Annotated in this window: 124 protein-coding genes and 3 pseudogenes (2 of these 127 only partly in view); 56 read left to right on the top strand and 71 right to left on the bottom strand. The window is 66.8% G+C overall.

Annotated features, from left to right (window positions below; genetic code table 11):
- From B9C43_RS00885 to B9C43_RS00845, 9 genes and pseudogenes are all read right to left on the bottom strand, one after another.
- A pseudogene (locus B9C43_RS00885) lies at window positions 1-1,633 on the bottom strand (type I polyketide synthase) (its annotated part extends 3,752 nt beyond the left edge of the window); the annotation flags it as partial.
- 16 nt (window positions 1,634-1,649) lie between these two features.
- The gene (locus tag B9C43_RS00880; protein WP_160096224.1) at window positions 1,650-22,490 is read right to left on the bottom strand and encodes a type I polyketide synthase; all 20,841 of its coding nucleotides are present in this window, start codon (window positions 22,488-22,490) and stop codon (window positions 1,650-1,652) included.
- 43 nt (window positions 22,491-22,533) lie between these two features.
- Window positions 22,534-37,950, bottom strand: coding sequence for a type I polyketide synthase (locus tag B9C43_RS00875; protein WP_235038381.1), 15,417 nt, complete (start codon window positions 37,948-37,950; stop codon window positions 22,534-22,536).
- Between the two features lie 214 nt (window positions 37,951-38,164).
- Window positions 38,165-55,399, bottom strand: a complete 17,235-nt coding sequence (locus tag B9C43_RS00870) for a type I polyketide synthase (protein WP_084425507.1) — start codon at window positions 55,397-55,399, stop codon at window positions 38,165-38,167.
- A 25-nt stretch (window positions 55,400-55,424) separates the two neighbouring features.
- Window positions 55,425-72,020 (bottom strand): type I polyketide synthase, encoded by a 16,596-nt coding sequence (locus B9C43_RS00865; RefSeq protein WP_084424164.1) that lies wholly within the window; start codon window positions 72,018-72,020, stop codon window positions 55,425-55,427.
- 188 nt (window positions 72,021-72,208) lie between these two features.
- Window positions 72,209-74,557, bottom strand: coding sequence for a PQQ-dependent sugar dehydrogenase (locus B9C43_RS00860; RefSeq protein WP_084424163.1), 2,349 nt, complete (start codon window positions 74,555-74,557; stop codon window positions 72,209-72,211).
- 56 nt (window positions 74,558-74,613) lie between these two features.
- Window positions 74,614-89,931 (bottom strand): type I polyketide synthase, encoded by a 15,318-nt coding sequence (locus tag B9C43_RS00855; RefSeq protein ID WP_084424162.1) that lies wholly within the window; start codon window positions 89,929-89,931, stop codon window positions 74,614-74,616.
- A gap of 49 nt (window positions 89,932-89,980) precedes the next feature.
- On the bottom strand, window positions 89,981-90,955 hold the full coding sequence (locus tag B9C43_RS00850) for an ACP S-malonyltransferase (protein ID WP_084424161.1): 975 nt from the start codon (window positions 90,953-90,955) through the stop codon (window positions 89,981-89,983).
- Window positions 90,956-91,073: 118 nt separating this feature from the next.
- Entirely contained in the window at window positions 91,074-92,585 is a 1,512-nt protein-coding gene (locus B9C43_RS00845; protein ID WP_084424160.1) for an ArnT family glycosyltransferase, read from the bottom strand.
- A 215-nt stretch (window positions 92,586-92,800) separates the two neighbouring features.
- On the opposite strand from B9C43_RS00845, the gene B9C43_RS00840 reads away from it, so the two are divergent.
- Window positions 92,801-94,066, top strand: coding sequence for a cytochrome P450 (locus B9C43_RS00840; protein WP_084424159.1), 1,266 nt, complete (start codon window positions 92,801-92,803; stop codon window positions 94,064-94,066).
- Window positions 94,067-94,269: 203 nt separating this feature from the next.
- Here B9C43_RS00840 and B9C43_RS00835 read toward each other — a convergent pair whose 3' ends face one another.
- Together B9C43_RS00835 and B9C43_RS00830 are read right to left on the bottom strand one after the other, a co-directional pair.
- Complete coding sequence (locus B9C43_RS00835) at window positions 94,270-95,823, bottom strand: hypothetical protein (protein ID WP_084424158.1); 1,554 nt, start codon at window positions 95,821-95,823, stop codon at window positions 94,270-94,272.
- Window positions 95,808-96,599 carry an ABC transporter ATP-binding protein gene (locus tag B9C43_RS00830; protein ID WP_084424157.1) on the bottom strand — a complete coding sequence of 264 codons (792 nt, stop codon included), beginning with the start codon at window positions 96,597-96,599 and terminating at the stop codon, window positions 95,808-95,810. The genes B9C43_RS00835 and B9C43_RS00830 overlap by 16 nt, the downstream gene beginning before the upstream one ends.
- Before the next feature lie 185 nt (window positions 96,600-96,784).
- On the opposite strand from B9C43_RS00830, the gene B9C43_RS00825 reads away from it, so the two are divergent.
- Both B9C43_RS00825 and B9C43_RS00820 read left to right on the top strand, forming a co-directional pair.
- On the top strand, window positions 96,785-97,162 hold the full coding sequence (locus B9C43_RS00825; RefSeq protein ID WP_033393693.1) for a hypothetical protein: 378 nt from the start codon (window positions 96,785-96,787) through the stop codon (window positions 97,160-97,162).
- Window positions 97,162-98,346, top strand: coding sequence for a DUF418 domain-containing protein (locus B9C43_RS00820; protein ID WP_084424156.1), 1,185 nt, complete (start codon window positions 97,162-97,164; stop codon window positions 98,344-98,346). The genes B9C43_RS00825 and B9C43_RS00820 overlap by 1 nt, the downstream gene beginning before the upstream one ends.
- 55 nt (window positions 98,347-98,401) lie before the next feature.
- On the opposite strand, the gene B9C43_RS00815 is transcribed toward B9C43_RS00820, so the two are convergent.
- Both B9C43_RS00815 and B9C43_RS00810 read right to left on the bottom strand, forming a co-directional pair.
- A complete protein-coding gene (locus tag B9C43_RS00815; RefSeq protein WP_084424155.1) occupies window positions 98,402-100,735 on the bottom strand; it encodes a penicillin acylase family protein in 2,334 nt (777 codons plus the stop codon).
- A gap of 43 nt (window positions 100,736-100,778) precedes the next feature.
- The gene (locus B9C43_RS00810) at window positions 100,779-102,374 is read right to left on the bottom strand and encodes an acyl-CoA carboxylase subunit beta (protein WP_033393689.1); all 1,596 of its coding nucleotides are present in this window, start codon (window positions 102,372-102,374) and stop codon (window positions 100,779-100,781) included.
- A gap of 359 nt (window positions 102,375-102,733) precedes the next feature.
- Between B9C43_RS00810 and B9C43_RS00805 the strand changes: the two genes are divergently transcribed.
- Complete coding sequence (locus B9C43_RS00805; protein ID WP_084424154.1) at window positions 102,734-104,365, top strand: AMP-binding protein; 1,632 nt, start codon at window positions 102,734-102,736, stop codon at window positions 104,363-104,365.
- Between the two features lie 74 nt (window positions 104,366-104,439).
- Here B9C43_RS00805 and B9C43_RS00800 read toward each other — a convergent pair whose 3' ends face one another.
- The 3 genes from B9C43_RS00800 to B9C43_RS00790 all read right to left on the bottom strand — a co-directional run bounded on the left by B9C43_RS00800 (window position 104,440) and on the right by B9C43_RS00790 (window position 110,016).
- Entirely contained in the window at window positions 104,440-106,065 is a 1,626-nt protein-coding gene (locus tag B9C43_RS00800; protein ID WP_143446206.1) for a flavin monoamine oxidase family protein, read from the bottom strand.
- Between the two features lie 26 nt (window positions 106,066-106,091).
- On the bottom strand, window positions 106,092-106,913 hold the full coding sequence (locus tag B9C43_RS00795) for a carbon-nitrogen hydrolase family protein (RefSeq protein ID WP_084424152.1): 822 nt from the start codon (window positions 106,911-106,913) through the stop codon (window positions 106,092-106,094).
- 187 nt (window positions 106,914-107,100) lie between these two features.
- Window positions 107,101-110,016, bottom strand: a complete 2,916-nt coding sequence (locus B9C43_RS00790; RefSeq protein WP_084425506.1) for an AAA family ATPase — start codon at window positions 110,014-110,016, stop codon at window positions 107,101-107,103.
- A 449-nt stretch (window positions 110,017-110,465) separates the two neighbouring features.
- Here B9C43_RS00790 and B9C43_RS00785 point away from each other — a divergent pair, with 449 nt between their 5' ends.
- On the top strand, window positions 110,466-111,872 hold the full coding sequence (locus B9C43_RS00785) for a class I adenylate-forming enzyme family protein (RefSeq protein WP_084424151.1): 1,407 nt from the start codon (window positions 110,466-110,468) through the stop codon (window positions 111,870-111,872).
- Window positions 111,873-112,095: 223 nt separating this feature from the next.
- Here the strand turns inward: B9C43_RS00785 and B9C43_RS00780 are convergent.
- Both B9C43_RS00780 and B9C43_RS00775 read right to left on the bottom strand, forming a co-directional pair.
- Window positions 112,096-117,795, bottom strand: a pseudogene (locus B9C43_RS00780) (SDR family NAD(P)-dependent oxidoreductase); the annotation flags it as partial.
- A gap of 92 nt (window positions 117,796-117,887) precedes the next feature.
- Window positions 117,888-128,903, bottom strand: a complete 11,016-nt coding sequence (locus tag B9C43_RS00775) for a type I polyketide synthase (protein WP_084424149.1) — start codon at window positions 128,901-128,903, stop codon at window positions 117,888-117,890.
- 175 nt (window positions 128,904-129,078) lie between these two features.
- Here B9C43_RS00775 and B9C43_RS00770 point away from each other — a divergent pair, with 175 nt between their 5' ends.
- Genes B9C43_RS00770 through B9C43_RS00725 form a run of 10 tightly spaced genes read left to right on the top strand, consistent with a single transcriptional unit; the run spans window position 129,079 to window position 137,763 of the window.
- On the top strand, window positions 129,079-130,275 hold the full coding sequence (locus tag B9C43_RS00770) for a cytochrome P450 (protein ID WP_084424148.1): 1,197 nt from the start codon (window positions 129,079-129,081) through the stop codon (window positions 130,273-130,275).
- Window position 130,276: 1 nt separating this feature from the next.
- Window positions 130,277-131,266 (top strand): beta-ketoacyl-ACP synthase III, encoded by a 990-nt coding sequence (locus B9C43_RS00765; protein WP_084424147.1) that lies wholly within the window; start codon window positions 130,277-130,279, stop codon window positions 131,264-131,266.
- Between the two features lie 11 nt (window positions 131,267-131,277).
- Window positions 131,278-131,523: an acyl carrier protein gene (locus B9C43_RS00760; RefSeq protein WP_084424146.1), complete on the top strand. Its 246-nt coding sequence runs from the start codon at window positions 131,278-131,280 to the stop codon at window positions 131,521-131,523.
- Entirely contained in the window at window positions 131,520-132,743 is a 1,224-nt protein-coding gene (locus B9C43_RS00755; RefSeq protein ID WP_200825387.1) for a beta-ketoacyl-[acyl-carrier-protein] synthase family protein, read from the top strand. Before B9C43_RS00760 ends, B9C43_RS00755 begins: the two co-directional genes overlap by 4 nt.
- Before the next feature lie 13 nt (window positions 132,744-132,756).
- On the top strand, window positions 132,757-134,418 hold the full coding sequence (locus B9C43_RS00750) for an AMP-binding protein (protein WP_200825386.1): 1,662 nt from the start codon (window positions 132,757-132,759) through the stop codon (window positions 134,416-134,418).
- Window positions 134,415-135,302: a ferritin-like domain-containing protein gene (locus tag B9C43_RS00745; RefSeq protein ID WP_200825385.1), complete on the top strand. Its 888-nt coding sequence runs from the start codon at window positions 134,415-134,417 to the stop codon at window positions 135,300-135,302. The genes B9C43_RS00750 and B9C43_RS00745 overlap by 4 nt, the downstream gene beginning before the upstream one ends.
- Complete coding sequence (locus B9C43_RS00740; RefSeq protein ID WP_084424145.1) at window positions 135,299-135,820, top strand: PaaI family thioesterase; 522 nt, start codon at window positions 135,299-135,301, stop codon at window positions 135,818-135,820. Before B9C43_RS00745 ends, B9C43_RS00740 begins: the two co-directional genes overlap by 4 nt.
- Entirely contained in the window at window positions 135,817-136,077 is a 261-nt protein-coding gene (locus tag B9C43_RS00735) for an acyl carrier protein (protein ID WP_084424144.1), read from the top strand. Before B9C43_RS00740 ends, B9C43_RS00735 begins: the two co-directional genes overlap by 4 nt.
- 1 nt (window position 136,078) lies before the next feature.
- The gene (locus B9C43_RS00730; protein ID WP_084424143.1) at window positions 136,079-136,939 is read left to right on the top strand and encodes an SAM-dependent methyltransferase; all 861 of its coding nucleotides are present in this window, start codon (window positions 136,079-136,081) and stop codon (window positions 136,937-136,939) included.
- A complete protein-coding gene (locus B9C43_RS00725; RefSeq protein ID WP_200825384.1) occupies window positions 136,936-137,763 on the top strand; it encodes an acyl-ACP desaturase in 828 nt (275 codons plus the stop codon). Before B9C43_RS00730 ends, B9C43_RS00725 begins: the two co-directional genes overlap by 4 nt.
- On the opposite strand, the gene B9C43_RS00720 is transcribed toward B9C43_RS00725, so the two are convergent.
- Window positions 137,760-138,641 carry a LysR family transcriptional regulator gene (locus B9C43_RS00720; protein ID WP_084424142.1) on the bottom strand — a complete coding sequence of 294 codons (882 nt, stop codon included), beginning with the start codon at window positions 138,639-138,641 and terminating at the stop codon, window positions 137,760-137,762. The genes B9C43_RS00725 and B9C43_RS00720 overlap by 4 nt on opposite strands.
- 80 nt (window positions 138,642-138,721) lie before the next feature.
- Here B9C43_RS00720 and B9C43_RS00715 point away from each other — a divergent pair, with 80 nt between their 5' ends.
- Genes B9C43_RS00715 through B9C43_RS00705 form a run of 3 tightly spaced genes read left to right on the top strand, consistent with a single transcriptional unit; the run spans window position 138,722 to window position 141,156 of the window.
- Window positions 138,722-139,105 (top strand): hypothetical protein, encoded by a 384-nt coding sequence (locus tag B9C43_RS00715; protein ID WP_084424141.1) that lies wholly within the window; start codon window positions 138,722-138,724, stop codon window positions 139,103-139,105.
- 23 nt (window positions 139,106-139,128) lie between these two features.
- Window positions 139,129-140,640, top strand: coding sequence for a multicopper oxidase family protein (locus B9C43_RS00710; protein ID WP_084424140.1), 1,512 nt, complete (start codon window positions 139,129-139,131; stop codon window positions 140,638-140,640).
- Between the two features lie 42 nt (window positions 140,641-140,682).
- Window positions 140,683-141,156 carry a MarR family winged helix-turn-helix transcriptional regulator gene (locus B9C43_RS00705; RefSeq protein WP_200825383.1) on the top strand — a complete coding sequence of 158 codons (474 nt, stop codon included), beginning with the start codon at window positions 140,683-140,685 and terminating at the stop codon, window positions 141,154-141,156.
- Here the strand turns inward: B9C43_RS00705 and B9C43_RS00700 are convergent.
- From B9C43_RS00700 to B9C43_RS00690, 3 genes are read right to left on the bottom strand one after another with little or no spacing between them, the layout of a single operon-like run.
- Window positions 141,114-141,662, bottom strand: coding sequence for a hypothetical protein (locus B9C43_RS00700; protein WP_084424139.1), 549 nt, complete (start codon window positions 141,660-141,662; stop codon window positions 141,114-141,116). The two genes, B9C43_RS00705 and B9C43_RS00700, sit on opposite strands and share 43 nt — an antisense overlap.
- A 4-nt stretch (window positions 141,663-141,666) precedes the next feature.
- Window positions 141,667-142,362: a TetR/AcrR family transcriptional regulator gene (locus B9C43_RS00695; protein WP_033393654.1), complete on the bottom strand. Its 696-nt coding sequence runs from the start codon at window positions 142,360-142,362 to the stop codon at window positions 141,667-141,669.
- A gap of 4 nt (window positions 142,363-142,366) precedes the next feature.
- The gene (locus B9C43_RS00690) at window positions 142,367-143,497 is read right to left on the bottom strand and encodes an FAD-dependent oxidoreductase (protein WP_143445989.1); all 1,131 of its coding nucleotides are present in this window, start codon (window positions 143,495-143,497) and stop codon (window positions 142,367-142,369) included.
- Window positions 143,498-143,881: 384 nt separating this feature from the next.
- Between B9C43_RS00690 and B9C43_RS00685 the strand changes: the two genes are divergently transcribed.
- A complete protein-coding gene (locus B9C43_RS00685) occupies window positions 143,882-144,925 on the top strand; it encodes a ferritin-like domain-containing protein (protein WP_084424137.1) in 1,044 nt (347 codons plus the stop codon).
- Here B9C43_RS00685 and B9C43_RS00680 read toward each other — a convergent pair.
- The 4 genes from B9C43_RS00680 to B9C43_RS00665 are packed head-to-tail and all read right to left on the bottom strand — an operon-like array spanning window position 144,922 to window position 147,986.
- Window positions 144,922-145,143: a phosphopantetheine-binding protein gene (locus B9C43_RS00680; RefSeq protein WP_200825382.1), complete on the bottom strand. Its 222-nt coding sequence runs from the start codon at window positions 145,141-145,143 to the stop codon at window positions 144,922-144,924. The two genes, B9C43_RS00685 and B9C43_RS00680, sit on opposite strands and share 4 nt — an antisense overlap.
- Complete coding sequence (locus tag B9C43_RS00675; RefSeq protein ID WP_084424136.1) at window positions 145,140-145,961, bottom strand: class-II aminoacyl-tRNA synthetase family protein; 822 nt, start codon at window positions 145,959-145,961, stop codon at window positions 145,140-145,142. Before B9C43_RS00675 ends, B9C43_RS00680 begins: the two co-directional genes overlap by 4 nt.
- 2 nt (window positions 145,962-145,963) lie before the next feature.
- Window positions 145,964-146,947: an FAD-dependent oxidoreductase gene (locus B9C43_RS00670; RefSeq protein WP_160096222.1), complete on the bottom strand. Its 984-nt coding sequence runs from the start codon at window positions 146,945-146,947 to the stop codon at window positions 145,964-145,966.
- A 19-nt stretch (window positions 146,948-146,966) separates the two neighbouring features.
- Window positions 146,967-147,986 (bottom strand): ketoacyl-ACP synthase III family protein, encoded by a 1,020-nt coding sequence (locus B9C43_RS00665; protein ID WP_084424132.1) that lies wholly within the window; start codon window positions 147,984-147,986, stop codon window positions 146,967-146,969.
- Between the two features lie 29 nt (window positions 147,987-148,015).
- Here B9C43_RS00665 and tsaA point away from each other — a divergent pair, with 29 nt between their 5' ends.
- The gene (tsaA, locus tag B9C43_RS00660; RefSeq protein ID WP_160096220.1) at window positions 148,016-148,447 is read left to right on the top strand and encodes a tRNA (N6-threonylcarbamoyladenosine(37)-N6)-methyltransferase TrmO; all 432 of its coding nucleotides are present in this window, start codon (window positions 148,016-148,018) and stop codon (window positions 148,445-148,447) included.
- A 5-nt stretch (window positions 148,448-148,452) separates the two neighbouring features.
- Here the strand turns inward: tsaA and B9C43_RS00655 are convergent, their stop codons facing one another.
- From B9C43_RS00655 to B9C43_RS00610, 12 genes are all read right to left on the bottom strand, one after another.
- Window positions 148,453-149,823, bottom strand: a complete 1,371-nt coding sequence (locus B9C43_RS00655; protein ID WP_200825381.1) for an aldehyde dehydrogenase family protein — start codon at window positions 149,821-149,823, stop codon at window positions 148,453-148,455.
- The gene (locus B9C43_RS00650; protein ID WP_084424128.1) at window positions 149,823-150,926 is read right to left on the bottom strand and encodes a hypothetical protein; all 1,104 of its coding nucleotides are present in this window, start codon (window positions 150,924-150,926) and stop codon (window positions 149,823-149,825) included. Before B9C43_RS00650 ends, B9C43_RS00655 begins: the two co-directional genes overlap by 1 nt.
- 12 nt (window positions 150,927-150,938) lie before the next feature.
- A complete protein-coding gene (locus B9C43_RS56540; RefSeq protein WP_160096218.1) occupies window positions 150,939-151,616 on the bottom strand; it encodes an FmdE family protein in 678 nt (225 codons plus the stop codon).
- A 13-nt stretch (window positions 151,617-151,629) separates the two neighbouring features.
- Window positions 151,630-152,163, bottom strand: coding sequence for an MPN domain-containing protein (locus B9C43_RS56535; protein WP_160096216.1), 534 nt, complete (start codon window positions 152,161-152,163; stop codon window positions 151,630-151,632).
- An 11-nt stretch (window positions 152,164-152,174) separates the two neighbouring features.
- Window positions 152,175-153,545, bottom strand: a complete 1,371-nt coding sequence (locus B9C43_RS00640; RefSeq protein ID WP_033393644.1) for a class-II fumarase/aspartase family protein — start codon at window positions 153,543-153,545, stop codon at window positions 152,175-152,177.
- The gene (locus tag B9C43_RS00635; protein WP_200825380.1) at window positions 153,542-154,756 is read right to left on the bottom strand and encodes a Glu/Leu/Phe/Val dehydrogenase dimerization domain-containing protein; all 1,215 of its coding nucleotides are present in this window, start codon (window positions 154,754-154,756) and stop codon (window positions 153,542-153,544) included. The genes B9C43_RS00640 and B9C43_RS00635 overlap by 4 nt, the downstream gene beginning before the upstream one ends.
- Before the next feature lie 279 nt (window positions 154,757-155,035).
- On the bottom strand, window positions 155,036-155,767 hold the full coding sequence (locus B9C43_RS00630) for a methyltransferase (RefSeq protein WP_084424122.1): 732 nt from the start codon (window positions 155,765-155,767) through the stop codon (window positions 155,036-155,038).
- 5 nt (window positions 155,768-155,772) lie between these two features.
- Window positions 155,773-156,087: a muconolactone Delta-isomerase family protein gene (locus B9C43_RS00625; protein ID WP_051898033.1), complete on the bottom strand. Its 315-nt coding sequence runs from the start codon at window positions 156,085-156,087 to the stop codon at window positions 155,773-155,775.
- Window positions 156,088-156,115: 28 nt separating this feature from the next.
- Window positions 156,116-156,874 (bottom strand): SDR family NAD(P)-dependent oxidoreductase, encoded by a 759-nt coding sequence (locus B9C43_RS00620; RefSeq protein ID WP_084424120.1) that lies wholly within the window; start codon window positions 156,872-156,874, stop codon window positions 156,116-156,118.
- Window positions 156,875-156,891: 17 nt separating this feature from the next.
- Window positions 156,892-158,070, bottom strand: a complete 1,179-nt coding sequence (locus tag B9C43_RS00615; RefSeq protein WP_084424118.1) for an MFS transporter — start codon at window positions 158,068-158,070, stop codon at window positions 156,892-156,894.
- Window positions 158,071-158,316: 246 nt separating this feature from the next.
- The gene (locus B9C43_RS56530; protein ID WP_160096214.1) at window positions 158,317-158,472 is read right to left on the bottom strand and encodes a hypothetical protein; all 156 of its coding nucleotides are present in this window, start codon (window positions 158,470-158,472) and stop codon (window positions 158,317-158,319) included.
- Window positions 158,473-158,651: 179 nt separating this feature from the next.
- A complete protein-coding gene (locus B9C43_RS00610) occupies window positions 158,652-159,227 on the bottom strand; it encodes a dihydrofolate reductase family protein (RefSeq protein WP_084424116.1) in 576 nt (191 codons plus the stop codon).
- Window positions 159,228-159,424: 197 nt separating this feature from the next.
- Between B9C43_RS00610 and B9C43_RS00605 the strand changes: the two genes are divergently transcribed.
- Window positions 159,425-159,832 carry a DUF6640 family protein gene (locus B9C43_RS00605; protein WP_084424114.1) on the top strand — a complete coding sequence of 136 codons (408 nt, stop codon included), beginning with the start codon at window positions 159,425-159,427 and terminating at the stop codon, window positions 159,830-159,832.
- Here the strand turns inward: B9C43_RS00605 and B9C43_RS00600 are convergent.
- Window positions 159,807-160,145 (bottom strand): hypothetical protein, encoded by a 339-nt coding sequence (locus tag B9C43_RS00600; RefSeq protein ID WP_160096212.1) that lies wholly within the window; start codon window positions 160,143-160,145, stop codon window positions 159,807-159,809. The genes B9C43_RS00605 and B9C43_RS00600 overlap by 26 nt on opposite strands.
- A gap of 62 nt (window positions 160,146-160,207) precedes the next feature.
- On the opposite strand from B9C43_RS00600, the gene B9C43_RS00595 reads away from it, so the two are divergent.
- The 5 genes from B9C43_RS00595 (at window position 160,208) to B9C43_RS00575 (ending at window position 163,297) form a co-directional block, all read left to right on the top strand.
- Window positions 160,208-160,846, top strand: a complete 639-nt coding sequence (locus tag B9C43_RS00595) for a UdgX family uracil-DNA binding protein (protein WP_268811547.1) — start codon at window positions 160,208-160,210, stop codon at window positions 160,844-160,846.
- A gap of 86 nt (window positions 160,847-160,932) precedes the next feature.
- Window positions 160,933-161,247: a hypothetical protein gene (locus tag B9C43_RS00590; RefSeq protein WP_084424111.1), complete on the top strand. Its 315-nt coding sequence runs from the start codon at window positions 160,933-160,935 to the stop codon at window positions 161,245-161,247.
- Window positions 161,248-161,326: 79 nt separating this feature from the next.
- Window positions 161,327-162,010 (top strand): DUF6766 family protein, encoded by a 684-nt coding sequence (locus B9C43_RS00585; RefSeq protein ID WP_084424109.1) that lies wholly within the window; start codon window positions 161,327-161,329, stop codon window positions 162,008-162,010.
- A 412-nt stretch (window positions 162,011-162,422) separates the two neighbouring features.
- The gene (locus B9C43_RS00580) at window positions 162,423-162,848 is read left to right on the top strand and encodes a DUF222 domain-containing protein (protein WP_143445987.1); all 426 of its coding nucleotides are present in this window, start codon (window positions 162,423-162,425) and stop codon (window positions 162,846-162,848) included.
- Between the two features lie 8 nt (window positions 162,849-162,856).
- Window positions 162,857-163,297: an HNH endonuclease signature motif containing protein gene (locus B9C43_RS00575; RefSeq protein WP_160096210.1), complete on the top strand. Its 441-nt coding sequence runs from the start codon at window positions 162,857-162,859 to the stop codon at window positions 163,295-163,297.
- 219 nt (window positions 163,298-163,516) lie between these two features.
- Here the strand turns inward: B9C43_RS00575 and B9C43_RS55345 are convergent, their stop codons facing one another.
- Window positions 163,517-163,717 carry a hypothetical protein gene (locus B9C43_RS55345; protein ID WP_143445983.1) on the bottom strand — a complete coding sequence of 67 codons (201 nt, stop codon included), beginning with the start codon at window positions 163,715-163,717 and terminating at the stop codon, window positions 163,517-163,519.
- Between the two features lie 26 nt (window positions 163,718-163,743).
- Here B9C43_RS55345 and B9C43_RS00570 point away from each other — a divergent pair, with 26 nt between their 5' ends.
- Complete coding sequence (locus B9C43_RS00570; RefSeq protein WP_033393581.1) at window positions 163,744-164,070, top strand: hypothetical protein; 327 nt, start codon at window positions 163,744-163,746, stop codon at window positions 164,068-164,070.
- Window positions 164,067-164,246 carry a hypothetical protein gene (locus B9C43_RS00565; protein WP_084424103.1) on the top strand — a complete coding sequence of 60 codons (180 nt, stop codon included), beginning with the start codon at window positions 164,067-164,069 and terminating at the stop codon, window positions 164,244-164,246. The genes B9C43_RS00570 and B9C43_RS00565 overlap by 4 nt, the downstream gene beginning before the upstream one ends.
- Here the strand turns inward: B9C43_RS00565 and B9C43_RS00560 are convergent.
- Genes B9C43_RS00560 through B9C43_RS00535 form a run of 6 tightly spaced genes read right to left on the bottom strand, consistent with a single transcriptional unit; the run spans window position 164,243 to window position 169,811 of the window.
- Window positions 164,243-165,538 (bottom strand): hypothetical protein, encoded by a 1,296-nt coding sequence (locus B9C43_RS00560; protein WP_084424101.1) that lies wholly within the window; start codon window positions 165,536-165,538, stop codon window positions 164,243-164,245. The genes B9C43_RS00565 and B9C43_RS00560 overlap by 4 nt on opposite strands.
- Complete coding sequence (locus B9C43_RS00555; protein WP_084424099.1) at window positions 165,535-166,251, bottom strand: alpha/beta fold hydrolase; 717 nt, start codon at window positions 166,249-166,251, stop codon at window positions 165,535-165,537. The genes B9C43_RS00560 and B9C43_RS00555 overlap by 4 nt, the downstream gene beginning before the upstream one ends.
- A gap of 4 nt (window positions 166,252-166,255) precedes the next feature.
- A complete protein-coding gene (locus tag B9C43_RS00550; protein ID WP_084424097.1) occupies window positions 166,256-167,257 on the bottom strand; it encodes an SDR family oxidoreductase in 1,002 nt (333 codons plus the stop codon).
- A gap of 15 nt (window positions 167,258-167,272) precedes the next feature.
- Window positions 167,273-168,172: an SDR family oxidoreductase gene (locus B9C43_RS00545; RefSeq protein WP_033393576.1), complete on the bottom strand. Its 900-nt coding sequence runs from the start codon at window positions 168,170-168,172 to the stop codon at window positions 167,273-167,275.
- 59 nt (window positions 168,173-168,231) lie between these two features.
- The gene (locus B9C43_RS00540) at window positions 168,232-169,206 is read right to left on the bottom strand and encodes a DNA topoisomerase IB (RefSeq protein ID WP_084424095.1); all 975 of its coding nucleotides are present in this window, start codon (window positions 169,204-169,206) and stop codon (window positions 168,232-168,234) included.
- Window positions 169,207-169,220: 14 nt separating this feature from the next.
- Window positions 169,221-169,811 carry a flavodoxin family protein gene (locus B9C43_RS00535; RefSeq protein ID WP_033393574.1) on the bottom strand — a complete coding sequence of 197 codons (591 nt, stop codon included), beginning with the start codon at window positions 169,809-169,811 and terminating at the stop codon, window positions 169,221-169,223.
- A 129-nt stretch (window positions 169,812-169,940) separates the two neighbouring features.
- Between B9C43_RS00535 and B9C43_RS00530 the strand changes: the two genes are divergently transcribed.
- The 3 genes from B9C43_RS00530 to rpmF all read left to right on the top strand — a co-directional run bounded on the left by B9C43_RS00530 (window position 169,941) and on the right by rpmF (window position 175,721).
- Window positions 169,941-171,020 (top strand): carboxylate-amine ligase, encoded by a 1,080-nt coding sequence (locus B9C43_RS00530; RefSeq protein ID WP_084424093.1) that lies wholly within the window; start codon window positions 169,941-169,943, stop codon window positions 171,018-171,020.
- Window positions 171,021-171,346: 326 nt separating this feature from the next.
- Complete coding sequence (locus tag B9C43_RS00525) at window positions 171,347-175,339, top strand: nSTAND1 domain-containing NTPase (RefSeq protein ID WP_084424091.1); 3,993 nt, start codon at window positions 171,347-171,349, stop codon at window positions 175,337-175,339.
- Window positions 175,340-175,541: 202 nt separating this feature from the next.
- Window positions 175,542-175,721: a 50S ribosomal protein L32 gene (rpmF, locus tag B9C43_RS00520; protein ID WP_084424089.1), complete on the top strand. Its 180-nt coding sequence runs from the start codon at window positions 175,542-175,544 to the stop codon at window positions 175,719-175,721.
- Window positions 175,722-175,772: 51 nt separating this feature from the next.
- Here the strand turns inward: rpmF and B9C43_RS00515 are convergent, their stop codons facing one another.
- The 3 genes from B9C43_RS00515 to B9C43_RS00505 form a co-directional block, all read right to left on the bottom strand.
- On the bottom strand, window positions 175,773-176,975 hold the full coding sequence (locus tag B9C43_RS00515) for a cytochrome P450 (protein ID WP_084424087.1): 1,203 nt from the start codon (window positions 176,973-176,975) through the stop codon (window positions 175,773-175,775).
- Between the two features lie 91 nt (window positions 176,976-177,066).
- Complete coding sequence (locus B9C43_RS00510) at window positions 177,067-180,168, bottom strand: ATP-binding protein (RefSeq protein ID WP_084424085.1); 3,102 nt, start codon at window positions 180,166-180,168, stop codon at window positions 177,067-177,069.
- 351 nt (window positions 180,169-180,519) lie between these two features.
- Window positions 180,520-181,665 carry an HNH endonuclease gene (locus B9C43_RS00505; RefSeq protein WP_084424083.1) on the bottom strand — a complete coding sequence of 382 codons (1,146 nt, stop codon included), beginning with the start codon at window positions 181,663-181,665 and terminating at the stop codon, window positions 180,520-180,522.
- A 498-nt stretch (window positions 181,666-182,163) separates the two neighbouring features.
- Here B9C43_RS00505 and mptB point away from each other — a divergent pair, with 498 nt between their 5' ends.
- Complete coding sequence (mptB, locus tag B9C43_RS00500; RefSeq protein ID WP_200825379.1) at window positions 182,164-183,666, top strand: polyprenol phosphomannose-dependent alpha 1,6 mannosyltransferase MptB; 1,503 nt, start codon at window positions 182,164-182,166, stop codon at window positions 183,664-183,666.
- Window positions 183,667-183,728: 62 nt separating this feature from the next.
- A complete protein-coding gene (locus B9C43_RS00495; RefSeq protein WP_143445981.1) occupies window positions 183,729-184,529 on the top strand; it encodes a DUF8017 domain-containing protein in 801 nt (266 codons plus the stop codon).
- A gap of 74 nt (window positions 184,530-184,603) precedes the next feature.
- Here B9C43_RS00495 and B9C43_RS58260 read toward each other — a convergent pair whose 3' ends face one another.
- Entirely contained in the window at window positions 184,604-185,350 is a 747-nt protein-coding gene (locus B9C43_RS58260; RefSeq protein WP_084424077.1) for a VOC family protein, read from the bottom strand.
- 89 nt (window positions 185,351-185,439) lie between these two features.
- Here B9C43_RS58260 and B9C43_RS00485 point away from each other — a divergent pair, with 89 nt between their 5' ends.
- Window positions 185,440-186,195 (top strand): TetR/AcrR family transcriptional regulator, encoded by a 756-nt coding sequence (locus B9C43_RS00485; protein ID WP_033391023.1) that lies wholly within the window; start codon window positions 185,440-185,442, stop codon window positions 186,193-186,195.
- A gap of 158 nt (window positions 186,196-186,353) precedes the next feature.
- Complete coding sequence (locus B9C43_RS00480; protein ID WP_084424075.1) at window positions 186,354-186,926, top strand: superoxide dismutase family protein; 573 nt, start codon at window positions 186,354-186,356, stop codon at window positions 186,924-186,926.
- Here B9C43_RS00480 and B9C43_RS00475 read toward each other — a convergent pair.
- Window positions 186,916-187,752 carry an arginase family protein gene (locus tag B9C43_RS00475; protein WP_084424073.1) on the bottom strand — a complete coding sequence of 279 codons (837 nt, stop codon included), beginning with the start codon at window positions 187,750-187,752 and terminating at the stop codon, window positions 186,916-186,918. The genes B9C43_RS00480 and B9C43_RS00475 overlap by 11 nt on opposite strands.
- Before the next feature lie 77 nt (window positions 187,753-187,829).
- On the opposite strand from B9C43_RS00475, the pseudogene B9C43_RS55340 reads away from it, so the two are divergent.
- From B9C43_RS55340 to B9C43_RS00435, 8 genes and pseudogenes are all read left to right on the top strand, one after another.
- Window positions 187,830-188,530: pseudogene (locus tag B9C43_RS55340) on the top strand (molybdopterin-dependent oxidoreductase); the annotation flags it as partial.
- 555 nt (window positions 188,531-189,085) lie between these two features.
- On the top strand, window positions 189,086-190,018 hold the full coding sequence (locus tag B9C43_RS00465) for a Ppx/GppA phosphatase family protein (RefSeq protein WP_084424071.1): 933 nt from the start codon (window positions 189,086-189,088) through the stop codon (window positions 190,016-190,018).
- Window positions 190,019-190,091: 73 nt separating this feature from the next.
- Entirely contained in the window at window positions 190,092-191,276 is a 1,185-nt protein-coding gene (locus tag B9C43_RS00460) for a zinc-dependent alcohol dehydrogenase (RefSeq protein ID WP_033391025.1), read from the top strand.
- Window positions 191,277-191,329: 53 nt separating this feature from the next.
- On the top strand, window positions 191,330-192,673 hold the full coding sequence (locus tag B9C43_RS00455) for a serine/threonine-protein kinase (RefSeq protein WP_235038379.1): 1,344 nt from the start codon (window positions 191,330-191,332) through the stop codon (window positions 192,671-192,673).
- A 92-nt stretch (window positions 192,674-192,765) separates the two neighbouring features.
- The gene (locus B9C43_RS00450) at window positions 192,766-193,632 is read left to right on the top strand and encodes an alpha/beta fold hydrolase (RefSeq protein ID WP_143445979.1); all 867 of its coding nucleotides are present in this window, start codon (window positions 192,766-192,768) and stop codon (window positions 193,630-193,632) included.
- The gene (locus B9C43_RS00445; protein ID WP_084424068.1) at window positions 193,629-194,270 is read left to right on the top strand and encodes an endonuclease; all 642 of its coding nucleotides are present in this window, start codon (window positions 193,629-193,631) and stop codon (window positions 194,268-194,270) included. The genes B9C43_RS00450 and B9C43_RS00445 overlap by 4 nt, the downstream gene beginning before the upstream one ends.
- A gap of 12 nt (window positions 194,271-194,282) precedes the next feature.
- Complete coding sequence (locus tag B9C43_RS00440; RefSeq protein ID WP_084424066.1) at window positions 194,283-195,491, top strand: PucR family transcriptional regulator; 1,209 nt, start codon at window positions 194,283-194,285, stop codon at window positions 195,489-195,491.
- The gene (locus B9C43_RS00435) at window positions 195,488-196,615 is read left to right on the top strand and encodes a PucR family transcriptional regulator (RefSeq protein WP_084424064.1); all 1,128 of its coding nucleotides are present in this window, start codon (window positions 195,488-195,490) and stop codon (window positions 196,613-196,615) included. Before B9C43_RS00440 ends, B9C43_RS00435 begins: the two co-directional genes overlap by 4 nt.
- Window positions 196,616-196,658: 43 nt before the next feature.
- On the opposite strand, the gene B9C43_RS00430 is transcribed toward B9C43_RS00435, so the two are convergent.
- From B9C43_RS00430 to B9C43_RS00420, 3 genes are all read right to left on the bottom strand, one after another.
- The gene (locus tag B9C43_RS00430; protein ID WP_143445977.1) at window positions 196,659-197,012 is read right to left on the bottom strand and encodes a hypothetical protein; all 354 of its coding nucleotides are present in this window, start codon (window positions 197,010-197,012) and stop codon (window positions 196,659-196,661) included.
- Between the two features lie 194 nt (window positions 197,013-197,206).
- On the bottom strand, window positions 197,207-197,623 hold the full coding sequence (locus B9C43_RS00425; protein ID WP_084424062.1) for a hypothetical protein: 417 nt from the start codon (window positions 197,621-197,623) through the stop codon (window positions 197,207-197,209).
- A gap of 86 nt (window positions 197,624-197,709) precedes the next feature.
- Window positions 197,710-199,122: a phospholipase D-like domain-containing protein gene (locus tag B9C43_RS00420; RefSeq protein ID WP_084424060.1), complete on the bottom strand. Its 1,413-nt coding sequence runs from the start codon at window positions 199,120-199,122 to the stop codon at window positions 197,710-197,712.
- Window positions 199,123-199,269: 147 nt separating this feature from the next.
- Here B9C43_RS00420 and B9C43_RS00415 point away from each other — a divergent pair, with 147 nt between their 5' ends.
- The 6 genes from B9C43_RS00415 (at window position 199,270) to B9C43_RS00390 (ending at window position 206,202) form a co-directional block, all read left to right on the top strand.
- Window positions 199,270-201,390, top strand: coding sequence for a catalase (locus tag B9C43_RS00415; RefSeq protein ID WP_084424058.1), 2,121 nt, complete (start codon window positions 199,270-199,272; stop codon window positions 201,388-201,390).
- A gap of 66 nt (window positions 201,391-201,456) precedes the next feature.
- Window positions 201,457-201,648 carry a DUF3072 domain-containing protein gene (locus tag B9C43_RS00410; protein ID WP_033391039.1) on the top strand — a complete coding sequence of 64 codons (192 nt, stop codon included), beginning with the start codon at window positions 201,457-201,459 and terminating at the stop codon, window positions 201,646-201,648.
- Between the two features lie 14 nt (window positions 201,649-201,662).
- Window positions 201,663-202,598 carry a YihY/virulence factor BrkB family protein gene (locus B9C43_RS00405; RefSeq protein ID WP_235038378.1) on the top strand — a complete coding sequence of 312 codons (936 nt, stop codon included), beginning with the start codon at window positions 201,663-201,665 and terminating at the stop codon, window positions 202,596-202,598.
- Between the two features lie 33 nt (window positions 202,599-202,631).
- Entirely contained in the window at window positions 202,632-203,141 is a 510-nt protein-coding gene (locus tag B9C43_RS00400; protein ID WP_084424056.1) for a 2Fe-2S iron-sulfur cluster-binding protein, read from the top strand.
- Entirely contained in the window at window positions 203,138-204,124 is a 987-nt protein-coding gene (locus B9C43_RS00395) for an FAD binding domain-containing protein (RefSeq protein ID WP_084424054.1), read from the top strand. The genes B9C43_RS00400 and B9C43_RS00395 overlap by 4 nt, the downstream gene beginning before the upstream one ends.
- Window positions 204,121-206,202, top strand: a complete 2,082-nt coding sequence (locus B9C43_RS00390; RefSeq protein WP_084424053.1) for a xanthine dehydrogenase family protein molybdopterin-binding subunit — start codon at window positions 204,121-204,123, stop codon at window positions 206,200-206,202. Before B9C43_RS00395 ends, B9C43_RS00390 begins: the two co-directional genes overlap by 4 nt.
- On the opposite strand, the gene B9C43_RS00385 is transcribed toward B9C43_RS00390, so the two are convergent.
- The 4 genes from B9C43_RS00385 to B9C43_RS00370 are packed head-to-tail and all read right to left on the bottom strand — an operon-like array spanning window position 206,199 to window position 208,306.
- The gene (locus B9C43_RS00385; protein ID WP_033391048.1) at window positions 206,199-206,498 is read right to left on the bottom strand and encodes a DUF3618 domain-containing protein; all 300 of its coding nucleotides are present in this window, start codon (window positions 206,496-206,498) and stop codon (window positions 206,199-206,201) included. The genes B9C43_RS00390 and B9C43_RS00385 overlap by 4 nt on opposite strands.
- On the bottom strand, window positions 206,495-206,908 hold the full coding sequence (locus B9C43_RS00380) for a phage holin family protein (protein ID WP_084424051.1): 414 nt from the start codon (window positions 206,906-206,908) through the stop codon (window positions 206,495-206,497). Before B9C43_RS00380 ends, B9C43_RS00385 begins: the two co-directional genes overlap by 4 nt.
- 49 nt (window positions 206,909-206,957) lie before the next feature.
- On the bottom strand, window positions 206,958-207,932 hold the full coding sequence (locus B9C43_RS00375; protein WP_033391050.1) for a TIGR03557 family F420-dependent LLM class oxidoreductase: 975 nt from the start codon (window positions 207,930-207,932) through the stop codon (window positions 206,958-206,960).
- A 38-nt stretch (window positions 207,933-207,970) separates the two neighbouring features.
- Window positions 207,971-208,306: a DUF3140 domain-containing protein gene (locus tag B9C43_RS00370; RefSeq protein ID WP_033391051.1), complete on the bottom strand. Its 336-nt coding sequence runs from the start codon at window positions 208,304-208,306 to the stop codon at window positions 207,971-207,973.
- A gap of 123 nt (window positions 208,307-208,429) precedes the next feature.
- Here B9C43_RS00370 and ligD point away from each other — a divergent pair, with 123 nt between their 5' ends.
- The 5 genes from ligD (at window position 208,430) to B9C43_RS00350 (ending at window position 211,684) form a co-directional block, all read left to right on the top strand.
- Window positions 208,430-209,314 carry a non-homologous end-joining DNA ligase gene (gene ligD, locus B9C43_RS00365; RefSeq protein WP_084424049.1) on the top strand — a complete coding sequence of 295 codons (885 nt, stop codon included), beginning with the start codon at window positions 208,430-208,432 and terminating at the stop codon, window positions 209,312-209,314.
- Window positions 209,315-209,319: 5 nt separating this feature from the next.
- Complete coding sequence (locus B9C43_RS00360) at window positions 209,320-210,411, top strand: Rv2629 family ribosome hibernation factor (protein ID WP_143445975.1); 1,092 nt, start codon at window positions 209,320-209,322, stop codon at window positions 210,409-210,411.
- Window positions 210,412-210,423: 12 nt separating this feature from the next.
- Window positions 210,424-210,582 carry a hypothetical protein gene (locus B9C43_RS57385; RefSeq protein ID WP_200825378.1) on the top strand — a complete coding sequence of 53 codons (159 nt, stop codon included), beginning with the start codon at window positions 210,424-210,426 and terminating at the stop codon, window positions 210,580-210,582.
- Window positions 210,583-210,672: 90 nt separating this feature from the next.
- Window positions 210,673-211,083, top strand: a complete 411-nt coding sequence (locus B9C43_RS00355) for an FAD-binding oxidoreductase (RefSeq protein WP_235038377.1) — start codon at window positions 210,673-210,675, stop codon at window positions 211,081-211,083.
- 25 nt (window positions 211,084-211,108) lie between these two features.
- Complete coding sequence (locus B9C43_RS00350) at window positions 211,109-211,684, top strand: superoxide dismutase family protein (protein WP_084424045.1); 576 nt, start codon at window positions 211,109-211,111, stop codon at window positions 211,682-211,684.
- Here the strand turns inward: B9C43_RS00350 and B9C43_RS00345 are convergent.
- Complete coding sequence (locus B9C43_RS00345) at window positions 211,668-211,904, bottom strand: GNAT family N-acetyltransferase (protein ID WP_084424043.1); 237 nt, start codon at window positions 211,902-211,904, stop codon at window positions 211,668-211,670. The genes B9C43_RS00350 and B9C43_RS00345 overlap by 17 nt on opposite strands.
- Before the next feature lie 96 nt (window positions 211,905-212,000).
- Between B9C43_RS00345 and B9C43_RS00340 the strand changes: the two genes are divergently transcribed.
- A complete protein-coding gene (locus tag B9C43_RS00340; RefSeq protein WP_084424041.1) occupies window positions 212,001-212,246 on the top strand; it encodes a DUF3040 domain-containing protein in 246 nt (81 codons plus the stop codon).
- A gap of 3 nt (window positions 212,247-212,249) precedes the next feature.
- Here B9C43_RS00340 and B9C43_RS00335 read toward each other — a convergent pair whose 3' ends face one another.
- The 3 genes from B9C43_RS00335 to B9C43_RS00325 form a co-directional block, all read right to left on the bottom strand.
- Window positions 212,250-212,678, bottom strand: a complete 429-nt coding sequence (locus tag B9C43_RS00335; protein WP_084424039.1) for a GtrA family protein — start codon at window positions 212,676-212,678, stop codon at window positions 212,250-212,252.
- Window positions 212,679-212,792: 114 nt separating this feature from the next.
- On the bottom strand, window positions 212,793-213,440 hold the full coding sequence (locus tag B9C43_RS00330) for a hypothetical protein (RefSeq protein WP_200825377.1): 648 nt from the start codon (window positions 213,438-213,440) through the stop codon (window positions 212,793-212,795).
- On the bottom strand, window positions 213,437-213,799 hold the full coding sequence (locus B9C43_RS00325) for a hypothetical protein (protein ID WP_033391057.1): 363 nt from the start codon (window positions 213,797-213,799) through the stop codon (window positions 213,437-213,439). The genes B9C43_RS00330 and B9C43_RS00325 overlap by 4 nt, the downstream gene beginning before the upstream one ends.
- An 86-nt stretch (window positions 213,800-213,885) precedes the next feature.
- On the opposite strand from B9C43_RS00325, the gene B9C43_RS00320 reads away from it, so the two are divergent.
- Window positions 213,886-214,254, top strand: coding sequence for a hypothetical protein (locus tag B9C43_RS00320; RefSeq protein ID WP_033391058.1), 369 nt, complete (start codon window positions 213,886-213,888; stop codon window positions 214,252-214,254).
- A 4-nt stretch (window positions 214,255-214,258) separates the two neighbouring features.
- Here the strand turns inward: B9C43_RS00320 and B9C43_RS00315 are convergent, their stop codons facing one another.
- The 9 genes in view from B9C43_RS00315 to B9C43_RS00275 are tightly spaced (at most 15 nt apart) and all read right to left on the bottom strand, a layout consistent with a single transcriptional unit that may run on beyond the window.
- The gene (locus tag B9C43_RS00315) at window positions 214,259-218,404 is read right to left on the bottom strand and encodes a CHAT domain-containing protein (RefSeq protein ID WP_084424037.1); all 4,146 of its coding nucleotides are present in this window, start codon (window positions 218,402-218,404) and stop codon (window positions 214,259-214,261) included.
- A 9-nt stretch (window positions 218,405-218,413) separates the two neighbouring features.
- Window positions 218,414-219,769, bottom strand: coding sequence for a DUF6519 domain-containing protein (locus B9C43_RS00310; protein WP_084424035.1), 1,356 nt, complete (start codon window positions 219,767-219,769; stop codon window positions 218,414-218,416).
- Window positions 219,770-219,784: 15 nt separating this feature from the next.
- Window positions 219,785-221,965, bottom strand: a complete 2,181-nt coding sequence (locus B9C43_RS00305) for a hypothetical protein (protein ID WP_084424033.1) — start codon at window positions 221,963-221,965, stop codon at window positions 219,785-219,787.
- On the bottom strand, window positions 221,965-225,651 hold the full coding sequence (locus B9C43_RS00300; protein ID WP_084424031.1) for a putative baseplate assembly protein: 3,687 nt from the start codon (window positions 225,649-225,651) through the stop codon (window positions 221,965-221,967). The genes B9C43_RS00305 and B9C43_RS00300 overlap by 1 nt, the downstream gene beginning before the upstream one ends.
- A complete protein-coding gene (locus B9C43_RS00295; RefSeq protein WP_084424029.1) occupies window positions 225,648-228,740 on the bottom strand; it encodes a putative baseplate assembly protein in 3,093 nt (1,030 codons plus the stop codon). The genes B9C43_RS00300 and B9C43_RS00295 overlap by 4 nt, the downstream gene beginning before the upstream one ends.
- Window positions 228,737-229,105: a GPW/gp25 family protein gene (locus tag B9C43_RS00290; protein WP_033391067.1), complete on the bottom strand. Its 369-nt coding sequence runs from the start codon at window positions 229,103-229,105 to the stop codon at window positions 228,737-228,739. Before B9C43_RS00290 ends, B9C43_RS00295 begins: the two co-directional genes overlap by 4 nt.
- The gene (locus B9C43_RS00285) at window positions 229,102-229,434 is read right to left on the bottom strand and encodes a hypothetical protein (protein WP_084424027.1); all 333 of its coding nucleotides are present in this window, start codon (window positions 229,432-229,434) and stop codon (window positions 229,102-229,104) included. The genes B9C43_RS00290 and B9C43_RS00285 overlap by 4 nt, the downstream gene beginning before the upstream one ends.
- Window positions 229,435-229,445: 11 nt before the next feature.
- Complete coding sequence (locus tag B9C43_RS00280) at window positions 229,446-229,958, bottom strand: phage baseplate assembly protein V (protein ID WP_084424025.1); 513 nt, start codon at window positions 229,956-229,958, stop codon at window positions 229,446-229,448.
- Between the two features lie 13 nt (window positions 229,959-229,971).
- On the bottom strand, window positions 229,972-230,686 hold the 3' portion of the coding sequence (locus tag B9C43_RS00275) for a hypothetical protein (protein WP_084424023.1). Its footprint extends 401 nt past the window's final position; only the last 715 of its 1,116 coding nucleotides appear in the window; its start codon lies off the right edge, out of view; it ends in the stop codon at window positions 229,972-229,974.

Raw genomic sequence — 230,686 nt, 5'->3', positions numbered from 1 at the left:
GTTTGCTGTCGGTGATCATGGGCGTGCCGATCGGCAGCTCACCCTCGGCCAGCGCGCCCAGCTGGACGGAGAAGTCCTTGAGCGTGGCGGCGGCGAGCACGGCCCGGTGGCCGAACAGGCTCCGTGTAGTCAGCAGCGAGTAACCGACATCGATGGGATCCAGTTCCGTTTCACGCTCGATGTAGGCGCGCATGCGGGCGGCCTGTGCACGCAGCGCGGCCGGTGACTTGGCCGACAGCAACCACGGCACGACAGTGGCTTCCCGCTGTGGCACAACGGCTTGCTCGACGGTGGGCGGCTCTTCGATGATCAGGTGCGCGTTCGTGCCGCTGAGCCCGAACGACGACACGCCGGCGCGGCGCGGACGGCCGGTCTCGGGCCATGGTCGCGCCTCGGTGAGCACTTGCACGGCACCTGTCGACCAGTCCACATGGGACGTCGGCTGCTCCACGTGCAGCGTGCGGGGCAGCAGTCCGTTGCGGATCGCGTGCACCATCTTGATCACGCCGGCTACCCCGGCGGCGGCCTGGCTGTGCCCGATGTTGGACTTGATCGAGCCCAGATACAGCGGGCGGTCGTCCGGTCGGCCTTGGCCGAGGGTGGTCAGCAGTGCGGTGGCTTCGATCGGGTCACCCAGCGCGGTGCCGGTGCCGTGCGCCTCGACGGCATCCACATCAGCGGACGTCAGCTTGGCGGCCGTAAGCGCGTCACGGATCACCCGCTGCTGCGCGGCAGTGCTCGGTGAAGTGAGGCCGTTGCTGGCACCGTCTTGGTTGATGGCGCTGCCCTGCAGCACAGCCAGTACCTCGTGGCCGTTGCGCTGCGCGTCGGACAACAACTCCAACGCGAGCAGCCCCGCCCCCTCAGCGAACGCGGTGCCGTCAGCGCCTTCACCGAACGCCTTGCAACGCGACGCAGAAGCGTCCACGTCCAGGCCATTGGCGTCGACCAGCACGGCGAGGTTGGTCAGCACAGTCACGCCGCCAGCCAACGCGAGATCGCACTCACCACGCCTGAGCGACTGCATGGCCAAGTGCATGGCCACCAGCGATGACGAGCACGCCGTGTCCACGGTGAGCGCAGGCCCTTCCAGACCGAGCATGTACGCCAGCCGTCCAGAAAGGACACTCGGGGCGCTGCCGGTGAGCACGTATCCCTTGGTCTGCTGGGGATCCGCGCTGCCGTCAAGGCCGTAGCCGGACGTGGTACCGCCGATGAACACGCCGGTTCGGCTGCCCCGCAGCCCTGTTGGATCTAATCGCGCTCGCTCCAGCGTTTCCCACGCCAGTTCCAGCAGGATCCGCTGCTGCGGGTCCATCGCCAGCGCCTCACGCGGTGTGATGCCGAAGAACGTGGCGTCGAAATGCCCGGCGTCGTCGATGAACCCGCCTTCGGCGTCCGCGACGCCCCAGCCCCGGTCGGCGGGCAGCGCGGTGATCGCGTCGACCTCGTCGGCCACGAGCTGCCACAGCTCCTCCGGCGAGTTCGCACCGCCGGGATACCGGCACGCCATGGACACCACAGCGACCGGCGCGCCCGCGGAGGCCTCAGCGCTCCGCAGCCGTTCGCGCGTCTCGTGCAGATCGGCAGTGACCCGCTTCAGGTAATCAAGGAGTTTCTGTTCGTTGCTCATGGCTTCCCTCGGCAGGTCAGGAGATCTGCAGGTCGTTGTCGATGAGATCGAAGATCTGGTCCGCCGTGGCGTCCTGGATCCGCTGGGACATCCCGTTTTCGGCAGGCGCGGCCTCCTCGAACCGGGCCAGCAGTGCCCGCAGCCGGGCGGCGACCTCGCCGCCTGTGCCGTTGTCCGGGACGAAACCGGCCATCGCGGTCTCGAGCCGGTCCAGTTCACCGAGTACGCCCGCGGCGGCCGTCTCGCTCTGGCTCGGCGCGAGCTCGCCACGCAGGAACTCGGCCAGTGCCTGGGGCGTGGCGTGGTCGAAGACCAGCGTCGGCGCGAGCCTGCTGCCGGTGATCCGGCTGAGCCGGTTGCGCAGTTCGACGCCGGTCAGCGAGTCGAACCCGAGCTCGCGGAAGGCCCGTTCGGGTGTCACGTCCGCGGCCGACGGGAAGCCAAGCACGGCCGCCGCCTCGGCGCGGACCACGTCGAGCAGGATCCGTGCCTGCTCGGCTTCGGTCTGCCCGGTCAGTTGCTTGATCAGACGCGGCTCGCTGCTGTCCGGCGCGTCCCCCGCCACCCGGCGCGTCTGCGCGGTACCGGTGAACGCCCGCAGGACGTGTGCGACCTCGTCCGGCCGTTGCCGCCGCAGCCCTGCGAGGTCCAGCCGCATCGGCACCAGCAGCGGCTCGCCCACTGCGAGCGCCGCGTCGAACAGGGCCATGCCCTCCTCGGTCGTCAGCCCACCGACCCCGTCCCGGCCGAGCCTGGCCAGGTCGGCCTCGTCGAGGTGCGCGGTCATACCGCCGAGCTGCGCCCACAGACCCCATGCCAGCGAGACCGCGGGTAGCCCTGCCGTCCGCCGACGATGGGCCAACGCGTCGAGGAACACGTTCGCGGCCGCGTAACCTGCCTGCCCGGCACCGCCGAAGATCCCGGCGGCGCCGGAGTAGAGCACGAACAGCGACAAGTCCTTGTCCCGCGTGAGTTCGTCGAGGTGCATGGCACCGTCGACTTTGGACCGCAGGACTGCACTGACGCGCTCGGCGGTCAGGTTGCCGACCAGACCGTCGTCGAGCGTTCCCGCCGTGTGCACGACTCCGGTCAGCGCGTCGCCGATCTCAGCCAGCAGCTTGGCCACCGCTGCCCGCTCGGCCACGTCACACTGGACGATCCGGACCTGCGCGCCCAGTTCGGTAAGCTCACGCTCCAGATCACCCGCGCTGGCCGGCCCGCTCCGGCTGGCCAGCACCAGGTCCCGGACTCCGTGCGCGGTCACGAGGTGCTTCGCGGCTGCCGCACCGAGGTTCCCGGTACCACCAGTGATCAATACCGTGCCCACGCGGCCTTCGCGTGGCACCGTGAGCACGACCTTGCCGATGTGCTTGGCCTGGGAGATGAACCGGAACGCGTCCTTGGCCTGCCGGACGTCCCATGCCCTTGTCGGCAGCGGGTGCAGGACACCGGCCGCGAACAGGGCCATCACCTCGTGCAGGATTTCGCCCATTCGCTCGGCGCCCGCTTCGATCACGTCGAACGCGCGGTAGCGCACACCCGGGTGTTCGGCGGCGACCTGGTCGGCGTCGCGGATGTCGCTTTTGCCCATCTCGACGAACCGTCCGCCACGTGGCAACAGCCGCAGTGAGGCGTCGACGAACTCACGGGCAAGCGAGTCCAGCACAACGTCCACGCCGCGGCCAGCCGTGGCGTCGGTGATCTTCTGCTCGAACTCGAGATCCCGCGAGGAAGCCAGATGTGTCTGCGCCACGCCGAGGTCCCGCACTGCCTGCCACTTGCCGGGGCTCGCGGTCGCGAAGACCTCGGCACCCCAATGCTTCGCCAGCTGCACGGCGGCCATGCCCACGCCACCCGCGGCCGCGTGGATCAGCACGGACTCACCGCTGCGCAGATCAGCGAGGTCACGCAGGGCGTAGTACGCGGTCAGGAACACCACCGGGACCGACGCGCCGTCCACAAAGGACCACCCATCGGGGAGCTTGACCAGCAGCCTGCTGTCGGCGACCGCGACCGGGCCGACACCACCGGCGAAGATCCCCAGCACCCGGTCGCCCGGCGCCAGGCCGGTCACGCCCCGGCCGACCTCACGGACGATGCCCGCGCCTTCGTTGCCGAGCATGACCTCGTCGGGATACATGCCAAGGGCGATCAGGACGTCACGGAAGTTGACGCCCGCGGCCCGTACTTCCACCCGCACTTCCAGGTCGCCCAGCGGCGCTTCGGCATCGGGGAACGGCAGCAGGGCGAGGTTGTCCAGCGTGCCCTTGGATGTGACGTCCAAGTGCCAGGTCTGCGCCGGCGGGGTGAGGGCGACGGAGTTGTCCACTCGTCCCAGCCTGGGTGCGTGGACAGTGCCGTTGCGGATGGCGAGTTGTGGCTCGTCGGTGGCCAACGCCTTGGCCAGCACGTCTTGTGACGCCTGCGTGCCGTCGGTGTCGAGGAGCACGAACCGGCCGGGGTTCTCCGACTGCGCGGACCGGACCAGTCCCCAGACAGGCGAGGAAGCCAAGTCGGGGACGTCTTCGCCTGATCCGGCCGCGATCGCTCCTGTGGTGAGGAACACGAGCCTCGAGCCGGCGTTTCCTTCGTCCTTCAGCCAGTCCTGGACCGCGTCCAACGCTTTGTGGACGGTCCGATGTGGATCGTCCTCGACCGCTGTCCACGGCAGCACGACTGTGTCGTCCGCCGCGTTGTCCGGCAGCGGCAGCGTGATCCACTGCATCCGGAACAGGTTCTGGCTGTTGGACAACGACGCCGCGGCCGCCGCCGGGCGCAGCGCCAGCGAGTCCACGACCGCGACGGGGTCACCGTTGGCGTCGGTCGCCAGCACCGAGACGCTCTCGTTGCTGTGCTTGGTCAGCTTGACTCGCAGCACCTTCGCACCCGTGGCCAGCAGGGAGACCCCGCTCCAGGAGAACGGCAGGTACGCGCCGCCCTCGCCGAACGACGCCACTCCCAGGGCGTGCAGGCCCGCGTCGAGCAGTGCCGGGTGCAGCCCGAACCGGTTGGCCTGGCTGTGCTCGGCGTGCGGCAACTCGACCTCGGCGAAGATCTCCTCGTCCCGCGTCCACACCGCGCGAAGGCCTTGGAACACCGGGCCGTAGACCAGCCCAGCGGACTCGAACCCTTCGTACAGACCGGTGATGTCCACCGCGTCCGCTCCGGCCGGTGGCCAGTCTCGCAGGTTCTCGGCGGGATCCGGTACGGGTTCGGGTGTCACCACCGCGGTGGCGTGCCGAGTCCATGGCAGGTCATGGTTCTCACGGGCATAGATGTTCAGTTCACGAGCACCGGTCTGGTCGGCGGCGTCCACCACGATCTGCACTTGCTGCGGCAGAACCAGCGGCGCCTCGATGGTCAGCTCCGCGAGGCTCGGGCAGCCCGCCCGGTCACCGGCCTGCAGTGCCAGCTCCACCAACGCGGTGCCCGGGGCCACTGTCCGGTCCATGACCACGTGGTCAGCCAGCCACGGCTGAGCCGCGACGGACAAGCGGGTGGTGAGCACCAACTGCTCTCCCCCAGCCAGATCCAGTGCCGCGCCCAGCAGCGGGTGGTCGGCTGCGCCAAGCCCCGCGCCCGCGAGGTCGCCGACCATGGATCCGCCGCGGGGCCAGAACCGCTGCCGCTGGAACGGATACGTCGGCAGATCCGGCGGGACGGTTCCGGCGTTTGCCGTGATCTGCTGCCAATCCACTGTGGCGCCAGCGCAGAACGCCTCGGCGGCCGAGAGCATCAACCGGCGCAGGTCGCCTTCGTCGCGCCGCAAGGTACCCACTGCGGAGTCGTCCACGGTGTCCTGGATGGCCATGGTCAGCACAGGGTGCGCACTGACTTCGACGAAGAGCTGACGTCCCTCGCCGGCCAGGTGCTCGACCGCCGCGGCGAACTGCACGGTCTGCCTGAGGTTGCGGTACCAGTACTCGCCGGTCAGCGCGGTGGTGTCCAGCCAGGCCGAGTCCACAGTGGAGTAGAACGGGATCTTGCCCGGCTGAGGCCGTACCGGCGCCAGGACTCGGGCCAGTTCCGTCTCGATTCGTTCGACGTGTGCGGAGTGTGACGCGTAGTCCACCGCCACCATCCGGGCTCGGATTCCGTCGGCCTCACACGCGGCCATCACCTCGGCCAACGCCTCCGGGTCACCGGACAGAACGATGGCGTTGGGGCCGTTGACCGCCGCGATCGAGACCCGGTCGTTGAGCCGTCCAGTCACCTCGTCCAGCGGTGCCGCGACCGAGAGCATCCCACCGGCACCCGCCAGCCCGGCCGCGATGGCCTGGCTGCGCAACGCCACGACTCGGGCGCCGTCGCTCAGGCTCAGTCCGCCAGCGACGACCGCGGCCGCGATTTCACCCTGCGAATGCCCCACAACCGCGCCAGGAGTCACACCCAGGGACTCCCATGCCGCGGCCAGCGACACCATCACTGCCCACAGCACAGGCTGTACCACGTCAACCCTGGACAGCGCGGCCTCATCGTTGAGGACGTCCAGCAGCGACCATTCTGTGAAGGGCGCCAACGCGACCGCGCACTCGGCCATTCGCTCCGCGAACACCGGGCTCTCGTCCAGCAACTGGGCCGCCATGCCCACCCACTGGGAACCCTGGCCGGGGAACACGAACACTACTCGATCCACAGTGGACGAAACGCCCTGTGCGCCGAATGCCGGGATCTGTCCTTCGGCGACCGCTGCCATGAGTGCGGCCGGGTCGTCACCCACGACCACCGCCCGGTGCTCGAACACCGGGCGCGCAGCCAATCCCACGGCAACGTCACCTGCGTCGCCATCGAACTCGGCGACCTGGGCGGCCAGCGCCCGCAGCGCGGTCTCGGACTTCGCCGAGATCACCCACGGAACCACGGCAAGCGGGGAAATCTCGGCCGCGACAGCTTCGGGGGCCTGCTCCACGATGATGTGCGCGTTGGTTCCGCTCATGCCGAAGGACGAGACCCCGGCGCGCCGCGGGTGGCCGTTCTGCTTCCAGTCCTGTGCCTCGGTGAGCAGTTCGACCGTGCCCGACGACCAGTCCACGTGCGACGAAGGCGAGTCGACGTGCAGAGTCTTGGGCAGCATGCCGTTGCGCATGGCCATGACCATCTTGATGATGCCGGCGACACCAGCGGCGGCCTGTGTGTGACCGATGTTCGACTTCACCGAACCGAGCCACAGCGGCCGGTCCCGGTCACGGCCGTACGTGGCCAGCAGTGCCTGCGCCTCGATCGGATCGCCGAGAGTGGTTCCCGTGCCGTGTGCTTCGATCGCGTCCACATCAGACGGCTGCAGCCGTGCGTTCGCCAGTGCCGCCCGGATCACCCGCTGCTGCGAGGGACCGTTTGGTGCGGTGAGGCCGTTGGATGCACCGTCCTGGTTGATGGCGCTGCCACGGACCACAGCGAGGATGTTGCGCCCGTTGCGCTGCGCGTCGGACAGCCGCTCCACCAGGAGCACGCCGACGCCCTCACCCCAGCCGGTGCCGTCTGCCGCTTCAGCAAACGCTTTGCAACGGCCGTCCATCGCGAGACCACGCTGGGCGCTGAAGTCGACGAACGCGCCCGGCGTGGACATCACTGTCACACCACCGGCCAACGCCATTTCGCATTCACCATTGCGCAGCGCCTGAACCGCCAAGTGCAGCGCCACCAACGAGGACGAACACGCGGTGTCCACAGTGACTGCTGGGCCTTCGAGGCCGAACGTGTACGCGATCCGGCCGGACACCACACTGGCCGAGACTCCGGTGCCCAGGTGCCCGTCACCGATGTCCGCCGAGGCAAGCAGCACCGACAGGTAGTCCTGCCCGTTCGAGCCGACGAACACGCCAGTTCGGCTGCCCCGCGCCGCGACCGGGTCGATCCCGGCGCGTTCGAACGCCTCCCACGACGTCTCCAGCAGCAGACGTTGCTGCGGATCCATCGCCACTGCCTCACGCGGCGAGATCCCGAAGAAGGTCGGATCGAACTCGCCAACGTTGTAGAGGAACGCACCGTCGCGGGTGTAGCTCGTCCCGGGCTGGCCGGGCTCAGGGTGGTACAACTCGTCCAGATCCCAGCCGCGGTCGTCGGGGAACGGCCCTACCGCGTCCTCGCCCTCAGCGAGCAGGTTCCACAGCTGCTCGGGAGTTTCGACACCGCCGGGGAACCGGCAGGCCATCCCCACGATCGCGATCGGCTCATCACTGGCAACCGCGGCGGTCACCGCGACCGCGGCGGTTGCCTCGGTGTCCAGGAGTTCAGCCCTGAGGTGATCAGCGAGGACCTTCGGGGTCGGGTAGTCGAACACCAGAGTCGCGGGCAACTCCAAGCCAGTCAACGGAACCAACCGGTTACGAAGCTCAACCGCAGTCAGAGAGTCAAAACCCAACTCACGGAACGCACGATCCGGCTCGACTGCTTCGGGCCCGGCGTAACCGAGGACGACCGCGGCTTCGGTCCGGACCAGATCCACCAGGTGCCTCTGCCTGGCGGCGGGGTCCAGACCGGCCAGCTTCTCCTTCAACTCCGAGGAACCATCGCTCGTCGGCTGCTCTTCAGCGACCGCGCCGGGGATCTCGGCCAGCAACGGGCTCGGCCGCCGCGCCGTGAACACCGACGCGAAGCGCGGCCAGTCCACGTCGACGACGGTGATTGTGGTGTCCCGCTGTGCCTGTCCCAAGGCGACCAAAGCCCGCTCTGGCGACAACGCGACCAAACCACGGCGCGCAAGGTGTTCCCCTGCCTCACCGGTGGCCATACCGCTGCCCGCCCACGGCCCCCACGCGACCGAGGTGCCTGGCAGACCGTCAGCACGACGCTGCTCAATCAACGCGTCCAGGAAGGCGTTGCCTGCGGCATAAGCACTCTGGCCGCCACTCCCCCACGTCGCCGCAATCGACGAGAACACGATGAAGGCATCGAGATCCTGGGTCAGCTCGTGCAGATTCACCGCACCGGCGACCTTGCCGGACATCACCTCTTGGAACTCTTCGACCGAGCAGTCGAGCAGCGGTGTCGACTGAGCAAGGCCTGCCGCGTGCACGACAACCGACAGTTCCGGCAACCCAGCCACAAGCTCAGCGACCGCAGCCCGATCCGCGACGTCGCACGCCGCGACGGTGACCTCGACGTTCAGTGCACGCAGTTCGTCGATCGCCTCTGGCGAGGCGGCGCCACGGCGGCTGACCAGCACCAGGTGGCCAATGCCGCGCTCAGCCAGCCAACGGGCGACCTGGGTGCCCAGTGCACCCGTGCCTCCGGTGATCAGAGCAGTGCCTGAGAAGGACCACTGTTCGTCGGTCGCCGAGTGGCTCGCAGACATCAACCTTCGTGCGAACACACCATTCGGCCGGAGCGCGACCTGGTCCTCGGTGCCGTCAGCCAACACGCTGTGCACAACGTCCGCGTCGAACTTCTCGGGCAGGTCGATCAGACCGCCCCACACGTCCGGGTGCTCCAACGCAGCCACCCGGCCAAGACCCCACACCTGAGCCTGCTCAGGCGCGGACACCCGACCGACAGACACCGCACCACGAGTCACTGCCCACACCTTGGTACCAGCGTCCACAGCGGCCTGAACCACAACCAGCGTGCCGACGGCGTCCAAACAGGACAGCACACCGTCGAACTCGCGCAGGATCCCAGCCAGCTCCGCGCGGTCGGCCCGCTCGACAACCAGCACTTCACCCAGCGTCGCGAGCGACTCGTCATGCTCGTGCGTCAGCACCAGCCAACGTCCCGTGGCAGCAGCCTTCGGAAGGGCAACCGGAACCCATGAGACCGAATAACGCCAGCCTTGGGCTGCCGAGGATTCCTGACGACGCTGCCTCCAAGCCGACAACGAAGGCAGTAGTTCGCTCAGCGACTGCTCGTCGTGCCCCAGTTCCGTGGCAAGCGAACGCGCGTCGGCCCGCTCGACGATCTCCCAGAACTCCTGGTCGATCACATCGCCCTGAACAGCCGCTGACCCGCCTACCTCCAGCCAGTACCGCTCACGCTGGAACGCATACGTCGGCAGATCAACCCGAGCACCCTGCACCAACGCGGTCCAATCGACAGCGACACCACGGGTGTACAACGCGGCCAACGCACCGATCGCAGCACGAACCTCCGGCCGGTCGGCCCGCAGGACCGGCACGAACAGCCCTTCGGACACGCAGCCCTGTGCCATCGCAGCCAGCACACCGTCCGGGCCGAGCTCAACGAAGGCCGTCACGCCTTGCGCGGCAAGGGTGTTCACGCCATCGGCGAACCGCACTGCCCTGCGCACGTGGGAAACCCAGTACTCCGGCGAAGTCAACTCAGTGGCCAGTTCGCCGGTCACGTTCGACACGACCGGAATCGCAGGCTGGTTGAACGTCAAGCCTCGGAGCACCTCGGCGAACTGCCCCAGCATCGGCTCCATCAACGGCGAATGGAACGCGTGACTGACCGCCAGACGCTTGGTCTTACGACCCTGCGCCGAGAACTGCTCAGCCACCGCAAGAACCGCGGACTCAACACCGGAGATCACCACCGAGTTCGGGCCGTTGATCGCGGCGATCCCGAACTCGTCCGTCGTCTCAATCTCATCCTCAGTCGCCTCGATCGCGACCATCGCTCCACCCTCAGGCAGGGCCTGCATCAAGCGACCACGCGCCGCAACCAGCTTGCACGCGTCTTCAAGCGACAGCACTCCGGCGACATGGGCCGCGGAGATCTCGCCGATCGAGTGGCCCATCAAGTAGTCAGGGCGCACACCCCAGGATTCCAGCAACCGGAACAGGGCAACTTCGATAGCGAAGAGCCCTGCCTGGGCGAATTCCGTCTGGTTCAACGAGTCCGGCTCGCCGTCAATGACCTCACGCAAACGCGGATGCAACAACTCACACGCGGCATCGAAAGCCTCAGCGAACACGGGGAATTCACCGTACAGCTCACGGCCCATCCCGACCCGCTGCGCGCCTTGGCCCGTGAACAGGAATGCCGTCTTGCCACGGACCACAGAACCCGTGACCACATCGGCGGACGAGCGTCCTTCTGCCAACGCCTCCAGGGCGCTCGCGCGATCGTCACCCAAGACAACTGCGCGGTGCTCCAACGCGGCCCGGGTGGTCGCCAACGAGAACGCGATGTCACCCGGATTTCCATCGGCAAGGCCTCGAAGGGCCGCAGCCTGTGCTCGGAGGGCCTGAGCCGACTTGCCGGAGAGCACCCACGGGACCACAGAAGGCACCTTCGAGACGGCTTCGAACTCCTGCTCGGGAGCCTGCTCGATGATCGTGTGCGCGTTCGTCCCGCTGATGCCGAACGACGACACCGCCGCGCGCCGCGGGTGACCGTTCTCCAGCCATGGCTGTGCGTCAGTCAGCAGTTCAACCGCGCCGGACGACCAGTCCACATGCGACGAAGGCTTGTCCACGTGCAAAGTCTTGGGCAGCATGCCGTGCCGCAACGCCATGACCACCTTGATGATGCCCGCGACACCAGCGGCAGCCTGAGTGTGACCGATGTTCGACTTCACCGAACCCAGCCACAACGGACGATCCCGATCCTGCCCGTAGGTCGCCAGCAACGCCTGGGCCTCAATCGGGTCACCCAGCGCCGTACCGGTGCCGTGCGCCTCCACAGCGTCCACATCAGACGGTGATAGGCCGGCACTGGCCAGAGCGGCTCGGATCACCCGCTGCTGCGAAGGACCGTTCGGGGCCGTGAGCCCGTTCGACGCACCGTCCTGGTTGATGGCACTGCCACGGACCAGCGCGAGCACCTTGTGTCCCTTGCGGCGAGCGTCTGACAGCCGCTCCAACAGGAGCATGCCCGCGCCCTCACCCCAACCGGTGCCGTCCGCGCTGTCCGAGAACGCCTTGCACCGGCCGTCCGCAGACAAACCGCCCTGTGCACTGAACTCGATGAAAGCACCCGGCGCGGACATGACCGTCACACCACCGGCCAACGCCATCTCGCACTCACCGTTGCGCAACGCGTGCGTCGCCCAGTGCAGCGCCACGAGCGAGGAGGAACAGGCCGTGTCCACAGTGACCGCCGGGCCTTCCAAGCCGAACGTGTAGGCCACACGGCCGGACGCCACGCTCGGGGTCGTGCCGGTCATCAGGTGTCCTTGCAGCCCGTCGGGCATCTGGGACACGCCCACGGCGTAGCCCTGCGTGGCGGTGCCGACGAAGACACCGGTCTGGCTGCCCTTCACCGACAACGGGTCGATCCCGGCCCGCTCAAAGGCCTCCCACGACGTCTCCAACAACAACCGCTGCTGCGGATCCATCGCCAACGCCTCACGCGGCGAGATCCCGAAGAACCCAGGGTCGAACTCCGGCGCGTTGTAGAGGAAACCGCCTTCTCGTGCGGAGCTGACGTCGATGTCCCAGCCGCGGTCGGTCGGGAACCCGGCGATGGCGTCCCGGCCGGACTCGATCAGCTGCCAGAACTCCTCTGGCGAGGTCACGCCGCCCGGGTAACGGCAGCCGATGCCGACGATCGCGATCGGCTCGTCCGTCACGCCACGAGCGACATCGGTGACGACGGCGACTGCCTGCTCGTCGACCAGTTCGCCGCGCACGTAGTCGGCCAGGGCCAGCGGAGTCGGATAGTCGAAGACCAGAGTTGCCGGGAGTTTCAGCCCGGTCGGCGCGTTGAGGCGGTTGCGCAACTCGACCGCGGTCAGTGAGTCGAAGCCCAGCTCACGGAACGACCGATCCGGCTCAACCAGGTCGACGTCGTGATACCCGAGTACCAAGGCCGCCTGCTCGCGGATGATCCCCGTCAACAGCTCGATCTGCTGGTCAGCGGACAGCCCAGCCAGACGCTGAGCCAGTGACCCCGTCGAGTCAGCACCACCCGCCGCGGCAGCCCGCCGCGACACCCGCACGAGCGACCGCAACAGCGGCGGCACGTCCTCAGCCCGAGCCTGACCGGAACCCAGCTCCAGCACCACCGGCACCAACACGGCATCGGCCCGGGAACGCGCGCTGTCGAACAATGCCAAGCCCTGCTCGGGACTCAACGCGTTGCTGCCAGACCTGGAGATCCGCTCGCGGTCCGCGTTGGCCATTCCGGCCGCCATGCCGCCGTCCTGCTGATCCCACAAACCCCACGCCAACGACAATCCAGGCAGACCCGCAGCCCGGCGGTGAGCTGCCAAGCCATCGAGGAACGCGTTCGCCGCGGAGTAGTTGGCCTGCCCCGGGTTACCGAAAATCCCCGAAGCCGACGAGAACACCACGAACTCAGCCAGGTCAAGATCACGAGTCAACTCATGCAGGTTCCACGCCGCTACAGCCTTGGGGTCCATCACCTTCTGGACCCGCTCGGCCGTCATCGACTCGACCACACCGTCATCCAGCACACCCGCCGTGTGCACAACCCCGGTCAACGAGTCAATGCCGGTGATGACCTCAGCCAACGCATCACGATCCGCTGCGTCACACGCCACCACGGACACGTCAGCACCGGACAATTCCTCGATCAGTTCCGGTGCGGCCACCCCTCGACGGCTCAACAGCACCAGGCGACGAACCCCTTGCTCCACCAAACGGCGAGCAACCAACCCACCCAAGCTGCCCGTCCCGCCGGTGATCAACACCGTGCCATCCGGATCCAACGTCCGCGGCATACCGAGCACGACCTTGCCCACATGCTTGGCCTGCGACATGAACCGGAAAGCATCCACCGCCTGCCGGACATCCCACACCCGCACCGGCAACGGCCTGATCGCGCCAGCCTCGAACAATTCGACGAGCTCGGTCCACATTTCCGCGATCCGGACCGGACCAGCCTCGATCAGGTCGAACGCGCGGTACCGCACACCTGTGTACTCGCCAGCAACCTGTTCTGGGTCACGGACATCGGTCTTGCCCATCTCGACAAAACGGCCGCCACGCGGCAACAACCGCAACGAAGCATCGACAAACTCGCCAGCCAATGCATCGAGCACAACGTCGACGCCCTGACCATCGGTCGCAGCCATGAACTTCTGCTCGAACCCGAGATCCCGCGACGACGCGAGATTCTCCTCGGCCAACCCGACCGCACCCCACTTGCCCGGACTCGCGGTACCAAACACCCGCATGCCCCAATGCTGAGCAAGCTGAACCGCCGCCATACCCACACCACCAGCAGCGGCATGCACCAGAACAGACTCACCCGACTGCACATCAGCCAGATCCCGCAAGGCGTAGAACGCCGTCAGGAAGACGACGGGAACGGTCGCCGCCTCGGCGAACGTCCATCCATCGGGAATGCGGGTCACCATGCGGGAGTCCGACACTGCGACCGGCCCGAATGACGCGGAGATCAGGCCCATCACCCGGTCGCCCGGCACCAGGCCAGTGACCTCCGGACCAACCTCCAGCACCACACCAGCGCCCTCGATGCCCATCAACCCAGCGTCACCCGGGTACATCCCCAAGGCATTGAGCACGTCACGGAAGTTCACACCCGCCGCACGAACCGCGATGCGGATCTCCAGCGGCCCCAACGGTTCCTCAGCGTCCGGGTATTCGATCAGCGACAGGTTCGACAGCGTCCCCTTGCCGACACTGTCCAGACGCCATGCGCCAGCCGGAGCAACCAACTGTCCCGAAGCACGCCCCAGCCGAGCAGCGAACGCCTCGCCACCACGGACGACAACCTGCGGCTCACCGGAACCGACAACCGCACCCAGCACCTCGGCCGAACGCAGATCGTCATCTACATCAACCACAACAACCCGGCCAGGGTGCTCAGCCTGAACCGTCCTCAGCAGACCCCAAACACCTGCGGCGGCCACATCCCGGACAACCTCACCGGGGTCGACAGCAACCGCACCACGAGTCACCACAACCAGGTGTGCGTCATCCGGGCTGGCAAGCCACTCCTGCACCGAAACCAGCATCGACGACACCACATCAACGGGACCGCCGGAAACACACTCCACCACCGTGTAGTCCGGGACATCCCCGTCCGGCAGCGCGATCGGCTCCCAGTTCAGCTGGAACAGGGCGTCCGGTGTGCTTCCCGCGGCGAGCTGGTCGCCGGAGATCGCTCGCATCACCAACGAGTCGACCACCGCGACCGGCTGGCCTTCCGCGTCGGCCACCACGACCGACACCGCGCCGTCGCCTGCTGGGGTCAGCCGTACCCGGACCGAGGAGGCACCGACGGCGAACAGCGACACGCCAGTCCAGGCGAACGGAACCAGCCCACCCTCGCTGTCCGTCTCCCTCAGCGCCAACGCGTGCAGGCCAGCGTCGAACAGGGCAGGGTGCAGCCCGAAGTGGGCCGCGTCGGCACGCATCTCGGCGGGCAGCTCGACCTCGGCGAAGACCTCCTCGCCGTGCGCCCACGCTGCTTTCAGGCCACGGAAACTCTCGCCGTAGCCGAAGCCGACCGCACTGAGCCCTTCGTAGAGCCCGGCCACCTCAAGACTCCGCGCACCCGCAGGCGGCCATTCGGTGAGTGCAGTCGCCGCGCTTTCCTTTGCCGCGAGAACACCGGACGCGTTCGTCGTCCAGTCCACGTCGGTGGCGGCGCGGGAGTGGATCGACACCTCGCGCCGCCCTTGGTCGTCGGCCATTCCGACGACCACCTGCAGTTGCACGCTGTCCGATTCGGGCAGAACCAGCGGCGCGTGCAATGCGAGCTCTTCGACGTAGCCGCAACCGACACGGTCGCCAGCGGCAACGGCCAGCTCGACCACAGCAGTGCCAGGAACCAGCACCCGGCCCATGATCATGTGGTCGGCCAGCCACGGGTGCGTCCGGACCGACAACCGGCCGGTGAGCACCACACCGTCGCTCGCGGCCAGTTCCACCGCCGCACCGAGCAACGGGTGGTTGGCCGCGCCGAGGCCTGCCGAGGTGACGTCCCCGGCGAGCATGCCGGACACCTTCGGCCAGTAGTACTCGCGCTGGAAGGCGTACGTCGGCAGGTCGACCCGCGGGCCGGGGCCGAAGAAGGCGTTCCAGTCCACCCGGATGCCACGGACGTGCAGCGCGGCCAACGCGGTGACAGCACTCTCGGGCTCCGGACGCTCGCCGCGCAGCATCGGCACGAACAGGGCGTCAGCCTCCGGCAGGCAGCCCTGCGCCATGGCAGTGAGCACTCCGTCCGGGCCCAGCTCGACGAACGCCGTCACACCCTGATCGGCCAGGGTCTGCACGCCGTCGGTGAACCGCACTGCCTGGCGCACATGGGAAACCCAGTACTCCGGCGACGCCAACTCAGTCGCCAACTCACCGGTCACATTGGACACGACCGGGATCCGCGGCTCGCTGAACTCCAAGCAGCGCAACGCCTCAGCGAACTCGGCGAGCATCGGCTCCATCAGCGGCGAGTGGAAGGCGTGGCTCACCTGCAACCGCTTCGTCTTACGCCCCTGAGCAGCGAACTTCTCAGCCACGGCGAGAACCGCGGACTCCACGCCCGAGATCACCACAGATCGTGGGCCGTTGATGGCTGCGATGCCCCACTCGCTGGTCGGCTCGAACTCGTCCTCGGTGGCCTCGACCGCCACCATCGCCCCACCAGCGGGCAACGCCTGCATCAGCCGACCACGCGCGGCGACCAGCTTGCACGCGTCAGCAAGAGAAAGCACACCGGCCACATGGGCGGCGGAGATCTCACCGATCGAGTGGCCCATCAGGAAGTCCGGGCGCACACCCCACGACTCCACCAACCGGAACAACGCCACCTCGACGGCGAACAAGGCCGCCTGAGTGAATGCCGTCTGGTCCAGCAACTCCGGTTCGCCGAGCACGACGTCCCGGATCGGCCGGTCGAGTTGCTGGTCGAAGTACGCGCAGGCCGCGTCGAATGCCTCGGCGAAGACCGGGAACTCGGCGTACAGCTCACGTCCCATGCCCAGCCGCTGGGCACCCTGTCCGGTGAACAGGAACGCGAGCTTGCCTGCGTTCACTGTGCCCTCGATGAGGTTCGGCGCCTGCCGTCCCTCAGCCAGAGCGGTGACTGCGCTGAGGAGGCTTTCCCGGTCGCCGCCGACAGCCACCGCTCGACGGTCCCACGTGCCGCGGGTGGTTGCCAGCGCTCGGGCAACGTCCGCGACCGACGTGTCATCCTGCTCGACAAAGGACTTGAGGCTCGCGGCCTGTCCGGTCAGCGCTGCCGAGGACTTCGCGGACAACACCCATGGCACAACCGATGGCGCCTGGGAAGACGTCTCGAGCTCCTGCGTCGGTGCCTGCTCGATGATCGTGTGGGCGTTCGTCCCGCTGATCCCGAACGACGAGATTCCCGCACGCCGCGGTCGGCCGTTGGGCTTCCAGTCCTGCGCTTCGGTCAGCAACTCAACCGCGCCGGACGACCAGTCCACATGCGACGAAGGTGCGTCAACGTGCAAAGTTTTGGGCAGTACGCCATTGTGCATGGCCATGACCATCTTGATGATGCCCGCGACACCAGCGGCGGCCTGGGTGTGACCGATGTTCGACTTCACCGAACCCAGCCACAACGGCCGGTCTCGGTCCTGGCCATAAGTGGCCAACAATGCCTGGGCCTCAATGGGGTCACCCAAAGCCGTACCAGTGCCGTGGGCCTCAACGGCATCCACATCGGACGCAGACAGTCCAGCGCTCGCCAGCGCGGCTCGGATTACCCGCTGCTGCGACGGACCATTCGGTGCCGTCAAACCATTCGACGCGCCATCCTGGTTCACCGCACTGCCACGCACCACGGCAAGAACCGGATGGCCCTTGCGCTGAGCGTCCGACAGCCGCTCCACGAGCAGCACGCCGACACCCTCACCCCAGCCGGTGCCGTCTGCCGCTTCAGCAAACGCTTTGCAACGGCCGTCCACCGCGAGGCCACGCTGAGCGCTGAAGTCGACGAACGCGCCTGGTGTGGCCATGACCGTCACACCACCGGCCAGGGCCATCTCGCATTCACCGTTGCGCAATGCCTGCACAGCAAGGTGAATCGCGACAAGGGAAGACGAGCAGGCGGTGTCGACCGTGACCGCCGGACCTTCCAGGCCCAAGGTGTACGCGATCCGGCCCGAGACCACACTGGCCGAGACTCCGGTGCCGAGGTGCCCGTCACCGATGTCCGCCGAAGCCAGCAGCACCGACAGGTAGTCCTGGCCGTTCGAACCAACGAAAACACCGGTCTGGCTGCCGCGCACACTCGCCGGGTCGATACCGGCGCGTTCGAACGCCTCCCACGACGTCTCCAGCAGCAGACGTTGCTGCGGATCCATCGCCACTGCCTCACGTGGCGAGATCCCGAAGAAGCCTGGGTCAAAGTGCCCGGCCAGATCAAGGAAGGCACCATCCTTGGTGTAGCTGGTGCCCAGGTGCTCCGGGTCCGGGTTGTAGAGCGACTCCAGGTCCCAGCCGCGATCCGCGGGGAACTCACCGACCGCATCCTTGCCCTCGGCGAGCAAACTCCACAGCTGTTCCGGAGTCTCGACACCGCCGGGGAACCGGCAGGCCATCCCCACGATCGCGATCGGCTCGTCATTCGCGACAGCGGTGGTCGTCCTGATCTCAGCGCTTGCTTCGCCGTCCAGGAGTTCAGCCTTGAGGTGATCGGCAAGGACCTTCGGATTCGGGTAGTCGAACACCAGAGTCGCGGGCAACTCCAAGCCGGTCAACGGAACCAACCGGTTACGAAGCTCAACCGCAGTCAACGAGTCGAAACCCAACTCACGGAACGCACGATCCGGCTCAACAGCCTCAGGCCCCGCATAACCAAGGACCACCGCGGCCTCGGCACGGACCAGATCCACCAGGAACTGCTGTTGACTGGCGGAGTCCAGCCCGGCCAACTCCGCCTTCAGGCCGGTGGAACTCTCAGTCTCCGGCGCCTGTTCCACCGCGCCAGGGATCTCGGTCAGCAGTGGGCTGGGCCGCACCGAAGTGAACACCGAGGCGAACCGTGGCCAGTCCACATTCGCGACGGTGACTGTGGTGTCCCGCTGTGCCTGTCCCAAGGCGACCAAAGCCCGCTCCGGCGACAACGCCACCAAACCACGGCGCGCAAGGTGCTCCCCAGCCTCGCCAGTAGCCATACCACTACCCGCCCACGGACCCCAAGCGACCGAAGTGCCTGGCAGACCGTCAGCACGACGCTGCTCAATCAACGCATCCAGGAACGCATTGCCAGCCGCGTACCCGCACTGACCACCACTCCCCCACGTCGCCGCAATCGACGAGAACACAATGAACGCATCGAGGTCCTGAGTCAGCTCATGCAGGTTCACCGCACCGGCGACCTTGCCCGCGACAACCTCCGCGAACTCCTCCGCCGAGCACTCCGCCAACGCCGTCGACTGAGCAACACCCGCCGCGTGCACAACCACCGACAACTCGGGCAGGCTCTCCACAAGCTCAGCGACCGCAGCCCGGTCAGCCACATCGCACGCGGCCAGTGTCACCTCCGCACCCAGCTCACGCAGTTCATCGGCCAAGTCAGACGCCCCGGGTGAGTCGACCCCACGACGGCTCACCAACACCAGATGACCGATGCCTCGGCCAGCCAGCCAACGGGCAACCTGCGAGCCCAAAGCACCTGTGCCACCAGTGATCAGTGCCGTGCCGGAGAACGACCACGGCTCCGAACCGGCTGTCTGCGCGGCAGGAACCAGCCGGCGGCCGAACACACCGCTCGACCGGACCGCGACCTGGTCCTCGGTGCCATCAGCGAGTACACCGTCGACCATGGCGAGCACTCGCGAGTCGACCTGGTTCGGCAGGTCGATCAGACCACCCCACACATCGGGGTGCTCCAGTGCCGCCACCCGGCCCAAACCCCACACCTGAGCCTGCTCAACAGCGCGTACGCGGTCCGAACGACCCACAGACACCGCGCCACGAGTCACCGCCCACACCTTGCGGTCAGCATCCACCGCGGCCTGAACCACAACCAACGTGCCGACGGCGTCCAAGCAGGACAGCACACCGTCGAAATCTCGCAGCCGCTCGGCCAACTCAGCCCGGTCGGGGCGCTCGACCACCACGACCTCGCCCAAGGCCGACAGCGACTCGTCCGGTTCGGGAACCAGAACCAGCCACCGCCCCGCGGCAGCGGCCTGCGGCACGGTCACCGGAGTCCACGACACCGAGTAGCGCCAGCCCTCAACCAGCGAGGACTCCTGGCGGCGACGACGCCAAGCCGACAGGGACGGCAGCAGTTCGCTCAACGACTGCTCATCCAGGCCCAACTCCGAGGCCAGGGAACGCGCGTCGGCCCGCTCGACGATCTCCCAGAACTTCTGGTCGATCACATCGCCCTGAACAGCCGCTGACCCGCCTACCTCCAGCCAGTACCGCTCGCGCTGGAAGGCATAGGTCGGCAAATCAACCCGGGCACCCTGCACCAACGCGGTCCAGTCGACCGACACACCACGGGTGTGCAACGCGGCCAACGCACCAATCGCAGCACGAACCTCAGGCCGATCACCGCGCAACACAGGCACGAACAGGCCCTCGGACACGCATCCCTGAGCCATCCCCGCCAACACACCATCCGGCCCCAGCTCGACGAACGCCGAAACACCCTGTGCCGACAGCGTCTTCACACCATCCGCGAACCGCACAGCCTGGCGAACATGCGAAACCCAATACTCCGGCGAAGCCAACTCAGTAGCCAGCCCACCAGTCACGTTCGACACGACCGGAATCTGTGGCTCACTGAACTCCAGTCCTCGTAGCACCTCAGCAAACTCGGCAAGCATCGGCTCCATCAACGGCGAATGGAACGCATGACTGACCTGCAAACGCTTCGTCTTCCGACCCCGCGCCGCAAACTGCTCAGCCACCCCAAGAACAACAGACTCAACACCCGAAATCACCACCGAATTCGGGCCATTGATCGCCGCGATCCCGAACTCATCCGTCGACTCGATCTCGTCCTCGGTCGCCTCAATGGCAACCATCGCTCCGCCGGAAGGCAGGGCCTGCATCAGACGGCCACGAGCCGACACGAGCTTGCACGCGTCCTCAAGGGACAAGACTCCAGCGACGTGAGCCGCAGAGATCTCACCGATCGAGTGGCCCATCAGGAAATCAGGCCGAACACCCCACGACTCCACCAACCGGAACAACGCCACCTCAACGGCAAACAACCCAGCCTGAGCGAACTCCGTCTGATTCAACAGCTCCCGCTCGCCGTCAACAACCTCACGCAACCGCGGATGCAACAACTCACACACAGCATCAAAAGCCTCAGCAAACACCGGGAACTCGGCATACAACTCACGCCCCATCCCCACCCGCTGAGCACCCTGACCCGTGAACAAGAACGCCAGTTTGCCTCGAGCGACAGATCCTGTGATCACGTCGGCAGAGGAACCACCCTCCGCCAACGCACCCAAAGCCTCGGACAGACTTTCGCGGCTGTCGCCCAGCACAACAGCGCGGTGGTCCAACGCAGCGCGCGTCGAAACCAGCGAGAACGCGACATCCTTGACGTCTGCCGAAGTGTCGACGACCGAGCGGAGTGCCGCTGCCTGCGCACGCAAAGCCGCAGCCGTCTTACCTGACAACACCCACGGCACAACCGAAGGAGCCGCCGAGGCAGTGTCCTGCTCCTGCGCAGGTGCCTGCTCGATGATCGTGTGCGCGTTCGTCCCGCTGATCCCGAACGACGACACCGCCGCACGCCAAGGTCGATCGACCTCAGGCCATTCGCGTGCCTCAGTCAGCAACTCCACCGCACCGGACGACCAGTCGATGTGCGAGGAAGGCTTGTCCACGTGCAGGGTCTTCGGCAACACGCCGTTGCGCATCGCCATGACCATCTTGATCACACCGGCCACACCAGCCGCCGCCTGCGTGTGACCGATGTTCGACTTCACCGACCCCAACAACAGCGGCCGCTCACGGTCCCGGCCATATGTCGCCAGCAGCGCCTGCGCCTCAATCGGGTCACCCAACGAGGTGCCAGTTCCGTGCGCCTCGACTGCGTCCACATCAGAGGGTGACAATCCGGCACTGTCCAACGCAGCCCGAATCACCCGTCGCTGCGACGGACCGTTCGGTGCCGTCAGCCCGTTCGACGCACCATCCTGGTTCACCGCACTGCCACGAACCACAGCCAGGATGCTGCGGCCCTTACGCCTAGCATCGGACAACCGCTCCAGCAACAGGATGCCGACGCCTTCGCCCCAGCCGGTGCCGTCCGCGCCGTCGGCGAACGCTTTGCAACGGCCGTCTCCTGCCAGGCCGCCCTGTGCGCTGAACTCCACAAACGTGCCGGGCCCAGCCATCACGGTGACGCCACCGGCGAACGCCATGTCGCATTCGCCCCGCCGGAGCGAGTGCGCAGCCAAGTGCAGCGCGACCAATGAGGATGAACACGCGGTGTCCACAGTGACCGCCGGACCTTCAAGCCCGAATGTATAAGCGATCCGACCCGACGCGACACTCGGCGTCGTGCCCGTCATCAAGTGGCCTTGCACGCCGTCGGGCGCGGCATCCACGCTGATTCCGTAGCCGTGTGCGGCCGCACCGACGAACACGCCCGTCTGGCTGCCCTTCACCGACAACGGGTCGATCCCCGCCCGCTCAAAAGCCTCCCACGACGTCTCCAACAACAACCGCTGCTGCGGATCCATCGCCAACGCCTCACGCGGCGAGATCCCGAAGAACCCAGGGTCGAACTCCGGTGCCTCGTAGAGGAAACCACCGCCGCCGGCACCCAGGTCGGCGCCGTCCGGGTCGGCCAGGTCCCAGCCGCGGTCGGTGGGGAACCCGGAGATGGCGTCCTGTTCGGACTCCAGCAGCCGCCACAGGTCCTCGGGCGACCGCACGCCGCCGGGGAAACGGCAGGCGATGCCGATGATCGCGATCGGCTCCTGCTGGCGTTCCTCGACCTCCCGCAGCTGGCGGTGCGCGTCGCGCAGGTCTGCGGTCGCACGCTTGAGGTAGTTGAGAAGCTTGTTCTCGTTGTCCATCAGAGTTCTTCCACCCTCGCGAAGCGATCGGTCAAAAAGCAGGTCAGGAGGTGCCGAAGCCCTTGTCGAGCAGCTCGAACAGTTCGTCGGCGGTGGCCGACTCGATGTCGTCGACCTCGTCGGCCCCATGCAGCTGGGCGTTCCATTCGGAGAGGATCGCGGCGAGCCTGCCGCCGATCCGTTCCCGTTCGCGCTGGTCCGCGGCGAAGGTCGACATCATCGCGGCCAGCCGGTCGAGTTCGGCGTCAAGCCCGGGATCGGCTTGCTCGTCGACCAGTTCGGTACGGAGGTAGTCGGCCAGGGCTTGTGGCGTCGGGTAGTCGAAGACCAGGGTCGCCGGGAGCTTCAAGCCGGTCGGGGCGTTGAGGCGGTTGCGCAACTCGACCGCGGTCAGTGAGTCGAAGCCCAGCTCACGGAACGACCGATCCGGCTCAACCAGGTCGACGTCCTGGTATCCCAACACCAACGCCGCCTGCTCCCGGATCACGCCGGTCAACAGCTCGATCTGCTGATCACCCGGCAATCCAGCCAGACGCTGAGCCAGCGACACCGCAGAGTCGGCACCACCCGCCGCGGCAGCCCGCCGCGACACCCGGACCAGGGACCGCAACAGCGGTGGCACGTCCTCAGCCCGAGCCTGACCGGAACCCAGCTCCAGCACCACCGGCACCAACACCGCATCGGCCCGGGACCGTGCACTGTCCAGCAAGGCCAAGCCCTGTTCCGGCGTCAGCGCGGCACTTCCCGAGCGGGAGATCCGTTCACGGTCAGCGTCCGCCAGCCCGGCCCCCATTCCGCCGTCCTGCTGGTCCCACAAACCCCACGCCAACGACAATCCGGCCAGGCCCGCAGCCCGGCGGTGCGAGGCCAGACCGTCCAGGAACGCGTTGGCTGCGGAGTAGTTGGCCTGCCCCGGGTTACCGAAAATCCCCGAAGCCGACGAGAACACCACGAACTCAGCCAGATCGAGATCACGAGTCAACTCATGCAGGTTCCACGCCGCCACGGCTTTCGGACCCATCACCTTCTGGACACGCTCGGCCGTCATCGACTCGACCACACCGTCATCCAGCACACCCGCCGTGTGCACAACCCCGGTCAACGAGTCGATGCCGTCGATGACCTCAGCCAACGCATCACGATCGGCCGCGTCACACGCCACCACCGACACGTCAGCGCCCGCGCTGGTCAGCTCGGCGGTCAACTCGGCCGCACCCTCAGCGGCAGAACCGCGACGGCTCAGCAGCACCAGACGACGAACCCCGTGCTCGGTAACGAGATGCCGGGCCACCAAACCACCCAGGCTGCCCGTCCCACCAGTGATCAACACGGTGCCGTCGAGGTCCAACGCCTGGGGCACACTCAGCACGACCTTGCCCACGTGCTTGGCCTGCGACATGAACCGGAAGGCATCCACCGCCTGCCGCACATCCCACACCCGCACCGGCAACGGCCTGATCGCGCCAGCCTCGAACAATTCGACGAGCTCGGTCCACATTTCCGCAATCCGGACCGGACCAGCCTCGATCAGGTCAAACGACCGATACCGCACACCCGAGTACTCGCCAGCAACCTGTTCTGGGTCACGGACATCGGTCTTGCCCATCTCGACAAAACGACCACCACGCGGCAACAACCGCAACGAAGCATCAACCAACTCACCAGCCAACGCGTCCAACACAACATCGACACCCTGACCATCAGTCGCCGCAAGGAACTTCTGCTCGAAGCCGGTATCCCGGGACGAAGCCAGGTACTCCTCGGCCAGCCCGACGGCCTCCCACTTGCCCGGACTCGCGGTACCGAACACCCGCATGCCCCAATGTTGGGCGAGTTGGACCGCAGCCATACCCACACCACCAGCGGCGGCATGCACCAGGACCGACTCGCCGGACTGCACGTCAGCCAGGTCCCGCAAGGCGTAGAACGCCGTCAGGAACACGATCGGAACGGTCGCCGCATCCGCGAACGACCAACCCTCCGGGATTCGGGTCACCATCCGCGCATCCGATACCGCGACCGGACCGAACGCGCCCGAAAGCAAGCCCATCACGCGATCGCCCGGAGCCACATGCGTGACCTCCGAACCGACCTCCAGCACCACACCGGCACCCTCGATACCCATCAACCCGGCGTCACCCGGATACATCCCCAAGGCATTAAGCACGTCACGGAAGTTCACACCCGCCGCACGAACCGCAACCCGGACATCCAACGGCCCCAACGGCTCCTCGGCATCCGGCCACTCGATCAAAGACAGGTTCGACAACGTGCCCTTACCGACACTGTCCAAACGCCACACACCAGCCGGAGCAACCAACTGTCCCGAAGCACGCCCCAGCCGGGCCACGAACACCTCGCCACCGCGCACCACAGCCTGCGGCTCACCGCAGCCAACGACCGCACCCAGCACCTCGGCCGAACGCGGATCGTCATCCACATCGACGATCACGACCCGGTCCGGGTGCTCGGACTGAACAGAACGGATCAGACCCCAAACACCTGCTGCGGCCACATCCCGGACAACCTCACCCGGCTCGACAGCAACCGCACCACGAGTCACCACAACCAGGCGTGCGTCAGAAGTCAACGCCTCCTGGACGGACGCCAGCACCGACGACACCACGTCCACGGGGCCACCAGAAGGACACTCCACCACCGTGTACTCCGGGACATCCCCCTCCGGCAGCGAGAACGGCTCCCAGTTCAGCTGGAACATCGTGCTACCAGCGTCGGCAGTCGGCAGGGACTCCTCGGACACCCTCCTCATGACCAGTGAATCGACCGACGCGACCAAGTGGCCTTCGGCGTCGGCCACCACAATGGACAGTGAGTCCTCCGCAGCGGCCGGAGCGAGCTTCACCCGTACGGCGGCAGCACCGACCGCGAAAAGCGAAACACCGGACCAGGCGAACGGAATGCGACCGCCCCCGGTGTCCTGCCCGCCGTCACGCATGATCCAGGCGTGCAGGCCAGCGTCGAACAACGCCGGGTGCAGCCCGAAACGACCCGCCTCGGCCGCGGCTTCGGCAGGCAGAGCGACATCGGCGAAGACCTCGTCACCTCGGACCCACACGTCCCGCAGGCCCTGGAAGCTCGGCCCATAGGCGAATCCGGCCTCAGCCAGCCCCTCGTACAAACCGGTGAGATCGACCTGACGGGCGCCGGGCGGCGGCCACTCCACCAGATCGGCGCCGGGTTGTGTGCTCCGTGCGGACAACACACCAGTGGCGTGGCAGGTCCACACACCATCGGCAGTCACGCCGTCCAGCCGCGAGTACACCGAAACTTCGCGATTTCCCTCGTCGTCCGGTGCGCCGACAGCCACTTGGAGATGGACACCGTCGGATTCCGGCAGCACCAGCGGCGCGTGCAACGCGAGCTCTTCGACGTGGTCACAACCGACCCGGTCGCCGGCAGCAACGGCGAGTTCGACCAACGCGGTGCCCGGAACCAAAGCCCGGCCAAGGATCTGGTGTTCGGTGACCCACGCGTGTGTCCGTGTGGACAGTCGGCCGGTCAGCACAATTCCGTCGCCTGCGGCCAACTCGACCGCCGCCCCAAGCAACGGGTGCGTCTCCGCTGTCAGGCCAAGCAGTGCGGGCTCGGCGGTCTGGTTGCTGAACGACGAGGTCTCCAGCCAGTAGCGACCGCGCTGGAACGCGTAGGTCGGCAGGTCGGCACGCTGCGCGCCCGTGCCGTCGAACAGCACCCTCCAGTCCACTTCGCACCCGGTCACGGCCAGCTGTGCGAGTGCGGTGACAGCGCTTCGCACCTCCGGCCGTCCACTGCGGAGCATCGGCACGAACACCGCTTCCGCCTCAGGCAGGCAACCGTGGGCCATCGCGGTCAGTACCCCGTCCGGGCCCAGCTCCAGGAACCGGGTCACGCCCTGCGCCGCGACCGTGTTCACCCCGTCAAGGAAGCGAACGGCTTGGCGGACATGCGAAACCCAGTAGTCCGGCGAAGTCAGATCGGTGGCGATCTCGCCGGTCACGTTCGAGACGACAGCGATCCTCGGCTCAGCGAACTGCAGGCCACTGAGCACTTCGGCGAACTCGGCCAGCATCGGCTCCATCAGCGGCGAGTGGAACGCGTGGCTCACCTGCAGGCGCTTCGTCTTGCGACCATCAGCGGCGAACTTCTCAGCCACCGCGAGAACCGCCTCCTCGACACCGGAGATCACCACGGACCTCGGGCCGTTGATCGCGGCGATCCCCCATTCGTCCGTCGGCTCGAACTCCTCCTCGGTGGCCTCGATGGCGACCATCGCGCCACCAGACGGCAAGGCCTGCATCAACCGGCCGCGTGCGGTGACCAGCTTGCACGCGTCCGCGAGGGAGAACACGCCGGCCACGTGCGCGGCGGCGATTTCACCGACAGAGTGTCCGATCAGGACATCCGGCCGGATCCCGAATGATTCGGTCAGCCGGAACAACGCCACCTCGACGGCGAACAAGGCCGCCTGCGCGTACTCGGTCTGGTTCAACAGCTCCGGGTCGACGTCGATGACGTCACGCAACTGCGGGTGCAGCAACGCGCAAGCAGCGTCGAAAGCCTCGGCGAACACCGGGAACTCGCTGTACAGCTCACGTCCCATGCCCAGTCGCTGTGCGCCCTGGCCGGTGAACAGGAACGCGAGTTTCCCGCTGGCCGTGCTGCCTTCCACGACCGAGGCAGCACTTCCGCCCTCGGCGAACGTCCGCAATGCCCGCACAGCGTCCGAACGGTCTTCTCCCACCACCACGGCACTGTGTTCCCACGAGGCACGAGTGGTCACCAACGAGTGCGCCACGTCGAGCATGGAGTCCGTGCCGGTTTCCATGAGGGTGGCGAGCCGGTCGGCTTGCGCTCGTACGGCCACGGCGGAGCGACCGGACAGCACCAAGGGCAGCAGCGACGGTGTCCGCGCGGCCTCAGGGCGTTCAGCCTGTGTCTGGGCCGGGGCCTGTTCCAGGATGGTGTGCGCGTTGGTGCCGCTGAACCCGAAGGACGACACGGCCGCCCTGCGTGGATGACCGTTCTCCTGCCATTTCTGCGGTTCGGTGAGCAGTTCGACCGCACCCGACGACCAGTCCACGTGGGACGACGGAGCGTCCACGTGCAGCGTCTTCGGCAGCAGGCCGTGCCGCATCGCCATGACCATCTTGATCACACCGGCGACGCCGGCGGCCGCCTGGGTGTGCCCGATGTTCGACTTGATGGAGCCGAGCCACAACGGCCGGTCCCGGTCGCGGCCGTAGGTCGCCATGAGGGCCTGGGCCTCGATCGGGTCACCGAGAGCGGTACCCGTTCCGTGCGCCTCCACAGCGTCCACATCGGATGGCTGGAGACCGGCGTTCGCCAGCGCGGCGCGGATCACCCGCTGCTGCGAAGGACCATTCGGTGCTGTCAAACCATTCGACGCACCATCCTGATTCACCGCACTACCACGGACAACCGCCAACACCGGATGTCCCTTGCGCTGCGCATCGGACAACCGCTCCACGAGCAGCACGCCGACACCCTCACCCCAGCCGGTGCCATCCGCAGCCTCAGCAAACGCTTTGCAACGGCCATCCATCGCGAGGCCACGCTGAGCACTGAACTCCACGAAGGCGCCCGGCGTGGACATCACCGTCACGCCACCCGCGAGAGCCATCTCGCACTCGCCGTTGCGCAGGGCCTGCACGGCAAGGTGAATTGCGACCAAAGAGGACGAGCAGGCGGTGTCGACCGTGACCGCTGGGCCTTCCAGGCCGAAGGTGTACGACACGCGGCCGGACATGACACTCGCCGAGTTCCCAGTGCCGAGGTGGCCGTCGTGGCTCTCATCCGCGCCCGCCAACACCACGAGGTAGTCCTGGCCGTTCGAGCCGACGAACACGCCAGTCCGGCTGCCCTTCACCGAAACCGGGTCGATGCCCGCGCGTTCGAACGCCTCCCACGACGTCTCGAGCAACAGGCGTTGCTGCGGATCCATCGCCAACGCCTCACGCGGCGAGATCCCGAAGAACGCGGGGTCGAAGTGCCCGGCCTGATCGAGGAAGGCGCCGTCCTTGGTGTACGTGGTCCCGAGGTGCTCCGGGTCCGGGTTGAACAGCGTGTCCAGATCCCAGCCGCGATCCGCCGGGAATTCGCTGACCGCGTCGCCGCCCTCAGCGAGCAGGTTCCACAGCTGCTCCGGAGTCTCGACACCGCCAGGGAAACGACAGGCCATCCCCACGATCGCGATCGGCTCGTCGCTCGCGAACGCGTTGGTCACCGCGACTTCGGTGCCCGCTTGCCCGTCCAGGAGTTCAGCCTTGAGGTGGTCGGCGAGCACCAGCGGGGTCGGGTAGTCGAACACCAGAGTCGCGGGCAACTCCAAGCCAGTCAACGGAACCAACCGGTTACGAAGCTCAACCGCGGTCAGGGAATCAAAACCCAGCTCACGGAACGCACGACCTTGATCAACGGCTTCCGGTCCCGCGTAGCCAAGCACCACCGCGGCCTCAGTACGGACCAGGTCCACGAGGAACCGTTGCTGACCTGCGGAGTCGAGGCCTGCCAGCTGCGTGCGCAATTCCGAGGAACCAGCGACCTGCGGCTGCTGGTCGGCCACAGCGGGGATCCCGGCCAGCAACGGGCTGGGCCTGCGCACCGTGAACACCGAGGAGAACTGCGGCCAGTCCACGTCGGCGACCGTCACTGTGACGTCGTTCTGCGCCTGGTCCAAGGCGACCAGGGCACGCTTGGGCGACATCGCCGCCAGGCCACGCTTTGCCAGCTCCTGGCCAGCTTCACCCGTGGCCATTCCGCTGCCCGCCCATGGACCCCAAGCAATCGACGTGCCTGGCAGACCGTCAGCCCGACGCTGCTCAATCAACGCATCCAAGAACGCGTTGCCTGCGGCATAAGCACTCTGACCACCGCTGCCCCACGTCGCCGCGATCGACGAGAACACAATGAACGCGTCGAGATCCCGGGTCAGCTCGTGCAGGTTCACCGCACCGGCCACCTTGCCCGCGACAACCTCCGCGAATTCCTCGGCAGAGCAGTCGAGCAACGGTGTCGACTGGGCAAGACCGGCCGCGTGAACAACCACGGAGAGCTCCGGCAACCCCGCGATGAGCTCAGCAACCGCAGTCCGATCAGCCACATCACAGGCTGCGACCGTCACCTCGACGCCCAGCTCACGCAGCTCGGCTTCCAGGTCCGGGGCGTGGCCTCGGCGGCTGACCAGCACCAGATGGCCAATGCCGCGCTCAGCCAGCCAACGAGCGACCTGAGATCCCAGCGCACCCGTGCCACCAGTGATCAAAGCGGTGCCCGAGAACGACCGTCGTTCTGCGGCCGCCGAGTCCCCCGCAGGCACCAGCCTGCGCGCGAACACGCCATACGCCCGGACCGCGACCTGGTCCTCGGTGCCGTCAGCCAACACGCCGCGGACGACATCCGCGTCGAACTGCTCGGGCAGATCGATCAACCCACCCCAGATCTCCGGGTGCTCCAACGCAGCCACCCGACCAAGACCCCACACCTGAGCCTGCTCAGGCGACGACACCCGGCCAACAGACACCGCACCACGAGTCACCGCCCACACCTTGGCACCAGCATCCACCGCAGCCTGAACCACAACCAACGTGTTCACAGCGTCCAAACACGACACCACACCAGTGAAGTCACCCAGAACGCCTGCAAGCTCACCCCGGTCAACCCGCTCGACCACCAGCACTTCACCCAGCGCCGCAAGCGACTCATCGGGCTCGTGCGTCACGACAAGCCAACGACCTTCAGCGGCGGCCTGCGGAACAGCAACCGGTACCCACGAAACCGAATACCGCCAATTCTGAACAGCCGACGATTGCCGCCCGGCGGAGCCATCAACTTCCAGCCAGTACCGCTCACGCTGGAACGCATACGTCGGCAAGTCGACCCGAGCACCCTGCACCAGCGCAGTCCAGTCCACCGACACACCACGCGTGTGCAACGCGGCCAACGCACCAATCGCGGCACGAACCTCAGGACGGTCGCCCCGCAACACCGGCACGAACAAACCCTCGGACACACAACCCTGAGCCATCCCAACCAACACACCATCCGGCCCAAGCTCAACAAAGGCCGTCACACCAAGCGAAGCAAGGGTATTCACGCCATCCGCGAACCTGACGGCCTGGCGCACATGGGAAACCCAGTACTCCGGCGAGGCCAACCCAGTCGCCAGTTCACCGGTCACGTTCGACACGACCGGGATCCGAGGCTGGTTGAACTCCAGCCCGCGCAGCACCTCAGCGAACTCGGCAAGCATCGGCTCCATCAACGGCGAATGGAACGCATGACTCACCTGCAAACGCTTCGTTTTACGCCCCTGAGCAGCGAACTTCTCAGCCGCCGCAAGAACAGCGGACTCGACACCCGAAATCACTGCCGAGTTCGGACCGTTGATCGCCGCGATCCCGAACTCGTCCGTCGACTCAATCTCATCCTCAGTCGCCTCGACCGCGACCATCGCCCCGCCGGAAGGCAGAGCCTGCATCAACCGGCCACGTGCAGCAACCAGCTTGCACGCGTCCTCAAGCGACAACACGCCAGCAACGTGGGCCGCCGAAATCTCCCCAATCGAGTGGCCCATCAAGTAGTCAGGGCGAACACCCCACGACTCCAGCAACCGGAACAATGCCACCTCGACAGCGAACAGCGCTGCTTGGGTGAACATCGTCTGGTTCAACAGCTCGGGCTCGTCCGAAATCACCGCGTTCAACGAAAGACTCAGATGCGCGTCGATCTCGGCGCACACGGCGTCGAAAGCCTCAGCGAACACGGGGAACTCGGCATACAGCTCACGGCCCATGCCGATCCGCTGCGCACCCTGGCCCGTGAACAGGAACGCCGTCTTGCCACGAACCACAGACCCCGTGACCACATCGGCGGACGAACGGCCCTCTGCCACCGCATCCAGTGCTTCGAGGAGGCCTTCCCGGCTGTCGCTAAGCACAACAGCGCGATGCTCCAACGCCGCCCGCGCCGTGACCAAGGAGAACGCGACATCAGCCAAGTCCTCCGAGGCACCGACCGAACGGAGAGCCGCCGCCTGAGCACGCAAAGCCGCAGCAGTTTTGCCCGACAGCACCCACGGCACAACCGAAGGAACCTTCGAAGAAGCCGCGAACTCCTGCGCAGGCGCCTGCTCGATGATCGTATGCGCGTTCGTCCCGGAAATCCCGAACGACGAGATACCGGCCCGCCTCGGGTGACCGTTCTCGATCCACGGCTGCGCCTCGGTCAGCAACTCCACCGCACCGGACGACCAGTCCACATGCGACGAAGGAGCATCCACGTGCAGCGTCTTCGGCAACACACCGTGCCGCAACGCCATGACCATCTTGATCAGACCAGCGACACCCGCCGCCGCCTGCGTATGCCCAATGTTCGACTTCACCGAACCCAACCACAACGGCCGATCCCGGTCCTGGCCGTAGGTCGCCAGCAACGCCTGCGCCTCGATCGGGTCGCCAAGGGAAGTGCCGGTCCCGTGTGCCTCAACCGCGTCCACATCGGACGGGGTCAACCCAGCGCTGGCCAAGGCTGAAAGAATCACCCGCTGCTGTGAAGGACCGTTCGGGGCCGTGAGGCCGTTGGAAGCACCGTCCTGGTTGATCGCGCTACCGCGCACCATGGCAAGAATGTTCCGGCCGTTGCGCTGAGCATCAGACAACCGCTCCACCAGGAGCATGCCGACACCTTCACCCCAACCGGTGCCGTCAGCAGCGTCCGCGAAAGGCTTGCAGCGGCCGTCAGCGGCCAGACCGCCCTGCGCGCTGAACTCCTCGAAAGCACTGGAGGTGGACATGATCGTCACACCACCGGCAAGTGCCAGGTCACATTCGCCGTTGCGCAACGCCTGGGCAGCCAGGTGCAGCGCCACCAAGGAGGACGAGCACGCCGTGTCCACCGTGACCGCCGGGCCCTCCAGGCCGAACGTGTAGGCGATCCGGCCGGACGCGACACTCGGCGTCGTACCGGTCAGCACATGCCCCTGGACGCCTTCGGGTGCCGACGCGCCGACCGCGTAACCCTGCGCGGCCGCGCCCACGAACACACCAGCCTGGCTGCCACGGACCTGTGCCGGAGTGATCCCGGCGCGCTCGAACGCCTCCCACGAGGTCTCCAGCAACAGCCGCTGCTGCGGGTCCATCGCCAACGCTTCACGCGGTGAGATCTCGAACAGGCCCGGGTCGAATTCGCCTGCGTCGTAGAGGAATCCGCCCTCGGGAACGTAGGACGCCGCAGGGTCCATCTCCCAGCCACGGTCGTTGGGGAAGCCGCCAACCGCGTCGGTTCCGGCTTCCAGCAGCCGCCAGAAGTCCTCGGGGGACTTCACCCCGCCGGGGAACCGGCAGCCGATGCCGACGATCGCGATCGGCTCGTTGACCGGCGCCTTGCGAGTGGCCACCGCAACCACCGCACGACCGTCCCCGGCCAGCTCGCCGTGCAGGAAACGGGCGAGGGCGGCGGGCGTGGGGTGGTCGAACACCAGCGTGGCCGGCAGGCGGACCCCGGTGCCCGCGTTGAGCCTGTTGCGCAGGTCGAGACCGGTCAGCGAGTCGAAGCCGAGCTCCTTGAAGGCACGGTCCGGCTCGACGGCGTCGGCCGTCGGATAACCGAGCACTGTGGCCGCTTCGGATCGGACGAGCTCGAGCATGTGGGCTTCGGCGTCAGCGGCGGACATCCCAGCCAGTCGCTGCCGGAGCGAAGAGTCGCCCAGGCTGGCATCGCCCGCAGCGCGACGGGTCGTCCGAATGCCAGCCAGGCCGCGCAGCAACGGCGGCACATCCGTCTTGGCCCGCCGCAGTTCCTCTGTGTTCAACCGGATCGGGACCAGCAGCGGTTCGTCCGCGGCAAGCGCGGCATCCAACAGCGCGAGGCCTTCGGCGGTGTCCAGGCCTGCCACACCGTCACGGTCGAGCCGCGTGAGGTCGGCTTCATCGAGGTGGCTGGTCATCCCGCCGAGTTGCGCCCACAGCCCCCAGGCCAGCGAGATGCCCGGCAGTCCGGCGGCACGGCGTCGGTGGGCCAAGGCGTCGAGCACAACGTTTGCCGCCGCGTAGTTCGCCTGCCCCGCACCGCCGAAGATGCCTGCGGCTGCGGAGTAGAGCACGAACAACGACAGGTTCCGGTCACGGGTGAGCGCGTCGAGGTGGATCGCCGAGTCGACCTTGGCTCGCAGGACCGCGCTGACCCGCTCCGGCGTGAGATCGCCGATCAGGCTGTCGTCCAAGGCTCCAGCGGTGTGCACGACACCGGTCAGCTCCACACCGTTGATCAGCTCGGCCAGCGCATCCGCATCGCTGACATCGCAGGCCCGCACGATCACATTGGTGCCCAACGCGGTCAGGTCGTCGACCAGCTCGGCTGCTCCGTCGGCATCTGGTCCCCGGCGGCTGACCAGAAGCAGGTTGCGGACGCCGTACTCGGTCACGAGGTGACGCGCGACCATCCGGCCAAGGTTGCCTGTACCGCCCGTGATCAGGACGGTCCCGTCCGAGAGCGTCGGCCGCTCCCCTACCGGATTGGCCCTGGCCAGGCGGGGCGCGTAGACGGTCCCGGCACGGATGGCGAGCTGCGTTTCGTCAGTGGCCAACGCGTTGGCCAGAACGTCTTGTGACGCCTGCGTGCCATCGGTGTCGACCAGCACGAACCGGCCGGGGTTCTCCGACTGCGCGGAACGCACCAAGCCCCACACGGCCGCTGACGCGATGTCCGGGACGTCTTCGTTGCCTGCCGCGACCGCGCCTCGGGTCAGGAACACAAGTCGTGAACCAGCGTTCGCTTCGTCCGCGAGCCAGTCCTGAACCTTGCTCAACGCCTGGTGAACGGTCCGGTGTGGATCGTCATCGACCGCGGTCCACGGCAGCACGACCGTGTCCTGGGCCGCAGTGTCCGGCAACGGCAGCGTGATCCACTGCATCCGGAACAGGTTTCGTGTCGACGTGCCGTTCAGTTGCACAGCCGCGACTGGCCGCAGCGCGAGTGAGTCCACTGCCGCGACAGGAACGCCATTGGCATCCGCCGCCAACACCGACACGCTCTCGCGCCCCTGCGGAGTGAGCCGGACTCGCAACACTTTCGCGCCAGTGGCCAGCAGGGAGACGCCGTTCCAAGAGAACGGCAGGTAGGCGCCGCCTTCGCCGAAGGAGACCATGCCGAGCGCGTGCAACCCGGCGTCCAACAGGGCCGGGTGCAGGCCGAATCGGTCGGCCTGTCCGTGCTCGGAACGCGGCAGTTCGACCTCGGCGAAAACCTCCTCGCCGCGCGTCCACACCGACCGCAGGCCTTGGAACACAGGCCCGTACACCAACCCGGCGCCCGCGAAGCCGTCGTACAAGCCTTCGAGGTCCAGGGAACGTGCCCCGGCGGGCGGCCACTCCCGCAGGCCTTCGCTCACCGACACCGGACCGTCGGTCACCACTGCGGTCGCGTGCCGGGTCCATGGCAGGTCTTGGTTTTCCCTGGCGTGGACGCTCAGTTCACGAGCGCCGGTCTCGTCGGCGGCGTCCACGACGATCTGCACCTGCACGCCGCCCTGCTGCGGCACGACCACCGGTGCTTCGATCGTCAACTCAGCGACTTGGGGACACCCCACCCGGTCACCGGCCTGCAAAGCCAACTCCACCAACGCGGTTCCCGGAACCACGATCTGTCCCATGACCGCGTGATCAGCGAGCCACGGCTGCGCTGAGACCGACAGCCGCGTGGTGAGCACGAACTGCTCGCCAACGGCCAAATCCAATGCCGCGGCCAGCAACGGGTGGTCCGCCACCACGAGCCCCGCACTGGCGAGGTCCCCGGCACCGGCGGATCCGCGCGGCCAGAAGCGCTGGCGCTGGAAGGGGTACGTCGGCAGATCCAACGGGGCGACACCGGCTCCCGCCGTGATCTGCTGCCAGTTCACGTCCGCGCCCGCGCAGAACGCCTCGGCCGCGGAGGTCAGCATGCGGCGAAGGTCGCCCTCGTCACGCCTCAGCGTTCCCACGACAGCGGCGTCATCGACGCTGTCCTGAATCGCCATGGTCAACACCGGGTGCGCGCTGACCTCGACGAACAACTGACGGCCCTCGCCAGCCAGGTGCTCGACCGCAGCGGCGAACTGCACAGTCTGACGCAGGTTCCGATACCAATACTCACCCGTCAGCGCGGTCGTGTCCAACCACCCCGAGTCCACAGTGGAGTAAAACGGCACCCGGCCGGACTGCGGCCGAACCGGAGCCAGCAGCTTCGCCAGCTCCGACTCGATCCGCTCCACATGCACGGAATGCGACGCATAGTCCACCGCCACCATGCGAGCCCGGATCCCATCCGCCTCACACGCAGCCATCACCTCGGCCAACGCCTCGGGATCACCCGACAGCACAACAGCATTCGGGCCATTCACGGCCGCAACCGACACCCGGTCATTGAGCCGCCCGGTCACTTCAGCCAACGGAGCCGCAACCGACAACATCCCACCAGCGCCCGCCAGCCCGGCCGCGATCGCCTGACTCCGCAACGCCACAACCCGCGCACCATCACCCAGACTCAACCCACCAGCAACCACCGCAGCCGCAATCTCACCCTGCGAATGCCCCACAACCGCACCCGGCGTCACTCCAAAGGACTCCCACACCCCAGCCAGCGACACCATCACCGCCCACAACACCGGCTGCACAACATCAACCCGCACCAACGCCGCCTCATCGCCCAGAACCTCCAGCAACGCCCAGTCGACGAACTCCTCCAGCGCCGCACCGCACTCACGCATCCGCTCGGCGAACACCGGGCTCTCGTCGAGCAACCGGGCAGCCATCCCCACCCACTGCGAACCCTGCCCGGGGAACACGAACACCACACGATCCACCGGCGAGCCCACACCACGCACCACGCCCGCCGGGATCTCACCAGCCGCGACCGCGGCCATCAACTCCACATGATCCGGGCCCAACACCACCGCACGGTGCCCGAACGCCGATCGCCCAGCCAAACCAACAGCAACATCACCGGTGTCACGCCCGAACTCGACGACCTGGTTGGCGAGTTCACTCAGCGCGTCACCGGACTTAGCCGACACCACCCACGGCACGTCGGCGCGCGGGGTCACCGCAGCGGGCTCCGTCTCGGGAGCCTGCTCCAGAACCACGTGCGCGTTCGTCCCGCTCATGCCGAACGCGGAAACACCCGCACGGCGCGGGTGGCCGTTCTCCGGCCAGTCCTGGGCTTCGGTCAGCAGTTCGACCGCACCGGACGACCAGTCCACATGCGACGAAGGTGTGTCCACGTGCAACGTCTTCGGCAACACGCCATTGCGCATCGCCATCACCATCTTGATCACACCGGCCACACCAGCCGCAGCCTGGGTGTGCCCGATGTTCGACTTGATCGACCCCAGCAACAGTGGCTGTTCCCGGTCCCGGCCATAGGTCGCCAGCAGCGCCTGCGCCTCGATCGGGTCACCCAGCGAGGTTCCTGTCCCGTGCGCCTCTACGGCATCCACATCGGACACGGTCAGGCCCGCACCGGCCAAAGCCGCTCGAATCACCCGCTGCTGGGAAGGACCGTTCGGTGCCGTCAACCCATTCGACGCACCATCCTGATTCACCGCGGAACCACGAACCACGGCAAGAACCGGATGCCCCTTGCGCTGAGCGTCCGACAACCGCTCCACCAGCAGCACACCAACGCCCTCACCCCAGCCGGTGCCGTCCGCGCTGTCGGCGAACGCCTTGCACCGGCCGTCGGCGGAAAGCCCGCCTTGGGCGCTGAACTCCATGAAGGCACCGGGCGTCGACATGATCATCACGCCGCCCGCCAACGCCATCGTGCATTCCCTGCGGCGCAGCGACTGCACGGCCAAGTGCAAGGCGACCAGCGAGGACGAGCACGCGGTGTCGATGGTCACCGCCGGCCCTTCCAGGCCGAAGGTGTACGCCAGCCTGCCGGACGTCACCGCGGCGGCGTTGCCGGTGAGCATGTGGCCTTCCGCATCCTCCGCCGAGGAACGCAGCACGGCGGCGTAGTCCTGGCCGCTGCTGCCCATGAACACGCCGACTCGCGCGCCGGAGACGCTGGCGGGCGCGATACCCGCCCGCTCGAAGGCTTCCCACGAGGTCTCCAGCAGCAGCCGGTGCTGGGGGTCCATCGCCACCGCCTCGCGCGGCGAGATCCCGAAGAACTCGGGGTCGAACCCGGAGGCGTCGTCGATGAACCCGCCGAGCCGGGTGAACGCGGTGTCACCCAGCTCCCAGCCACGGTCGTCGGGGAAGCCGCCGATCGCGTCAGTGCCGTCCAGCACCAGGTTCCACAGGTCCTCGGGAGTACGCACACCACCGGGGAACCGGCAGCCGATGCCGACGATCGCGATCGGCTCGGTGTCGGCCGCCTCTTTCTCCCGCAGCCGCGTCCGCGTCCGATGCAGGTCGGCGGTGGTCAACTTGAGATACTCGCGAAGTTTCTCTTCACTGGCCAATCTGAGCCACCTCAATCACCGCAGACCACGAATACGCCTGTCGCCGGCTATGGACAGACGGATTCCCCCAATTAAGGGCGAACGTATTCGAGGTCCAGCACAGCGACAACCCTTAGGCAACCCCTAGGGCGTCCGGCACGCAGGGCGTGATCAGGCATTTCCGCGACGACGGCGCGGAATGGCGGGGTGAGGTATTCGGTTGTCAATTCGACGGTCAGGACGTGCCGAGCTCCTTGTTGATGAACTCGAAGATCTCGTCGTCGGTCGCGGCGTCCAGCCGGTCGGTGACGTCCACTTCTTCGTCGTGGTTCGCGGTCAGGCGGGCCAACGCGGCTTTCAGCCGGGCAACGGCCGTGTCCGCCGAGTCCGGGTCGCCGGCCAATTCGGCGACCATCGTGTCGAGCTGGTCGAACAACGCGTCGGCACCGCTCGGGCCCTCGGGCACCAGCTGGTCCCGCAGGTAGTCCGCCAGCACAGTGGGCTTCGGGTAGTCGAAGACCAGCGTGGCGGGCAGTGCGAGGCCCGTAGCGGCCCTGAGCTGGTTGCGCAGCTCCACGGCGGTCAGCGAGTCGAAGCCGAGCTCGCGGAACGCCTGGTTCGCCTCGATCATCTCCGGCCCGCTGTAGCCGAGAACCTCGGCCGCTTCGGCGCGGACCAGGTCCAGCAGCACCTGTCGCCGTGCGGCAGGCTGCGCCGCGGCCAGCTGCTGCCGCAACGCCGTTCCCGTGCCGCCGACCGGCTCGGCCTCCTGGTCGTTGAGCTGCTGGACGGTCGGGATCGTGGTGAGCAGCCTGCTGGGGCGGCGTGCCGTGAACACCTGCGTGAACTTCTCCCAGTCCACATCGGCGACGGTCACCGTGACATCGCCGTGAGCCGCTTCCAGCGCGGCCAGCGCACGCTCGGGCGCCAAGGCCGCGAGCCCGCGTTTGGCCAGCTCCTGCCCGGCGTCACCCTTCGCCATGCCACCGCCTGCCCACGGTCCCCAGGCCACGGACGTGCCGGGCAGCCCGTCGGCCCGCCGCTGCTCGACCAACGCGTCGAGGAATGCGTTTCCGGCGGCATATCCGCTTTGCCCGCCACTGCCCCACGTCGCCGCGATCGATGAAAACACGATGAACGCCGACAATGGCATTTCTTTCGTTATTTCATGCAGATTCACCGCACCGTCGACCTTGCCGGATATCACTGTCTCGAATTCCTCGGCAGTGCATTCCAGCAATGCGGTGGACTGGGCAACCCCTGCCGCGTGAACAACAATCGACAGGTCGGGCAGCCCGGCCACCAGCTCGGCGGTCGCCGCCCGGTCGGCCACGTCACAGGCCGCCAAGGTCACCTCGACGCCCAGCTCACGCAGGTCATCAGCGAGCTCAGCGGCTCCAGGGGAATCCGCGCCTCGACGGCTGACGAGCACCAGGTGATCCACGCCACGACCGGCCAGCCAGCGCGCCACCTGCGCCCCCAACGCACCCGTACCACCGGTGATCAACGCCGTCCCGGAGAACGACCATTCACCGGCGATGGGCTTCGCGGCGGGCACCAAGCGGCGGCCGAAGACACCGTTCGGCCGAACCGCGACCTGGTCCTCGGTGCCGTCGGCGAGCACGGCCAGTACGGCGTCGGTCTGGTCGTCCGCGTCGATCACACCGCCCCACACCTCGGGGTGCTCCAGCGCCACGACCCTGCTCAGGCCCCATACCTTGGCTTGCTCGGGCGAAGTCAGCCGGTCGTCCGGGCCGGTGGAGACCGCACCGTGGGTGACGGCCCAGATCTTGGTGCCGGTACCGATCACCGAACGCACCAGCTCAAGGGTGGCCGCGGCGTCCAGGAAGGACACCACGCCGTCCGGCTCGAACGAGCGCTCGGCCCAACTGGGCACGATCTCGGCGTCCAGCGCGGCCGCGATCGAGGCACCGGAGCCGTCGGCCGAGACCACGAGCCAACGGCCGTCGGGACGGCCTGCGGGAACCGACACGGGCTGCCAGGTGACCTGGTAGCGCCAGGCCTCCACGGCGGAGGACTCGCGACGCTTGCGCCGCCAGGCCGACAGCGACGGCAGCACGCTGCTCAGCGGCTGGTCGGGATCCACCGCCAACAGCGATGCCAGGTCCTCGTTCTCCACGGCTGCCCAGAATTGCTGGTCGTCGGCCGTGTTCGAGCTCAGCACGGCGGACACCCAGTACCGGTCGCGCTGGAACGGATAGGTGGGCAGGTCGATCCGGTTTCCGCTGACCAGCGTGGACCAGTCGACCGCGGTCCCGTTGGCGTACAACGTCCCGAGTGCGATCAGCACGTTGCGCGGTTCCGGCTTGTCGGCGCGCATCGTCGGCACGAACACCGCCTCAGCCTCGGGCAAGCACTCTTGGGCCAGAGCGGTCAGCACACCGTCGGGTCCGAGTTCCACGAAGGACGTCACGCCCCGCTCAGCAAGTTCACGTACGCCATCGAAGAACCGGACAGCCTTGCGAACGTGCGAAACCCAGTACTCCGGTGAGGTCAACTCCGTGGCCAGCTCACCGGTCACATTGGACACCACTGGGATCCGCGGCTCCTGGAACTCCAGCCCCCGCAACACCTCACCGAACTCAGCCAGCATCGGCTCCATCAGCGGCGAATGGAAAGCATGACTGACAGTCAAACGCTTGGTCTTCCGGCCCTGCGCGGAGAACTCCTCAGCGACCGCGGTCACCGCGCTTTGCTCGCCGGAGACGACCACCGAGCGCGGGCCGTTGACCGCGGCGATGTCCACTGCCCCGGCGGTTTCCTTCAACTGCACCAGCATCTCGTCTTCGGTCGCTTCGACCGCGAGCATCACCCCACCGGCCGGCAAGGCCTGCATCAACCGGCCTCGTGCGGCGACCAGCGCACACGCGTCGGCCAGCGAGAACACACCCGAGACATGTGCCGCGGAGATCTCGCCGATGGAATGCCCCAGCAGGTAGTCCGGGCGCACGCCCCACGACTCGAGCAGCCGGAACAACGCCACCTCGACAGCGAACAACGCCGCCTGCGCGTACATCGTCTGGTTGAGCAGTTGCGGCTCGCTGAGCATCACTTCACGCAGCGGCAGGTCGAGCAGGCCGTCAAAGTGCGCACAGGCCGCGTCCAGCGTCTCGGCGAACACAGGGAACTCCGTGTAGAGCTCACGTCCCATGCCCATGCGCTGTGCGCCCTGGCCGGTGAACAGGAACGCGGTCCGTCCAGCGGACGCCACACCTTGGGCGATCGCGGGAGACGAACCGCCGTCCGCGAGCGTGCCCAATGCCTTGAGCAGCTCGGACTGGTCCTTGCCGAAGACGACAGCGCGGTGGTCCATGGCGGAACGGGTTGCTGCCAACGAGTAGGCGACGTCCGCGACATCCGGCCGGTTGTCCGTGACGAAGGTGGCCAGATCGGCCGCTCGCGCCCGCAGCGCCGCTGCGCTCTTGCCAGACAGTACCCACGGCACCACCGACGGCGTGACGGTCGCGACCGGAGTCGGTTCAGCGTCGGGTGCTTCCTCGATGATGGTGTGCGCGTTGGTGCCGCTGATGCCGAAGGAAGACACCGCGGCTCGACGGGGATGTCCGTTGCGCTGCCACGACTGCTGCTCAGTCAGCAGCTCCACCGTGCCCGAAGTCCAGTCCACATGCGAGGACGGCTGGTCCACGTGCAGGGTCTTCGGCAGGACATCGTGCCGGAGAGCCATCACCATCTTGATCACACCGGCCACACCAGCCGCAGCCTGGGTGTGGCCAATGTTCGACTTCACCGAACCCAACCACAACGGCCGATCGCGGTCCCGGCCGTAAGTCGCCAGCAGCGCCTGCGCCTCAATCGGGTCACCCAGCGCAGTACCTGTGCCATGTGCCTCGACAACATCCACATCAGACGCAGACAATCCGGCATTCGCCAGAGCGGCCCGAATCACTCGCTGCTGCGAAGGACCATTCGGCGCCGTCAACCCATTGGAGGCCCCATCCTGATTCACCGCGGAACCACGCACCACAGCCAGCACACGATGCCCATTGCGCTGAGCGTCCGACAAACGCTCAACCAGCAACATGCCCACGCCCTCGCCCCAGCCCGTGCCGTCCGCCGCCTCGGCGAACGCCTTGCACCGGCCGTCGGATGCCAAACCGTTCTGCGCACCGAACTCGACGAACGCGCCCGGCGTCGACATGACACTCACGCCACCGGCCAACGCGAGGTCGCACTCGCCGGCGTTCAGTGCCTGAGCCGCCAGATGCAGCGCCACCAACGACGACGAGCACGCGGTGTCCACAGTGACCGCCGGGCCTTCCAGCCCGAACGTGTACGACACCCGGCCGGACATCACGCTGGCGGAGTTACCGGTGCCTCGATGACCACCGAAGTCCTCCGTGGACTCCAGCAGCAGGGTCAGGTAGTCCTGGCCGTTCGAGCCGACGAACACACCGGTCTTGCTGCCTTTCACCGAAATGGGATCGATCCCGGCCCGCTCGAACGCCTCCCACGACGTCTCCAGCAACAACCGCTGCTGCGGATCCATCGCCACGGCCTCCCGTGGCGAGATCCCGAAGAACGCGGGGTCGAAATGCCCGGCGTCGCCGATGAAACCGCCCTGGTTGACGTAACCGCTGCCACGGTGGTCGATGTCCCAGCCCCGGTCGGCGGGGAACTCGGTCATCGCGTCCCGGCCGTCAGCCAGCAACTGCCAGAACTGCTCAGGCGTGGACACCCCGCCTGGGAAGCGGCAGGCGATGCCGACGATCGCGATCGGCTCATCGACCCGCACGGCCTGCGCGACGGGTTGCGCCGCGGGCTGGTCGGCACCGACCAGTTCCTCGCAGAGCCATGTCGCCAGCGCGGCAGGCGTCGGGTAGTCGAACACCATGCTGCTCGGCAACCGCAGGCCAGTAGCCGTGCTCAGGGAATTCCTCAGTTCCACCGCGGTGAGCGAGTCGAACCCGAGTTCCCGGAAGGTGTGGTCATTGGTCACCGACTCCGGTCCCGGATACCCGAGGACCGTCGCGGCTTCGGCACGGACGATCTCCAGGAGCAGGGCTTCCTGCTGCTGACGGGTCAGTCCGGCGAGCCTGCCACCGAGCACGCCCGGCGTCTGCTCGGCCGTCTCGACGACGGCGGCTTCCGGAAGGTCTGCCAGGAGCCGTCCGCCGAGCAGTGAGGCGAACCGCGTCCAGTCCACGTCGGCCACGATCAACGCCGGATGCGCGGACGCGACACCGACACCCACTGCGAGTACGGCACGTTCCGGGTCCATGGCAGGCAACCCGAGAGCGCCGAGGTTGTCGGCGACACCTGCCGCCATGCCCTCGCCCGCCCACGGACCCCATGCGATCGCGGTGCCAGGCAGACCGTCCGCGCGCCGCTGCTCGATCAACGCGTCCAGGTGGGCGTTCGCCGCCGCGTAACTCGCCTGGCCCGCACTGCCGACCGCACCGGCGAACGCGGAGAACACCACGAAGGCGTCCAGGCCGTCGGTCAACTCGTGCAGAACGGTCGCACCATCCACTTTGGACTTCAGGACGTTGTCGAAACGTTCGGCGGTCAGTCCTTCGATGACACCGTCGTCGAGCACACCTGCGGCGTGCACGACCGCGGACACCCGGGCGTCACGCAGCAGCGCGGCGACGGCCTCGCGATCGGCGATGTCACATGCCGCGACGGTCACCTCGGCGCCCAGGTCGCGCAGCTGCGCTTCGAGCGTGTCAACGCCTTCGGCATCTCGGCCACGGCGGCTCACCAGAACAAGGTGTTCGGCGCCGTTGGCCGCCGCCCAGCGCGCCACGTGCCCGCCGAGTGCCCCCGTCCCACCGGTGATCAGCACGGTGCCCCGGGGCTGCCACGGAGTTTTCGCCGCTTCGGTCACGCGCACCAGGCGCCGTGCAAGGACTCCAGACGGCCGCACGGCGACCTGGTCCTCGTCACCTGCCAGCACACCGAGCACACGGGCGAAGGTCCCGGCGTCAGCCTCGATCGGGAGGTCGATCAGGCCACCCCACCGGTCCGGCTGCTCCAGCGCGGCCACCCGGCCGAAGCCCCAGATCTGCGCCTGAGCAGGGTCGGCGACGCGATCCGCCGGGCCGGTCGAGACAGCACCTCGCGTGACGGCCCACAGCCTGGCGTCGATGCGAGCGTCACCGAGGGCCTGGATGAGCGCAAGGGTGTCGATCGCAGTATCCAGCAACGAAACGACCCCGCTCGGCGCAAGCTCACGCAGGCAAGCGGCAAGGGATTCCCGGTCTGTCATTTCGACTGTCGTGGCGTGCTCACCGAACGCGGCCAACAAACCGTCATCAGCGTGGCCTTCAGGGGTCACGACCAGCCAGGCACCATCCGCCTGCCGCTGGGGGACCTGCACAGGACGCCACGAGATTCGGTACTGCCACGAATCCACCGACGCTCCGGGACGCGAGGCGGACAGCCAGTACCGGTCGCGCTGGAAGGCATAGGTCGGCAAGTCGACGCGTGCACCCTTGACCAGCGCGGTCCAGTCGACGGAAACACCACGGGTGTGCAACGCGGCCAACGCACCAATCGCGGCACGAACCTCAGGACGGTCGCCCCGCAACACCGGCACGAACAGGCCCTCGGACACGCATCCCTGAGCCATCCCCGCCAACACGCCAACCGGGCCAAGCTCAACGAATGCCGAAACACCCTGTGCCGCAAGCGTGTTCACACCATCCGCGAACCTGACCGCCTGACGAACATGCGAAACCCAATACTCCGGCGAAGCCAGGTTAGTCGCCAGTTCGCCGGTCACGTTGGATACGACCGGGATCCGCGGCTGGTTGAACTCCAAGCCACGCAGAACCTCAGCGAACTCAGCCAGCATCGGCTCCATCAACGGCGAATGGAACGCATGACTGACAGCCAGACGCTTGGTCTTCCGCCCCTGAGCCGCAAACTGCTCAGCCACCGCGACAACAGCGGATTCAACACCGGAAATCACTACAGAGTTCGGCCCATTGATCGCCGCGATCCCGAACTCATCCGTGGTGTCGATCTCATCCTCGGTCGCCTCAATGGCAACCATCGCCCCACCCTCAGGCAGGGCCTGCATCAAGCGACCACGAGCCGACACAAGCTTGCACGCGTCCTCAAGGGACAAGACTCCAGCGACGTGAGCCGCGGAGATCTCACCGATCGAGTGGCCCATCAGGAAATCAGGCCGAACACCCCACGACTCCAGCAGACGGAACAACGCCACCTCAACGGCAAACAACCCAGCCTGAGCGAACTCCGTCTGATTCAACAGCTCCGACTCGCCGTCAACAACCTCACGCAACCGCGGATGCAACAACTCACACACAGCATCAAAAGCCTCAGCAAACACCGGGAACTCGGCATACAACTCACGCCCCATCCCCACCCGCTGCGCACCCTGACCCGTGAACAAGAACGCCGTCTTACCTGCCTTGGCGTGACCACGAATCACGTCGGCGGACGAACCACCCTGCGCGAGCACACCGAGCGCACGGATCAGCTCACTGCGGTCGTTCCCGACCACCACAGCCCGATACGGCAGCGCCGACCGGTGGGTGGCAAGCGAGAACGCGACGTCCTCGACACCCGCAGTCTCCGCGATCGGCAGGAGCCGAGCGGCCTGTGCTCGCAGAGCGGCCTCGCTCTTGCCTGACAGCACCCACGGCACCACCGACGGCGCCTGGCTGGGCTTCGCGGCGTCCAGGGCCGGGACCTGCTCGATGATCACGTGTGCGTTGGTCCCGCTCACCCCGAAAGACGAGACAGCCGCCCGCCGCGGGTGACCGTTCGCCTGCCACGGTTGCGTCTCGGTCAGCAGTGAAAGAGCACCGGAGGACCAATCGACCCGGGAAGTCGGCTGCTCGGCGTGCAAGCTGCGCGGCAGTGAACCGTGCTTCATCGCGAGCACCATCTTGATCACACCAGCGACACCGGCAGCCGCCTGGGTGTGCCCGATGTTCGACTTCACCGAACCGAGCCACAACGGCCGATCCCGATCCTGCCCATAAGTCGCCAGCAGCGCCTGCGCCTCGATCGGGTCGCCCAGTGCGGTTCCGGTGCCGTGCGCCTCGACAGCGTCCACATCGGACGGCTGCAACCCGGCGGCCGCAAGGGCCGCCCGGATCACTCGCTGCTGTGCGGGTCCGTTGGGCGCGGTGAGCCCGTTGGACGCGCCGTCCTGGTTGATCGCGCTACCGCGCACCACGGCCAGAATCTCGTGACCGTTGCGCTGAGCGTCCGACAACCGCTCGACCAACAGCATTCCGACGCCCTCGCCCCAGCCGGTGCCGTCGGCGGACTCGGCGAACGCCTTGCAGCGGCCGTCCGTGGCCAGTCCGCCCTGCGCGCTGAAGCCCTCGAAAGCGGTGGGCGTCGACATGATCGTCACGCCGCCCGCGAGCGCCAAGTCGCACTCGCCCTGACGCAACGCCTGCGCTGCCCAGTGCAGTGCCACGAGCGACGAGGAGCAAGCGGTGTCCACCGTGACGGCCGGGCCTTCCAGGCCGAAGGTGTACGCCACCCGGCCGGACACCACGCTCGGCGTGGTGCCGATCATCAGGTGAGCTTCCACCGACTCCGGCAGGTCGTCGATTCCCACCGCGTAGCCCTGCGGTCCGGCACCGACGAACACGCCTGTGCGGCTGCCGCGCGCCGTGGTGATGTCGATCCCGGCGTGCTCGAACGCTTCCCACGAGGTCTCCAGCACCAACCGCTGCTGCGGATCCATGGCCAGGGCCTCACGCGGCGAGATCCCGAAGAACTCCGCGTCGAATTCGGCCGCGTCGTACAGGAACCCGCCCTCGTGGACGTATCCGGCCTCGACCTGCCAGCCACGGTCGGCAGGAAACGCGGATATCGCGTCACTTCCGGAAGCCAGCAGGGTCCAGAGGTCGTCAGGCGAAGCCACCCCGCCGGGGAACCGACAGCCGATGCCGACGATCGCGATCGGCTCGTCATTCGCGTACGCGACAACCGGCGGCTCGCTCGCCGCCACTTCCGCCCCGAGCAGTTCCGTGCGCACATAGCCGGCCAGGACAGTAGGCGTCGGGTAGTCGAAGACCAGCGTGGCGGCCAACTTCAGACCGGTCGCCTCAGCCAGGCGGTTACGGAGCTCGACTGCGGTCAGCGAGTCGAATCCCAGGTCACGGAAGGAAGATTCGGTCCCGATCGCGTTCGGATCCGGGTAGCCGAGCACCGCGGCTGCCTCGGCGCGGACCAGGTCGAGCAGGAACGTCTCCCTGGCGGCCTCGGACATGTCCCGCAACTGCCCGACCAGACCGGAGTCGTGCCGCGCGGGCGCCTCAACCGTCGCCTCGGGGATGGTGCCGAGCAATGGACTCGGCCGGTTCGCGGTGAACACGGGAGCAAACTTGGACCAGTCCACGTCCGCCACGGTGACCGTGACGTCGTCGTTGCCCAAGGCGTTCGCCAGCGCGACCAGGGCCAGCTCCGGGGCCAATCCGGCGAGGCCCATCCGCCGCAACTGCTCCCCTGCCTCGCCCGCGGCCATGCCGCCGCCTGCCCACGGACCCCAAGCGACCGATGTTCCGGTCAGGCCTCGGGCACGACGGCTTTCCACCAAGGCGTCAAGGTAGGCATTGGCTGCGGCGTAACCGCTCTGCCCACTGCTGCCCCACGTCGCGGCGATCGAGGAGAACACGACGAAAGCGGACAGGTTCTCGGTCAGCTCATGCAGGTTCTGCGCGCCCGTCACCTTCGCGGCCACAACCTCGGCGAATTCAGCCGGGTCGGTGTCCATCAACGGAGTCAATTGCGCGGCGCCTGCGGCATGCACGACAGCCTGGACCGGGGAGCCGTTGTCCGCCAACGACTGCAGCATCTCCGCCACAGCTTGCCTGTCGGTGACGTCACAAGCAGCGAAGGTGACCTCGCTGCCGTGACCACGCAGTTCGTCGGCGAGTTCGGCTGCGCCATCAGCGTCTGCACCCCGTCGGCCACACAGCACCAGGTGCTCGGTGCCGTTGCGAGCCAGCCAGCGGGCGACATGTGCGCCTAGCGCGCCCGTTCCTCCGGTGATCAGCGTCGTGCCCAACGGCCGCGGCTCGGTCACCGTGGCAGGCCGGGGATCGTGGACCAGCCTGCGAACCAGGATTCCCTCGGCACGGACGGTGATCTGGTCCTCGCCGCCGGACAGCACGGAGACTGCCTTGGCAGCCATCTCGCTGTCCACAGTGGATGGAAGGTCGACGATGCCGCCCCACAGCGACGGCAGCTCGAGCGCGGCGACCCGCGCGATACCCCACAGCTGCGCGGCGACGGGGTCCGGCGTCTCGTTCGGCGACACTGACACCGCGCCACGCGTGACCGCCCACAGCCGAGTCTCGATCCCCGAGTCGGCCAGCGCCTGGAGAAGCAGGATCGTGCCGACCGGGTCCAGCAGCGACACCACACCGTCCGGAGAGTGCGACGCGAGTTCTTCGGCCAGCACCACGCGATCGGCGTCCTCGACCGTGAGGACGTGTGCGCCGGGCAGGGCCGAGACGATCTCGTCCCCGTCACCGTCGGCGCGCACAACCAGCCAAGACCCAGTCGGAGCACTGGTCTGCCCGGTGTAAGGCTGCCAATCGACCTTGTAACGCCAGTCGTCGACCGCGGCGTCGGGACGGCGACGCGATGACGCGTCGATCCAGTACCGCTCGCGCTGGAACGCGTACGTCGGCAGGTCGAGCGTGCCTGCGCCGGGGAAAATCGCCTGCCAGTCAAGTGGCACACCGCGGACGTGCAGTCCGGCAAGAGCCGTGAACAGTGAGCTTTCCTCGGCGCGATCCTTGCGCAGCAACGGCAGGAACCCGGCGTCCGGCAGGGTGTCCTGGGCCATCGCGGACAGCACACCGTCCGGTCCAAGCTCGACCACGGTCCGGATCCCGCGCTCCTTCAGCACGGCGACGCCGTCGGCGAACCGCACGGCCTGCCGCACGTGCTGAACCCAGTATTCCGGCCCCAGGTCCGTCGCCATGCCCCCGGTCACGTTGGACACGACGGGGATCCGCGGCTCGTCGAACTCCAGCCCTCGCAGGACCTCGGCGAACTCGGCGAGCATCGGCTCCATCAACGGCGAATGGAAGGCGTGGCTCACGCGCAGCCGCCGGGTCTTCCTGCCCTGAGCCGAGAACTTCTCGGCCACCGCAAGCACCGCTGACTCAACGCCCGAGATCACCACCGAATTCGGGCCGTTGATCGCGGCGATCCCGAATTCGTCCGTGGTCTCGATTTCGTCCTCGGTCGCCTCAATGGCAATCATCGCCCCGCCAGAGGGCAAGGCCTGCATCAACCGGCCACGCGCGGAAACCAGCTTGCACGCGTCAGCCAGTGACAACACACCAGCCACGTGAGCCGCCGCGATCTCGCCGACGGAGTGGCCGAGCAGGACGTCCGGGCGGACGCCGAACGACTCGATCAGCCGGAACAACGCCACTTCGACGGCGAACAAGGCCACCTGTGTGTAGGCGGTCTGGTCGAGCAGCCCATCAGTGTCCTCGAACACCACCTCGCGCAGGGGCACGTCCACGTGCGCGCAGACCGCGTCGAAAGCCTCGGCGAACACCGGGAACCTGGCGTACAGCTCACGGCCCATGCCCGCACGCTGTGCACCCTGACCAGTGAAGAGAAACGCGAGCCCGCCGGTCACCGGCGTCCCGTTGACCACCTGCGCCGAGGGCTTCCCGGCTGCCAACGCGGCAAGTCCCGAAAGCAGTTCTTCGCGGTCCTTGCCGAGAACGACGCAACGCTCAGCCAACGCGGCCCGAGTCGTGGCCAGCGAGATCCCGGCACCAGCCAGATCCGTTGTCTCGTCGACGAAGTTGCGCAACTGTTCGGCTTGAGCTCGCAGCCCTTCGGTGGTCGTCGCGGACAGTGGCCACGCGATCAGGCCCGGCGTGCTCGGCGCGGGCGCAACCGGCTCGGTGGCCGGGGCCTGCTCGATGACCGCGTGGGCGTTGGTGCCACTGAGACCGAAGGAAGAAATCCCGGCGCGGCGCGGCTTGCCGTCCCGCGGCCACGGCAGCGCCTCACGCAGAACGGAGATGCTGCCCGATGACCAGTCGATGTGCGGGCTCGGCTGATCGAAGTGCAAAGACGACGGCAGTGTGTCGTTCTGCAGGGCGAGCACCATCTTGATCAAGCCCGCGACACCCGCGGCCGCCTGCGTGTGCCCGATGTTCGACTTCACCGAGCCGAGCCAGAGCGGCTGGTCCCGATCACGGCCGTAGGTGGCCAGCAGCGCCTGCGCCTCGATCGGGTCACCCAGCGCGGTCCCGGTACCGTGCGCCTCAACAGCGTCCACATCGGACGGCTCCAGGCCCGCGTTGGCCAGTGCCTGCCGGATGACTCGCTGCTGCGCGAGGCCATTCGGGGCAGTGAACCCGTTCGACGCGCCGTCCTGGTTGATCGCGCTACCGCGCACCACGGCAAGAATGTTCCGGCCGTTGCGCTGAGCGTCAGACAACCGCTCCACCAACAGCATGCCCACGCCCTCGCCCCAGCCAGTGCCGTCGGCACCAGCGGCGAAAGGCTTGCAGCGGCCGTCAGCGGCGAGCCCACCTTGGGCACTGAACTCGGCGAACGCGCTCGGGGTGGACATCACGGTGGCACCACCGACCAGCGCCAGCTCGCATTCGCCGTTCCGCAGCGCTTGGACAGCGAGATGCAGCGCCACCAGGGAGGACGAGCACGCCGTGTCCACCGTGACCGCCGGGCCCTCGAGCCCGAAGGTGTAGGCGACGCGGCCGGACATCACGCTCGCGGAGTTGCCGGTGCCGAGGTAGCCCTCGGTCTCCGGTCCGCCCTGGTCCACCAGAGCGACGTAGTCCTGGCCGTTGGTGCCGACGAACACGCCGACCTGCTTGCCACGAACCGAATCCGGAGCGATCCTTGACCGCTCGAAGGCCTCCCACGAGGTCTCCAGCAACAACCGCTGCTGCGGATCCATCGCCAACGCCTCACGCGGCGAGATGCCGAAGAACCGGGGCTCGAACCCGGCGACGTCGTCGAGAAACGCACCCTGTTGGGTGCTGAAATGCGCAGCGATGTCCCACCCTCGGTCGGCCGGGAATTCGCCGACCGCGTCGGAGCCGGAGACGAGCAGCTGCCAGAAGTCTTCGGGAGTACGCACTCCGCCAGGGAACCGGCATGCCATCGCGACGATCGCGATTGGCTCGTCGGTGCTGCCGTGTGCGATCACCACGGGCGCGTCCGCCTGCGCGCCAAGCAGTTCGTCGAGCAGGTGGGTGGCCAGCACGTCCGGGCTCGGGTAGTCGAACACCAGGCTGCTGGACAGTTTCAGGCCGGTCTCGGCGGCCAGCCGGTTGCGCAACTCGACCGCGGTCAGCGAGTCGAACCCGAGTTCGCGGAACGCGTGCGACCGTTCGACGGCCTCCGGGCCCGCATAGCCCAGCACCGCGGCGGCCTGCGCACGGACGACGTCGAGCAGGAGGTTCTGCTGCTCGTTACGGCCGAGCCCGGTGAGCCTGGCGGCCAGTCCGGTGACTTCCTGTGCCTGCGTTGGGGCGAGAACGCTCAACAGCGGGCTGCGGCGCGCGGACTGGAACGCGGGCGCGAACCTGGCCCAGTCCACGTCGGCCACCACGGTCACGGCGTCGCCGCCGGTGGCGATCCGGCTCAGTTCGGCCACGGCCCTGTCCGGGTCCATCGCCGGCAGGCCGAGTTCGGCCAAGCCACTCGCTGCGCCTTCGGCCATGCCACCGCCGGTCCACGGCCCCCACGAAATCGAGGCGGCGGGCAGACCGTCGGCGTGGCGCTGCTCGGCGAGGGCATCCAGGACAGCGTTCGCGGCGGCGTAGTTGCCTTGGCCCGCGCTGCCAACCGTCCCGGCGAAAGCGGAGAACAGCACGAACGCCGTGAGGTCGAGTTCGCGTGTCAGCTCGTGCAAATGCAGTGCCGCGTCGGCTTTTCCGGGCAGCACACCGGTGAACTGCTCGACGGACATCCGGTCGAGCACGCCGTCGTCGAGAACCCCTGCGGTGTGCACGACTGCGGTCAGCGGGTACTCGCCGGAAGCGGCGTGGTCGACCAGCGCGGCGACGGCTGCACGGTCGGCGACGTCACACGCGACGATCGACACCTCGACGCCGAGCTCACGCAGCTCTGCTTCCAGTTCAGGCGCGTGACCACGACGGCTGGCGAGGACAAGCCGCGCGGCACCGTTGGCTGCGGCCCAGCGGGCGACTCGGGAGCCCAGTGCACCGGTTCCCCCGGTGATCAGGACTGTGCCGGTGGGCTGCCACTGCTGACCGCCCGCGCCCGCACGCACAAGCCTTCGGGCGAAGACCCCGGCTGGGCGGATGGCGACCTGGTCCTCGGTGCCGGTGAGCACGGCGGCGAAGTACTCGAGGGCACGCTGGTCCAGCTGCGCGGGCAGGTCGACCAGGCCACCCCAGCGATCCGGGTACTCCAGCGCCGCGACACGGCCAAGGCCCCAGACCTCGGCCTGATCCGGTCGTTCCACCCGGTCGCCGTGGCCGGTGGAGACCGCTTGCCGGGTCACCGCCCATACCGGCGCGGTCAGCCCGGCCTGCAGCAGCCGCAGCGTGCCGACCGCGTCGAGCACTGCGACCACGCCGCGGAAGTCCTTGTCCGCCAGGTCATCGATCTCGTCGAGACTTCGCACCACTTGTGCCTGGTCGCCGAAGACCGTGAGCAGTTCGTCTTGGTCTTCGGGCAGAACCACGAGCCAGCGCCCGTCCAGGCTCGCTGGTCCGGGAACCACCGGCTGCCAGTCGATCCGGTAACGCCAGCCACCGGTGTCCGTGCTGCGCTTACGCCCCCACGTGGCGCCCTCGAACCAGTACTGCTCGTGCTGGAACGCGTACGTCGGCAATTCGACCGGGGCACCCTTGACCAAAGCCGTCCAGTCCACGGACACACCGCTGGTGTGCAGTGCCGCCAAGGCACCGATCGCCGCACGGACCTCCGGCCGGTCACCCCGCAGCATCGGAACGAACAGGCCCTCAGTCACGCAGGCCTGAGCCATGGCGGTCAGCACACCGTCCGGCCCCAGCTCGACGAACGCCGTCACGCCCTGCGTTGCCAGAGTCCGCATACCGTCCGCGAACCGAACCGCCTGCCGGACATGAGAAACCCAGTACTCCGGCGTGGTCAACTCCGTGGCCAGCTCACCGGTCACATTGGACACCACCGGGATCCGCGGCTCCTGGAACTCCAGCCCCCGCAGCACCTCAGCGAACTCAGCCAGCATCGGCTCCATCAGCGGCGAATGGAAAGCATGGCTGACGGTCAAACGCTTGGTCTTGCGGCCCTGCGCGGAGAACTTCTCGGCAGCCGCAAGCACAGCGGACTCGTCACCGGAGATCACCACCGAGTTCGGGCCGTTGATCGCGGCGATCCCGAACTCGTCGGTCGTCTCGATCTCGTCCTCGGTCGCCTCAATCGCGACCATCGCCCCACCCGACGGCAACGCCTGCATCAATCGGCCACGCGCGGCAACCAGTTTGCACGCGTTCTCCAACGAGAACACACCAGCGACATGCGCCGCAGAGATCTCACCGATCGAATGCCCCATCAGGAAGTCCGGGCGCACACCCCACGACTCCACCAACCGGAACAACGCCACTTCAACGGCGAACAACGCCGCCTGAGTGAACATCGTCTGGTCCAACAACTCCGGCTCATCAGCGATCACCGCGCTCAGCGACCGCCCGAGATGCGGGTCAAGCTCAGCACACACAGCGTCAAACGCCTCGGCGAACACGGGGAACTCGGCGTACAGCTCACGCCCCATGCCCAGACGCTGAGCACCCTGCCCGGTGAACAGCAACGCGGATCGGCCACGCTCAGCCACACCCGTGATCACGTCCGCGGTGGCTGTTCCGTCGGCGAGGGCGGTCAGCCCGGCGGTCAGATCCTCACGGGTCGCACCAAGGACAACGGCGCGGTGTTCCAGTGCGGCACGAGTGGTCGCCAGCGAAAAGGCGATATCGGACGGATCCTCTGTGCACTCCACAAGCCGTTGTGCCTGAGCGCGCAAGGCGGCCGACGTCTTGCCGGATAGCACCCACGGTGTCAGGGCTGGCGACATTCGCTCGACCGGTGCCTGCGTGGCGTCCGGCGCCTGCTCGATCACGGCATGCGCGTTCGTACCGCTGAAGCCGAACGAGGAGATACCGGCACGGCGTGGCGCCTCACCCGCAGGCCACTCGCGGGCCTCGGTCAGCAGTTCCACCGCACCGGACGACCAGTCCACATGCGACGAAGGCGTATCCACGTGCAACGTCTTCGGCAACACGCCGTTGCGCATCGCCATGACCATCTTGATCACGCCAGCGACACCTGCGGCCGCCTGGGTGTGTCCGATGTTCGACTTCACCGACCCGAGCCACAACGGCCGATCGCGATCACGGCCATAGGTCGCCAGAAGCGCCTGCGCCTCAATCGGGTCACCCAGCGAGGTTCCGGTCCCGTGCGCCTCAACAACATCCACATCAGACGCAGACAACCCAGCATTCGCCAACGCAGCACGAATCACCCGGCGCTGCGAAGGACCATTCGGGGCCGTCAAACCATTCGACGCACCATCCTGATTCACCGCAGAACCACGAACCACAGCCAACACACGATGCCCGTTGCGCTGAGCGTCCGACAAACGCTCAACCAGCAGCACACCAACGCCTTCACCCCAGCCGGTGCCGTCCGCGCTGTCCGCGAACGCCTTGCATCGGCCGTCTTCGGCGAGGCCGCGCTGCCTGCTGAAGTCGAGGAACGCGGCCGGAGTCGACATGATCGTCACACCGCTCGCGAGCGCCATGTCGCATTCGCCGTTGCGCAGCGCCTGAACCGCGAGGTGCAGCGCCACCAAGGACGACGAGCACGCCGTGTCCACGGTGACCGCTGGGCCCTCCAGCCCGAACGTGTACGACACCCGGCCGGAGAGCACGGCGGCCGCGTTTCCGGTGCCCAGGAAGCCTTCCAGCTCATCAGGGCCGTGTTCGAGCAGCGACACGTAATCCTGGTTGTTGGTCCCGGCGAAGACACCCGTCCGGCTGCCCTTCACCGACAGCGGATCGATCCCCGCCCGCTCGAACACCTCCCACGACGTCTCCAGCAACAACCGCTGCTGCGGATCCATCGCCAACGCCTCACGCGGCGAAATCCCGAACAGGCCAGGGTCGAACTGACCGGCCTCGTAGACGAACGCACCTTCACGGGCATAGCTCGTGCCCGCGTGGTCGGGATCCGGGTGGTAGAGCGTGTCCAGCGGCCAGCCACGGTCGGTGGGGAACCCGGCCACCGCGTCCCCGCCCTCGGCCAGCAACCGCCAGAGGTCCTCCGGCGAGCGCACGTCACCGGGGTACCGGCAGGCCATGCCCACGATCGCGATCGGCTCGCGGGCAGCTGCCTGCAGGCGCTGGTTCTGGTCACGCAGGCGGCTGTTCTCCTTGAGCGACGCCCTCAGCGCGTCGGCGACTTTTTCGGAAGGCGTTGCCATCATCATCCCCAGAAAGCTGTGGTCGTCAGGAATTGCCGTCGAGCGCGATCCGCACCAGGTTGTCCAGGTCCATCGAGTCGAGGTCCTCTTCGCCGGACTCCTCCTCGGCGTCCGCGGCCGGCATCCCGGCCAGCCGCAGCAGAGTGCCTTCGAGTCCGGCTTCCCGCAGCGCTGCGGGGCTGAGCTTGGCCAGCGCCTTGCGCAGCTGGGCGTCCTCGTCGGTCTCGTCGCTGTCACCGGTGATCTCGGCGGCCAGGTTGGCCACGAGGTCGTCCGGCGTCGGGTAGTCGAAGACGACGGTCGCGGGCAACCGGACACCTGAGACTGTGGCGAGCCGGTCGCGCAGTTCCACCGAGGTGACCGAATCCATGCCGAGGTCACGGAACTGCCGCGCCGGTTCCACCGCGTTGGCGCCCGGCAGCCCCAGCACGACCGCGGTCTCGGCACGGACCAAGTCCAGCAAGGTGCGCTGCAGGTCGGCTGGCGCCATTGCCGCCAGTTCCGCCTTACGGCCGGTCACCGCCTCGTCGACTGGTTCGGTCGCCGCCTCCGGCAGGCTGCTGAACAGCTGTGCCGGGCGTGCGGCGGTGAAGACCGGCAGGAATCGTGACCAGTCCACGTCGGCCACGGTCACCGTCGCGTCCGCGGCGCCGACTGACCTGGCCAATGCGGTGATCGCCCGCTCGGGTGCCAGCCCGGACAGTCCCATCCTGGCCAGTTGCGCGCCGCCGTCGCCCGCGGCCATGCCGCCGCCTGCCCACGGTCCCCACGCCAGCGCTGTGCCGGGAAGGCCGTCTGCCCGGCGTTGCTCGATCAACGCGTCCAGTGCCGCGTTCGCTGCCGCGTAACCGCTTTGCCCTGCGCTGCCCCAGATTCCGGCGATCGAGGAGAAGACCACGAACGCGTCCAGCTCACGGGTCAGTTCATGCAGGTGCACCGCGCCGGCGACCTTGCCGGCGACGACCGCCGCGAACTCGTCCGGCGTCGTGTCGGTCAGTGGCGCCGACTGGGACACCCCGGCCGCGTGCACCACGGCCGTCAGGTCCGGTCCGCATTCGTTGACCAGCGCGGCTACCGCGTCCCGGTCGGCCATGTCACACGCGGCGAGCGTGACCGCGACGCCGAGCTCACGCAGTTCGTCGGCGAGTTCCGTGGCACCGGGCGCCGCGGCACCTCGACGGCTGGTGAGCACCAGGTGTTTCGCGCCCTCGCGGGCCGCCCACCGGGCCACTTCCCCACCGAGCGCGCCAGTCCCGCCCGTGATCAGCACTGTGCCGCTCGGCGACCACTTGGCCGCCGTCCGCCTCGCCGCTCGGATCAGCCGCCGGGCGAAGACGCCCGTGGACCGCACAGCGAGCTGGTCTTCCGGACCATCCGCGGCGAGCACGTCCAGAACCCGTGCCGCCGCCTGCTCGTCGAGGTCACCAGGCAGGTCGAGCAAGCCACCCCATCGCTCCGGGTGCTCGAGCCCGACCACCCGGCCCAGTCCCCAGACCTGCGCCTGCACCGGGTCGGTGAGCCGATCGCCGTGGCCCACCGAGACCGCGCCCTGGGTCAGCAACCACAGCGGCGCGTTGATCCCGCTGTCGCCAAGCGCTTGCACGGCCAGGAGGCTGTCGGTCGCGCCACGTTCACCTGCCGCGACGACCATCGCCACGCCCGTGTAGTCGGCGGTGACGTCGGCAAACATCGTCCGGTCCGGCTTTTCGGGAAGTACGACGGTGTCCGCGTGGTCGCCGAACGCCTTGGCCAGCGGATGGCCGTCCTCGGGAAGCACCAAGAGCCAACGGCCCCGCAGTGCAGCCGAGTTGTCCGACAAGGACTGCCAGGTGACCTGATAGCGCAGCTCATCCACAATGGACTCATCACGCTGCCGGCGCCGCCACGCGGCCATCGCCGGAAGCACTTCGCTGAGTGGCTGGTCGACGTCGACGGCCAGGGTGTCGGCCAGGGATGCCAGGTCCTGTTCCTCGACCGCCGCCCAGAACATCGAGTCCACTTCGGACTCCCGCGGCTTCGGGGCAGGCGCGTCGAGCCAGTACCGCTGGCGCTGGAAAGCGTACGTGGGCAGGTCCACGCGGTTGGCCGGACCGAAGACGGCCGTCCAGTCCAGCTCCGCACCTCGCACCCACAGCTTGCCGAGCGCGGTCAGCAGAGTCTGGATTTCAGGGCGCTCGCCACGCAGTGCCGAGCTGAAGGCGAAGTCCGTCTCCTCAGGCAGGCAGTCGCGGGCCATCGTCGACAGGACACCGTCCGGACCCAGCTCGAGGAACTCGGTGACGCCAGCTGCGGCCAGAGTCTGGATGCCGTCGGCGAACCGAACTGCCTGACGCACATGGGAAACCCAATACTCCGGCGTGGTCACGTCCGAGTCGAGTGCTCCGGTCACGTTGGAAACAACCGGAATCGTCGGTTCGCTGAAGCTGATTTCGCGCAACACCTCGGCGAAATCGGCCAGCATCGGCTCCATCAACGGCGAGTGGAACGCGTGGCTCACCGTCAGACGCTTGGTCCTACGGCCCTGCGCTGAGAACTTCTCGGCCACAGCGAGGACGGCGTCCTCAACGCCCGAGATCACCACGGACTTCGGGCCGTTGATCGCGGCGATCCCGAACTCGTCGGTGGTGTCGATCTCGTCCTCGGTCGCTTCGATCGCGACCATCGCTCCGCCAGACGGTAGGGCCTGCATGAGCCGACCGCGCGCGGCAACCAGTTTGCAGGCGTCCTCAAGCGAGAACACGCCAGCGACATGCGCCGCGGAGATCTCACCGATCGAGTGGCCCATCAGGAAGTCCGGACGCACACCCCAGGACTCGACCAAGCGGAACAACGCAACCTCGACCGCGAACAACGCCGCCTGCGCGAATTCCGTCTGGTTCAGCAGATCCGGCTCACCTGCGATGACCTCCCGCACCTGTGGATGCAGCAGGGCGCAAGCAGCGTCGAAGGCTTCGGCGAAGACCGGGAACTCGGCGTACAGCTCACGGCCCATCCCGATCCGCTGAGCACCCTGCCCGGTGAACAAGAACGCCAGTTTGCCCTTGGCGACAGTGCCTTCCACCACTCCGGGCGAGGACGTTCCGTCCGCCAGCGCGGTGAGTTCGGCGATGGCGCTGGTCGCGTCCGCGGCCAGAACCACTGCGCGGTGTTCGAGTGCGGCGCGGGATGTGGCCAGCGACCAGCCGACGTCAACGCTGCCGAGCTCGGGGTCGTCGAGCACCCTGGCCCGCAGTTTGACGGCCTGGCTGCGGACCGCGTCCACCGACTTGCCGGAAAGCACCCATGGCACCAAGGTCCGGTCGGTCACCGTGACAGTGGCAGGGGCGTCGGGGGCTTCTTCGATCACTGTGTGGGCGTTGGTGCCGCTGATGCCGAACGAGGACACCGCGGCACGGCGTGGCCGGTCGTTCTTCGGCCACTGCTGGGCGTCGGTGAGCAGTTCCACCGCACCGGAGGACCAGTCGACGTGCGGCGACGGCTCGTCCACGTGCAGCGTCTTCGGCAGCACGCCGTGGCGCATCGCCATGACCATCTTGATGATGCCCGCGACACCGGCCGCGGCCTGGGTGTGGCCAAGGTTGGACTTCACCGAGCCGAGCCAGAGCGGCCGATCCCGGTCCTGGCCGTAGGTGGCCAGCAGCGCGTGCGCCTCGATCGGGTCGCCGAGCGCGGTTCCCGTGCCGTGTGCCTCCACCGCGTCCACATCAGACGGTGAGAGCCCGGCACCGGCGAGTGCCTGCCGGATCACGCGCTGCTGCGACGGTCCGTTCGGTGCCGTGAGGCCGTTCGACGCACCGTCCTGGTTGATCGCGCTGCCTCGCACGAGCGCCAGGACCTGGTGACCGTTCCTGCGAGCGTCTGACAGCCGTTCGACAACCAGCAATCCCGCGCCCTCACCCCAACTGGTCCCGTCGGCGCCCGCCGCGAAGGGCTTGCACCGGCCGTCCTTGGCCAGCCCGCGTTGCCTGCTGAAGTCCACAAAGGCCGCCGGTGTGGACATGACGGTGACCCCACCGGCCAACGCGAGGTCGCACTCTCCGTTGCGCAACGCCTGGATCGCCAGGTGCAATGCGACAAGAGAGGACGAGCACGCGGTGTCCACAGTGACGGCCGGTCCTTCCAGCCCGAGGCTGTAGGCGATCCGGCCGGACACAATGGAAGCGGCGTTGCCCGTGAGCGCGTGTGCCTCGGTCTCCGCCGGGGCGTTCTGCAGAACGCTGGCGTAGTCCTGTCCCATCGTTCCCGCGAACACGCCGGTCGCGCTGCCGCGCAAGCTCGTCACGTCCAGTCCGGCGCGTTCGAACGCCTCCCACGCGGTCTCCAGCAACAGCCGCTGCTGCGGGTCCATCGCCAGGGCTTCCCGTGGCGAGACGCCGAAGAAGCCGGCGTCGAACTCGGTGGCGTCCCGGATGAACCCGCCGTCGACGGTGTAGGTCGTGCCCTGGTGTGCCGGGTCGGGGTGGTACAGCGTGGCGATGTCCCAGCCGCGGTCGGCTGGGAACTGTGTGATCGCGTCCCGGCCGTTGACCAGCAGGTCCCAGAACTCCTCCGGCGTGCTCACCCCGCCGGGGAACCGGCAGGCCATGCCGACGATCGCGATCGGGTCGTCCGCGACCACCGCGACCTTGTGGGCCGTAGGTGCCGGTTGTTCCTGCTTGCCAAGCAGTTCGGTACGCAGGTACGCACCGAGCGCCGCCGGGTTGGGGTAGTCGAAGATCAACGTGGCCGGCAGTTTCGTGCCGACGGCGGCGGCGAGCCGGTTGCGCAACTCGACCGAAGTCAGCGAGTCGAACCCGAGGTCCTTGAACGCCTGCGCCGGCTCGATGCGGTCGGGCGAGTCGTAACCGAGGACGATGGCCGCGTTGCTCCGCACCAGATCGGTGAGCTGCTTGTCCTGCTCCGCCTGGGCCAGCCCGGCCAGCTGCCGGACGAGCGAACCGTCGTTGCCCGCCTTTCCTGAGGCAGCACGGCGAATGGTCCGCTGTGCCAACGCCCTCAGGAGCGGTGGCACGGTCTCGTCCCGCAGCGAAGCCGGGTCCAGCGGGGCTGGCACCAGCACGGCATCGGCTCGGGCCCGCGTCACGTCGAACAACGCCAGGCCTTGCTCCGGGCTCAAGGCGCTGCTGCCGGAACGGGACGTCCTGGCCTTGTCCGCGGCTGCGAGCCCGGCGCCCATTCCGCCGTCCTGCTGGTCCCACAAGCCCCACGCGAGCGACAAGCCCGGCAGACCCAGGGCGCGCCGGTGTGCGGCCAGCCCGTCCAGGAACGTGTTCGCCGCGGAGTAGTTGGCCTGTCCCGCGTTGCCGAAGATCCCGGCGGCCGAGGAGAACACCACGAACTCCGCCAGGTCGAGATCACGAGTCAGCTCATGGAGGTTCCAGGCTGCCAACGCCTTCGGGCTCATCACTTTCTCGACCCGCTGCGGTGTCAACGACTCCACCACTCCGTCGTCCAGCACGCCAGCGGTGTGCACGACTGCGGTCAAGGAGTCGATGCCGTTGATGACCTCCGCCAACGCATCACGATCGGCCGCGTCACACGCCACCACGGACACATCGGCACCGGACAGGTCCTCGATCAGTTCGGGCGCTGCCACACCTCGACGGCTCAACAGCACCAGGCGACGAACCCCTTGCTCCACCAGGCGGCGTGCAACCAACCCGCCCAAGCTGCCGGTCCCGCCGGTGATCAACACCGTGCCGTCGGGGTCCAACGCCTGGGGCAGGCTGAGCACGACCTTGCCCACGTGCTTGGCCTGAGACATGAACCGGAACGCGTCCACCGCCTGCCGGACATCCCACACCCGCACCGGCAACGGCCGAATCGCGCCGACGGAGATCAGTTCGGCCAGTTCGGTCCACATCTCGCCGACGCGGTCCGGGCCAGCCTCGATCAGGTCGAAAGACCGGTACCGGACGCCCGGGAACTCCTGGGCCACCTGGTCCGGTTCGCGCACATCGGTCTTGCCCATCTCGATGAAACGCCCGCCGCGCGGCAGCAACCGCAGTGAAGCGTCGACGAACTCACCGGACAGCGCGTCGAGCACGACATCGACACCCTGACCGTCGGTCGCCGCAAGGAACTTCTGCTCGAACTCCAGGTCCCGCGACGACGCGAGATTCTCCTCGGCCAACCCGACCGCGCCCCACTTGCCCGGGCTCGCGGTACCGAACACCCGCATGCCCCAATGCTGGGCGAGTTGGACCGCAGCCATACCCACACCACCAGCAGCGGCGTGCACAAGGACCGACTCGCCGGACTTCACATCTGCCAGGTCCCGCAAGGCATAGAACGCCGTCAGGAAGACCAGTGGGATTGTGGCCGCGTCCGTGAACGACCAGTCGTCCGGCATCCGGGTGACCATTCGGGCGTCAGCCATCGCCACCGGTCCGAAGGACGCGGAGATCAGGCCCATCACCCGGTCACCCGGCACCAGGCCAGCAACCTCCGGACCAACCTCCAGCACCACACCAGCGCCTTCCATGCCCATCAACCCGGCGTCACCCGGGTACATCCCCAAGGCATTAAGCACGTCACGGAAGTTCACACCCGCCGCACGAACCGCAACCCGGACATCCAACGGTCCCAACGGCTGCTGGGCATCCGGCCACTCGATCAGCGACAGGTTCGACAGCGTCCCCTTGCCCACGCTGTCCAAACGCCACGCACCAGCCGGAGCAACCAACTGGGTGGACGCCCGGCCCAACCGGGCCACGAACACGTCCCCGCCACGGACTGCGGCCTGCGGTTCACCAGAACCAGCCACGCGGGCCAGCACGTCCATCGAGCGCGGATCGTCATCCACATCGACGATCACGACCCGGTCCGGGTGCTCAGCCTGAACCGAACGCACCAAGCCCCACACACCGGCTGCGGGCACATCCCGGACGAGTTCGCCGGGCTCGATCGCCACCGCACCGCGCGTCACCACAACCAACCGCGCGTCATCGTCCGAGTCGGAAAGCCACTCCTGCACCCTGTTCAGGACCGACGACACAACATCGACCGGACCAGAACCACTGACCTCCGCAACGACAACTCGCGCGTCCACAGTGGAGTCTGCGGAGAGCGGGACCCAGTTCAGGGTCCACAACGAGTCCGGCGAGACGTTGGTCTGCTGCAGCGACTCCGCGCTCACCGCCCGGAGCACCAGCGAGTCGACCACGGCCACAGGTTCGCCCTCGCTGTCGGCGACGAACACCGAAACCGTGTCGGTCCCTGCCGGGGTGAGCTTGACCCTCAGCGCGGTCGCAGCGGCGGCGAACACCGTGACCCCGGACCACGCGAACGGCAACGAGCCCGCCCCAGCACCGGAGACGAAGTCGCCGAACCCGATTCCGTGCAGTGCCGCGTCGAGCAGTGCCGGGTGCAAGCCGCACCGCGCCGCCTCGGCGTGTTCCTCCTCCGCGAGTTCGACCTCGGTGTAGACGTCGTCACCGAGTCGCCATGCGGCACGCAGCCCTTGGAAAGCAGGCCCGTACCGGAAGCCTTCGCCGAAGCTGTCGTAGAAACCGTTGACGTCGATCGCCTCGGCGCCCGGAGGCGGCCAGGCGGTCAGGTCGTTCGCGGCGGACGGTGAACCGGCGACTAGCGAACCGGTGGCGTGCTGTGTCCACTCCTCCGGCAAGCCGTTGCGTTCCCGCCGCGAGTAGACCGTGATGTCACGTCCGCCGCTCTCGTCGGCCGCACTCAGCACCAACTGGAGCTGCACGCCACCGCTTTGCGGGAGCACGAGCGGCGCGGCGAGGGTGAGTTCAGCAAGCCTGTCGCAGCCTGCCTTGCGTCCGGCCTGCAACGCCAGCTCCACGAAGGCCGTGCCAGGCAGCAGCGCCTGATCGTGCACCACGTGGTCGGCCAGCCAGCCGTGCGTGGCAAGGGCAAGGCGTCCGGTGAGCACCAGTTCGCCGTCGGCGACCTCGACCGCGGCACCCAGCAACGGGTGGTCGGCCGCGTCAAGCCCGGCGGCCGTCAGGTCTCCCTGACCGGTGGTGACACCCCTTGGCCAGAAGCGTTCGTGTTGGAAGGCGTAGGTCGGCAAGTCGACCCGCTTGCCCTTGACCAGCGCCGTCCAGTCGACGGAAACACCACGGGTGTGCAACGCGGCCAACGCACCAATCGCAGCACGAACCTCAGGCCGATCACCGCGCAACACAGGCACGAACAGGCCCTCGGACACGCATCCCTGAGCCATCCCCGCCAACACACCATCCGGCCCCAGCTCGACGAACGCCGAAACACCCTGCGCCGACAGCGTCTTCACACCATCCGCGAACCGCACAGCCTGGCGAACATGCGAAACCCAATACTCCGGCGAAGCCAACTCAGTAGCCAGCCCACCAGTCACGTTCGACACGACCGGAATCTGCGGCTCACTGAACTCCAGTCCTCGTAGCACCTCAGCAAACTCGGCAAGCATCGGCTCCATCAACGGCGAATGGAACGCATGACTGACCTGCAAACGCTTCGTCTTCCGACCCCGCGCCGCAAACTGCTCAGCCACCCCAAGAACAACAGACTCAACACCCGAAATCACCACCGAATTCGGGCCATTGATCGCGGCAATCCCGAACTCATCCGTCGACTCGATCTCATCCTCGGTCGCCTCAATGGCAACCATCGCCCCACCCGCAGGCAAGGCCTGCATCAGACGGCCACGAGCCGACACAAGCTTGCACGCGTCCTCAAGGGACAAGACTCCAGCGACGTGAGCCGCAGAGATCTCACCGATCGAGTGGCCCATCAGGAAATCAGGCCGAACACCCCACGACTCCACCAACCGGAACAACGCCACCTCAACGGCAAACAACCCAGCCTGAGCGAACTCCGTCTGATTCAACAGCTCCCGCTCGCCGTCAACAACCTCACGCAACCGCGGATGCAACAACTCACACACAGCATCAAAAGCCTCAGCAAACACCGGGAACTCGGCATACAACTCACGCCCCATCCCCACCCGCTGCGCACCCTGACCCGTGAACAAGAACGCCGTCTTGCCCGGACTCACCACACCGGTGACCACATCCGGAGACGCAGTCCCCTCAGCCAACGCAGTCAACCCAGCGGCAAGATCACCGAGAACGACCGCGCGGTGGTCCAGCGCCGCCCGACTCGTCGCCAGGGAGTACGCCACATCTGCCGCGTCCCCGACGACATCACGAAGTGCCGCGGCCTGCCCTCGCAAGGCCGCGGCCGACTTCGCCGACAACACCCACGGCACAACCGAAGGCACCGTCGAGACGGCCTCAAGATCCTGCTCGGGAGCCTGCTCGATGATCGTGTGCGCGTTCGTCCCGCTGATCCCGAACGACGAAACGGCAGCACGCCAAGGACGCTCGACCTCAGGCCACGGCTGCGCCTCAGTCAGCAACTCCACCGCACCGGACGACCAGTCCACATGCGACGAGGGAGCATCCACGTGCAAGGTCTTCGGCAACAGGCCGTGCCGCATCGCCATGACCATCTTGATGACACCAGCGACACCCGCCGCTGCCTGCGTGTGACCGATGTTCGACTTCACCGAACCCAGCCACAACGGCCGATCCCGATCCTGCCCATAAGTCGCCAGCAGCGCCTGCGCCTCAATCGGATCGCCCAGCGAAGTCCCCGTGCCGTGCGCCTCAACAGCGTCCACATCAGACGCAGTCAGGCCAGCACTCGCCAACGCAGCGCGAATAACGCGTTGCTGCGAAGGACCGTTCGGTGCCGTCAAACCATTCGACGCACCATCCTGATTGACAGCACTGCCGCGAACCACAGCCAGGACTCGATGGCCCTTGCGCTGAGCGTCCGACAACCGCTCCACCAGGAGCATGCCAGCACCTTCGCCCCAGCCGGTGCCGTCCGCGGCCTCAGCGAAAGGCTTGCACCGGCCGTCAGCGGCGAGGCCGCGCTGACGGCTGAACTCGACGAACGTGGCAGGAGTGGCCATCACTGTGACACCACCGGCCAGCGCGAGGTCGCACTCGCCTTGCCGCAGCGCCTGCACGGCCAGGTGCAAGGCCACCAATGACGATGAACACGCCGTGTCCACCGTGACCGCCGGGCCTTCCAGCCCGAACACGTAAGAGATCCGGCCAGACACGACGGCCCCTGCCGTGCCGGTCAGGATGTGCATCTCGGTTTCCGCAGGCGCGTTCTTCAGGAGGTTGGCGTAGTCGGTACCGCCTGCACCTGCGAACACCCCAGTGGAGGAACCCCGCAGCGACAAGGGGTCGATGCCCGCGCTTTCCAGGGCCTCCCATGAGGTTTCCAGCAGAAGCCGCTGCTGCGGGTCGATGGCCAACGCCTCACGCGGAGAGATTCCGAAGAACCCTGCGTCGAAGTCCGCGGCCCCGGCGACGAACCCGCCTTCGACCGTGTACATGGTGCCGGGCTTCTCCGGGTCGGCGTCGTAGAGACGCTCGACATCCCAGCCGCGGTCGGACGGCATCGGCCCGATCCCGTCCTGCCCGGCGACGAGCATTTCCCAGAGCTGCTCCGGATTGGTGACTCCGCCGGGCAGACGGCAGGCCATGCCGACGATTGCGATCGGCTCGTCGGTGTGCCCGGTGGGTTCGGGGGTGGGGGGTGCCCCTTTCCCTATCGGGTGACCGACGAGCCGATCGCGGAGGAACCGGCCGAGAACGGCCGGCGTTGGATAGTCGAAAACCAGGGTGGCAGGCAGTTTCACGCCAGTGGCGGCACTGATCCGGTTACGCAGTTCGATCGCGGTGAGCGAATCGAAACCGAGCTCCTTGAACGCGCGGTCCGCGTGCACCCGGTCTGCCGAGTCGTACGCCAGCACTGTAGCAGCTTCGGCCCGGACAAGATCAACCAGCGCCCGCTCGCGATCCACTTCGGACAGTCCGGCCATCCGCCGGGCGAACTCGTTGCCCTGCACGGCTGCCGCTGCCGTACGACGCGTGCCCGTGCGCACCAGCCCACGCAGCAACGCGGGCAGGGTGCCCGCTTGCGCCTCGGCCCGCAGCGCGGCTGGCTGAAGCGGAGCGGGCACCAATGTCGCATATGGACCGTTTCGGCCGTGGTCGAAAAGCGCCAGGCCTTGCTCGGTGGACAGGGCACCGCTGCCGCTGCGGGCCATCCGTGCCAGGTCCGTCTCGCTGAGCCCGGCGGTCATACCGCTGGCCTGCGCCCACAGTCCCCAAGCCAGGGCCACAGCGGGCAAGCCCTCGCCGCGGCGCTCTTCGGCCAAACCGTCGAGGAAAGCGTTTGCCGCGGCGTAGTTTCCCTGCCCTGGACTGCCGAAGACACCCGCACCAGAAGAGAACATCACGAACTGCGCGAGATCAAGATGCCGTGTCAGTTCGTGCAAAGCCTGAGCCGCGTCTGCCTTCGGGCGCAGGACACGGGTGAGACGGTCGTGGTCCAGCGCGGGAACAACACCGTCGTCGAGAACCCCGGCCGCGTGCACGACCGCGGTCAGCGCGGGGATCGTGCCCAGAAGTACCCGCAACTGCTCGCGGTCGGCGATATCGCAGGCCTCCACACGGACCCGCGCGCCAAGACCGGTCAGCTCCGCCTCAAGCTCGGGAGCCTGACCGCTCCGGCTTGCCAGCACAAGATCCTGTACACCGTGCTCGGTGACCAAATGCCGGGCGACCAGCCCGCCAAGCGTCCCTGTACCGCCGGTGATCAGGACCGTTCCCGCAGAGTCCAAGGACCGGGGAACTGTGAGTACGACCTTGCCGATGTGCTTGGCCTGCGAGACGAAACGGAAAGCCTCCGCACCACGGCGGACGTCCCATACCCGGATCGGCAGGAAGCTCAGCGCACCTTCAGCGAACAGAGCCAGCACGTCCCGCAGCATCTCGCCGATCCGCTGCGGGCCAGCGTCACCGAGGTCGAAAGCGTGGTACGCCACGCCTTCGTGCGCGGCCGCGACCTCTGCGGGTTCGCGGACGTCGGTCTTGCCCATCTCCAGGAACCGGCGCGGCCGCAGGCGCAGGGACGCGTCGACGAACTCGTTTGCCAAGGCGTTCAGAACGACGTCGACACCGCGTCCACCGGTGACGTCGAGGAACTTCTCGGCGAAGGCGAGGTCGCGAGACGAGGCGAGGTGGTCGTCGGCGATCCCGAGCGCCCGCAGGGTGTCCTGTTTGGACTTACTCGCGGTGCCGAAGACGTCGATTCCCCAGTGCCGGGCGAGTTGCACCGCGGCCATTCCGACACCGCCAGCGGCGGCGTGGACCAGCAGCGACTCCCCTGCCTGTACGTCAGCGAGGTCACGCAAGGCGTAGTAGGCGGTCAGGAACACCACCGGGACCGAGGCTGCCTCGGTGAACGTCCAGCCTTCCGGGATGTGCGCGACCGTGCGGGCATCGGTGACCGCGATGGGACCGAACCCGCCCGGCAGCAGGCCGAGCACTCGGTCGCCGACGGCGAAACCTGTGACGTCCGGCCCGACCTCGGTGATCACTCCGGCGCCTTCGACACCGATCAGCCCGGCGTCGCCCGGGTACATACCCAGTGCGTTGAGCACGTCACGGAAGTTCAGGCCAGCGGCCCGCACCGAGACACGAACCTCACCTGGCGCAAGGGGTTCGATGACCTCGGGGCATGGCAGCAGGGCGAGGTTCGCCAGCGTCGACTTGTCCGCGCTCTCCAGCCGCCATGGGCCGTCTGGCGGAGTCAGCGTCGCAGTCGAATCGTGCCGTACCAGGCGTGGGGCGAACAGTTCCCCGTCGCGTACGGCGATTTCGGGTTCGCCCGTGGCGAGCGCGGCCTCCAGCGACTCAGTGCCATCGGTGCCATCCAGGACGTCGATCTGTGCGATCCGGCCGGGGTTTTCCTCCCGGACGGATCGCAGCAGACCCCACACTCCCGCGGCCACAGGGTCGGGTGCCGGGTCGTCGCCGACCGCCACCGCACCGCGGGTGAGCAGCACGAACTTCGTGTCCGACAAGGCATCGTCGGCCAACCATGCCTGGACACGCCGCAACATCCGGTCGAGCGCGGTGGTCAAATCGACCCCGCTCTCGTGCGGGACCACCATGTACTCCGTCGCGGCGTTCCCGCTTGGCGCCGGGATGGACTGCCAGTCCACACGGAACAGGACATCGCGGTATGGGTCGGTCTGCTGCTGGCTCGGCGCGCGCAGTGTCAGTGAACCGATCTCCACAACAGGTTCGCCCGCACCGTCGGCGACCAGGACCGACACCGCGTCCGTGCCCGCCGAGCCGAGCCGGACCCTCGCGGATGTGGCATTGACGGCGAACACGGTGACATCTGTCCACGCGAACGGCAGCTTGCCCGCGGACCCACCTTCGACCAAGTCGCCGAACGCAAGCGCTTGCAACGCGGCGTCCAGCAGGGCCGGGTGGACTGCGAACCGGGCGGCGTCGGCGTGTGCGTCGGAAGGCAGCTCGATCTCGGCGAAGACCTCGTCGGCACGGCGCCACACCGCCCGGATGCCTTGGAAGACCGGGCCGTAGGCGAACCCCTGCCGCTCGGCGTCGGCGTAGAAGTCGCCGATCTCGACCGATTCGGCTCCGGCCGGTGGCCATTCGGTGAGTGAACCGGTGGCCGGGTGGTCCACTGTGCTCAGTGCGCCCGTAGCGTGCCGGATCCATGCCCCGTCGACGTCATCTTCGGGACGGGAGTACACCCCCAGTTCCCGGCGGCCGCGCTCGTCGCGTGCCCCGATGGCCACCTGCAGGCGTACACCGCCGTTCTCCGGCAGGACCAGCGGAGCCTCGATGATCAGTTCGTCCAGCCGCGGGCAGCCTGCCCTGTCACCAGCCTGCACGGCCAGCTCCACGAACGCGGTGCCAGGCAACAGAACCTGGCCGTTCACCGCGTGCTCAGCCAGCCACGGGTGCGTGCTCAGCGACAACCTGCCCGTGAGCACAGTTTCGTCGTCGGTGGCCAGCTCGATGGCGGCGCCGAGCAGCGGGTGCCCAGTGGCGGCCAGGCCAAGCCCAGTCGCAGCGGACCTGCCGCCGGTCTTGGGTGGGTCGAACCAGAACCGCGCGCGCTGGAAGGCATAGGTGGGCAGCTCGACGCAAGTCTCGTTGACCAGAGCGGTCCAGTTCACCGCGACACCGCGGGTGTACAGCGCACCCATCGCGCCGATCGCAGTCCGTACCTCGGGACGGTCACTCCGAAGCACCGACGTGAAGACGGCATCGGCCTCAGGCAGGCATCCCTGTGCCAACGCGGTCAGCACACCATCCGGCCCCAGCTCAAGGAAAGCCGTCACACCCTGCTCGGCCAGGGTCTGCACGCCGTCGACGAACCGCACTGCCTGGCGCACATGGGAGACCCAGTACTCCGGCGAGGTCAGCTCGGTGGCCAGTGCGCCGGTCACGTTCGACACGACCGGGATCCGTGGCTCGTTGAACGTCAAGCCTCGAAGGACCTCGGCGAACTCGGTGAGCATAGGTTCCATCAACGGCGAATGGAACGCGTGGCTCACCGCCAACCGCTTCGTCTTACGCCCCTGCGCCGAGAACTTCTCGGCCACCGCGAGCACAGCTGACTCAACACCCGAAATCACCACAGATTTCGGGCCGTTGATCGCGGCGATCCCGAACTCGCCAGTGGTCTCGATCTCATCCTCGGTCGCTTCGATGGCGACCATCGCTCCGCCGGAAGGCAGAGCCTGCATCAAACGACCACGAGCCGACACCAGCGTGCACGCGTCCTCAAGCGACAACACACCAGCAACATGCGCCGCGGAGATCTCACCAATCGAGTGGCCCATCAGGAAGTCCGGGCGCACACCCCACGACTCCACCAACCGGAACAACGCAACCTCGACCGCGAACAACGCCGCCTGCGCGAACTCCGTCTGGTTGAGCGCCTCCGGCTCACCAGCCACCACATCCCGCACCCGCGCGTCCAGCAACGCGCAGGCAGCGTCGAAAGCCTCAGCGAACACCGGGAACTCGGCGTACAGCTCACGGCCCATCCCGACCCGCTGCGCACCCTGACCAGTGAACAGGAACGCGGTCTTACCGCGAACAACAGAACCGGTGATCACATCGGCGGTGGAACGTCCCTCCGCCAATGCGTCCAACGCCTCGAGGAGGCTGTCCCTGCTGTCGCCCAACACAACAGCGCGTTGTTCCAACGCGGCGCGCGTCGACACCAGCGAAGCAGCGATACCGGCCAAGTCCTCAGAAGTGGCAACCGAACGCAGGTTCGCCGCTTGCCCGCGCAACGCTTCGGGTGTCTTCCCGGACAGCACCCACGGCACAGTCGACGGCACACGGCGTTCGACAACACGGGCTTCCTGGTCCGGAGCCTGCTCGATGACAGCGTGGGCGTTCGTCCCGCTCATCCCGAACGACGAAATGCCTGCCCGGCGCGGGTTCCCAGTCTCCGGCCAATCCCGCGCGTCGGTGAGCACCTCGACCGAACCGGCCGACCAGTCCACATGCGACGATGGTTCGCTGACGTGCAATGTCCGCGGCAGCACACCGTGCCGGATGGCCATGACCATCTTGATCAGCCCGGCCGCACCGGCGGCCGCCTGCGTGTGCCCGATGTTCGACTTCACCGAACCCAGAAACAGCGGCCGGTCCCGATCCTGGCCGTAAGCCGAGATCAGCGCCTGCGCCTCGATCGGGTCACCCAGCGACGTACCGGTGCCGTGCGCCTCGACAGCATCCACATCGGACGGCTGGAGCCGGGCATTCGCCAGTGCCGCACGGATCACCCGCTGCTGGGAGGGACCGTTCGGCGCGGTGAGCCCACTGCTCGCGCCGTCGGAATTCACTGCGGTACCACGGACTACGGCGAGCACTGTGTGTCCGTTGCGCTGGGCGTCGGACAGCCGCTCCACCAGGAGCATGCCGACACCCTCGCTCATGATGGTGCCGTCCGCGCCCTCGCCGAACGCCTTGACCCTGGCGTCACGCGCCAGGCCGCGCTGGCGGCTGAAGTCCTGGAACGTGGCCGGGCTGGGCATGACCGTGACACCGCCCGCCAACGCCATGTCGCATTCACCGGACCGCAGCGCCTGCACGGCGAGGTGAAGCGTGACCAGGGAGGAGGAGCACGCGGTGTCCACAGTGAGCGTGGGGCCTTCCAGCCCGAACGTGTACGCGATCCGGCCGCTGGCCATGCTGCCGACGTTGCCGTTGCCGACAAAGCCTTCCAGGTCCGGCGGCATCTCCGCGTCGGTGAAGCGATTCAGGTAGTCGAAGTAGGCGACGCCGGAGAACACGCCCGTGCGGCTGCCGCGCAGCGTGTCCGGCACGATCCCGGCCCGTTCGAGCGCTTCCCACGAGACTTCGAGCAACAGCCGCTGCTGCGGGTCCATCGCGAGCGCCTCACGCGGCGAGATCCCGAAGAACTCCGCGTCGAAATCCGCCGCGTCGTACAGGAAACCGCCTTCACGGACGTAGCTGGTGCCGGGCTGGTCCGGATCCTCGTCGTACAACTCAGCCAAGTCCCAGCCGCGATCGGCCGGGAACGGGCTGATCGCGTCGCCGCCGTCGCGAACCAGCGCCCACAGGTCTTCAGCTGAGCGGACACCACCGGGAAACCGGCAGGCGATACCGACAATGGCGATCGGCTCGGCGTCCGCGGCCTCGGCCGCCTGCAGCCGCTGGCGGGTCTGCGCCAGATCGGTCGTCACGCGCTTGAGGTAGTCCCGAAGCCTCTGCTCATTGCTCACCAGATACCCACCTCTTCACGACGAAACACCCCAGAAAATGGCAGAACAAATGAGCGCGTACTTGCCCCACAATTCACGGTGAGAATATTTCCGGCCCAGATGGGACAACACCCCTAGCCGTCCCCTAGGCAGGAATGTGGCCTCCCGGCCAGGTACGCCGGGAGGCCACGTCAGCCGCGGTCGCGCGGTCAGTTGATCACGTAGTGCACGGTGTAGGTCGCGGGCTGCTCCGGCGCCTTGATGATGCGGCTGGCACCGGCACCGTCATCCCACTTGTCGAACACCAGGACGTACGGCGGGACCTCGATCTTGCCCGCGGCGCTGACCGAGAGCGCGCTGCCGACGATCACCTTGATCGTGGAGTCGGTGACCACGCCGTAGTTGCTGACGGTCACGCCGATGCCCGGCGGGTCGGACTTGAAGGTCAGGTCCACCGTCTTCGGCTGCAGCTCGATGGTCTTGCTCGAGACGTTGCCGTCGGAGTCCTTGGCCGTCAGCGTGAGCTCCAGGTGCGACGGGTACGGATGGTCAGGTGCGGTGAACTCACCGGACGTACCCGTGAAGGTCTCGATGTCATGGCTGTGGCAGTTGCCGTCGCCCGCGCAGTGACGCATGGTCAGTTTCCAGGTCAGCGCGGACGCGGGCAGCGTGCCGTCCTTGGCGTCGGTGGCCTTGCCGGCGAAGGAGACCTTCTGGCCGACATGCCATCGCAGGTCCGTGCCCGGGGTGTCGATCACCGGTGTGGGCTCGGGTGCGGGTGCGTTGTCCACCACGATGTCGATCTTGGCGATCGAGCTCTTGCCGCCCGGGTCGGTGACCTTCAGCGCGGGCCGCACGAACTCCTTCTTCGGGTAGACCCAGACCGCCATCGGCAAACGGCTGTCGTCGAACTTGCCGTCGCCGTCGAGGTCCCACTCGTAGCGCAGCTTGTCGCCGTTCGGGTCGGTGGAGCCGCGGCCGTCGAACGTCACCAGCAGCGGTGACCGCCCGGCGGTCGGGTTGGCCTTGATCACGGCCTTCGGCTCGGCGTTCGGGTCGTTGTCGTAGGCGATCCGGCGCAGCTCACCGGTGTCGAGCGACACGTAGTACAGGGCGCCACCGGGACCGAACTCCAGCTGTACCGGCACCGACAGTCCGCTGGCGAAGGTGGTCACCTTGGCTGGGTCTGGCGCGCCGTTGGCGTCCTTGCCCATCACCCAGACACAGCCACGGGTGCTGTCGCTGAAGAACAGCGAGTTGCGGTAGGGCTCAGGCAGCGTCTTGTCGTCGGCGAAAGCGAAGCCGGACAACGAGGCACCGCTGGTGCTGGGACACGTGTCGTCCGGCGACACCTTCGCACCGTTGGTGTACTGCAACGCGGGCTTGTGGTCGCCGCCCTGTGCGTAGAGCGAGTCGCACATCGCCAGGCCAGCGGCCTGCCAGCCCGGGTGCGCGTCCTTGCCTTCGAAGCACGGCCACCCGAAGTTCGGGGCCTTCGCCGGGTCCGGCGTGAACCGGTTGATCTCGTCGGCACGCATCTCGCCGACGTCACCGACCCAGACCTCGTTGGTCTGCGGGCGAACCGCGAAGCGGAACGGGTTACGCAGGCCGTACGCCAGGATGCGCTGCTTGTTCTCGTCGGTGCTGCTGGCGTACGGGTTGCCAGCCACGCCCTTGCCCGTGGCGGGGTCGATCCGGATGACGGTGCCGTTGAGCACGGCAGACTCGCCGTCGGGGCGACGCGGTGACTGCGCACGCAGCGAACCGCCGCGTGCGTCCGGGATGGTCAGGTTGGTGCCGGCACCGCCAGGCGGGTCGGCGCACGGGTTCTTCTGCTGGCCGTAGTCGGCGAAGTTGAAGCTCGCGCCCTCACCGGCGCTCGCGTACAGCGCGCCGTCCGGGCCGAACGCGAGAGTGTCCGCGCTGTGGCTGGGGTACTGCTGGCACCAGCCGCTGACCAGCGTCTCCGGCTGGCCCGCGACGCCGTCCTGTCCCATCGTCAGCTTGACGATCCGGTTGGTGACCACGCAGCCGTCCTCGGTGTAACCGGGCGGCGACGGGCACTGGTCGTTCCACTTCGGCGCGGTCTCCCCAGGCGGGGCGTCGTGCGTGTAGAGCGCGTAGACGTACGGCTCCTGCGGGAACTTCGGGTGCACGGCAAGGCCGATGAGCCCGCGGTCCCAGCCGTTGAACACCTCTTTGCTCAGGTCGGCGAAAACCTTGGACGTGCCGGCGTCCACCTTGTCCCACACCCGGATCACGCCGGACTTGTCGCCGACGAAGGTCTTGCCGTCCGGCGCGAATGCCACCACGGTCGGCTCGGTCAGGCCCGAGATCACCGTCTCGTGCTGGAACCCGGTCGGCACGGTGACCGCCGCGGCGGCCGCCCGCTGCGCGTTGTCACGCTGGGGGTAGAACACCGACTCGTCGGGCATGCGCACCTGCCCAGGGGCTGCCGCGCCGACCACTCCGGTCAGCATGGTCGTCCCCAGGACCAGCGCGGCCAGCACCGCGAGCGGCGTCAGCCGCGTTCGCGATTTCGTTCGCAGGAAACTCATGCCAATGATCTGCTTTCTTTTCAGTGGACATCGTCGTCACAGGGAATTCGGCGGTTTCACGCCTTCAGTTCGTTGTCGATGAAATCGAAAATCTCATCGTCGGACGCGGCGTCGATCTTCTCGGCGATTCCGTTCGTCACCGCTGTCCCGCCGTATCTCGCCGCGAGTGCGGTGAGCCGCTCGGCCAACTCGGCACGCGCCGCGTCGTCCAGCGTCATCGCGGCCAGCTCCAGGTCCAAGCGATCGAGCTTGCCCCGCAGTGGCGGCGCCGCTGCCGTGGCCACGCCGTCGGACGGCATGGCCTCGGCGAGATACTCCGCGACCAGTTCGGGAGCCGGGTAGTCGAAGATCAACGTGGCGGGAAGGCGTTGACCGGTCGCCGCGTTGAGCCGGTTGCGCAGCTCGATCCCGGTGAGCGAGTCGAAACCCATTTCGAGGAATCCACGCCGCGGATCCACCGCGGCCGCACTCTGGTGGCCAAGCACCGTGGCCACGTGCCCTGCCACGAGGTCGAGCAGAACGGCGGCCCGCCCGTCCGCGTCGAGCCCAGCCAGCCGCTCCAGCAACGCGGAACGCTCGCGCCCGCCGCCGTCGGTCGCCGACGTCGTGTCCACGGCCCGGCGTCGGGCAGGCAGCCGGACAAGTCCGCTCAGCAGCGCGGGCAAAGTGCCTTCCTTCGCCTGGTTCCGCAGCACGGCGAGGTCCATCGGAGACGGCACGAGCACAGGTTCGTTGCGCCGCAAGGCTTCGTCGAACAGGGCGAGTCCCTCCTCATCGGAGATCGCGATGCCGCCGTCCCTGGCGATCCGGCTCAGGTCCGCCTCGCCGAGGGTGCCGGTCATCTCGCTGGTCGTCGCCCAGAAGCCCCAATCCAGGGAGATGGCAGGCAGTCCGTGTGCCCGGCGATGCTGAGCGAGCGCGTCCAGCACCGAGTTCGAGGCCGCGTAGTTGGCCTGTCCCTGGCTGCCGTAGACCGCGGCGCCCGATGAGAACAGCACGAACGCCGACAGGTCCATGTCCTGCGTCAGCTCGTGCAGGTGGATGGCCGCATCTGCCTTGGGCCGCAGGGTCTTGTCCACCCGCTCCGGCGTGAAGGAGGTGAAGAGGCCGTCATCGAGGACAGCCGCGGTGTGCACGACGGCCGTCAGCGGATGTTCGGCCGGGACGGACTCCAGCAGGTCGGCTACCGCGGCACGCTCGGACACGTCACAGCCGACGATCGTCACGTTCGCGCCCAGCTCGGCCAGTTCCGCCCGCAGTTGCTCCGCACCTGGCGCCTCGGGTCCACGCCTGCTGGCCAGCAGCAGATGGCGGACACCGCACCGGTCGACGAGGTGCCGGGACAGCAAGCGGCCCAATGTGCCGGTGCCGCCCGTGATCAGAACCGTCCCTTGTGGATCGACGGTCACCGGCTCCGCTTCGGCCGGGCTGGCCAGTGCCAGCCTGGGCACGAGCAGTTCACCCTGGCGTACAGCGAGTTCCGGTTCGCCTGTGGCAACCGCCGCGGCCAATGCCGCCGTGGATGCCGGGTGGTCGTCGATGTGCACCAGCACGAGACGGCCGGGGTTTTCCGAGCTGGCCGAGCGGATCAGCCCGGTGATCGCGGACTGGCCGAGGTCGGTCACGTCCTCGCCCGCCGACACCGCCAGCGCACCGCGCACGACGATGGCGAGCCTGGAGTCGGCGAACCTCTCGTCGGCCAGCCATTGCTGGGTCAACTCCAGCACGTGGCTGGTCGCCGCGCGGACCGCTTCGGTCAGCTCACCTTGACTGGCGGGACACGCGAGAAGCACCACCGCGGGCGTGGCTTGCGTTGCCAGCTTCGCGAAATCGGGATACTGCGTGACTCCGAGGTCCAGGTGGTCGTCACCGACCAGTACGAGCGTGCCTTGTGCCTGGGCAGGTGGCACTGGCGTCCAGGTCAGGCGGTAGAGCGAGTCCTGCCCGGCGGATCGTGCCGCGGCCAGGTGTGCTGCCGTGACCGGCCGGGCCACCAGCGATTCGATTGTGGCCACCGCGTTTCCGGACTGGTCGGCCACATCGACGGTCACCGCGTCCTGCCCAGCGGACGTCACCCGGACCCGCAGCGCCGCGGCACCTGCGGCGTGCAGGGTGACACCGGTCCACACCAGCGGCAGCCTGGCTTGGCCGTCCTCGTCGAACCCGCCGAGCTCGGTCGTCTGCATCGCGGCGTCCAACAGCGCCGGGTGCAGGCCGTATCGGTCCGCGGTGAAGCGCTGGCCTTCGGGCAAGGCGACTTCGGCGAAGACCTCGTCGCCGCGCCGCCATGCGGCCTGCATGCCACGGAAAGCCGGGCCGTAGTCGTAGCCCTGCTTGCCGAGGCCTTCGTAGAACTCAGTCACGTCAACGGGTTCAGCGCCCGGAGGTGGCCAGCTGGTGAGATCTGCCGCGGCATCGGGTGCGGTCGGGCTGAGCACACCAGCGGCGTGCCGCACCCATTCCCCTTCACCGATCCTGGAGTACAGGCGCACGGCACGGCGTCCGCCCTCCCCGGGCTCCGCGACCACGAGCTGCAGCTGCACGCCGCCGCTTTCCGGCAGTACCAGCGGAGTCTCCATCGCGAGTTCCTCGATGTGACCGCACCCGACGTGGTCACCGGCCCGGATCGCGAGTTCGAGGTACGCGGTACCCGGCAGCAGTACGACGCCCGAGACGGCGTGGTCGGCCAGCCAGGGGTGGCTGTTCAGCGAGACCTTGCCGGTGAAGACGAGTCCTTCGCCGTCGGCCAACTCGACAGCGGCACCCAGCAGCGGGTGATCCGTGGAGCTCAGGCCCGCCGATTCGACGTCGCCGATCCCACCCGGCTGCTCCGGCCAGAACCGCTGCCGCTGGAACGGGTACGTCGGCAGGTCCGGCGGGACAGTTCCAGCGTTGGCTACGACTTGCTGCCAGTTCACGTCCGCGCCCGCGCAGAACGCTTCGGCCGCCGACAGCAGGAGCCGTCGCAGGCCACCCTCGTCACGGCGCAGCGTGCCGACGACCGCGGCTTCGTCCACGGTGTCCTGGATCGCCATCGTCAGTACCGGGTGGGCACTGACCTCGACGAACAGCTGATGTCCTTCGGCAGCCAGGTGTTCGACGGCCGCGGCGAACTGCACGGTCTGCCGGAGGTTGCGGTACCAGTACTCACCGGTCAGCGCGGTGGTGTCCAGCCACTCGGAGTCCACAGTGGAGTAGAAGGGAACCCGGCCGGACCGCGGCTTGACCGAAGCCAGCAACTCGGCCAGCTCGGACTCGATCCGTTCGACATGCGCCGAGTGCGACGCGTAGTCCACCGCGACCATCCGTGCTCGCACGCCATCGGCCTCGCATGCGGCCATCACCTCGGCCAACGCTTCAGGATCACCGGACAGCACAGTGGCGTTCGGACCGTTGACCGCTGCCACCGACACCCGGTCATTGAGCCGTTGAGTCACCTCGGCCAACGGAGCTGCGACCGAGAGCATCCCACCAGCCCCAGCCAGGCCAGCCGCGATCGCCTGGCTGCGCAACGCCACAACCTTCGCACCGTCACTCAGGCTCAACCCACCAGCAACCACCGCAGCGGCGATCTCGCCCTGCGAATGTCCAACAACGGCACCCGGTGCGACACCCAGGGACTCCCACACCGCGGCCAGCGACACCATCACCGCCCACAACACCGGCTGCACCACGTCAACCCTGGACAGCGCGGCCTCATCGTCGAGGACGTCCAGCAATGCCCAATCAGTGAACGGCGCCAACGCGACCGCGCACTCGGCCATTCGCTCCGCGAACACCGGGCTCTCGTCCAGCAACTGGGCCGCCATGCCCACCCACTGGGAACCCTGGCCAGGGAAGACGAACACCACTCGATCGACATCCGATGCGACGCCCCGTACGACACCGGCGGGGCTCTCACCAGCCGCGACCGCGGCCATCAACTCCGCATGGTCCGGGCCTACAACCACCGCACGGTGATCAAACGCCGAACGCCCAGCCAAACCGACAGCGACATCGCCGATCGCACGATCCCGGCCGTATCCGGCGACCCGGTCGGCAAACGCATTCAGCGCACCCGCGGACTTCGCCGAGATCACCCATGGCACGACGGCGCGAGGAGTCACCTCGACAGGCTCGGCCTTCGGTGCCTGCTCCAGAATCACGTGCGCGTTCGTCCCGCTGATGCCGAACGACGACACACCGGAACGCCTCGGCCGACCGGTCTCCGGCCACTCGACGGCTTCCAGGGCGAGTCGCACGGCACCCGACGACCAATCCACGTGCGGAGTCGGCTCACTCACGTGCAGGGTCGCCGGGACTACGCCGTGCTGCATCGCCATGACCATCTTCATCACACCGGCAACACCCGCGGCGGCCTGCGTGTGTCCCAGGTTCGACTTCACCGAACCCAACCACAACGGCCTCTCGCGGTCCTGGCCGTAGGTTGCCAGAAGCGCCTGCGCCTCAATCGGATCACCCAGCGAAGTACCGGTCCCGTGGGCTTCGACAACGTCCACATCGGACGTTGACAGCCCGGCACTGGCCAAGGCAGCCCGAATCACGCGCTGCTGCGAAGGTCCATTCGGTGCCGTCAGACCATTCGACGCACCATCCTGATTCACCGCCGAACCACGCACCACAGCCAGGATGTTCCGGCCATTGCGCTGGGCATCGGACAGCCGCTCCAACAGCACCATGCCGACGCCTTCAGCCGAACCGAACCCGTCAGCGTCGGCCGAGAACGCCTTGCAGCGGCCGTCCACCGCCAGGCCACGCTGGCGCGAGAACTCCACGAACATGTCCGGCGACGCCATCACCACAACACCACCAGCCAACGCCAACCCACACTCACCACGCCGCAACGACTGCACAGCCAAATGCAAAGCCACCAGTGAGGACGAGCACGCGGTATCGATGGTCACCGCAGGGCCTTCCAGGCCCAGCAGGTACGACACTCGACCGGAGGCCACGCTAGCGGTGTTGCCGACACCGACGTAGACGCTGTCGGGCGCCTGGTTCAGCTGGTCAGCGTAGTCCTGATAGGACATTCCGAAGAACACGCCGGAGGCGCTGCCTGCCAGGGAAAGCGGGTCGATGCCCGCGCGCTCGAACGCCTCCCACGAGGTCTCCAGCAACAACCGCTGCTGCGGATCCATCGCCAACGCCTCACGCGGGGAGATCCCGAAGAAGCCGGGGTCGAACTCGCCGGCCCTGTGCAGGAACCCACCCTTGCGGGAGTAGGTCTTGCCCTCGGCCGCCGGGTCGGGGTCGTACAGCGCTTCCACGTCCCAGCCACGGTTGACCGGGAAGTCCGTGACCCCCTCGCCGCCCTCGGCCAGCATCCGCCACAGGTCTTCCGGGCTTTCCACGTCTCCCGGGTAGCGGCAGCTCATCGCCACGATCGCGATCGGTTCGTCCACCGCGACAGCGGTTGCCGAGGCGGCGGGCTTGGCCTCCTGCTCCCCCAGCAGTTCCTTGCGCAGGTGCGTCACCAACGCGGCAGACGAGGGGAAGTCGAAGATCAGCGTCGCGGGCAGCCGCAACCCGGTCACCGAATTCAACCGGTTGCGCAACTCCACCGCGGTCACCGAGTCAAACCCGAGATCCCGGAACGCCTTCTTGACCTCGATCCGTTCCGCGTCGGCGTGCCCGAGCACGGTCGCGATCTGGCCACGGACGATCTTCACCAGTTCGCGTTCCTGGTCGGCCGGGGACAACTGCGCCAGCCGCGCGCCCAGTTCCGACGGCGATCCGGCCGTCGCCTTGGCCGGGGAGGCAGCCCCGACCATGTCGCCCGCGGCACCGGACGCGAGCATCCGCTGCACGTCGTCGACGCCGTGCAGGAACGGCCGGGCCCGTGAGGAGGTGAACGCCAGGAAGAACCGTTCCCAGTCGATCTCGGCGACAGTCAGGAAGGTCTCGTCGTGGTCGAGCGCTTGCTGCATGATCGCGAGTGACAGCTCGGGGCTGACGTCCTTGAGCCCGTGCCTGCGGGACAGCTCACCGCCGTCACCTTCGGCCATGCCGCCGCCGGCCCACGGCCCCCACGCGAGCGAAGTCGCCGTAAGCCCATGTGCCCTGCGCTGCTGGGCGAAGGCGTCGAGGAACGCGTTTCCTGGCGCGTAGTTGCCTTGTCCCGGGCCGCCTGTGGTACCCGCGAAGGACGAGAACACCACGAACGCCGACAGGGACATGTCCGCGGTCAGCTCGTGCAGGTTCTGTGTCCCACCGACCTTGACCCGGGTCACCCGGTCGATCTGCTCGGTGGTGAGGGAATCGATCAGGCTGTCGTCCAGGACGGCCGCGACGTGGAACACAGCGGTGACGGGATGCTCGGCGAGCACCGCGGACAGCGAGTCACGGTCGGAGATGTCGCAGGCGGCGATCGTCACGCGGCTGCCGAGTTCCACCAGCTCGTCGTGAAGTTCCGTCGCGCCAGGGGCTTGCATGCCACGGCGGCTGGTGATGAGCACGTGCTCTGCGCCATTGCGGGCGAGCCAGCGCGCGACGTGCGCGCCCAGAGCACCGGTGCCGCCAGTGACGAGAACTGTGCCTTCCGGCCGCCACGAACGCACAGGAGTCTTGCCGCGCAACGGCGTCCGAACCAGGCGGCGGACGAGCGGAGTCCCTCCTCGCACGGCGAGCTGGTCTTCCTCAGCCGCGTTGCCGAGCGCGTTCGCGAGCCCGGCGAGGTAGCGGTCTTCCACTGTGGACGGAAGGTCTACCAGGCCGCCCCAGCGTTCCGGGTGCTCGAGCCCGACGACCCGGCCGAAGCCCCATACCTGCGCCTGCCCAGGGTTTCGTGGCGCCTCCGTCGGAGCCACCGACACCGCGCCGTCGCTGGCGCACCACAGCAATGCCTGCACGCCCGCGTCACCGAGTGCCTGCACCAGGGCAACAGTCAACGCGAGGCCGATCGGCGCGGCCGGATACTTGCCGTGGCCGCGCTCGTCGAACGCGAGCAGTGAGAGCACACCGCTGGGAACGACACCGTCTTCAAGCAGCACACGCAGCTTGCTCGCCAGGACCGCGCGATCCGTGTCGGTCTCGTTGAGCTGCAAGTGCCGCACTGCCGCACCGGCGCGTGTGATGGCGTCCAGTGCGCCCTGCACCCATGGGTGTTCGGCGTCGGACGACACAACCAGCCAAGTTCCGGTCAGCGTCGCCGGAGTCGCCGGGTCGAGCGTCTGCCAGACGACTCCGTACCGCTTGTCGTCCATCTCGGCCTGACGCTGGTTGCCCCGGTACCAGGAGGACAGCGCGGGCAGGACCGCTTCCAGCGACTGGTCTGCGGGCACATCGAGCGTGCGGGCCAGCTCGGCGAGATCTTCTTGCTGCACGGCCGCCCAGAACCGGGAGTCCACCGAAGGACCTGCCTCGGCGGGCACGGACGGTTCGGCTTCCGTCAGCCAGTACCTCAGTCGCTGGAAGGGATACGTGGGCAGGTCCGCAGGCCTGGTTCCGGCATTGGCCGTGACCTGCTGCCAGTTCACCCGCGCACCGGCGCAGAAGGCTTCGGCCACCGACAGCATCAGCCGTCGCAGGTCGCCTTCGTCACGGCGCAGCGTGCCGACAACCGCCGCCTCCGCCTCAGCGGCTTCCACAGTGTCCTGGATCGCCATTGCCAGCACCGGGTGTGCGCTGACCTCGACGAACAGCTGACGACCCGCACCAGCCAGGTGCTCGACCGCCGCGGCGAACTGCACAGTCTGCCTGAGGTTCCGATACCAATACTCACCAGTCAGCGCAGTGGTATCCAACCACCCCGAGTCCACAGTGGAATAGAACGGAACCCGGCCGGACTGCGGCCGAACCGGAGCCAACAACTCAGCCAACTCCGACTCGATCCGCTCCACATGCGCAGAATGCGACGCATAATCCACCGCCACCATCCGAGCCCGGATCCCATCCGCCTCACACCCGGCCATGACCTCGGCCAACGCTTCCGGATCACCTGACAGGACAGTGGCATTCGGGCCGTTGACCGCCGCAACCGACACTCGGTCATTAAGCCGCCCGGTCACCTCGGCCAACGGAGCCGCAACCGACAACATCCCACCAGCACCAGCCAGCCCGGCCGCGATCGCCTGACTCCGCAACGCCACAACCCGCGCACCATCACCCAGACTCAACCCACCAGCAACCACCGCTGCCGCGATTTCGCCCTGTGAGTGCCCCAGAACGGCACCGGGCGCCACTCCGAAGGACTCCCACACCGCAGCCAGCGACACCATCACCGCCCACAACACCGGCTGCACAACATCAACCCGCGCCAACGCCGCCTCGTCGCCCAGAACGTCCAGCAGCGACCAGTCAATGAATGGCGCCAACGCGGCCGCGCATTCACGCATCCGCTCGGCGAACACAGGCGAGCTCTCAAGCAGGTCCAGCGCCATGCCAACCCACTGGGAACCCTGGCCTGGGAACACGAACACCACGCGGTTGACCGGGGAGCTCACGCCCTGCACCACACCGGCAGGGCTCTCACCAGCCGCGACCGCGGCCATCAACTCCGCGTGATCCGGGCCCAACACCACCGCACGGTGATCAAACGCCGAACGCCCAGCCAACCCAGCGGCAACGTCACCAACCGCAGGCCCCCGGCCATATGCAGCGACCTTGTCGGCGAACGCGTTCAGCGCCTCCGCGGACTTCGCCGAAATGACCCACGGCACGACCTCACCAGGAGTTGCTGGCACCGGTGGTTTTTCCGGCGCCTGCTCCAGAATCACGTGCGCGTTCGTCCCGCTGATACCGAACGAGGACACACCAGAACGCCTCGGCCGACCGGTCTCCGGCCACTCCACCGCGTCCAACGCCAGCCGTACCGCCCCAGCGGACCAGTCGATGTGCGGTGACGGTTCGCTGACATGCAGCGTCGCGGGAATCATCCCGTGCTGCATGGCCATGACCATCTTCATCACACCGGCAACACCCGCGGCGGCCTGCGTGTGTCCGAGGTTCGATTTCACCGAACCCAACCACAACGGCCTCTCGCGGTCCTGGCCGTAGGTTGCCTGTAGCGCCTGCGCCTCAATCGGATCGCCGAGGGTCGTGCCCGTGCCGTGCGCCTCGACAACGTCCACATCGGCAGGCTCAAGCCCGGCGCTCGCGAGAGCAGACCGGATCACTCGCTGCTGCGAAGGACCGTTCGGTGCCGTCAGACCATTCGACGCACCATCCTGATTCACCGCCGAACCACGAACCACAGCCAGGATGTTCCGGTCATTGCGCTGAGCATCCGACAACCGCTCCAGCACCAACAACCCGACGCCTTCGGCGGATCCAAAACCGTCAGCATCGGCCGAGAACGCCTTGCAGCGGCCGTCCACCGCCAGACCACGCTGACGCGAGAACTCCACAAACATGTCCGGCGAAGCCATCACCACAGCGCCACCAGCCAACGCCAACCCACACTCACCACGCCGCAACGACTGCACAGCCAGATGCAAAGCCACCAACGACGACGAACACGCCGTGTCAATCGTCACCGCAGGGCCTTCCAGGCCCAATGAGTACGCCACCCGGCCGGAGGCGACGCTCAGTGAGGTGCCGTTGCCCGTGTAGGCCTCGAGGTCCTCGGGGATGCGGTTCAGCCGGGTCGCGTAGTCCTGATAGGACATCCCGACGAAGACACCGGACGCACTGCCGGACAGCGAGATCGGATCGATCCCGGCGCGCTCGAACGCCTCCCACGAGGTCTCCAGCAACAACCGCTGCTGCGGGTCCATCGCCAACGCCTCACGCGGCGAGATCCCGAAGAACTCCGCGTCGAAGTCGGCGGCGTCGTACAGGAATCCACCGCGACTGGTGTAGGTGGTGCCGCTCTGGCTCGGGTCGGACGAGGACAGCCCGGCGAGGTCCCAGCCCCGGTCGACCGGGAAGTCCCCGATCCCCTCACGTCCGTCGGCCAGCAGCTGCCACAGCTCCTCGGGCGTGCTGATCCCACCGGGGAAACGGCAGCTCATCGCCACGATCGCGATCGGCTCGTCCACCGCGGCCGCCGTAGCCGGAGCTGCCGCCGCGGCCTGCTCACCCAGAAGCTCGCGGCGCAGGTAGGAAACCAGTGCCATGGGCGACGGGAAGTCGAAGATCAGCGTCGCGGGCAGCCGCAACCCGGTCACCGAATTCAACCGGTTACGCAACTCCACCGCGGTCACCGAGTCGAACCCGAGATCCCGGAACGCTTTCCGGTCTTCCACGGCGTCCGCGCCACTGTGCCCCAGCACAGCCGCAGCCTGTCCACGAACCAACTCCAGCAGCACGCGGTCACGCTCGTCCGCGGACAGCGTGGCAAGCCGGTCCGCCAGTGACCCGTCACCCACAACAGCACTCGCCGCGCGCCGGGGCGCACGGACCAGACCACGCAGCAACCTGGGCAGCGTGTCCGGCTGGGCGCGCAGCGTCGCCCGGTCGAGCACCATCGGCAGCAGCACTGGGTCGTCCGCGCCCAATGCCACGTCGAACAGGGCGAGGCCTTGCTCCGGTGTCATCGGGACCTGTCCCTCGCGGGACAGTCGCAGCAAGTCTACTTCGGACAGTCGCTCGGTCATGCCGACGCCACCGCCCCAGACACCCCACGCCAGCGACACTGCGGGCAGCCCGTCAGCGACTCGCTGACGGGCAAGCGCGTCAAGGAAAGCGTTGGCGGCGGCATAGTTGGCGACACCCGCGCCGCCAACAGTGCCAGCGACCGACGAGAACAGCACAAAGGCCGTCAAACCCGAGTCACGGGTGAGCTCATGCAGGTTGATCGCGCCATCGACCTTCGGCCGCAACGCCGCTGAGAGCCGCTCAGGGGTAAGCGCGCCGACGACGCCGTCGTCGAGCACTGCCGCGCTGTGCACCACAGCGGTGAGGTCCGGGATTCCGGCGATCAGTGCCGCGGCCGCGTCCCGATCGGTGATGTCACACGCGGCGACCGTGACCTCGACATCCTGATTGGACAGTTCCGCGTGCAGATCGGCAGCACCGGGAGCGCCAATGCCACGGCGGCTGGCAAGCACGAGCTTGCGGACACCGTGCTTGGCGACCAGGTGGCGAGACACCAGAGCACCAAGCCCGTTGGTACCGCCGACAACCAGCACAGTGCCGGCCGCGCCAAGGGTTTGCGCTGCAGGAGGGCTGACCCTGGCCAGCTTCGGCAGCAGCACGGCTCCCTCACGGATGACGACCTCGGGGTTGCCTGAGCCGATCGCCGCAGGCAGTGCTGCCGCGGAGGACGGATGGTCGTCGACATCGACGAGCACGAACCGGCCGGGGTTCTCCACCTCGGCGGACCGCACCAGGCCCCAGATCGACGCCTGAGCCGTGGCCACTGGCGCACCGAACACCGCGTTGCTGGTGAGCACCACCAGCTTCGCGTCCGCCCGGCCGTCGGCCAGCCAGCCCTGGACAGTCGCGAGGGCTCGGGCAACGGTGTCGTGTACCTGCTCGGTCGCGTCGGTGAACGACACGATCTCGTGGTCCGGCAGATCACCCGACGACAGGGCACCGGCCGTCCATTCGAGACGGAACAACGAGTCCGGCGGCACGTGGCCGGCCTGCTCGACCACGATCGGCCGAGTCACCATGGAATCGACCGAGAGAACGGGCATCCCTGCCGAGTCCACGACCCGAACGCGCACGGAGTCCGGCCCAGTGCGAGTGATCCGGGCGCGGACCGCGGTCGCGCCTACGGCATGCAGGGCGACGCCGGACCAAGCGAACGGCATACGCGCGGGACCGGCGACCGGCCAGGCGAGTTCAGTGGCCTGCAGCACGGCGTCCAGCAGCACAGGGTGCATCCCGAACCCGGCGGCCTGCGTGTCCTGCGGCAGTACGGCTTCGGCGAAAACCTCGTCCTCACGCGACCACGCGGCGCGCAATCCTTGGAACGCAGGCCCGTAAACGCAGTCCTGCGCGGCAAATCGGTCGTACAAGCCGTCAACCGGAAGCGGCTCGGCAGCAGGCGGCCATTCGTCGAGACCTTCGCCAGCGGCAGTCGAATGACCCAGCACTCCGGAGGCGTGCCGGGACCACGCCCCCTCAGCGGGCCTCGAGTGCACCAGCAAGGTCCGCCGCCCGGCTTCGTCGGCGTTGCTCACGCTCAGCTGGAGCTCCACAGCAGCGTGCTCCGGCACGACCAGCGGTGCTTCGAGGGTGAGCTCTTCGAGCAGATCGGCCCCGATCAGACTGCCGACGTGCAGGGCGAGTTCGACGAACGCCGTGCTCGGCAGCAGGATGTTGCCCGCGACGGCGTGATCGGCCAGCCACGGGTGGGTCGCGACGGACAGGCTCGCGGTGAACAGCTGCGCGTCGTCGCTCGCCACCCCGACGACCGCGCCGAGCATCGGGTGCCCTGCTGGGCTCAAACCATGGGCGGCCAGGTCGGCCGGGTTGCTGTTGCCCGCGTCGAGCCAGAACCGTTCCCGTTGGAAGGCGTAGTTGGGCAACGCGACCTGACGTGTCGCCGGGAGGTGATCGCTCCAGTCGACCGGCACGCCACGGACGTAGGCCTCGGCGAACGAAGTCAGTACGCGGTCCAGCCCGCCATCAGCGCGCCGCAGGGTGCCCAGCGCGGCCGCGTCGGCTCCGGCCGACTCGATCGTGTCCTGGATCGCCGCGGTGAGTACGGGATGAGCGCTGATCTCGATGAAGGCGCCGTGACCGGCGTCGAGCACGGCACGGACGGATTCGGCGAACCGGACGGTCTGCCGCAGGTTTCGGTACCAGTACGTGCCATCCAGTGCGGGCGCTGCCAGCCATGACTGGTCCACAGTGGAGTAGAACGGGATCCGCGGCGTACGTGGATCGATCGGAGCGAGCACATCGAGCAGGTGCTCCTCCAGCTCAGCCACTTGCGCGGAGTGCGAGGCGTAGTCCACCGGAACCATCCGCGCGCGGACACCGTCGGCCTCGCAGGCCGTCTGCATCTCCGCCAGAGCGTCCGGGTCACCGGAGACCACCACGGCGGCAGGGCCGTTGACCGCAGCCACCGACAGCCGTTCACCCCAGCGGGCGAGCCGCTTTTCCACCTCGGCCACCGGCGCGGCCACGGACATCATCCCGCCCCGGCCCGCCAGGCTCGCCGCGATGGCTTGGCTGCGCAACGCCACCACCCAGGCCGCGTCCTCCAGCGTCAACGCGCCCGCGACACATGCCGCGGCGATCTCGCCCTGCGAGTGGCCGATGACCGCGGCAGGCTCCACACCGGCCGCGCGCCACACCTCGGCGAGGGAAACCATGACCGCCCACAGCAGCGGCTGGACGACGTCCACGCGCTGCCAGTGCGGGTCCTGCGCATCGGCTGCCAGTACGTCGAAGGGTGACCACTCGACGAACTGTTCCAGCGCGGCAACGCATTCCCGCATCCGTTTGGCGAACACCGGTGAGCTGTCGAGCAGGTCCAGCGCCATCCCGGTCCACTGCGAACCCTGACCGGGGAACACGAAGACGACCTGGTCGGCGTTCTCGGCCACGGTTCCTGCCGGTGCAGTTCCGGCGGCGATGCCGTCCAGTGCGTCAAGAAGCGCGTCCGTGTCCGGTCCGATCACGACCGCGCGGTGTTCGTACGCCGTCCTGCTCGTGGCGAGCGCGGCGCCGATTTCCGCCGCGGTTCCCGGCTGCCATTCGGCTACAAAGGACTTGAGCTTGGCTGCCTGAGCCTGCAGGGCCGCGGCCGAACGGGCGGACAGCACCCACGGAACCAAGCCGGCGCTGTCGTTTTCGGGCTCTGGCTGAACATCGGCGTCGGGCAGTTCGAGGATCGTGTGCGCGTTGGTCCCGCTCATGCCGAACGACGAGATCGCCGCACGACGCGGGCGCCCAGTCTCCGGCCAGTCCGTCGTCGCGGTGACCAAGCGAACCGCACCCGCCGACCAGTTGACGTACTCGGTGGGCTTGTCCACGTGCAGGGTGCGCGGGACGACACCGTGCGCCATCGCCTGGACCATCTTGATCACGCCGGCCATTCCGGCAGCCGCCTGGGTGTGCCCGATGTTCGACTTGACCGAACCGAGCAGCAGCGGACGTTCGGCGTCGCGGTCCCGCCCGTACGTGGCCAGCAGCGCCTGGGCCTCGATCGGGTCGCCGAGCTTCGTGCCGGTGCCGTGTGCCTCCACGACGTCCACTTCGGACGACTCCAGCCCGGCGGCGGCCAGTGCTTCCCGGATGACACGCTGCTGAGCCTGACCATTCGGCGCGGTCAGGCCGTTGCTGGCGCCGTCGGAGTTGACCGCGGACCCACGCACGATGGCGAGCACCTGGTGGCCGTTGCGTTGCGCGTCGGAAAGCCGCTCCACCAGCACAATGCCCGCGCCTTCACCCCACCCGGTGCCGTCGGCGGCCGCGGCGAAGGGCTTGCAGCGCCCGTCAACCGCCAGGCCTTGCTGACGGCTGAACGCGACGAACGAAGCCGGGCTGGACATCACCGCCACACCACCGGCCAGCGCGAGATCGCACTCGTGGTTCTGCAGCGACTTCACCGCGAGGTGCAGGGCGACCAGCGACGACGAGCACGCGGTGTCCACTGTGACAGCCGGGCCCCGTAAGCCGAACGCGTACGCCACACGACCGGAGGCGACACTGGCCGCGGTCCCCGTGACCAGGTAACCCTCCAGGCCGTCCTTGGCGTCATGGGTCCGAGGGCCGTACTCGTGGTTCTCCGCGCCGACGAACACGCCGACCCGGGTGTCGCGCACCGAGGCCAGGTCGAGCCCGGCGTTCTCGAAGGTCTCCAGCGAGACCTCGAGCAGCAGCCGCTGCTGTGGGTCCATCGCAAGCGCTTCACGCGGGTTGATGCCGAAGAACCCGGCGTCGAACTTGTCCACGTCAGGCAGGAAACCGCCCTGCCGCGTGGTGCTGACCGCGCTTTGCCCGTCGTCCGCGCCGAACAGCGCGTCCAGGTCCCAGCCACGGTTCTCGGGGAACCCGTGGATGGCGTCGGTCTCGTTGGCGACCAACTCCCAGAACTGCTCGGGCGTCTGGGCACCGCCGGGGAACCGGCACGCCATCGCGACGATCGCGATCGGATCGTCGTCCTGTGCCGTGCGGGTGGCCACCGTGTCGGCAGCGGAGTCCGTTCGTCCCAGCAGTTCCTCACCGATGTACTCGGCCACTGCCGTCACCGTCGGGTAGTCGAACGCGAGCGTGACGGGGAGATCCAGTGCTGTCTCGGTGACCAGCCTGCGGTGCAGCGCAACCGCTGCCATCGAGTCGAACCCGAGATCCAGCAACACAGTGCGGGCGCCGACCGCCTGCGCGTCGATACCGTCGAGCACCTCGATGACCTGGTCGCGCACCAACTGGATCAGCAGGTGCCTGCGCTGGTTCGCCGACGCCGCCGCCAGCCGGTCGCGCAACGCGGCCGCCCGGACGGAGTTCTCTCCAGCGAAATCATCCGAACTGGCCATCGCCAACTACTCCCCACACACCTCGTCCGTACCCAACTCCGCGGCCCGTTCAGACCCGCCGGTAACGCAACACGCCCGCCTGGTTCACGGGCGTGACCTCGAAATTGCCTTTGGTGGCCGACAGCCGGTACCACATCCGGTCCAGCCCGACCACGCACAGCCGCCGCACCCCGAGCCCGGCCAACGCCGGGGCGGTGGACAGCCAGTTCAGCGGGCGTACGAACCCGTCAAGGACCATGTCCCGCACGCCGGCACCGGTCGTCACGACTGAGGCGTCCGCATCGGACACAATCGGCACAACAGGGTCCGCGAACACCAAGTCCGATAGGACTTCCTTCGCGATCCGCTCGCGCAGGGGCGCGAAGACACCGCAGTGCGCGGGCGGGCTCATCGCGTAGAGGGCGTACCCCCCGGCCTTCCCGATGTCCGCGGTGAAGTCCGCCAAGTGCCTTTCCGGCAACGTGATCAGGTAGTGCCCCTGGTCGACGCGACCGGAGACCTCGTGGAAGATCCCGCGTCCGGCCAGATCGGCGAGCACCTCGTCCATCCGCTCGGCAGGCACCCTCGTCACCACCTGGGTGACCAGCTCTTGGTGCGCGCCACGGAAGTAGCCCAGTTCGCACTCGCCGATCCGGGCGACCATCCGGACCGCGGCGTCGAACGGCAGACAGCCCGCGTACGCCGCCGCGATCTGTTCGCCGAAGCTCATCCCCAGGCAGTACTGAGGCTCGACATCCAGGTTTTCCCGTGCCCAGTCCGCCAGAGCGAGCGCGTTGACCAGGGAGGCGACGCGCGCGACTGGCGAGGCGTAGTCGTCTGACCCGCGCAGCGTCCTGGTCACCGACTGGCCGAGGACGTCGTCGGCGACGGCCAGCCGGTGCCGTGCGTGCGGGCTGAGCACCAGGAATTTGCCGATCTCGGCGAGCTTGAACGCATCGAGACCGGGAAAGAAGAACGCCGACGCCTGGCTGTCGTTTCCGGAAACCACGCGCGCCGGATCCACCACGGGAATTGTCCCGGTCATGATTTCCTCCCAGCAGACGGAATTCGCCGAAATCAGTGGACACGGAAATAACCGAATACCGCCGCTGGCGAGCATAGGGCGACTGTTTGGCGTAAGGACACCCCTACTCGACCCCGACTCAAGCGATGTGGCGCATCCGCTGCCACAGTCGCGGCCAGTCGTCCACCGGCTGTTCACACACCCACATCGGGACGTCCAGCGCCAGGTTCTTCAGCCCGCCGTACGGGTTGCCGGTCTTGCCGGCCGGACGCACGGAGCCGAAGAAACGCTGCAGCTCAGTGGGGTCACCGCCGACGAACAGCACTGTCTTCGTGCCGTCCGGCGGTGTGCCGAAGTACCAGTAACCGCGATGGGCGCTGTAGACGGTCTGCACGCCGCTCTGCGGGCCGAACTTGAACAACGCGCCAGCCTGGGCGTAGTCCTCTGTGAGCACGGCCGTGCCGTCGGGCAACTGCTTGTACGCCTCGCCAACCGAGGCCGCGAACTGCGGCCAGCCCACCGTCTGCACAGACTCTGCCTGTGCTTGCGGCGACGTGGCCAGCGACTGCACCGGGAAAACGGGCAGCATCAGCGCGACAGCAAGCGCCGCGGACGCCGTCAACGCGGGCCAGGCCACCCACGGCACCCACCGGGTCCGCGGCGACGGGCCGAGTCCCGCCGCACCCGCGGCCATCAGCAGCGGGAACATGCCCGCCAGGTAGTCCGCCCGGCCGTTCATCGCGATGAACACGACCAGCAGCCCGATGAACGACCAGCCAAGGAATCGCCACTGCCGCATCTGCTGGGCGGCCATCAACCGCCACAGCCCGAACAACATCAACACCGCGGACAGCCCGGCCAGCGACAGCAACGTGGGCACGTATCCCACGCGGCCGCCCGTGGCCTCGGCGGCCTGCGCGACCGCCTCGCTCATCTCCAGCTGTGGCCACCCGTTCGCCGCCTGCCATATCACCGTCGGCAGCGCGCACACCAGCGCGATCCCCGCGCCCACCCACAGCATCCGACGACGCAGGATCTCTCGCGGCCCGACGACCGCGGCCGCCACCGCGGTCACGACAAGCAAGAACACAATCAAGTACTTGGCCTGCAGCGCGATGCCGGCGCTCACACCAAGCAGCACCAACGCCCGGTCATCGCGGGTACGCACCCAACGGACAAGCAACAGCGTGGCCAAGGCCCAGAAGAACATGTCGAGCGAGTTCGTCGCCAACCAGTGGCCGACCAACAGAGTGATCGGCGCGGTGCCGTAGGCGGCCGACGCGATCACCTGTGCCCGTTTGCCGCCACCGAACTCACGCGCGATCGCGGCAGTGACCAGCATTCCCAGCACCACCAGCACAATCGCCGGCAGGCGCAACGCCACCAGCGAACCACCGGAGACGAAGTCCAGCGTCCAGGCCAGCACCGGCACGAGCGGCGGCTGGTCGACGTAACCCCAGTCCAGATGCGCTCCGGCGGCCAGGAAGTACAACTCGTCACGGTGGTAGCCGTAGGACCCACTTGTGAGCAGCAGCACCAGGCCGACCAGGCCGGCGAGGGCCCCGACGGCTCTGCCTGCGAAGGCAGGCCGCGTGTCGTCCACCACCGGTTCGGCGACCGGCGCCACGTGATCGGGCAGGATTTGTTTCACCGCAAATTCCCCCAACTCCCGTACAATTCGCTAAGTTCAACGGCTGCCCAGACGAACCGACAGTAACACCGCTCGGGCAGCGGAAGCCCAATTCACAGGGCGCATAGGGGACAAATAGGGGTTATTCCGAAGCCATTTTCGGGCGCATTCTCAGACAATGTGCGGCCTGCGCGTGTGCGCGGGCGGATGCTTCTTGTCCGGGAGGGGACGTTTCCATGGTGACGGCGACCAAGAGCAAAGCAGGAGACATCCGGCTTGGCGCCACTCTGTTCGCCGCGCGGGCGCTGGTCCGGCTCAGCGGGGTACTCGGTGATCCCTTCGCGGATCTGTTGCGCGGACAGGAGAATCCGTATCCCGTGCACGAACGCGTCCGCACGATGGGACCGCTGCACCGCAGCAAGCTCGGCCCGTGGGTGACCGCGAGCCACCCGCTGATCAACTCGATCCTGCGCGACAAACGCTTCGGAATCCGTACCAGCGACGGAAAACTGCCGTCGGCGCAACTCAAGGACGTCCCCAAGCTGGACGTGTCGTTCCTCGAACTCGACCCGCCGGACCACGGCAGGCTACGCAGGCTCGTCGCCCCTTCGTTCGGGCCACGCACCATCGAGCGCTTCCGCCCCGCGATCCAGCGCGCCTGCGACGACCTCCTCGACGAGCTGGACCACCACGACACCTTCGACCTGATGGACCAGTTCGCGACCCGGCTGCCACTGGCCGTGGTCGGCGAACTCCTGGGCATCGGCGACGACCGCTGGGACGAATTCCTCCAGCACGGCGCGGTGATCGGCGCGACCCTTGACGGCGTCAGTTCGGTGAAGTTCGCCAAGCAGCTGCGCGTGTCACTGCACGAGCTCGAAATCATGTTCGGCGAACTGATCGACCAGCGCCGGACCGACCCCCGCGACGACCTGACCACAGCACTGGTGCAAGCCAGGGCGGAGGAAAAGCTGACCGCGGACGAACTGCTGAACATCTTCGGCCTGCTGGCCATCGCGGGATCCGAGACGACCGCGAACCTCATCGGCAACGGAACACTCGCCTTGCTGCGTCACCCCGAACAGTGGGAGCAGCTGCGCGACAACCTCGACCTGGCACCGAAAGTCGTCGAAGAGACCCTCCGCTACGAGTCGCCGGTGCAGCAGTCGCAACGAGTCCCGCACGAGGACGTCGAACTGCACGGCACGAAGATCCCGGCCAACAGTCAAGTGGTCCTGTTGATCGGTGCGGCGAACCGGGATCCCGAGGTGTACTGCGAGCCGGAGCGCTTCGACATCCACCGGACGGACGTGCCGGACCACCTGTCGTTCTCCAGCGGCATCCACTACTGCATCGGCGCGCCGCTGGCGCGGCTTGAAGGCGACATCGCGTTCCGGGCACTGGCGACCCGGATGCCGAAGCTGAAGTTGAGCGGCGACCCCAAGATCCGCCGGTCGCTGGTGATCCGCGGGTTGCGGTCGCTGCCTCTCAGCGCTTCCTGAGCAGGGTTCAGAGGCTGAACCGGTGACCAGCTAACAGATCTCGCTGGGGACGGGAAAAGGGCTCCTGGCAACGAAGTGGGCGATCAAGCCACACTTCGAAGCCAGGAGCCCTTCTCTGTACGCACTCACAAACAGGCTCCACATAACGCTGAGCGGCGGACCGAAGTCCGCCGCTCAGGTGATCCGTGGCTGTGTATGGGGGGTTACACGCCTTGACGGACCACGCCAAATAGCTCCACTGCGCCCTCTTCGAGTTTCTGGCATGCGATGCGGCCACAAAGCCAGGCCATCACCGCACCGGTGATCACGCCCACGGGAACCGCGAGCCAGCTGAGCACCATGTTTCCGGTGACAGCGCCCTGGATCAGCAGTGCCAGGGCCGGGCCGACCATCGCGATCAGCAGCGGAATGATGCTCAGCTGCATGTAGTGCGGGTTCGTGCCGGACGTGAACGGGTTGCTGTCGGAGTTCTTGGGCACTGGGTAAGCCGCGATCACTGACAGCAGCACCACCGCACCAGAGCAACCACCGACCAGGGCGGGCAGCAGCGCCAGCACCCACGGCCACGCCCACGCCAGCCCGCTGATGGCCGTCAGTACCAACGTGAGCGCGATGCAGAAGGGCGCGACCACCAGCGTCCACGCGAGCTGCCTGCCGCGGACATCGGCGCGGGTCGAGTTCGGTGCCAGGATCGTGTGCCACATCCCGCTACCGTCCAAACCGTACAGATTCGACGTCTCCGCGCACGCCAACGCCAGCACGAACATCCCACCGAACGGCAACAGCTGCTCGATACCGCTCAACGCGGGCACAACCGCGCCCGGCAGGGCGGCCAACGAGGTGACCAGGACCGCCCGGCGCCGAGCATCCCGGCTCCAGGTCAGGATTTCCTTGTACGCCACCGCACCGAGCGGACTCGTCGGCAGCAACCGGGTCAGCACACCGGACCTGGTGCGCTGGTAACGCCCGCTGGCCGACCGGGTCGTGGTCCGACGCTCGATCAGCGGCGCCCACGCCAGCAGCAGGAGGCCCACCAACGCCGCCAGCCCCAGCAAAGCACCGACGGCGATCAGCCAGTCCGAGCGCCCCGCCGCCTCGACCGCAGACGTCGCCCAGCCCGACGGCAGGACGTGCAGCACCGCGGAGAACACCGGTGCCTCGCCCCGGATGACCGACGGACCCAGCGACTGGATGGGATACCTCAGCAGGAATCCGCACACACAAATGAACGCGACCAGCAACAGCGCGATGTCACGCCCACGCCGTGACCGCAGAGCGGCCCCGAGGGCAGCGATCACAACCCGCGCGAGCAACACGAAGAACGCCGTCTGCAGCACGAGAGCGGGCACCGCGAAGACGACCGCAGTCGTGCCCAGACCACTGGCCAGGACCACCAACGCGATCCCGGCAACCAGAGTCACCACGGCACCTGGACCGATGAACGCGATCCCCAGCAGCCCGACCGCCAGCTGACGCGAAGTGATCGGCAACAGCGAGAAGTGCTCCGGCCGCAGCGTCTCATCCCCGCCACCGGCCAGCATCGGCACCACGATCCAGCAGATGAACCACGCGAGGAACGCCAACGCGACCATGTCCGCGGTGATCGCGTCGGTGCGGAAGTCCCCAGCCGCGAGACCGATCGTCAGCCCGGCGGCGAGCAGACCGAGCAGGAACTTCCCCACACTGGTGATCAACTGCTCCCGGCGCAGCGAGTGCCGCGCCACGCTCAGCCGCATGCGGATCAGGACGCCAACCATTCCAGCCCCTCGACACCCTCGTTACGGCCGCCCACCAGCGCCACAAAAGCCTGTTCCAGCCCCTGTTCGCCGCCCTTGACCTGGTCGACGGGGCCGGCCGCGACGATCTTGCCGTCGGACATCACGCCGACGTGGTCGCACATCAGCTCCACCAGTGCCATCACGTGGCTGGACAGCACGACCGCGCCGCCCGCGGCGACGAACCTGTTGAGGATGGTGCGGATGGTGGCCGCGGACACCGGGTCGACGGCCTCGAACGGTTCGTCGAGGATCAGCAGTTTCGGGGCGTGCAGCAGGGCGTTGGCCAGGCCGATCTTCTTACGCATCCCGGCGGAGTAGTCGATGATCAACGTCCGCTCGGCCTCGTGCAGGCCCATCACGTACAGCAGCTCGTCCGCGCGGCTCTCGGCGACCTTCCGGTCCATCCCCCGAATAAGTCCGCTGTAGACAATGAGTTCCCTGCCGGTCAGCCGTTCGGGAACCGACAGGCCGTCGGGCAGCACGCCGATCAGCGCCTTCGCCTTGGCGGGCTCACGCCACACGTCCACGCCGAAGATCCGCACCGATCCCGCGTCGGGCCGCAACAGGCCGACGGCCATGGACAGCGTGGTGGTCTTGCCCGCGCCGTTCGGGCCGACCAGGCCGAAGAACGAGCCACGGCCCACGGTGAGGTCGACCGAGTCCACCGCGACTTTCGTACCGAAGGCCTTGCGCAGGCCGGAGATCACCAGCGGGCCGGCACCGTCGCCGGCGGCCGGGCTCTGTTCGTCAGACACAAAACAGATTTGACCACATCACGCGCCCGCGCACGCTCGTCAATCGGTACCAACGTCCGCCGGGGCCTCCTCCGATGTGATGAGCCGGAAATCGGCCCGAGTGCCGATGCCTGTCGGCGAGGATTTCCATACGCTCAGTGAGGTAGGAATGGCGGATTCTGCGTTTTCAATCCACGGGGGTCGCGATGACCGCGCGAGCGGCTAAGAAATTGTCTTTACTGCTGGTGCCAGTGCTCGTCTTCGCCGGCGGGTGCCGACTTTCCGAGGAGGCGGGCAAAGCCAAGGACAAGGCCAAGGTGTGTATCGAGGCACTGAACTTGTCGTCGATGGTTCCGGACTACAAGAACCGTGAGAAACAGTCGGGCGAGCTGGAGCGCCGCGCCAAGGAGCTGCGCAACCTCGCCGATTCGGCGGCCGACCGTGACGTGGCCGGCGCCGTCGGCGGCCTCGCCGACCAGTACGCCCGTGCTCAGCAGCGCAAGGCCGACACGGTGGAGGCGTTCGGCGGATGGGTCCGTGACACCGTGAAGAACATCGACAAACTCCGCGAGGTGTGTACTTGATGACCAGCAGCGGCGCTGCGAGATCCGGGGATCGGCTGATCCACATCGACGCATTGCGAGGATTCGCACTGCTCGGGATTCTCGCGGTGAACATGGCGCTGTTCTCATCCGGCTACGCCTTTACCGGTATCGCCGATCCAAATTTCTCCTCGTTCACCGACAACGCGGTCGAGTGGGCGGTGTACCTGCTTTTCACGATGAAGTTCTACCTGCTGTTCTCGTTTCTTTTCGGGTACAGCTTCACGCTGCAGCTGGATTCCGCGCAGCGCAACGGCCGTCCCTTCAAACCGGCCTTCCTCAGACGGCTGGCCGCGCTGTTCGTGCTCGGTGTCGCACACGCGGTCCTGCTCTTTCCCGGTGACATCCTCTCCACCTACGCCATCCTCGGGCTCATCCTGCTTGCCGTTCGCAACATCCGGCCGCGGACCGCGATCGTGCTGGCCGGTGTGCTGACTGTCGGCACCACGGCCATCGTGGTCCTGGTCGGACTGTCCGGTGCGGTCACGGCCGATCCAGCGGCCGCGCTGGTGGAGGGGCAGCGCGCCACCGAGGCGTTGCGCGGCGCGCCCAGCGAGGTGATCGCCGAGCATGTCCGTACCTTGCCGTGGATCCTGGGCACGCTCGCCGTGCAGGGGCCGCTTGCCTTCACGTCGTTCCTCATCGGACTGGCGGTCGGCAAGATCAAGGCATTGGGCGACCTCGGCCGCCACGAGCGCGTGCTGCGCATGCTGCAATGGGTGGGGCTGCCCGTCGGGCTGTCGGGCTCCTTGGTCTTCGCCAGCTTCGGCGGCACGCACAACACGCTGGCCACAGCCGTCGGCTACGCCACCGCACCCCTACTGACAGCTGCGTACGTGGCCACGATGTTGCGAGTGTTCTCCTCGCCACGGGCGTGGGTGCTCACTGAGTTCCTCGCAGCGGGTGGGCGGCTCGCATTGACCAACTACCTGCTGCAGTCGCTGGTATGCGCCCTGATCTTCACCGGTCTCGGCGCGGGTGTGATCGGGCAGATGAGCCCCGGCGTGGTGCTGTTGATGACCTTCGCGGTCTTCTTCGCCCAGATCATCCTGAGTTACATCTGGCTGCGGCTGTTCCGTTACGGCCCCGTGGAATGGCTACTGCGTGCGGTCACGTACGCGACTTGGCGGCCCCGGTCAGCCCGGCGGTTACCCTCGGCCGCCTGAAAAACGGGACGGCGGTGCCCAGCCTCACCTGGGCACCGCCGGTCGGAAAAATGTGTCAGCGTTTGGGAACCAGCACGAACTCCTGGACGGCGTTGCGCTCGACCGCGTCCCGGCTGTACACCAGCGGTACGTACTTGCCGGTGCGCCACTGTTCGGTCAGCGCCTTGTAGCCGGGGGAATTCGGGTCACCGGCCTGGCCGGGTGCGTTGATCACCTGGGAGGCGTCCCAGTTGCCGACGTCGAGCACCATCCGGAAGGACGGGCCGGACAGACGCTGGTAGTCCACCGGGTTGTAGGCAGAGGAGTTGACCGTGTGCCACGAACCGCCAGTGGGTACCGGCCCCGCGTTCCACCTGGCCGCGGTCGCCGCATCAGTCCTCGAGGCAAGCGGATGCGGGAACGGCGTCTTCAGCAGGTCGCCCCACTTCCACTTCGTCGAGTCGGCACCAGCCCGCTTCTTGGCGTCGTCGATCGCCGACTTCAACGTGCTCAGCAGCAACGCGTCGCGACGAGCGGCACCACCAGAGCCGAAGTACTTGTCCGGATTCTGCATGGCGTCCACCAGAACCGTCTGGTCAGGCAGGAAGATCGTGGCTGCCGTGTTCGGCGGCAGCACCGAGAACAGGAAGTTCGGTCCGAGGTGCCACATGAACCAGATCTCGAAGAGCAACGCGGCGCCGCTGTCCGCGCCCAGAACTCCGTTCCACGGCTTGAGCAGCGACAACGCCTCGGCGGTCGCCGGGTCGGTGCTGCTCAACGGTTGCAGCAGCGGCACAAGGCGCCGCGCCTGCATCGAAAGCACGTCGTTCTGCAACACGGCCGACTCGGCGATCGAACTCTTCGGCTTCGCACCAAGGACTTCGACAATGCGTTCGTACCGGGCCGCATTGCTCCACTCATAGCCGACGCTGGGTGCGGTGCCGTTGTACTCGTTGGCCGTGACGACCTGCCCGCTCGCAGGGTTGTGCACGCGGGGCATCGTCGTGGGCGGAATGAAGCCGTCCCACTCATACCTGCCGTCCCCAGGAACCGGCAGAAGACCGTCGTATCCCTTACGCACCGGGGCAAGGCCGCCAACCGCCAACCCGGTCTCGCCCGCCGAGTTCGCGTAGATGTGGTTCAGCCCGGGCGCACCCCATGTGTCCACCGACTGCCGGAACTCGCCGAAAGTCCTGGCCCGCATGTGCTTCAGGCTGCCGTAGTACGGCGACATGCCCGGCTGCAGCCACCCCGCACGGACCGCGTAGGCACGGTTGGCGGCAGTGTCCACTTTGATCACCGGGCCGTGCCGCGTGAACTGCAGCTGCACCGCCCTTGTGCCACCACCCGCTACCGGGACCTGCTCGGTCACGGTCGTCAGGTTCTCCCAGCCGGTGCCGTACTTGTACCGGCCCGGGTTCGCCGGGTCGAGTTCGTAGACGTAGAGATCTTCCTGGTCCATCGCCGAAATGGTCAGCCCGAACGCCGACACTTCGTTGTGCCCGATGGCGATTCCAGGCGCGAACGGCTCACCGGCGCCGATGACGTCCACACCTGGCGCGTTCAGGTGAGCCATGTACCGCAGGGAAGGCGCGGCCAGTGCCCGGTGCGGGTCGTTGGCCAGGATCGGCCTGCCGGTGGTGGTCCTGTTCGCGGCGAGAGCCCAGGCGTTGCTGCCTTCTTGCTTGCCCGCCAGGGACTCGGACTCTCCGGCGAGACCGCCCGTGGCCAGGCTGAAGGTCGCCAGCACGTCGGCGGGCAACGAGCAGGGGTCCAGTCCGGCCGGGACCGCGGGCTTGTGCGCGGGCTGCAGGTCGGCCCGGAACCGGTCGGCGTCGATCCCGCCGACGCAGGCGATCTTGGCCCTGGACACCTCGCTGGTGAGGTTCTGGCTCAGCCCGTGCGCACGGATGCGTACCACGTCTTCCGGCGCCCACTTGGCTGGCTGGTAGGAGAACTTCTTGAACTCCTCAGGCATGGCCGCCGGGTTGGCCCTCAGGTAGTCCACATAGGAGTTGACGCCCTCGGCGAATCTGGTCGCCGCTAGTTTGCCCTCCGGCCCGTAGGAGTTCCACTCCCGGGTCATGTCCCCGCGGTACAGCATCAGCCTTGCGGCCCGGTCCTGCTCGACGAACGACTCGCCGAACACTTCGGACAGCTGGCCAAGTCCCTTGCGGCGCCACAGATCGATCTGGAAGATCCGGTCGCGCGCGGCGTTGAAGCCTTGTGCGAAGAACAGATCCGCGGTGTTGCTCGCGTAGATGTGCGGCACGCCCCATTTGTCGACCACTATCCGCACCGGCAGTTTCAGCCCATCTACAGCCTGTGTGCTGACCGCGCCCGCCGCTGGGGGCACCGACAACAGGCTGAGGACGATCAGCACTGTCAAAAGTCGTAATCGCCGTCGCATCGGATTTTCTCCTCTTCGTGTCTGTTCGATCGCGTCCGGCGGTTCACAGCGGGATGTTGCCGTGCTTCTTGGCGGGCAGGCTTTCTTGCTTGTCGCGCAGCATCGCCAGCGCGCTCGCCACCAGCAGCCGCGTCTGCGAAGGCTGGATCACCGCGTCGATGTATCCGCGTTCGGCCGCGAAATAGGGATTGCTGAAGTTCTGCTCGTACTCGGCGGTCAGCTTCTCGGTCGCTTCGGCACGCTCGGTCTCGCCCAATTCCGCCAGCTTGCGCTTGTTCAGCACCTGGACCGCGCCGACCGCGCCCATGACCGCGACTTCAGCGGTAGGCCAGGCGAAGTTGACGTCCGCGCCGAGGTGCTTGGAACCCATCACCGCGTACCCGCCGCCGTACGCCTTGCGCAGCACGACCGTCACCTTCGGCACGGTCGACTCGGAGTAGGCGTACAGCATCTTGCTGCCGCGCCGCAGGATCCCCCGCCGCTCCTGGTCAAGACCCGGCAGGTAGCCAGGCACGTCGACGAAGGTCAGGATCGGGATGTTGAAGGCGTCGCAGAAGCGCACGAATCTCGAGGCCTTCTCGGAGGCGTCGATGTCCAAGGCGCCGGCGAGGAACCTCGGGTTGTTGGCCACCACGCCGACGGTGTGCCCCTGGACCCGGCCCATTCCGCACACGACGTTGCGCGCGAAGCCGGCCTGCGTCTCCAGGAACTCGCCGTCGTCGACGACCCTGCCGATCACGTCGAATATGTCGTAGCTCATGTTGAGCGAGTCCGGAATCAGCGTGTCCAGGTCGAGGTCGGACTGCGTGATCTCCGGCGAGAAGTCGCTGTCGTACACGGGCGGATGCGACATGTTGTTGTCCGGCAGGTGCCCGAGCAACGTCTTGAGCCACGAGGCGGCGTCCTGCTCGTCCGCGCCGACGAAGTGCACGTTGCCGGTCTCCATGCTGACTTCGGGACCACCCAGCTCCTCGAAAGTCGTGCGCTCCCCCGTCACCGTGTGCACCACATCCGGGCCCGTGACGAACATGTACGAGATCTCGTCAGCCATCGCCACGAAGTCGCCGAGCGAGGGAACGTAGGCGGCGCCGCCCGCACAGGGACCGACGATCAGCGAGAGCTGCGGGATGACGCCGGAGGCTCGGACCACCCGGCGGGCCAGCGTGGCGTAGTAGCCCAGGGCGTCGACGCCCTCCTGGATCCGCGCACCCGCCGAGTCGTTGATGGTGATCATCGGACAGCCGACCTTCATCGCCATGTCGATGGCCTTGAGCACCTTCTCGCCATGCGCGACGCCCATGCTGCCGCCCAGCACAGTGAAGTCATGCGCGTACAAGCACACCCTGCGGCCGTCAACCGTGGCGAAGCCAGTCACCGCGCCGTCGCCGTACGGGCGGTTGTCCTCCATGCCGAAGTCGTTGCAGCGGTGCCGGACGAACGCGTCGATCTCGACGAACGAGCCGGGGTCGACGAGCAGCTCGATCCGCTCCCGGGCGGTCAGCTTGCTCTTGGCGTGCTGGCGGTCCAGTGCTCGTTTCTCGGCGGTCTGTATCTCGTCCCGCCGCAGCGAAAGGTCGGCCAGATGGTCCGCGGTGGTGGATTTGCGAACCGGGCTTTCCGACGATAGTTTCCCAGTCATTCGCAACCTCTCCCTCGCATTGGCAACCGGCAATGCTGATCAGCAGGTGTTTAGCCGGATATTTCCCCCTGGCCGCACGCTACTGACACCCACGCGCGCGATAAGCCCCTAAATACCACCAGTGAACCCCTATCGCACCGCCCCCGACCAGGTCGGCAGAGCCGGACTAGGGTTGCCAGCCACCCGTGCCGGGGCGACGCTCCCGGTAGACGCAAAAGTCTGCGCAGACTGATTTAACACGCCGGGCAACGGCCGGGGAAATTCCACGCGACTGTGCACCCATCGCCAGTGTCGGCGGTTGCAGGAAACGGTTGTGTCCTTCCCATGCGGCCTGCCAGGACACGGAAGGCTCAGCACACATGCCACAAGCCATGCTGGACGGTGCGACACTCGGCACCTGCCTGACCAATCTGGCCAGTCGTTCGCCCGATTGCGTCGCGCGATTCCCCGACACGGGAGCCGCGTTGACCGCCGCGGAGTTGGATCGGGCCTCGGTCGGCGCGGCACACGCGTTTCTCGACGCGGGCATCCGCCCCGGCGACCTCGTAGGGGTGGTGGTCCCGGCCGGTCCACAGGTGTTCACCACCCTGTACGGACTGTGGCGGATCGGCGCGGCGGTGAGCGTCCTGCCGGTGGCCGTGGGTTTCGGCGCAGCCGCTTCTGCCGCGCAGCGGCTCGCGGCGCTGATCACCGACGCCGACATCCGGAAGGTCGTACTGGACCCGAGTTACGCGGCGATCGGCCAGGAACTGCTCGACATCCTGCCTTCGCTGTCTGTTGTGGATGCCGGCGTGTCCATGCCTGGCGCGGCATGGCGGCTGCCGGCAGTGTTCGAGGACGACCTCGCGGTCGTGCAGTTCACGTCCGGCAGCACGGACACCCCGAAAGGCGTGATGCTGCCGCACCGGAACATGATCGCCGGGCTGCTCGCGTGCGTGGTCAGCGGCGATTTGTCCACCGAGGACAAGCTGGTCCAGTGGGTGCCGACGTACCACGACATGGGCTTGATCTCGCTGATGTCGTTCTTCCTCAACGGGTGTGACGTACACCTGTTCAGCCCCACCGCGTTCCTGCGCAGGCCCGCGCAGCTTCTGCAGTACTTCGCCGAGGTCAGGGGGACGGCGTTCGCCAGCCCGAACTTCATCTACGAGTTCCTGCTCGACGCGGTGAAACCCGACCTGTTACGCACACTGGACCTCTCGAACTGGCGGCTGGCCTACAACGGCGCCGAGCCGATCAGCGCGGCGACCATCCAGCGGTTCACTGAGACCCTTGCGCCCTGCGGAGTCCGCGACAACGTGATGTTCCCGGTGTACGGCATGGCCGAGGCGACTCTGTCGGTTGCCTATCCCGAGCCGGGCAGCGTGCCGCGAACCGTGACCATCGACCGGAGTCAACTCGGCCGCAGCAGCCTTGTCCGCGTCGTACCCGAACTCCACCCCTCAGCCAAGACAGTCGTCGCAGTCGGCAAAGCCGTGCACGGCATCGACATCCGGCTGGTCGACTCGCTCGGTCTGCCGTGCGGGCCGGGTGAAGTCGGGCAGATACAGATCTCCGGCCCGCCCGTGACAACTGGCTACTACCGCGCTCCGGAGATCAACGCCTTCGACGGTCCTTGGCTCAGCACGGGCGACCTCGGTTTCCAGCTCGAAGGGGATCTCTTCGTGCTCGGCCGGACCGAAGAGGTGATCGTGACCGCTGACCGGCACTTCTTCCCCGACGACATCGAATCCGTTGTCCGGGACATTCCCGGTGTTTACCAGCGTCGTTGCGTGGCCTTCCCGGACCGGGCACAGGTCGGCGTGATCATCGAAGCTGGTGACGCACACACCGAGCACGTGCGTGCCGAGGCAGAGCGCCTGCTTTTGAGCGAATTGAATCTGGATCAGGTGAGCGTGCGCGTGGTCAGGCCCCGGTGGATCACCCGCACGACGAGTGGGAAGTGGCAGCGTGCCTTGGCTTCCCGGCGCTTGGCCGCCGCAGCCGTCTGACGCAGCAGTACAAAAGGGTCGCCGCGAGCGCGGCGACCCTTTTGTTTACTTCCAAAGAACCGGTCGGTCCAGGCTCACTCGCCCAGTTCGACCGGGGCGATCTCGTGGAAGACGTCGCCAGGGCCGGGGTTGTCCGGATGCGTCCGGCCACCCAGGTGGTCGACCACGCCCCACACCGCGTTCAGTGCGGTGGTCACGGCGCCCTCGGCGAACCCGGCGGTCCACGAGATGTCGTCGCCGCAAAGGAAGAACCCGCGGTGCCGCTCGGCCAGACCGCCCTGCATGAAGTGGCTGAACAGCCTGCGCTGGTAGCGGTAGTGGCCGGGCAGGTTGGACTTGAACGCGCCCATGAACCTCGGCTCGGTCTCCCACGTGATGGTCAGCGGCGCGCTGATGATGTGCGAGCGGATGTCCACGTCGGGGTATATCTTGTCCAGTTTGGACAGCAGTAGCTCCAGCCGCTGCTCGGCCGACAGGGTCGCGAACTTCAGCGAGTCGTCGTTCCACGTGTAGGACAGGCACATCACGCCGGGCTCGTCCGGGCCGGAGTCGAACAGGTAGACGCTGCGCGGCATCCGGTCGGTGAGGGTCATGCCCATGGTGCGCCTGCCGGTTGACGGGTCCGCGTCCAGCCAGAACGGCCGGTCGGTGAGCACGAACAACTTCGACGAACCCATGTAGTGCGTGCGTTCCACCGCGGTCCACAGTTCCTGCGGCAACAGGTCCGGGTCGCTGTCCACGTGGTTGAGTAGCGCCCAGACGTGCGGGCTGAACACCACCGCCGGGTAACGCTGTACGTGGCCGTTCGCGTCCTCGATCGCGTAGCCGTCGGCTTCGCGGCGGATTCGTACGGCAGCGGGTTTCGGTTGTCCCCCATGCAGATCCGACAGCGAGGTGCCTGCCGGCCAGTGTGCGATCGAGTCGGGCCGGTGCGTCCACAGGCCGTTCGGCAACTGCTGCGACCCGCCGACAATGATCATCTGCTCGTCGTCGGCGTCGGTGTAGACCACGCGCAGGATCTCCACGATCGAGTTCGGGAAATCCGTGTCCCAGCCACCGGTTCCGAACCCGACCTGGCCGAAGATCTCGCGGTGCCGGAACGACGCGAAAGCGGGCGAGGTCGCCAGGAACCCGTAGAAGGACTGGTCGTCGTACTGCCTGACCAGCTGGTTCCAGACTGCCTTGAGCGTCGGGATGTCCCGCTGCCGGATGGCGTCCTGCATGGTGAACAGCTCGGCGCGGTCCTGCAGCGCCTTCGCCCACGCGTCAGCCACTTCCTGGAACTCGTCGGGCAGATCCGCGCCGGACCGGGCCCAGTGCGAACGACCCTCGAGGTTCACCAGCGTGGCGGGCGTGCAGGCCGCCATCGGGTTGGGGAACGGGCGTGTGTCCAGGCCGAGCGTGTCGATATAGTGGAACAAAGTCGTTGCCGCCGCGGGGAAGCGCATGGCTCCCATCTCCGCGACGTAGTCCGGGTTCTCCGGGAACGGCACCGAACGCATCCGGCCGCCGAGCTGTTCCGCCTCGTACACAACGGGCCTCAAGCCGAGCCGCATCAGCTCGTACGCGGCGGTCATGCCGGACATCCCGCCGCCGATCACGGCGACCGGGGTTCCGTGCCGGTACTCCGGCACCGCACCGAGTCCGGCCGGGTGCCGTAACCATTCGTCGTAGGCGAAAGGAAAGTCCGGGATGAGCATCGTCACCCGGTTCACGCTGGCCGCGGTCACAGAGCAACCTCTCGATCGGTCGTGGGACCGAGCAGCCGCCCGTACAGGCCTGGCCGGCGATCCCGCAGATAAGGAGTGGCGGCACGAGCCGCGTGCAAGGTTTCGCGGTCCACATTGACCACCAGCAACTGGTCCTCGACGGGGGACGCCTGCTCGCTCGTGCCATCGGGCCAAGCGATCTGGCTCATCCCGCAGAAATGGCGCTGGCCATCCCGGCCGACCCAGTTCGCGTAACAGACGTAGAGCTGGCTTTCAAAGGCGCGGACCGGCACCACCGCTCGGGCCACGAATTCCCACGGGCTTTCCAGCGCGGTCGGCACGACCAGCAGATCGGTGCCGGACAGCGCGTGCGCCCGCACTGTTTCGGGGAATTCCACGTCGAAACACACCAGCAAGCCGACGACCAAGTCGCCGATCTTGGCCTGCACCACGGCCTGGTTGCCCGGAACGAACACCGCGTGTTCCATCGCGCCATAAAGGTGTGTTTTGCGGTAAACCGCGAGGGACCGTCCCGTGGCGTCGACGAGCTGAACGGAGTTGTGCAGACCGGCAGGGGTGCGTTCCGGCCAGCCGTAGACAATGGCGATGCCCGCGCGTGCAGCGATGTCGGCCATCGCCTGGTTGATCGGACCGTCCAGTGGCTCGGCACCGCTCACCGTCTCGGCAGGAGTCGACTGGTACCCCGTAGTGGACAGCTCAGGCGTCACCAGGAGGTCGGCACCGGCAGCCGCGGCGCGCTCGGCGACCCGGGCGATCCGGTCGAGTGGTGCCGCCCGCTGGCCTCGGTGCGGGGTGGCCTGCCAGCATGCGATGATCACGGCGCCCTCCTGGAAATGTGCGACCGAATCGCATTGGCACGACTGAAATACCCCTCACTGAAAAGATATTTCCCGCCATTCGACGCGACAACCCGACCACACCCCCTACCCATCGGGGTAAATGGTCAAGGGGTGTGCCAGACGCTTATCGCGCCTGTCACACCCCTATTGACAATCCTCGGCGGAATTACGCCTGTGAGTAGGCCGGCCGTGGCCTGCTCAACGATGACGCCAATGTCGCCGCCGGCGACGCGTAGGTCTTGTCGGCCATGTGGGCGTCGGGGGTGCCCGCGGGGAGACTGACCGGCAAGTCGGTGCGCCGCTTGATGTTCAGCTTCCGGTACACACGAGTCAGGTGCTGCTCGACCGTGCTCACCGTGATGTGCAGTTTGCGACTGATCTCGCGGTTGGTGCGCCCGAGCGCGGCCAGGGTCGCCACTCTGCGCTCGGCCTCGCTGAGCGTGGACATCCCCGCCGTCTCGGTCTTCGCGGCGTCGACTTCCCCGTCCGCGGACTTCCAGCTGACGGTCAGCTTGTTCGACAGCCACTCGGCGTTGCACCGCTTGGCCAGCTGCAGTGCCCGCCGGTGCACCAGCCGGGCCCGTTCCAGCTCGCCGACGGTCTGCCAGACCTGGCTCAGTTCGGCGAACGCCTGCGCGAGCTGGTAGCGATCCCCACTGGTCCACAACAGGTCCACGGCCTCGCTGAGCAACTGCAGCCGCTGCCTTTGCTCGCTGACCGACGCCAGGATGCTCAACGACACTCCCCGCATGCGCGGCGAGTCCGTGCCGATCATCTCCAGTTGCTCGGTGATCAGCTTGCGCGCCCGGCCCACCTGGCCGAGCTGGTTGAGCGCCTGCGCCAGCAGACCACGCCACGGCAAGACGTTGGGGTGGTCCAGCTGCCACGCCACCGCGAGGTCGCCGACCACCTTGAAGTCGTCGAGCGCGGCATGCGGCCGGTTGGTGGCCAGGTACAGCACTCCCCTGGCCGCCAGGTACTGCAACTGGTACCTGGTACCTGCCATGGTGTGCGGCACGCGGCGGTTGAGGTGCTTCGCCGCTTCGTCGAACTTGCCCATCATGGTGGTGGCCAGAACCAGGTGCGACAACGGAGATCCGATCGCCACACCCCAGCTGTGCGGCGACATGATCGACAGTGCCGTGCTCGCGTCGCGTTCCGCGTCGACGAGGTCGCCCCGCTGCAACCTGATCCCGGCCCGGGTGTCCAGCAACACCGCGGACCACGTGGTCGCGTAGTCCCGCTCTGCTTCTCGCAGCAGTTCGTCACACCAGTACATCGCCCGGTCCGACTGCCCCGCCGCGATGAGGTCGTGCAGTGCGCTGACCACCGACTCCAGCGAGACGTCACCGACCCGCGCGCCCTGCAGCACTTGCTCGGCGCGGTCGACCAGAGTGGGTTTACGTGCGGCGGCCGGATGGGCCGGATGGGTCCGCGGCTTGGCGAAGACCTCGCCCGGCCGGGGTTCGAAAATCCCGCCGGAGCCCTTGGCTGCCGCGAACACCTTGGGGTGCCAAGCGGCGAGCCAGTCGCGGGTGAGCTTGCGCTCCGTGGAGTCCTGCGCTCCCGGCACCGTCACCGAGTCGCCCACCAACTCCAGCGCCCGCACGGCCTCGTCCGGACGACCGAGCCACGCCAACGACCGCACCAGGTGCATCATTTCCCGGTCGCTGAGCAATCCCTTCGCCAGGGTCGCCTGCAACGGACCCAGGTGACGGGCGGCCGCCGCCGGGTTGATCGTCCACTGCATGGACGCGATCCGGGCCGTCAGTGTGGCGCGCATCGCCTCGTTGTCACAGGCACGGCTGGTGAATTCCAGATACCGCACCGCTTCCTCGACCTGACCGGCTGCCATCATCTGGTCGGCGTGCACCAATGCCTGGTCCACGCCTGCCTTGAGCACGTCGATCGCCCACGGCTCCTCGGCTTCACCGGCGGCGAGCAGGTAACCGACCACATCGGACGGTGCGGCACCGTCGTGGTAGAGCAGCTCGGCGGCTCGGAGGTTCAGTGTGGACACTTCCTCCGGGGTGAGCTCGTTGAGCACGGCCGCGGCCGCGGCCGGGGAACGGAACTGGGTGTCCACGGTCAATCCGGCCTGTGCCAACGCTTCCAGCGTGCCCGTCACCACCGACAACCGGACTCCGAGGAACCGGGCGACCAGTGCGGAGGTGGCGAACTCACCGAGCACCGCGATCGCCCTGGCGATCTCCACCAGTCTCGGCCCGCCCCGGTGCATACAGGTCAGCACCGCGCGGGTGAACGCCTCGCCGATCACCGGCTGGTCGAGCACCGCCGGTGGTTCGTCCTGCTGAAGGGCCGGCTGGTCGTCGACAAGTGCGTGCGCCAGCAAGGGGTTGCCACCGGTCAACTCGTGGTAGCCCGCCGCGACATCGAACGCGGGCTCCGCGTTCGTCCGCGCGGCCACCAGTTCACCGACACCCTTGATGGACAACGGCTGCAGCGCGAACTGACTGCAGTGCGGTTCCCGCAACGCCTCAGTGACCACAGTGGACGGAGCCTGCGCGTCGTGGGTGAGCAGCAGCATCACCTTGGCCGCGCCGATCCGGTGCTGCAGATAGGTCAGCACCTGCATCGAGCCGCTGTCAGCGAACTGATGGTCGTCCACGGTGATCAGCAGCGGCCGCTCGTGCGTCAGCTCAAGCAGCCGGACACAGACGCTGTGCGCCACCTGGGTTTCGACCGGCCAGCCGCCTGGCCGCCCGGCCCGCGCGGGCGTGGCCGCCGGTGCGATGAGCCCGGCGAGCAGCGCGGACAGTTCCGGCGGAATAGAGGCGCCGCGGCAGAACTGCTCGACGAGGCCGAAGCGCAGCATTTGCTCGCTCGCCGCACCGCTCGCCCGCAACACCGTCACACCGGACTGCACAGCCCGCTCTTCGAAGGCCCGCACAAGTGCGGTTTTACCGGTGGCGATTCCACCAGTAATCAATGCTATCTTCCCACTCCCTCTCGCGGTTTCGCCTAAAAGTTTCGTTAACTCCACGATGACATTGTTGCGTTCAACCAAACTCACGCGTCTTCCCCCCAGAGAAAAACGGTAGTTGTGCTGGCCATAGGTCATCGTCTGCTTCATCCTCAGCGGCAATCCCTTGCGGGATCGCCTAAAAAGCCACCCAGATGAGTTAAAGCAGACAACGTCCGCGTGGGAGTGTACCACACGACTGTCGCCGATCCGGGTAATCACTAACCTCCTGCCTTGACCGGAACTCGGCGAGCTTCGATCGATGCGTCAATCCAACCAATACATGACGCAATCCAACAGTCCTGTCAAGACCGTTCCACGCAGTGTTCCGCGATGGTCACCTAGCGGAAAACAGGCGCGGCGGCGGCTTTTCACACTCCCTCTGCATACCGTGAACACCCCGGTCCCCAGCCCGGCGATAAGGGCAGCTTAGGGGTGCCGGGGTGGACACCCCGAACCTAGCCTCGCTGGGAGGCGGCGCCTTTCGCTATCCGCGCCGTACTTCATGCGGACTCTCTGGGGAGCGCTGGCAGAAAGGGCTACGCGAGATGTCCTTCAACCTTTTCGCGGCGGATGATGTAAAGACGCCGACAGAGTTTGAGCAACACACACTGTCAGTAGCAGATGCCCTTCGGGATCGGGGTATCGGTTACGGCACTCGGGTGATGCTCAAGGCGGGCAACTCCGCCGCGTATGTCAGTACGCTCTTCGCCCTGATGCACGTCGGCGCCTCGACAGTGCTTGTCGACCACCAGGAGAAAGCCGACCAGACCAGCAGGATCGCGCGGCAGGCAGGCGTCAAGGCTGTCCTGGTGGACGACGACGCGCCGGTCGCCGCCGACGAATCACCCATTTACCTCTATGAACTGCTGGTCGCGGCCGCCGGCCGCACGCCTGCCGACGACAAGCTCTCGTTCGACCTGTGGAGCAGGCTGAACGACGGCTTGATCATGTGGTCGTCCGGGTCGACCGGGCAGCCGAAGGGCGTTGTCAAGAACGGCGGCAACTTCCTGCGAAATCTGGTGCGCAACGCCGAAACTGTCGGGCACCGCTCCGACGACGTGCTGCTTCCACTGCTGCCTTTCTCACACCAGTACGGGCTGTCCATGGTGCTGATCGCCTGGCTCGTCCAGTGCTCGCTGGTGATCGCGCCGTACCGCAGGGCCGACCGCGCACTGCAGATGGGCATCCAATGTGGTGCGACGGTGCTGGACGCCACACCTGCCAGCTATCGCAGCATCCTCAACATCGTGCGCAAGCGCCCTGGCCTGCGGGACGACCTGCGGAAGGTCCGGATGTTCTGCGTCGGCGCCGCGCCGATGGACCAGTCGCTTTCCGACGGCTACCAGGAGACTTTCGGCCTGCCGCTGCTGGACAGCTACGGCAGCACCGAGGTCGGCAACGTCTCGTTCGCGACGCTGGACGACCCGGTCGGCTGCGGCAAGGCGATGGACGGCCTGGAGATGCGGGTCGTCGACGAGAACGACAACCCCTTGCCGCCGGGTGAGCTCGGCGAGATCCTGGTCCGGTCGCCGGACATGATGGAGGGCTACCTCGACGAGGACGGCTCGCTGATCCCGGCTGACCGAGGCTGGTACCGGACGAACGACCTCGGTCACCTGACAGAAAAGGGCAACCTTTTCGTGGCAGGCCGGAAATACGCGGTGCACCGCGGCGGATTCACCCTATACCCCGAGGTGATCGAGCGGAAAGCATCCGTCGCGGCAGGCTGTTCGGTCCGCATCGTGGCGCTGCCCGACGATCGGATGGGCAGCCAGCTGGTTTTCTTCGTCGAGGACGACAGGGAACGCGAAGGCTCCTACTGGCGCGAGCGGCTCGCCGGCGCGTTGCCCGCGTACGAGCACCCCAATCGAGTGCAGGTTCTGGCAAATTTCCCGTTGAACCGGAACGGCAAACCGGACAAGAAGGAGCTGGAGCGAATCGCTTCGGCGTAGCCCAAGGGGAAAGTGAGTTACCTCACGGTAGTCCCGTGTGCCACCGAACGGAACGACCGCCCGCCTTCACGTCGATTTGACTTAACCGTCTAGGAAGTTACCAAACCCGGCTTGGCCCGAAGGGCCGAGCCGGGTTTTCGCTGTCGCTGCGGCGATGGGTCGTGAGAGGCATTCGGATTCGCCGGGCGGTGGGCACGTGCCCACTGCCCGGCGAACGTTTGCATTACCCCGGATTCGTGATCCTAAACATGCCGGACGAAATTTTTGTGAACGTCTCCCGAATTCGCTGCGCGGTGAAATCGGCGTAGTGCTCCATCATCGTGAAGTGGTTGCCGGGCACGTCGACCACCGAATGCTCGAGCTCCCACGCGGCTTGCCAGCCCGGCGCCCAGTCGGCGGCCATCGGTTCCATCGCGCGAACGAGCACGGTCGGCGCCGCGATAGGCCGAGGGCTCCAGTCGAACTCGCCGTACTGGATCATGGCGGTGATCCACGCGTCGCCCCAGCGGTCCCCGGCCGAGGCCAGCTCGAAGCCCTGGCGGCCCATCATCGCGTCGCTGAAGTCGTGACTGACTTCGGTGAGAACATCGCGTTGGCCAGGCGAATACGTGTCGACAAGGGCGACACCCGCTGCCGGACAGCCATGCTCCTCCAGCTGCGCGGCCAAGCGGTGGGCGATCAGGCCCGCCGCGGACTGGCCGAGCAAGACCAACGGCCGACCACCGAGATGCTTTCGCACCGACGCGACATGCAGTTCCAGCAACGCCTCAGCGGACGCCGGAAGCAGTTCCCCGACGAGATAGCCGGGCTGTGGCAGGACGAAGACGTCATGCTGGTCACGGAAACTCGCCGCGAAGCGCGCGTAGTGCGACGGATCCGGTTTGCCGACGATCCCCGCGAGGCACACGAACCCCAGATCGGCGGGGCCACTGGCGATCCTGACTGGCTCGGGCGGCGCACCGAAGTCGCCAGGCCCGCCGAACATCGCGCGAAACTGCCGCAGTTGCCGTGCGATCTGCAGAAAGTCGATCAGCCGTGCGGAAGTGAGCGCCTCGACGAACATCGCGCTGAGGCTGCCGACGGTTCCGGCCGGTGTGGTGACAGCGGCCGGTTCGACGGCCGCGGCATCGGCGTCGGGCAATCGCGTGCTCAGATAGCGCGCGAGTTCGACAGGTGTCGGATACTCGAACACCGCTGTGGCACGCAGTCGTACGCCGGTAGCGGCGTCGATGCGGTTGCGCAGCTTCACGGCGCTCAGCGAGTCGAAGCCGAGTTCGAGGAACTTGCGGCCAGGTTCGATGTCTTCCGGGCCCGCGTGGCCAAGGACAGCAGCGGCATGGGTGCGTACGAGCTCAAGCAACGAGCCCTCGGCCGGCGCCGAAGCCACCGTCACCGCCGGGCGGTCCAGCTTGATCGGCACCAGCACGGCGTCGTCCACCGCCAACGCAGCGTCGAACAACGCGAGGCCCAATGCCGTTGACAGCGGCTGGGCGCCGTTCTGGTTGCGCTGGACGTCAGTCAGATGGCCGGTCATACCGCTCTGCTCGGCCCACAACCCCCACGCGAGCGCCTTGGCAGGCAGTCCGAGCGCGCGGCGGTGCTGCGCCAACGCGTCAAGGAAAACGTTGGCGGCGGCGTAGTTTCCTTGGCCAGGGCTGCCGAATGTGCCCGCGGCCGACGAGAACAGCACGAAGTCCGACACATCGCGGGTGAGCTCGTGCAAGTTCACCGCTGCGTCCACTTTGGACTGCATGACCACGTCGACCTGTTCGGGCGTCAACGATTCGATCACTCCGTCGGCGAGCACACCCGCCGCGTGGATCACCGAGTCGACGTGGACCGAGTCAAGCAAACGCGCGAGAGCGGCTCGATCGGCGACGTCACAAGCCTCGATCCGGACCTTCGCCCCCAAGGCCACCAGCGATGCGTGCAGATCGAGCGCGCCGGGCGAGTCCAGGCCACGCCTGCTGGTCAGCACCAGGTCCCGCACGCCGTGTGACACCACCAAGTGCTTGGCCAACGCACTGCCCAACGTCCCGGTGCCACCGGTGATGAGCACCGTGCCACGTCCCAGCGTGACTTGTGTGGTGGGACTTGGCACGGCGGTGAGCTGGGGAACGTAGACCTTGCCGTCCCTGACCGCGACTTCCGGTGAGTCGCCTGCCAGCAGGAGTTCCCCGGAATCGCTGTCGAGAAGGATGAACCGGCCAGGGTGTTCGGACTGCGCGGACCGCAGCAGGCCACAGACCGGTGCCGCGGCGAAGGCGTTCACCTGATCACCCGGCCGGACAGCCACCGCGCCAGAGGTGACCACGACCAGTTTGCTGTTGTCGAACCTCGAATCGGCCAGCCACTGCTGAACCGCGCGCAGAATGCGGTGGACGGCCGCACGAGTACCGGAAACGTCGCCGACCGAGACGCGCATGACGACGAAGTCCGGCACGGCTTCAGGCACTTCAGCCACGTCGTCGACCACAACGTTGTCACCGATGTCACTCGGTGTCGCGGCACTCCAGTCCACCCGGTGCAGGGCGCCATCCACGGGTGTCGAGAACGGCCGCAGGGCAAGCGATTCAGCGGTCAGCACGGCCGCGCCGCGATCGTCCACAACAGACACAGAGACGGCAGCGGGACCGGCCGGAGCCAGTCGGGCACGCAACCGGGAGGCACCGGAACTGTGCAGGCTCACGCCATTCCACGAGAAAGGCAGGCCACTGACGTCAGGCCCGAACGTGCCGAGGCCAATCGAATGCAAAACGGAGTCCAGCAAAGCCGGATGTACGCCGTACCGGTCGGGTTCGTTGCCAGACGGCAATTCCACCTCGACGAAAAGCTCGTCACCGTGCCGCCATGCCGCGTTCAAACCACGGAACGAAGGCCCGTAGCCCAATCCGGCTGAGGCCAGCGTCGAATACAGCGAATCGGCCGCGACCGGAGTCGCGTTCACCGGCCAGTCCCATTCCGCGGCGACGTCGGCTTTGGGTGCCAAAACTCCTTCAGCGTGCCGAATCCAGTCCTCTGATTGCCGGGAATAGATCGTGATCGCACGGTTTCCTGAGTCGTCCGGCGCCGCGACGCGTGCCTGGAGTTCGACGCTGTCGGTCAATTCCAACCGGGCGTGGATTGTCAGATCGTCGACTCGGCCGCAACCGGCCAACGCACCCGCCCGCATGGCGATCTCGAGGAAACCCGTGCCTGGGAACACGATCCGGTCCTTGACCCGGTGGTCCGCCAGCCACGGCAACGTCTCGAGCGACAAGGTCGCACTACAAACCAGCTCTCCGCTGTCCGCGAGCTCAACGGCCGTGCCCAGCAACGGATGCCCAGACTGTCGAGCCGGACGCGCCTGCGCCCAGTACCGGCGACGCTGGAAGGCATACGTGGGCAAGTCGGTCGTCCGGGCGGACGTATCAGCGAAAACACCGTCCCAGTCGAGTCGGAGTCCGCGCACGTGCAACTCCCCCACCGCGGTCAGCAACGCGCCACGACCGTCGTGGTCTCGCCGCAAAGTCCCGGTGACCACGCAGTCGTCTGCGAGGCTGTCCTCAAGCGGGACCGTGAGCACCGGATGCGGGCTCGGTTCGACGAAGAACCGGTGGCCGTCCTCGTACAGGGCCCGGGTCACCTGCTCCAGCTGAACGGTCTCGCGCAGGTTGCGGTACCAGTAGGCGGCATCCAGGTCCGCTGCGATCCGAGAGCCGGTGACCGTGGAGTAGAAGGCGACCTTCGGCGGCTGGGAGCTGACCCCCGCGAGCCGGGTCAGCAGTTGCTCCCGAATCGCCTCGACGTGCGCCGAATGGGACGCGTAGTCGACGGCGATCCGCCGAACCCGGACGTTCTCGCCGGTCAGGGCCGACTCCAGCTCGGCGAGCGCGTCAAGATCACCGGAGACCACGACAGAGTCGGGACCGTTCACAGCCGCAAGGCTCACCCTGCCCAGATGGGGTGCCATGCGCTCGGCGGACAGCCCGACGGACATCATGCCGCCGGAACCGGCCAATGCGGCCAATGCTTGTGCCCGGGCGGTCACGACCAACGCGGCATCCGCGAACGACAAAGCACCAGCGACACAGGCAGCGGCGATCTCCCCCTGGCTGTGCCCGGCGACCGCAGACGGCTGAACTCCGTACGAACGCCATACCTCTGCCAGCGACACCATCACTGCGAACAGCGCAGGCTGAACCACGTCCACTCGGTCCAACGCGGCCTTGTCGCGTAACACATCGAGCAGCGCCCAATCGGTGTGCGGCTCGATGGCATCTGCGCACGCCTCCATGCTCGCCCGGAAGACCGAGGACGAGCCGAGCAGGTCAAGCGCCATACCGACCCACTGCGACCCTTGCCCGGGAAAAATGAACGCGACCTTGCCTTCGCCATCGGCGACGCCTTGCACGACAGCGTCGTCCATCGAGTTGTCGGCCACGGCCCGCAGACCACGGACGAGCTCGGCCCGATCGCTCGCCACCAGAACAGCCCTGTGCTCCAATGCCGCTCGTGTGGTCGCGAGGGAATAGGCGACGTCCACGAGGCTTGTGTCCACATGAGACACGAGAGCCTTGGCTTGGTCCCGTAGGGCTGCGTCGGTCCGGCCGGACAGCACGAAAGGCACCGCGCCGGTGAATTCCGGCCGGCTCGGTTCGTCAACGGGTTGCGCTTGCTCGAGGATCACGTGCGCGTTCGTGCCGCTGACACCGAACGAGGACACACCGGCCCTGCGCGGACGATCGCTCCTCGGCCACGGCGCGGCTTGCGTCAACAGCCGGACCGAACCGCGAGTCCAGTCGACGTGTGCGGAGGGCTTGTCCACGTGCAACGTCTTCGGCAGTTCACCGTGGCGCATGGCCAGCACCATCTTGATGACACCGGCGACTCCGGCGGCAGCCTGCGTGTGCCCGATGTTGGACTTCACCGAACCGAGCAGCAACGGATGCTCCCGATCCTGCCCGTACGTTGCCAGCAACGCCTGAGCCTCGATCGGATCACCAAGGCGCGTCCCGGTTCCGTGCGCCTCCACGACATCCACGTCGGACACGTCGAGTGCCGCGTTCGCCAGCGCGGAACGGATCACCCGCTGCTGAGCAACTCCGTTCGGCGCGGTCAGGCCGTTCGAAGCACCATCCTGGTTCACCGCGGACCCACGAATGACGGCCAACACCTGATGCCCGTTGCGCTGAGCGTCGGACAGCCGTTCCAACAACAGCAGGCCGACACCCTCACCCCAGCCCATCCCGTCGGCGGCATCGGCGAAAGGCTTACACCGCCCATCGGATGCCATTGCCCGCTGCCTGCTGTAAATGCGGAACAGCAGAGGATCAGTCATCACGGTCGCGCCTCCGGCGAGTGCCAGCGAGCACTCGTTCGACCGGATAGCCTGGCATGCCTGGTGCAACGCGACCAAGGACGAGGAGCAGGCCGTGTCCACAGTGGCCGCTGGACCTTCCAGCCCGAAGACGTACGCGATGCGGCCGGAGATCACGCTCGCGGCGGTGCCCGTGGCGAGGTAGTCCTCGTGCTCGGAGTTGTCAAGCAGATGCGTCGTGTAGTCCTGGCCATTGGTGCCGATGAACACGCCGGTCCTGGTGCCCCGCAAGGAGGTGGGATCCATACCGGCCCGCTCGAAGGTCTCCCACGAGGATTCCAGCAACAGCCGCTGCTGTGGGTCCATCGCGGTCGCCTCACGGGGACTGATGCCGAAATGGCCCGCGTCGAAAAGCCCTGGGCCAGCGAGGAATCCACCGCCACGGCTGTAGCTCGTGCCCGCCTTGTCCGGATCCGGGTGGTACAGGGCGTCCAGGTCCCAGCCACGGTCGGCCGGGAAGTCGCCGATGGCGTCAGTGCCGTCCGCCAGCAGCCGCCAGAACCGCTCAGGAGTGTCCGCTCCACCAGGGAAACGACAGGCCATACCGACGATGGCGATCGGCTCGTGCTGCCGTTCCCGCAGCTCGGCGATCTGGTGCCGCGCCTGCCGCAGCTCGGCCGTCAGCCGTCGCAGCGTCTCGACCACCCGGCCGTCGTTCATCGCAGTCCCTTCTCCAGTTCCTCCTCGACGAGGTCGAGCAGTTCGTCCAAGGTGTCCGCGGCCAGCAGGTCGTCCGCGATGACCGGTTGGTCGACCGGCTCCGGTTGGTCGACGGGCACCGGTTCTTTGGCTGGGGCGGCGCCGAACAGCTCAGCCCGCAGATGGGCGGCGAGTGCCGCCGGGGTCGGGTAGTCGAAGATCACCGACGCGGGCAGGCCGATCCCGGTCGCCGCGGCGAGCACGTTGCGTAGCTCGACCACCGTCAACGAGTCGAAGCCGACGTCCTTGAACGCTTTGTCCGCCGGGATGTCCTTGGCCGAGGTGTGGCCGAGGACCGTTGCCACGTGCTGGCGTACAAGGTCGAGCAACCCACGTTGCTGGTCCTCTTCGGACAGTCCGGTCAACGTTGTGCGCAGGTCCGGTGTCGCACTGGACTCACGGTGTTCCACCAGTTCGGAGATCAGCGGCATCGGCCGTGTTGAGGTGAACTGGTCCCAGTCGATGTCCACGACGGTCAGGCATGTCTCGTCGTCGTCAAGCGCTCGCTGCAAGGCCGTGATCGCAAGGGCGGGTTGCAGCGCTTGCAGACCGCCTCGGCGCATCCGGTCCTCGACGACGGCACCGTCCGCAGCCATGCCTGCCTGTGCCCAAGGCCCCCATGCGACTGCGGTCGCGGGCAGTCCGATGGCTCTGCGCTGTTCGGCGAAGGCGTCGAGGAAGGCGTTCGCGGCCGCGTAGTTCGCTTGCCCGGCATTGCCGATAACGCCTGTCACCGACGAGAACAGCACGAATGCCTTGAGATCCGGCGCAAGCTCGTGCAGGTTCAGCGCGCCCAGCACCTTGGGCCTGAGCACGTGCTCGAACCGGTCCAGCGTCAACGCGTCGAACACGCCGTCATCGAGGACTCCGGCAGCGTGGAAGACAGCCGTCGGTGGATGCGCGTCGAGTACCTTGGCAAGGCTTGCCCGGTCGGCCACGTCGCAAGCCGCCACGGTCACCCGTGTGCCCAGCTGCTGAAGTTCCGCCACCAGGTCGTCCGCGCCAGGTGTGTCCGCGCCTCGCCGAGCGGTCAGGACGACGTGCTCGGCACCGGCACGCGCCAGCCAGCGGGCGACTTCCGCACCCAACGCGCCGAGGCCGCCGGTGACCAGGACCGTTCCGTCCGGTTGCCACGGCGTGCCCGCTGGGCGCGCTGCCTGGACCAGTCGACGCCCGAAGATCCCCGATGGCCTGACCGCGACCTGGTCCTCCTCACCGCCCAACACGGTCACCAGGCGTCGAGCATCGGTCAAGTCCGGTGAGATGTCGATCAAGCCACCCCATCGGTCAGGGTGTTCCAACGCGAGGACCCGGCCAAGGCCCCAGATCTGCGCGGACATCGGATCGACCGAATCGCCGGGCCGGACGGCAACCGCGTTCGAGGTCACACACCACACAGGGGCGTTAGCGCGACGCACCACATCGATGGTCGTGGCCAGTCCCTTGGACACAGCCGGACACTCTGCGGTCCACTGGTCCTCCGGCTGCAGCAGCACGAGCACCCCTGCCACCGGTTCGTCGGTGTGCGAGGCGTGGATTGTGCTCGTGCCACGCTCTTCGAACGCGCGTCGGACCGCAGCGAGCGCGGGGTGATCCTCTGGGGACACCACCAACCACGGTCCAGGCAACGGGGCCGACGGCTCGGGTATCGGCCGCCATTCCACCCGATGGCACCAACCATCCACTGGAGAGGAAGGGGACAGCGGTCGCCCGGTGGGCGGATCGAGCCAATAGCGCCGTCGCTGGAACGCATACGTAGGCAAGTCGACCGACCTCGCACCGCGCTCTTCGAAGAACCGGGCCCAATCCACGTCCATCCCGTGGACATGCAACTGAGTCAGGGCCGTGGTGAGAGCGAGCACCTCGGAACGGTCTGCGCGCAAAGACGGAATGACCGTCGCATCGGGAAGACTGTCCTTGGCCATTGCCGTCAACACACCGTCCGGACCGACCTCAAGGAAGGCAGTCACGCCCGCATCGGCAAGAGTTCGGACAGCATCGGCGAACCGGACGGTCTTCCGGACTTGCCCAACCCAGTAGTCCGGCGAACAGACATCCGTGGCCTGTCCGGTCACAGTGGACACGATCGGAATCTGCGGAGCAGTGAAGGTCAGCCGCGCGACGGTTTCGGCGAACTCCGCGAGCATCGGCTCCATAAGCGGCGAGTGGAACGCGTGGCTCACGCGCAAGCGTTTGGTTTTGCGCCCGTCTGCCGCGAAGGCGTCGACGATCTTCCCGACGACGTCCTCGTCACCGGAGATCACTGTCGAGTTCGGACCGTTCACGGCCGCGACGGACACCCGATCGGTCAGCAGCGGCAGCACCTCGTCCTCGGTCGCCTGCAGCGCGGCCATCGCCCCGCCCTCAGGCAGCGCCTGCATCAACCGCCCACGGGCGGCAACCAGCTCACAGGCGTCCTCGAGCGTCAACACGCCTGCCACGTGGGCCGCTGCGATCTCACCGATGGAATGCCCGGCCACGAAGTCAGGCGTGACTCCCCAGTGCCGCAGCAGCCGGAACACCGCGACTTCGACAGCGAACAGGCCAGCCTGTGTGTACATCGTCTGGTGCAGCAGGTCTTCACCCAGCACAGTGGTGATCGAATTCGGCAAGTGCCGGTCCAGCAGCACGGCCACGGCGTCAAAAGCCTCAGCGAACACGGGGAATGCCCGATAGAGCTCGCGTCCCATGTCCAGGCGTTGACTGCCTTGGCCCGTGAACAGCAGCGCCAGCGCGGGCCGGTCGGCCGGGACTCCGCGCACCACACCGGGCGCGACGCCACCACCGGCCAACGCAGTCAACCCGCGTACGAAGCCGTCATGATCCTCGGCGACCACAGCCGCTCGATGGCCCAACGCAGCTCGGCCAGCCAGTGATCGCCCGACATCGATCGGCCGTTCGGTCATGGAGACCAGACGATCGGCTTGCGCCTGCACGGCCTCCGCTGTGGCACCGGAGATCAGCCAAGGGACCAACGGCACAGTCACCGACGCGGGCGCGGGATCGGCAACCGGCTCTGGCGGGGCCTGTTCGATGATCACGTGCGCGTTCGTGCCGCTGATCCCGAAGGACGTCACCGCTGCCCGTCGTGGGTGCGAGGTTTCCGGCCACGGCATGGCCTCGGTCACCAGCGAGACCTGTCCGGCGGACCAGTCGACGTGCGGTGTGGGCTCGTCGACATGCAGCGTCTTGGGCACGATGCCGTGCCGCATCGCCTGAACCATCTTGATGATCCCCGCGACACCGGCAGCGGCCATCGTGTGCCCGATGTTGGATTTCACCGACCCCATGAGCAAGGGATGCGCACGGTCTTGGCCATAGGTCGCCAGCACCGCTTGAGCTTCGATCGGATCGCCGAGCCGGGTGCCCGTGCCATGCGCCTCGACAACGTCCACATCAGACACAGCCAGGCCCGCGTTGGCCAGCGCGGCCCGGATCACCCGCTGCTGAGCCAGACCGCTCGGCGCTGTCAGCCCGTTCGACGCCCCATCCTGGTTCACCGCGGAGCCACGAACGACAGCCAGCACGCGATGACCGTTGCGCCGAGCATCCGACAATCGTTCCAGCAGAAGGACGCCGACACCTTCACTCCACCCGGTGCCGTCGGCCGCGGCGGCGAAGGCCTTACACCGGCCGTCTGGGGACAGCGCGCGTTGCCTGCTGAACTCGGCGAGCCACCACGGCGTGGTCATCACGGTCACACCGCCTGCGACGGCCATGCTGCACTCGCCTGCCCGAATCGCCTGCGCCGCAAGGTGTAACGCCACCAACGACGACGAGCAAGCAGTGTCCACAGTGATCGCTGGGCCTTCGAGGGCGAACGTGTACGAGATCCGGCCGGACACCACACTCGCGGTGCTGCCCGTGCCGATGTACCCCTCGGTAGTCTCCCCGTGGTGCATCAGGATGCTCTGGTAGTCCTGGCCGTTGGTGCCCGCGAAAACACCGATCCGCTCGCCGCGGACGGACGCCGGGTCGATACCGGCCCGCTCGAACACCTCCCACACGGTTTCCAGCAGCAGCCGCTGCTGGGGATCCATCGCCACTGCTTCACGCGGTGAGATCCCGAAGAACTCGGCGTCGAAGTCGGCCACGTCCGGCAGGAATCCCCCGGCTTGGGCGTAGGACTTGCCCACCGCGTCCGGGTCGGGATCGAACAGGTTCGCCAGATCCCAGCCACGGTCGGCGGGCAGCCCGCCGATCGCGTCCCTGCCTTCGTCGACCAACTCCCACAACGCTTCCGGCGAGTCCGCCCCGCCAGGCAACCGGCAACTCATCGCCACGATCACGATGGGATCGTCATCCGTGGTCACCACGACGGGCTGCGTTTCCGCCACCTCGCCGAGCAACAGCTTGGCCAACGCTTCCGGTGTGGGGTGGTCGAACAGGACCGTCGCGGGGAGTTTCAGGCCGGTCAACGCGTTGAGCCTGGTCCGCAATTCCACAACGGTCAACGAGTCGAAGCCGAGTTCCCGGAACGGCCTGCTGGTGTTGATCGCCTGTGGGCTGCTGTGTCCCAGCACTTCCGCGGCCTGGGCGCAGACGAAGTCGAGCGCGATCCGGGCTTGCTCAGCGGCTGACCGTCCCGCCAAGCGCCGCGACCACGTTTCCCCGTCGGACTTGGCTGCTTGACGGGCTTCCGGCAGGTCGCTGAGCAGCCGGCTTGGGCGTGCACCAGTGAAGCCAGGGATGAACCGTGCCCAGTCGACGTCCACGACCGTCACGCACGTTTCGTCACGATCGAGCGTGGCCTTCAACGCCGCGAGTGCCGGACCCGCCGACATCGGCCGCATTCCGTGGCGCCGGGTACGTTCGGGCACCGCTTCGGCCATTCCTCCGTCCGCCCATGCTCCCCACGCGATGGAGGTCGCGGGAAGGCCGAGTGCACGGCGGTGTTCGGCCAGCGCGTCGAGGAAAGCGTTCGCGGCGGCGTAGTTGGCCTGACCGGCGTTTCCCACGCTGCCCGCGGCCGACGAGAAGAGCACGAACGCGTCGAGGTCACGGTCGAGCGTGAGCTCATGCAGCAACCACGCACCGTCCACTTTGGGCTTCAGGACGTCATTGAAGCGGTCCGGGCCAAGGGTTTCCAGCATGCCGTCGTCCAGGACACCGGCTGCGTGCACGACGGCCGTCAGGTTCGGCAAGGACGCCACGAGCGCCGACATGGCCTGCTCGTCCGTCACGTCACAGGCCGCGACGGTCACCGGGATGTCCAGATCGACATCAGCGGTGCCGCGCCTGCTGGTCAACACGATGTGCTCGGCGCCGTTTTCCGCCAGCCACTGCGCGGTTCTCCGGCCGAGCTCACCCGTCCCGCCAGTGATCAACACCGTTCCCGACGGCCGCCACTGCCGCTTTGCCTGCGTGCGCGCAGCCCGGGTCAGGCGCCTGGCGAACACGCCGTTCGCGCGGATCGCGACCTGGTCCTCGTGCCCCGACAGCACACCGGCCAGCCGGGACGCGACCTCGTCGGTGAACTCGTCTGGCAGGTCGATCACGCCACCCCACCGTTCGGGGTGTTCCAGGGCAGCGACCCGGCCGAGTCCCCAGATCGTGGCCTGCAAGGGCGCGACGACCCCGTTCACAGCGCCCTGCGTGGCGCACCACAGCGGCGCGGTCACCCCGGCATCGCCCAACGCGTGCACCAGCGCCGCCGTCCGGACCGGCCCGTCCTCGGCCAGTGCCAGCAACGAAAGCACGCCCGCGTACTCGCCGCTGAGTCTGGCCGCGATTCCCGCTCGATCCTCGTTGCCCAACCGGAGCGTCTCGGCGCCGGGAAGCGTGATGTCGGTGTCGATGCCATCCGGCACAACCACTAGCCAGGTCCCGGACAAGTCGGCCGCCGCGTCGGGGATCGGCTTCCACTCGATCTGGTATCGCCAGGCGTCGTTGGCCGCGGGTGCCGGTCCGAGCCAGTAGCGCTCCCGCTGGAACGGGTAGGTCGGCAGGTCGACTCGGCGGGCCTGTGTACCGGCGTAGAACGCCTGCCAGTCGGGCTTGGTGACGCTGACCGCGGCGAGCAGGGTCTCTGGTTCCGGCCGATCGGGACGCAGCAGCGCGACCGCGCCCTCGGTCATCGCGCTGAGCACTCCGGCAGGCCCCAGTTCCAGGAACGTGCCGACGCCCAGGTCACGCAGACTCTCGATGCCGTCGGCAAAGCGCACGGTTTCGCGGGCCTGGCGGACCCAGTACGCGGGCGTGCACAGGTCTTGGGGATCAGCGACACGGCCGGTCACCGCGGAGACCAAGGCCAGTTCCGGTGTGCGGTACTCGATCTTCGCGGCCACGTGCGCGAAGTCCGCGAGCATCGGGTCCATCCGGGCGGAATGGAACGCGTGACTCACAGCCAAGCGCTTGCTCTTGCCTCCCACAACGAGATCACGCAGTGCGTCCTCGTCGCCAGCGAGCACAACGGACATGGGTCCGTTCACCGCGGCCAACGAAACCCGGGAACTGAGCAGCGGCTGAATCTCGTCGACCGAGGCTTCCACCGCCAGCATCGCGCCACCCGGCGGCAACACCTGCATCAGACGGCCACGCGCAACGACCAGCGTTGCGGCATCCTCAAGCGACCACAGTCCGGCCACGTGTGCCGCGGCGAGCTCGCCGATCGAGTGGCCGAGCAGGAAGTCCGGACGAATGCCCCAGCTTTCCAACAGCCGGTAGAGCGCCACTTCTAGGGCGAACAGCGCTGGCTGGGTGTACTCGGTGCGGTCGAGGGCTTCCTGGTCGCCGAACACCTCATGAAGCGACCGGCCCACCAGGGGATCCAGTACGGCACAGCACTCGTCGAACGCACGCGTGAACACCGGATAGGCGTGGTAGAGCTGTGCGCCCATGCGGGCCCGTTGGCTTCCCTGACCCGTGAACAGAAACGCGAGTCCGCCTTCGCTGGTCGTGCTCGTCGCAGCCCTGCCGTCGGCCAACGCCGCCAGTCCGGCGAGCATGTCGGCTTTGGTCGTACCGACGACCGACGCGCGATGCTCCAATGCCGCCCGGGTTGTCGCGAGCGAGTACCCGACATCGATCGGATCCTGCTCCCCCACAGTCGAAAGCAGCTGCTGGGCTTGTGCACGAACCGCTGCTTCGGTGTGACCGGACAACGTCCACAGCATTGCCGGAACTTCCGGTTTGCTGACCGACGATTCCTCGACCTCAGGTGGCTGTTCGAGGATGAGGTGCGCGTTGGTGCCGCTGATCCCGAACGACGACACGCCCGCGCGCCGGGCGCGGCCGGTCCGTGGCCACGGTGTCGCTTCCGCGACCAGCTCGATCGAGCCGGACTCCCAGTCGACGTGCGGTGTCGGGCGGTTGAGGTGCAACATCTTCGGCACGACACCGTGCCGCATGGCCATGAGCACCTTGATCACACCGGCGACACCCGCCGCCACCTGGGTATGCCCGATATTGGACTTCAGCGAGCCGAGCAAGAGCGGCTGGTCACGGTCTACGCCATACGTGGCCAGCAACGCCGTGGCCTCAATGGGATCACCCAGTCGCGTGCCTGTGCCGTGTGCTTCGACGACATCGATGTCCTGTGTGGACATACCTGCGTCGGCAAGCGCTTGCCGGATCACGCGTTGCTGTGCGAGGCCGTTGGGTGCCGTGAGCCCGTTGCTGGCGCCGTCCTGGTTGAGGGCACTGCCCCGGATGACCCCGACGATGGGGTGACCAAGCCGCTGGGCGTCGGAAAGCCTTTCCAGGACGAGCATTCCGGCGCCTTCGGCCCATGCGGTGCCGTCCGCGGCCTCGGCGAACGGCTTGCACCGGCCATCCGCGGCCAGTGCTCGTTGCCTGCTGAACTCGACGAACGCGATCGGGGTGGACATCACCATCACCCCGCCCGCCAAGGCCAGCGAGCATTCGCCGCGACGCAACGCCTGCGCGGCGAGGTGCATGGCGACCAAAGAGGACGAACACGAGGTGTCGACGGTCAGCGTGGGGCCTTCGAATCCGAGGGTGTACGCGACGCGTCCAGTGGCGACGCTGACCGCGTTTCCGATCGGCAGGTAGTCCGCGACTCCTTCGGGCGCGTCCGACGAACCGTAATCGCCGTGCATCACTCCCGCGAACACGCCCGTCGCGCTTCCGCGCAACGAGCTTGGGTCGATACCGGCGCGCTCAACGGCTTCCCACGACAACTCAAGCAACAGCCGCTGCTGCGGGTCCATGCCCAGCGCCTCACGCGGGCTGATCCCGAAGAACGCCGGGTCGAAGTCGGCCGCGTCGTAGAGAAATCCGCCTTCCCTGACGTAGGTCTTGCCCGGCGTGCCGGGTTCCGGGTGGTAGATCGACTCGTCCCAGCCACGGTCGCTGGGCATCGCACCGATCGCGTCCCTGCCCTCGACCAGCAACTCCCACAGGTCCTCCGGCGACCGCACACCGCCGGGCAGCCTGCACGACATCGCGACGATCGCGATCGGCTCGGCAGGCTCGGCGTGTTCGGCTTCCTCTGGCTCGATGGCTGCTGCGGGCGGGGTGACCTGCGCCTCGAGCGCGCTCGCCAGCGCGGCCGGGCTGGGGTGGTCGAAGACAGCGGTCGTAGCCAGCGGCAGGCCGGTCCTGGCTCGTAGCCTCCTCACCAGGTCCACTGCCGCCAACGAGTCAAAACCGAGCTCGGTGAACGACCTGCTGGACTGGACGTCCTGACGGTTGAGCACCGCCGTCGTTTCGGCCAGGACATCGTCGAGCAACTGCCGTGGCCGCTCCGCGGCGGGTTCACGCGTTTCAGCGACAGATTCGCTTGCCGGCACTACGGGTTGGTTCGCTTTGACCGCAGCGTCGAACAGGTCTTCGCTGTCCCACGTGAGGGCGGCTGCGGGCAGACCGGCACGATGCCGATGCGTCACCAATTCGTGCGCGACCGACGCTGCGACCGTGTTTCCGGCCATTCCCAAGGCTTCAGCCGGGGTGATCAGGACGAACAGCGCGGCGTCGGTCCGCTCAGCCAGCGTGCGCGCAGTGTCGATGTAGTCACGCGTGCAGGAGTCGAGCTGTTCGGGTGTCATGGACCCGGCCAGGCCCGCGCCCGAGACCGGGGTGGCGTGCACGATCCCGGCGAGTCGGTCCGGTAGCTGCGCCGCGGTCTCCACGACGCGGACAGTCGCCCCCAGCTCGATCAGGTCGTCGACGTCCGTGGCGGGTCCTGTCAGCAGCAGGTCCCGCACGCCATGCGCGGCAACGAGGTGATGCGCGATCAGTCGCCCTGGGCCATCGGTTCCGCCGGTGACCAACACCGTGCCGTCGAGTTCGGGGAACTCTATTTCGCGGGACGCCGGTGCCAGACGTGGAACTCGCACCTCGCCGGACCGGATTGCGACGTGTGGTTCGTCGGTGGCCAGCGCGGCCGGCAGCAGCGGAGCCACGTTCGCCGGATCGTCCGCCTCGACGAGGACGAACCGGCCAGGAAACTCCAGCTGAGCCGCCCGCACCAGGCCTTTCACCATGTCGTCCGCTGTGATGACAGCGAGCTTGCCGCCATCCCATTCCCTGATCACCCGCAACGCGGTAGCGGCGTCCGATGCTTCGGTGAGCGTCAGATCAGCGGGTTCCTCGACGCGGACGCCAATAGCAGTCAATCGGTCGGCAAGAGTGCCAGAGTTCAGCACGGACCACCGGGAACGCGCGACCGCTGTGCCGGCCGTCAACTTCTGCCAGCTGACAACCGAAAGCGCGGCTTCGTCCGGCAAGTCGACACGTTGTGGCCGGTGCCCGTCGAACACCGGCTCCCAGTCCACCGGCACGCCGTTGACGTGCAACCCGGCCACCGCGGTGAGCAGTGACTGCACGTCCGACCGGTCGCCGCCACGCAATGCAGGCAGCACAACGGCTTCGTCGTCGGCGAGGCAGTCACGAGCCAACGCGGCCAGCACACCGTTCGCGCCGACTTCGAGATACGCGCCGGCCCCGGCGTTTTCCAGCCAGCGCACGCAATCCATGTACTGGCTGGTGCCGCGTACCTGCCCTGGCCAGTAGTCCGGGGTCAGCAGCTCGTCCGTGGGCATGCCGCGGCGAATGGACACGACCGGGATCCGCGGCCGGTTCAGGGTGAGTCCGGAGACTGTCCGCAGGAAGCCGGGCAACAGCGGATCCATGTGGTGCGAGTGGAACGCCCGTCGTACCGGCAGGCTCTTGGCCTTGCGTCCACGCTGCGACCAGTACGCGACAACGGCTTCCACCGCGTCACGATCACCGGAGATGACCACAGAGGACGGTGAGTTGACCGCAGCGAGCGTGACTCTGCCTTCGTAGCCGGACAACGACTCCGCGGCATCGCCCGGGCTGATCCGCAACGCGGCCATGGCTCCGCCAAGCGGCATGTGCTCCTGCACGAGCCGCACCCGGTCGGCCATCAGAACTGAGATGTCGTGGTACGAGAACATTCCGGCAGCGGTGGCCGCGGCCATTTCCCCGACCGAGTGGCCCAGCACGTAATCCGGGTGCAGTCCCCAGCTTCCCAGCAACCGGAACAGGCCCATCTGCAAGACGAACAACGCGTCCTGGGTGAGCAGTTCCCGGTCACCGGGAGGGATACCGGCGAAATCGTCCTCGCCGAGCAACAATTCACGGACCGCCCACTGGGAATGCTGGGCCAGGTGAGCACATACGTCGTCCATGGTCTGTGCGAACACTGGAAAAGTGGAGTACAGTTCGCGGCCCATTCCCGGCCGTTGCCCGCCTTCACCGGAAAACAGCAGCGCGACCTTGCGATCCTCCGCCCGGCCACGGACCAACCCGGGAGCGTCGGCGCCCGCCCGCAGCGCGTTCAGCCCATCGCGCAGCTCGAACCGGTCCTTCGCCAGGACAACCGCACGATGTGCGAAATGCGTCCTTCTGGTCGCGAGTGAATAGCCCACGTCGGCAAGGCGCAGATTCTCGTCACCGTCGATATGGGACTGCAGATTGGCGGCTTGTGCCCGGAGCGCTCCTTCGGTGCGGCCGGACAGGAGCAGCGGAACAACCACTTCGGACATATTCGCATGGCCCCCCGATGAGCACGACTGTCACTCAGCGTCGCGCGCGATCCGACCGCCCATCAACCCCTAGCTGGCTCCAGCGGGACGGTCGGGGTGCGCAGCCGGGTAGGGGTTGCCGGTCTCGCGAACCGCTGGTTACGTTCGACCGCGAGTCATATCTGCGGGGGAATACATGAATCTGCTGTTCGATCCGCGTGATCCGTCGTTGTCCGCCGATCCGTATCCGCATTACCGGCGGTTGCGGGAAGCCGATCCGGTGCACCAGTCGCCGTTCGGCTACTGGGTGCTGACCCGCTACGCCGACCTCGACGTAGTGCTGCGTTCGCCGTCCGTATCCAGTGAATTCCCTCGGGACAAGACGTGGGCGAAGCATCGCGGCGGCCCGGACAGCCCGATCGTGACCAGCACCCGCAAGTGGATGCTGATGCTCGACGGCGCCGCGCACCGGCGGATCCGTGGCTTGATGGGCCGCGCGTTCACGCCACGCGCCGTCGCCCGGTTGCGCCCCCGCATCGCCTCCGCGATCGACGATCTCATTGACGCCATGGGCGAAGGCGAGGTCGATCTGCTCTCCCAGCTCGCACTGCCGTTGCCGGTGACCGTGATCTGCGAACTGCTCGGCCTGCCGACCACCGACCGGGACCAGTGTCGCGAATGGACAGACAAGATCGCCATGGTGGTCGACCCGGCGATCACGCCGCAGATGGCCGAGGAGATGAACGCCGCGGAGGTCGAATTCCGCGCGTACATCACCGAGCAGCTCAACCAGCGTCGCCGCAACCCGAGCGACGACATCCTGTCGCTGTTGCTGGCGGCCGAGGTCGACGGTGAACAGCTGACCGATGACGAGATCGTCGCCAACGTACTGCTGATGTTCAACGCGGGCCACGAGACGACCGTCAACCTGATCGGCAACGGGATGGTCGCCCTGCTGCAGCACCCCGATCAGCTCGCGTTGCTGCGGGAGAACCCTTCGCTGATCGAGACCGGGATCGACGAGCTCGCCCGGTATGACGCACCGGTCCAGCTCGCCGCGCGGATCACTACAGCCGATGTTGAACTGACAAGCGCGACCATTCCGGCTGGCAGCAAGGTGATGCTGATGTACGGCGCGGCATGTCGTGACCCGGAACGGTATCCCGACCCCGACCGCCTCGACCTCACGCGCGACGGAGTCAAACCGATCGCTTTCGGCGGTGGGCCGCACTACTGCATCGGCGCGCCACTCGGCAGGCTCGAAGCCAGCATGGTGATCACCGCGCTGCTGGACCGGTACTCCAGCATCGATCTGGCCACCGAGGAACTCCAGTGGCGGCGCAACGTCAACTTCCGTGGCCTCAAGCACCTTCCCCTCAAGCTGGTCGGTTGACGTGACCAAGGCCGCAGTGCTCTGCGGGCTCGGTGCATGGCTGCCGCCGAGGATCGTGCCGAACTCCGAACTCGCCGACACACTGGACACCTCGGACGAGTGGATCACCTCTCGGACCGGCGTGCGCACCAGGCACATCGCCGACGCCGGAATGGCCACTTCGGACCTCGCGGTGCAGGCTGGTGAACGCGCGCTCAAGTCGGCCGGTATGTCCAATGTCGACGCTGTGGTGCTCGCGACGACCACGCCGGATCACCCCTGCCCCGCCACGGCGCCGACTGTCAGCGCGCGGTTGGGACTCGGCACTGTCGCCGCGTTCGACGTCAACGCGGTGTGCAGTGGTTTCCTGTACGGGCTGATGGTCGGGGCAGGCATGATCGCCGCCGGGGACACGAGCAGTGTGCTGCTCATCGGCGCGGATACGTACTCCAGAATCCTGGACCCCGCCGACCGGTCCACCAGGGTGATCTTCGGTGACGGCGCGGGCGCGGTCGTGCTTCGCGCGGGCGACCCTGACGAACCAGGGGCGATCGGGCCCATCGATCTCGGCAGCGACGGCGACAACAACAACCTGATCGCCATCGCGGCAGGCGGTTCGCGTGAACCGTTCCATGACGGCGGCGACCCGTATTTCCGGATGCGGGGCAAGGAAGTCTTCCGGCACGCGGTCGTACGCATGACGCAGTCCGCGCAGACGGTGCTGCGGCGAACGGAATGGCCGGGTGGTCTTCCCGATCTGCTGGTCGCCCACCAAGCGAACGTGCGCATCGTGCACGCTGTCGCCGACCAGCTCGGCTTGCCGCGCGAACAGTGCGCGATCCACCTCGACCGGGTCGGCAACACAGCCGCCGCGTCACTGCCGCTCGCGCTGGCCGACGCCGTCACCACTCGACGACTCACCGCGGGCACACGTGTCCTGCTGGCGAGTTTCGGCGGTGGTCTCACCTGGGGCGCCTGTGCTGTTCGCTGGCCGGAGCTTTCGTTGACATGAAGGAGAAAACCATGGCCGACGCCACCTACGACCGCCTCGTCACACTGCTGGTCGACGTGATGGGCCTCGAGGACGACGAGGTCCGGCCGTCGAGCACGTTCAGCGAGCTGGACGTCGACTCGCTGGCCATGGTCGAACTGGTGCTCGCCGCCCAGAAGGAGTTCGGCGTCGAGATCGGCGAGGACGACCTCACCCCGGAGATGACGATCGAACAGACCGCGCAGTTCCTTGAAGCGAAGGCCGTACCGACCCGATGAGCACGTTCGACGCCGCGATCACCGGAGCCGGCTTGGTGACGTCCGCCGGGATCGGTGTACCCCAGGCATGGCAACGCATCTGCGAAGGCGCGGGGACGGCGGCGTCAGCGGTGCCCGCATTGGCCGGCACACCGGCCGATTTCGGGTGTCAGGTCGCGGATTTCGATCCCATTCCAACGCTGGGCAAACGCAAGGCGTGGCGGCTGGACCGCAGCAGCCAGTTCGCGGTCGCCGCAGCGGTCGAAGCGGTCGGTGACGCGGGGCTGACCTCGTCGGACTGGTCCGCACCGCGGGTCGGCGTGGTGCTGGGCAACGGCATCGGTGGCGCGGCGACGTGGGAGAAGCAGCACCGGACCCTGTTGGAAGAAGGCCCCAAGCAGGTGTCGGGGATGTTGATCCCGATGCTGTCGATCAACATGTCGGCCGGGTACGTGGCGATGCACCTCGGCGTCACCGGACCGAACTTCGTCACCGCGACCGCGTGCGCCTCCGGCACCACCGCGATCGGCATGGCGCGGGAACTGTTGCGCAGCAATGCATGCGATGTCGTGATCGCGGGCGGGACGGAAGCCTGCTTGGTCCCGTCGATTGTGGCGGGGTTCAGCCAGATGGGCGCGTTGTCCAAGAACGCGGACGTCGAACGGGCGTCTCGTCCCTTCGACGCCGAACGGGACGGGTTCGTCGCCGCGGAAGGTGCTGCTGTCCTTGTGCTGGAACGGGTTGAAGACGCGGTCGCCCGCAACGCCAGGATCTACGCCCGCGTCACCGGGTACGGCGCTTCAGCGGACGCACATCACGCCACCGCGCCCGATCCTGAAGGCGCAGGTGCGGAACTCGCGCTACGCTCGGCGTTGCGTGCCGCGGAAATCGGCCCTGCTGATGTCCAGCACGTCAACGCGCACGGCACGTCGACTCCGCTGAACGACATGGTGGAGAGCCGGATGATCCAGCGGGTGCTCGGCGATCGGCCCGCGGTGACGTCAATCAAAGGCGTTGTCGGCCACGCCCTCGGTGCCGCTGGCGCCATCGAAGCGGTAGCGACGGCGTTGTCGCTGCACCACTCGGTGATCCCGCCGACAGCCAACCTGACCAAACAGGACCCGGAGATCGGCGTCGACATCGTCGCCGGGGCAGCCCGGTCCACGCCGATCGACGTGGCGGTCAGCAATTCCTTTGGCTTCGGCGGTCAGAACGCCGTGCTGGTTCTCGGCAAAGCGTGATTCGAGCAAGCACATGGGGGAAACGTTGCTGGATGGCACCACGATGACCGGCAGCCTGACGGCCTTGAGCCGATCGGCACCGGACGCGGTCGCGTTGTTCCCTTCCCATGGCCGGATCACCGCGGTGGAGCTGCACGAGTCCTCGATCCGGTCCGCGAACGCGTTTCTCGACGCCGGAGTCGAGCCTGGAGACGTAGTCGGCGTGCTCATGCAGACGACACCGACCATCTTCAACGCGTTGTTCGGCTTGTGGCGCGCTGGGGCCGCGGTCAGTGTTCTTCCCGTCCAGGTCGGCTTCGGCGACGTGAGAGCGGTCGCACAACGGCTGGCCTCGATCATCGCCACCGCGGGCATGCGTCACCTGGTACTCGACAAGTCCTACGACAAGGTCGGCCACGCGTTGCGTGAGCTCGTTCCCACGCTGACGATCGTCGATCCGGAAGTCACCGGTTCTGCTCGAGCACTGCCGGCGGTCGACGAAGACTCGCTGGCGATCGTCCAGTTCACATCCGGAAGCACCAGTGCCCCCAAGGGCGTCATGCTGCCCCACCGGACCGCCATGGCAGGGCTGCGGGCTTGCGTGGTGTCCGGGCACTTCAGCCCCGACGACGTGTTCGTCCAATGGGTACCGATGTACCACGACATGGGCCTGATCGGCCTGATGTCGCACTGGCTCAATGGCGCCGACGTGCACGTGTTCAGCCCGGCGGAGTTCCTGCGCCGCCCGGAGCGGCTGTTACGGCACTTCGCCGAGCATCGAGGCACTGTCCTCACTGGACCGAACTTCTCGTACGACTACATGCTCGACGCGGTCACCCCCGAGTTTCTCGCTACGCTGGACCTTTCCTCGTGGCGGCTTGCCTTCAACGGTGCCGAACCGGTCAGCGCCGCGACCGTGCGACGGTTCACCGATACGTTCGCTGCCTGCGGTGTGCGTGAGTCCGTGATGTACCCGGTGTACGGGATGGCCGAGGCGACGCTGTCGATCAGCTATCCCACGCCCGGCGACCCCGCGAAGATCATCACCATCGACCGGCAGGAACTCGCTTCCAGCAGCGTGGCCCGGACCGTGACCGAGGATCACCCGGACGCACGGGCCGCCGTGTCGGTCGGCCGCCCGGTGCACGGCATCGGAGTCCGGATTGCCGGCAAGGACGGCGAAATCCTTCCCCCGGGCATGCTCGGCGAAGTACAGATCACCGGCGAGCCGGTGACCACCGGCTACTACCGGGCGCCCGAGGCCACCGCGCGAAGTTTCGACGGCGAGTGGCTGCGGACCGGTGACCTGGGCTTCGAGTTGGCGGGTGAGCTGTACATCGGCGGGCGGATCAAGGAGATGGTGATCGTCCGCGGCCAGAACTTCTTCCCCGACGACGTCGAAGCGGTCGCCAGCGCCGTCCCCGGTGTCTACAAGAGACGATGCGTGGCGTTCTCGGACACCGACGAGTCCGGCGCCGAACGGGTCGGCGTGATCGTCGAAGTCGGCGGGTCCGGCTCACCTGACGAGGTCCGCGCCGAAGTCACCAGGCGGATCGCGGCGGAGCTGAGCCTGTCCGAAGTCGACGTGCACGTGGTGAAGCCACGCTGGCTGACCAGGACCACCAGCGGGAAATGGCAACGAACACTGGCAGGACGTCGAACCTCCACAGGCAGCCGAAAGGACCACGGCAGATGACAATGATCGACCAAGACCCGCTCGCCGAGCCGGGCGTCGACGCTGAGACGACCCGCCGGGTACCGCCCATCGAGGACAGCGAGATGCACAGCGCCGCTGTCTTCACCACCTACCAGCGGCAGACCTGGGAGATGTCCCAGATCCCGTGGGAGGACTTCCGGCCGGACAAGGTCAAGCCGGAGTACATCGTCTTCGCCAAGGGCGCGATCATGGGCGAGTCGAACTCGGTGGCCGCCACCCACGGCCTGCTGGAGGAGTTCCGCGACGACTACGACTTCTCGCAGTTCGCGTGCATCTGGGGCTACCAGGAGATCCAGCACCACCTGGTGTTCCAGACGTGGCTGCAGATGGCGGGGCACGCAGTGTCGTTCAACAAGATCGCGGTGATGCGCGAGCCGTACCCGCCGGGCGTGACCAAAGCCGCCAGCCTCGCCACCAACATCATCTGCGAGGTGCTGACCAACCACATGTACAAGTGCGTCAGCCGGGCCGTCGAGGAGCCGGTGATCGCCGCGATCATGCGCCGCGCCAGCGGCGACGAAGCCCGGCACGCCAGGGAGTTCGCGTACTACACCAAGCGCAGGCTCGCCTCGCACCCCGAGGAGACCCAGTCGGTGCTGGAGACGCTTTATCTGTACATGGGAACGACGCGCGAGATGTATCGCCATCCGGTGAGCCGGTTCAAGGGCCATCTGAAGGAGCTGGAAGGCCACGAGACGATCGACGAGGTGTTCCGTTTCTTCGCCGAGGTCGACGAGGGCGGCAAGGAGTGGGAACGCTGCTGCGAGCAGCTGTTCACGTACTTCACCGACGTCACCGGGCACCAGCTGAGCAAGATGAGCCACGTGCGCAGGGCGATCAGCGAACTCGCCGACGCGTCATGACCGCCGTCGCAGGCGAACCCATCGAGCTGCCGTGGCTGGACTTCCCGCGGTTCCGGTGTTTCGGGTGCTCCCCGGTCAACCCGATCGGCCTCGCGCTGAAGTTCCACCGCACCGAGTCCGGTGAAGTCGCCGCGCGCACAACGTTTTCCGCCGAGTACGCGTCCTATCCGGGCATCGTGCACGGCGGGATCGTGAACGTCCTCGTCGATGAGGTGATGGGCGACATGATCGCAATCGAGCACGGCCTGCTCGCGTTCTCGATCACGTTGCGTACCACCATGTTGCTGCCGTTGCGGACAGGCACGGAGTACGTGACCACAGCCCGCGTCACAAGCACCGGCAACGGGAAGATCCGGGCCGAGGCCGACGTCACCGGCCCGGACGGGGAGGTGCACATGATGGCTTCCGCGGTGTACCAACCGATCCGTTCGGAGCAGGCACGCGAGCTGATGGGCATCGGTGACGACGAGTTCGAGCAGATCAAGCACTACTTCGACCACCAGATTGGACAGTCATGACCATCTCCAGCCGCGACCAGGTCGCCGAGATCGTCCGTGGTTTCGTCGCGGGCGAGCTGAACATCGACGAAGCCCAGCTCAAGGACGACACCGTACTGAAGGAGCTGCCGGGCGCCGACTCGGTCCGGCTGCTGCGCATCGTGTCCAAACTCGAGCGGCACTGCGAGACCGAGTTCGACGACGAGGACATCTTCTCCTCGACCACCCTCGACGACCTGGTCACCTTGCTGCACGGGTACGTGGCCGCCGGGGTCTGACGTGACGCTCTCGGACACCACACGTGCGACCAACCAGCACTACGAGCTACCCGCCGAACTCTTCACCGCCTATCTCGACCGCAGGCTGAAGTACAGCTCCGGCCTGTTCGAGAGTCCGGAAACGACACTGGACGACGCCCAGACGGCCAAACTGCATTTCGTGGCACGGCAACTGGGCATCTCCGGCGGCGAGCGCGTGCTGGACGTCGGCTGCGGATGGGGCAGCCTGATCCTGTTCATGGCCGTCGAATTCGAGTGTACCGCAACAGGTGTGACCCCGTCCGCGACCCAGGTCGAGCACATCACCGCGCAAGCCGAACGTCTCGGCGTCGCCGACCGCATCCACCTGCGGCACGGTTCGTTCTCCGACATCGATGTCAGCGAACGGTTCGACGCGGTGACCATGCTCGGCTCCATCATCCACATGCCGAACCAGACCGAAGTGCTGACCAAGGCGTACGGGCTGCTGCACCGCGGCGGCAGCCTTTACCTGTCCGAAAGCTGCTTCCGCAACAAGGCGACCTACGACGAGTTCGCCGATCGGCCCGGAACAATGCACGTGACCGAAGGGATCTTCGGCTTCGCCGACATGGTCCCGGTGTCCTGCTTGGTGGAAAGCATCGAGTCGGCGGGCTTCAGCCTGACCGGCCTGACCGACCTGACGGCGCACTACCACGAGACCATCGCCCGCTGGGAACAGAACGCGCTGTCCAATAAGGATGAAATCGAACGGGTCATGCCAGGTTACCTCGAACCCCTGGTGCGCTACCTGCGGACGGCCAACGCGGGCTGGGGCTACACCAGCAAGCACTACGGCCTGACCGCGCAGAAGACCCGGCTCGGCCCGAAGGGGATGCCGTGAAGCTGGACCCCGCAGTGATGCGGGACCTCACAGCGACGGCGGTGAACCGTGGGGCGCGACGACAGTGGACGATCGAGGACGTGGACTGGGCGGCGCTGCGCCCGGAGAACCTGACCCAGACGGACACGTCGGTGGTCCGGTTCATCACGTTCATCGAGGACCACATCCCCGGGTATCTGACGTACTTCCTCGACCAGTTCCCGGTCCGTGGCCAGGAGCTGGACATCGAGGACTTCTGCTTCAACCGGGAGTACTTCCGGTTCCTGATCGCGTGGGCGTACGACGAGGAACGGCACGCGTCCGTACTGACCAAGTACCAGGTCGAAGCCGGGATCAACACCCCGGACGCGCTGATGCGTGAGCTGGCCGAGGAAGGCCGGAAGCAGTTCTCGCTGCCGTATGAGCATCCCGTGCAGGCGTTCACGTACACGCTTGTCCAGGAGAAGGCGACGCAACTGTTCTATCAGCAGTTCCGGACTGTGGTGACCGAGCCGGTGCTTCGGGATCTGCTGAACAGGTTGGCACGGGACGAGGCCCGGCATTTCGCCTTCTACTCGAACCTTGTCGGGCAGTACATCGAGCGGCACGGGCTCGCCGCGACCGTTCCCGATCTCAAGGACGTGCTCGGGACTTTCCGGATGCCACTCGCGGACACTCTCAAGGGTTATTGGCGTTGGTCGCTCCAAGTCGCTGACACCGCAGGCTATGACCACACGGAGGCTTACGAGTCGTTGGTGCGACTGGTCAAGGGGTTCACCACGAGCAGCGGTGCGGCATCGACCACCGATCTGGCCACCTTCGTGGACAAGATCCGCCAGGTCTAGCTCAGATTGCGGAAGTGCTCGATCGTGTGGTCGCGCAGGCGTTGGGCGGCGGCTGAGAGGTAGGCGTCGTCGCGCCAAGCCAAGCTGAGCACACGACGGCAGTCCGGGTCGTCGACATCGAGCCACACCACGGTCGTGTGGACGGTGCTGCGGCGCCCGATGGAAGGTATGAATCCAAGGCCGAGGCCTGCCCCGACGAGGTCGAACAACACGCTGGGTTCGTCGCCCTCGCAGACGACGCGCAGGTCGAGACCGGCTTTCGCGAAGAGCCGCTCGGCGAGCATCCGCTGCCAGTATCCGGGGCGGGTGGTCAGGAACGGCTCCCCAGCCAGGTCTTGGATGCTGACGCGCCCGCGGTCGGCGAGCCGGTGCCCGATCGGAACACACACCAGCACGGGTTCATCCAGCAACACGCGACACTGAACGCCAGGACCGTTCAGCGGCTGCGAAGCCACGCACAGGTCGACCTCGCCGGTCCGCAACTGCTCCGCCATGGCCGCCGCCGATGACTGCAGCAACCGCACATCCACCGAGGGATGGTCAGCGAGGAACGACCGAAGCGGCTCAACAAGGGGTATCAGCGTCTCTGCGGCCAAAGCGACGGTGCCGCGTTCGAGGCCGACGGCGTCAGCGAGTTCCTGTTTCGCGTCGTCGAGCTCGGCCAACGCCCGGTCGACGCGGTGGAGGAACGCGACGCCGAAGCTGTTGAGCCGGATCCGGCGTCCCCGTCGGTCGAACAAGGGCGCGCCGAGGTCGTTCTCCAGCCGGGCCAGGGTCCGGCTGAGTGACGGTTGCGCGACTCGCAGCTGGTCAGCGGCCTTGCCGACGTGCTCAAGCCGCGCGACCGTCTGGAAGTACCGGAGTGCCAGAAGATCCATCGCTGATGCCTCATCTGTTATGACTAGATAACGAATCTTGTCTTGGACAGCATAAGGCCTCCGCTCTTACGTTCGGTCGCGTGACTGAAGCGGTGACTACTCGCGCGTCCAAGGCACTGTTGGTGACCCGGGTGCTTGTCAGTGCTCATGCCGTCGCGATCATCGGTCAACCGGTGTTCGCCGGGGGCTACTTGGGCGGCGACTACGACATGCTCTGGCTGCACCGATGGGGCGCCGACGCGGTGTCGTTCCTGGCGTACGCCCAGGTCGTCGCGGCTCTCGTGCTGTGGCTCAAGCGAGGGTCCCGATGGGTGTTCGGGGTCAGCCTCCTCATTGCCGCCGGCGAGACGGCGCAGTACTTCGCCGGACTGGCGGGTGCCCTCGACCTGCACATCCCTCTCGGCGTCGCGCTCGTCACCGGGATGGTGCTCACGACCATCGGCATCTGGCGGGTGACACAGTGAGCGGCCTTTCCCGCAGGAGGTTCATGAGCCTGACCGGCGGCGCCGGTGTCCTGCTCGCCGCCGGTCTCACCGGGCCGCGGCTGTTGCGTGACGAAGGCACCGGCGAGCTCCTGCGAAGCAAGATCCCGCTGCCGGAACCGTTCCAGGTGCCGTTGCAGATCCCTCGAGTACTCAGTCCACAGAGGACCGCCGACGCCGACCGTCACACGATCACGCAACGGGAGGCCACTGCCGAGATCATCCCGGGCATCCAGACACCGATTTGGAGTTATGACGGGACTTTCCCCGGCCCGACGATCGAATCGCGGCGCGGCCGGACAACGATCGTCCATCACCGCAATGAGCTTCCTGTCCCCACTGTGGTCCATCTGCACGGCGGCCACACGCCCGCCGCCGAGGACGGTTATCCGACAGACCTCGTGCTGCCGGTGTCTGGTTGGGACGTCCACCACGCCATGCACGATGCCCGTGCCCAGATCACCCAGGGCTCCCGTGATTACGTTTTCCCGATGCGGCAGCGCGCGGCGACGCTGTGGTACCACGACCACCGCATGGACTTCACCGGTCCCGCTGTCTACCGGGGCTTGGCCGGCTTTCACCTGATCCGTGACGACGAGGAGGAGGCGCTGGGGCTTCCCGAGGGCGATCGCGAGCTGCCCCTGATGATCGCCGATCGCGCCTTCGACGAGCACGGGGCGTTCGCGTATCCGTCCGTCGACCCGACCCTGCGGACCACGCCAGGCGTCGAGGACGCCTACGTGGAGGGAGTGTTCGGCGACGTCATCCTCGTCAACGGGGCGCCGTGGCCAGTGCACGAGGTGTCCGCGACGCGGTACCGGCTTCGCATCCTCAACGGCTCGAACGCGCGCCGCTACGACCTCGCGCTGGAACCCGGCGGGCAATTCATCCAAATCGGCAGTGACCAAGGACTGCTCGACGCACCGCGTAACCACGACCATCTGCCCATCGCGCCTGCGGAACGCTACGACGTGATCGTCGACTTTGGACAGTATCCCATCGGCACCCACGTCACGCTGGTGAACCGCCTCGGCACCAGGCCGACTGCCCAAGTCATGCGATTCGTCGTCGCCCGGCGTGGCCGGGACGACAGTCGCATCCCGGCGAAGCTCAGCGAGATCGAGCCGCTCATCCGGCAACAGGCCTCGGCGATCCGCGAGTTCTCCTTCCGCACCGGTCACATCCACGGCCGCGCCGGGTGGGTGATCGGCGGCGAGCCGTTCTCACCGGACCGGATGGAAGCCCAGCCCAGGCTTGGCGACGTGGAGATCTGGCGGTTTGTCGCCGACGTGCACCACCCTGTGCACCTGCACCTGGTGGGCTTCCGCGTGCTGTCGCGCGGCAGTCGTCCGCCAGGGCCCTTCGATGCGGGCATCAAGGACACAGTCGACCTGAGGCCGGGCGAGGCGGTCGAGGTGATCGCGCGCTTCGACGGCTATCGCGGCCGGTACGTGTTCCACTGCCATAACGCCGAGCATGAGGACATGGCGATGATGGCGAACTTCGAGGTGATCTGACCGTTGGTACCGTGGTGAGCCGTACCGAAAGGGGTCAGAGGGTTGTCAACCGAAGGCCTGACCGTCGACGAGGCCATCAGGGCGATGCTGCTGCTCATGCCGAGGTTCGCGGCGCGGCTCAAGCGCACCAGGATTCCGGCGCGGCTGCAGTCGATGAACCTGGCGCCCCGGCACCTGTCGATGCTGTCCTACCTGGTGTTCGACGGCCCGATGACGGTCAACCAGCTCGCCGCGCGCCTCGAGGTGGCGCCGACCACGGTCAGCCTCATGGTCAGTGACCTGAGCAAACACGGCGCCGTCGACCGCCGGAGCGACCCGGCCGACCGACGGCGCACGATCGTGGCGATCACGGACGACCCGGAGACCCGCACGGCGATCAACGACTGGCTGGCCAATGGCGCGTTCGCGTGGCAAAAGGCGTTCGAACCACTCTCACCTGAGGACCGGGCGATGTTCGTGCGCACAATCGAGGCCTACGAAGGCAACGCCGCGAGCTCAGCCGCGGACAACGGCTGAAACCGCACCAACCGGAAGCTGCCAGTCCGCCGGTTGATGTAGAGGTACGTCGGGTAAGCGTCCGGTTCGGCGCACTGCCAATGCTTTCCGCCGGGTGCGACCTGCACGATCAACCGGTCGGCCGGGCCGAGCAACAGGTCAGCGGCCATCTGCTCGGCCCCGGCTCGATTCACCGGCCGTGCCTTCGCCCGGTAGGAGAAAAGCCGTGTCACGTACTCCGACCACTGACGAGCCCGTGGATCATGGCTGGCCGCCGCCGTGGTCGCGGTCTCCCGCAACGCTTGGTAGACGTCCACCCTGTCCCAGCCGACGATCCGGCGCGCGTAGTCGGCAAGGACATCGGCGCAGTAATCCTTCTTGGGACAATCCGCGTCCTGCGCCGCGGAGAGCAGCAGGGGCAGGCCTGCCGGATCGTGCAGCATCAGGTCTTCGTCCTGTTCGGACAGCCACGCATCGGGGTCGGTTGCCCACGCCCGGAAGGCTTGCTCGTCCGGAAATGGCCACACGCCGTCAGCCTCTCCGCACCGGAGTCTCAGCGATGCCGTTGATGAGCATTCGAAAGCTCCACGACAAACGCTCCTCCGGTGTGCCGCTGAGCAACTCGTCGGCCAAGGCGTGCAGTCGTGGATGTGTCCGACCGTCCACTTCGTGCAGTGCGTGACTCAGTGCGTCCCACTCCTGCTCAGCACGTTGCTGTGCCTGAGCGCGCATGGACTCCTCCGCCGCTGTGGCGGTGGCCGACTGCAGCAGTACGTTCACTCCCCACGCCGCCTGTGCCGCCGGCACGCCGCCCTCATCCAGCAGGGCAAGCAACCGCTCCAGCAACCGCAGGTAGTTCTCCCCGTTGGGCCTCGCCGCCAGGGCTGCGCGGGCCAGTTCCGGGTGCGCGAACAACACCAGGGTGTACGAGTTGAGCACACCCACCAACCGCTCGCGCCAGTCGTCCCCGCCCGCGGCGGTGTCCAGGTCCACCTCACCCAGCAAGTCGTCCAGCATGGCGGCGTGCAGTTCGTCGGTGTTGGCCACGTAGACGTAGAGCGAGGCCGGGCCGGTGTCCAGTTCCTGCGCCAACCGGCGCATCGTCACCTTCGCCAGTCCCTCCGCGCGCAGGATCTCGACAGCCGTCGCCACGATCCCCGCGCGGGTCAGCGCCGGCTTGGCCGGCCGCTCGCGTCGGCTGATCGGATTTCTCGACCGGGGAGGCATGGCGTCACAAGGTATCAGCGCCGAACTGGTCAAGCAGTCCACACAGCCCGTCATCGCCGAACATCATGCTCAAGCTCGCCGCAGATGCGGCGGCTGACGTCTCGCTACGCGGGAACAGTTCCTGCTCGTAGACATCCAAGGCCTTGTCCGCCGGGTGGTTGACGATGGCAAGGCCGAGTTCGGCGCCGTCGAGCATCGCGAGGTTCGCGCCTTCCCCTGCGAACGGCGACATCAGATGCGCGGCATCACCCAGCAACGTGACGCCAGGCACCCGATCCCATCGATGCCCCACGGGCAGCGCGTGGATACGGCGCGGCACGATGGCGCCATCGGCGTCGGCCACCAGGGCACGTAAAGTGCCATGCCAGCCCTCGAACTGCGCGAGCACAACCTGTTTCGCGGCGGCCGGATCAGCGAAATCGATGCCGTCCAGCCAGTTCTCGTCGACCTTGAGGGCGGTGTAGGTGTGCAAGCTGCCGTCGCTCTCCCGGTGTGCGAGGAACCCCTTGTGGTCGCCCACACTGATGAAGAAGCCTTCGCCAACCATGGCCGCACACGCCGGATGCCGGGTGCCAGCGTCCAGCAAATCGGTCTCCACAAACGAAATACCGGTGTACTCAGGCACAGCGGGGGAAAGCAACGGGCGCACTCGCGACCACGCACCATCTGCACCCACCAGCAGGTCTGTCGTGATGACAGCGCCGTCGACGAAGGCCACCTCATGTCGCCCGTCGCCCAGCGCCCGCACACCGGTGACCTTCCGGCCCCACTGAACGGTGGAATCAGGCAACGAACGCAGCAGCAGATCACGCAACTGGCCGCGATCGACCTCGGGCCGGCCGCCGCTGCCGTCGTCCTGTTCGGAAAAATGGACCACACCCTGCGAGTCGACGATCCGAATAGCCTGGCCACCGGCGTGGATCAACTCTCGGAACTCGTCGTAGAGGCCGGCGGCGCGGACAGCGATCTGACCGGAATCCTCGTGGATGTCGAGCATTCCACCCTGGGTACGCGCCTCGGCTGACGGCTCCGCCTCGAAGACGGCGGCGTTGATGCCGTTGACGTGCAGAACGCGGGCAAGGGTGAGGCCACCAAGGCCTCCACCGATGATCGCGATGGGAAAGTGGCTGGTCATAACGGTTCTCCTTTGGTCTGAGGTGTCACCGCCCACCATAACGAACATGTTCGTTACGAACAAGTTCGTGAGGTGCGGACCACAGCCTTGAAGCGGGCACGGCCGAACTCAGAGGGCTCGTCGGCAGCGTCGCAAGAAGTAGCTGCCGAAGTCGTCCGCCGACCGTTCCGGGCCGCCTCGATCCGCTGAACCTGGTCCGGTAGACGCCGAGCAGTTCGAACCCGTCGCCTTCGCAACTGCCCAATTCTCAGAGAACAGCCGATAGGACGGCGGGAAAGTCGTGGCCAGCCACGCTTTGCCCTGACCAGTTGTCACAAGCCGTGGCCCGGTCCTGTCTTAGTTACTGACACCGACCTGACAAACCCACCGAGACGAGGTTCTTCAATGGGCACCAGTGGCGCTCATGCCATTGACACGTTGGACGATCTCCGCCGCCACCTGCAGTGGGCGATCGAGCTTGAGCACGCGACCATCCCGCCGTACATGTGTGCCCTCTACTCGCTTGACCCGAGCAGAAATGCCGAGGCCGCACACGTCGTCGGCAGCGTCCTCGCCGAGGAGATGCTGCACCTGGCGCTGGCCGCGAACTTGCTGAACGCAGTCGGCGGCCAGCCGAAACTCGACACACCCGAACTCCTGCCCGCGTATCCGCATCCGCTCCCCCACGGTGACCGGTCCGTCCAGGTTCACCTGGTTCCGTTCGGCGCCAAGGCGCTTGAACTGTTCCTGCAGATCGAGCAGCCCGCGTCGGCGGACGCACCGCCGCAGTCGGACGAGTACCAGACGATCGGGCAGTTCTACGCCGCCATCGAGGCCGGTATTCGCACACTGTGCGACCAACTCGGCGAGGACGCGGTCTTCTGCGGCGATCCCGCGCGGCAGATCGGCGAAATGCACATGCGGACCGGCGGTGGCGAGGTCATTGCTGTCCATGATCTGAAGACCGCGCTGGCCGCGCTCGCGGAGATCATCGAGCAAGGCGAGGGGGCGGCACGCACTGATGTGTGGGACGGCGACCGCGACGTCTTCCACCCGGAACGTGCCGAGGTCGCCCACTTCTACCGGTTCAAGGAGCTTCAAGTGGGCCGTCGCTACCAAGCCGGGGACACCCCGCAGTCCGGGCCGACCGGTGAGGAGATCACGGTCGATCCCGACGGCGTTCTGCCCATGCGGCAGAACCCCCGAACCGCTGACCATCCGGAAGGCAGCGAGATTCGCGTCGCCCAGGAGAAGTTCAACAGCACCTACTGTCAGCTGCTCAGTCAGCTGGAACAGGCCTTCAACGGCAGCCCGGCCCAGCTGGGCGCCACCGTCGGCACGATGTACTCGCTGAAGGCGCAGGCGCAAACACTCCTGCAAATGCCCAACGACGACGAGGCAACGACCGCGGGCCCGACGTTCGAATATGTCCCGCCGGAGCAGCGCTAGGCGAAATAGGTGCGCTGGATGGCCGACAGCGTCCGCACGCTGTCGATGTCCAGTGTCGCCACGTCGATCGGGCTGCCGCACAGCTTCTCGAGCAGCACGATGAACTGCACGAACCGCAGTGAGTCGATCAGCCGTTGCTCGATCAGGTCGACGTCGGGATCAAGCGTTTCGATCTCTGGATGTGCCGACAGGATCCACCGTTCCACCTCGTCGATCACAGTGTCACCGCCGCGTCCCGGACCGCGGCGGTGGCACCGTCCCAGCTGCCGAAACGGTCCCGCAACACCGAAAGCCACCGCTCGAGTCCAAACGCGACACAGCTGGTGAATACCGGCGAACCCGTGTCCGCCAGCGTGATGTCACAGCGTTCGCCAAAGAAATTGCGGTGCACGTTCAGCGACGCGATCGCCAGGTCACCGGCTTGGTACTCATGCTTGACCGGTGAAAGCCGTTGCAGCAGAGCACGTTCGCCATCGGCCTGGTAGAACGGGTCGGTCGCGGCTTGCTTGCGCAGCGGCAGTCCCAGCGCGTGGGCGAACGACTCGATCCGCGCTGCGAACCGCGCGAGGTGCTCCTGCGTGAAGTCACGTGAGCCGAGCGCGACGATCTCCCGCATGTGGAACCCGAGCAGGCGGCGCAACCCTTCGTACTGTGACTCTCGCCGGAAACACTGTCCCAGCACGGTAACCGTGGTGCCTTCGGCCACGCGCACGCCCTCGTAGTGCAGGTACACCGCGAAGCACGCCGCCGACGGGAGCGCCAGTTCGGCGGGCTCCAGTCGGTCGGCGGTGAAGCGGTCGGGTCGTGCGCCCGGCTCGTGCTGGACGAGATCGAGCGGGCTGGCGACCACCGCTTGGTGGGGGAAGTTGTCGTAGTAGTCCAATTTGGCCAGTGACGCGACCGGCAGCAGCGACGGCATGATCAACGACGACGCGCCCGCCTCGACCGCCCAACCCTCGAACACGCCGTCCAGCGCGCGTAACAGCGTCGTCTCCTCAGCTCCGAGCGCACGCAATCCACGCCGTAACGGCGTCATCGCTAGCTCCTTTCAATCAGCGCGGCGACATCGGCGGCGCAACCCCACGACAGTCCAAGTGCGACGCCGCCGTGGCCGTAGTTGTGCACCACGAGTGCGTCACCGACCTTCTCGGCCTCCAGCCGCACTGTCGGCCTGCCCGCCCGCAACCCGACCTCGACGCCGAGCACCTCGGCCCCAGCGAGCCGCTTGTCCAGTTCCGCGCTGCGGCGCAGGATGTGCTCGGTCTGCTCCTCGTCCGGCTCCAGGCTCCACTCGCCCTTGTCGGCCGTGGTGCCCAGCACCACCCGGTCGGCGTGCGGCACGATCACCGCCTGGCGTGGGCCCTTGCTGAACTCGAACAGGAAATCCTCGATCCCGGGGTTGGCCACGATCACGTGCTGACCTCGCACCGCGAACACCGATTCGTCGCCCGCGAAGGTCCGCGCGTGCGCTCCAGTGCAGTTCACGACCACAGGCGACTGGGCCGCAGCGTCCGCAACGGATGCCAGTTCGCCTGTCTCGACACTGCCGCCGGCCGCACGCAACCGTCCGATCAGGTAATCGAGGTAGATCCGCATGTCCACGACCGGCATCGTCACCTCGAACGCCAGCGGGAACCCGGCGCGTTCGTCTTCAACGCAAAGGCGATACCCGGGCAGCCCGGCCTCCCACTCGGGAGTCACGGTGCCTGGCTGCGAACTGACCAGCCTGCCCCGGCCGAGCCGCACGCCGCTGCCGGGCGCGTCGGCGAGCTTGGTCAACTCCGTCAACCCGGCACGGTGCCAGCGGACCATCAGGTCGCCGGGTGCCCACTCGTCCTCGAGCACGGCCGGATCGGCGAACGCGGGACCGCCGGTGATCGCCGCTGCCACCACTGACGTCGACTCAGCGGCAGGCTCACGCGCGACGACGGTCACCGCGTGGCCGCGCTCGGCGAGATACACAGCGCTCGTCAGCCCAGATATCCCGGATCCGACCACTAGCACCTGAGTCTTGTCAGTCACGCCCGTTCCTTTCGTCGTCCTACTGCCTGCGTACCGCAAGACATGACCATGTGAAGCCGTTTCCGACACTGAGCAGCAACACGATTTCGCCCGGGGCGAGCATCCCCGCCGCGTCGATGTCCGCGAGGTTCGCGATGGAGTCGCCCGCACCGAGGTGCCCGGTCTCGCGGCCGAGGTCGAGCACCTCGGTACTGGCCAGCTCCAACTCGGCGACCGGACCCTCGTACAACTCGGCCAAGGCTCCGGTTCCGATGCGCGGCAGCGTCAAGTACCGCACCCGTGGGTCGGTCACGGTCATGTCCATGTCGGCCAGCACATGCCGGACCACCCGGTGCACGGACGAACGCACGGTTGCCGCCAGCAGCGGAAGTTCCCCGGAACCACGGAACGCCAGCTTGGTGCGCCGTACGTCAACGGCGCCGGAACGCGGTGCGGAGCTGAACGGGTCGTCGCCGCGGTAGACACGCTCGAAGCGTGACCCGGCGACCGTCGCCGACGCCAGGAGTTGATAGGGCGCATCGCCCGTGGTGAGCAGCAGCGCTGTGGCGGCGTCGCCGTACGCCACGTCGAAGTCGCTTGACCAGCGGTCGAATCCAGGCGGCGCGAACCGATCAGCAGTGGTCACAAGGGACAATGCCGCGTCCGGGTCGATGACCATGCGGGCCAGCGCGATGTCGATGGCAGCGGCCGCACCGTTGGAAGTCTGCTGTACCCCGACGGGAATCGCGGTCGACGCGCCGATCTCGTTGGCGATGTAGTGCGGTGCTGACCAGAAGTCGTGGCCCTGGTGGTAAAGGGAGGCATGCGCGAGAAACCCGATGTCCTCCGCCCGGCAGCCAGCGTCGGCGACCGCCTTGCGTGCGGCCAGCACGGCCATCTCCGGCGGCGCAAGGGCACTGACGGTCAGCTCGCGATAGCCGATCCGGGCCGCCATCGGCTCGTCCAGCACGCCCGCGGCGATGGCGTCGGCAGCCGTATGCCGTTGCGGCGGGAGCCAGACCACGGCGGCGGCGATGCCTGTCGGTTGGGGCAGCCTCATCGCTTCCACGTCCTTCTACCATCAGCGCCGTGACACACCACGCACCCATTGAGGTCACGCCGATCGGAGTGGTCGAGACGGCCTTCGCCGACCCGTCGCAAGCTCCGGCTCAGGCGGCGGAGAACTACGCCGAGCGAGGCACGCTCGTCGTGTTCGACCGCTTCGCCGACGGACTGGACGGGCTCACGGCCGGTCGCCACATCTGGCTGGTGAGCTGGCTGCACGCGCAGGACGACGACGCCATGGACTCGCTGCACTGCGTTCCGCGTGGCGGCCAACGACCCACCGGCGTGTTCTCGACCCGCTCGCCAGTACGACCGAACCGCATCGGCATGAGCCTGGTGCGGATCGTGAGCATCGATGGCAACCGCGTCGAGTTCGAAGGCGTCGACCTGGCCAACGGCACGCCGGTGCTCGACATCAAGCCGTGGGTGCGTGGCATCGACACCGCGCCGGGCTGACGCCATCACTGCCTGCTGCCCGAGGAGACCGTGCCATAGGCGCGGACCTCCATCAGGTCCTGGCTCAGGTAGCCGTCGTGTGGGCTGACCGGACCGGCTTCGTACGTCGGGATCGGCCCGAAGACGACCTTACGGATGGAACGCTCACCGAGCGCGGCAAGCGCCAGCGACTCGTCGTCGCTCATGATCGTCAGCGCGAGCGTGTCCTTCAGCGGCGCCATACCGTCCGCGCGGCTCCACGGCAGCACCCACACGCACGGGAACGGCAACTCGACCCGCCTGCCTGGGTGATCGGACCGGTCGCAGTGCAGCACAGCCGGCCGCAGGGCCGCAGAACCGTCACCGAGGTCGGCAACTCCATCACCTTCCGCTGCCACATCGACGGCACCTGCCCGTACGGAGTCAAGGTGTGCACGCATCGCGCGGGCCTGTTCGACTGGTAACACTGGAAGTTGGGCAGCGGGTGACTGCGGTGGCGCAGGAGTCAGCTTGCTCAGCCGGGTGGCGAGCGCCTCGGCGAGTTCACGCGGATCGCCGTCGGTGAGTACCGCGGTTGTGTTGGTACAGCGCAGACCTGCGTCGAAGGCCACGGATTCGTACATCACGTCCAGTACGTCGTCGGTGAGGTCGCCGGTGTGCAGGATCTTCGACCGGCCAGGCCCGCGCAGCACAACGCTCGGGTCAGTGCCATAGCGCCGCGCTGCCGCGTCGCCGCCGAACACGAGGCTCACGTCCGCAGCATCGACAAGGGCATCGGCGGTGGCGTGCCCGCCTGGCAGCAGCGACAACCGTGACGGCTCGACGCCAGCGGTCAGCAACGCCGCGATCAGCCTGGCCGGGGTCAGTACGTCCCGCGATCCCGGCCGGATCACCAGTTGGTAGCCGAAGGCCAGCGCATGGATCCATTGGGTGTGGGTGCCTGGGTTGTTGCTCGGCGCGATCACCGACATGATGTCCCCGCGCCGCAACCACACCGCCCTGATCTCGCCGGGTTCCGGAGCACCCAAAGCCCCCGCGGGACGCTCGGCCGCGAGCCGAGCGCCCACCTTGGCACACGTACGCGCGACGTCGGTGAGACTGTGCTGGGACACCGAGATCGGCACGCCCGCGCTGCGTGCATGCAGCTCGCAGTACTTCTCAGGAGTGAGCCCGTTGAGGGTGCCGGTGGCGAACAGTTCGCCCGCGGCCTTGATCACGTCCGGCGGTGGCGGGTCACCGAGCGGGTGCTGTTCCCGCAGCCGTGCGATGGTCAGCGTCGCGGCAAGCGGCGGCGCCATGTCCACTGTGGCTAGTGGAGTTCCGTCCACTCCGCGCAGAACGTCGCTCGCCGCGGAAGGCGTGGCTTCGCCTGCTCTGATGAGCGGAATGTGGTGCATCAGTACACGCCTTCCGTGATGGTCTCCCCCGCGATCGCGTCCGGCCGAACCTCCGACACCTCGATTCCCGCGTATCCACCGACTGGCGCTCGCCGTGTCACGACGTCACGTTCCAGCGTGGGCGGGAGGAACTGCTCCCGTGTCATCGTGGTGATCTTGACCCGGCCGCTGGCGTCGACCGGTTGCGGTGTCGTACCGGTTTCCTTGTCGACCACTTCGATGATCGTGTACGGGAAGTACGGCCGGAACACACAAGGCGAAGGATCGCCCTCAACACGGGTGCGTTGCGGCGCAACGCCCATCATCGTGTTGCCGTACGCACCCGCCAGTGTCGCGTCGGGGAATGCCTCGTGCTCAAGCAACCGCAGCGTTTCACCGTCCATACTGGTGCCGCCCCAGATGATGCCGCGCACTTTCTCCTTCATCAGCCGGTACACGTCCGGGCGTGCCACGATCCGCTCCAGCACCCTTGGCGTTGTGGAGATCGCGCGGATCGGTTGTGACGCGAGCACGTCGGCGACCTGGTCGAGGATGTGCCCGAGGTAGCGGTCGAACTCGTCCTGCCGTCCTTGCGCGGCAAGCTTTTTCACCCACCGCGGGTCGAGGTCGACGAAGTACCGGAGAAACCCGCGCAACTCGGCGACGTTGCCGACGTTCTTGGACATCACATGCGGGCCAGTCGGCCCGATGTGCAGCCATCCCTCGTTGCTCGTGCTGCGCGGGAAATCCTGCTCGTCGAGCAGCATGCTCTGGAACTCGACGTTGCGGCGACGGCACACCGCGTCCACGATCCGCTTCGGCGCGCCGGTCGTGCCGCCGGACTCGTAGACGCCGAACTGCCTGCCGTCGAGGCAGCCCCGCGGAATGAGATCGGCTGCGGGAACACGGCTCCAATCGACCGCGATTGTGTCGAACAACGCGAGATCGGCGACTGTCTTCACATCGGAAGTCGGGTCGAAGCCGAGTCCGGGCAGCTTGCCGAGCCAGAACGGGCTGCCCGTGGCTGGCGAGAAGTGCCACGTCATCGTCGCGGTCACCAGCTCGTCGGCGTCGGGCGGGCTGTCGATGGGCGCCTCGAACACGGCGGACAGATCGTCGAGCATGCGTGCTGCCTTTCAGTGGCCGGGCTTGTAGTCCGGGTGGTCGTGGCCATGACCGTGTCCGTGCCCATGGCCGTGTCCGACGGGCAGTTGGCCGCCGTGCGCCTCGAGGTGACAGGCCGGGCAGATCAACCGGCCACGGTGGTTGTGCAGCGTGGCGATGCTGGTCAGTTCGCCACAGTCGACGCAGGTGTCGTAGCGGTACAGCGGTTTACGCGCGGGCGCTGTCCCGTTGATCTCCTCTGTTTCCAGGATGTCGGCGGCGTCGGCGGCGAGAATGCGCTCGATACGTGCGGCTTGCAGCTCGTTGAACTTGGTGACCTCGACCTCGGTCGCTGTGCCGCCCTCCACCTTGTCCGCCAGCGCCCAGATCTCGTCGCTACGCACGGCATCAGTGCCTGGCTTGGCCTTCACCCTGATACCGGTGCCATCCGATGTACGCCAGAACGTGAACGCGTTCTTGCCGTTGTCCTCGTGCACCAGGGTGCGAGTGCCGTAGGTGCATCCCGTGACGACCTGGATGGCGTCGACTGAGCAGGAGTCGGTCTCGCTGACAGCCACGATCCGGTTCTCCGGGCTGTTCCGGCCGAAATGCGCGAGGACGACCTCGGCCATCCGCACGCCCACTGCGGCGCCGGGGCACGCGTGGCCGTGGAACTGCAGCACTTCGTCGTAGGTGTCGGTGGTGCTCATGTGCATCTCCCCTTCAGGTGAGCCGGATGCTCGCCTCCGCGTCGTTGTCGGCCTCGTAGAACGCGCGGATTGACGGCTGGTGCAGGTCGACGGCCGACACGATGAACGTCCACTGGCCACAGCCGTCGGCCAGCACCCGGTCGAGCTGAGTGCAGGTGTCGCGGCGCGGATCGTGCGGCCACGCCACTCGATGCGTGTGGTAGTTGCCGAACACGACCAGATCGACCTCGTCGCACGCACGCTCGATGGCAAGCAGCTCAGCGGGATGGGCGATCCAGCCGCGTTGCGCGTTCGGTGTTTCCGACGGGATCGCGTATCCGTTGACGACTTCGTCCATTTCCGCGCGCCGGTCCGGGTCCTGCCGCTGGTTGACCAGCAACGGGAACGCCCCGGCGACATGCAGGGTCGCGCCGCGCTGCCTGCCCGCGAGCATCCCGAACGCCTTGCGCTCCACGGTCTCGCCGTCGATGAAGTGGCCGGTCAGCTTGCGCACGACGTGCCCGACCACGGTCGCGTAATGCATGCGCGGCAACACAATCTCCCGCACCTCGGACAGCGTCATTGACCGAGCCACTTCCGGGCTTCGGTGACAGTGCGCCTCGTCAGTGAAGCGGACTGGCCGAGGTAGCCCGACGGCTCGAAGATGCGCGCCAGTTCGTCGTCGTTGAGCAGCGCGCCCACCTCGTGCTCCGCAAGCAACTCCCGCAGGGGCGTGGACGTCGACTGCGCCCGCTGGCTGAGCTGGTAGACGTGCTCATGGGCGGTCTGTTTGCCGACGTGACGGCCCATCGCCAGCATCAGCCGTTCGGTGATCACCTGTTCGGTGACGTCGGCGACGTTCTCGCCGATCCGTTGCGGCCGGACGGCAAGCCCACCGATGACCGACTCCGCGATCGCACAGGCCGCCAGCGTGTAATGGGATACGTCGGCGATGCAGGCCCACTCAAGCCGTAGCGCACGGGAATCACGTTCATGATCCCCGATCATCGCGGCCAGTCCCGTGTTGACCGACGCGGCCGCCAACCGGGCCAGTACGACAATCTGCTGGCACGCTTCGGGATTGCGCTTGTGCGGCATGGTGCTGCTGCCGACGTGACCATCGCGCCAGCCCAGCTCGAATTCACCGAACTCGGGCCGCGACAGCGTACGGATCTCGTCTCCGATGCGGCCCAACGTGCCCGCGGTGATCGCCAGCGTCGAGACGTACTCGGCGACCCGGTCGCGGGCGACGTGCCAACCGAGCGGCGGCGCGGTCAGCCCGAGCCGGGCCGCGAAGCCTTGGAGCAGATCCGGCGCGGCATCGCCGAAGCCCGCCATCGTGCCGACACCGCCGAACAGCTGTGCCGCGAGGACTCTGCCGCGCATGGCACGGATCCGCTCGCAGTCGCGCATGATCTCGTCGATCCAGCCGGCGACCTTGAGCCCGAACCCGATCGGCAGTGCGGGCCGCGCGTGCGTCCGGCCGAGCGCGACCGTGTCGGCGTGCTCATCGGCGATGTCGGCCAACGTCGCGACGACCGGGCGGAGTACAGACTCGATCTCGTCGAGCACGTCCCGCATTTCCAGCGCCTGCCCGGTGTCCTGGATGTCCTGCGTGGTCGCGCCGTAGTGCACGAACTCGCCCGCGTCGCCACACGCGGCCTGGAACACCCGCAGCAGGCCGACCAATGAATGCCGGGTGCGGCGGATCTCGGCTCGCACCGCGTCGAGGTCAAGCAGATCGACCTTGGCCGACGCCGCGATCCGCTCGGCGGCATCGGCCGGGATGATGCCGATCTCCGCCTGTACCAACGCAAGCGTCGCCTCGATGTCCAGCCATCGTTGGAACCGGCATCGGTCGCAGAAGATGCGGTGACTGGCTGGCGTGCTGTAGTTGTGGCCGTAGAACGTCGAATCGACGATGTGGCTGCGTTCGTGCGTGCACGTCATGCTTTTCCTCCAGCCCGGTTCATTCGAGCGGTGGCCGCGGCGAAGCGGTTGCCCTTGGGACGTCTGCTGGGGCGGGCGTACGGGCTCGCACCGTACGGGCGGCCCTGCGGTGAGATCACGGCTGCCGCCGCCATATCGGAGGCGACCTGGCTCGGAGTGAGGTCACGCTGCCTGGCGCCGGCCAGCACGTCACCACACAGCTCGCGGATGAGGAACGCGAGGTTGTCCAACACCTCGTGCGGCTCCGGGGTCGACGGCGCGCCGAACAACACCTCCATCGACGCCGAACCACCAACGCCCCCAACGAAATCAGGGATGACGAGCACGCCGCGTGACGCGAGCACCTGCTCAGCGGCATCGCTGACGCCACGGTTGGCGCCGACAACCACGATGGGCGCGGGCAGCGCGGCGGCTTGACTTAGCGACACGGCATCCTCAACGGCTGCCAGCACAAGCACGTCAACGGGCAGTTCGAACAACGCCTCCCTTGGCAGCCGTGCTTGTGGCGCAACCGATGCCGCCACCGGCCGGTCGCCGTGCTTGAGCAACTCCGTGACGTCGATGCCACGCGGGTCAGCCGCGCAGCCGTATTCGTCAGCGACAGCCGTCACCCACGCGCCCGCCTGCACGAGTGACTCGGCCGCGGACCGGCCGAGGTTGCCGAAGCCCTGGATGCCGCACCTCAACCGGGTTACGCGGTGTCCGGCGTGATCGGCCGCAGCGAGCACGGCATGCGCGAGCGCATGCCCAGCACGCCGCTGCCCTACGGTCCTACGGCCGACCGGAGCCTTGAGCACCGCCATGCGACTCCGGAAGTCGTTGTCGCTCAGGCGTTGCGCGCGCTGCACGGCGTATTTCACCGACGGCAGGCCGATACCGGCCGCGACCTGTTCCAGTTCGTCGAACCGGGTGCCCATGTCGCAGCCCATGCTGTAGCGGGTCGCCAGTTCGTCGCGAAGGAACGTGACAAACCTCGTCAACACCGCCTCACGAGCCGGGCCAGCCGGGTCGTAGTCGATGCCGCACTTGGCTCCGTCGACGTTGCTGCCAAGAACCCGCTGCTTCAGCGTCATCCGGCTGGCAAGGCCCCGCAGCATCTGCTCGGTCACGCCGCTGCGCATCCGGAAGCCACCGGCCGCGAGCGCACAGCCGTCGCCGTCGTAGACGAGGTGCCCGGTGCAGCCCTCGACGGGATCGCGATAATCGATCACGCGGATCATCAAGTCCTCGATATGCGGCTCGAGTGGAAAACCCTTCACAATTGCCGGATATCGCCTTTCTCACCCCAGTTGTCCGGCGGTGAGAATGTACGTCACTCGAACAAAACCGGGCCATCGTTCAACTGCTCAATGGCCGCGCTCGAACGATTTATCGCCACCATAGAGCTGTTGCAAATCCATGGCAATTAAAGTGCGCGACAATGCGCTGCCCGGGCATGCGAAACGCTGGCCCCACCGTGCGGCGGGACCAGCGCACGTGCGATCTTCCGACTAGGCGACGGCCAGGTCGAGCCACGTCCGTCCGCCGGCCGGCGTCAGCTCGAGCAGGTAGAACTCCACCGTGCGGGTCGCCGCCGGTGTCCGTACCACTCGGGATTCCGTCTCCAGTGTTTCGATCTCGAGACCGGTGTCCGCGCAGAACTGCCGCAGCAGTTCCTGATTGCCGAACCTGTTGAACGCGAGCAACAGCCTCCCGTTTTCGGAGACGTGTCGCGGCGCCTGGGCGACGAACCGTCGGTGGGTTTCGTAACCGGGGTCGAAGAACGACCGTTGGAACTCCGACTCGTGTACGAAGCCCTCTGGTGCCTCGATGAAATCGGAGTTCCACACGATCATGTCGAACCGTTCACCAGGGGCGAGCGCGTCGAAGAGGTCGCTGCGCAGCACCCGTACCCGATCGGCGACACCGTGCCGAATCGCATTGCGGCGGGTGTTTTCCACCGCCGCTGCCGCGATGTCCAGTGCGGTCACCGACGCACAGCCGCGCAAGGCTGCCGTCACCGCTGTGACTCCGGTTCCTGAGCCCATTTCGAGGAACGAGCCGCCTTCGGGGAATGGCAGCCAATTGGTGACGATCTCCGTCATCGGCTGGTAGACCGGCGCGAAGACGCCAGGCAGCAGGTCCCAGTCAAGGCCGAGCAACGTGAACGTGTCCGGCCGGTCGGGGTCCTGCGACATCGTCACGTACATCTGGTGTGCCGCGCGGAAACTCTCTTCGTCCATCGTGATCAGCTCTCCGCCGCTTCCCGGTTGCGGACCGCCTTCATCGGGTCGAATGCCGCCGGGTCGATCAGCGGGTAGACGTCGAACTCAAGGTGCTGGCTCACCGGGCTGTCGTAGAGCACCGACATCAGGTGCTCATGTGACTCGCAGTCGTAGATGTTCAGGCCCGCTGAGGCGCCGACCATGATCCACCGGTGCTTCATCACGCCTTTGTCCAGCAGGTCCTTGGTGTAGTCGAAGCCGAGGGCGAGTCGCTGACTGAACTCGTCCGCGCTGATGCCGACGGGTGCGCGCCGTGCGATGACAGCGAAAAGCGCCATGTTTTCCCTCCAGTTGTCGTGCTGGGTACTACCGGGTGGTCAGCGCACCGCCGTTGACGTTGATCACCTGGCCGGTGATCTGCCTGGCCGCCGGGGAAGCCAGGAACTGCACCACACCAGCGATGTCATCGGGGCAACCCGCGCGCTTCGTCATGGTCTCGGCGACCCGGGCGGCGTGGAACTCGTCGCTCATCCGGCCGCGGAAGAACTCGGTGTCGGCGATGTAGCCCGGTACCACGACATTGGCGGTGATGTCCCGCGCGCCGAGCTCCCGCGCGAGACCGATGTTCCACGAGGCCATTCCCGCTTTGGCCGCACCGTACGAGCCCGCCCCGCGATCGGCGGCGAACGACCCGATGTTGATCACCGCCCCGCCCGTGGCGAGCCGCTCGCTCAGTGCGGCCGTCGTGATCACGGCACTGATCAGGTTCGATTCCAGGTTCGCACGCCATGCTTGGGCAAGTGCGTGCAGGCTGCTGGGTTTGGCGGCCGGCATCGCAGCACCCAAGCCGCCTTGCCCGCGTTCGAGATCACGGTTGCCGCCAGCGTTGTTGACGAGGACATCGACCTGACCGGTGATACTCGCCGCGAGCGCCTCCACCTGCTCGACGTCGGAACTGTCACACACCACGGTCCGCACGTCACCACCGAGCTCCGCTTTCGCGGTGTCGAGCACGTCCGCGCGCCGGCCGGTGATGACAACGGCAGCGCCATCGGAGGCGAACGCCGCCGCGACCGCTCGTCCGATGCCAGTACCGCCCCCGGTGATGACCACAGTCCTCGTCATGTCACACACCCCTCAGTTCACGTTGATTGGGCCACTCTGCTGAACCGGGCCTGGCCGTAGGTGCCGATGATGACCACCGGAACGGTGACGATCGCGGCGATGCCGAACAACCAACCGAAGTCACCCGCGGCCGCCAGCCCGCCCACAGCGGCGGTGCTGATGGAGGCACCGGTGAACACCGCGCACGCGCCGAGCGAGATCGCCGTGCCGAGTGAAGTCGCAGGCGCGGCCTGGATCGTCCACACCTGCAAGGTCGACTGGCCGATCGCAAGCGACGCTCCACAGCACACGCTCGCCACCAGAATCGCGGCGACCGACTGGGACAACGCGGCGGTCAGGTACCCGATCGCCAGCAGCGAGGTCCCGATGCCGAACAACGCCGCCTGCGACAGCCGTTCGTGCACCAGCCGGACGAGCCTGCTGCCCACGACGGCCCCCACACCATAAGTGCCGGTCACCAGCACCGCCACCACGATGCCGCTGCCGCTCAACTGCAGCGCGGCGTTGAAGAAGTTGAAGAAGCCCATCATGGCCATGCCCTCGACGAACGAGAACACGAGCAGGAACACCATCCAGCCGCGGTTGAACACCTCGCCGACCCGCTGCAGCGGGCTGATCCGCGTTGCTTCTGGTTGGTGTGTCTCGGGAAGCCGCCCGTAAACGAAGGCGAGGACCAACGTGGACACCGCGATCACCAGCAGCGGCGCCCGCCAGTTCACCAGTTCGGCGAGCACCCCGGCGACGAGCGTGCCGCTGGCGAAGCCGATCGCGGACACCGACAGCAGATTCGCCAACGCACGTTGCCGGTCCTGCGGCTCAAGGCGATCGCCGACGTACGCGACGGTCACCGGTACCAGCGCCGCAGCGGCTGCACCGGCAAGCGCCCGGCCGGCGATCAGCACCCCGATGTTGGGCGCGAGCGCGGCGATCAGATTCGCAACACCGATACCGAACAACCCGATCCGCATCACCCGGACCCGGCCGACCGAGTCGGAGAGGATGCCGTGGATCGGTTGCAGGATCCCGAACAGCAGGAGATACGCGGTCAGCGCGAACGTGACCGTGGCAAGGCTCAGCTGGAAGTGCCCGGCCAGTGGCACGAGCAGCGGGTTGATGACGACGATGTCGGCGTCCACCAGGAACCAGCCGAGGTACAACACACCGAGCTCGGTCTTCCCAAGCGTTCGCCGCGACATCGCGCTCCTCTGTCTGTCGTTGACCGCGCGCCATTATTGAGGGCCAGGCCGGCATATACCAAGTACCGTCACTCAACCGGCCGTGAACGCAAGCCAGAGCTTCTGGGGCCACCGGCACTGTGTCCAATGTGGAGATGGCGAAGCCCTTTGCCAGTGACGACAACATCTCCGGCGATCCCGGTCTCGTGAACCCCTATGCGGCAACGGCTTTCGATCTTCCGCGGGCGCGAGCTACGACATCGGCGCCTACGAACGATAGATCTGCAAACGAGAACCAAGCAGGGAAGCGAAGTCGGCTTCCAAGGTTCGCCGGGCCCTGCGCATACCGAACCTGGAGTAGCGGAATTCGACGCCGTCGATCATCCGCACAGTGATCACTACTCGGCGCCAGTGGTGTCGCACGCGAGCTCCTGTCACCGCGTGCACGGGCAAAATTCTCGGGGCAGTCCGTATTGCCAGCGGCGTGTTCGCCTCATGCCGCGAACTTTAAACAGCCGCGGCCTGCACGCGGGCCGGAACCCGGAGATTGCCCTGTGCCGCGGGAGCGCGGCCTGCTCCTGCGGCACAGGGCAATCGAGGGACTAGCGGACGACGGCGTAGACCAGCTTCTGGATGCCGTTGCGGTAGGACTCGCTCTCGACGAGCTTGAGGCTCTGCTTGTCCTTGTCGGTGGCACTGAACAGCCGCTTGCCCGCACCGAGCAGGACCGGGAAGACCAGCAGGTTGTACTGGTCGATCAAGCCGGCGTCGGACAGGCTGCGGTTCAGCGTGGCGCTGCCGTGCACGATGATCGGCCCGCCTTCGGTCTGCTTGAGCGCGGCCACGTCGTCCAGGCTGCGCAGGATCGTGGTCTCGCCCCAGTTGGCGACCAGGTCGCTCTCCTGCAGAGTGCTCGACACGACGTACTTCGGCATCGCGTTGTAGCCCGCGAACTCCTCGGTCATGGACGGCCACACCGACGAGAACGCCTGGTAGCTGACCCGGCCCAGCATCATCGCCGCGGCCTCGTCCTGCTCGCGGCCCTTCATCTCGTAGGCGGCCTCGTCGAACTCGATGTCCTTGAAGGTCCAGCCCGTGTTGCGGTAGCCAGGCTCGCCACCAGGCGCTTCGACGACACCGTCGAGCGAGACGAACGCGGTGGTGATCAAGGTACGCATGGGTGCTCCTCGGTTGTTCTGGCCTGCTGTCGTCACTGCGTCGAACGAGCACCGGCGAAGTCGACACCCGGTCTGAAAAAACTTTCCGCCGCGCCCGACGACGATCCTGGCGTGCGCGAACTCTATCCACCCTGCGCCACCGAACCGCAGCTGAATCGATGTGATCTGGACGGACAGCAACCGCTAAGGTCGTCGGCATGGTGCGCGCTGGCAAGATCACCCTGACGGTCGCGCTGCTGGCGGCCATGCTGGGCCCGGCGGTCGTCGACTTCAACGAGAGTCACGTATTCAATCCGGCATGGCCACCGCACGCCCGCTTCCACGCGGTCATGCTGCTCGCGGTGGGCATCGGGATGTCGATCGTCGGGCTATGGCTCGTATGGCGGCGCTCGCCGAGCTACGGCGTGGCCACAGCCGTGCCGGTCGTGGTGTGGGGCGCCTTCTTCGTGCCGGTTTTCGTGCCGGGCACGAGCGTCGAGGAATACCCAGGTGAGGTCGGCAGGCTGGCCGGAGTTCCGATGAACTTGCTGCTGGCAGGCGTGTTCATCGCGCTCGCCCTAGTGGGCTACTGGATGTCGGTCAGGAAGCCGCGCGCAGGGACCTGACTTCCACCCTGTCCGCGATGTGCTCGAGGGTGTCGTCCAAGGTGCGGCAGAACTTCTCGTCCACCGCTTCCTCGGTGTGCACCTCGATGTCCACAATGGTGCTCCCCTGGTCCCGACGCACCGCGAGCACACCGGAGTACGGGCTGGTCTGCGAACCCCAGCGGACGCACCGTTCAGACGCGTCCACGCAGAACCACCCCTTGGTCACCGGTATCTGGCCGAAGTACTCGGGCAGGTTGTGGATGTCAGCCAGGTACTCGAACACTCGCTGAACACCGGCATGTACCTCGCGCGTACGGTGGCAAATGAACATCGCTCCCCTACTCTCTCCCTCTGAGCAGGGCGTACCCACTGATCAGCCAGCTACACCAGGGCGTGGTAAACCGGGCGGCGACGGGGTATTCCACAGGTATGTCGGAAAAGAGCCTGAAGGAGCTGCGAAACGCCGCGTGCGAGTGCCACAACTGCGACCTGTACAAGAACGCGACGCAGACCGTGTTCGGCGAAGGCCCAGCGCACGCACGAGTGATGATGGTCGGAGAACAACCAGGTGACCAGGAGGACAAGGCAGGCGAGCCCTTTGTCGGCCCGGCAGGCCGCCTGCTCGACCGCGCGCTCGTCGACGCCGACATCGACCGGTCCACTGTGTACATGACGAACGCGGTGAAACACTTCAAGTTCACCGAACGCGGCAAGCGGCGGATCCACCAGAAGCCCAACCGGACGGAAGTGGTGGCCTGCCGCCCATGGCTGCTCGGCGAACTGGCCGCGGTGAAGCCAGAACTCGTGGTGTGTCTCGGCGCGGTCGCGGCCCAAGCACTACTGGGGCCGTCGTTCCGCGTGACGAAGCATCGTGGAGAGGTACTGGACCTGCCCGACTCCGACGCGAAAGTGACGGCGACCGTACACCCGTCATCGGTGCTCAGAGCAGAGAATCGGGACGAAGCGTACCGGGAATTCGTCAAGGACCTCACCGCCGTGGGTGTGCGGTTAGGACAAGGCCCACAGGGGTAACTAGTCCCGTGCGGATCGTACGGGTGTGCGTACCGGCTGTTGCCCTACTGCTGACCGGATGTTCAGGTTCAGCAGAGACAACGGTCGTGCAGCAAACCGCCAGTCGCTTCGTCGACGCCTTGGCACACAACGACAGCAGCGTCGCCTGTTCGTTGCTCGCCCAACAGGCTGTTCGTCGCATCGACGACCTGCGGCCTGAAGGATGCGAGAAAACGTTGCCGACCTTGAGCATTCCGGTGGATCGCCCGAAGGACGTGTCCACGTGGGGAGACACCGCGCAAGCGCGTTCCGACCGCGACACGTTGTTCCTGCGTAAATTCGCGGACGGCTGGCGCATCCTGGGCGCGGGATGCACGCCGCAGGGCGAAGGTCCATATCGGTGCAAGGTGGACGGAACATGATGGCCCGCGGCATCCTGGTCTTCTACCTCGTCCTGGTCGTCGGCGGGTTGATCTACATGACCATCATCGGGCTGACGACATGAACCTCGTCCGCCGTTACCTCCTGCACAACGGCCTGAGCCTGGGGTTCGGCCTGATCTTCCTGCTGGCCCTGATCGGCCAGGCCATCGCCGGGCACGCGGATTTCAACAACAGACTGGCGGCGGAGTCCGCGCCGCAGATCAGCTTCACCGACTACGTGACCTCGTCGGACTTCGCCGTGGACGTCGCGGAGAACTGGCAGTCGGAGTACTTGCAGTTCTTCCTGTACATCCTGCTGACGATCTGGCTGATCCAGCTCGGCTCGCCCGAGTCGAAGCATCCGCGGGAGGTCGGTCTCGAGTCGGATGAGCAGCAGAGTCTGGGGCGGCATGCGGGTCCTTCGTCTCCGCACTGGGCTCGGGTTGGGGGTTGGCGGACTGTTCTGTTTTCGTGGTCGTTGAGCTTGACCATGTTCGGGTTGTTCTTGTTTTCTTGGTTTGCCCAGTCTGTTGCTGGGCATAGTTCTTATAATTCTGAGCAGTTGGGGCAGCTTGAGGATCCTGTTGGTTATGGGGAGTATGTTGCTTCGGCTGATTTTTGGAATCGGACGCTTCAGAATTGGCAGAGTGAGTTTTTGGCTATTGGGTCTATGGCGGTTTTCAGCGTTTATCTTCGGCAGCGGGGGTCTCCTGAGTCCAAGCCTGTTGGGGCTGCTCATGCGACTACCGAGAAGACTGGTTGAGGCTTAGTTTTTTGTTTTGGCTCGGTGGCCTTTGGCTTCGGATTCCAGCCTGGTTTCCTTTTGCTTCAGGTTCCAGCTTGGTTCTTTCTTTTGCTTCGGGTCTAGCTTGACTCTTTCCTTTCGCTCTATTTTCCAGCTTGGTTCTTTTGCTTTTGGCTTTTGTTTCGGGGTTCTTTTGTGCCCGCCACGGCTCGATTTGACTTGGGGCCCCTGCGGCGCGCTCGGGGAGGAAGCCGGGGAGTCCCCCTTCGTTCCGCATCATTTATCCTTCGTGGCGCGAGGGGCCTCCCCGCACCGGACAGTTTAAGCGCGCCGCTACCCCAAGTAAAATCGAGCCTTCGCTCGGGGATGGGTTGCTTTTCTTTGTGTGTTTAGCTCTGCTTCGTCACGCTGTTTCCGATACACTGGACGTATGTTCGAAACGCGCTCTCTGGGTCGCGGGCAGGTTCTTTCTCGGCTTGCCCGCAATGCTCGGGTGCGGGCTTCTCTTGATGCCGAGGATGCTTGTTTGTTGGCTCGGTTCGCGGAATTGTCGCCACCCAACCGAGACGGTATCCGTGTTGCTGACGGTGCTGCCGAAGAGATCGCTATCGAGACACAGGTGAGCCCGCGGGTGGCATTGGCGAAACTTTTGCAGGCTCAGGAGATGGTCAACCGACTGCCTGCCACGTTGGCCGCGTTGGAAGCCGGGGATATCGACGCAGACCGTACCGCCACCATGACCAAACAGACTGCGGTGCTGTCGGATGACCAAGCGCAGTGGGTGGAACAACGGGTGCTGGAACGGGGGCCGAGGGCCGAGGGCCGATCAAGCGTTCTGTCATCGCCACCAACGTGATGGTGCCGATGACCACCCTGGCCGGGTTGACCGAGCAGGCTGGTGAGCTGTCCGGGTATGGCGCGATCACCGCTGAGCACGCCCGCGAACTAGCCCACGACAGCACCTGGCGCCGCATCCTCACCGACCCCGCAGGTCACGTCCTGGAAGTCAGCCACCGCAGGTTCGCTCCGCCGTCGTTGAAGCGCCACATCCAGTTGCGCGACCGCACCTGTCGACAACCCGGCTGCGAAGAACCCGCCGAGCGCACCGAAATCGACCACACCCAACGCCATACCGACCATGGCGAGACCAGCGTCGCCAACCTTGCCGCTTTGTGCAAGAAACACAACCTGTTGAAAGAGCGAAGCACCTGGAAGATCGAACAACCCCACCCAGGAACACTCACCTTCACCACACCAAGCGGAAAAACCCACACCACACAACCGGAACCCTACGAGCTGGAATAAGCGAGCAAAACGGAAAGCGGGGCATGGCGCGAAAGTGGGCAAAAGGGCAAAGCAAGGTATGGGGTGTGGTGGGCGAAGCGAAGGCTCGATTTTACTTGGGGTAGCGGCGCGCTTAAACTGTCCGGTGCGGGGAGGCCCCACGCGCCACGAAGGATAAATGATGCGGAACGAAGGGGGACTCCCCGGCTTCCTCCCCGAGCGCGCCGCAGGGGCCCCAAGTCAAATCGAGCCGCAGCAGGCACCAAAAGCCGGAATAAAAGCCAAAGCAAAGAACCCCTGCTGGAAAACGAAGAAAAAGAAAACCAAGCTGGAACCCAAAGCAACCCAAAGCAACCGCAAACCCAGCCAGAAACCAAAGCCAACAGACCCTGCCAAACCAAATCCACCCACGAGGCATAACACCGTGACCAGCGGGTACATCCTCCCTAGGAGCCAAGGAGGAAGCCATGCCCAAAGCGTGGAGCAACAAACGAGAGCGGCAGTACAAGCACATCAAGTCCTCAGCCAAGAGCCGCGGCGCGAGCGAAGGCAGGGCTGAGGAGATCGCGGCCCGCACGGTCAACAAGAACCGTGCACAGTCCGGCGAGTCCCGTACCGCCAGCAAGTCCTCGACCAAGGACAAGTCTCCGCAAAGCCGTGGCGGCCAGCGATCGGGCACAAACCGGCCGAAGGGCCAGACCAAGGAACAGCTCTACAACGAGGCCAAGCGGCGCAACATCAAGGGCCGGTCCAGCATGAGCAAGTCTGAGCTGCAGAAGGCGCTCGGCCGATGACGGGACCGGAGATCGACCGGGCCACGGCCGAGAGCATGGAGGAGGACCCGGACTTCGCCGGCGAGCACACCAAGCCGACGTATGCGGACGAGGACTCGCCGGAGAACACGTCCGAGGAGTCGGTTCCCGACGAAGAAGGCGGCATGGAGCTGAAGGAACAGCGACGGCCTGACTAGGAGAGGGCGCTGGTCAGCAAACCCATGGCCTTGTCGATGGCGAGCGTTCCCGGGGCTGGAGCGGACAGTCGCGGCATTGCGCGCAGCGCGGAGCCGTAGCGGACCAATGCCGCGAAGTCCGCTGGAAAGCGGCGGGTGTCCACGCCGACGAAGTCGGTGTCCACTCCCGACAGGCGTTCGCGCCATCGGTCGGGTTCCGCGATCCCCCTCGACCGCACGCCGTGCGGGAACAATCCGATATGGACAGCACGGAAAGACCTGGACCTGAGGTAGTTCTCTGTTACGTCCACTGCGGACTCGACGGAGAACATCGTCCACAGCGGTACCAGGCCTGCTTGGCGCGTGCGAGTCGGGTCGATGAGCAGGAAGGACTCGACTAGCAACTGGTCAGCCGTCCCGCCGAGCCATTCTCGGTAGATGTCGGCGACCGGCGCTGACAAGGCGTGTGTGTCCGGATAGCGCACGACGTGCACCGGATGCCCGGTTGCGGCGGCGAATCGTTGGACGTCGTCGAGCAGGTCCGCGTCGAATCCCCACTCAGCTTCGGGTGCGTCGGCATCCGGCTCGATTCCGCGTCGGTCGTAGTCCTGCGGCCTGATTCCTCCTTGCGCCCCGATCTGGAAGACATGCCGGTCACCGACCGTGGTCACGGGCCATGTCGAACTGTCTGCCAGCACGATGATCGGCGCGTTGGGAGCGAGACACTCACGCAGGAACCGTTCGTAGGCGGCACCAAGACGACGACGCTTCACCCTGAAATACGCCATCTGACGGATCATCAACCAGTCCTGATTGGCGTCGTGCATGTGGTGCAGCACGATGTCGGGGTTGCGGCGCAAGAAGTCCGGCGCGACATCGGCGCCGAACTCCAGCGCCCGGTCTGGCCTGTCCGGGTCGTTGCCCGACCACCGGACCGGGACCAGCAAAGTCTGCGGCAACCATGGCGCGCCGAGAGCGGTAGCCAGGTGAACAGCAGCGCCGTTGGACGAGCCAAGCAACACCGCTGGGTATTGGTTCCGCGGGTAGTGATCGGTCACCCAGCCCGCCACGGCCTCGAGATCGACCGAACCGAGCTGGCCCGGCGGCACGCCCTCCGCGCCACCAGCCACCGCGTAGAGGCGTTGACGAACCGGTCTTGGCAGCAGATTCGCCACGCGCAGGGTGGCTGCGAACAGGCGTCCACGGCCGAGTCGGTCGAAGGGTTCGTCGCGTAGTCCCCGGGCAGTGGCGGAGAGCATGGAACTGGCGGAATCGAACGCAGCGATGGCGTCAGCGGGCTTGACGGTGCTCATGACTGCTCCGATTCCAGCAACACCTCGGCGAAGGACGACGGAGCCTCATACGGAAACGCATGCGCCAGCCCAGGAAGCTCCACGTAATGCCCCAAGCCGCGAGCCCACTCAGCCGTGCTGATCGGGTCACGGTCACCGCGGATGACCGACACCGGGCACGTCACTCGGCGAAGGGTCGTCTCGATGTCGTCCGCCAGCATCGAATGGGCCAGCCGCAACAGCCGCGCCGGTCCGGCTCGGCGCCACTCCGGCCGCTGGGTCTTGGTCAGGGAACTGGGCTCCCGCCGGCCGTCCCGCAACCACCTGCCAAGGGCCTTCGGCCACGTGCGGTACCGGGGATCCACTGTCGGGCTGCCCAGTACGAGCCGCTGCACCAACTCGGGCGCCGAGGCCGCGACGTGCGCGGCGACCTGGGTCCCGCAGGAGTGGCCGATCAGCGTCACGCTGCCGAGGTCCCGCAGCCGCAACCATTGCACGGCGACCGCCGCGATATCCGTGATTCCGAGGCTGCGCGGCGGGGCCTCACTGTCACCGAACCCCGGCGGATCCGGCAACCACGCGCGGAAACCGGCCGCGGCCAAGGAGGAGACGCTTGACCTCAAATACACGGACACGCCCAAGCCTGGCATGATGACGACGTCTCCCCGGGCAGGGCCGCCTTCCGTCAGCGCGTGTACGGCACCGAGCCGAGTGTTTGTCCACACTGGAATCATGTGGTCATCGACTCCGGATGACACCGGCCACACCCGCGGCCACCGCCAGTACGGCACCTGCGGTCAGCCCTGGGTGGCGGGCTACCCATTGTTGGGTGCTGTGGCTGTGGGCGGTTTCGTCGAAGTCGCCGTGCGCGCCGTGATCTGTCCCCTTCCGGTCGTCCACCGGCTCCCACAGGTTGACCGGTTGACCGGCATCCCGGGATTTCCCGGTCTGCTGCGCGGAGAAGCCCGTCCTTGCCAGGTAGTGGTCGAGGAGTCCCGGAGCGAACTTGTCGCCGAGCAAGGTGGCCACTGTGGACATGCCGACCCACCGTTCACGTCTGCGCGGATGCTCCGCCGCGCGAACGATCGCGCGCGCTGCGACCTCTGGCTGGTAGATCGGCGGCACGGGCTGCGCCCGTCGAGGCAGCCGGGACAGCACCCAGTCGAACTGCGGTGTGTTCGTGGCGGGCAGTTGCACCATGGTGACACGGACCTTGGACTTGGCATGCAACAGCTCGCACCGCAAGGACTCGTTGAAGCCCTGAATCGCGTGCTTGGCACCGCAATACGCGGACTGCAACGGAATTCCCCGGTACGCCAGCGCCGAACCGACCTGGACGATGACACCGGCATCCCGGGGCAGCATCCGCTTGAGCGCCGCCCGGGTGCCGTGCACGTAGCCGAGATACGTCACCTCGGTGACCCTGCGGAACTCGGCCGGTGTGATGGCGGTGAACGGTGCGAACACGCCAGCGAAGGCGTCGTTGACCCACACGTCGATCCGCCCGAATTCCCGTTCGACGCGCTCGGCCGCGGCTTCCACCGCGGCGTCGTCTGCTACGTCCGCCGGTACTACCATTGGCTGTCCACCGGCTGCCCGCACATCAGCGGCCGCACTGTCCAACCCGGACTGTCCACGAGCGATCAGTGCCACCCGGTCGCCGCGGGCGGCGAACTTACGTGCCGCGGCGCGCCCGACTCCCCCGCTTGCTCCGGTGATCACCACAACTTTGCCTGCCATCGTTCATCCCCATCGTCACGTGAGTGGTTTGCCACCGGTGACGCCGAGAACCTCGCCGGTGACGTAACTGGACTCCTGGGAAGCGAAGTACACATAGGCCGGTGCGAGCTCGGCAGGCTGTGCGGCACGCCCGATCGGCGTCTGCGCGCCGAACGAGTCCACCTTGTCGGCGGGGAAGGTCGCCGGGATCAGCGGTGTCCACACCGGACCGGGAGCGACCGAGTTGACCCGGATGCCCTTGCCGATCAGGTCGGTGGACAGGCCCTTGGTGAAATTGACGATCCCCGCCTTGGTCACCGCGTAGTCCAGCAGGTTCGGCGAGGGCTGGAACGCCTGGATGGACGAGGTGTTGATGATGCTGGCACCGGGTGGCATGTGCGGCACGGCCGCCTTGCACAGCCAGAACAGCGCGTAGAGGTTCGTCTTGAGGACACGGTCGAACTGCTCGGTCGTGATGTCGAGCAGGCCGTCGTCCTGGGACATCTGGTATGCGGCGTTGTTCACCAGGACGTCGATCCGGCCGAACTCCTTGACCGCGCGATCGATGATCCGCTGGCAATGCTCCTCGTCCTGGATGTCGCCGGGTACGAGCACAGCTTGGCGGCCTGCCTGGTGGATCAGCTCAGCGGTCTGCTTGGCGTCTGTCTCCTCCTGCTCCATGTAGGACAGCAGGACGTCGGCGCCTTCACGGGCGAACGCCAGCGCCACTGCCCGTCCGATGCCCGAGTCGCCGCCGGTGATCACCGTTTTGCGGTCCACGAGCCGGTCACACCCGCGATAGGTGTCCTCACCGTGGTCCGGCCGCGGCCCCATTCGCCGCCCGGTACCCGGATGGCTTTGCTCCTGTTCGTCCTGGCTGTCCGGTCGCGGGTACTGCGACCGGGGGTCCTGCTTGGCGTACTGGTCCTGCGCCATCACGCACACACTCCTTCCCGCACATCTGGGATGCCCAGCTGGCTGGTTCGTCAACCGCCCTACGATGCGCTGGTAAGCAGCTTGTGCACGGCGCGTTCGATGCTCTGCCGTCCGTTCACCGCGCTCAGATCGATGGTCCTGCCCTCGGTGAACGCCTCCATCACCCGCGGATCCACATAGGACCTGCGAGCAACTGCCCTGGTATTGCCCAGATGTCCGGCGACTTGGTCGAGTACGGCGGCTTCGACGCGTTTGGCGGCGGTCTTGGACGTGGGCCGCTCGGCCTTCGCCAGCTCCACACTGGCGACCACGGTGGCGTTCCACGTCCGCAGGTCCTTGACCGTGAACTCGGGTCCGGTCAGCTCCTTGAACCGGGCGTTGATCGAGTCGGCCCGCACCTCACGCCATTGCCTGCCTTCGCGGTACACCAGCAGACGGTCGGTGTCCGCGGCAGACCGGCGCAACGACCGGACCAACTTGACCAACAGCTCGTCCTTGATCCGCACCTTGCGCTCCACCCCGCCTTTCGCGACAAAGCAGAACGCCAGATCCCCACGCACGATTGTGACGTCGTCACGCAGCAACGTCGCCACGCCACGGCTGTCGTCGGAGTACTCCTCACCACCCGTACGGAAAATCCCACGGTCCAGCATCCGCAGCGCCCCCGCGTGCACCCGGGCACATGTCAGGCCACGGTCAGCCAGGTCGGCGCCAATCGACTCGCGGAACTCGGGCAGGCGCTCGACCAGCTCCAGAACGCGGTCGAACTTCTCCTCGTCGCGCTCCTGACGCCATTGCTCGTGGTAGATGTACTGCCGACGGCCTGCGTCGTCGATGCCGACGGCCTGGATGTGGCCGTTGGCGTACGGGCAGATCCAGACGTTCTGCCAGGCAGGCGGGATGACCAGCTCGGCACACCGCTGCCGGGTCTCCTGGTCGACGGACGCGCCTGTCTCGTCGACGTACTGCCAGTTCTTGCCCCGGCGCCGTCTGGTCAGTCCCGGCTTGGCCGGGTCGCTCCGCCGCAGTCGCATGGTGGATCAGGTCATCAGATCGGATTGGCCTGCAACGCGGACGCGACCGCGAACAGGTTGTCGGCCATGGTCGCGGCGGTCTTGTAGGACCACTGGTGACCGTGCTCGGTGTCGGAGTAACTGGGTCCAGGGCCGGGGCCCATGTTCCAGTACGTCCACGCCTGCCCGGGGATCGTGTACCCGATGTCGTTGAGCGCACCGGAGATCTCGCTGATGACGTGGTGTGCACCGTCCTCATTGCCCGTTACCACGACACCGGCGACCCTGTTGTACGCCACCGGTTTGTCCTGCTCGTCGGTCTCCGACAGCATCGCGTCCATCCGTTCCAGCACCCGCTGGGCGACCGACGACGGCCTGCCGAGCCACGTCGGTGACGCGATCACCAGGATCTCGGCCGCCAGCAACGCTTTGTGCAACTGCGGCCACTGGTCACCGTCGCCGAGGTCCGTCTCGACCCCCGGCGGGACGTTGTAGTCCACGACCCGGAACGACTCCGCGGCCACGCCCTTGTCCCGCAGGCCCGCCGCCACAGGTCCGGCCAGCTTCTCCGTATTGGACGGTTCCGGCGACTTCTTCAGCGTGCAGTTGAGCACGACAGCCCGCATAAGCACCTCCTTGGCTCGCTCTAAGGCGTACCCGGTGGTGTTTCGCGTCTAACAGCGTCTGACCGCGTCTAACAACACTGCTGGCTGGGTATCTCTCCGGCACACACTGTATGGCGGAAAGAGCAGGACATGGGCGAACAGTTGACCGTGGGGGTCGAGGAGGAGTTCTTCGTCGTGGACAGCCACGGCCACCTGTCCAGACACGCGGCGACACTCATCGATACAGCGCACGAGCAGGATGGCGAACTGCAGACCGAGCTGACCCGGTCACAAGCAGAGCTCGCCACTGGCGTCTGCCGTACGCACGACGAACTGCTGACTCAACTGCACGACTTGCGTTCCGCGCTCGCCACGGCCGGTACGCGCCGGAATCTTCGGATAGTTCCCAGCGGCGCGGCGTTGCTGCCGGAGCCTGACCCGCCCGCGATCACGCCGAACCCCAGGTACCAGCGGATGGCCGAACACTTCGGCGTGATGATCCACCAGGTCACGACGTGCGGGTGTCACGTGCACATCGGGATCCCTGACGCGGCGGCGGGCATCCAGGTGATCAACCACACCCGGCCGTGGTTGCCCATTCTGCTCGCGCTGACCGCCAATTCCCCGATCGAGGCCGGTGTCGACACCGGGTATCACAGCTGGCGTTATCGGCAGTGGACGCAATGGCCGTCGGCCGGGTCCCCGCCCGTGTTCTCATCCGTGGACCACTACGAATCCATCGTGAATGGCTGCCTCAAATCGGGGGCCATCCTCGATCGCGGGATGGTGTACTGGGACATCCGGTTGTCCGAGCACCAGCCGACGCTGGAATTCCGGATCAGTGACGTTGCCGCGACCGCGGAAGAGGCCGTACTGCTCGCTATGATCATTCGCGGGCTCACACACATGGCGTTGAACACCACAATACAGCCGCTGGACCTGCCGAACGACGTTCTGCGTGCGCAGCTATGGCGAGCCGCACGAGACGGAATAACCGGCGACTGCCCGCATCCTCATCACGGCGTCCCGATTCCGGCTTACGCTGTGCTCAACGATCTGCTGGAACTGCTCAAACCGATTCTACGGGAAAACGGTGACCTTGAATTCGTCGAGAAGCAGGTGGCTCAATTGACCGCCGCAGGCGGCGGAGCGGATCGTCAATTGCGGACATTCGAACGAACAGGGCGCGCCGAGGACACCGTGGACATGCTCGCCATCATCCCCGAATAGCGAGCATGAACGGATATTCGCCGCAACCATTACGGCGGCACCCCTAGTTAGCCGCCGTCGCAGCCGGGGCGAATATCGCGTGCCCACCAGCGTCGGTCTCACCTCGCCGGCCGACTGGCGACCCCCCGGAGCCAGTCGGCCGACGTTCACCGCCCCCAGGAGTTCATGGCGAGGATCCACCGAAGTTCGCAGCGATTCTCGCTGCATCGACGATCATTTGGGCTACCCTCACTGGCCGGGCACGTCCAGCGTGCCTGCTAGAGACAAAAGAACGGATGTTCCGGTCCGGAACCTGGACGGACAGCCAACCGAGGGGTGGACAGCCGATGCCCAGTCCTGGCCAGGAGCCGGATCACCGCGCGGCGTTCGCGGAGCGGTTCGCGCTGCTGTACGCCGCGGCCGGGGATCCGCCCTTGAAGCGGGTCGCCGAGTCCGTCGCGCGCGCCCGCCGCGTGGACGAAACGGGCCGGCCGACTCGGGTGTCCGTCCAACGGATCAGCGACTGGCGGCGCGGGCGCAATGTGCCGGCCCGGTTCTCCGCCTTGGCGGCGACGCTGGAGATCCTGATCGGCGAAGCCCGCAAAACCCGCACCGCGCCGCTGGTGGACGGTCTGTACGACCTGGAAGCGTGGCGGACGCTGTGGGAACAGGCGCAAAGCAGCCCGGTGGCGACCGGCGAAATACCGGACGAGCCGAATGTCGATGTCGCACGCCAGGCGGATACCGGCGTTTGCCCGTACCGCGGTCTCGCGTCTTTCCGGCAGGAGGATTCCGACTGGTTTTTCGGCAGGGAGCGCAGCACCGCCGCATTGCTGACTCGTCTCGACGACGCGGTGGAAACCGGCGGAATCATCATGCTTGTCGGCGCCTCCGGCTCTGGCAAGTCCTCGGTTCTGCAAGCGGGCGTTGGCGCGGCACTGGCAAAACGTTCACCGCTCGAACCTGGGGCCGCCCATTGGCCGGTCATATTCATGACGCCAGGCGCGGATCCGGTCGAGGAAATGGCCCGCCGCATTCCTTATGTCGCTGACGTGCTGACCTCGGCAACCAGTCAAGAACAGGAAACCGGTGATTTCGCGTCACTGATTCGGCAGGGTGTCGCGGCGTATGCCGAGCGGCAGTCCGGCAGGGACGCACGGCTGGTTCTGATCGTCGACCAGTTCGAGGAGACCTTCACGCTGTGCCGGGACGAGCACCACCGCCACCTGTTCGTGCAGGCCCTGCGCGCCGCGTGCACGGCAAGTGACCCCGGCGGCGCGCCCGCGTTGGTCGTGTTGGGAGTCCGAGCCGACTTCTACGGTCACTGCCTGGACTACCCGGAGCTGGCCGAAGCGCTTCAGGACCGGCAGATGGTCCTCGGCGCGATGGCGGCGGCCGAACTGCGAGAGGCGATCACGCGTCCGGCGAGGGCCGTTGGTGTCCAGTTCGAGACCGGCCTGGTCGACTTGCTCATGCGGGACCTTGGCGCGAGCACTCCAGGACGGACCAAGGGCGGCTCGTACGACGCTGGCGCGTTGCCGCTGCTGTCGCACGCGCTGCTGGCCACGTGGCAACGGCGGCAGGCAGGCAAGCTGACGATCGGCGGTTACCGGGCCGCGGGCGGGATCCACGGCGCGGTCGCGGCCACCGCCGAACAAGCGTGGGCCCAGCTGACACCGGCCGCCCAGTCGGCGACACCGGACGTCATGCTCCGGCTGGTCCACGTGGGACGGGACACAAGGGACACCCGCCGAAGGTCCACACGGGACGAGATCGTGGAGCGTTCGGCCGATCCGTCCGCCGCGGCGGAGGCACTGGAGGCGTTGGCACGAGCCCGGTTGGTCACGTTGGACGCCGACTCGGTGGAGATCAGCCACGAGGCACTGCTGCAAGCCTGGCCACGGTTGCGCAGCTGGATCGACAACGACAGAGCCGGAAACCTGGCACGGCAACGTCTCGAAGAAGACGCCGAAACCTGGGACGCCGAGCGCAGAGACCCGTCGCTGCTCTACCGCGGCGCCCGGCTGGAGAACGCGCTGCACCGGGCACAGCAGTCCCGGCCGACCGGCATCGCCCACGAATTCCTTGCCGCGTCGGAAAACCAGCGACGCCGGGCGACGTGGACGCGGCGCGTCGCTGTCGCGTTGGTCTGCGTGCTGGCGATTGTCGCGGGTGTCGCGGCCGTCGTCGCGATCACCGAGCGCAACGACGCGGAGTTCCGGCGCATCCTGGCCGAAGCCGACCGGCTCGCCGAGGCCGATCCGTCGCTCTCGGCACAGCTCAACTTGGTCGCCCACCGGATCCGGCCGGACGACCAGGAGGTCTACTCCCGGCTGATCTCGACCCAGAACACACCGCTGGCCACTCCCCTGCTTGGCCACACCGGCGCGGTGTACGAGACCTCTTTCCGGTCAGACGGGCAGGTCCTGGCCACGTCCAGCGCCGACAACACCGTCCGGCTGTGGGATACGCGCGATCCTTCTCGTCCGGTCCCGCTGAGCGAACCGTTGACCGAGCACACAAGTTGGGTCACGTCAGCGGTGTTCAGCCCGGATGGCAAGGTTCTGGCCACCGCGGGCGACGACAAGGTCGTGCGGCTGTGGGACGTCACAGATCCCGCGCACCCCAAGCCACTAGGCCAGCCGTTCTCCGGCAACAACGGAACCATCTACTCGATATCGTTCACCGCGGACGGCAAAACCATAGCCACCGCGAACGACGATCGCACGGTCCGGCTCTGGGACGTGAGCGACCCGGTCAGTCCCCGGCCGCTAGGCGAGCCGCTCATCGGGCACACCGCACCGGTGCGTTCCGTCGAATTCAGCCGAAGTGGCCACACTCTTGCCTCCGCGGGCAACGACAAGGTCGTCCGGCTATGGGACGTCACCAATCCCGCGCAGCCCACCGCACTCGGGCAGCCTCTTACCGGCAACACCGACACCGTGCATTCGGTGACGTTCAGTCCCAACGGCCGGATGCTGGCGACCGCGGGCGAGGACAAGACTGTCCGCCTCTGGAATGTCACGGATCCCGCACGACCCGTGCAGCAAAGCCAGCCGATCGCCATGCACAGCGCGGCTGTCTGGCAGGTCGCGTTCAGCCCGGACAGCCGGATGCTGGCTTCGGCCAGCACGGACAACACGACTCGACTGTGGAACCTTGCCGCCCCAAGCGACCCCGTCCCGTTCGGGCAGCCGCTGTCGGCTGGCAGCAGTGGCGTCAACACCGTCGAGTTCAGCCCGGACGGCAGGACGCTCGCGGCCGGAACCGACAGCAGCGCGGTAAGTCTGTGGTCGATCCCGTCGACAATCGTTGCCGGACATACCTATTGGGTCAGTTCGCTGGAGTTCAGCCGGGACGGACGCGTGCTCACCTCGGCGAGCGGCGACAAGACCGCCCGGCTCTGGGACATGACGGACCCGCTCCGGCCGAAGTCCTTCGGGCCTCCGTTGGAGGGGCACGACACGTATCTGAACAACCTCGCGCTGAGCCCCGACGGCCGCACGCTGGCCACTGCGGGTGGTGACCAGAAAGTGCGGCTGTGGGACGTGACCGATCCGGCCCGTCCCCAACCCATCGGCTCTCCCCTGGCGCTCAGCACCAGATTCGGCGGTCAGGTCGCGTTCAGCCCGGACGGGCGCGTCCTCGCGACCTTGAACGGCGACGCCACCGTGACGTTCTGGGATACGAGTGTCCACGGTCAGGTCACCCGCCTAGGCGATCTGAGCACAGGCCACACCGACTACGTCAACGACTTGATGTTCGGCCCGGATCAGCGGGTCCTCGCCACAGTGAGCGCCGACAAGACCCTCAAACTCTGGGATGTCGCCCAGCCGACGGCACCCCGCCCGCTGGGGAACATCGTTACCGGGCACACCGGCGCGGTGAACTCAGCGACGTTCAGCCCCGACGGCAAGACCATCGCCACAACCAGCGCCGACAAGACCATCAGGCTCTGGAACGTCGCAAACCTGCAGCTGGTGGGAACCCCGTTGACGGCGCACACCGAGTCGGTCACTTCGGCGGCGTTCAGCCCGGACGGCAAGACCTTGGCCACGACGAGCGCCGACAAAACGATCCGGCTGTGGGATGTCACGGACCCGGCCAACGCCCATCCGATGGGCATGCTGTCCGGCCGGATGGACACCGGGTACACGGCCGCGTTCAGCCCCACCGCCCGCGTGCTGGTGACCGGAACTGGCGACAATCTGATCCGGGTCTGGGACCTGGACAGGCAACACGCGATCGATCGAATCTGCGCGACCACACGCAACGTGCTGACCCCAGAGGTCTGGGAACAGCACCTGTCCCAACTGGACTACCAGCCGCCTTGCCCGTGAGCGACGCAGTACTGCCCGGGAAATCTGTTTGTCCGTGCCAGAGTCACGCTGTTACGGTCGATTTCGTGGCCATTGAGCTGTCAGACACGCCAGAGGCGTCCTAGCTGTCCCGCCCCAGCCCTGTCATCGGCAAAGCCGGACAGGGCTGCGCAAGCGTGCACTGCTCATCCCACATCAGCATAGGACAGCCATGTCTAGCTCCATGTTTCGCAAGAAGTCGCGCGCCAACGTGCGCCATCACCGGGCACAGTGGAACAAGGCCATCTCGGTGCCCCAGCTGACCACATGCCCGAACCGGGCTTGTGGCAAGCCGATCCCGCCGCATATCGCTTGCCCAGCGTGCGGCCAGTACAGGGGCCGTCAGGTCACCGCACCGAACTAGGCCGTGCCGGCCGGAACTGTTGTCCACATCGGACTCAGTTCCGGCTTGGCCTCACGCGGCCAACGTGACCGGGAGTCGCTCCACGTCGTAGATGTTGCCGTCGGTGCGCATCGGCACCTCCCGCACCGGAATTGCCAGGCTCAGCTTCGGAAAGCGGGTGACCAGAGCCGAAAGGGCGGTCCGCAGTTCGAGGCGGGCCAGGTGCTGGCCGAGGCACTGGTGAATGCCGTGCACGAAGGTGAGGTGCCCGTTCGCGTTGCGGCGCAGGTTCAGCTCGTCCGCGTCGTCGGCGAATTTACGGGGATCGCGGTTGGCTGCGTCCAACGACATGGCCACCGTCTGCCCTGCCTTGATCATGATGCCTTCGATCTCCACGTCCGCCAGCGCGCTTCGTGCTGCGCCGGGGCCAATTCCGGTGTAGCGCAACAGTTCCTCCACCGCGTTTGCGGCGAGTTCCGGATCGTCGCGCAGGGCGGCGAACTGGTCGGGGTGGATCAGCAGGGCGAACGTGGCCATCCCGATCACGGCACCTGTGGTGTGCAGACCGGCGCCCAGCAGGAACGAGCCGAGTCCGGACAGTTCGTCGTCAGTCAGGTCGCTGGTGGTCAGCTCGCTGAAGACGTCATCGGTCGGGTTCTTGCGCTTTGCCGTCACCAACCCACGGATGTACTCCTGCATCGACGCCCAGTTCTTGCCGATGTCCTCCAGTGACATGCCTTCCCGGAACACCATGCCTTCGATGAGGCGCTGGAAGAACTCGCGGTCGGCGTACGGCACACCGAGCAGTTCGCAAATGACCTGGGCGGGGATGGGCCGCGCGTACACCGCCATCAAGTCGACCGTCGGCCCCTCGCGTTCCAGTGCGTCAAGGCGCTCCGCGGTGAACGCCTCCACTTGCTCGGTGAGCAGCCGCATCCGGCGCGTCGTGAACTTGCCGGCGAGCAGCTTGCGGTAACGGGTGTGCTCGGGCGCGTCCAAGCCGAGGAAGTCGCCGGGTGCCGCGGGTGGGGCTGTCTCGGTGAACCCGGGCATCGGGATGTGCTGCAGCTCGTAGCGGTTGCTGAACCGCGGGTGCCCGAGGACTGCTCGGACCTCGTCGTAACCGGTGGCCAGCCAGCCTTCGTGGCCGTCGGGAAAGATCATCGGGGTCAGTGGTCGCTCGTCGCGCACCCGGACGAGTTCCGGCGGCAGTTTGAACGGGTGCTCGGCGGACCGCTGGACAAGCAATTCCACCTGGGTGAACGGTTCGGTCATCGTCGGGCTCCTTCGGTGTTCAGCACCCCGCCGACGATGCCTGCCCGCAGTGACAGCCCACTGATAACGCACTGATAGCCGCTGTAAGGCGTTAGCTCATCACTCTGCCGACCGCGTCCTGCCGGGGCATTTCCGCGCCGCTGCGGTAGGCCCGGTCGTACTCGGCCTGGCCCAGCCGATCGACGAGTTCTGAGGCGAGTTCGCGCAGGTCCGGGTCGCCGTTGTCGAAGACACCACGGATGGCTTCGCTCATGCCGAGCGTGGTGGCCGCGCCGGTCAGATCGCCTTCCAGCGACAGCAAGGCCGCCAGGCGGTGGGCGGCCGAAGCGGGGTCACGGTAGACCGATGCCGCACTGATCATCGAGGGCAGCAACGCTCGCGCTCCCGCTGCGTCACCAGCAGCGAGGCGGTTCGCCATGCGCGGTGACGCGATCATGTCGCGGGCTGTGTCTTCGGGCATTGGCGTATCGCGGGCAAGCCTCACCAGCCGCTTGAGTTCACGATCCGATCCATCGGGATCGCCGCAGCGCCGCAAGAACTCCGCCTTGCCCAGTGCGAGCCCGACCTCGATCAGACGCAAGCCGCTCTCGTCGGCCAGCCGCTCGGTGCTGTCCAGCTCGCGCCGGGCGCCCGGCAGATCACCCGCGCGCATCCGCGTGTTGGCCAGGCCCAGCCGGTACTCCCACTCGTTCGGCAGACCCAGCGCGATGGCCTGTTCATTGGCTGCGATGGCCGCCTCATGATCACCGTGAACGGAGTGGATATAGGCCACGCCTGCGAGCACGGTCGCCGTGAACAGGCGATCTCCCGTCTCTTGGAATGCCTCCAACGCTTGCGACGTCGCGGTCTCAAGCGCAATCCAGTTGCCCCGGTCATGATGGGCAAGGGCCTCGACCAGGTACGTGCAAGCACAAGCCCAACGGTCCGAGCCCGCGCGTACCTCGCGTATCTCGCGCTCGACCAGCTCATCGAGACCGAGGAGGTAACCCGCCGACAGCGTCGCCATCATCGCCATCGGGTATCTGCGCAATGCGCCGGTCCGCGCGCAGTCCTCGATCAACGCGCGGATCCACTCAGGATCATCGGTCAACGGACCAGTGCCCGTGATCATTTGGAACGCGGTGAAGGCCACGCGAGCGTCATCGGGCAGCGCGTCACCGAATTCGAGCACTGCCGTCACGAACGATTCGGCCCGTGCGTCGTACCGCGGCATGCTCCAGTACCAGCACAACGGGGCAAGCAGCCGGGCAGCCGTGCTGGCATCGCGGGTGTCTATGGCCGAGCGCAGGGCGAAAATCAGGTTGTCGTACTCGGCCTCGAACAGCGCCAGTGTTGCGGGCTGTTCCGCAGACCGCAGCAGCGGTTCGTGGTGCTCTGCCATGTCAGCGAAGTACCGCCGGAACCTGTCCTGGATGGCGTCTCGCTCACCCGCCGACTCGAGTTTCTCGGCCATGTAGGCGCGAATGCTCTCCAGCATGCGATAACCGGCGCCTACCGAGTCCACAATAGACTTGTCGACCAACGAGCCGAGGACGTAGGCGATGTCGTCGGCCGACAGCTTTTCGTCCGCACACACCGCTTCGACCGCAGCGGCGGAACCGTTGGGGAACACCGACATCCGGCGCGCCAGCATTTGCTCCTGCTCGGTCAGCAGGTCCCAGCTCCACTCGATCACTGCCTGCAGGGTGCGCTGACGGGGTCCCGCCCCACGGTTGCCAGTAGCCAGCAACCGGAACCGGTCATGCAGGCGCTGCGCGACCTGCTGGACGCTCATCGACCGCAGCCTCGCGGCAGCCAGCTCCAACGCGAGCGGCAACCCGTCCAAGCTGCGCACCACGTTGACCACAGCTTCCACAGTGGACTCGTCGAGCCGGAAACCCGGCTGCGCGGCCACCGCCCGATCGATGAACAGCCGCACTGCTGGCGATTCACAGGCGGCGGCCGTCCCGGCTCCGTGCCGCGGAACGTCGAGCGGACCGAGACGGCACAGCGCCTCACCCATGACCTCCAACGGTTCCCTGCTGGTGGCCAGGATGGACAGCCCGGGCTGCCGTTCGAGCACCTCGCGGGCGAACCTCGCGGCGGCTTCCACGACGTGCTCGCAGTTGTCCAGGACGAGCACGGCCTCGCTCACGCCGAGCAGCTCGACCACCCGATCGACCGGCTGAGCCGGACCGCCACCCAGCGGCCGGGCGTTCGGCAGACTGAGCGCGCCGAGGACCGCGTCGGCCACGCCGTTGTCGTTTTGCACCCCCGCCAGCGGGACCAGCCACAGCCGACCTGACCGGTGAGTCCGGTGCTGGGTCGCTGCCGCGACGGCGAGACTCGTCTTCCCGACGCCACCTGGGCCGACCACAGTGATCAGCCGCGAGGTGTCGAGGAGCTCGGCGACGAGTTTCAACTCTTCTTCGCGGCCCGCGAAGCTGGTCAGCCGCGCAGGTAGACGGCCTGGTACCGGCTCGCGCTCGTCACTGCTGCCACGCAATACGGCCAGGTGCGCCTCGCGTACGTCGGCCGACGGATCGACGCCGAGCTCGTCGGCGAGCCTGCCGCGCAGTTCCTTGTACACCGCCAGAGCGTCGGACTGACGGCCTGCCGCAGCCAGTGCTCGCATGCGCAATGCCGCCAGACGCTCCCGTAACGGGTGGTCCGCTGACGCGGCCGTCAGGTCGGCCAGGATTTCGGCATGGTGTCCGAGCCGGAGTTCCGCGTCGAAGCGGTCTTCCATGACGACTGCCCGCAGCTCTTCCAGGCGCACGGCAGCTGGGTCGGCGAATGGGGCTTCGCGGACGTCGACTAGCGCAGGGCCTCGCCAGAGCGCGAGGGCTTCGCCGAGGAGAGCCGCTGCGGTCTGCGGCGCGCCTGCGGTCAGTTCTCGCCTTCCTCGGGCGGCTAGGGCTTCGAACTGGCTTACGTCCACGTCGGCCCGGAGGCGGTAGCCGGTGCCGACCGACTCGATCACTCCCGGGGCTCGCAGGGCTTTGCGGAGCCGGTAGATCAGGGCGTGCAAGGCGTTGAGGGCTTCGGTTGGCGGGGTTTGTCCCCAGAGGGCGTCTATGAGCGAATCCGAGGACACCGTCTTGCCTGCCGCCAGGGCCAGTCTTGCCAGCAGCATGCGCAGGCGGGGTGAGATTTCCGTCCGGGTTCCGTCGGGTGCGGTGGCTTGGATGGGTCCGAGGAGGGCTATCCGCATGGGTTGATCATCCCGGGTTCCGGTCCCTTTGGTGGTTACTTCCGGCTCGGTTCTTTCCTTTTGCTTTCTTTCCAGCGTTTGTCGCCCGCCACGGCTCGATTTGACTTGGGGCCCCTGCGGCGCGCTCGGGGAGGAAGCCGGGGAGTCCCCCTTCGTTCCGCATCATTTATCCTTCGTGGCGCGAGGGGCCTCCCCGCACCGGACAGTTTAAGCGCGCCGCTACCCCAAGTAAAATCGAGCCTTCGCTTCGCCCACCTCACCTCACGCCCAGCTTTCGCCTTTGCTCGCCTTAGCGCCATGCCCGGCTTTTCGATTCGCCCTCCTTCAATACCCCTTTTTGTTTTGGTCGCCTTATTCCAGTTCGTAGGGTTCCGGTTGTGTGGTGTGTGTTTTTCCGCTTGGTGTGGTGAAGGTGAGTGTTCCTGGGTGGGGTTGTTCGATCTTCCAGGTGCTTCGCTCTTTCAGTAGGTTGTGTTTCTTGCAGAGGGCGGCGAGGTTGCCGTGGCTGGTTTCGCCGTGGTCGGTGTGGCGTTGGGTGTGGTCGATTTCGGTGCGTTCGGCGGGTTCTTCGCAGCCGGGTTGTCGGCAGGTGCGGTCGCGTAGGTGGATGTGGCGTTTCAGCGAGGGTGGCGCGAACCTGCGGTGGCTGACTTCCAGGACGTGGCCTGCGGGGTCGGTGAGGATGCGGCGCCAGGTGCTGTCGCGGGCCAACTCGCGGGCGTGCTCTGCGGTGATCGCGCCATACCCGGACAGTTCACCAGGCTGCTCGGTCAATCCGGCCAGGGTGGTCATCGGCACCATCACGTTGGTGGCGATGACAGGACGCTTGATGTCCTTGCCCGCCACCAGGTCGATGAACACATCGGCCCGGCACTGCTTCAGCGACCGGTCCTTGGTGTTGCGCTGCTTAGCCAACGCGTCGATCTGGTTGAACGCGGTGACCGCTTCGGCAGCGTCGAGGGTGATCTTCAACTGGGCCAGGCCGTCGGGCAGGTCGACGAGTGTGATGCCGCGTTCTTCCTCGCGGGCGCGCTGGCGTCGTTGGTCGGCGGCTGTGACGTCGGCGCGGGTGACGGTGTCACGCACCGCACGCCGGAACCGGGAGTGATCGGCCCTCGGCCCCCGTTCCAGCACGCGCTGTTCCACCCACCGCGCCTGGTCGTCGGACAGGACGGTGGTTTGTTTGGTCATGGTGGCGGCACGGTCAGCGTCGATATCCCCGGCTTGCAGCGCGGCCAAGGTGGCAGGCAGCCGGTTGACCATCTCCTGAGCCTGCAAAAGTTTCGCCAACGCCACCCGAGGACTCACATTGAGCTCAACAGCAATCTCTTCCGCAGCACCATCCCCAACCACTACACCATCCCGATTCGCCGGAGACAACTCCGCGAACCGCGCCAACAAACAAGCATCCTCGGCGTCAAGAGAAGCACGCGCCCGAGCATTGCGAGCAAGCCGGGAAAGGACTTGCTCGCGATCCAGAGAGCGCGTTTCGAACATACGTCCAGTGTATCGGAAACAGCGTGACGAAGCAGAGGTAAACAAAGAAAGAAAAGCAACCCATCCCCGAGCGAAGGCTCGATTTTACTTGGGGTAGCGGCGCGCTTAAACTGTCCGGTGCGGGGAGGCCCCTCGCGCCACGAAGGATAAATGATGCGGAACGAAGGGGACTCCCCGGCTTCCTCCCCGAGCGCGCCGCAGGGGCCCCAAGTCAAATCGAGCCGTGGCGGGCACAAAGAACCCTGAAATAAAAGCCAAAGCACAAAGAACCCAGCTGGAAACCGAAGCAAAAGAAAGAACCAACCCGAAAGCAGGCACAGCAACCCAGAAACCAGACCATCAAACCCAGCACACCCGCGAAGCCGAACGAACCCCGAACCCAACCACGCCCCGGACACCCCCGCAGCACCTCCCGACCCCTCCCCACCCCTCTGATCACCGGCTTACCAACCCAGCGGACCCAACCCAAGAAACCACCCCAGGTATATTCCGCCGCTGATGGCGACGACACAAACACCGATTCCCGTGGCGTCCACAGAGCCCAGTGACGGTTCTGTGCGTGGGCGGGCGATCCGGCTCGGGCTGCTCGGATCGATCTTGATTCTGGCCGGCGGGCTGGGTGCCGGTGCGACGCTGCGGCACGATCCGCTGCTGTCCAACACTGTGCTGGGGATCTGGCGCTACGGCCACGGCAAGATGCTCGCGACGTTCACCCTGTACACCGGCGTCGCGCTGCTGGTCTGGGCGTGGATCATGCTGGCTCGGGCCATCAAGGCCAACGTGGTCGACGCCTCCGGTGTGGTGCGTGCCGTGGTGGCCTGGACCGCTCCCCTGGTCCTGGCGCCGCCGCTGTTCACCAAGGATCCGTACATCTACCTTGCGCAAGGCGCTCTCGCCAATGCCGGGTTCGACCCGTACACGGCCGGGCCGTCCCGCCTGCTCGGGCCGATGTCGGAAAATGTCGCGGAAGTGTGGCTGCACACGCCGTCGCCCTACGGCCCGCTGTTCATCATCTTGATCAAGAGTGTCGTGGCGATCACCGGCACCAACATCCTGCTTGGTGTGGTCCTGATCCGGCTGCTCATGCTCAGCGGGCTCGCGCTGGTCTGCGCCGCCCTGCCTGGACTGTGCCGTCACCTGGGCGGTAAGCCGGCCTTCGCGCTGTGGCTGGTCGCCGCCAACCCGCTGGTGCTGATCCACTTGGTCGCCGGCGCGCACAACGACTTGCTGATGATCGGACTGCTGTGCTCGGGGACGCTGTTCGTCCTCAATCGACAGCACACCCTCGGGTTCGCACTCGTCGGCGCGGCGTTCGCGGTGAAGGCGACCGCGGCGGTTGCTTTGCCGTTCCTGGTCTGGGTGTGGATGGCGCACCGCAGAGACTCGTCACGCATCGGTTCGTTCGCCATCACGGCAGGCGCCGGCGCGGCGATCGTGGTCGCGGTGTTCGGCGGGTTCACTTTGCTGGCAGGTGTCGACCTCGGCTGGATCGGCGCGTTGGACGGCAACGTCATCGTCGACCTTTGGCTCTCGCTGCCGACGGTCGTGGGCAAACTTGTCAGTTCGCTGCTCGGCATTTTCGTCGACGTGCACGCGTTCGCGGTCGTCCAAGCCGTCCGGCTCGGCGGCTGGGCCGTGCTGGTCGGAGTCGTGGCCTGGTTGTGGTGGAAGTCGCGAGAGGGCGGGCCGACCGCGATCCGGAACGCGGCATTCGCGTTGCTGGCAACAGTGTTGCTGTCGTCGGTGACGTTCGCCTGGTACTTCAGTTGGCCGCTGGTGCTCGGTGCGGCGTTCGCCATCCCCACGAAACGAGTCGCCCTCATCGGCGGCCTTTCCGTCCTGCTGATCCTGTTCACCTATCCGAACGGTGACACCATCCAGGGCAACTGGGGAACGATCGCGTTCGCTGTCGCCGCGTCCGCGTTCGCCGGGATGAAGTTGCTGCGCGCACTCCAGAACGACACACAACTCCCATTGAGCGGCACTCCCGCACACGGATGAGAAATGTCCTGGTTTCATGCCCGCCGATCGATCCGGCCAAGGCCGCGTACCCTCTGACCTTGATGAACGACTACAAAGGCCTGGGCCTCTACGACACGCCGCCCAAGCAGCGGAACAGTCTGATCCTCGCGTCGGTCATCGCAGCAGTGGTGATGCTCGCGGCGGTGGCTGCGCTGCTGTTCGTCCGGGTGACCACCCCGACAGCAGGCCAGGCAGTGCCCGCACCGGGCGCTGGGACGTCGACCAAGCCGCGGGATCCGTTGCAGCCAAGGCAAACCGGAGCGCCGCAGGTACCCGGCTGGCAGGTGATGCCGATCAACAACGGCGGCGCACTGGACACCGACAAGGCCTACGACGTTCCGCCGGGGTGGCAGCCGATACCGGGTGGCCTGGCCACTTTCGGTGATCACGACGAGCTCAGCCTGGTCGCCCCGTCGATCTACAAGCAGGGCCACTGCGCGACCGACCCGAAGTCGTGGCGATCGATGGCGGGCCTGGTCGTCCTGCCGAACAAGGGCAACATCGAAGTCGGCGTGGCCGCGGCGGCGCAGAACGTCGCCAACACGGTGTTCACCACAAAGGACCGTGTCCAGCCCGAGACCGAGATGAGCGACCCGGAAGAGATCACGGTCTTCCGCAACAAGAAAGCAGTCGTCGTCACGGCGAAACTGACGGTTCCGGTGACCGAGAAGGACACGTGCAGCGCTGCTTCGGTGATCGTGGCAGTGATGATGATGGAGCCGAACAAACCGGACGACTCCGACAGTGTGACGCTGGTTGCCATGGGCGATCAGAACGTCCCGGAGGCGACCACGGAACGAGACCTGAAGCAGATCGTCACCAGCTTCCACACCTTCGCCTGAGCACCGGCCTTCATGGGCCGCCGTAGCGCGTCGGATCGCGCCCGCCGTTGACCGCAACGGAGGACGAACTGTCGCTAGGACTGGAGATCCTCGACAGGGCCCTGACCGAGGTCGCCGGACCCGACCGCCAGATCCCGAAGGCCGGCAAGCGTACCGGCGAGGGTGGCCCGCTCGTCGTCGCTGAGCGGAACCCGCTCCGCCCTCGCCAAGAACTCACGAGCCCCAGCCTCATCGTCAACCCGCACGGCAAGCTCAGCGCGATACGCCAACGCCTCGACCAAATCGACCGGAGCCGCAGTCGCCTGGTCACGTTCCAGCGCGATGTCCAGAATTCGAACGGCCTGCTCGTCACTCCCGTGCGAGTCCCCCATGACCACGGCACTACGCAGGGACTTGGCGAGTTTGCTCAGCACCGGCTCCATCGGTTCCGCCTTGTCCGCGAAGATCCTGATCCAGTTCCCACCAGGATCGATCACCGTGAACCCGGACAAGTTGTCGACGTTCTTGCGCTTGCGCGGCCGAGTGATCCGCGGAATCCCGGACACCAACAGCTTCCCGTGGACCGCACGCATCCCCTCGGCGAACGCCTGGAACAACTCCCCGGTGTCCGGCACGATCACCACGCACGTCCCGTAGGAGTCCTCGGGCTTGAACTCCGGCATGCCGAAGAAATCCAACTGGAGATCCTCGCGCTTCATCGACACGTACGGATTGGGCCGGACCTGGTAGTAGATCCTGGTGAATCCCAGCATCTCGTAGAACTCGGCCATCTCGTCGATCGACCGGCACGGCAGCAGCGGCACGGTCTTCTCGTGAGCCATTCATCCTCCATCTACGTCGTACGGTACGCCGTACGAAAGTAACCGTACGGTACGGTGTACGAAAGATGCAAGGCGAAGGAGACCCTGCGGTGGCGCGAAGTTCCCCGGCCCCAGATCTGGCCCGCAGCATCTACCTGTTGTGGGGCCACCACCCGAGCCCTGGACGGTCCGGCCTGTCCGTGACCGCGATCGTCGCCGCGGGCATCGAGATCGCCGACGCTGACGGGCTCGACGCCGTATCGATGCGCAAAGTGGCCAACCACCTGGGCGTCGGCGCGATGTCGCTGTACGCGCACGTCCCCGGCAAGGACGAGCTCACCGCGCTGATGGTCGACTCGGTCCATGGCGAGCTCTACGAAGACGTCGAAGCCGCGGCCCGGGCTGGAGACTGGCGCGCGGCGATGAAGTTCGTCGTGGCCCAGAACTGGGCCCTCTACGAGCGGCACCCGTGGCTGCTGGACATCCGCTCCACCCGGCCCAATCTGGGCCCGAACATCAGCCGCAAATACGAGACCGAGCTACGGCCTCTGGACGGCATCGGCCTGTCCGACATCGAGATGGACGCCGCACTGACGCTGGTGCTCGGCCACGTCGACAGCGCGGCACGGGCGCGCCGGAGCACGGTGCGCGCCCAGGCCGAGTCCGGAATGACCGACGCCGAATGGTGGGGCGTGGTCTCCCCGGTCCTTTCGCAGGTCATGGTCGACGATGACCTCGTGCTGTCCGCCCGGGTCGGCAGTGCGGTCGGCGCTCAGTTCAACGCCGCCCAGAACCCCGAGCACGCGCTCGCGTTCGGCCTGGACACCATCCTCGACGGCATCCAGGCCCGCATCGATCAGCGCTGAGCGAGGATAGCGTTGCCGTTGAAGGAAAGCGCGCCACCGATCCGCTGCAACGAGCCTGCGCTCCCCAAGTAGTCTCGGGGAGGACTAAGGCTGATTTGCTCTCCCCGCCACTGGCCGGAATTGGTACGACTTGGCCATTGGTCTTTTCAGGAGGCATCATGCGCCGTACTTCAGGAGTTCTTGCCGCCCTTGCAGTTCTGGCCGCCGTCGTACCGGCTGCCGCGGCAGCCGGCAGCGAGAGCAGCAGTGTCGGCCGGGCGATCGTTCGCGATGTGTCCGGTGCCGTGCTCGGCAGCGTCCGCTTCGACTCGATCAACCGCAAGATCCTCGTCAGCGGCAAGCTGACCGGTCTCACGCCGGGGTTCCACGCGTTCCATGTGCATTCGGTCGGCGTGTGCGATCCGAGGGCCACAGATCCCAACGGTGCTGTGGTCCCGTTTCTGAGCGCGGGCGGGCACCTCAACTTGGACGGTTCCGGCCACGGCCACCACACCGGCGATCTGCCCTCGCTTTATGTTTCCGCCGACGGCACGGCCAGCAGCGCCAACGACAACGACGAACTGACCGCCGCGGCGTTGTTCGACGCCGACCGCAGCGCGATCATCATCCACGCCCTGCCGGACAACTTCGCCAACATTCCCAGTCGCTACTCAGCCACCGGACCGGATGCGGCGACATTGGCGACCGGAGACGCGGGCGGTCGCGTCGCTTGTGGACTGATCACCCGTTGACGCACGCGGCGATAGTGGCAAGTACCCGCGTTGCGGTGCTTGCCATTCGCCCGTCGACGTCGCTGTCGGGGTTGTACGCCGTCACGGCGGCGGCCGATACGTCAAACCGACCAAAGACATTCTCGATGATGCCCTGCAGTCGCGCGCAGCTCAGGCCGCCGTCGGCGCTGTACTGGTTGGCGATCCCTTCGCTCGGGTCGAGGCAGTCGAGGTCGATATGGAGGTACATCCGGCGCACCCGATTGCCGAGATGGTCCAGTTCCGCACGAAGTTCGGCGTCGGTGAAGGTGTTCCCTTCCAGGACGTGGATGCCGGACCGGTGCAGTTCCTCGCGCTGGCCTGACTCGAAATCCCGGGCACTGACGTGCAGCACGCTGGCGTCGTCGATCGGTTCGAGCCCAAGGGTTTTCTGCCGCAGGTTCGACCAGCAACGGCCTGTCAGCACGGCAAGTCCCATCGCGTCCAGTGAACCTGAATGACTCTGGTCCGGCGTGTCGAAGTCCGGATGGGCGTCGAGCCACACAACGCCAAGGCCGTCGGTGCCGCACCCAGCCGCGGTGCCGAGACTGCTGTTGCAATCACCCGCGAGGACAAGGGGGAACAAACCTTCGTCGAGTGCCGACCGGACACAGTGACTCAGGTGCCGGGCCAATTCGAAGACCCGGGCAGCCTCGGGCAACGACGTGTCGACGGCTGGAACGGTCACGATCGACTCCGCCGCCAGTTCATGCGACGCCGCTTGCAGCAGGCGCGTGGGACCACGGCCACGATCGAACTCCGCCAGGCCGTCGTGGTACGGCGACGCGATCACTCGCAGTCTCACCATTCACGAATACCCAATTCACGGCATCGACAAAACCGTGGGGCAGCCGGACTCCTTACGGCGCCGGGCAGAGCTGGCCAGTGCGGGTCGACAGCTACCTAGCCGACGGTGTAAAGCCAGAGGAAGTCGACACTTGGGTGCGTACGCGGCGGTGCTGCACTCCAACGGTGACGGCATGGACCTGGCCGTCAAGGACGGTCGCATCGTCGGCGTGCGCGGCCGGGCCGATGACCGGGTGAACCACGGCAGGCTCGACCCGAAGAACTTGTTCGGGTGGCAGGCCAACAATTCCGCTGACCGCCTGACCACTCCCCTTGTTCGCGAAGGCGACCAACTCGTCGAGTCCACTTGGGACGAAGCGATGAGCCGTGTCGTCGCGCGGAGCAAGCAGTTGCTGGACGAACAAGGCCCGAGCACCTTGGGGTTCTACACAAGCGGCCAGCTGTTCGCCGAGAAGTACTACACTCTCGCAGCCATCGCTCACGGTGCGATCGGCACCAATCACGTGGACGGCAATACCCGCCTGTGCACCGCCACGGCGGCCGAATCGCTCAAACAGTCCTTCGGCTGCGACGGTCAACCGGCGTCCTATTCCGATGTGGACCATGCCGACGTCATCGCCCTGTTCGGACATAACGTCGCGGAGACACAAGCCGTGTGGAGCCGTATCCTCGACCGGCTCGCTGGACCGAATCCCCCTTCCTTGCTGTGCGTCGATCCGCGAGACACCGTGGTGGCTCGAGCGTCGGCCGTCCACCTGGCGCCGTTGCCCGGTACGAACGGCCGGCCGTGTGACTATTCGTTCCGAGGCCGCGCTGGCCAAGGACCTGCGCAGGGTCTCCGACCGGCACAAGGCCGAACACGAGGTCCACTACGTCGCGCGCGACCTGGCGAAGTGGTCGGCCGATCACGTCCGCGAACTGGCCACCGCCGCCCGGCGCTATGGCGTCGAACTGGACCACGAAGCACCCCGGAGTTCCGGCGCACTGGCATCGATCCGTACGGTAGTCAGCGAACTGGCCGCCAGCCGCCCCGAACCGGCCTGCTCCTGCTCGCTGACCTGCGCAGACTGCACCGTAAAGCCGCAGGTGTCGCACTGGACTGGGAGCTGCTCGCGCAAGGCGCGCAGGCAGCCAAGGACACCGATCTGGTCGAGCTGACGCAGCGCTGTCATCCCCAGACCTTGCGTCAATTGAAATGGACAAACGCGCTGCTGAAAACCCTCTCACCTCAGATCATCGCTAGTTGACGAACTACCTGGGTTTTCGCACTTCCGCCCTGGGGTACGTAAAGTGTCCGATTCGAGCGAAAATGGGGGCGGTGGACCGTGGGCCGTGTGGGTGTTCTGGACATTGGCTGCTTCAGCGCACACCTGGTAGTCGTCGATCGAGCCGACGGAACCCCGTCACGGCCGTCTTCCGACCACAAAGTGCGACTCAGACTCGACCGCGCGATCGACACAGCGGGCCGGCTCAGCCAAGACGGCGTCGACCAGATCACTCGGGCAGTCACCGAGATCCTCCGGCTCGTCCAGCGCGACGTCGAGGTAGTGGCGTACGCGACCTCGTCGATCCGGGACGCCGCCAACGCCGACCGCGTCCTGCGGCAGATCACTCGACGGACTGGCGTCAATCTCCTGACGTTCTCCGGTGAACGCGAGGCACAACTGTCGTACGTCGCGGCCCGCCATTGGTTCGGTCATGCCGCAGGTCCGCTCACCGTGCTCGATGTCGGTGGCGGGACGGCCGAAGTGGCCGCGGGTCGCGGTACCCAACCCCACACCGCCGTCTCGCTTCCCTTGGGAGCACGGACACTCACGCAGACGTGCATCGCGAACGGCATGCCCCTCAAGGAAGTCCGCGCCACCACGTCGGAACGCGTGCGCGATGCGTTGCAGGACACCGATCTCACCGGCATGGCGGTCGGATGCTCCAAGGTGATGCAGCAGCTGGCGCGCTTGGCCGGAGCCCGCCCGCAGCGCGAAGGACCGTTGGTCACGCGACATTTGCACCTGTCCGACCTGCGGAAATGGATTCCCCGGCTGGGTGATCTCACCGCGGCACAACGGGCCGAACTGCCCGGCATCTCCCGCCACCGCGCTCGTCAGTCGCTCGCCGGTGCCGTCGTGGTCGAGGCGTTGCTGGTCGCCACCGGGCACGAGTCGGTGCGGATCTGCCCTTGGGCGACCCAGGAAGGCCTGTTGCTCGAGCTGCTCGAGCACCCCGATGACCCCGCTTCGCTCAGCCACAACAGGCGGTTCGCTTCCTGACTTCAGCCAGGTTTACCGCGCCGGACGCCGGGAAGGCTCACCACTGAGACTTCCTCGCTGCGAAAGGCGTGACATGAAAGCAGTGACCTGGCACGGAAGACGCGATGTACGAGTGGACACGGTGCCCGACCCGGTGATCAAGGAATCCACGGACGTGATCGTGCGGATCACCTCGAGCGGCATCTGCGGATCGGATCTTCACCTGTACGAGGTGATGGGCCCGTTCATGGGTGAAGGTGACATCCTCGGGCACGAACCAATGGGAGTGGTCGAGGAGGTCGGTGCGGAAGTCACTGAGCTCAAGGCCGGTGACCGTGTCGTGGTGCCGTTCAACATCTCCTGCGGCACCTGCTTCATGTGCGACCAAGGGCTGCAATCCCAATGCGAGACGACCCAGGTCCGTGAGCACGGCATGGGCGCCGCCCTGTTCGGCTACACCAAGCTCTACGGACAGGTTCCCGGCGGGCAGGCCGAGTACCTGCGGGTGCCGTTCGGCAACACCTTGCCGATCAAGGTCCCGGACGGACCACCGGATGACCGGTTCGTGTACCTGTCCGACGTGCTGCCCACGGCATGGCAGGCCGTCCACTACGCCGACGTGCCCAAGGACGGCAGCTTGGTCGTCCTCGGCCTCGGCCCCATAGGCGATATGGCCACGCGCATCGCTCTGCACAAAGGTGTGCGCCAAGTGATCGGCGTCGACCTGGTGGCAGAACGGCTTGAGCGCGCGAGGAACAACGGGGTCGAGACGCTCGATCTGTTGCAGCACCACGGAGATCTGGTCGAGACGATTCGCGGCATGACCAACGGCCGCGGCCCCGACTCGGTGATCGACGCGGTCGGCATGGAAGCACACGGCTCCCTCGCCGCCAAGATCGCCCAACAGGTCACCGGCCTGCTCCCGGACGCCGTCGCGGCCAGGTTCATGCAGAAGGCCGGCGTCGACCGGCTGAACGCATTGCACATGGCGATCGACCTCGTCCGGCGCGGCGGCACCGTGTCGCTGTCCGGTGTGTACGGCGGGATGGCCGACCCGATGCCGATGCTGACGATCTTCGACAAGCAGATCCAGCTGCGGATGGGGCAGGCCAACGTCAGGCGCTGGGTTGACCAGATCTTGCCACTGCTCACCGACGACGACCCGCTCGGCGTGGACAGCTTCGCCACCCACCACCTGCCGCTCACCGACGCCCCGCGCGCCTACGAGACCTTCCAGAAGAAGCAGGCGGGGATGGTGAAGGTGCTGTTGCGGCCATAGGCCGTAGCCGCGTTGCGCCTGTGTCTGGGCCGGCCATCGCTATGATGCCGCACGTGGGGTGGCAGTTCGGCCCGTACCGGGTGGAAGAGTTGATCGCACGCGGGGGTATGGGCGAGGTCCACCGCGCGTACGACGTCCAGCACGACCGTTACGTCGCGCTGAAGTTGCTCACCGACCGCGGTGCGGACGACGAGGAGTTCCGCAAGCGGTTCAAGCGTGAGGCGCACGCGGCTGCCCGGCTGCGTGAGCCGCACGTCATCCCGATCCACGCTTACGGCGAGATAGACGGCCGGCTGTATCTCGACATGCGCCTGGTCGAGGGCAAGAACCTCAGCCGCGTGCTTGCCGACGACGGACCGATGAGCCCGGCCGCGGCCGTCGCCATCATCGGCCAGGTCGCGGCCGCACTCGACGCCGCGCATGCCGAAGGCCTGATCCACCGGGACGTCAAACCGTCGAACGTCATCCTGCAGGGAGACTTCGCCTACCTGGTGGACTTCGGCATCGCGCGGCCGTTGACGGCGAACACCGACATCACCGGCAGCGGCGAGGCACTCGGCACCCTCGGCTACATGGCGCCGGAAAGGTTCGGGTCCGGCCCAGTCGACCACCGGGTGGACGTCTACGCACTGGCGTGCATGCTGTTCCAGTGCCTGACCGGCGACAAGCCGTTCACCGCGGAGAACCCGCTCGCGGTGATCTTCGCGCACGCCAATGTGGACCCGCCGAAGCCGAGCGAACGCCGCAGCGGCGTGCCAACTGGCCTTGATCGAGTCGTCGCGAAGGGCATGGCCAAAAACCCGGCGGAGCGGTACGCCAGCGCGGGTGAGCTGGCGTCCGCGGCCCGCAAGGCGATGCACACCGAGTCGACCAAACGCCTGCCCGCGGTGCCTGTGGTGCCGCCGCCGGTCAAGCGCCGTCGTCCATATTGGATGATCGTCGCCGCGGCGGTTCTGTTGCTTGGCATCGCGGCTGCTGCCGTCTGGTTGTGGCCAAAAGGTTCCACGACTGGAAATCGGCAACCCACGGCTCCGCCCACGACGACAACCGCGACAACCGTCCCTTCCGGACCGGGCGGGCTGGCCGCCCCGGACAACCCGCCCTGCGACGGCGCGCACATCGTGATCGTCGGCTCGGCCGTGACCGAGGCGAACTACGCGTCGGACCTCCGCCAGTTCCTGACCGCACACCCTGGGGCCAAATACCTGCACGCCCCGTCGACCGGCTGCAGTTCGCTGCGCACGCACCTCGACGACACCGAGATCTACTCTGTCTACTATGGCCCGTTCACCGACAAGGAATCGGCTTGTGCCAAGCGGAACTCGGTGGGCGGCGACTCGTTCGTCCGGCGCCTCGACAACACCTCGTCGTCCGATCGAGCCGTCAGCTGCCGCTGAGCACTGCCCTTTCGGGTGCACCGGGCCGACTCCGTGGGTAGACCTGGTCCGCAGAGTGGCGAGTGGACGATCAAGTCGTCGAATGTGTGAGCATGCTTGCTCCCGCCTCGATCCTGATGAGTGCAGCCACGCACATCGCACAGCTCCGCGCCTGCATGCACCAACGTAAGGCCGACGTCGGCGGTTATGCGTTCCACTACTACGAGGGTGGCTCCGGTGACCCGCTTGTCCTGCTGCACGGCCTGGCTGACGACAAGACCTCGTTCCTGGCCACCGCCGCCCAGCTCACCCGGCACTACCGCGTGATCCTGCCGGATCTGGCCGGACATGGGGACAACGAACGCGACGCCGGTCGTGACTACAGCATCCGCGGCCACGTCGAAAGTCTGCGGCGTTTCCTCGACGAGATGGACCTCGGACCGATCCACCTTGGCGGCAACTCCATGGGTGGACACGTTTCGGCGGCGTACGCGCTACGGCACCCGGACCGAGTCCGGACTCTGATCGTGGTCAACGCACCGGGCGCGGCCAGGGACAACGCACCCATCTACGCCGGTTTCGGGCAACGGATGAAGACACTCGAGGACTTCGACGCGGTGCTCGCCCGGGTCTACTACCGGAAACCGAAGCTGCCCGGCTTCATCGCCAAGCAGATGCTCAAGGACATGGACCTCCGGTTCGACCACATCAACCTGATGCCGCGGGCGGTCAAGCAGGGCGAGGACATCGACCTCGCCGACCGGATCTCCGGCATCACACAACCGACCTTGGTGCTGTGGGGCAAGCACGATGTCGTGGTCCCGTTCGACGTCGCCGAGACGTGGGCGACGAGCATTCCCGACGCCCGGCTGCGGGTGCTGGCCGACGGCGCGCACTCGCCTCAACTGGAGATACCGGTGCCGGTGGCCGAGGAGATCCTCGGTTTTCTGAAACACCGCCAGGGTACTCGGCCGGTATGACCGACCAGAAGCAGATCGCCCGGCGGCTGCTCGACGTGGCCGGCGAAACCTATGCCAGCCAGGCCGGCATCCGCCTTGCCGACAAACCGTCCCCGCTGTACCAGTTGCTCGTGCTCAGCGTGCTGCTGTCGACCCGGATCAAGGCGGACATCGCGGTGGCTGCGGGCCGTGAGCTGTTCAAAGCCAAGATGAAGACGCCCCGCAAGATGCTCGACGCGACCTGGCAGCAACGCGTCGACGCCTTGGGCAAAGGGCACTATGTCCGTTATGACGAGAGCACGGCGACGGCTCTCGGCGAGGGCGCGGAATTGCTGCTCGACAAGTACAGCGGTGATCTACGAAAGCTCCGCAAAGCCGCCGATGGTGACGTGGACAAGCTTCGTGCGCTCCTGCAGGAGGTGCCGCGACTGGGCCCGGTGGGCGCGGACATCTTCTGCCGTGAGGCACAAGAGGTCTGGCCGGAGCTGCGGCCGTACCTGGATCGCAAAGCGCTCGACGGCGCCGACAAGGTCGGTCTGCCCGCCGACGTACGCAAGCTGGCTCGGCTGGCAGGCGATGACGTCGCCAGGCTGGCCGCGGGCCTGGTCAGAGTCAGCCTGGACAAAGGCCTTGCCAAGGAGGTCCATCCAGCCGCGTGAGGCCGGGTCCTCATGGCGGTACTGCTCCCCTTGCTTGCCCAGCACCATGTTCCGCAGGGTGACCGGCTGGTCGAGGGGGTTGGGATGGGTGATCTCTTCGCCCTGTGGCGAGGACGTGTCGATGCCAACAGCAGACGCGCTGTCGACGTCTACACGCAAGAACTTCCCGATTTCCGCAAGATCGCGTCCAGCACCCGGGCGCGTGCCGCGATCCTGGACTTCGCGGTGTTCCTGCGGAAACGGACCGTCTCGCTGGTCACCGAGAACAAACCGTTCACCGCGGAGGACCTGGCATTCATCGAGGTCGTCGGGCGGGAGCGGGCCAGAAGAGGCCTGTCGCTGGCCTCGCAGCGCCATGTCCTGCAGCTGCACACATCTCTCACCCTGAAAGAGGTCCACGAGGCGGCCAACCCGCGCGACCTCGAAGACGTCATGCACACGCTGGCCTGGCTGCCACCGCTGGGCCTGGCCGCGCAAACCGCGTACACCTCGGGTTTTCTTTCCGGGCAGGAGGCGGTCCTGCCGGTTGTCGAGCGCGTCCAGCAACTCGCCGACATGCTGCTCGCCGACGACCCGATCGCCGCTGACATGGCGGCGAGCCTGGCCATGGAAATGCCCGAGAGCTGGGTTGTCACGGTTGCGCGGATCCCCGCGGAACACCCGGAGCGCAGCGAAGTCCTGCAGGATTTGCTGCGACGCCAATGGATACCGGTCCGCTGGACGGAGCCCGGCGAGTTCGTCGCGCTGACGCCGGGCAATTCCCAGGACATCATCCAGGACTTCTGGGATTTCACCGAACTTCCCTGCGCGGTCGGTGCCGCACAAGGCCGGACAGGTGAACTGGCCGAGGCGTTGACTGCGGCCCGGCAGGTCAGCCAGGCCGCGCCAATCCGTTCTGCGCCAAGCGGTGTGTACTACCTCACCGATCTGTTCGCCGAGGTCGGCGCGGCACGGGTGCCGCCGGTCGACCGGTGGCTCGGCGAGCTGGCGAGCCGCCTCGCCGCCGGTCCAGACCTGGTGGCGACGCTCGATGCCTTCTACCGCAACAACATGGCCAGGACGCAGACGGCCGCGGTGCTGAACATCCACCCCCGGACACTGGAGTACCGGCTGCGGCGCGTGCACGATCTCACCGGGCTGGATCCGGTTTCCGTGCGCGGCGTGCGGATCCTGAGCACCACCGTGCACCGTGTCCTCGCCGCAAGAGAGGAAACGGCGTGAGCGATCTGCTCGGTCTGCTGCGAAAACGGATCTCCACCAACGCCAAACGTGTTGTCGAGGTCTGCTCGAACGATCTGCCCGACTACGCCGCGGCTGCCGCCGATCCACGCGAATACGCGGGCATGCTTGACTTCGCGGTGTTCATCCGGCACCGCACCATCGACCTGGTCGCAGGCAACGAACCGCTGACCGACGACGATCTCGCCGTCGTGGCGGCCACCGGAGAACGACGCGGTGAAACCGGCATGTCCAGGACGGTCCTGCGCCGCGTGCTCACGGTGCACGCCAGCGCCACTCTCAACGAGATCCAGGAAGCTGCCGGCCCTCACGACCTTCCGGTGACCATGCAGATGCTCGGCTGGCTGGGGCCACAGGGAGCGGCTGCCCAGCAGGCGTACACGCTGGGGTTCCTGAAGGGCCAGCAGCATTTTCTGCCGCTCATCGGCCAAGTACGGCAGTTCACCGAGATGGTGCTCGCGGACGAGCCAGCCGCTTTGGCCAACGCCCGCAACCTCGGCATCACCGTGCCGGACACGTACCAGGTCATCGTGGCCAGAACTCCAGGCGTGGACCCGGAAACCGCCGATGAGGTGGTGCATACGGTCTGGCACCGGTACAGCGTTCCGGCGACGTGGTACGGCGACGAGTTCGTCGCGCTCGTCCCTGCCGGGCACCCCACGAGCCTGATCAGCGACTTCGCTGAGATCATCGCGCGGCCGTTTTCCGTGGGCGCGGCCACTGGACCGGCTTCCGCACTCGCTGAGGCCTTCGCGCTGGCGAGGCGAGTCAGCCGGGTCACGCGCGCCGAGACCCAGCCCGACCACCTCTACACCGCCGTCGACGTGTTCATGGAACTCGGTGCCGCCGAACTGCCGGAGATCGACCGATGGCTGCACGACTTGGCGCGGCGACTGGCCGGCGGACCCGACCTGGTGTCCACATTGGACGCGTACTACCGGCACGACCTGAACCGGTCACGGGCGGCCGTCGCGCTCTGCATCCACCCGCGGAGTCTGGATTACCGGCTGCAACGAGTGCACGAGCTGACCGGTGTCGCCCCGGCCACCACGCACGGAATCCGGATCTTGAGCACGGTCGTATCGCGCGTACTTGCCCATGGGTGAGGCCCTTCACCGGCGGGGACCGGTGAAGGGCCGGTGTGCCGAATCAGAGCTTCACGAGGCGGTACTCGTAAGGCGACGATCCGGGCGAGGCCGAGCAGTTGATGCCTTGCCGGGAAGAGGTGTACGAGTAACCGCTCGGGATCCAGCAGGCCCACTGTCCGGTCAGGTTGACGTTCACGGCGTCCAGCAGGAAGTACTCGTAACGCGACGCGCAGCTGGGCTGGGAACGCACGGACGACCAGGTGTAGCCGCCCGGCACCATGCACGACCAAGTGCGGTGCAGGCTGGCGACACCTACGTCCGCTGATTGGGCGGATGCCGCCGAGGCTCCGACCACGATCGATGCGGCGGCGACAACGGTCGCACCGGCCAATGCGCTGAGAACTGTTCTCTTCACGATTCTCCTTGTCGGAATTCGGTTTACGTGCCCAGCCATGCATTCAGGCGTACCCGAGCTTCCCAACGCGACCGGTGAGCAGTCTTCGTCAATCCGCGCAAAACCCCGGCGGCCCTTCGTAAGGACCCGCAAAAGCCCTGCGGCGCGAATCGGGGGTCCAGCCGGCGCACCGGCTGGACCCCCGACAAGGGCTGCTACACGTGTGTGACCAGCAAAGTCACCCCAGCCTCACCGCCGCAGTCGACGAACACCGGGCCGACGCCGTTGCCGATGTGCGGTGCGAGGTTCGCCTTCGCGAGGAACCCGTTCGGGTCGTCCTTCAGGATCCGGATGTTCACCAGTGCCGGCTTGTCCGGGAATCCGCCGAGGATCGACTTCAGGCCGGTTCCGCCGCCGCAGTCGCCCGTGATCGTCACTTCCTGGCCGCGCTCGGTGGTCGGGTTCGGGGTGACCCGTACCGTCGCCCGCGCTCCCTTCGGCGGCTTGTGCTGTCCCTTGGCCACTTCCTGCCCACTCCCTGCGGTATCCGCTGACGCTGTCCCAATGACGCCTGCGGTGATCAGAGCCGCCGCGGCGATCAACCCACCCACGACACGTCCTGTCTTGCCCATGGCTCCCCTTCCTGGATCGTTTCCATGACAGGCGTCGGCACCGCCCAGGAAGGTTCTCGAACCCAAGAAATGTGACCCACGGCACATCAGCCGTCGACGAGCAAGCCTCGCAACGGGCCTTGGAGCCGGTCCACCCGCCGGGACACTCCGGGCAACAGTGTGAGCCGGTGTTTTTCGTGGTTCTCAGCGTAAGGCCGCCACAGCCGGTCGATCACGTCAGCCGGTTCACCGTCTACTTCAGACACTGGACACTGCAGGTGTTCGCTCCACAGGCGTAACCGGGTGTCCTTGGCCGCCGCCGCGTCGTCGGTGACAAGGTTGGCCTCGGTGTCGTTGAACAGTGAGTGCTCGTTGAGGTTCGCCGATCCCACGGTCATCCACTTGTCGTCGATGATGGCGAGTTTGGCGTGGACGTAGACCGACACTTTGTTGTCACCGTCGTGCGACGTGAGCGTGACGGCCAGCAGTCTGTGGTTGCCGTCGTCGGCTTCGAGCAATCGGCCGAGCTGGCCACGCGTGGTGTCCGCGCCGTTGCTGGGTTTGCGGGGCAACACGAGCACCACGCGGAAACGGTCGTGTGGCGGCTGGCGCAGCTTGTCGATCAACACTTCGGCGATCTCAGGCGACCACAGGAACTGGTTTTCCAGGTACACCAGATCCTGCGCCGACCGCAGCGCGCGCAGGTACGCGTCCAGCGCGCTGAACTCACCGCGCGGAGCGAAGTCGTAGGTCTTCTCAGGAATCGTGCGTACAAATTGGACGGTTGAGTTCCCTGCTGGCTCGGGAATGCGCGGTTGCGGCAGCTGCTCACCGGCTATCTCCGCCCAGCGCGCACGGAAATGGCCGGCCACGTCAGCGACCACTGGGCCGTCGGCCCGCATCACCGCGTCGTGCCAGCCGATCGGCCGGTCCGCGGGGTGCTTGGGGCTGTCGTGGCGGTCGCCTTCCAAGGCCGTGAAGTCCATCCCGCCGACGAAGGCAGTCTCGTCATCGACGATCAACAGCTTCTCGTGGTGGCAATGCAGCGTTCGTTCGCGTGCGTCAAGCACACACTGGGCCTTGCTGTCCCGCATGAACTCGGTGCGCGCCGCACGTGCTCGTTTGCGCGTCGGCTCGAACGCAGGCACTGGCGGCCCGGCCCACAACAACACCCGGACCGGTATGCGTTCCGCCGCTTCGGCGAGGAGGTCCCTGAGCGTCTTGGCGGCCTCGTCACGGGTGGGCCGGAAGTCCGGGCTCGAGTGCCATCCCGCGAGGTGCACGAACGACCGGGCGCCCTTGATCGCCTCCACCATTTCCGGCAACGCCTCTTCACCGTCGACGAGCACTTTGACGCGGCAACCCTCACGGACCGGCGCGTGAGGAGTGAACCAGCCCGTGCCGGAGTCGTCCAGTACGTCTCCCCACCCGAGCTTGCGCAGCCGACGTGCGTGATGCGAGCACAGCATCCGCTCCAGCCCGTCACCGAGCCGATTGTCAATCCGGTCGAGTAAACCCATACCAGACATAGTTTCCGCTAAACCGGCCGGTCAAACAGGCAGGCGAAGGAATCCGGAACCGGCCTGCCGGCTTGAGGACTACCTCCCGTCGCGGTGGGTATCACCAGCGGTGTAGCAGCGCCGCAATCTCCGGGAGGTCCGGGCCTGATGCCCCAGCGCGACTTCAACGACGAGAAGGACCAGCAACTCGAGTCAGTGCGGACGGACGCCGAACACACCCGGCTGACCACTCAGCAAGGAGTCCGAGTCGATCACACGGACGACTCGCTGACCGCGGGCGCGCGGGGCCCGACACTGCTGGAGGACTTCCACGCCAGGGAGAAGATCACCCACTTCGACCACGAACGCATCCCGGAACGCGTCGTACACGCTCGAGGAGCCGGTGCCTACGGGCATTTCCAGCCGTATGACACATGGTTGGCCGAGTACACCGCAGCGGAGTTCTTGACCGACCCGCAGATCCGGACTCCGGTCTTCGTCCGGTTCTCCACTGTGGCGGGGTCACGCGGCTCGGCGGACACCGTGCGGGACGTGCGTGGGTTCGCCACGAAGTTCTACACCCGCCAGGGAAACTACGACCTGGTCGGCAACAACATGCCGGTGTTCTTCATCCAGGACGGCATCAAGTTCCCTGACTTCGTGCACGCGGTCAAACCCGAGCCGCACAACGAGATCCCGCAGGCGCAGTCGGCGCACGACACCCTGTGGGACTTCGTGGCACAGCAGCCGGAGACCATGCACATGATCATGTGGCTGATGTCCGACCGCGCACTGCCGCGCAGCTACCGGATGATGCAAGGGTTTGGCGTGCACACCTTCCGGCTGGTCAGCGCCGACGGCCGGGGGACGTTCGTGAAGTTCCACTGGAAGCCACTGCTCGGCACGCATTCGCTGGTATGGGACGAGACGCAGAAGATCGCGGGCAAGGACCCGGACTTCAACCGGCGTGATCTGTGGGAGGCGATCGAGACCGGCGACTTCCCGGAATGGGAACTGGGCGTGCAACTGGTCAGCGAGGACGACGAGCACAGCTTCGACTTCGACCTGCTGGACGCCACGAAGATCATCCCCGAGGAGCAGGTCCCGGTCCGGCCGGTCGGCAGGCTCGTGCTCGACCGCAACCCGGACAACTTCTTCGCCGAGACCGAACAGGTCGCGTTCCACACCGCGAACATCGTGCCGGGGATCGATTTCAGCAACGACCCGCTGCTGCAGGCCCGCAACTTCTCCTATTTGGACACGCAGCTGCTGCGGCTCGGCGGCCCGAACTTCGCCCACATCCCGGTGAACCGGCCGGTGGCGCCGGTGCACACCAACCAGCGTGACGGGTTCGCACAGCACCGGATCCACCGCGGCCGGACCAGCTACTTCGACAACAGCCTGGCCGGTGGCTGCCCGGCGGTCTCCGGCCAGTTCCCCGAGGTGTTCACGCACTACCAGGAGAAGGTCGAGGGCGCGAAGATCCGCAAGCGCAGCGACAGCTTCAAGGACTTCTACAGCCAGGCCACCCTGTTCTACAACAGCATGACCCAGCCGGAGAAGGACCACATCGTCGCCGCGTTCCGGTTCGAACTCGGCAAGGTCGAGCAGACCGAGATCCGTGCCGCGGTCGTTGACCACCTCAACCACGTCGACCATGGGCTGGCCACCCAAGTCGCACAAGGGATCGGTGTCCCGGCGCCGCAACAGGAGGCCACGCCCAACCACGGCCGCAGTTCTCCCGCGTTGAGCCAGCTCATCTCTCCGGTGGCATCGGCGAAGACCCGCAAGGTAGCCGTGCTGATCGCGGACGGCGTTGACGGCATCGGCACCCGCCGCCTGGTCTCGGCGCTGACGCAAGCCGGCGCGATCCCCGAACTGCTCGCCCCTGCCGATGGCATGGTCCGCTGCGCCAACGATGAAGACATCAAAGCGGACCGGGCGATCAACACGATGGCCTCCGTGCTCTACGACGCCGTCGTCGTCCCTTGTGGACCGGACAGCGTGAGCACGCTCAGCAAGGACGGGTACGCCGTCCACTTCGTGACCGAGGCATTCAAGCACGGCAAACCGGTCGGTGCCTTCGGAGCCGGGATCAAGTTGCTGCGCATAGCGAACCTCGGCGAGACGCGACTGGCGTCCAGTGAGGACGACGTGGTGTCCGATGTTGGCGTGGTGACCACGCCGAAAGCCGAGAAGTCGATGGACGACCAGTACTTCGAGACGCTTGTCGCACAGCTCGCCAAGCACCGGATCTGGGACCGGGACACGGCCGCGATCCCAGCGTGATTACCCGCGGCACACCGGGGTAACCGTCGAACACATGTTCCAACAGCGAGGCGGAGGTGACGGCAGATGGTCGAGCCGAACCCTGAGAAGGACCCGGCGGAGTGGACGACCGGCGAGGAGCCGATGACCGGGCCACAACAGTCGTACCTGCACACCCTGGCGCAGGAGGCCGGTGAAGAGGTACCCGCGGACCTCACCAAGGCCGAAGCGTCCAAGCTCATCGACGAACTACAGCAAAGAACCGGCCGCGGCACCTGACAGTGGGTATGACCATGGCGAAGCACGTGAAGGGCCTGACGGACTTGCCCAAGCGCTCGTGGTGGCAAGTGCTGAAACGGACAGTCAAGCAGTTCCAGCGCGACAGCCTGGACGACTGGGCGGCCGCGCTGACGTACTACAGCGTGTTGTCGCTCTTCCCCGGCATCATCGTGCTGACCTCCTTATTGGGCCTGCTCGGGCCGGAGTCGACGAAGGCGCTCACCGACAACATCCAGCAGATGGCTCCCGGACCGGCCCGTGACCTCGTACTCAACGCGGTCGGCGAGCTGAAGAACGCCAACTACCTCGCCGGGCCGTTCGCCATCGTCAGCCTGGTGATCGCGTTGTGGACGGCGTCGGGGTACATCGGCGCGTTCATCAGGGCGGCCAATGCGATCTACGAGGTCGAAGAAGGACGGCCGCTGTTCAAGACCATCCCGCTGCGGATGGGCATCACCCTGGCCATCGTCGTCCTGCTCGGGGTCTGCGCCATCGGCGTGGTGCTCACCGGTGGGCTGGCCGACCGGGTGGGGCAGTTGCTGGGGATCGGCTCGACCGGCGTACTGCTCTGGGACATCGCCAAGTGGCCGATCATCGCGATCCTGATCAGCCTCGCGTTCGCGCTGCTGTACTGGGCCTCCCCGAACGTCCAGCACCCCGGTTTCCGGTGGCTCACGCCAGGCAGCGCGCTAGCCGTGCTGCTGTGGGTGCTCGCGTCGGTCGGTTTCAGCCTGTACGTGGCGAACTTCGGCTCGTACAACAAGACCTACGGTTCGCTCGCCGGTATCGTGATCTTCCTGATCTGGCTGTGGCTGTCCAACCTCGCTGTGCTGCTCGGTGCCGAACTCGACGCCGAACTGGCCCGTGGCAAGCAGATCGAGCAAGGACACCCGGAGGACGAAGAACCGTTCCTGCCGCCGCGCGACACCCGGGCCATGGACGACACGTAGTTTGCCGATCATCAGCACGGGTAGCCGGTCTCAATGACGGAGATCAGCCTGCGCGCAAATGGGCAACCGCATCGAATCACCGTCGACACACGGGCCACGCTGCTGGACACGCTGCGTGAACAGCTCGGCGACAACAGCCCGAAGAAGGGCTGTGACCATGGCCAATGCGGCGCGTGTACCGTCCTTTTGGGAGGCCGTCGGGTGCTGAGCTGCCTGACTCTGGCGGTGAGTTGCGACGGCGCGGAGGTCACCACTGCCGCCGGGCTGGCTGTCGACGGACAGCCCCATCCGGTGCAGCAGGCCTTCATGGACCACGACGCCTTCCAGTGCGGCTATTGCACACCCGGCCAGATCTGCTCGGCGATCGGCATGCTGGACGAGTTCGGCAACGGCTGGCCGAGCCACGTCTCACCGGATCTCACCGCCACCCCCGAACTGACCGATGCGGAACTGGCCGAACGCATGAGCGGCAATCTTTGCCGGTGTGGGGCGTACGCCAACATCGTCCCTGCTCTGCGGCAAGCGGCTGGTGAGGCCCCATGAAACCGTTCGACTACCGGCCCGCCACGGACGTGACCACCGCGGTGCGCGATGTGTCCGCGCGCCTTGGCGCTACGTTCGTGGCGGGTGGCACCAACCTGGTCGACCACCTCAAGCTGGGTGTCATCCAGCCTGATCTGCTGGTCGACATCACCGCCGTGACGTCCACCCGCATCGAAGACCGTGACGGCGGCCTGTGGATCGGCGCCGGTGTCCGCAACAGCGATCTGGCTGCCGACCAGCGAGTCCGGCAACGCTATCCGGTGCTGGCCCAAGCGCTGCTCGCCGGTGCGTCCGGCCAGCTGCGCAACATGGCGACCACAGGTGGGAACCCACTGCAGCGGACTCGGTGTGTGTACTTCCAGGACGTCACAACACCGTGCAACAAACGTGTGCCAGGATCCGGTTGCTCCGCGATCGGTGGTTACACCCGGTACCACGCCATCCTTGGCGCTTCGGAACATTGCGTGGCAACACATCCGTCCGACATGGCCGTCGCACTGTCCGCATTGGACGCGAAGGTGCACGTGCTCACCGCCGAGGGTGAGAGCACGTTTCCGTTCGTCGACTTGCACCGGTTGCCCGCCGAGGCTCCCGACAGGGACACCAGGCTGCGGCACGGTGACCTGATCACAGCCATCGAATTGCCGCCTTCCCCCCTGGCTCGCCGGTCGAGCTATCGCAAGGTTCGCGACCGGGCGTCGTACGCGTTCGCCCTGGTCTCTGTCGCGGCCGCGCTGGATGTCGCCGACGGCGTCGTTCGCGATGTCCGCATCGCGTTGGGCGGCGTAGCCCACAAGCCTTGGCGTGCCTACAAAGCAGAGCAAGTATTGCGCGGGCAACCCGCCGAGGTCGCCGGCTATCAGCAAGCGGCGGAAGCGGAACTGGCCGACGCGCGAGCACTCGACGGACTCGACGGCGGCAACGGCTTCAAGATCCCACTGATCACTCGTACCCTTGTCGCGGCCTTGCGGGAGCTGTCATGACGGATTTGCTGCAACCCAAGGCAATCGGCCAGGCCCGGGTCCGCAGGGACGGCCTTGACAAGGTTTCCGGCAAGGCGAGGTACGCCAACGAAGCGCCCATCGCGAACCCTGCCTATTGCCATCTGGTCCAGGCCGACATCGCACGCGGCCAGGTGACCACAATAGACTTCACGGACGCCGAAGCGATGCCCGGTGTTCTCGCCGTGCTCACGCATGGCAACGGTGAACGGCTTTCCTCCACCAAGGACAAGGAACTCGCCGTGCTGCAAACCGGCGACATCGCGTTCCGCGGGCAGATCGTCGGTGTGGTGATAGCCGAGTCGCCCGAGGCCGCCCGCCAGGCCGCGGAGCTCGTGCACGTGGAGTATTCCCAAGAACCCCACGACGTTTCACTCTCCGCCGACCGGGATGACCTGTACAAGCCGGAAAAGGTCAACCCGAGCTTTGACACGGACACCAGCACTGGTGATGTCGACGCGGCCATGAATTCGGCTGAGGCCACCGTGACCGCGACGTACACCACCGCGATGTACCACAACAACCCGATGGAGCCGCATGCCACCACAGCTCTGTGGAGCGACGGCGATCTGATCGTCTGGGACTCCACGCAAGGCGTGCACGCGGTGCGATCGACCCTGGCGAAGGTGTTCGGCCTGCACAAGGAACAGGTCCGGGTCGTCTGCCCGTACGTCGGCGGTGGCTTCGGTTCCAAGGGCATGCCACATGCGCACGTCGTGGCGGCCGCGATGGCGGCCCGTGCGCTGCCCGGCCGCCCCGTCAAACTGGCGCTGACGCGGCAACAGATGTTCAGTCTCGTCGGCTATCGCACGCCTACCATCCAGCGCGTCAGGCTGGCCGCTGATCGGGCAGGGCGGTTGTCGGCGATCGCGCTCGACGTGGTCGAGCAGACGTCCCGGATCAAGGAGTTCGCGGAACAGACCGCCGTGGCGACCAGAATGATGTACGCGGCGCCGAATCGTGCCACCTCACATCGGCTGGCGGCGCTGGACGTGCCGGTCCCGTCATGGATGCGCGCCCCTGGCGAGTGTCCCGGCATGTTCGGCCCTGAAGTGGCCATGGACGAACTGGCCGAGCACCTCGGCATCGATCCGGTCGAACTGCGGATCCGCAACGAACCCGACCGTGACCCGGAGACCGGCAACCCGTTCTCCAGCCGCAACTTGGTGGCCTGCCTGCGCGACGGCGCCGAGCGGTTCGGGTGGGCAGACCGTGATCCCCGGCCAGGAGTCCGGCGGGACGGCGACTGGCTCGTCGGAACCGGCGTGGCGTCCTCTGTGTACCCGACGTACCGGATGCCGCAGTCCGAAGCCACGATCCGCTTCGAGAACGGCCGCTACGTGGCCGAAATCGGCGCGGCCGACCTGGGTACCGGTACCTGGACCACACTTCCGCAGATCGCCGCCGACGCCCTCGGTGTACCGCTTGACCAGGTCGACGTGCGCATCGGCGACACTGAGTACCCGATCGCGTCCGTCGCGGGTGGATCGTCGGGCACCAGTACGTGGGGTTCGGCCATTGTGGAGGCGGCCAACGCCTTCCGTGACAAGTACGGATCAGATCCGGAAGACGGCGACGAAGCACAAGGGCAAGTGCCGGAGTACCAAGCCAAGAAGCGATACGCGCTCTACGCGTTCGGTGCTCAGTTCGCCGAAGTCCGCGTGCACGCCGACACCGGTGAGATCCGTGTGCCCCGGATGCTCGGTGTCTTCGCGGCCGGCCGGATCGTCAACCCGAGGACTGCCAGGTCGCAGTTGATCGGCGGAATGACCATGGGAATGTCCATGGCCCTGTACGAGAACAGCGTGCTCGACCCACGGACTGGGCACGTGGTCAACCACGACTTCGCCGAGTACCACATCGCCACGTGCGCCGACGCGGCGAATGTCGAGGCGTACTGGGTCGACGAACACGACCCGCACGTCAACCCCATGGGCAGCAAGGGAATCGGTGAGATCGGCATCGTCGGCACGGCCGCGGCGATCGCCAACGCGGCGCATCACGCCACCGGCGTACGCGTTCGGGATCTGCCGGTGACGCTGGACAAAGTGTTGCCTTAGTCGAACAGCCGGAGGCTCAAGCGGATGCCCACCACGAGCGCGACGATCACTGCAATCACACGGAACGGGTGGTTACGCATGGCGTAGGCGTACTGCCGGAACCTCACCGCAGCCGACGGGGACACCTTGTCCGCGATCTTCGTGGACGCGCGGTCGATCGAGTCGCCAACGGCCTCGTTGGCCCGGCTCTTGACGTCGAGCTTGTGCACCAACGCGGTCAGCGTCTCGGTGATCTCTTCCCTGGTGGCGTCCCGGTCGATCCGCGCCTGCTCGGCGTTGGTCGGAAAGCCTTTCATGACCGCACTCCCTGCTGGATGGCGTGGACGTCCTCGCGAATTCCCTCGATGGCTTCCTCAGGGACGGGCGGTGTGGCTTGGCTGATCTGACGCCGTCCGATCAACGCGGCGAGCCCGGCGACGATGACCAGCACCCCGCCGACCAACACCGCCGACAGCCACGCGGGCATGACGAGCGCCAGCGCCAGCACCGCGGCCGCGATCAACGTCATCACACCGAGCATCCCGAACAGACCGGCCGCGCCGAACAACCCGGCGCCACGGCCCATCTTCTTGCCCTTGTGCCGCAACTCGAAGACAGCCAGCCGGATCTCGGCGCGAACCAGTCGTTTCAGCTCGTCGCCAAGATCGGTCACGAGCTCGCCGACCGACTTCTCGGCGGCCGGCTTCTTGTTCACTTCTTCGATCACGACACACCTCCCTGAGCAGTGCTCCCCGGATACCCAGCTGCGCCCTCGCTCACGCGTGCGCGGGCGTGCGGTCCGGGATCTGCGGGCGCACCTGGTGCTGCCAAAACTCGAAAAACGCCTCCTGGTCCGGCCCGATCTGCTGGATGTAGACCTCGTCGTACCCGGCATCGACGTATTGCCGCACAGCTGAGACGTACGGCTCGGGGTCAGGCCCGCACGGCAGCGCGTCCGCCATCATCTCGGGCTTCACGAGCTGTGCGGCCTGCTCGAAATGCCGGGGCGTGGGCAGTATCTGGGCCAGTTCACCGGGCAGCTGTTCGTTGGGCCAGATGCGGTGTGCGGTCGCCACGGCCTGTTCCTCGGTCGGCGCGTGGCAGACCTTCATGCCCGACTGGGCGGGCAGATCGACACCTGCAGCGGCGCGGAACGTCTTGAGCAGGTCGGCGTCCGGCATGACGCACATGAAGCCGTCACCGATCCGGCCGGCCAGCCGCGCGGCCTTGGGGCCGAAGCCGGAGACGTAGATGGGCGGGGGCTTCTCGGGAAGTGTGTAGATGCGGGCGTTTTCCACGGTGTAGTGCTTGCCGTGATACGTGACCTCGTCCCCGCGATGCAGGGCGCGGATCACCTCGACGGCTTCCTCCAGCTTCGCCAGGCGTACGTCCGCCGACGGCCAGTGGTCGCCCAGGATGTGCTCGTTGAGCGCCTCACCGCTGCCCACACCGAGCACGAACCGCCCGTCCAGTTGCACGGCGGCTGTGGCGGCTGCTTGCGCGATCACGGCCGGGTGAATCCGGAACGTCGGGCACGTGACGGCTGTGGTGATCGGAAGCGTGGTCGCTTCGGACAACGCACCGATCACCGACCACACGAAGGGGCTATGCCCCTGTTCAGCATTCCACGGATGGAAGTGGTCGGAGATCCACAGCCGCTCGAACCCGGCCGCTTCGGCCATCTTCGCCTGGCGCACCAGCTCGCGGGGTCCGAACTCCTCGCAGGACAGGAAGTAACCAAAGCTCACCATGTAACGCGGTTACCCCCCGCAGCGGCCCCGACACAGGTTCATACCGACTTCAGCGGATCGTGGCCGAGTGACATCAGCCGCCGCCGCCAGTTCGCCTGTCCCTGGGTCGGCTCAAGATCCTCACGCCGCTGCGCGTGCACCCGGTCCACCACCGAACGCATGACCTGTGCGTCGTGTTCGTCCATGTCGGTCCGGCGTTTGCGCAAGATGGCCAGCACCTGCTGGCCGGTGGGTGTCCCTGCCTGGTCCGGCAGTGTCTCGGTGTCAGGACCGGCTGACCGCGTGCGCAGCCAGTCGCTCAGTTCCCGGGAGGACATGTTGACCACCCGGTGGAACTCGTTCCACAGCTCGTCGTCGACGCGTGACTCAGCCATCGTCCACCTCCCTGGTCCCGGCCCGGGTACCCACTCGGCCACCGGCGAACCATCCGCCGGTTTGCTGCCCGGACAGCCCGGGTAGGCCGATTCAACGGGGCCGCGAGATCGGTGAGGTGACCCATGGCCACAAACACCATTCACGTCGCTGACCACGACATCACGGTGTCCAAACTGGACAAGGAGTTCTACCCGGCTGGGCATGTCAGCAAGGGCGAAGTGATCGAGCACTACCGTGCGGTGGCCGACGTGATGCTGCCGCATCTGGCTGGACGACCGCTGACGCTGCGGCGCTATCCCGACGGAATCGATTCCGAAGGTTTCTTCCAGCAGGACGCCTCCGATTACTTCCCGGACTGGCTGACCACCGTCGAAGTGCCAAGACGCACGGGTGACGGCACCGTCCGGCATGTCGTGTGCGACAACGCCGCCGCGCTGGTGTACCTGGCCAACCAGGCGACCATCGAGTTCCACTGCTGGCTTTCCACAATGGACAAGCTGGAGCACCCGGACCGCTTGGTGGTCGACATCGATCCACCGGACGGTATACCGGTGACGACGCTGCGCGACGTGGCCCGCAGGCTGCGTAAGGCGTTTCGCTCGGCTGGCCTGAAGCCGTACGTGCAAGCAACTGGCGGCCGAGGTTTTCACGTCGTCGCGCCGTTGGACCGATCCCAGGACTTCGATCAAGTTCGTGACCTCGCTGCGGAGATGTCCGAGGAAGTCGCCGGGCAGGACCCGGACCTGCTGACCACCGCCCAGCGCAAACAGCGCCGCGGCAACAGGATCTACCTCGACATCAACCGCAACGCCTACGGCCAGACCTTCGTCTGCCCGTACTCGCTGCGCGCCAGGCCCGGTGCGCCGGTGGCCACTCCGCTGGAGTGGTCCCAACTGGGCCGGGTGACACCGAACGGCTACGACTTACGCAAGATCAAGCAACGTCTGTCACGGGTGAAGGACCCATGGGCAGGCATGACCACGGCTCGAGCTCGCGCGAGGGAGTGATCACGATGCGTCTCAAGGACCTAGCCGATCAGATCGGGCACAGCGGGCAGTTCGCGTCGATCTACTTCGACAGCTCGCACGACACGGCGGACGCGGCGCGCCAGATCGAGTTGCGTTGGCGGGCAGTCGTTGACCAGCTCGAAGGCGCTGGCCTTGCGCAGCAAACCCTGACCGCGTTGGACAACGCGGTCACCGAGAACCCGCCGTCCCAGGGCCGTGCCGGACGCGCACTGGTCGCCGCCGGCTCGACCGTCTTGATCGACGAGCAGTTGCCGGAGCCTCCGCCGGGCCGAATCGCCCGCGTGTCACCGTTGCCCTACTTGTTGCCGCTGATCGAGCACGACGCACAGCAGGTTCCGCACGTCGTCGCGGTCATCGACCGGACGGGCGCGGACCTGCGGGCAGTCGGCCAGCACGGCATGAACCAGGAGTCCGTGCAGGGCACCGAGCATCACGTGCACAAGGTGCGCGGTGGTGGCTGGTCGCACTGGTCGATCCAGAACCGGGTCGAGGAAAAATCGCGGCAGAACGTCGAAGAAGTGGCACGGGAAGTGTCGCGTTTGGTCGACGACGTCGATGCGCAGGTACTCGTCCTGGCTGGCGAAGTTCAAGCACGCAAGGCGTTGTACGACGCGATCGCCCCACGGGCACGCGAGATCGCCGTGGAAGCCAGCACAGGCAACCGCGCCGAGGGCGGTGACGCCGAGGCATTCGAACACGAGGTGCGCCGGATACTCGACGAGCACGTCGAAAAGCAGCGCCAAGCCTCGTTCGACCGATTCCACGCCGAACTCAACCGAGACAACGGGTTGGCCGCCCAAGGGTTGAACGAGACCCTCTCCGCGTTGAATGCGGCCAATGTCGAGTATCTGCTTGTGAACCCGCAGGTACTGGCCGACCGCACACTCTGTTCAGGCGCTCAGCCAACACCTCTGGCCACTGCGGAGCAGCCGCTGCGTGCGGCGGGCGAGGAAACGGTCCACACCGTCCGCGCCGATGAAGCACTTCCGATCGCCGCACTCGCCACCGGCGCCAAGGTCGTGACCTCGGACGAGGCACTGCCCGATGGCGTCGGAGTCCTGCTGCGACACACGTGAGGAGCAATCACCATGGAACGCGAGAGCAACAAGCACAGCCCAGTCGTCGACGACGAGATGAAAAAGGAAATCGAGGGCGTGCTCCGAGGCAACCGGCCCAACCGCGCCGACGAGTCGCGTGACACGGAAGCATTGGTGGAGGACGAGAACGAGAACGACCAACGCAGCTGAGCTCTACAAGGACGCGGACGTCGCGCTGTTCGAAGGCGCGGCGTCCGCGCCGCTATGCGCGGGGCGAAGAACCGAGGTGAAGGAGGAGCTATGACCCGCGTTGACCTGCACATTTCGGACACAATTCCCGGCATTTACCGGGCATTGCGCGAACGTGTCGACGGCGAGGTCAGGTTCGACGCCGGAACCAGAGCAGCCTATTCCACGGACGCCTCGAACTTCCGGCAAGTGCCCATTGGGGTCGTATTGCCCAGAAACCCGGACGCGGCGGCTGAAGCGATCCGGGTCACCGCCGAATTCCACACCCCCGTTCTGTCGCGGGGCGGCGGCACCAGCCTTGCCGGGCAATGCACCAACACAGCCGTGGTGATCGACTGGTCGAAGTACTGCACCGTCGTGGAATCCGTAGACGTCGCGGCGCGCACCTGCGTGGTGCAGCCAGGAATTGTGCTGGACGCTCTGGCCGGGCCTGCGCGAATAGGAGCGAGTGCGGCGGGGTAGCCGAGCGTAAAGGAGGCGATTCTCGATGCGTTGCCGGCTCGTCGGTGGTGCACTGCTGGTCGCGGTGACCGCGTGTTCGTCGAACGGGATCACGAATCCCCCGCCCAACACCCGCTCACAGGAGGCAGCGGTCCGGCAGGACGGCACTCTCAGCCCGCCTGACTCGGCGACCAACGCGTTCACCTACGGCCCAGAGGCGCCCGTAGGAGCACGACTGACCGCCGAGATCCTGGTGACCGGCGACGCCACCAACGTGCAGCTCAGCGCGGCCGGTCTGCTGCCGGACCGTGGTTACGCCGTCCACGCCCACACCAAGCCGTGCGGCAAGACCGGCGATGACGCGGGGCCGCATTTCCAGAATCGCGTCGACCCGCAAGAGCCGTCGGTTGATCCCGCCTATGCCAATCCGGACAACGAAATTTGGCTGGACCTGCGTACCGACGGCCAGGGAGCGGGCAAAGCGCGAACCAGTGTGCGGTTCACGCTGAGCGAGCGCGCCCCAGGCTCCTTCGTCGTACATGAGCAACCCACAACCGCGACCGGCCCCGGAGAAGCGGGAATGGCCGGTGGGCGCGTCGCTTGCCTCACGTTGCAGCGTTGAGCCGGCGGCTGTAGGCGATGTACCCCTTGTACTGAGCCACTTTGTCGTACAGCGCGCGAGCCGTGACGTTGTCCTGCGGAGTATGCCAATGCAGTCGCGTGGCGCCGTTCCGCTCGGCGTCCTGTGCCAGCCACTCGATCAGCGCGAGCGCAACGCCCTTGCGCCGGGTCTCCTTGTCGACGAACAGATCTTGCAGGTAGCAGCGACAGTTGAGGCCCATCCTGCCCGAGGCTGGTTTTGCTGCCCTCCCGGCGGGTCACCCTGAGCGGGTGGGCGTCACCGTTCTGCCACGCCGCGAAGAGAAACGGATTGATCCATGCTCAGCGCGCACGAACGACAAGAGCTCAGAGCCATCGGACAACACCTGCACGCCAACGACCCGGATTTCGCGAGGACACTGAGCGACCCAGCCAGCCGCGGCCGTCGCATCGTGGCCGTGCTGTTCGCTGTGCTTGCCGTGACGTTGATCGTCTTCGGCCTCAAGGCCGCGGGGTTCCCGCTGCTGTTCTTCGGGACGATCACCGCGATGGTCGCGGCCTGCCTCTTCTGCGGCACCGCATAGGTTTCAGGTCCGCTGCGGCTCGAACACCCAGTGCCGCAACAACAAGAACCGCAGCCCGCCTGCCACACCGCTCGCCACGGTCAGCGCGACGAGCTCACCGATGCTGCCGCCGACGATGTTCACCGCGACGGTCGTGATCACGATTCCGAGCGCCGTCACCGCCATGCTTTTCGCGTGCTGCCCCACCGTGACTATGCCGCGAACGCCGAAGGTCACCTTGCCGTTGACGACGGTACCGATGACGGTCGTCAGCAACGTGGCGACCAGATTCGCCGCAGTCGCCGTCACCACCGTCCGGAACAGCACGTAGAAGACGAGAGACAAGCCTGTGTTGGCGACGCCGATCACGGCGAACCGCACGAACTGGCGCGGCATCGTGCCCAGCCGGTCACCGGTCGGTGCGAGGGCCGCTTGCGGCGCGATCGTGGTCACGGATCAGAGACTGCCCGGTGATCCTTTCGGGAACCTGTGGCAATGCTGTCGGGTCGCTATCGGCCTGTTGTCTCGTCCGTCACACCCGGCGCAACGGGGAACCGCCCGTTGAAGTCATTGACACGTGTTCACCACAGTCAGCCGCGTGACCTGCGCGAGCGGGATGGCGATCAGCTGATTTCCCGTTGTCGCCAGCCGGATCTGACCGTCGTCGGCCGAACGTAAAGCTCCGCAGGCATTGTTCGTGGTGGAGGTGATCTGCACATAGGTCGCCGTCGGCGCGGTCGGCGCCCACCAGTTGACTCCCACCCCACTCAGCAACAACAGCAACGCGACGAAGACGAACCGGCGGCCGGTGTTGAGCTTGCCGATCGCTTCGGCGGCGATTGCCACGTGGTACGTCTCGATCGATCCGTAGCGGCTGCGCAGCTCCTGCAGAGTGCTGAGCCGGTAACGCGTACCGGCCTGCGCGGCCAGCACTCGCCACAGCCCGATCACCGCGCACAGGAGACCGCCACCGATGAGCAGGGTGACCGCGAGTCGCCACGAGGTGGGCAATCCTGCCGTCGTGTCGCGCCCCTTGATGATCACGCCTGTGGTGACCAAAGCGAGAAAAGCCGAAAGGCCGTTGCGCCAGGCTTCCGCGCTCGCGCGAACGTCCAGTAAGGACTGACGGGCCGTCGCGGCGAAGGCGTCACGCTGGGCGAGACTGCCCTCGCTGGGCGCGCTGGTTGGTTTGCGTGGCCGATAAACCGGCATCACGCCCCCTGCTCGAATTCGATCCGGAAGCTCACGCCGCATCCGGTGGTGTCGTCCGGCGCGCCGGGATGGACGATGCCGCATCCACAGCTGATGTCCACCGTCTCGACCGCGATGGTGCCGGGCGCCGCGGAATCCGGGCCACGGCTGCCGATCAATCCGGTGACCGTCGACAATGGTTGCCAGTCGTCGACATCGTGTCCGCACCGAGGGCATTTGCCCCAAACATGAGAAGCTTCCACACCCGGGCTGGGTTGTTGGATCTCGGCACGCAGTTGTCCGGTTTCCAGCAATTCGAAGGCACGTTCGGTCCACACGAACGCGGTGGTCTTCTCATACTGCTGCGCGGAGTCCTCGTTCACCGTGATCCCTCCCGATGCCCAGTAGTAGCATCAGTATGGCTGACGGGCACTCGCGTGATTTCTCAAGCCGGACTGGGAGAATGTGCATGGCCTGGTTCAACCGCCGTAAGAAGGACACCTCGTCCGAAGCGATGCGGGAAGTTGTCGACGACGTCGTCCGCGACCTCGCCGAGGATGACCGGATCCAGTCGACAGGTCCCCGGTTTTGGCTTGACCACGGCTATGTGGACGGCGATCGGGTCGAGTGCGCGGTGTGCGACAAGCCGCTCGTGGTCAGGCTTGTCAAATACTCCAGGGTCATTCTGGCGACTACGGACGCGCAGACAGGCAGTCCGTTGATCTGCGGGGATTGCGGCCGGTTGTTGTGCTTGGACTGTGCCCTCCGGCTGCACCCACACCGGCCTTCCTGCGACCGCTGTCGCCGGGTCGGCGGGGTGACGAGCCTGATGAAGTGACCGGTCAGGGGCCGGTATGCAGGTACGGTGCCCACGCCAGCGGGTCGGTGGGATGCTGCGCCCGTAGGTTCGCGACCGCTTGATGCAGGGCGTAAGCGACATCAGACGTGCTGCTGAGAGAGTCATAGACCGTATCGGCGATCTGCGGCGCCAAGGAGTCGTAGATCGACCACATCGTGGCGATCACGTTGCGGTAGCCCAGCAGCTGCATGGACGCCGCCAAGTGAATGGCTTCGTCCACTGTCCTCAGGTCACCTGTCGCGGTCTCGCAGGCTGACAGAAATGCCAATTCCCGGGGTCCGGCTGCGTTCTGAATCAGGTCGGCGATGCGCAGCGGCCCGTCGGTGAGCCAGAACGCGCTTGCCATGGGATCGCGGAAATGCTGACTGCCGTGGCAGGACAGGTGCACCCACGCGTGCCGGGAAAGCTCTGCCAGAACCCGGGCAATGGTCGGCTCGTTGTCGTCGTCCTGCAAGCGAGTGGCGATCGGGTAGCGGGCATGGATCCGGTCCAACTCTGCGGGCACGGCCGGCAAGGCACCGGCTCCCGGGGTGGTGGGCATGCCGACGGCCAGCAGGGCAGGTTTTTCGGTGGACGCAGGCGTCGCACGAGCCCGCAGCAAAGCGGTAAGGGTTGACGTGTAAGAGGAAATCACCCGATCGGGCACAGTGTCGGTGCTGGCTACCTCCGCCTTGTGACGGGGATAGTGCCCGGCGGCGTGCAGCGGCAGCAGTGCCAGGCGGCCGGTGGGACACCACCACATCCTCGGCCACGCCTCGCCGGGTGCCGGTGAACCGGTGTACCCCAGCCTGGTCAGGACCGGTTCGGCGATCTTGTCCCACAGCCAGGCCAAGATGTCCAGGATCGTGTGCCGGTCGCGTTCACGCTCGAGGAACGGCCGGTTCGAGCCGGTGGCGCGGGTCAGGATGCCCACAAGGGCGTTGGCTTGCGTCACGACCTTCTGGTGGGTGAGGCCGGGCAGGTCGACCACCTGCACATCGGTATCCGAGACCAGCAGCGCGTGGCAGCCGTGGCGGCTGGTGTTGACGATGGCCACCGGACCAGCACTGGCGGCGGCGCGTAGCTGGGTGAACGAAGTGGCTTCGAGGAAGTGTTCGAAGCCGTCGACCGCGCGGATCCGGCCGACGAGATCGTCGAACTCCCGAGCGAGGCGCATGCGTTCCTCGGCGACCCGGTTCTGCTCGGCGTGCAGTGTCTCGATCGAGTCAGGACCGGCAACCGCCGCCGGAGTGGCGGGCAGCGGGGTGTCCAGCAGGGTGCGGATCTGGTCCAGCCGGGCAGCCAGTGCCGGTTCGCGCTCGGCAAGCTCGGTGAGATCGGTGCGGAGGTTGAGCAGCTGGCCCCACAGCACCGACCGGCCTGCTTCCAGGAGTTCCACCGCCTGCTCGGGACGACCGGCGCGGATCGCACACGCTGCGGCATCCGCGGCCAGGCCACTGCACTTGACGACACGTTCCTCGCGTGTGGCTCGCGGCAGGCCGTGCCAGACGAACCGCTGGAGCAGCCGCACCGCCGCAGCGAACCCGTCCACGGCGGAATCTGCCTGGCCTGCTTGGATCGCGGCCCGTCCCCACAACCGAGCCGAGACCATTCGGATCTCGGGCGGTCCCGATTCGACGTGCACCGAATCGATGAACGCGGCGATGGCGTCATCGAGATCGCTCGACTGGCCCGCGTGCTCGAACCGGGTCCACAACACGGTGCCCAGAACCGACAGGTGTTCGGCACGGTCAGGACGTTCGGGTGAGGTGGTCGCGATCGCACGACGGGCCGCAGTCACCGCGTCGTCCAGATAAGGCGCCTCACGAGTTCGCTCGAACTTCGACAGCAAAATCATGGCGATGTTCAGCAGCGCATCCGCGAAACCGGGATCGTCAGGTGGAATTCCGTCTACCGCGCGACGACCGATGGCCATCGCCTCTTCGAGATCACCTGGTTGACCGGTGTCTTGATAACGGATGCGCAGTGCGTAGCTGAGCCCGTGCGAATAGACGGAATGCAGCGGGTGGTCGAGTGGTGTTCCGGCGACTACTTCGCGACGAATGGCAATGGCCTCGTCCAGGTCGTCTGCGTGATTGACGAGTTGGAACCGTTCCACGAGCACCGAACTGAAATTGTGCGCGATGGCTTGGTGGTCGGGATGATCCGGCGGAGTCGCGGTGAGCGCGTCGCGGAGCACAGTAATGGCCTCGTCCAGGTCAGCCAGGTGACCGGCGTACAGGAAGCGGGTATGACACGCGGATCCCAGACAGGACAGGTGCGCCGCGTAGCTGGTGTGTCCGGGTGACGTGCCGGCGACTGCCTCGCGGCCGACTGCGATGGCCTCATCCAGGTCCGCCTGGTCACCGGAGTGCTCGAACCGGTTGTGCAACGCGATACCGAGGATGTTCAGGTGTCTCGGACGGTCCGCGTGCGTCGACGCAGTGCCGTTCAACGCTTCGCGAGCGGCGTCAACGGCTTCGGTCAGGCCATCAGGCTGACCGGTCCGCCGGAACCTGGTCAGCAGCGCTGAGGCGAACCCGGCCAGATGCAGCGCATAGTCGGAATGGCCGGGCGGGGTGGCGGCAACCGCTTGGCGATGTGCGGCGACCCCGCAGTCAAGATCATGCAAATCGTCCGTCCGCCCGAACCGGGTCAGCAGTGCGTCCCCGAACAGCGAGAAGTACCTGGCGCGACTCGGTTCGGTCGACGTGCCACCGGTTTCAGCGGCGACGCGGGCCGCGGCGACGGCGTCCTCGATGTCGGTCACCCTGCCGAGACGCTGGAACCGGGCAAGCAGCGCACGGCCAAGGTTGTGGTGCAGCCTTGGATAGTTCGGATCCTCAAGTGTCACGGCGGCCACCACACCTCGCACCGCGGCGATCGCCTCCTCCAGATCGGCGAGATCTCCGACAGCCGTGAACCGTTCCTGCAAAGCCAAAGCGAGGATGGGCGGCCCGATGAACGAGACAGGGTGGTCCGTCCCAGCGGCAGCCACCGCCGCACGACCCGCGACGACAGCGGCGTCCAAATCGTCGTGCTGGCCGACGTGCTCGAAGCGAACCCGCAGCGTCGCCGAGAGATTGGCCAGGTACTGCGGATACGCGGCATGATCAGCCGGAGCGCCGTCCACCGCGCCGCAAGCGGCGGCAACGGCGTGTTCCAGGTCATCCAGCCCGCCGGTGAGCTCGAACCGGTCACGCAGCAAGAGCCCGACAGCGGACAGCATGCCGTGGCGATCAGGATGCGTCGGCGGCGTGACGGCCAGCGCGTCCCGCAGCGTGGAGATGGCCGCGTCCAGGTCGGTCCGCGAACCGCCGGCCTCGAACCGGATCATCAGCATCCGGCTGACGGCGGCCAGCAGGTCGGGCAGAGACGAATCCTCGAGTACGGCCGTGTCGGCAGCCTCCGAGTAGGCGGCGATCGCCGCGTCCAAGTCATCGGGATCGCCGGACCGCTTGAACCGTTCCTCGAGCGCGTTCCCCAAGTTGAACAGCCGTCCGGGACGGTGCGGGTGCCCCGGAGGCACGGCGTCCACCCCGTCACGCGCCGCCGTGACAGCCTGGTCAACGACGGCCAACAGCGTGGCCGGGTCAGCGGGATCGCCCGACTGCTCCGCGTTGATGTGCGCGCCCATGGTCACCGCGACTTGCCCGTCCGGCTGGACGCTGACGGTGATCCCGGATGAGTCCACGCTGTTGCGTGCCTGGCACTGCGGGCAACGGACCAGCGTGTAGTCCTGGTACCGCAGGCCGTCGTACCAGAGCTGGCCACAACCGCCGCACTGGACGCGTGCGACGAAGTTGTCGACGATTCCGCGTGCCGCCGTCGCCACGCCGAAAACGTTCTGCACCGAATGGATCTGCCCGATGTGCTGCGCCGCGCCCGGGTCGAGCTGCCATGGCCGCAGATTCTCCAGGTACAGGCCATGGATGTCCGTTCCCCAGTTGCCGTCCGGGGTTTCGACCACGATGTAGTACAGCTCCCTGTCGACCTGTTTGGTCAACAGGAACGCTTTCGCCACCTCCGCGTCCGCCGCGCGGTAGGTCTCGTAGACACAACCGTTCGGCTGGACTTCCTCGAAGACGAATGTCGGCTGGCCGGCGTCATGCTCCGCGTCAGGTTCCCGCTTCCGCTTGAACAGGCCCATCCAACGAGCCTACCCGGTGACCGGTTTGGCCAACGGCTGGAACGTTTTGCGCAGTGACTGGATGTCGTTCGCGCCGCGGATCCAAGCCAGTGGGGCGTAGTGACGTTGGATCCCGTGCGGTGCCGCCATCAAGGGCTTTCCGTCCTTGTCCTGAGGCCAGTCGACATCGGAGGTCCGTGTCCTGGCTGGAATCAGCCAGTAGTCACCAGTCCGATAGGTTCCACCGGGCTTGAACCACACCTGTACGCCGTCTTCCAAGTCCAGCCACGTGCCTTCGGCGAGCTTGACCGTTCCTCCGGCTGCCTTTGATTCACGCTGATCCCAGCGCCGCAGCAACGGATGCCACGCGGCGCGGCGGCCGACTCCCGCTTGAGGTTCCTCCGACAGCCGAACGCGGCGGCCGGCGATGTCGATCTCCTCAACCCTTGGCAACGGCGCGGATTCGCCTCTGGCGATGTACGCGTCGTCCACGACTTCGACCCGGTCTCCGGCGTGCAGGGCGAGTTTGTCGTCCCGGCCCAGTGAGCTCAGGGTCACCCAGGTGTCGTCGAGTGCGACGATCGGGAAGGTCACCGATCCGTTGTCCCGTGACCACTTGAAGGTGGCGCTGTCCGCGGCAGTGCCACCCTCGTGGATTTCCACGCGGTACAACTGGTTTTCCGGGCCACGGTAGGCGGCGTCCGGCGACAGGATGCACGGATCGTCCTCGATCTTGTCCGGCTGTTCGGTCCGCGCTGCCAGGAAGCTGCGGACGGCCGTCCGTTCGGCGACCCAATCGTCGAAGGCCTGCTGCGGGCTTTCGGCTCCTTCGATCTTCAGCGGCAGCACCTGCCAGATGACCTTCGCACGAGCGGCGGTGTCCGGCGCCAACGCGCCGAGCGCGGGTTCCGCGATGCTCGGGTCCTCCACCGTGGTGACGAGATCTTCCCACGCCACAAGGTAAACCAGGAACGGGAACTCCCCGGGCAGCTCGTCGGCCTCACGCTCCTGGTCGAGGTAGGCAGACGGCTGATCCCAGTACGTCCACGAGTCCGACACAGGCGACGGTTCGGGCCCGCCGACGGACTGCCCGACCGCGGGCCGCGTCGAGTCGATCAGGATACCGTCCACATAGTATCGTCCACTTCGGATGTTCAAGCTGGCCGGACTCTTGCGCGGGGTGCGGGGAACGTAACTGATCTCAAACCCCATGCCTGGTCCGCCGTGTTGCCCGATCAGGTCCGCGGCCGTCCGGCGAGCCAGCGCGAGCTGGATCGCCGCCTGCTCGTTGGCGTCGGCGTCCAGCTGTACCCGGCCCTGTTGCAGCAGGACGGCGGAGTAGTACCGGTCGGCCCGGAACGTCTGCCTGGTGAAGTCGCCCTTCATTGGTCCCCTCCTGAATCAAGTGGCGTAGACGAGCCCGGCATCGAATCCGGCCGGTACGAACTCGGCCAGCCTGGCGCGCAGGTTGTCCGCGCGCTGCGGCTGGAACAAGTCGTGCAGGGCACCGAGTTCCGAGCCGTCCTCGGCGCCCCTGGTGATCTCCGCGGCCGCGGCGAGCTGGATGTAGCCCGGTGTGCCGTAGCGTCTGCTGGTGAACTGCGGCCGGACCCGTTGCGCCTCGACGTCACGAAGCGCGGGCAGGTCGGCGGGGTCGATCTCGCCGCGCTCCGCGGCTTCCCGCAGCTTGGCCCAGGTCTGATCCGGCTCGCAGTGGTATCGCCGGGGTGTCCGGGATCCCGGTGGCACGTAACAGAACCGCATGCATCCGATGCCTCGGCGGGCGGTGTTGACGCGTCCGTCGAAGATGCTGTTCTCGGCGATCCGGATCGCGTGCGTGTGCACTTCACCGATCACCGTGCTGCGGTGGATGTGCAGGATCGCCGAGGCGTGCCGGCAGTCCGGTGCGGACAGTGCTTCCAGCTCGGTGCCCGTGGCGTCGAGGACGCTGTCCGCGATGTGGATCGGCAACGGATCGGCCCGCACCTCGTCGGTGATCACCAGGATGCTGCCGAGGATGCTGCGCCGGATCTCGATGCACGCGGTCGTGTTCTCCAGGACCAGGCTGGGTTCCTCGGGATGGGCGGGTTGACACTGCGGTTCCAGCGACCAGCCGGGCACCAGGGTGCTGTGCCGGATCACGACCGCGCCGACCGGGCCGGTCACGGTCACCCCGCGGCCGGTGATCAGCAGCCCGTCCAGTACGACCCGGGGCGGCGGCCGGTTGTCGTCGTCCTCGCAGGGGTTCGCCTTGATCTGCAACGAGTCCGGCCGGTTGCTGTACCAGTCGAGCAGCCTCAGCACCGGGCGGGCACCCGGCACGGCCCGCAGTTCGAACCGGTCGCCCGGGTCCAGCACGAACTCCAGCTGCTCCTGGTAGGCACCGCTGTGGGTGATCTCGACGACCGCTTCCGGCTGAGCGCCGTCCTCATTGTCGGCTTTCCACCGCTCATAGGCGTCGGTGATGCGTTCGAACTCTTCGTCCGGTCCGACCCGGTAGACCTTCGCCGCAGGCGGCGTCACAACGGACGTCCGGTACTCGCCGCCGCCGATGTCGTCGCTGAACGCGTAGTGGTAGCTCACCCACACCCCGCGTTGTGGAGCGCCACGGGAACTGAACGCGATCCGGCCGAGCACCGGATCGACCAGCACTTGTCCCCGCTTGGGCCGATACGCCCACCGGGACAGGTCGGCCACCACGATGTCCGCGAGTGGCACCGGGTCCGGCTGGTCGTCTCGCCAGATGGTGAAACTCTTGCCGGGGCCGTAGAAATCCGCGAGCCGGTCCCGCAGGGCACGGCGCCGGATGAACGCGGGCACGTTCTCCTCCACCGCGATGTGCACCGGTGTCGGTTCGGGCACCGGCTTGGCCACCAACGGCACGTCGTTGCCGAGAATCGAGAACGTGTACAGGCTTCGAGCCCGGTCGATGCAGTACGCCGGAGCATGCGTGATCGGGTACGGCTTCAACCGCCAGACGAACAGGCCGACTTCGGGCGGCGCGTACCGGCCCTGCCTGCGTTCCGCGGTGATCCGTGGCGCTTCGACGGTGTGTGCCAGTTCGTCGAACGGGGACGGCAGCAGATCGAGGCGGGCCCCGTCCCGCAGATCGACGAGCTTGCCGCCCGCGTTCGTGCCCAGCCGCACAGGACGGTTCCCGGAGAGCAGCGGCGCGAACTCGACCGCCCGGGCCGGCCACTCCGCCACGGACATGGCGAGTTCTTCCAGCAGCGGCAGGGTTCCCTTGCGTCGCCGATTGGCCACAGTGTCCGCGACGTCACGACGGGGTGCCAGCCTGGCCGCGAGTTCCCGTGCGGCTTCACCCGCGGCCAGTGCCTCGGTGTACCCGGCCAGCAACCGGTAGCCGACCAGGTCTCCGAGGTACGGCACGACCCAGTCCTGGCAGGTCTCGACGAACCAGTTCTCGTACAGCTGGTCCACATCGGACTGGACCAGGTTGACCTGTTCGGCGATCACCGCGAGCAACGCCCGCAGTGGGCCGCCCATTTCCGCGTCCCGCCTGCGGTGGTACACCGGCAGCAGCTCGTACAGCCGGTCCGCGTCCATCCTGGACCCAGTCATCAGCGGATCTCCTTGAGTATCAACGTGTCCGGGATGTCGGGTGCCAACGTGACCAGCTGCGCGGGACGGATGCCGCGGAACACCAGCACCGAGCGGCCCTGCGGCAACCGCGTCGCGTCGGTGATGTCGGGATTGAGCCGCAGCAGCTCGGCCACCGTGATGCCGTTCTTGGCGGCGACCTCGATGAGCGTCTCCTCCGATGCTTGGACGGTGTAGCGAACCTCGTCGAACCTGGCGTGCCTGGCAGGCACCACCGGATGCGGCGTGGTCAGCGTGGCACCGAGCTCGGTCAGCTGCGCTGGGGTGATCGTGTCCGGCACACCGGCGAACACGTCCACGTCGACGTGATCGACTCCGGGCACCGCCTGCGCAGCGACCACAGCCTCGGACAAGTACGCGGGCTGGCCCAGTTCGCGCCGCGCTCCACCAAGCCGGTCGACGAGAGCCGCCCGTACCTTCGGCTCGACGAGCCGCCAGGCGTACTGCGGGGCCACACGGATCTTGGCCGAGATGACCAACGCGACCAGCTCGCGCACCGCGACCTGCACCGGCAGCTGCGGCGAACCGAAAGCAGCCAGCGCGGAGTGCAACGTCCGCACGATGCCCGACTCGGGCGCGAGCGGGACGTCGTCCACTCCGGTCACAGTCACGTGCACCAGCTCGCGTGTCCCGTCGGAGAGCCGCCGGGCGCTCGCCCGCCCGATTCCCGCTCTGGCCCTGGCGAAATCCTCGTAGTCGGGCACGGACACGAGCCGGTCGAGAGCGGTGACCGAGAGCGGGATCGCGCGCCGGATCTGGCTGGGCCCGTCCGGATCCGCGCCGCCGGTCGCGGGCAGCGGGTTGTTCACGCCGGAAACCCACAGCGGCCGGGTGGTCAGCTGGGTGACCTTGCCCGCCGCCACGTTCCCGGCTCGGCCGATGCCGATCCGGTATGCCGCACGGACATTCTGCTGCCCGGTCGGCAGCCGAGCGCCGTGTATCCCGTCGCCGAACGTCACGGTGGTCCGGCCGTCCTCGGCCGCTCCGGTCACATAGACTTTCTCGTCCGGACCGCGTCCAGCGAGGCTGTCCACTTCCTGCCAGCGCACTCCGTCCACTCGGACTTCGAGCGTGCTGACCGCACCGCGCGGGGTATCGGCGGCGAGCCAGGTCAACGGCTTGGAGAACAAGGTGAAGGTCTGGTTGGCCTTGCTCGCGTCACCGCTGCCGATGGGCTCATCCTTCGACGCACCATGGGTTGCGGCCATGATGTTCGCGTAGATGTGCACGGTCTCGCGGCGATACCTGTACGCCAGCGGTGTGGCCAACGTGATCGTCGTATGGACGTGATCGCCGGGCACGGTCTCTTTGACCGACTGCGTGACCGTCGCGATCATGGTCAGCTCGGTCCCGGTCACACCCGGCGTGTCCGGGAGGTCGGTTCGCTCGCCGGTCACCACGACCCAGCGCCCGGGTTCGAGCCCTTCGTACAGGGCGGCCAGTTCGATCACGTTGCCTGCCACGTCGTCGGTGATCGGCTCGGTCGCCAGCGCCAGCGCCTGGCCACGCACGTACACCGTCGCGTCCCTGATGTGGGACAACAGTGTGTCCTGTGTGTCGAGCCAGTCGGTCTCCAGTGTCAGCTCGGTGACCTTGCCGGTGATCCCGAAGTCCGCTCGGGACACGACCCGGACACCGCGGATCCTGGTGACGACCTCGGCCAGTTCCGGATCACCCGGCACACCGCCTTCCTGCCCCTTGCGCGGCCGCTGGATCACCACCCATGTTCCCGGCGCGATCCCTTCGTACTGCGCGTCGAGGGCAAGCACGTTGCGGGCACTCAGCGCCAAGGACTCCTCGAACGAGATGTCCACAGTGGCCGGTCTGCCCTCGTTCTCCGGAGTGTGCCGGATGCTCAACTGCAGCCCGCCGTGCGTCACCCGGACGCTGTTGCCCGCTGCCAACCGGAATTCCTGAACCGGGTCGCCGACTCGCACCAGCACCACGTTGTTGGTGATCGGCGAGACGAACACGTCACGGTTGGGCAGATTCGGCCGGAATCGGATCGTGACGCCCGGCTGCGGTGGCGGCGGTTCCTCTTCGGGCACTTCGATCGTGACCGTGCCGGGACCGAAATCGAACTCGGGCACGCTGGAGGTCAGCGATTGCTCGTCGCGCGCTGTCTGCCCTGCGTCGCTCCACGTGAACACAGCCTTGTCCGGCTTGTTCTCGTCGTACAGCACGGACATCGCCAGGACCTGATTGCCCAGCAACGGCCAGTCCTCCTGGCCGATCGGCCGCCCGGCTTCGTCGTAAACGGGCTTGAGCGGGGCGGTGGCACCGAACGGGGTGGCCGTGACCCGCATCGCCTGCAACTCCTGCAACTGCTGCGGTGCGGTCAGATCGACGTTTCGCCATGCGGGATACAGGGTTTCCCTCAGCCGGGCGTCAAGCATCGCGAGCAGCCGTGCACTGAGATCCGAGCCGGGGCCGTAGATCTGGGTGGGGTCGCGATCGAGATCCCGCGGGCTGTCCGGTGGCCGCGACGCGGGCACACGCAACCCGCCCAGCAACGCGCCGAGTCCGGTGAACGCCGTCGGTCCATCAGACTCTGCCAGTCGCAACGCCGAGTACAGCGACTCTTGTTTCGGGGTTTCTTGCGGCGGTTCGAGCAGCCCGACCTTTTCAGCCAGGTCCACGAGCTTGACACGCAGTTCGAGCAGCCAGCGGTGCACGTTGTCGTACTGCTGCGCGACTTCGATCGTCTCGTCCAGCCGCTGGACCGCGTCCTGGAGCCGGACGCCGAACTGCGTCGGCGTGGTGATCTCCGGCAGATCCTCGACCAGCTTGTCCAGGACAGGTTCGACGTACCGGCGCACGATGCGGCTGCGGTCGAACATCGGGTCGGTGTGCGCGTTCTCGACTAGCGTGCGGAACGCTTCGGTGAGATCGCTGAAACCGGCAAGCGCTGGTGCGGGCAGCCCGGCCACCGTGATGCCCGCCTGCTGGTCGATCTGGACCTTCGGCACCACCAGCAAGCGCTGGCGCCCCCGCTCGGTGCCGAACACGAACAGCAGCCGGTCACCGGGTTTGATGTTGTTCGCGGTGCCGTCCAGCTGCACTTCGCGGCGATCCTTCAAGCCCGGCAAGGAGAGCTGGTAAGGCCGTCGCTGCCGTACTCGGAGATCGTTCCATGCCCAGCGGGCGACCAGGTCCTCGCCGATCTCGAAGGGCACGGGTTCCTCGCCCTGCCCCGGCACGCTCTGGCTGCGGGAACCGCGCGGGATCGTCACTTCGGTCTGCTCGCCGCGGGTAGGGTCCTGGTCCAATGTGTACGCCAGATACGTACCAGCCGACACGCCCGGACGTGGGACGTGCCCGACCAGTCGGCCGAGCAACCGAAGCGAGCGCTCGTTTGTGGCTGTGCGCAGATATCCCTCGGCCGCGAACCGCTCGGTGTAGAAGGCGAGCAGATCGGCGAGGTAGGCCGAGGAATCCAGAAAGGCAACGGAGAAATCGTCGCCCGCGCGGACGGTCAGACCGCCCAGTGCCCGATGGGCCGGACTGGACAGCCGGGCCAGCATGCTGGACAGGAAGTCGCTGTGCGTCCCCACACGCATCGCGATCCGCGACAGCCCCGGCGGATTGCCGGCCTGCCGTGGCGTGGCGACGCCGATTCCCTCGCAGCACCCGCATTGGCAGCTCATCTGCCACCTCCGAGTCGGATCGACAACCTGCCGTTCTCCGGCCGGTCGGAGTCGTTGTCCAGCTGGATGATCTCCAGCGGCCCCACGGCGAGCAGGCCGTCGGCGAGTTCATTGCCCGCGGGCCGGAACAGCCGTTTGAGCCTTGTCACGTGCGCGGTGGTCACGCCAGGCACCGCGCTCGCCGCGGCGATTATCGCGCTGACACGCAACGGATCGCCGAACGTCAGCGCGTCTGGGTGGAAGAATCCATTGAGGACCTTGGTGACCGCCCTGGCGACGTGCCCGCGTTGATAACCAGGATCGACGCAGATGGTCACTTCGAGGTCGACCGGGACGAGCACAGCGGGCTGAACGGTCACTTGGTGCCCGATCCTGCGGTACTGCTCCAAAGCCCCGGCGACTGCGGCGATCAATCCGGCATCCGCTGTCGCGTGCCCGGCCGCGTCGATCGCGACGTGCACCTGTTCACACGTGCCCGTCCAACGCAGTTGGGCTGCCGCGCGTGAAACGCCGTACACGCGTCCGGCCAGTTCGGCGTAGTCCGCCGCGGTCACGGCGCGGAGTCTGGTGCGCTGCAACGAGAGCGGAGCGAGTTGACGGACCTGGTCCATCGGCTCTTCTGCTGTTCCACCGGTCGCGGGCATCGGGTTGCGGACCGTTGTGATCCCCTCGCCGTCGCCAACTCCGCAGCACAGGACAAGATGGCTGATGGCTTCCGCACCGACGTTCCCGGCGAGCCCGTTGCCGACTCGATAGCGCACGCGCAACCGCGAGCCAGGCGGTGGAGCGATGCCGTGCCTGCCGTCGCCGAACCGGAGAACCAGCCTGCCGTCATCGTCCACTTCGCCAACGAAGTGCCGGTCATTGCGGCCGCTGCCAAGCAAATCCCGGCGCGGCGACCACGTGCCGACGTCGGTCACGTCGATCGTCACGGCGGGCAGGGCCGCTCGTGGATCCTGGACGACGGCTTGTCTGGCCGGCCCGAAGAGCCGCCTGTCGTCCGCCGCCAGCCCATCGGCGTACTGCTCGCCCCAGCTCTGCCCGATCTCCCACACCGCGTCACTACCGAGCACGGCACCCGCGCGGGCCCGCGCGAGCAGCGTGTCGATCCGGCGCAGTTTTCCGCTGAGCAGCCGGTCGAACCTGGCGGTCAGCTCCAGCAAGCCCCGTTCCTGGTGCTCTATCAGGTCGATCTCGTCGAGCACGCGTTCGGTGAACAACACGCGTAACGCGAGGATCTCGGGCCGGACCAGCCGGTGCCCGTCACGTACCCGCCGCCACAACCGGTCCAGCCATGCGCGCACTCGTACCGGGATCTGAGCGAGAAGTTCCGCCTGTGCGGCCGCGATACGTCCAGGCTCAGGGAAGGCGACACTTTGCGTGACCGGTTGCTCGCCGAGTACCGGCCGAAATCGCGGCGGTATCGCCGGATAGGTGATCTGCGCGAGCAACGTTTCCAACGCGGCGGCCTGTTCGGCGGCGGGCGTGTCGGGTGCCAGCCCGGCTCGATCGATCGTGGCCTGGTCCAGCAGTGCGACGAGCCCGATGATGTCGTCTTCGGTGAGCGGCTCTCCGTTGCGGGCCCGCGTCAGCAGGTCGTGGGCCTTGGCGACGACGGGCGCTTCGTCGGGCCGGTCCGGGCAGCCGAATGCAGGGGGATCGCAGGACGGCAGCCTTGTCTCGGCAGGCGGGACCGTGATCAGTTCGGGTTCGCCGCCGCAGTAGGTGTTGTCCCAGCCGTGATCGACGAGCACGACGTTTCCGGTGGCCACGCTGACGTCGGTGAGCAGTTCGCACTCCGGACCGCCAAGGGTGGACACGCAGACGGGGAAGTCCAGCGCGTCCTGCCTGGCCCAGGTGACTTCGACGATCGGCTGGTCGTAGAGCTCGTCGACGCCGGGCGTCACCGAGGTGAGCCGGACCGCCTGGCGGTGTGTGGGATCGGCGTCGGCGGGCGATCCGGTGCGCGGGCCGATCACTTCCTCGATGACCAGCACGTCACCGGGGGCGAGTCGCAACGTGCGCCGCCGCGTCCTGCCTTCTTCTGTTTCGGCTTCGGCTTCGTCGTGGTCGTCTTCCCAGCAGTCGCGCAGGGTGGCGGAGGTGGCGCCCTTGGGCAGGCAGCACTCTTGTTCGCCCCAGGTCCAGAACTCGATCCTGTTGTGCGCGGGGTGCAGATCGATCGGGCCGGGCACCAACGGCTCGAAGACCCGGACGGTGACCGTGGGCGGCAACGAGACCAGTTGCTCGTCGGAGATCACCACGCCAAGTTCAGGCCGGTCGCGGGGCTCAAGCGCGCCCGCGTCGATCGCGGCGAACCTGTAGTCACCGGTGTTGAGGGTCAAGGGCTTGTCCGTGCGCATCGCCACCCAGGCCCGGGCGTTGCAGCCGTCGTGCATGGCGTAGTCCACCAGCCGGACGTGCCTGCGTACCGAGACCCGGTGCCTCGCGGTGTCCAGGTAGGCCTCGGTGGCCACGGCGTCCTGCTGGTAGCTGAGCTGATCACCGACGTAGGCCAAGGCTTCGACGAGCGTCACGCCGAGATCAGGCGCGTGCCGCTCGACCCAGTCCGGCAGAGTCAGCGTCATCCGCTCCAGCAACGACCTGCGCAGGCTGGCGTAGTCACGTGCGGTGTAGTCGATGACGGGCGACGGGCGGTTCGGCGAGATCTCGGATTTCGTTTCGGCGCAGTCGAAATCAGTCGGGCAGGCTTGCCGGAAGGAGAAGTCCGCCGACGCGTACCTCGGGTCGAACCCGTGGTATGGCGTTGTTCCGGGGCGCCCGTAGGCGTCTTCTTCGACGATCCGCATGGTGTAGGTCGAGTTGTCACCGGGTCTGTCCACAGTGACCCGCATCTCGTCGTCGAGTTCCGGGTCTTCGGCCGGATGGATCTCGACGTCGACCGCCCGGATACCGACGATGCGCCTGCCGCCGTCGATCCGGATGTTCTCCGGGCCGACTCGGCGAGGTGCACGACCTAGGAACGTGACAGTGAGGACAGTGCCGTCATCATTGGCCTCGACGCCGTCCAGTCCGTTGTAGTCCGCCTCGCGAACGTCTGCCTTGCGTTTGTCCGTACGGCATTTCACGGTAGCTCCACCTCGAACGCGTCAGTGCGCCTGGTGCCCGTGGCCAGGACGACGTAAGCCAGGTGCACGCGCAGGACGTTGTCCTCGCTGAGGATTTCCAGCGCATCGATCCCGATGACGTCACCGAGCCAACGCTGCAACGCGGCCTGCACGGACAACTGCAACGTGGCGGCAAGCTCTGGGCTGTTCGGCTCGAAAACCAGGTCCATCAGCCCGCAGCCGAAATCGGGCCGCATCACGCGCTCCCCCGGGCTGGTGAACAACAACTGCAGGATCATGTCCCTGACATGATCGTCGTAGTCGGCGGTCGCGGTCCGGCCATGACTGTCTACTTGATACGGAAACGCGATGTCCATGCGGCTCATTGGCCGGTCCCCCTTTGCTGGACGACGGTGACCATCGGCGCACCCTGCGGCACGCGGTCGGCGCTGTAGCAGAAACCGGTGGAGTCCTGCAGTAGCACCGGCGTCCCACTCGCACGCAGCCGCGCGCTGCCGCGTGTCCACTCGACGGTGACGCAGGGCTGAGGTTTGTTGGCGACGGTGAACGGACAGCCGGTCACTGTGTAGAAGTCGGCGATCGTGGTGACCGTCTGGCCGTCCACCAACGCCCGAGTCTGCGCGGGCTGGGCCGCGGCCTGCCCGCCGTGCGGACACAGCACGGTCGCGTTGACGTGCAACAAGTTCCCCGGCATCCCGGCCCCCTTTATGTGATGCTGAAGGCACCTTCGTTGATGGTCACGGTCTGGCCGGTCAGCGAGATCACCGCGCCACGGCCGTTGCTGATCTCGATGCCCATGTCGTTGATCACGATCGAGGCGCCGGAGGACGCACGCAGCGTGATGCCTGGCCCGCCGGGCAGATCGGACATCACGAGTTTGTGCTGACCTCGTGTCACCACAACGAAGTTCGGCCGCGCCGGATCCCCGAGCAGGCCATCGGCGGGTACTTCGGCGGCGGAGCCGTACCAGCAGCCGACCCAGATCGGGAAGCTGACGTCACCCTGCTCGAACTCGACCCACACCCCAGCACCGATGGGCGGAACCGTGTAGACACCCATATTCGGCCCAGTCACCGGGAAACACGGCATAGCCCATGAGGACGTCGCGTCACCGAGCACGTCGGGTACGCGGACCTGGATGCGTCCCTGCCGCATCGGATCCACGTTGTTGACGACGGTGCCACGGTACTTGCCGAAGTAACGATTCGGTTCGGGCATGGGCCTCCTCCGGTTACGGGACGACGGTCGGGTGCAGGGCGATGAGGCCTTCCCTGGCAAGGGTGAAGTTCTGGGTGTACGAGCCGCGCTGCAGGTTGTGGGTGACGCTTTTGACGTAGTACAGACCGTCGTAGGTGATGCCGGATCCGCGGACGCCGACAAGTTCGCGTGGACGCAGGATGTGGCCGTATCGCACGACATCCAGTTGCCCGGAACCGCTGACCGCGTCGGAGGATTCGACGACCTTGGCCAAGGTCTCGGCGAAAGCCTGAGCGGCATCCTTCTTGGCGGTGTCGTCGATGACCTTCTTCTTGAGAGCGGGCGCGGGCCGCCTCGCAAGCGGCGGGCGCAGCACGCTGACTTCGGGAACCGGCAGCAGCACGTCGGTGCGCGTGGTCGGGATCTGAACCCGCGCCACGGGTTGTTCGCGTGCGGCGCCGTCGAACCCAAAGGTCAGCTGGTCCACAGTGGAGAGATGGTCCATGTTGACGTTGATGGCGTGTTGCGGTTCGCCGAGCCGGACCTCAGGCCCCCAATAGCCCCGGCTGACACCGGGAACCGGGCCGGGTTCGAGGTAGAAGACGTAGCCGTTGGCCTTGGCGAGCTCGTTGAGGTAGGCGAGGTCGGTGCCCTTCTGGAAGTCGATGCGCTGAGTGGGCATCGGAGTCTGCGGGATGAGCTCGGGGATGACGAGCGGCGTGATGCCGTAATGGGCGTACCGGCTGATG

The sequence above is a fragment of the Kibdelosporangium aridum genome, from assembly GCF_900176515.1.
GTDB classification, from domain to species: domain Bacteria; phylum Actinomycetota; class Actinomycetes; order Mycobacteriales; family Pseudonocardiaceae; genus Kibdelosporangium; species Kibdelosporangium aridum.
The sequence above is the reverse complement of the archived record's forward strand: the minus strand, read 5'-3'. Positions and strand labels throughout refer to the sequence as shown.

Bases quoted from the DNA above. Each gene is read 5' to 3' on its own strand.
- B9C43_RS00440 (WP_084424066.1), top strand. From the start codon at position 194,283: ATGGCGGTACTGCTCCCCTTGCTTGCCCAGCACCATGTTCCGCAGGGT.
- B9C43_RS00775 (WP_084424149.1), bottom strand. From the start codon at position 128,903: ATGTCCGAAGTGGTTGTTCCGCTGCTCCTGTCCGGCCGCACCGAAGGA.
- B9C43_RS00515 (WP_084424087.1), bottom strand. From the start codon at position 176,975: ATGACCGAACCGTTCACCCAGGTGGAATTGCTTGTCCAGCGGTCCGCC.
- rpmF (WP_084424089.1), top strand. From the start codon at position 175,542: ATGTTTCGCAAGAAGTCGCGCGCCAACGTGCGCCATCACCGGGCACAG.
- B9C43_RS00400 (WP_084424056.1), top strand. From the start codon at position 202,632: ATGACGGAGATCAGCCTGCGCGCAAATGGGCAACCGCATCGAATCACC.
- B9C43_RS00695 (WP_033393654.1), bottom strand. From the start codon at position 142,362: ATGCCTCCCCGGTCGAGAAATCCGATCAGCCGACGCGAGCGGCCGGCC.
- B9C43_RS00450 (WP_143445979.1), top strand. From the start codon at position 192,766: ATGCTTGCTCCCGCCTCGATCCTGATGAGTGCAGCCACGCACATCGCA.
- B9C43_RS00600 (WP_160096212.1), bottom strand. From the start codon at position 160,145: ATGTTCATTTGCCACCGTACGCGCGAGGTACATGCCGGTGTTCAGCGA.
- B9C43_RS00605 (WP_084424114.1), top strand. From the start codon at position 159,425: ATGGTGCGCGCTGGCAAGATCACCCTGACGGTCGCGCTGCTGGCGGCC.
- B9C43_RS00405 (WP_235038378.1), top strand. From the start codon at position 201,663: ATGGCGAAGCACGTGAAGGGCCTGACGGACTTGCCCAAGCGCTCGTGG.
- B9C43_RS00505 (WP_084424083.1), bottom strand. From the start codon at position 181,665: ATGTTCGAAACGCGCTCTCTGGATCGCGAGCAAGTCCTTTCCCGGCTT.
- B9C43_RS00425 (WP_084424062.1), bottom strand. From the start codon at position 197,623: ATGGGCAAGACAGGACGTGTCGTGGGTGGGTTGATCGCCGCGGCGGCT.
- B9C43_RS57385 (WP_200825378.1), top strand. From the start codon at position 210,424: ATGGAACGCGAGAGCAACAAGCACAGCCCAGTCGTCGACGACGAGATG.
- B9C43_RS00385 (WP_033391048.1), bottom strand. From the start codon at position 206,498: ATGAAAGGCTTTCCGACCAACGCCGAGCAGGCGCGGATCGACCGGGAC.
- B9C43_RS00370 (WP_033391051.1), bottom strand. From the start codon at position 208,306: ATGGCTGAGTCACGCGTCGACGACGAGCTGTGGAACGAGTTCCACCGG.
- B9C43_RS00475 (WP_084424073.1), bottom strand. From the start codon at position 187,752: ATGGTGAGACTGCGAGTGATCGCGTCGCCGTACCACGACGGCCTGGCG.
- B9C43_RS00310 (WP_084424035.1), bottom strand. From the start codon at position 219,769: ATGAAGGGCGACTTCACCAGGCAGACGTTCCGGGCCGACCGGTACTAC.
- B9C43_RS00395 (WP_084424054.1), top strand. From the start codon at position 203,138: ATGAAACCGTTCGACTACCGGCCCGCCACGGACGTGACCACCGCGGTG.
- B9C43_RS00575 (WP_160096210.1), top strand. From the start codon at position 162,857: ATGACCACCCTGGCCGGGTTGACCGAGCAGGCTGGTGAGCTGTCCGGG.
- B9C43_RS00280 (WP_084424025.1), bottom strand. From the start codon at position 229,958: ATGCCCGAACCGAATCGTTACTTCGGCAAGTACCGTGGCACCGTCGTC.
- B9C43_RS00685 (WP_084424137.1), top strand. From the start codon at position 143,882: ATGGGCACCAGTGGCGCTCATGCCATTGACACGTTGGACGATCTCCGC.
- B9C43_RS00345 (WP_084424043.1), bottom strand. From the start codon at position 211,904: ATGGGCCTCAACTGTCGCTGCTACCTGCAAGATCTGTTCGTCGACAAG.
- B9C43_RS00480 (WP_084424075.1), top strand. From the start codon at position 186,354: ATGCGCCGTACTTCAGGAGTTCTTGCCGCCCTTGCAGTTCTGGCCGCC.
- B9C43_RS00850 (WP_084424161.1), bottom strand. From the start codon at position 90,955: ATGACCGGGACAATTCCCGTGGTGGATCCGGCGCGCGTGGTTTCCGGA.
- B9C43_RS00300 (WP_084424031.1), bottom strand. From the start codon at position 225,651: ATGAGCTGCCAATGCGGGTGCTGCGAGGGAATCGGCGTCGCCACGCCA.
- B9C43_RS00675 (WP_084424136.1), bottom strand. From the start codon at position 145,961: ATGACGCCGTTACGGCGTGGATTGCGTGCGCTCGGAGCTGAGGAGACG.
- B9C43_RS00530 (WP_084424093.1), top strand. From the start codon at position 169,941: ATGGGCGAACAGTTGACCGTGGGGGTCGAGGAGGAGTTCTTCGTCGTG.
- B9C43_RS00410 (WP_033391039.1), top strand. From the start codon at position 201,457: ATGGTCGAGCCGAACCCTGAGAAGGACCCGGCGGAGTGGACGACCGGC.
- B9C43_RS00665 (WP_084424132.1), bottom strand. From the start codon at position 147,986: ATGAGGCTGCCCCAACCGACAGGCATCGCCGCCGCCGTGGTCTGGCTC.
- B9C43_RS00525 (WP_084424091.1), top strand. From the start codon at position 171,347: ATGCCCAGTCCTGGCCAGGAGCCGGATCACCGCGCGGCGTTCGCGGAG.
- B9C43_RS00420 (WP_084424060.1), bottom strand. From the start codon at position 199,122: ATGGGTTTACTCGACCGGATTGACAATCGGCTCGGTGACGGGCTGGAG.
- B9C43_RS00840 (WP_084424159.1), top strand. From the start codon at position 92,801: ATGGTGACGGCGACCAAGAGCAAAGCAGGAGACATCCGGCTTGGCGCC.
- B9C43_RS00535 (WP_033393574.1), bottom strand. From the start codon at position 169,811: ATGCGGGCTGTCGTGCTCAACTGCACGCTGAAGAAGTCGCCGGAACCG.
- B9C43_RS00650 (WP_084424128.1), bottom strand. From the start codon at position 150,926: ATGCTCGACGATCTGTCCGCCGTGTTCGAGGCGCCCATCGACAGCCCG.
- B9C43_RS00340 (WP_084424041.1), top strand. From the start codon at position 212,001: ATGCTCAGCGCGCACGAACGACAAGAGCTCAGAGCCATCGGACAACAC.
- ligD (WP_084424049.1), top strand. From the start codon at position 208,430: ATGGCCACAAACACCATTCACGTCGCTGACCACGACATCACGGTGTCC.
- B9C43_RS00640 (WP_033393644.1), bottom strand. From the start codon at position 153,545: ATGACGTGCACGCACGAACGCAGCCACATCGTCGATTCGACGTTCTAC.
- B9C43_RS00755 (WP_200825387.1), top strand. From the start codon at position 131,520: ATGAGCACGTTCGACGCCGCGATCACCGGAGCCGGCTTGGTGACGTCC.
- B9C43_RS56540 (WP_160096218.1), bottom strand. From the start codon at position 151,616: ATGAGCACCACCGACACCTACGACGAAGTGCTGCAGTTCCACGGCCAC.
- B9C43_RS00860 (WP_084424163.1), bottom strand. From the start codon at position 74,557: ATGAGTTTCCTGCGAACGAAATCGCGAACGCGGCTGACGCCGCTCGCG.
- B9C43_RS00320 (WP_033391058.1), top strand. From the start codon at position 213,886: ATGGCCTGGTTCAACCGCCGTAAGAAGGACACCTCGTCCGAAGCGATG.
- B9C43_RS00290 (WP_033391067.1), bottom strand. From the start codon at position 229,105: ATGAGCCGCATGGACATCGCGTTTCCGTATCAAGTAGACAGTCATGGC.
- B9C43_RS00790 (WP_084425506.1), bottom strand. From the start codon at position 110,016: ATGACCTATGGCCAGCACAACTACCGTTTTTCTCTGGGGGGAAGACGC.
- B9C43_RS00810 (WP_033393689.1), bottom strand. From the start codon at position 102,374: ATGACTGGGAAACTATCGTCGGAAAGCCCGGTTCGCAAATCCACCACC.
- B9C43_RS00375 (WP_033391050.1), bottom strand. From the start codon at position 207,932: ATGGTGAGCTTTGGTTACTTCCTGTCCTGCGAGGAGTTCGGACCCCGC.
- B9C43_RS00870 (WP_084425507.1), bottom strand. From the start codon at position 55,399: ATGGCAACGCCTTCCGAAAAAGTCGCCGACGCGCTGAGGGCGTCGCTC.
- B9C43_RS00690 (WP_143445989.1), bottom strand. From the start codon at position 143,497: ATGACCAGCCACTTTCCCATCGCGATCATCGGTGGAGGCCTTGGTGGC.
- B9C43_RS00565 (WP_084424103.1), top strand. From the start codon at position 164,067: ATGACGGGACCGGAGATCGACCGGGCCACGGCCGAGAGCATGGAGGAG.
- B9C43_RS00460 (WP_033391025.1), top strand. From the start codon at position 190,092: ATGAAAGCAGTGACCTGGCACGGAAGACGCGATGTACGAGTGGACACG.
- B9C43_RS00350 (WP_084424045.1), top strand. From the start codon at position 211,109: ATGCGTTGCCGGCTCGTCGGTGGTGCACTGCTGGTCGCGGTGACCGCG.
- B9C43_RS00550 (WP_084424097.1), bottom strand. From the start codon at position 167,257: ATGGCAGGCAAAGTTGTGGTGATCACCGGAGCAAGCGGGGGAGTCGGG.
- B9C43_RS00655 (WP_200825381.1), bottom strand. From the start codon at position 149,823: ATGCACCACATTCCGCTCATCAGAGCAGGCGAAGCCACGCCTTCCGCG.
- B9C43_RS00495 (WP_143445981.1), top strand. From the start codon at position 183,729: ATGAACGACTACAAAGGCCTGGGCCTCTACGACACGCCGCCCAAGCAG.
- B9C43_RS58260 (WP_084424077.1), bottom strand. From the start codon at position 185,350: ATGGCTCACGAGAAGACCGTGCCGCTGCTGCCGTGCCGGTCGATCGAC.
- B9C43_RS00825 (WP_033393693.1), top strand. From the start codon at position 96,785: ATGACCGCGCGAGCGGCTAAGAAATTGTCTTTACTGCTGGTGCCAGTG.
- B9C43_RS00785 (WP_084424151.1), top strand. From the start codon at position 110,466: ATGTCCTTCAACCTTTTCGCGGCGGATGATGTAAAGACGCCGACAGAG.
- B9C43_RS00760 (WP_084424146.1), top strand. From the start codon at position 131,278: ATGGCCGACGCCACCTACGACCGCCTCGTCACACTGCTGGTCGACGTG.
- B9C43_RS00545 (WP_033393576.1), bottom strand. From the start codon at position 168,172: ATGGCGCAGGACCAGTACGCCAAGCAGGACCCCCGGTCGCAGTACCCG.
- B9C43_RS00555 (WP_084424099.1), bottom strand. From the start codon at position 166,251: ATGATTCCAGTGTGGACAAACACTCGGCTCGGTGCCGTACACGCGCTG.
- B9C43_RS00390 (WP_084424053.1), top strand. From the start codon at position 204,121: ATGACGGATTTGCTGCAACCCAAGGCAATCGGCCAGGCCCGGGTCCGC.
- B9C43_RS00625 (WP_051898033.1), bottom strand. From the start codon at position 156,087: ATGGCGCTTTTCGCTGTCATCGCACGGCGCGCACCCGTCGGCATCAGC.
- B9C43_RS00750 (WP_200825386.1), top strand. From the start codon at position 132,757: ATGGGGGAAACGTTGCTGGATGGCACCACGATGACCGGCAGCCTGACG.
- B9C43_RS00305 (WP_084424033.1), bottom strand. From the start codon at position 221,965: ATGACTGGGTCCAGGATGGACGCGGACCGGCTGTACGAGCTGCTGCCG.
- B9C43_RS00620 (WP_084424120.1), bottom strand. From the start codon at position 156,874: ATGACGAGGACTGTGGTCATCACCGGGGGCGGTACTGGCATCGGACGA.
- B9C43_RS00735 (WP_084424144.1), top strand. From the start codon at position 135,817: ATGACCATCTCCAGCCGCGACCAGGTCGCCGAGATCGTCCGTGGTTTC.
- B9C43_RS00630 (WP_084424122.1), bottom strand. From the start codon at position 155,767: ATGGACGAAGAGAGTTTCCGCGCGGCACACCAGATGTACGTGACGATG.
- B9C43_RS00835 (WP_084424158.1), bottom strand. From the start codon at position 95,823: ATGGTTGGCGTCCTGATCCGCATGCGGCTGAGCGTGGCGCGGCACTCG.
- B9C43_RS00510 (WP_084424085.1), bottom strand. From the start codon at position 180,168: ATGCGGATAGCCCTCCTCGGACCCATCCAAGCCACCGCACCCGACGGA.
- B9C43_RS00740 (WP_084424145.1), top strand. From the start codon at position 135,299: ATGACCGCCGTCGCAGGCGAACCCATCGAGCTGCCGTGGCTGGACTTC.
- B9C43_RS00770 (WP_084424148.1), top strand. From the start codon at position 129,079: ATGAATCTGCTGTTCGATCCGCGTGATCCGTCGTTGTCCGCCGATCCG.
- B9C43_RS00805 (WP_084424154.1), top strand. From the start codon at position 102,734: ATGCCACAAGCCATGCTGGACGGTGCGACACTCGGCACCTGCCTGACC.
- B9C43_RS00820 (WP_084424156.1), top strand. From the start codon at position 97,162: ATGACCAGCAGCGGCGCTGCGAGATCCGGGGATCGGCTGATCCACATC.
- B9C43_RS00315 (WP_084424037.1), bottom strand. From the start codon at position 218,404: ATGGGCCTGTTCAAGCGGAAGCGGGAACCTGACGCGGAGCATGACGCC.
- B9C43_RS00610 (WP_084424116.1), bottom strand. From the start codon at position 159,227: ATGCGTACCTTGATCACCACCGCGTTCGTCTCGCTCGACGGTGTCGTC.
- B9C43_RS00745 (WP_200825385.1), top strand. From the start codon at position 134,415: ATGACAATGATCGACCAAGACCCGCTCGCCGAGCCGGGCGTCGACGCT.
- B9C43_RS55345 (WP_143445983.1), bottom strand. From the start codon at position 163,717: ATGTACCCGCTGGTCACGGTGTTATGCCTCGTGGGTGGATTTGGTTTG.
- B9C43_RS00285 (WP_084424027.1), bottom strand. From the start codon at position 229,434: ATGCCGGGGAACTTGTTGCACGTCAACGCGACCGTGCTGTGTCCGCAC.
- B9C43_RS00540 (WP_084424095.1), bottom strand. From the start codon at position 169,206: ATGCGACTGCGGCGGAGCGACCCGGCCAAGCCGGGACTGACCAGACGG.
- B9C43_RS00560 (WP_084424101.1), bottom strand. From the start codon at position 165,538: ATGAGCACCGTCAAGCCCGCTGACGCCATCGCTGCGTTCGATTCCGCC.
- B9C43_RS00800 (WP_143446206.1), bottom strand. From the start codon at position 106,065: ATGCTCATCCCGGACTTTCCTTTCGCCTACGACGAATGGTTACGGCAC.
- B9C43_RS00580 (WP_143445987.1), top strand. From the start codon at position 162,423: ATGTTCGAAACGCGCTCTCTGGGTCGCGGGCAGGTTCTTTCTCGGCTT.
- B9C43_RS00815 (WP_084424155.1), bottom strand. From the start codon at position 100,735: ATGCGACGGCGATTACGACTTTTGACAGTGCTGATCGTCCTCAGCCTG.
- B9C43_RS00615 (WP_084424118.1), bottom strand. From the start codon at position 158,070: ATGTCGCGGCGAACGCTTGGGAAGACCGAGCTCGGTGTGTTGTACCTC.
- B9C43_RS00445 (WP_084424068.1), top strand. From the start codon at position 193,629: ATGACCGACCAGAAGCAGATCGCCCGGCGGCTGCTCGACGTGGCCGGC.
- B9C43_RS00570 (WP_033393581.1), top strand. From the start codon at position 163,744: ATGCCCAAAGCGTGGAGCAACAAACGAGAGCGGCAGTACAAGCACATC.
- B9C43_RS00585 (WP_084424109.1), top strand. From the start codon at position 161,327: ATGAACCTCGTCCGCCGTTACCTCCTGCACAACGGCCTGAGCCTGGGG.
- B9C43_RS00710 (WP_084424140.1), top strand. From the start codon at position 139,129: ATGAGCCTGACCGGCGGCGCCGGTGTCCTGCTCGCCGCCGGTCTCACC.
- mptB (WP_200825379.1), top strand. From the start codon at position 182,164: ATGGCGACGACACAAACACCGATTCCCGTGGCGTCCACAGAGCCCAGT.
- B9C43_RS00360 (WP_143445975.1), top strand. From the start codon at position 209,320: ATGCGTCTCAAGGACCTAGCCGATCAGATCGGGCACAGCGGGCAGTTC.
- B9C43_RS00355 (WP_235038377.1), top strand. From the start codon at position 210,673: ATGACCCGCGTTGACCTGCACATTTCGGACACAATTCCCGGCATTTAC.
- B9C43_RS00880 (WP_160096224.1), bottom strand. From the start codon at position 22,490: ATGGACAACGAGAACAAGCTTCTCAACTACCTCAAGCGTGCGACCGCA.
- B9C43_RS00720 (WP_084424142.1), bottom strand. From the start codon at position 138,641: ATGGATCTTCTGGCACTCCGGTACTTCCAGACGGTCGCGCGGCTTGAG.
- B9C43_RS00855 (WP_084424162.1), bottom strand. From the start codon at position 89,931: ATGGCCAGTTCGGATGATTTCGCTGGAGAGAACTCCGTCCGGGCGGCC.
- B9C43_RS00415 (WP_084424058.1), top strand. From the start codon at position 199,270: ATGCCCCAGCGCGACTTCAACGACGAGAAGGACCAGCAACTCGAGTCA.